Annotated in this window: 229 protein-coding genes, 2 tRNA genes, 2 other RNA genes, 5 pseudogenes and 1 riboswitch (1 of these 239 cut by a window edge); of the genes and pseudogenes, 99 read left to right on the top strand and 139 right to left on the bottom strand. The window is 50.7% G+C overall.

The features are described from left to right. Positions 1–148: 148 nt before the first annotated feature. Complete coding sequence (locus NMD08_RS11880) at positions 149–424, bottom strand: hypothetical protein (RefSeq protein WP_151219373.1); 276 nt, start codon at positions 422–424, stop codon at positions 149–151. Between the two features lie 544 nt (positions 425–968). Here NMD08_RS11880 and NMD08_RS11875 point away from each other — a divergent pair. Beyond that, positions 969–1,109 (top strand): annotated as a pseudogene (locus NMD08_RS11875) (DinI family protein); the annotation flags it as partial. 459 nt (positions 1,110–1,568) lie between these two features. Here NMD08_RS11875 and ompW read toward each other — a convergent pair. Next, entirely contained in the window at positions 1,569–2,222 is a 654-nt protein-coding gene (gene ompW, locus NMD08_RS11870) for an outer membrane protein OmpW (protein WP_151219375.1), read from the bottom strand. Between the two features lie 284 nt (positions 2,223–2,506). On the opposite strand from ompW, the pseudogene NMD08_RS11865 reads away from it, so the two are divergent. From NMD08_RS11865 to yciA, 4 genes and pseudogenes are all read left to right on the top strand, one after another. After that, positions 2,507–2,593 (top strand): annotated as a pseudogene (locus NMD08_RS11865) (YkgJ family cysteine cluster protein); the annotation flags it as partial. 28 nt (positions 2,594–2,621) lie between these two features. Beyond that, complete coding sequence (locus NMD08_RS11860) at positions 2,622–3,365, top strand: YciC family protein (protein ID WP_151219376.1); 744 nt, start codon at positions 2,622–2,624, stop codon at positions 3,363–3,365. 54 nt (positions 3,366–3,419) lie between these two features. Beyond that, the gene (locus NMD08_RS11855; protein WP_151219377.1) at positions 3,420–3,959 is read left to right on the top strand and encodes a septation protein A; all 540 of its coding nucleotides are present in this window, start codon (positions 3,420–3,422) and stop codon (positions 3,957–3,959) included. 165 nt (positions 3,960–4,124) lie between these two features. Next, a complete protein-coding gene (gene yciA, locus NMD08_RS11850; protein WP_151219378.1) occupies positions 4,125–4,526 on the top strand; it encodes an acyl-CoA thioester hydrolase YciA in 402 nt (133 codons plus the stop codon). Between the two features lie 87 nt (positions 4,527–4,613). Here yciA and tonB read toward each other — a convergent pair whose 3' ends face one another. Continuing rightward, the gene (tonB, locus tag NMD08_RS11845; protein WP_151219509.1) at positions 4,614–5,330 is read right to left on the bottom strand and encodes a TonB system transport protein TonB; all 717 of its coding nucleotides are present in this window, start codon (positions 5,328–5,330) and stop codon (positions 4,614–4,616) included. A 223-nt stretch (positions 5,331–5,553) separates the two neighbouring features. On the opposite strand from tonB, the gene NMD08_RS11840 reads away from it, so the two are divergent. Beyond that, positions 5,554–5,850, top strand: a complete 297-nt coding sequence (locus NMD08_RS11840) for a YciI family protein (protein WP_151225523.1) — start codon at positions 5,554–5,556, stop codon at positions 5,848–5,850. Between the two features lie 52 nt (positions 5,851–5,902). On the opposite strand, the gene NMD08_RS11835 is transcribed toward NMD08_RS11840, so the two are convergent. Next, positions 5,903–6,076, bottom strand: coding sequence for a YciY family protein (locus NMD08_RS11835; RefSeq protein WP_016153268.1), 174 nt, complete (start codon positions 6,074–6,076; stop codon positions 5,903–5,905). A 142-nt stretch (positions 6,077–6,218) separates the two neighbouring features. On the opposite strand from NMD08_RS11835, the gene cls reads away from it, so the two are divergent. Both cls and NMD08_RS11825 read left to right on the top strand, forming a co-directional pair. Further along, on the top strand, positions 6,219–7,679 hold the full coding sequence (cls, locus tag NMD08_RS11830; protein ID WP_151225524.1) for a cardiolipin synthase: 1,461 nt from the start codon (positions 6,219–6,221) through the stop codon (positions 7,677–7,679). A gap of 34 nt (positions 7,680–7,713) precedes the next feature. Beyond that, entirely contained in the window at positions 7,714–8,043 is a 330-nt protein-coding gene (locus NMD08_RS11825) for an HI1450 family dsDNA-mimic protein (protein WP_151219379.1), read from the top strand. Between the two features lie 37 nt (positions 8,044–8,080). Here the strand turns inward: NMD08_RS11825 and NMD08_RS11820 are convergent, their stop codons facing one another. The 7 genes from NMD08_RS11820 to ychE all read right to left on the bottom strand — a co-directional run bounded on the left by NMD08_RS11820 (position 8,081) and on the right by ychE (position 16,006). After that, positions 8,081–8,917: an ion transporter gene (locus NMD08_RS11820; protein ID WP_151219380.1), complete on the bottom strand. Its 837-nt coding sequence runs from the start codon at positions 8,915–8,917 to the stop codon at positions 8,081–8,083. A 46-nt stretch (positions 8,918–8,963) separates the two neighbouring features. Beyond that, positions 8,964–9,968, bottom strand: coding sequence for a murein tripeptide/oligopeptide ABC transporter ATP-binding protein OppF (oppF, locus tag NMD08_RS11815; protein ID WP_151219381.1), 1,005 nt, complete (start codon positions 9,966–9,968; stop codon positions 8,964–8,966). Further along, positions 9,965–10,978: a murein tripeptide/oligopeptide ABC transporter ATP-binding protein OppD gene (gene oppD, locus NMD08_RS11810; protein WP_278238007.1), complete on the bottom strand. Its 1,014-nt coding sequence runs from the start codon at positions 10,976–10,978 to the stop codon at positions 9,965–9,967. Before oppD ends, oppF begins: the two co-directional genes overlap by 4 nt. Before the next feature lie 11 nt (positions 10,979–10,989). After that, complete coding sequence (gene oppC, locus NMD08_RS11805; protein WP_151219382.1) at positions 10,990–11,898, bottom strand: oligopeptide ABC transporter permease OppC; 909 nt, start codon at positions 11,896–11,898, stop codon at positions 10,990–10,992. 14 nt (positions 11,899–11,912) lie between these two features. Beyond that, positions 11,913–12,833 carry an oligopeptide ABC transporter permease OppB gene (gene oppB / locus NMD08_RS11800; RefSeq protein ID WP_003020708.1) on the bottom strand — a complete coding sequence of 307 codons (921 nt, stop codon included), beginning with the start codon at positions 12,831–12,833 and terminating at the stop codon, positions 11,913–11,915. A gap of 121 nt (positions 12,834–12,954) precedes the next feature. Beyond that, the gene (gene oppA, locus NMD08_RS11795; RefSeq protein WP_151219384.1) at positions 12,955–14,586 is read right to left on the bottom strand and encodes an oligopeptide ABC transporter substrate-binding protein OppA; all 1,632 of its coding nucleotides are present in this window, start codon (positions 14,584–14,586) and stop codon (positions 12,955–12,957) included. Positions 14,587–15,358: 772 nt separating this feature from the next. Continuing rightward, on the bottom strand, positions 15,359–16,006 hold the full coding sequence (ychE, locus tag NMD08_RS11790; protein WP_003020714.1) for an NAAT family transporter YchE: 648 nt from the start codon (positions 16,004–16,006) through the stop codon (positions 15,359–15,361). Between the two features lie 489 nt (positions 16,007–16,495). Here ychE and adhE point away from each other — a divergent pair, with 489 nt between their 5' ends. After that, positions 16,496–19,174, top strand: coding sequence for a bifunctional acetaldehyde-CoA/alcohol dehydrogenase (gene adhE / locus NMD08_RS11785; protein WP_187259585.1), 2,679 nt, complete (start codon positions 16,496–16,498; stop codon positions 19,172–19,174). 235 nt (positions 19,175–19,409) lie between these two features. On the opposite strand, the gene tdk is transcribed toward adhE, so the two are convergent. Further along, the gene (tdk, locus tag NMD08_RS11780) at positions 19,410–20,027 is read right to left on the bottom strand and encodes a thymidine kinase (RefSeq protein WP_151219510.1); all 618 of its coding nucleotides are present in this window, start codon (positions 20,025–20,027) and stop codon (positions 19,410–19,412) included. A 622-nt stretch (positions 20,028–20,649) separates the two neighbouring features. On the opposite strand from tdk, the gene hns reads away from it, so the two are divergent. After that, on the top strand, positions 20,650–21,063 hold the full coding sequence (gene hns / locus NMD08_RS11775) for a histone-like nucleoid-structuring protein H-NS (RefSeq protein WP_003020723.1): 414 nt from the start codon (positions 20,650–20,652) through the stop codon (positions 21,061–21,063). A 137-nt stretch (positions 21,064–21,200) separates the two neighbouring features. On the opposite strand, the gene galU is transcribed toward hns, so the two are convergent. From galU to rssA, 3 genes are all read right to left on the bottom strand, one after another. Beyond that, positions 21,201–22,109, bottom strand: coding sequence for a UTP--glucose-1-phosphate uridylyltransferase GalU (galU, locus tag NMD08_RS11770; protein ID WP_187252329.1), 909 nt, complete (start codon positions 22,107–22,109; stop codon positions 21,201–21,203). 204 nt (positions 22,110–22,313) lie between these two features. Then, positions 22,314–23,327, bottom strand: a complete 1,014-nt coding sequence (gene rssB, locus NMD08_RS11765) for a two-component system response regulator RssB (protein WP_151219387.1) — start codon at positions 23,325–23,327, stop codon at positions 22,314–22,316. Positions 23,328–23,417: 90 nt separating this feature from the next. Next, the gene (gene rssA, locus NMD08_RS11760; RefSeq protein ID WP_151219388.1) at positions 23,418–24,329 is read right to left on the bottom strand and encodes a patatin-like phospholipase RssA; all 912 of its coding nucleotides are present in this window, start codon (positions 24,327–24,329) and stop codon (positions 23,418–23,420) included. A 111-nt stretch (positions 24,330–24,440) separates the two neighbouring features. On the opposite strand from rssA, the gene NMD08_RS11755 reads away from it, so the two are divergent. The 6 genes from NMD08_RS11755 (at position 24,441) to NMD08_RS11730 (ending at position 26,503) form a co-directional block, all read left to right on the top strand. Beyond that, complete coding sequence (locus tag NMD08_RS11755) at positions 24,441–24,896, top strand: YchJ family protein (protein ID WP_151219389.1); 456 nt, start codon at positions 24,441–24,443, stop codon at positions 24,894–24,896. A gap of 55 nt (positions 24,897–24,951) precedes the next feature. Beyond that, the gene (gene purU, locus NMD08_RS11750; RefSeq protein WP_151219390.1) at positions 24,952–25,794 is read left to right on the top strand and encodes a formyltetrahydrofolate deformylase; all 843 of its coding nucleotides are present in this window, start codon (positions 24,952–24,954) and stop codon (positions 25,792–25,794) included. A gap of 155 nt (positions 25,795–25,949) precedes the next feature. Beyond that, a tRNA-Tyr gene (locus NMD08_RS11745) sits at positions 25,950–26,034 on the top strand. A 34-nt stretch (positions 26,035–26,068) separates the two neighbouring features. Then, positions 26,069–26,153, top strand: a tRNA-Tyr gene (locus NMD08_RS11740). A 44-nt stretch (positions 26,154–26,197) separates the two neighbouring features. Beyond that, positions 26,198–26,328: non-coding RNA, RtT sRNA (locus NMD08_RS11735), on the top strand. A 44-nt stretch (positions 26,329–26,372) separates the two neighbouring features. Next, a non-coding RNA gene (locus tag NMD08_RS11730) (RtT sRNA) lies at positions 26,373–26,503 on the top strand. Positions 26,504–26,597: 94 nt separating this feature from the next. Here NMD08_RS11730 and narI read toward each other — a convergent pair. From narI to NMD08_RS11705, 5 genes are all read right to left on the bottom strand, one after another. After that, entirely contained in the window at positions 26,598–27,275 is a 678-nt protein-coding gene (narI, locus tag NMD08_RS11725) for a respiratory nitrate reductase subunit gamma (RefSeq protein ID WP_151219391.1), read from the bottom strand. Continuing rightward, a complete protein-coding gene (gene narJ / locus NMD08_RS11720) occupies positions 27,275–27,985 on the bottom strand; it encodes a nitrate reductase molybdenum cofactor assembly chaperone (protein WP_151219392.1) in 711 nt (236 codons plus the stop codon). The genes narI and narJ overlap by 1 nt, the downstream gene beginning before the upstream one ends. After that, positions 27,982–29,520, bottom strand: a complete 1,539-nt coding sequence (gene narH, locus NMD08_RS11715; protein WP_151219393.1) for a nitrate reductase subunit beta — start codon at positions 29,518–29,520, stop codon at positions 27,982–27,984. Before narH ends, narJ begins: the two co-directional genes overlap by 4 nt. Beyond that, positions 29,517–33,260, bottom strand: coding sequence for a nitrate reductase subunit alpha (locus tag NMD08_RS11710; protein ID WP_151225529.1), 3,744 nt, complete (start codon positions 33,258–33,260; stop codon positions 29,517–29,519). The genes narH and NMD08_RS11710 overlap by 4 nt, the downstream gene beginning before the upstream one ends. 394 nt (positions 33,261–33,654) lie before the next feature. Further along, positions 33,655–35,046, bottom strand: coding sequence for a NarK family nitrate/nitrite MFS transporter (locus NMD08_RS11705; RefSeq protein ID WP_151219395.1), 1,392 nt, complete (start codon positions 35,044–35,046; stop codon positions 33,655–33,657). A 336-nt stretch (positions 35,047–35,382) separates the two neighbouring features. Between NMD08_RS11705 and narX the strand changes: the two genes are divergently transcribed. Then, entirely contained in the window at positions 35,383–37,179 is a 1,797-nt protein-coding gene (gene narX, locus NMD08_RS11700) for a nitrate/nitrite two-component system sensor histidine kinase NarX (RefSeq protein WP_151219396.1), read from the top strand. Next, positions 37,172–37,822, top strand: a complete 651-nt coding sequence (narL, locus tag NMD08_RS11695) for a two-component system response regulator NarL (protein ID WP_045443652.1) — start codon at positions 37,172–37,174, stop codon at positions 37,820–37,822. Before narX ends, narL begins: the two co-directional genes overlap by 8 nt. A 7-nt stretch (positions 37,823–37,829) precedes the next feature. Here narL and NMD08_RS11690 read toward each other — a convergent pair whose 3' ends face one another. Continuing rightward, a complete protein-coding gene (locus NMD08_RS11690) occupies positions 37,830–39,215 on the bottom strand; it encodes a YchO/YchP family invasin (protein ID WP_210905166.1) in 1,386 nt (461 codons plus the stop codon). Between the two features lie 175 nt (positions 39,216–39,390). Here NMD08_RS11690 and NMD08_RS11685 point away from each other — a divergent pair, with 175 nt between their 5' ends. Further along, on the top strand, positions 39,391–39,744 hold the full coding sequence (locus tag NMD08_RS11685; protein WP_151219398.1) for a DsrE/DsrF/TusD sulfur relay family protein: 354 nt from the start codon (positions 39,391–39,393) through the stop codon (positions 39,742–39,744). A gap of 262 nt (positions 39,745–40,006) precedes the next feature. After that, positions 40,007–40,252: a DUF1883 domain-containing protein gene (locus tag NMD08_RS11680; protein ID WP_003020763.1), complete on the top strand. Its 246-nt coding sequence runs from the start codon at positions 40,007–40,009 to the stop codon at positions 40,250–40,252. 54 nt (positions 40,253–40,306) lie between these two features. Here NMD08_RS11680 and NMD08_RS11675 read toward each other — a convergent pair whose 3' ends face one another. Next, on the bottom strand, positions 40,307–41,002 hold the full coding sequence (locus NMD08_RS11675; RefSeq protein WP_151219399.1) for a gamma-glutamylcyclotransferase: 696 nt from the start codon (positions 41,000–41,002) through the stop codon (positions 40,307–40,309). Between the two features lie 402 nt (positions 41,003–41,404). Between NMD08_RS11675 and chaA the strand changes: the two genes are divergently transcribed. Then, positions 41,405–42,505, top strand: coding sequence for a sodium-potassium/proton antiporter ChaA (gene chaA, locus NMD08_RS11670; protein WP_003020769.1), 1,101 nt, complete (start codon positions 41,405–41,407; stop codon positions 42,503–42,505). 84 nt (positions 42,506–42,589) lie between these two features. Here chaA and kdsA read toward each other — a convergent pair whose 3' ends face one another. The 6 genes from kdsA to hemA are packed head-to-tail and all read right to left on the bottom strand — an operon-like array spanning position 42,590 to position 47,894. Further along, positions 42,590–43,444 (bottom strand): 3-deoxy-8-phosphooctulonate synthase, encoded by an 855-nt coding sequence (gene kdsA / locus NMD08_RS11665; protein WP_003020772.1) that lies wholly within the window; start codon positions 43,442–43,444, stop codon positions 42,590–42,592. A gap of 35 nt (positions 43,445–43,479) precedes the next feature. After that, the gene (gene sirB1 / locus NMD08_RS11660; RefSeq protein WP_187252325.1) at positions 43,480–44,289 is read right to left on the bottom strand and encodes an invasion regulator SirB1; all 810 of its coding nucleotides are present in this window, start codon (positions 44,287–44,289) and stop codon (positions 43,480–43,482) included. A gap of 2 nt (positions 44,290–44,291) precedes the next feature. Continuing rightward, positions 44,292–44,684, bottom strand: coding sequence for an invasion regulator SirB2 (gene sirB2, locus NMD08_RS11655; RefSeq protein ID WP_187259580.1), 393 nt, complete (start codon positions 44,682–44,684; stop codon positions 44,292–44,294). Continuing rightward, a complete protein-coding gene (gene prmC / locus NMD08_RS11650; protein WP_187259579.1) occupies positions 44,681–45,514 on the bottom strand; it encodes a peptide chain release factor N(5)-glutamine methyltransferase in 834 nt (277 codons plus the stop codon). The genes sirB2 and prmC overlap by 4 nt, the downstream gene beginning before the upstream one ends. Further along, entirely contained in the window at positions 45,514–46,596 is a 1,083-nt protein-coding gene (prfA, locus tag NMD08_RS11645) for a peptide chain release factor 1 (RefSeq protein WP_151225534.1), read from the bottom strand. Before prfA ends, prmC begins: the two co-directional genes overlap by 1 nt. A gap of 41 nt (positions 46,597–46,637) precedes the next feature. Further along, positions 46,638–47,894 carry a glutamyl-tRNA reductase gene (hemA, locus tag NMD08_RS11640; protein ID WP_151219403.1) on the bottom strand — a complete coding sequence of 419 codons (1,257 nt, stop codon included), beginning with the start codon at positions 47,892–47,894 and terminating at the stop codon, positions 46,638–46,640. A gap of 211 nt (positions 47,895–48,105) precedes the next feature. Between hemA and lolB the strand changes: the two genes are divergently transcribed. The 4 genes from lolB to dauA all read left to right on the top strand — a co-directional run bounded on the left by lolB (position 48,106) and on the right by dauA (position 52,640). After that, positions 48,106–48,729 (top strand): lipoprotein insertase outer membrane protein LolB, encoded by a 624-nt coding sequence (gene lolB / locus NMD08_RS11635; protein ID WP_151219404.1) that lies wholly within the window; start codon positions 48,106–48,108, stop codon positions 48,727–48,729. Next, entirely contained in the window at positions 48,726–49,577 is an 852-nt protein-coding gene (gene ispE / locus NMD08_RS11630) for a 4-(cytidine 5'-diphospho)-2-C-methyl-D-erythritol kinase (protein WP_151219405.1), read from the top strand. Before lolB ends, ispE begins: the two co-directional genes overlap by 4 nt. 266 nt (positions 49,578–49,843) lie before the next feature. After that, on the top strand, positions 49,844–50,791 hold the full coding sequence (gene prs, locus NMD08_RS11625; RefSeq protein ID WP_001518537.1) for a ribose-phosphate diphosphokinase: 948 nt from the start codon (positions 49,844–49,846) through the stop codon (positions 50,789–50,791). A gap of 124 nt (positions 50,792–50,915) precedes the next feature. Continuing rightward, complete coding sequence (gene dauA, locus NMD08_RS11620) at positions 50,916–52,640, top strand: C4-dicarboxylic acid transporter DauA (protein ID WP_151225536.1); 1,725 nt, start codon at positions 50,916–50,918, stop codon at positions 52,638–52,640. 54 nt (positions 52,641–52,694) lie between these two features. Here dauA and NMD08_RS11615 read toward each other — a convergent pair whose 3' ends face one another. After that, positions 52,695–54,158, bottom strand: a complete 1,464-nt coding sequence (locus NMD08_RS11615) for an aspartate aminotransferase family protein (protein ID WP_278238113.1) — start codon at positions 54,156–54,158, stop codon at positions 52,695–52,697. A gap of 15 nt (positions 54,159–54,173) precedes the next feature. Beyond that, a complete protein-coding gene (locus NMD08_RS11610; protein WP_370620159.1) occupies positions 54,174–55,559 on the bottom strand; it encodes a diaminobutyrate--2-oxoglutarate transaminase in 1,386 nt (461 codons plus the stop codon). A gap of 608 nt (positions 55,560–56,167) precedes the next feature. On the opposite strand from NMD08_RS11610, the gene lysC reads away from it, so the two are divergent. Next, positions 56,168–57,529 (top strand): lysine-sensitive aspartokinase 3, encoded by a 1,362-nt coding sequence (gene lysC / locus NMD08_RS11605; protein WP_370620158.1) that lies wholly within the window; start codon positions 56,168–56,170, stop codon positions 57,527–57,529. A 113-nt stretch (positions 57,530–57,642) separates the two neighbouring features. Here the strand turns inward: lysC and ychH are convergent, their stop codons facing one another. Further along, the gene (ychH, locus tag NMD08_RS11600; protein ID WP_003020810.1) at positions 57,643–57,924 is read right to left on the bottom strand and encodes a stress-induced protein YchH; all 282 of its coding nucleotides are present in this window, start codon (positions 57,922–57,924) and stop codon (positions 57,643–57,645) included. Positions 57,925–58,199: 275 nt separating this feature from the next. Between ychH and pth the strand changes: the two genes are divergently transcribed. Both pth and ychF read left to right on the top strand, forming a co-directional pair. After that, the gene (gene pth / locus NMD08_RS11595; protein WP_016153302.1) at positions 58,200–58,784 is read left to right on the top strand and encodes an aminoacyl-tRNA hydrolase; all 585 of its coding nucleotides are present in this window, start codon (positions 58,200–58,202) and stop codon (positions 58,782–58,784) included. 115 nt (positions 58,785–58,899) lie between these two features. After that, positions 58,900–59,994 carry a redox-regulated ATPase YchF gene (gene ychF / locus NMD08_RS11590; RefSeq protein ID WP_016153303.1) on the top strand — a complete coding sequence of 365 codons (1,095 nt, stop codon included), beginning with the start codon at positions 58,900–58,902 and terminating at the stop codon, positions 59,992–59,994. Between the two features lie 172 nt (positions 59,995–60,166). Here the strand turns inward: ychF and NMD08_RS11585 are convergent, their stop codons facing one another. From NMD08_RS11585 to NMD08_RS11570, 4 genes are read right to left on the bottom strand one after another with little or no spacing between them, the layout of a single operon-like run. Further along, a complete protein-coding gene (locus NMD08_RS11585; protein WP_003020821.1) occupies positions 60,167–60,433 on the bottom strand; it encodes a YkgJ family cysteine cluster protein in 267 nt (88 codons plus the stop codon). Continuing rightward, a complete protein-coding gene (locus NMD08_RS11580; protein ID WP_286544683.1) occupies positions 60,430–62,001 on the bottom strand; it encodes a cobalamin adenosyltransferase in 1,572 nt (523 codons plus the stop codon). Before NMD08_RS11580 ends, NMD08_RS11585 begins: the two co-directional genes overlap by 4 nt. A 46-nt stretch (positions 62,002–62,047) precedes the next feature. Next, positions 62,048–63,145 carry a chemotaxis protein gene (locus tag NMD08_RS11575; protein WP_370620157.1) on the bottom strand — a complete coding sequence of 366 codons (1,098 nt, stop codon included), beginning with the start codon at positions 63,143–63,145 and terminating at the stop codon, positions 62,048–62,050. A gap of 38 nt (positions 63,146–63,183) precedes the next feature. After that, complete coding sequence (locus NMD08_RS11570; protein ID WP_151219413.1) at positions 63,184–64,104, bottom strand: YafY family protein; 921 nt, start codon at positions 64,102–64,104, stop codon at positions 63,184–63,186. A gap of 546 nt (positions 64,105–64,650) precedes the next feature. Here NMD08_RS11570 and NMD08_RS11565 point away from each other — a divergent pair. Beyond that, a complete protein-coding gene (locus NMD08_RS11565; protein ID WP_151219414.1) occupies positions 64,651–65,307 on the top strand; it encodes a GntR family transcriptional regulator in 657 nt (218 codons plus the stop codon). A gap of 52 nt (positions 65,308–65,359) precedes the next feature. On the opposite strand, the gene fucO is transcribed toward NMD08_RS11565, so the two are convergent. The 7 genes from fucO to NMD08_RS11530 form a co-directional block, all read right to left on the bottom strand. Further along, the gene (gene fucO, locus NMD08_RS11560) at positions 65,360–66,511 is read right to left on the bottom strand and encodes a lactaldehyde reductase (RefSeq protein ID WP_151219415.1); all 1,152 of its coding nucleotides are present in this window, start codon (positions 66,509–66,511) and stop codon (positions 65,360–65,362) included. A gap of 79 nt (positions 66,512–66,590) precedes the next feature. Beyond that, positions 66,591–67,487, bottom strand: a complete 897-nt coding sequence (locus NMD08_RS11555; protein WP_187258858.1) for a dihydrodipicolinate synthase family protein — start codon at positions 67,485–67,487, stop codon at positions 66,591–66,593. A gap of 29 nt (positions 67,488–67,516) precedes the next feature. Then, positions 67,517–68,617 (bottom strand): mandelate racemase/muconate lactonizing enzyme family protein, encoded by a 1,101-nt coding sequence (locus tag NMD08_RS11550; RefSeq protein ID WP_151225538.1) that lies wholly within the window; start codon positions 68,615–68,617, stop codon positions 67,517–67,519. Between the two features lie 48 nt (positions 68,618–68,665). Next, positions 68,666–69,661 (bottom strand): aldo/keto reductase, encoded by a 996-nt coding sequence (locus NMD08_RS11545; RefSeq protein WP_151219418.1) that lies wholly within the window; start codon positions 69,659–69,661, stop codon positions 68,666–68,668. Between the two features lie 28 nt (positions 69,662–69,689). Then, complete coding sequence (locus tag NMD08_RS11540; protein ID WP_278238117.1) at positions 69,690–71,069, bottom strand: PTS transporter subunit IIC; 1,380 nt, start codon at positions 71,067–71,069, stop codon at positions 69,690–69,692. Between the two features lie 13 nt (positions 71,070–71,082). Beyond that, positions 71,083–71,937: an amidohydrolase gene (locus tag NMD08_RS11535; protein ID WP_151219420.1), complete on the bottom strand. Its 855-nt coding sequence runs from the start codon at positions 71,935–71,937 to the stop codon at positions 71,083–71,085. 516 nt (positions 71,938–72,453) lie between these two features. After that, on the bottom strand, positions 72,454–73,449 hold the full coding sequence (locus NMD08_RS11530; protein ID WP_210905177.1) for a LacI family DNA-binding transcriptional regulator: 996 nt from the start codon (positions 73,447–73,449) through the stop codon (positions 72,454–72,456). Positions 73,450–73,622: 173 nt separating this feature from the next. Between NMD08_RS11530 and NMD08_RS11525 the strand changes: the two genes are divergently transcribed. The 3 genes from NMD08_RS11525 to NMD08_RS11515 all read left to right on the top strand — a co-directional run bounded on the left by NMD08_RS11525 (position 73,623) and on the right by NMD08_RS11515 (position 77,055). Continuing rightward, positions 73,623–75,059, top strand: coding sequence for a glycoside hydrolase family 32 protein (locus NMD08_RS11525; protein ID WP_370620156.1), 1,437 nt, complete (start codon positions 73,623–73,625; stop codon positions 75,057–75,059). Between the two features lie 30 nt (positions 75,060–75,089). Further along, on the top strand, positions 75,090–75,731 hold the full coding sequence (locus NMD08_RS11520) for a PfkB family carbohydrate kinase (protein WP_151219422.1): 642 nt from the start codon (positions 75,090–75,092) through the stop codon (positions 75,729–75,731). A gap of 64 nt (positions 75,732–75,795) precedes the next feature. Beyond that, a complete protein-coding gene (locus NMD08_RS11515) occupies positions 75,796–77,055 on the top strand; it encodes an oligosaccharide MFS transporter (protein ID WP_370620155.1) in 1,260 nt (419 codons plus the stop codon). 78 nt (positions 77,056–77,133) lie between these two features. Here NMD08_RS11515 and NMD08_RS11510 read toward each other — a convergent pair whose 3' ends face one another. From NMD08_RS11510 to ycgZ, 5 genes are all read right to left on the bottom strand, one after another. Next, positions 77,134–77,682: a LuxR C-terminal-related transcriptional regulator gene (locus tag NMD08_RS11510; protein ID WP_151225543.1), complete on the bottom strand. Its 549-nt coding sequence runs from the start codon at positions 77,680–77,682 to the stop codon at positions 77,134–77,136. A gap of 32 nt (positions 77,683–77,714) precedes the next feature. Beyond that, positions 77,715–77,930, bottom strand: coding sequence for a hypothetical protein (locus NMD08_RS11505; protein ID WP_151219424.1), 216 nt, complete (start codon positions 77,928–77,930; stop codon positions 77,715–77,717). 122 nt (positions 77,931–78,052) lie between these two features. Next, positions 78,053–78,319, bottom strand: coding sequence for a biofilm/acid-resistance regulator YmgB/AriR (locus tag NMD08_RS11500; protein ID WP_151219425.1), 267 nt, complete (start codon positions 78,317–78,319; stop codon positions 78,053–78,055). A gap of 34 nt (positions 78,320–78,353) precedes the next feature. Then, a complete protein-coding gene (locus NMD08_RS11495) occupies positions 78,354–78,626 on the bottom strand; it encodes a hypothetical protein (protein ID WP_286539798.1) in 273 nt (90 codons plus the stop codon). A gap of 42 nt (positions 78,627–78,668) precedes the next feature. Continuing rightward, positions 78,669–78,905, bottom strand: a complete 237-nt coding sequence (gene ycgZ, locus NMD08_RS11490; RefSeq protein WP_151219427.1) for a regulatory protein YcgZ — start codon at positions 78,903–78,905, stop codon at positions 78,669–78,671. A 321-nt stretch (positions 78,906–79,226) separates the two neighbouring features. Between ycgZ and NMD08_RS11485 the strand changes: the two are divergent. From NMD08_RS11485 to NMD08_RS11435, 11 genes and pseudogenes are all read left to right on the top strand, one after another. Then, a pseudogene (locus NMD08_RS11485) lies at positions 79,227–80,437 on the top strand (diguanylate phosphodiesterase). Between the two features lie 222 nt (positions 80,438–80,659). Next, positions 80,660–81,391 (top strand): MerR family transcriptional regulator, encoded by a 732-nt coding sequence (locus tag NMD08_RS11480; RefSeq protein WP_187253008.1) that lies wholly within the window; start codon positions 80,660–80,662, stop codon positions 81,389–81,391. A gap of 373 nt (positions 81,392–81,764) precedes the next feature. Continuing rightward, positions 81,765–82,295 (top strand): spore coat protein U domain-containing protein, encoded by a 531-nt coding sequence (locus tag NMD08_RS11475; protein ID WP_151219429.1) that lies wholly within the window; start codon positions 81,765–81,767, stop codon positions 82,293–82,295. A 14-nt stretch (positions 82,296–82,309) separates the two neighbouring features. Next, positions 82,310–83,032, top strand: a complete 723-nt coding sequence (locus NMD08_RS11470) for a molecular chaperone (protein WP_210905181.1) — start codon at positions 82,310–82,312, stop codon at positions 83,030–83,032. A gap of 55 nt (positions 83,033–83,087) precedes the next feature. After that, positions 83,088–85,373, top strand: a complete 2,286-nt coding sequence (locus NMD08_RS11465) for a fimbria/pilus outer membrane usher protein (protein ID WP_210905258.1) — start codon at positions 83,088–83,090, stop codon at positions 85,371–85,373. A 13-nt stretch (positions 85,374–85,386) separates the two neighbouring features. Then, positions 85,387–86,355, top strand: a complete 969-nt coding sequence (locus tag NMD08_RS11460) for a spore coat protein U domain-containing protein (RefSeq protein WP_210905182.1) — start codon at positions 85,387–85,389, stop codon at positions 86,353–86,355. A 321-nt stretch (positions 86,356–86,676) separates the two neighbouring features. Next, positions 86,677–87,951, top strand: coding sequence for a Glu/Leu/Phe/Val dehydrogenase (locus tag NMD08_RS11455; protein ID WP_151219432.1), 1,275 nt, complete (start codon positions 86,677–86,679; stop codon positions 87,949–87,951). 325 nt (positions 87,952–88,276) lie between these two features. Then, on the top strand, positions 88,277–89,347 hold the full coding sequence (dhaK, locus tag NMD08_RS11450; RefSeq protein WP_151219433.1) for a dihydroxyacetone kinase subunit DhaK: 1,071 nt from the start codon (positions 88,277–88,279) through the stop codon (positions 89,345–89,347). An 11-nt stretch (positions 89,348–89,358) separates the two neighbouring features. Next, positions 89,359–89,991 carry a dihydroxyacetone kinase subunit DhaL gene (dhaL, locus tag NMD08_RS11445; protein WP_020996617.1) on the top strand — a complete coding sequence of 211 codons (633 nt, stop codon included), beginning with the start codon at positions 89,359–89,361 and terminating at the stop codon, positions 89,989–89,991. 10 nt (positions 89,992–90,001) lie between these two features. Continuing rightward, positions 90,002–91,432, top strand: coding sequence for a dihydroxyacetone kinase phosphoryl donor subunit DhaM (dhaM, locus tag NMD08_RS11440; protein WP_187258847.1), 1,431 nt, complete (start codon positions 90,002–90,004; stop codon positions 91,430–91,432). Positions 91,433–91,603: 171 nt separating this feature from the next. Continuing rightward, positions 91,604–93,316, top strand: coding sequence for an alpha,alpha-trehalase (locus tag NMD08_RS11435; protein ID WP_210905183.1), 1,713 nt, complete (start codon positions 91,604–91,606; stop codon positions 93,314–93,316). Between the two features lie 45 nt (positions 93,317–93,361). Here NMD08_RS11435 and NMD08_RS11430 read toward each other — a convergent pair whose 3' ends face one another. Continuing rightward, a complete protein-coding gene (locus NMD08_RS11430) occupies positions 93,362–93,616 on the bottom strand; it encodes a GlsB/YeaQ/YmgE family stress response membrane protein (RefSeq protein WP_151219512.1) in 255 nt (84 codons plus the stop codon). A gap of 201 nt (positions 93,617–93,817) precedes the next feature. On the opposite strand from NMD08_RS11430, the gene ycgR reads away from it, so the two are divergent. Beyond that, positions 93,818–94,552 carry a flagellar brake protein gene (ycgR, locus tag NMD08_RS11425; protein ID WP_210905184.1) on the top strand — a complete coding sequence of 245 codons (735 nt, stop codon included), beginning with the start codon at positions 93,818–93,820 and terminating at the stop codon, positions 94,550–94,552. Positions 94,553–94,563: 11 nt separating this feature from the next. On the opposite strand, the gene emtA is transcribed toward ycgR, so the two are convergent. After that, positions 94,564–95,175 carry a membrane-bound lytic murein transglycosylase EmtA gene (emtA, locus tag NMD08_RS11420; protein ID WP_151225551.1) on the bottom strand — a complete coding sequence of 204 codons (612 nt, stop codon included), beginning with the start codon at positions 95,173–95,175 and terminating at the stop codon, positions 94,564–94,566. A 98-nt stretch (positions 95,176–95,273) separates the two neighbouring features. On the opposite strand from emtA, the gene ldcA reads away from it, so the two are divergent. Then, positions 95,274–96,188: a muramoyltetrapeptide carboxypeptidase gene (gene ldcA, locus NMD08_RS11415; protein WP_286539811.1), complete on the top strand. Its 915-nt coding sequence runs from the start codon at positions 95,274–95,276 to the stop codon at positions 96,186–96,188. A gap of 97 nt (positions 96,189–96,285) precedes the next feature. Then, complete coding sequence (locus NMD08_RS11410; protein ID WP_151219438.1) at positions 96,286–98,019, top strand: potassium/proton antiporter; 1,734 nt, start codon at positions 96,286–96,288, stop codon at positions 98,017–98,019. 104 nt (positions 98,020–98,123) lie between these two features. Here NMD08_RS11410 and dadX read toward each other — a convergent pair whose 3' ends face one another. Together dadX and NMD08_RS11400 are read right to left on the bottom strand one after the other, a co-directional pair. Then, on the bottom strand, positions 98,124–99,194 hold the full coding sequence (dadX, locus tag NMD08_RS11405) for a catabolic alanine racemase DadX (RefSeq protein ID WP_370620154.1): 1,071 nt from the start codon (positions 99,192–99,194) through the stop codon (positions 98,124–98,126). 12 nt (positions 99,195–99,206) lie between these two features. Next, positions 99,207–100,505 carry a D-amino acid dehydrogenase gene (locus NMD08_RS11400; RefSeq protein ID WP_370620153.1) on the bottom strand — a complete coding sequence of 433 codons (1,299 nt, stop codon included), beginning with the start codon at positions 100,503–100,505 and terminating at the stop codon, positions 99,207–99,209. Positions 100,506–100,827: 322 nt separating this feature from the next. On the opposite strand from NMD08_RS11400, the gene NMD08_RS11395 reads away from it, so the two are divergent. After that, on the top strand, positions 100,828–102,360 hold the full coding sequence (locus tag NMD08_RS11395) for a SpoVR family protein (protein WP_187252304.1): 1,533 nt from the start codon (positions 100,828–100,830) through the stop codon (positions 102,358–102,360). Between the two features lie 31 nt (positions 102,361–102,391). On the opposite strand, the gene fadR is transcribed toward NMD08_RS11395, so the two are convergent. Next, on the bottom strand, positions 102,392–103,111 hold the full coding sequence (gene fadR / locus NMD08_RS11390; protein WP_252837660.1) for a fatty acid metabolism transcriptional regulator FadR: 720 nt from the start codon (positions 103,109–103,111) through the stop codon (positions 102,392–102,394). Positions 103,112–103,347: 236 nt separating this feature from the next. Here fadR and nhaB point away from each other — a divergent pair, with 236 nt between their 5' ends. The 6 genes from nhaB to NMD08_RS11360 all read left to right on the top strand — a co-directional run bounded on the left by nhaB (position 103,348) and on the right by NMD08_RS11360 (position 110,358). Continuing rightward, complete coding sequence (gene nhaB, locus NMD08_RS11385; protein WP_286544655.1) at positions 103,348–104,892, top strand: Na(+)/H(+) antiporter NhaB; 1,545 nt, start codon at positions 103,348–103,350, stop codon at positions 104,890–104,892. A 141-nt stretch (positions 104,893–105,033) separates the two neighbouring features. Then, on the top strand, positions 105,034–105,564 hold the full coding sequence (gene dsbB, locus NMD08_RS11380; protein WP_370620152.1) for a disulfide bond formation protein DsbB: 531 nt from the start codon (positions 105,034–105,036) through the stop codon (positions 105,562–105,564). Positions 105,565–106,054: 490 nt separating this feature from the next. Continuing rightward, on the top strand, positions 106,055–107,449 hold the full coding sequence (locus NMD08_RS11375; RefSeq protein WP_151219443.1) for an MFS transporter: 1,395 nt from the start codon (positions 106,055–106,057) through the stop codon (positions 107,447–107,449). Between the two features lie 106 nt (positions 107,450–107,555). Beyond that, positions 107,556–108,587, top strand: coding sequence for a LacI family DNA-binding transcriptional regulator (locus tag NMD08_RS11370; RefSeq protein WP_151219444.1), 1,032 nt, complete (start codon positions 107,556–107,558; stop codon positions 108,585–108,587). 10 nt (positions 108,588–108,597) lie between these two features. Further along, a complete protein-coding gene (locus NMD08_RS11365; protein WP_370620206.1) occupies positions 108,598–109,581 on the top strand; it encodes a nucleoside hydrolase in 984 nt (327 codons plus the stop codon). Between the two features lie 63 nt (positions 109,582–109,644). Then, positions 109,645–110,358, top strand: a complete 714-nt coding sequence (locus tag NMD08_RS11360; RefSeq protein ID WP_210905186.1) for an MgtC/SapB family protein — start codon at positions 109,645–109,647, stop codon at positions 110,356–110,358. A 142-nt stretch (positions 110,359–110,500) separates the two neighbouring features. Here the strand turns inward: NMD08_RS11360 and kch are convergent, their stop codons facing one another. After that, positions 110,501–111,673, bottom strand: coding sequence for a voltage-gated potassium channel protein (gene kch, locus NMD08_RS11355; RefSeq protein ID WP_151219445.1), 1,173 nt, complete (start codon positions 111,671–111,673; stop codon positions 110,501–110,503). A gap of 184 nt (positions 111,674–111,857) precedes the next feature. On the opposite strand from kch, the gene NMD08_RS11350 reads away from it, so the two are divergent. Beyond that, positions 111,858–112,199 (top strand): DUF1971 domain-containing protein, encoded by a 342-nt coding sequence (locus NMD08_RS11350; RefSeq protein WP_187258841.1) that lies wholly within the window; start codon positions 111,858–111,860, stop codon positions 112,197–112,199. Positions 112,200–112,617: 418 nt separating this feature from the next. Next, entirely contained in the window at positions 112,618–113,736 is a 1,119-nt protein-coding gene (locus tag NMD08_RS11345) for an acyltransferase family protein (RefSeq protein WP_252837662.1), read from the top strand. 216 nt (positions 113,737–113,952) lie between these two features. Here the strand turns inward: NMD08_RS11345 and NMD08_RS11340 are convergent, their stop codons facing one another. After that, positions 113,953–114,495 (bottom strand): hypothetical protein, encoded by a 543-nt coding sequence (locus NMD08_RS11340; RefSeq protein ID WP_370620151.1) that lies wholly within the window; start codon positions 114,493–114,495, stop codon positions 113,953–113,955. Between the two features lie 207 nt (positions 114,496–114,702). After that, positions 114,703–115,806, bottom strand: a pseudogene (locus NMD08_RS11335) (IS3 family transposase). Positions 115,807–115,885: 79 nt separating this feature from the next. Between NMD08_RS11335 and NMD08_RS11330 the strand changes: the two are divergent. Next, positions 115,886–116,571: pseudogene (locus tag NMD08_RS11330) on the top strand (site-specific integrase); the annotation flags it as partial. Between the two features lie 26 nt (positions 116,572–116,597). Here the strand turns inward: NMD08_RS11330 and NMD08_RS11325 are convergent. From NMD08_RS11325 to NMD08_RS11315, 3 genes are all read right to left on the bottom strand, one after another. After that, entirely contained in the window at positions 116,598–117,044 is a 447-nt protein-coding gene (locus tag NMD08_RS11325; protein WP_151219447.1) for a YcgN family cysteine cluster protein, read from the bottom strand. 92 nt (positions 117,045–117,136) lie between these two features. Then, complete coding sequence (locus NMD08_RS11320; protein WP_151219448.1) at positions 117,137–117,796, bottom strand: fumarylacetoacetate hydrolase family protein; 660 nt, start codon at positions 117,794–117,796, stop codon at positions 117,137–117,139. 69 nt (positions 117,797–117,865) lie between these two features. Next, the gene (locus NMD08_RS11315) at positions 117,866–118,159 is read right to left on the bottom strand and encodes a YcgL domain-containing protein (RefSeq protein WP_151219449.1); all 294 of its coding nucleotides are present in this window, start codon (positions 118,157–118,159) and stop codon (positions 117,866–117,868) included. Positions 118,160–118,285: 126 nt separating this feature from the next. On the opposite strand from NMD08_RS11315, the gene minC reads away from it, so the two are divergent. From minC to minE, 3 genes are read left to right on the top strand one after another with little or no spacing between them, the layout of a single operon-like run. Further along, positions 118,286–118,993: a septum site-determining protein MinC gene (gene minC, locus NMD08_RS11310; protein WP_187252302.1), complete on the top strand. Its 708-nt coding sequence runs from the start codon at positions 118,286–118,288 to the stop codon at positions 118,991–118,993. A gap of 23 nt (positions 118,994–119,016) precedes the next feature. Further along, positions 119,017–119,829, top strand: a complete 813-nt coding sequence (minD, locus tag NMD08_RS11305; RefSeq protein WP_003020956.1) for a septum site-determining protein MinD — start codon at positions 119,017–119,019, stop codon at positions 119,827–119,829. A gap of 3 nt (positions 119,830–119,832) precedes the next feature. Next, positions 119,833–120,099 (top strand): cell division topological specificity factor MinE, encoded by a 267-nt coding sequence (minE, locus tag NMD08_RS11300; protein WP_001185666.1) that lies wholly within the window; start codon positions 119,833–119,835, stop codon positions 120,097–120,099. Between the two features lie 86 nt (positions 120,100–120,185). Here minE and NMD08_RS11295 read toward each other — a convergent pair whose 3' ends face one another. Beyond that, positions 120,186–121,103, bottom strand: coding sequence for a LysR substrate-binding domain-containing protein (locus tag NMD08_RS11295; protein ID WP_370620150.1), 918 nt, complete (start codon positions 121,101–121,103; stop codon positions 120,186–120,188). A gap of 103 nt (positions 121,104–121,206) precedes the next feature. Between NMD08_RS11295 and NMD08_RS11290 the strand changes: the two genes are divergently transcribed. The 4 genes from NMD08_RS11290 (at position 121,207) to NMD08_RS11275 (ending at position 126,347) form a co-directional block, all read left to right on the top strand. Further along, positions 121,207–122,289, top strand: a complete 1,083-nt coding sequence (locus NMD08_RS11290; RefSeq protein ID WP_151219451.1) for a tartrate dehydrogenase — start codon at positions 121,207–121,209, stop codon at positions 122,287–122,289. A gap of 251 nt (positions 122,290–122,540) precedes the next feature. Then, positions 122,541–124,142, top strand: coding sequence for a BCCT family transporter (locus NMD08_RS11285; protein WP_187252301.1), 1,602 nt, complete (start codon positions 122,541–122,543; stop codon positions 124,140–124,142). A gap of 44 nt (positions 124,143–124,186) precedes the next feature. Continuing rightward, on the top strand, positions 124,187–125,311 hold the full coding sequence (gene yeaW, locus NMD08_RS11280) for a carnitine monooxygenase, oxygenase subunit YeaW (protein ID WP_151225561.1): 1,125 nt from the start codon (positions 124,187–124,189) through the stop codon (positions 125,309–125,311). Positions 125,312–125,381: 70 nt separating this feature from the next. After that, a complete protein-coding gene (locus tag NMD08_RS11275) occupies positions 125,382–126,347 on the top strand; it encodes a PDR/VanB family oxidoreductase (protein WP_151225562.1) in 966 nt (321 codons plus the stop codon). Between the two features lie 49 nt (positions 126,348–126,396). On the opposite strand, the gene rnd is transcribed toward NMD08_RS11275, so the two are convergent. The 5 genes from rnd to NMD08_RS11250 all read right to left on the bottom strand — a co-directional run bounded on the left by rnd (position 126,397) and on the right by NMD08_RS11250 (position 132,830). After that, positions 126,397–127,512 (bottom strand): ribonuclease D, encoded by a 1,116-nt coding sequence (gene rnd, locus NMD08_RS11270; RefSeq protein ID WP_151219513.1) that lies wholly within the window; start codon positions 127,510–127,512, stop codon positions 126,397–126,399. Between the two features lie 84 nt (positions 127,513–127,596). Continuing rightward, positions 127,597–129,282, bottom strand: a complete 1,686-nt coding sequence (fadD, locus tag NMD08_RS11265; protein WP_210905188.1) for a long-chain-fatty-acid--CoA ligase FadD — start codon at positions 129,280–129,282, stop codon at positions 127,597–127,599. A 204-nt stretch (positions 129,283–129,486) separates the two neighbouring features. After that, positions 129,487–130,071 (bottom strand): Slp family lipoprotein, encoded by a 585-nt coding sequence (locus tag NMD08_RS11260; protein ID WP_151219453.1) that lies wholly within the window; start codon positions 130,069–130,071, stop codon positions 129,487–129,489. A 94-nt stretch (positions 130,072–130,165) separates the two neighbouring features. Then, positions 130,166–130,861: a tRNA (adenosine(37)-N6)-threonylcarbamoyltransferase complex dimerization subunit type 1 TsaB gene (tsaB, locus tag NMD08_RS11255; protein WP_040232337.1), complete on the bottom strand. Its 696-nt coding sequence runs from the start codon at positions 130,859–130,861 to the stop codon at positions 130,166–130,168. A gap of 58 nt (positions 130,862–130,919) precedes the next feature. Next, a complete protein-coding gene (locus NMD08_RS11250) occupies positions 130,920–132,830 on the bottom strand; it encodes an ATP-dependent DNA helicase (RefSeq protein WP_151219455.1) in 1,911 nt (636 codons plus the stop codon). A gap of 141 nt (positions 132,831–132,971) precedes the next feature. Between NMD08_RS11250 and NMD08_RS11245 the strand changes: the two genes are divergently transcribed. Further along, entirely contained in the window at positions 132,972–133,316 is a 345-nt protein-coding gene (locus tag NMD08_RS11245) for a RidA family protein (RefSeq protein WP_151219456.1), read from the top strand. A 6-nt stretch (positions 133,317–133,322) separates the two neighbouring features. On the opposite strand, the gene NMD08_RS11240 is transcribed toward NMD08_RS11245, so the two are convergent. After that, on the bottom strand, positions 133,323–133,502 hold the full coding sequence (locus tag NMD08_RS11240; protein WP_003020986.1) for a YoaH family protein: 180 nt from the start codon (positions 133,500–133,502) through the stop codon (positions 133,323–133,325). Between the two features lie 83 nt (positions 133,503–133,585). Here NMD08_RS11240 and pabB point away from each other — a divergent pair, with 83 nt between their 5' ends. The 4 genes from pabB to NMD08_RS11220 all read left to right on the top strand — a co-directional run bounded on the left by pabB (position 133,586) and on the right by NMD08_RS11220 (position 138,809). Then, positions 133,586–134,947 carry an aminodeoxychorismate synthase component 1 gene (gene pabB / locus NMD08_RS11235; RefSeq protein WP_370620149.1) on the top strand — a complete coding sequence of 454 codons (1,362 nt, stop codon included), beginning with the start codon at positions 133,586–133,588 and terminating at the stop codon, positions 134,945–134,947. A 3-nt stretch (positions 134,948–134,950) separates the two neighbouring features. Then, positions 134,951–135,529 carry a CoA pyrophosphatase gene (locus tag NMD08_RS11230; RefSeq protein WP_151219457.1) on the top strand — a complete coding sequence of 193 codons (579 nt, stop codon included), beginning with the start codon at positions 134,951–134,953 and terminating at the stop codon, positions 135,527–135,529. 183 nt (positions 135,530–135,712) lie between these two features. Beyond that, a complete protein-coding gene (gene sdaA, locus NMD08_RS11225) occupies positions 135,713–137,077 on the top strand; it encodes an L-serine ammonia-lyase (protein WP_003833765.1) in 1,365 nt (454 codons plus the stop codon). A 130-nt stretch (positions 137,078–137,207) separates the two neighbouring features. Next, positions 137,208–138,809 carry an EAL domain-containing protein gene (locus tag NMD08_RS11220; RefSeq protein ID WP_370620148.1) on the top strand — a complete coding sequence of 534 codons (1,602 nt, stop codon included), beginning with the start codon at positions 137,208–137,210 and terminating at the stop codon, positions 138,807–138,809. Between the two features lie 6 nt (positions 138,810–138,815). On the opposite strand, the gene yoaE is transcribed toward NMD08_RS11220, so the two are convergent. Both yoaE and NMD08_RS28350 read right to left on the bottom strand, forming a co-directional pair. Next, on the bottom strand, positions 138,816–140,375 hold the full coding sequence (gene yoaE, locus NMD08_RS11215; RefSeq protein WP_151219459.1) for a CNNM family cation transport protein YoaE: 1,560 nt from the start codon (positions 140,373–140,375) through the stop codon (positions 138,816–138,818). Next, positions 140,363–140,521 carry a hypothetical protein gene (locus tag NMD08_RS28350; RefSeq protein ID WP_373276864.1) on the bottom strand — a complete coding sequence of 53 codons (159 nt, stop codon included), beginning with the start codon at positions 140,519–140,521 and terminating at the stop codon, positions 140,363–140,365. Before NMD08_RS28350 ends, yoaE begins: the two co-directional genes overlap by 13 nt. A 313-nt stretch (positions 140,522–140,834) precedes the next feature. On the opposite strand from NMD08_RS28350, the gene manX reads away from it, so the two are divergent. The 5 genes from manX to mntP all read left to right on the top strand — a co-directional run bounded on the left by manX (position 140,835) and on the right by mntP (position 145,044). Further along, positions 140,835–141,800 (top strand): PTS mannose transporter subunit IIAB, encoded by a 966-nt coding sequence (gene manX / locus NMD08_RS11210; protein WP_187252293.1) that lies wholly within the window; start codon positions 140,835–140,837, stop codon positions 141,798–141,800. 61 nt (positions 141,801–141,861) lie between these two features. Then, the gene (gene manY, locus NMD08_RS11205) at positions 141,862–142,662 is read left to right on the top strand and encodes a PTS mannose transporter subunit IIC (protein ID WP_151219460.1); all 801 of its coding nucleotides are present in this window, start codon (positions 141,862–141,864) and stop codon (positions 142,660–142,662) included. A gap of 12 nt (positions 142,663–142,674) precedes the next feature. Continuing rightward, a complete protein-coding gene (locus NMD08_RS11200) occupies positions 142,675–143,526 on the top strand; it encodes a PTS mannose transporter subunit IID (RefSeq protein ID WP_151219461.1) in 852 nt (283 codons plus the stop codon). Between the two features lie 60 nt (positions 143,527–143,586). Further along, the gene (locus NMD08_RS11195) at positions 143,587–144,045 is read left to right on the top strand and encodes a DUF986 family protein (protein ID WP_187252292.1); all 459 of its coding nucleotides are present in this window, start codon (positions 143,587–143,589) and stop codon (positions 144,043–144,045) included. 197 nt (positions 144,046–144,242) lie between these two features. After that, positions 144,243–144,347, top strand: a riboswitch (yybP-ykoY riboswitch). A gap of 130 nt (positions 144,348–144,477) precedes the next feature. After that, positions 144,478–145,044 carry a manganese efflux pump MntP gene (mntP, locus tag NMD08_RS11190; protein ID WP_151219462.1) on the top strand — a complete coding sequence of 189 codons (567 nt, stop codon included), beginning with the start codon at positions 144,478–144,480 and terminating at the stop codon, positions 145,042–145,044. On the opposite strand, the gene rlmA is transcribed toward mntP, so the two are convergent. The 6 genes from rlmA to mgrB all read right to left on the bottom strand — a co-directional run bounded on the left by rlmA (position 145,041) and on the right by mgrB (position 149,381). Then, positions 145,041–145,850, bottom strand: a complete 810-nt coding sequence (rlmA, locus tag NMD08_RS11185) for a 23S rRNA (guanine(745)-N(1))-methyltransferase (RefSeq protein WP_151219463.1) — start codon at positions 145,848–145,850, stop codon at positions 145,041–145,043. The two genes, mntP and rlmA, sit on opposite strands and share 4 nt — an antisense overlap. 63 nt (positions 145,851–145,913) lie before the next feature. After that, positions 145,914–147,659 (bottom strand): peptidoglycan glycosyltransferase FtsI, encoded by a 1,746-nt coding sequence (gene ftsI / locus NMD08_RS11180; RefSeq protein ID WP_187252289.1) that lies wholly within the window; start codon positions 147,657–147,659, stop codon positions 145,914–145,916. Positions 147,660–147,878: 219 nt separating this feature from the next. Next, the gene (cspE, locus tag NMD08_RS11175) at positions 147,879–148,088 is read right to left on the bottom strand and encodes a transcription antiterminator/RNA stability regulator CspE (RefSeq protein WP_001062678.1); all 210 of its coding nucleotides are present in this window, start codon (positions 148,086–148,088) and stop codon (positions 147,879–147,881) included. Between the two features lie 12 nt (positions 148,089–148,100). Then, positions 148,101–148,244 carry a DUF2627 domain-containing protein gene (locus tag NMD08_RS11170; protein ID WP_151219465.1) on the bottom strand — a complete coding sequence of 48 codons (144 nt, stop codon included), beginning with the start codon at positions 148,242–148,244 and terminating at the stop codon, positions 148,101–148,103. 634 nt (positions 148,245–148,878) lie between these two features. Beyond that, positions 148,879–149,163 (bottom strand): YebO family protein, encoded by a 285-nt coding sequence (locus tag NMD08_RS11165; protein ID WP_151219466.1) that lies wholly within the window; start codon positions 149,161–149,163, stop codon positions 148,879–148,881. A gap of 74 nt (positions 149,164–149,237) precedes the next feature. Next, positions 149,238–149,381, bottom strand: coding sequence for a PhoP/PhoQ regulator MgrB (gene mgrB / locus NMD08_RS11160; RefSeq protein WP_151219467.1), 144 nt, complete (start codon positions 149,379–149,381; stop codon positions 149,238–149,240). A 164-nt stretch (positions 149,382–149,545) separates the two neighbouring features. On the opposite strand from mgrB, the gene NMD08_RS11155 reads away from it, so the two are divergent. Then, positions 149,546–149,785 carry a YobH family protein gene (locus NMD08_RS11155; protein WP_003841988.1) on the top strand — a complete coding sequence of 80 codons (240 nt, stop codon included), beginning with the start codon at positions 149,546–149,548 and terminating at the stop codon, positions 149,783–149,785. Between the two features lie 111 nt (positions 149,786–149,896). Here the strand turns inward: NMD08_RS11155 and kdgR are convergent, their stop codons facing one another. After that, positions 149,897–150,688, bottom strand: a complete 792-nt coding sequence (gene kdgR / locus NMD08_RS11150) for a DNA-binding transcriptional regulator KdgR (protein WP_003833778.1) — start codon at positions 150,686–150,688, stop codon at positions 149,897–149,899. 175 nt (positions 150,689–150,863) lie between these two features. On the opposite strand from kdgR, the gene NMD08_RS11145 reads away from it, so the two are divergent. After that, positions 150,864–152,237 (top strand): MFS transporter, encoded by a 1,374-nt coding sequence (locus NMD08_RS11145; protein WP_187252288.1) that lies wholly within the window; start codon positions 150,864–150,866, stop codon positions 152,235–152,237. A gap of 45 nt (positions 152,238–152,282) precedes the next feature. Here the strand turns inward: NMD08_RS11145 and htpX are convergent, their stop codons facing one another. The 4 genes from htpX to NMD08_RS11125 all read right to left on the bottom strand — a co-directional run bounded on the left by htpX (position 152,283) and on the right by NMD08_RS11125 (position 156,706). Next, positions 152,283–153,164, bottom strand: a complete 882-nt coding sequence (htpX, locus tag NMD08_RS11140; RefSeq protein ID WP_003034964.1) for a protease HtpX — start codon at positions 153,162–153,164, stop codon at positions 152,283–152,285. Positions 153,165–153,357: 193 nt separating this feature from the next. After that, positions 153,358–155,406, bottom strand: a complete 2,049-nt coding sequence (gene prc / locus NMD08_RS11135; protein WP_151219469.1) for a carboxy terminal-processing peptidase — start codon at positions 155,404–155,406, stop codon at positions 153,358–153,360. Positions 155,407–155,425: 19 nt separating this feature from the next. Next, positions 155,426–156,112: an RNA chaperone ProQ gene (proQ, locus tag NMD08_RS11130; protein ID WP_003833781.1), complete on the bottom strand. Its 687-nt coding sequence runs from the start codon at positions 156,110–156,112 to the stop codon at positions 155,426–155,428. A 96-nt stretch (positions 156,113–156,208) separates the two neighbouring features. After that, on the bottom strand, positions 156,209–156,706 hold the full coding sequence (locus NMD08_RS11125) for a GAF domain-containing protein (protein WP_151225567.1): 498 nt from the start codon (positions 156,704–156,706) through the stop codon (positions 156,209–156,211). 128 nt (positions 156,707–156,834) lie between these two features. Between NMD08_RS11125 and yebS the strand changes: the two genes are divergently transcribed. The 5 genes from yebS (at position 156,835) to NMD08_RS11100 (ending at position 162,948) form a co-directional block, all read left to right on the top strand. After that, entirely contained in the window at positions 156,835–158,118 is a 1,284-nt protein-coding gene (gene yebS / locus NMD08_RS11120) for a membrane integrity lipid transport subunit YebS (RefSeq protein ID WP_151219471.1), read from the top strand. After that, on the top strand, positions 158,087–160,720 hold the full coding sequence (locus tag NMD08_RS11115; protein WP_187258835.1) for a PqiB family protein: 2,634 nt from the start codon (positions 158,087–158,089) through the stop codon (positions 160,718–160,720). Before yebS ends, NMD08_RS11115 begins: the two co-directional genes overlap by 32 nt. Before the next feature lie 175 nt (positions 160,721–160,895). After that, positions 160,896–162,317 (top strand): 16S rRNA (cytosine(1407)-C(5))-methyltransferase RsmF, encoded by a 1,422-nt coding sequence (rsmF, locus tag NMD08_RS11110; protein WP_151225570.1) that lies wholly within the window; start codon positions 160,896–160,898, stop codon positions 162,315–162,317. Positions 162,318–162,417: 100 nt separating this feature from the next. Beyond that, complete coding sequence (locus tag NMD08_RS11105) at positions 162,418–162,654, top strand: YebV family protein (RefSeq protein WP_029139506.1); 237 nt, start codon at positions 162,418–162,420, stop codon at positions 162,652–162,654. A gap of 102 nt (positions 162,655–162,756) precedes the next feature. Beyond that, a complete protein-coding gene (locus NMD08_RS11100; protein WP_151219473.1) occupies positions 162,757–162,948 on the top strand; it encodes a YebW family protein in 192 nt (63 codons plus the stop codon). Here the strand turns inward: NMD08_RS11100 and pphA are convergent, their stop codons facing one another. From pphA to NMD08_RS10945, 31 genes are all read right to left on the bottom strand, one after another. Next, positions 162,949–163,590 (bottom strand): protein-serine/threonine phosphatase, encoded by a 642-nt coding sequence (pphA, locus tag NMD08_RS11095; protein WP_151219474.1) that lies wholly within the window; start codon positions 163,588–163,590, stop codon positions 162,949–162,951. Positions 163,591–164,456: 866 nt separating this feature from the next. Then, positions 164,457–165,512: a hypothetical protein gene (locus NMD08_RS11090; RefSeq protein WP_370611653.1), complete on the bottom strand. Its 1,056-nt coding sequence runs from the start codon at positions 165,510–165,512 to the stop codon at positions 164,457–164,459. Position 165,513: 1 nt separating this feature from the next. Continuing rightward, entirely contained in the window at positions 165,514–165,711 is a 198-nt protein-coding gene (locus NMD08_RS11085) for a hypothetical protein (RefSeq protein ID WP_370611654.1), read from the bottom strand. Between the two features lie 13 nt (positions 165,712–165,724). After that, positions 165,725–166,771 (bottom strand): prophage tail fiber N-terminal domain-containing protein, encoded by a 1,047-nt coding sequence (locus tag NMD08_RS11080; protein WP_370611655.1) that lies wholly within the window; start codon positions 166,769–166,771, stop codon positions 165,725–165,727. Between the two features lie 41 nt (positions 166,772–166,812). After that, positions 166,813–170,193: a phage tail protein gene (locus tag NMD08_RS11075; RefSeq protein WP_370620147.1), complete on the bottom strand. Its 3,381-nt coding sequence runs from the start codon at positions 170,191–170,193 to the stop codon at positions 166,813–166,815. A 72-nt stretch (positions 170,194–170,265) separates the two neighbouring features. Next, positions 170,266–170,907, bottom strand: coding sequence for a tail assembly protein (locus NMD08_RS11070; RefSeq protein ID WP_370611657.1), 642 nt, complete (start codon positions 170,905–170,907; stop codon positions 170,266–170,268). Continuing rightward, positions 170,805–171,539 (bottom strand): C40 family peptidase, encoded by a 735-nt coding sequence (locus NMD08_RS11065; protein WP_370611658.1) that lies wholly within the window; start codon positions 171,537–171,539, stop codon positions 170,805–170,807. Before NMD08_RS11065 ends, NMD08_RS11070 begins: the two co-directional genes overlap by 103 nt. A gap of 11 nt (positions 171,540–171,550) precedes the next feature. Beyond that, positions 171,551–172,246 (bottom strand): phage minor tail protein L, encoded by a 696-nt coding sequence (locus tag NMD08_RS11060; protein ID WP_370620146.1) that lies wholly within the window; start codon positions 172,244–172,246, stop codon positions 171,551–171,553. An 8-nt stretch (positions 172,247–172,254) separates the two neighbouring features. After that, positions 172,255–172,587, bottom strand: a complete 333-nt coding sequence (locus NMD08_RS11055) for a phage tail protein (protein ID WP_370611660.1) — start codon at positions 172,585–172,587, stop codon at positions 172,255–172,257. Next, positions 172,588–176,043, bottom strand: coding sequence for a phage tail tape measure protein (locus tag NMD08_RS11050; RefSeq protein WP_370620145.1), 3,456 nt, complete (start codon positions 176,041–176,043; stop codon positions 172,588–172,590). A 58-nt stretch (positions 176,044–176,101) separates the two neighbouring features. Beyond that, positions 176,102–176,395: a hypothetical protein gene (locus tag NMD08_RS11045; protein WP_001549116.1), complete on the bottom strand. Its 294-nt coding sequence runs from the start codon at positions 176,393–176,395 to the stop codon at positions 176,102–176,104. A 53-nt stretch (positions 176,396–176,448) separates the two neighbouring features. Then, a complete protein-coding gene (locus NMD08_RS11040; protein WP_006809154.1) occupies positions 176,449–176,727 on the bottom strand; it encodes a DUF4035 domain-containing protein in 279 nt (92 codons plus the stop codon). Between the two features lie 8 nt (positions 176,728–176,735). Further along, positions 176,736–177,125: a phage tail assembly chaperone gene (locus NMD08_RS11035; protein ID WP_370620144.1), complete on the bottom strand. Its 390-nt coding sequence runs from the start codon at positions 177,123–177,125 to the stop codon at positions 176,736–176,738. Between the two features lie 27 nt (positions 177,126–177,152). Next, positions 177,153–177,857: an immunoglobulin domain-containing protein gene (locus NMD08_RS11030; RefSeq protein ID WP_370620143.1), complete on the bottom strand. Its 705-nt coding sequence runs from the start codon at positions 177,855–177,857 to the stop codon at positions 177,153–177,155. Between the two features lie 57 nt (positions 177,858–177,914). Further along, a complete protein-coding gene (locus NMD08_RS11025; protein ID WP_016150480.1) occupies positions 177,915–178,262 on the bottom strand; it encodes a DUF3168 domain-containing protein in 348 nt (115 codons plus the stop codon). Beyond that, complete coding sequence (locus tag NMD08_RS11020) at positions 178,259–178,708, bottom strand: HK97-gp10 family putative phage morphogenesis protein (protein WP_016150481.1); 450 nt, start codon at positions 178,706–178,708, stop codon at positions 178,259–178,261. The genes NMD08_RS11025 and NMD08_RS11020 overlap by 4 nt, the downstream gene beginning before the upstream one ends. Further along, entirely contained in the window at positions 178,705–179,043 is a 339-nt protein-coding gene (locus NMD08_RS11015) for a phage head closure protein (protein WP_016150482.1), read from the bottom strand. The genes NMD08_RS11020 and NMD08_RS11015 overlap by 4 nt, the downstream gene beginning before the upstream one ends. Positions 179,044–179,051: 8 nt before the next feature. Continuing rightward, on the bottom strand, positions 179,052–179,372 hold the full coding sequence (locus tag NMD08_RS11010) for a head-tail connector protein (protein ID WP_370611668.1): 321 nt from the start codon (positions 179,370–179,372) through the stop codon (positions 179,052–179,054). Further along, entirely contained in the window at positions 179,369–179,575 is a 207-nt protein-coding gene (locus tag NMD08_RS11005) for a hypothetical protein (RefSeq protein WP_370611669.1), read from the bottom strand. The genes NMD08_RS11010 and NMD08_RS11005 overlap by 4 nt, the downstream gene beginning before the upstream one ends. A gap of 38 nt (positions 179,576–179,613) precedes the next feature. Beyond that, complete coding sequence (locus NMD08_RS11000; RefSeq protein ID WP_370620142.1) at positions 179,614–180,822, bottom strand: phage major capsid protein; 1,209 nt, start codon at positions 180,820–180,822, stop codon at positions 179,614–179,616. 13 nt (positions 180,823–180,835) lie between these two features. Continuing rightward, positions 180,836–181,489: an HK97 family phage prohead protease gene (locus NMD08_RS10995; protein WP_016150486.1), complete on the bottom strand. Its 654-nt coding sequence runs from the start codon at positions 181,487–181,489 to the stop codon at positions 180,836–180,838. Then, positions 181,476–182,705, bottom strand: a complete 1,230-nt coding sequence (locus NMD08_RS10990) for a phage portal protein (protein ID WP_370620141.1) — start codon at positions 182,703–182,705, stop codon at positions 181,476–181,478. Before NMD08_RS10990 ends, NMD08_RS10995 begins: the two co-directional genes overlap by 14 nt. After that, positions 182,705–182,890 carry a hypothetical protein gene (locus tag NMD08_RS10985; protein WP_008323320.1) on the bottom strand — a complete coding sequence of 62 codons (186 nt, stop codon included), beginning with the start codon at positions 182,888–182,890 and terminating at the stop codon, positions 182,705–182,707. Before NMD08_RS10985 ends, NMD08_RS10990 begins: the two co-directional genes overlap by 1 nt. Positions 182,891–182,900: 10 nt before the next feature. Beyond that, positions 182,901–184,658, bottom strand: coding sequence for a terminase large subunit (locus NMD08_RS10980; RefSeq protein WP_370611671.1), 1,758 nt, complete (start codon positions 184,656–184,658; stop codon positions 182,901–182,903). Next, a complete protein-coding gene (locus NMD08_RS10975) occupies positions 184,658–185,155 on the bottom strand; it encodes a phage terminase small subunit P27 family (RefSeq protein ID WP_003841734.1) in 498 nt (165 codons plus the stop codon). The genes NMD08_RS10980 and NMD08_RS10975 overlap by 1 nt, the downstream gene beginning before the upstream one ends. Before the next feature lie 156 nt (positions 185,156–185,311). After that, on the bottom strand, positions 185,312–185,662 hold the full coding sequence (locus NMD08_RS10970; protein ID WP_370611672.1) for an HNH endonuclease: 351 nt from the start codon (positions 185,660–185,662) through the stop codon (positions 185,312–185,314). A gap of 76 nt (positions 185,663–185,738) precedes the next feature. Continuing rightward, a complete protein-coding gene (locus tag NMD08_RS10965) occupies positions 185,739–186,074 on the bottom strand; it encodes a hypothetical protein (protein ID WP_370611673.1) in 336 nt (111 codons plus the stop codon). A 97-nt stretch (positions 186,075–186,171) separates the two neighbouring features. Next, a complete protein-coding gene (locus NMD08_RS10960; protein ID WP_000219369.1) occupies positions 186,172–186,369 on the bottom strand; it encodes a hypothetical protein in 198 nt (65 codons plus the stop codon). 29 nt (positions 186,370–186,398) lie between these two features. Next, positions 186,399–186,917, bottom strand: coding sequence for a DUF2514 domain-containing protein (locus NMD08_RS10955; RefSeq protein WP_370612345.1), 519 nt, complete (start codon positions 186,915–186,917; stop codon positions 186,399–186,401). After that, positions 186,914–187,462, bottom strand: coding sequence for a lysozyme (locus tag NMD08_RS10950; protein WP_370611674.1), 549 nt, complete (start codon positions 187,460–187,462; stop codon positions 186,914–186,916). The genes NMD08_RS10955 and NMD08_RS10950 overlap by 4 nt, the downstream gene beginning before the upstream one ends. Beyond that, positions 187,434–187,712: a phage holin gene (locus NMD08_RS10945; RefSeq protein ID WP_016150433.1), complete on the bottom strand. Its 279-nt coding sequence runs from the start codon at positions 187,710–187,712 to the stop codon at positions 187,434–187,436. The genes NMD08_RS10950 and NMD08_RS10945 overlap by 29 nt, the downstream gene beginning before the upstream one ends. Positions 187,713–187,915: 203 nt before the next feature. Between NMD08_RS10945 and NMD08_RS10940 the strand changes: the two genes are divergently transcribed. Beyond that, the gene (locus NMD08_RS10940; RefSeq protein ID WP_370620140.1) at positions 187,916–188,101 is read left to right on the top strand and encodes a zinc ribbon domain-containing protein; all 186 of its coding nucleotides are present in this window, start codon (positions 187,916–187,918) and stop codon (positions 188,099–188,101) included. Between the two features lie 682 nt (positions 188,102–188,783). Here the strand turns inward: NMD08_RS10940 and NMD08_RS10935 are convergent. The 17 genes from NMD08_RS10935 to NMD08_RS10855 form a co-directional block, all read right to left on the bottom strand. Then, positions 188,784–189,614 (bottom strand): antitermination protein, encoded by an 831-nt coding sequence (locus NMD08_RS10935; RefSeq protein WP_171859113.1) that lies wholly within the window; start codon positions 189,612–189,614, stop codon positions 188,784–188,786. After that, positions 189,611–189,751: a YlcG family protein gene (locus NMD08_RS10930; protein ID WP_171859114.1), complete on the bottom strand. Its 141-nt coding sequence runs from the start codon at positions 189,749–189,751 to the stop codon at positions 189,611–189,613. Before NMD08_RS10930 ends, NMD08_RS10935 begins: the two co-directional genes overlap by 4 nt. Then, on the bottom strand, positions 189,748–190,335 hold the full coding sequence (locus NMD08_RS10925) for a recombination protein NinG (protein ID WP_370620205.1): 588 nt from the start codon (positions 190,333–190,335) through the stop codon (positions 189,748–189,750). Before NMD08_RS10925 ends, NMD08_RS10930 begins: the two co-directional genes overlap by 4 nt. Next, the gene (locus NMD08_RS10920; RefSeq protein ID WP_370620139.1) at positions 190,332–190,751 is read right to left on the bottom strand and encodes a hypothetical protein; all 420 of its coding nucleotides are present in this window, start codon (positions 190,749–190,751) and stop codon (positions 190,332–190,334) included. Before NMD08_RS10920 ends, NMD08_RS10925 begins: the two co-directional genes overlap by 4 nt. 2 nt (positions 190,752–190,753) lie before the next feature. Then, the gene (locus tag NMD08_RS10915; protein WP_370620138.1) at positions 190,754–190,960 is read right to left on the bottom strand and encodes a hypothetical protein; all 207 of its coding nucleotides are present in this window, start codon (positions 190,958–190,960) and stop codon (positions 190,754–190,756) included. After that, positions 190,960–191,559 (bottom strand): DUF1367 family protein, encoded by a 600-nt coding sequence (locus NMD08_RS10910; RefSeq protein ID WP_230121925.1) that lies wholly within the window; start codon positions 191,557–191,559, stop codon positions 190,960–190,962. The genes NMD08_RS10915 and NMD08_RS10910 overlap by 1 nt, the downstream gene beginning before the upstream one ends. Positions 191,560–191,713: 154 nt before the next feature. Then, positions 191,714–192,370, bottom strand: a complete 657-nt coding sequence (locus NMD08_RS10905) for a hypothetical protein (protein WP_370620137.1) — start codon at positions 192,368–192,370, stop codon at positions 191,714–191,716. A gap of 3 nt (positions 192,371–192,373) precedes the next feature. After that, the gene (locus NMD08_RS10900; protein ID WP_370620136.1) at positions 192,374–192,661 is read right to left on the bottom strand and encodes a hypothetical protein; all 288 of its coding nucleotides are present in this window, start codon (positions 192,659–192,661) and stop codon (positions 192,374–192,376) included. A 1-nt stretch (position 192,662) separates the two neighbouring features. Further along, on the bottom strand, positions 192,663–192,890 hold the full coding sequence (locus tag NMD08_RS10895; RefSeq protein ID WP_370620135.1) for a hypothetical protein: 228 nt from the start codon (positions 192,888–192,890) through the stop codon (positions 192,663–192,665). Next, the gene (locus NMD08_RS10890) at positions 192,883–193,548 is read right to left on the bottom strand and encodes an ead/Ea22-like family protein (RefSeq protein WP_370620134.1); all 666 of its coding nucleotides are present in this window, start codon (positions 193,546–193,548) and stop codon (positions 192,883–192,885) included. The genes NMD08_RS10895 and NMD08_RS10890 overlap by 8 nt, the downstream gene beginning before the upstream one ends. Continuing rightward, positions 193,545–193,706 carry a hypothetical protein gene (locus tag NMD08_RS10885; protein ID WP_370620133.1) on the bottom strand — a complete coding sequence of 54 codons (162 nt, stop codon included), beginning with the start codon at positions 193,704–193,706 and terminating at the stop codon, positions 193,545–193,547. The genes NMD08_RS10890 and NMD08_RS10885 overlap by 4 nt, the downstream gene beginning before the upstream one ends. Next, a complete protein-coding gene (locus NMD08_RS10880; protein WP_370620132.1) occupies positions 193,703–194,284 on the bottom strand; it encodes a hypothetical protein in 582 nt (193 codons plus the stop codon). The genes NMD08_RS10885 and NMD08_RS10880 overlap by 4 nt, the downstream gene beginning before the upstream one ends. Further along, entirely contained in the window at positions 194,281–194,592 is a 312-nt protein-coding gene (locus tag NMD08_RS10875) for a hypothetical protein (protein ID WP_065944802.1), read from the bottom strand. Before NMD08_RS10875 ends, NMD08_RS10880 begins: the two co-directional genes overlap by 4 nt. Before the next feature lie 14 nt (positions 194,593–194,606). Continuing rightward, positions 194,607–195,302, bottom strand: coding sequence for a replication protein P (locus tag NMD08_RS10870; protein ID WP_049281720.1), 696 nt, complete (start codon positions 195,300–195,302; stop codon positions 194,607–194,609). Beyond that, positions 195,299–196,300, bottom strand: a complete 1,002-nt coding sequence (locus tag NMD08_RS10865; RefSeq protein WP_370620131.1) for a replication protein — start codon at positions 196,298–196,300, stop codon at positions 195,299–195,301. Before NMD08_RS10865 ends, NMD08_RS10870 begins: the two co-directional genes overlap by 4 nt. A 127-nt stretch (positions 196,301–196,427) precedes the next feature. Next, positions 196,428–196,967: a toxin YdaT domain-containing protein gene (locus NMD08_RS10860; protein WP_099531221.1), complete on the bottom strand. Its 540-nt coding sequence runs from the start codon at positions 196,965–196,967 to the stop codon at positions 196,428–196,430. A 39-nt stretch (positions 196,968–197,006) separates the two neighbouring features. Continuing rightward, the gene (locus tag NMD08_RS10855) at positions 197,007–197,216 is read right to left on the bottom strand and encodes a helix-turn-helix domain-containing protein (protein ID WP_099531219.1); all 210 of its coding nucleotides are present in this window, start codon (positions 197,214–197,216) and stop codon (positions 197,007–197,009) included. A gap of 109 nt (positions 197,217–197,325) precedes the next feature. On the opposite strand from NMD08_RS10855, the gene NMD08_RS10850 reads away from it, so the two are divergent. The 10 genes from NMD08_RS10850 (at position 197,326) to NMD08_RS10805 (ending at position 206,429) form a co-directional block, all read left to right on the top strand. Beyond that, positions 197,326–198,027: a helix-turn-helix transcriptional regulator gene (locus NMD08_RS10850; RefSeq protein WP_172751077.1), complete on the top strand. Its 702-nt coding sequence runs from the start codon at positions 197,326–197,328 to the stop codon at positions 198,025–198,027. A 21-nt stretch (positions 198,028–198,048) separates the two neighbouring features. Next, the gene (locus tag NMD08_RS10845; protein ID WP_103285403.1) at positions 198,049–199,203 is read left to right on the top strand and encodes a type I restriction endonuclease; all 1,155 of its coding nucleotides are present in this window, start codon (positions 198,049–198,051) and stop codon (positions 199,201–199,203) included. Between the two features lie 349 nt (positions 199,204–199,552). After that, positions 199,553–199,759, top strand: coding sequence for a hypothetical protein (locus NMD08_RS10840; protein WP_016156718.1), 207 nt, complete (start codon positions 199,553–199,555; stop codon positions 199,757–199,759). A gap of 11 nt (positions 199,760–199,770) precedes the next feature. After that, positions 199,771–199,932 (top strand): YdaE family protein, encoded by a 162-nt coding sequence (locus NMD08_RS10835; protein ID WP_164562699.1) that lies wholly within the window; start codon positions 199,771–199,773, stop codon positions 199,930–199,932. Positions 199,933–200,072: 140 nt separating this feature from the next. Further along, positions 200,073–202,973, top strand: coding sequence for a RecE family exodeoxyribonuclease (locus NMD08_RS10830; protein ID WP_370620130.1), 2,901 nt, complete (start codon positions 200,073–200,075; stop codon positions 202,971–202,973). A gap of 11 nt (positions 202,974–202,984) precedes the next feature. Next, on the top strand, positions 202,985–204,097 hold the full coding sequence (locus tag NMD08_RS10825) for a RecT family recombinase (protein WP_198579663.1): 1,113 nt from the start codon (positions 202,985–202,987) through the stop codon (positions 204,095–204,097). A gap of 34 nt (positions 204,098–204,131) precedes the next feature. After that, a complete protein-coding gene (locus tag NMD08_RS10820) occupies positions 204,132–204,809 on the top strand; it encodes a hypothetical protein (protein WP_370620129.1) in 678 nt (225 codons plus the stop codon). Next, positions 204,796–205,038 (top strand): DUF4060 family protein, encoded by a 243-nt coding sequence (locus tag NMD08_RS10815; RefSeq protein ID WP_370620128.1) that lies wholly within the window; start codon positions 204,796–204,798, stop codon positions 205,036–205,038. Before NMD08_RS10820 ends, NMD08_RS10815 begins: the two co-directional genes overlap by 14 nt. Positions 205,039–205,102: 64 nt before the next feature. Continuing rightward, complete coding sequence (locus NMD08_RS10810) at positions 205,103–205,375, top strand: excisionase (RefSeq protein ID WP_137366844.1); 273 nt, start codon at positions 205,103–205,105, stop codon at positions 205,373–205,375. Then, entirely contained in the window at positions 205,344–206,429 is a 1,086-nt protein-coding gene (locus NMD08_RS10805; RefSeq protein ID WP_137366845.1) for a tyrosine-type recombinase/integrase, read from the top strand. Before NMD08_RS10810 ends, NMD08_RS10805 begins: the two co-directional genes overlap by 32 nt. Positions 206,430–206,765: 336 nt before the next feature. Here the strand turns inward: NMD08_RS10805 and NMD08_RS10800 are convergent, their stop codons facing one another. The 3 genes from NMD08_RS10800 to yobA are packed head-to-tail and all read right to left on the bottom strand — an operon-like array spanning position 206,766 to position 208,375. Then, positions 206,766–207,104 carry a YebY family protein gene (locus NMD08_RS10800; RefSeq protein ID WP_003833793.1) on the bottom strand — a complete coding sequence of 113 codons (339 nt, stop codon included), beginning with the start codon at positions 207,102–207,104 and terminating at the stop codon, positions 206,766–206,768. A 20-nt stretch (positions 207,105–207,124) separates the two neighbouring features. After that, a complete protein-coding gene (gene copD / locus NMD08_RS10795; protein WP_370620127.1) occupies positions 207,125–207,997 on the bottom strand; it encodes a copper homeostasis membrane protein CopD in 873 nt (290 codons plus the stop codon). Positions 207,998–208,000: 3 nt separating this feature from the next. After that, the gene (yobA, locus tag NMD08_RS10790) at positions 208,001–208,375 is read right to left on the bottom strand and encodes a CopC domain-containing protein YobA (RefSeq protein ID WP_151219475.1); all 375 of its coding nucleotides are present in this window, start codon (positions 208,373–208,375) and stop codon (positions 208,001–208,003) included. A 143-nt stretch (positions 208,376–208,518) separates the two neighbouring features. On the opposite strand from yobA, the gene NMD08_RS10785 reads away from it, so the two are divergent. The 3 genes from NMD08_RS10785 (at position 208,519) to exoX (ending at position 210,198) form a co-directional block, all read left to right on the top strand. Then, on the top strand, positions 208,519–208,749 hold the full coding sequence (locus NMD08_RS10785) for a DNA polymerase III subunit theta (RefSeq protein WP_114682575.1): 231 nt from the start codon (positions 208,519–208,521) through the stop codon (positions 208,747–208,749). Between the two features lie 106 nt (positions 208,750–208,855). After that, entirely contained in the window at positions 208,856–209,512 is a 657-nt protein-coding gene (locus tag NMD08_RS10780; RefSeq protein WP_151219476.1) for a nitrilase-related carbon-nitrogen hydrolase, read from the top strand. Positions 209,513–209,535: 23 nt separating this feature from the next. Beyond that, entirely contained in the window at positions 209,536–210,198 is a 663-nt protein-coding gene (gene exoX / locus NMD08_RS10775; RefSeq protein ID WP_151219477.1) for an exodeoxyribonuclease X, read from the top strand. An 8-nt stretch (positions 210,199–210,206) separates the two neighbouring features. On the opposite strand, the gene ptrB is transcribed toward exoX, so the two are convergent. The 4 genes from ptrB to yebG form a co-directional block, all read right to left on the bottom strand. Next, a complete protein-coding gene (gene ptrB, locus NMD08_RS10770; protein WP_187258831.1) occupies positions 210,207–212,255 on the bottom strand; it encodes an oligopeptidase B in 2,049 nt (682 codons plus the stop codon). 86 nt (positions 212,256–212,341) lie between these two features. Then, the gene (locus NMD08_RS10765; protein WP_061068073.1) at positions 212,342–213,001 is read right to left on the bottom strand and encodes a tellurite resistance TerB family protein; all 660 of its coding nucleotides are present in this window, start codon (positions 212,999–213,001) and stop codon (positions 212,342–212,344) included. A 94-nt stretch (positions 213,002–213,095) separates the two neighbouring features. Continuing rightward, entirely contained in the window at positions 213,096–213,449 is a 354-nt protein-coding gene (gene yebF, locus NMD08_RS10760; RefSeq protein WP_151219480.1) for a protein YebF, read from the bottom strand. Between the two features lie 121 nt (positions 213,450–213,570). Further along, a complete protein-coding gene (gene yebG / locus NMD08_RS10755) occupies positions 213,571–213,861 on the bottom strand; it encodes a DNA damage-inducible protein YebG (protein ID WP_151219481.1) in 291 nt (96 codons plus the stop codon). 132 nt (positions 213,862–213,993) lie between these two features. Between yebG and purT the strand changes: the two genes are divergently transcribed. Next, positions 213,994–215,172, top strand: a complete 1,179-nt coding sequence (purT, locus tag NMD08_RS10750; protein WP_151219482.1) for a formate-dependent phosphoribosylglycinamide formyltransferase — start codon at positions 213,994–213,996, stop codon at positions 215,170–215,172. A 67-nt stretch (positions 215,173–215,239) separates the two neighbouring features. Here the strand turns inward: purT and kdgA are convergent, their stop codons facing one another. From kdgA to zwf, 3 genes are all read right to left on the bottom strand, one after another. After that, entirely contained in the window at positions 215,240–215,881 is a 642-nt protein-coding gene (gene kdgA / locus NMD08_RS10745) for a bifunctional 4-hydroxy-2-oxoglutarate aldolase/2-dehydro-3-deoxy-phosphogluconate aldolase (protein ID WP_003034901.1), read from the bottom strand. Positions 215,882–215,915: 34 nt separating this feature from the next. Beyond that, a complete protein-coding gene (gene edd, locus NMD08_RS10740) occupies positions 215,916–217,727 on the bottom strand; it encodes a phosphogluconate dehydratase (RefSeq protein ID WP_151219483.1) in 1,812 nt (603 codons plus the stop codon). Between the two features lie 233 nt (positions 217,728–217,960). Further along, the gene (gene zwf / locus NMD08_RS10735; RefSeq protein ID WP_187252270.1) at positions 217,961–219,436 is read right to left on the bottom strand and encodes a glucose-6-phosphate dehydrogenase; all 1,476 of its coding nucleotides are present in this window, start codon (positions 219,434–219,436) and stop codon (positions 217,961–217,963) included. 367 nt (positions 219,437–219,803) lie between these two features. On the opposite strand from zwf, the gene NMD08_RS10730 reads away from it, so the two are divergent. Both NMD08_RS10730 and pyk read left to right on the top strand, forming a co-directional pair. After that, complete coding sequence (locus NMD08_RS10730; protein ID WP_151219514.1) at positions 219,804–220,673, top strand: MurR/RpiR family transcriptional regulator; 870 nt, start codon at positions 219,804–219,806, stop codon at positions 220,671–220,673. Between the two features lie 119 nt (positions 220,674–220,792). Beyond that, on the top strand, positions 220,793–222,235 hold the full coding sequence (gene pyk / locus NMD08_RS10725; protein WP_003034890.1) for a pyruvate kinase: 1,443 nt from the start codon (positions 220,793–220,795) through the stop codon (positions 222,233–222,235). A gap of 42 nt (positions 222,236–222,277) precedes the next feature. On the opposite strand, the gene lpxM is transcribed toward pyk, so the two are convergent. The 3 genes from lpxM to znuA all read right to left on the bottom strand — a co-directional run bounded on the left by lpxM (position 222,278) and on the right by znuA (position 225,648). Then, positions 222,278–223,249 carry a lauroyl-Kdo(2)-lipid IV(A) myristoyltransferase gene (lpxM, locus tag NMD08_RS10720; RefSeq protein WP_187252269.1) on the bottom strand — a complete coding sequence of 324 codons (972 nt, stop codon included), beginning with the start codon at positions 223,247–223,249 and terminating at the stop codon, positions 222,278–222,280. A gap of 119 nt (positions 223,250–223,368) precedes the next feature. Then, positions 223,369–224,688 carry a murein DD-endopeptidase MepM gene (mepM, locus tag NMD08_RS10715; protein ID WP_151219485.1) on the bottom strand — a complete coding sequence of 440 codons (1,320 nt, stop codon included), beginning with the start codon at positions 224,686–224,688 and terminating at the stop codon, positions 223,369–223,371. A gap of 15 nt (positions 224,689–224,703) precedes the next feature. Next, complete coding sequence (gene znuA / locus NMD08_RS10710; RefSeq protein ID WP_151219486.1) at positions 224,704–225,648, bottom strand: zinc ABC transporter substrate-binding protein ZnuA; 945 nt, start codon at positions 225,646–225,648, stop codon at positions 224,704–224,706. 78 nt (positions 225,649–225,726) lie between these two features. On the opposite strand from znuA, the gene znuC reads away from it, so the two are divergent. Beyond that, the gene (znuC, locus tag NMD08_RS10705) at positions 225,727–226,482 is read left to right on the top strand and encodes a zinc ABC transporter ATP-binding protein ZnuC (protein ID WP_006684140.1); all 756 of its coding nucleotides are present in this window, start codon (positions 225,727–225,729) and stop codon (positions 226,480–226,482) included. After that, positions 226,479–226,911: the 5' portion of a zinc ABC transporter permease subunit ZnuB gene (gene znuB / locus NMD08_RS10700; RefSeq protein ID WP_003034874.1), read on the top strand. Its footprint extends 353 nt past the window's final position; 433 of the gene's 786 nt are visible here — the first part of the coding sequence; the start codon lies at positions 226,479–226,481; the stop codon falls past the right edge of the window. The genes znuC and znuB overlap by 4 nt, the downstream gene beginning before the upstream one ends.

The following is a 226,911-nucleotide window of genomic DNA, read 5'->3' as shown; positions in this document are numbered from 1 at the left end:
ACCCGTTTATGTTGTTGCATAACAGCGTTGTACTTGGATAAAAATGTTAACTATCCAGAGACTAATGAGTTGAAATAGTAAGCGCACTCGTGCACGAAAGTTACAGGTTTATACAATAAAAGAACATTTTTGTTAACATAAATGCAAACTAATCATCACCTTCAATCGGATACCCTGCACGACGAATGGCCTCACGACAGTCGCTCACGCCTGCGGCATAGCCCGCCTCAATCTCGCAAACCGGACTGGCGCTGCAGTAAGGCAGCGTGATCGTTACGGCAAGGCTCTTCTCCAGAATTTCAACCTTGTTCATGTATTTCAATAACTCGCGCGCAGCATACACGGCAAACTCTGCCGTATCATCGTTTATGGATGCTTCCAGAAGGGAAATTCTGTGTTGCAGCTGGTGACGGGTCAACCTCATCGTCAATCCCCTTAAAGCCAGTTTGCTTAAAGAGTAGCATCTCATCGAATTGAGGAAAGGCAGGGAGTGAAAACGGACAATAAAAAAGCTTACCAGGAAGCGATCAGCCTTTCAGCTTTTGAATCACTAACTTAGAAACGATAACCCGCAGAGAACATAAACCTCCGCTTTGGGCTGTGAGTTTTTCGTTTCATTGCAAATGTCTCCCTTGATTAAGGACAGCGTTGCATCTTTATAAGTGGGGAAGCTCTGGGGAATTAATGGGGAGAAACACCGCCCAAATACAGAATTTGCCAGACATGGTAGCTGCTGTGTGTAGTCGATGATGAAAAACCGGGTGCCTGCTGACATCCACAGACACCCGTAATCACACAGCAGTGCATATTGGATACGCTATATCCGTAGCGAGTGGGTAGATTTATAGTCATTTCGAAGCCGGTTGTCATTAAATCTTTGTGATTGATATCTAATATTTTTAACTAAAATAACAGGTGGGACTGAGGGCGATTTCGGTATCGCTTGATCCTGAATTCCCCGACAAGCAATGTTCGTGGAACGGGTTTATGACAAAAAGAATTTTGATGGTCTGCCAGATGCAAAAGATATCATTCTGGGCGAGTTGACTGAGAGGATTCACCGGATCTTCCACGATGCTGATGTTCGGGTTACACCGCCTTTTAGCATTATCTGAAAGTGCAGGCAGCCCCGTCATACATGGCTGAATTATTGATATTTATCATATATGTTCCATCCTGCTCATGACATAAAGAATGGGCATCAGGAACAGTAGTGGTGCTAAGCCTGGTGAAACACGCCTTTCTTGATTGGATCATAATTGCTTTGACTCATATTCGGGCTGTGTGTGGCCCATTTTTTTAGTGTTATTTGTGGAGTTTACCTACCCGTAAATTCCCTGAATAACAATAAAAAGTTGAATAACATGCAAGCATTGGGGCGTCTTATCGCAGCCCCTTTTTTTTATAATGATTTGCGAAAGGTATCCAGAGTATCTTCAGGGAGCAAGATGTCGACACACAAATTTTGTTGGGGCATAGCAGTAAAGTTATGACCGATCGCTACAACGACACGCGTGTAAAAAAATGGAAAAAAACTGGTCATTTGATGACCAGTTTTGCAGAAGAACTTAAAAACGATAACCCGCAGAGAACATAAACACCCACGGATCGAGGCGTACACTGTCGCTATAACGGGCTTGCGGCAGAACAGCACCATTAGATTTGTACTTCGCAGTAGTATCGATATCCATGTACCAGACTGACATATTAATCAACCAGTCGCGGTTGATCAGATAATCCATACCAACTTGCCCTGCTGCACCCCAGGAATCTTTCAGGCTCAGATCCGATAAACCGATTTCTTTACCGTTATTGTTAAAACCTTCATCGAAGAAAGTGGTGTAGTTCACCCCGACACCAACGTAAGGACGCAGTTTGCTGCTGGAATCACCGAAATACCACTGTGCCATTAAGGTTGGCGGTAAGTGGTGAACGGTCGCAATATCACCTGTTTTGGCAGTGCCAATCTTATGGCGAAACGGCGTAGCGGCCAGGAGTTCTACACCGATATTGTCGGTTGCCATATAGGTAAATGTCAGCCCCAACTGGGTGTTATTGCTGACATTGAAGCCACCCAGACTACCCAGCGTGCCACCTGCGCCTTCCGTCGGTCTGACGGTGGCAGAACCCGCACGAATAAAGAACTCTCCGGCTTCATGCGCAAATGCGTTACCAGAGAGAAGAGTTGTTAAAGCCAATGCTGCAACTGTTAATTTTTTCATGTCCGCTCCATCGTTATGGTTATAAAAGCGGAACGAATATACCCACATTGGAGTAATAAGTGATCAAACCTGGATCACATTGACTTTGATAATTTAACATTTATTGATCCAGATTAAGTTAGAACTTGCATTCAAAATCCAGGTTAAATTAATTCAGATCAATTTTGATATATTTTCACTTCGCAAACACCCCTCGCATTTTTGCCTTTCAGACGATGTTTTTTGGTCGCGATGCGCAAATAACACACAGCGCTCTGGCATGATGCTGAACGGATAGTCGAAAATTACCAGGGCTTTACAAAGATATGCTTTTCCATACATCGCGTGATGCTGCCACTGTAGAGTTATCCAGGGTACAATTGCCCGCAAATGAACACCTGCAAAACTCAAGGAGAGTGCATGTCTATCACGGCGAAATCCGTTTACCGTGACGCGGGAAACTTTTTCCGTAATCAATTCATTACCATCTTGCTGGTATCGTTGTTGTGCGCGTTTATCACAGTGGTGTTAGGGCATGCCTTTTCTCCCACTGACGCTCAAATTGCGCAACTCAGTGAAGGCGATCAATTAACCAGCAGTGTGGGATTGTTCGATCTGGTGCAAAACATGACCCCGGAGCAACAGCAAATTTTGCTACGCGCTTCTGCTGCGTCGACGTTTTCCGGTCTGATTGGTAATGCCATCCTCGCGGGAGGTATCATCCTGATGATTCAGCTCATTTCAGCAGGGCATCGGGTCAGCGCATTACGTGCCATTGGTGCCAGCGCGCCAGTTTTGCCTAAGTTGTTTATTCTGATTTTTCTGACTACTCTGCTGGTGCAAATCGGTATTATGCTGGTCGTTGTACCCGGTATTTTGCTGGCCATCCTGCTGGCACTCGCGCCGGTGATGATGGTACAGGACAAAATGGGTGTCTTTGCTGCTATGCGCAACAGTATGCGTCTGGCGTGGTCAAATATGCGTCTGGTTGCGCCCGCGGTGATTGGCTGGCTGCTGGCAAAAACGTTGCTGTTGCTTTTTGCGCCAAGTTTTGCGGTACTTACGCCGAATGTAGGCGCGGTCTTGGCGAATACGCTGAGCAACATGATCTCCGCCGTGTTGCTGATCTATTTGTTTCGCCTGTATATGCTGATTCGCCAATAAACCCTGAACGCATACCGGGCTTGTACCCGGTGCTTTTGATGACGGAATCGAAGAATGAAGCAGTTTCTTGATTTTTTACCGCTGGTTGTCTTTTTTGCTTTTTATAAGCTTTACGACATCTATGCGGCAACCTCGGCACTGATTGTCGCGACGGCTGTGGTTTTGATTTACAGCTGGGTTCGCTATCGTAAGGTCGAGAAGATGGCATTAATCACCTTTATTCTGGTAGCCGTGTTCGGTGGCCTGACTATCTTCTTCCACAATGATGAATTCATTAAATGGAAAGTGACGGTGATTTACGGGCTATTTGCCGGTGCGCTGCTGGTTAGCCAGTGGGTGATGAAAAAGCCGCTCATTCAGCGCATGTTAGGTAAAGAGCTTTCCCTGCCGCAGCCGGTATGGTCAAAGCTTAATTTAGCCTGGGCCGTTTTCTTCATCCTGTGCGGTCTGGCAAACATCTATATCGCGTTTTGGCTGCCGCAGAACATTTGGGTCAACTTCAAGGTATTCGGCCTGACCGCCCTGACCTTACTCTTTACGTTGCTGAGCGGAGTTTATATTTACCGCCACCTTCCGCAGGAAGATAAATCGTAATTAATGTTCGCCAGATCTACGGATCTGGCGAATTTTTATCCCCTCGCGTTCCTTGTTGCTATAAACCCGGCTCACATCCGCTGCGCACGCCGTATCCCCTCTGTTCTCAGCACGTAAATTCTAGTAGCATCGCGCCTGTAATCTTTCTCTATAGTCGGTTCTACAATGACAACAACGAATAACACTCCCCAGGGCGAACTGGTTTTACGCACTCTGGCTATGCCTGCCGATACCAACGCGAACGGCGATATTTTTGGTGGCTGGCTGATGTCACAAATGGATATAGGTGGCGCTATTCAGGCCAAAGAGATCGCTCACGGTCGCGTGGTAACAGTGCGGGTTGAAGGAATGAGCTTTTTGCGCCCGGTTGCCGTAGGCGACGTAGTGTGTTGCTATGCGCGCTGCGTAAAACGCGGGACGACCTCGATCAGCATTAATATTGAAGTCTGGGTGAAGAAAGTTGCTTCTGAACCTATCGGCCAGCGCTATAAAGCTACCGAAGCCCTGTTTATCTACGTAGCTGTTGATAAAGACGGTAAACCGCGTCCGATCCCAACCTTGTCCTGACAGTACGCATTAGCAGCGCCATCCAGTAGTATTTCAATCTTTCGCTCATTGCCGGATGGCGGCGTACCACCAAATCCGGCATGATGCTTACTCGATCTGCGTTGTGCCGTTCAGGCGGAAAACGATATTCACCACCAGGCCAGAACCTGGCTTACCGGCCTCATAGCGCCATCTGCGCATCGCATTTTTCACTTCACGTTCAAACATATTTGCAGGCTGCGCGGACAGAACTTCCACATTTTCGACCCGACCATCTGGGGTCACGTCAAATTTGACCTTAACACGACCTTCAATACGCAGCGCCTGGGCACGCGCAGGATACTGTGGCTGATTACGACTTAAGGCGCGCGGCCCGGAAGGCGCGCTTACCGCTGGCTTAGTGGTTGCCGGAGCAGCACTGGTCATTGGACGCGCAGGTGCCGTATTTTCAAACGGAGACGACGGACGCGGTTCTGCGGGCTTCACATCGCGTTTCGGTTGCTCTTCAACCTTTTTCACCGGTTTTGGCTTCGGCTTAGGTTTGGGCTTCGGTTTCTCAATCACTACCGGTGCTTCTTTTGGCTGCTCCGGGATCGGCTCTGGTTCCGGCTCTGGCTCGACGACGGGTTCAGGCGGTGGCTGAACCGCCTGAGGCGGTTCAAGATCGGCAGGCGCGACCATCGTAACGGAAATAGGCTGCGCTGGTGCAGGCAGTTCAATAACCTGATGTACCGAGGTATACAGCAAACCTGCCACTACAGCACCGTGAATGCCGACAGAAAGTAACGTTGGCCAGGGAAAGCGACGAGGTAAATCAAGGGTCATTGAAGTCATAATCGTTTCAGTAAAAAAACCAGGCCTCGATTTTAAATGCAAATAGCAATCATATTCAATAAGACCGTGAAGGTAACTCAGATTTAAAACGCGATTTTATGAAAAATAACCATTTTCGGAGTGTGGCCTTAACATATCAGCAATCTTTCCGTTGCAGTTACCGGGCCTTTCCAATAACGTAAATATGACTTTTACCGTTCAAGGAGCTCTACCCGTGCTGTACGTTATTTACGCTCAAGATATCGCAGATTCTCTCGAAAAACGTCTTTCCGTACGCCCTGCTCATCTGGCCCGTCTGCAACTTCTTCATGATGAAGGCCGTTTGCTCACGGCAGGTCCTATGCCAGCGGTTGACAGTAATGAGCCAGGCGCTGCGGGCTTTACCGGCTCGACGGTGATTGCTGAATTTGAATCTTTAGAAGCCGCACAGGCGTGGGCAGAAGCCGATCCGTATGTGGCGGCAGGCGTTTATGCACAGGTTTCAGTAAAACCGTATAAGAAAGTATTTTAAAAACAGAACAAAAAGCTGAGACTTTGGGCACCGCCAGCGGTGCCCTTTTAGATCAGATATTGTGGATCGCAAACAGCAACGAGTTACGTTGATGGTTGAGGATACACTTTCTGATGGTGTGGATGCGCATATTACGACGCGATTGCCCTTCAAGCCAACGTGCTTTACGACGGCTCGCCTGACGCAGCATCCGCCAGCGTCCCACTTCCGTTCTACTACGCTTCATGTTTACTACTCTTTCAGTCACTGAGCGGCCATTATAACGCCACACCGCATGCAGACCAGTGGTTTTCCCGTGTTTTTATTTGCCAGATGAATCCTGATGCGTAAACTCTTAACAATACGCTTTCAAAAGGATTTTTAAATTTATGACAACCTTCTACACCGTGGTGAGTTGGCTGGTCATTCTGGGTTACTGGGTACTCATTGCTGGCGTAACATTACGCATTCTAATGAAACGACGCGCAGTGCCCTCCGCAATGGCCTGGCTTTTGATCATCTATATTCTGCCATTAGTAGGGATCATTGCTTATCTGTCCTTCGGTGAGCTTCATCTGGGTAAACGTCGCGCCGAACGCGCCCGGGCAATGTGGCCGTCAACGGCCAAATGGCTGAACGATCTTAAAGCCTGTAAGCATATTTTTGCGCAAGAAAACAGCAGCGTTGCCTCATCCTTATTTAAGCTGTGCGAGCGTCGCCAGGGAATCGCTGGCGTTAAGGGAAATCAACTGCAACTGCTCACTAGCTCAGATGACGTAATGCAGGCATTAATCCGCGATATTCAACTGGCGCGCCACAACATTGAGATGGTGTTCTACATCTGGCAGCCGGGTGGTATGGCCGATCAGGTCGCGGAGTCATTAATGGCTGCCGCCAGACGCGGGATTCACTGCCGACTGATGCTGGACTCCGCGGGCAGTGTGGCGTTCTTCCGCAGTCCATGGGCGGCAATGATGCGTAACGCAGGTATTGAGGTTGTTGAAGCGCTGAAAGTGAACCTGATGCGTGTGTTTTTACGCCGTATGGATTTGCGCCAGCATCGCAAAATGATCATGATCGATAACTACATTGCATATACCGGCAGCATGAATATGGTCGATCCGCGCTTTTTCAAACAAGATGCTGGCGTCGGGCAATGGGTTGACTTAATGGCGAGAATGGAAGGCCCTGTAGCTACCGCGATGGGTATTGTCTATTCCTGCGACTGGGAAATTGAGACCGGCAAGCGCATTTTGCCCCCGCCGCCGGACGTTAATATCATGCCGTTTGAGCAAGCCAGCGGTCATACCATTCACACTATCGCCTCGGGTCCTGGTTTCCCTGAAGATTTGATTCATCAGGCGCTGTTAACTGCAGCTTATTCCGCACGTGAATATTTAATTATGACCACGCCCTACTTCGTTCCCAGCGACGATTTGTTGCATGCGATCTGTACGGCGGCGCAGCGCGGGGTCGACGTCAGTATCATTCTTCCGCGTAAGAATGACTCCCTGCTGGTTGGCTGGGCAAGCCGGGCCTTTTTCACTGAGTTGCTGGCGGCAGGCGTTAAAATTTATCAGTTCGAAGGCGGTTTGTTGCATACCAAAAGCGTACTGGTCGATGGCGAACTGAGCCTCGTCGGTACCGTTAATCTGGATATGCGTAGCCTTTGGCTGAATTTTGAAATTACGCTGGTGATTGACGATGCAGGATTCGGCGGCGATCTCGCCGCAGTGCAGGATGATTATATTTCGCGTTCTCGCCTGCTTGATGCCCGTTTGTGGTTAAAACGACCACTCTGGCAGCGGATTGCAGAGCGACTGTTTTACTTCTTTAGTCCGTTGCTGTAAAACGTGCCCATCAGACAGTAAACAGGTAGTCATTATGGATATGGATTTGAACAATCGCCTGACTGAAGACGAAACGCTTGAGCAGGCTTACGACATTTTTCTCGAACTGGCTGCGGACAACCTGGATCCAGCCGACATCATTCTGTTCAATTTGCAGTTTGAAGAACGCGGCGGTGCGGAGTTATTCGACCCGGCAGAAGACTGGCAGGATCACGTTGATTTTGATCTGAACCCTGATTTCTTTGCCGAAGTGGTGATTGGTCTTGCAGATACTGAAGACGGCGAGATTAACGATATTTTTGCGCGCGTTTTATTGTGTCGCGAAAAAGATCACAAGCTGTGCCATATTCTCTGGCGCGAATAATCAAACAAAAAAGCTGCTCTCGCAGCTTTTTTCATTTTTAACCCGGCAGTTTACTTCCACAGCGGTTACAAAACTGCGCACTATGTTCATGCTGGCCTTGCTGACACTGCGGACATTTACGTAAATTCTGGCGATTCTGAAACGCGCTGCTCATATGTGTGGTAATCAATCCAGTCGGTATCGCAATCACAGAGTAACCAATCAGGATAAGCAAAGACGCGACCATGCGCCCCAATGGCGTGTGTGGTGTGATATCGCCATAGCCAACAGTAGTGACCGTGACAATGGCCCAATACACCGACGCATTTAGCGTGGTAAAACCATATTTTGGTCCTTCGATCAGGTACATCAACGCACCGAAAACAATCATCAGAATGGCAATAAAGGAATAGAACAGTATGAGCTGATGGCGGGCGCTTTTGATGGCGTTCCAGAACACTCGCAGGGAAGGCATAAAGCGCAGCAACTTCAGAATACGCAGCACACGTAGAACGCGCATCGCGCGCCAGGCGAAGACATAACTCAGACTGATTTCAGGCCACAACCACATTACATACAGCGGCAAAATGGTGGCAAGATCGATTATTCCCCAGAAGCTAAACACATACTTTGCGGGATTGGCCCAGCAGCATAAACGTAGAAAGTATTCGAGGGTAAAGACCAGAGTAATAAAGACCTCCAGCCAGATAAAAATATGCCATTCATCATACGTTAAATGGTATTGCGTCCCTACTCCGGACTCAATGAAGATAACAATAACGCTAAGCAATGCGAACAGCGCGCACATACCTTCAAAGCGACGCCCCGAACGGGTGTTTAAATCGAATAATTTGCGATAGAGCCCACGGCGGACAGAAGAGACTAGACCTGGCACAAATACCTCACCAAAAAGAAGGGCTGACCTTTGTCAGCCCTCAGGATTATAGCGGGTCTACTTTCAGGCAGGAAACAGCGTGTCGGAAACTTCCTTCAAGAACCGGGCGCGTTTTTGCACATTCCGGCCCGGCAATCGGACAGCGCGTACGAAACACGCAGCCGGAAGGAGGATTAATAGGCGACGGCAATTCGCCTTCCAGTAGTTGGATAACCTTGTTCCTTTCCTGGTCAGGGTCGGGAATGGGTACCGCAGACATCAGGGCTTTGGTATAAGGGTGCAGCGGGTTATGGTACACCTCATCATAGGTCCCTAATTCCACCGCGTGTCCAAGATACATGACCAGCACGCGGTCGGAGATGTGTTTAACCACCGCCAGGTCGTGAGCAATGAAGATGAGCGATAATCCCATTTCACGCTGTAACTGTTGCAGCAGGTTCACCACCTGAGCCTGAATTGATACGTCCAACGCGGAAACCGGTTCATCGCAAATAATCAATTTAGGCTCAAGGATCAGCGCGCGGGCAATACCAATACGCTGACACTGACCACCGGAAAACTCATGGGGGTAGCGGTTAATCAGATTCGGTAGCAAGCCAACTTTCATCATCATCGCCTTCACACGGTCACGGACCTCCTGACCAGGCAGATTCGGATGATAAGTCCGCAGCGGTTCGGCAATAATTTCACCAATGGTCATGCGCGGGTTTAATGATGCCAGCGGATCCTGGAAAATCATCTGGATATCACTACGCACTTCCCGCCATTCATCGGGTTTCATGCCCAGCAAATCTTTACCCAACCAGGCAACCTTTCCATCGGTGGCTTTCACCAGGCCGATAATCGCACGGGCAAAGGTCGATTTACCACAACCTGATTCGCCGACCACGCCCAGGGTTTCGCCTTCATACAGCCGTAGGGTCACGCCATCAACTGCTTTCAGGGTTTTAGCCGGCTGCCAGAACCACTGCTTGCCGTCTTTAATGTCGAAATGGACTTTAAGATCGGCAATTTCAAGGAGCACTTTTCGTTGTTCGGTCACCGCAGTCATACCAGTTCCTCCACCGGTTTAAAGCAGGCGCGCAGGCGGCCCGGACTAAACTCCTCCAGTGGCGGAGCATTGCTACAGATTTCCATCGCATGCGGGCAACGCGGCTGGAATGGACAACCTTTTGGCAAACGCAGAAGGTTCGGCGGGTTGCCCGGGATAGTCAGCATCTCTTCCCCTTCGGCATCCAGACGAGGTACAGCGTTCAGCAACCCAATCGAATACGGATGAACGGGCTTATAAAACACATCCCGCGCACTACCATATTCCATGGTACGTCCGGCGTACATCACCAGAACTTTATCGCAAATACCAGCCACAACGCCAAGGTCGTGGGTGATCATGATAATCGCCGTGTTGAATTCGCTTTTCAGTTCATTCAGTAGCGTCATAATTTGCGCCTGTACCGTCACATCGAGCGCGGTAGTCGGCTCATCGGCTATCAGTAGTTTTGGCCTGCACAGCAGCGCCATGGCGATCATGACGCGCTGGCGCATCCCGCCTGAGAATTCATGCGGGTACATTTTCATACGCTTACGCGCTTCCGGCATCTTCACCGCATCCAGCATTCTGACCGATTCTTCAAAAGCTTCCGCTTTGCTCATGCCTTTATGCAGCATCAGAACTTCCATCAACTGCTCGCCGACCCGCATGTACGGATTAAGAGACGTCATCGGATCCTGGAAAATCATCGAAATTTGCTCGGCACGTAGTTTGTTCAGTTCGCGTTCCGGTAAATTCAGAATTTCACGCCCGTTGAAGGTTGCAGAGCCCCCGATACGGCCATTCGCCGCCAGCAGGCCCATCAGGGCAAAGGCTGTTTGCGATTTACCGGAACCGGATTCCCCAACAATACCCAGCGTTTCTCCTGCTCGAAGCGAAAAGTTTAAATCGTTAACCGCGGTCACATCGCCATCGGGGGTAGCAAACGTCACGCGCAGATCTTTTACATTCAGCAGTGCGTTAGCCTGTTGTTGCGCGAGCGGTGCGGTTGAGGTTTCAATTACGCTCATGGCTGCACTCCTTAACGGTCTTTCGGGTCGAGGGCGTCACGCAGGCCATCGCCAATAAAGTTAAAACAGAATAAAGTTACCACCAGGAAACCTGCCGGGAACAGCAGCAGCCATGGCGAGACTTCCATCGAGTTGGCACCATCACTCAGCAGTGCACCCCAGCTACTTAATGGCTCCTGTGTACCTAATCCCAGGAAGCTCAGGAAGGATTCAAACAGGATCATGCTGGGCACCAGCAATGAAGCGTAGACCACCACCACGCCCAGTACGTTCGGCACGATATGGCGGATAACGATGCGCACGGTAGATACCCCTCCCACTTGCGCCGCTTCAATAAACTCTTTGCGCTTGAGACTCAGCGTTTGTCCACGCACGATACGCGCCATATCCAGCCAGGAGACCATCCCAATAGCAACAAAAATCAGCAGGATGTTTTGCCCAAAGAAGGTAACCAGCAGGATCACGAAGAACATGAACGGGAAGGAGTTGAGGATTTCCAGCAGACGCATCATTACCGAGTCGACTTTGCCGCCGAGATAGCCCGACAAAGAGCCGTATAGTGTACCGACGACTACCGCCACCAGCGCTGCGGCAATACCGACCATCAGCGAGATACGTCCGCCAATCGCCACGCGAACCAACAAGTCGCGACCCGACGAATCGGTGCCGAAATAGTGTCCTGATTCCGTGTCCGGCGCGCTGGACATCATGCCCCAGTCGGTATCGAAGTAGGTAAACTGCGACAGCATTGGTGCCAGCGTCACGAACAGCGCAATAATCACTAACACCACCAGGCTTGCGACCGCAGCGCGGTTATGCATGAAGCGTCGACGCGCATCCTGCCACAGACTGCGGCCTTCGACCTCCAGCTTTTCACTGAAATTCTCCAGCGCTTCGCTGTTTTTCTTACTTAACATCATAGCGAGCTCCAGTATCAGTAACGAATTTTTGGGTCGATAACGGCATACAGCACGTCGACAATCGCGTTAAACACGATGGTCAGCGTACCCACCAGAATGGTCAGACTCAGAACCAGCGAATAGTCGCGGTTTAAGGCACCATTGACGAATAGCTGGCCAATGCCCGGCAAGCCGTAAATGGTCTCAATAACCATTGAACCGGTGATAATGCCGACAAATGCCGGTCCCATATAGGACAGGACGGGCAACAGCGCCGGCTTTAACGCATGGCGGAAAATAATCCGCCGCATCGGCAGCCCTTTTGCGCGCGCAGTGCGAATAAAGTTAGAGTGCAGCACTTCAATCATCGAACCACGGGTAATACGGGCGATACTGGCGATATAGGCCAGTGACAACGCCACCATCGGCAGGATCATAAATTTCAGCGCCCCGCCGTTCCAGCCCCCGCCAGGCAACCATTTCAAGGTTATGGCAAATATCATGACCAACAACGGAGCGACTACAAAGCTGGGGATAACGACCCCGGTCATTGCTACTCCCATCACCGTGTAGTCCCAGCGCGTATTTTGCTTCAGCGCGGCTATCACCCCAGCGCTTACACCGACGAGTACCGCCAGAATAAAGGCTGCCGCACCCAGCTTCGCTGAAACCGGAAAGCTCGAGGCAACGAGATCGTTGACCGTGTAGTCTTTGTATTTGAAGGAGGGCCCAAAATCGCCATGTGCCAGCTGCTTCAGATAGCTGAAGTACTGCGTTGAGATAGGATCGTTAAGATGATATTTCGCTTCAATATTTGCCAGTACCTCTGGCGGTAACGCGCGTTCCCCGGTAAATGGGCTTCCCGGCGCAAGGCGCATCATAAAGAATGAAATCGTAATAAGGATAAATAGCGTCGGAATCGCTTCCAGACAGCGACGTAGTATGAATTTTAACATTGCCCGTACCTTCTGGCGTGTGCCTTTATACCCCTTCTACCCCGACCTTCAGGTAAAGCGGTATTAATAGTTCGAAGAAAAAAGACACTGTGGGGCAATAAAAATGCCCCACGTCTTGCCATTAATGCTTGATAATATACAAGTCTTTGACGTGGATATTATCCATCGGGTCTTTACCAGAGTATCCGCCAACCCACGGTTTCACCAGACGGGCGTTAACATAGTAATAAACCGGTACAATCGCAGAATCTTTATCCAATTGCTGTTCCGCTTTTGAATACAGTTCGCTGCGCTGCGCTTCATCAGTCACTTTCAGGGTATCGGCAATCAGCTTATCAAACGCTGGGCTCTTATAGTGCACAGTGTTGTTGGAGCTGTCGGACAGCACCATGTTCAGGAAGGATGTTGGTTCGTTGTAATCCGCACACCAACCCGCACGCGAAACATCATAGTTACCCTGATGGCGCGTATCGAGGAATGTTTTCCACTCCTGATTTTCCAGCTTCACGTTAGCACCCAGATTTTTCTTCCAGATGGATGCCGCTGCGATGGCCAGCTTCTTATGCAGGTCTGAGGTGTTATACAGCAGGTCAAAGGTCAACGGCTTTTCAGCGGTGAAGCCTGCTTCAGCCAGCAGTTTTTTCGCTTCTTCATTACGTTTTTCCTGAGACCATTTGAACCACTCTGGTTCAACCAATTTTGCCCCATCGGTGTAAGGAGGAGTAAAGCTATATGCAGGCAGGTCGCCCTGGTTTTTCACTTTATTGACGATAATGTCACGATCCAACGCCAGTTTCAGGGCAGTACGAACGCGAACATCGTTGAACGGTGCTTTCTGATTGTTGATTTCGTAATAATAGGTGCACAGGTACGGGTCAACGTGAACTTCGTTCGGGATCTCTTTTTTCAGTTTCTGGAATAACTCGATCGGCATGTTGTTATAGGTCATGTCGATTTCACCGCTGCGATAGCGGTTCACGTCAGTCACTTCAGAAGCAATTGGCAAATAGGTAACCTGGTTTATAACGGTTTTCGCGTTGTCCCAGTAGTTAGTATTACGCTCAAGCACAATGCGCTCGTTGACAACCCAGTCTTTCAGTTTATAAGCACCGTTAGTGACGATGTTAGCTGGCTGAGTCCACTTCTCACCGTATTTTTCAACTGCGGCTTTAGGAACCGGTGAAACGGATGAGTGCACAAGCAGTTTGTAGAAATAAGGAACCGGCTCGCTCAGGGTGACTTCAAATGTATGATCGTCGAGAGCTTTAACGCCGAGATCGGTGACCGGCTTTTTACCGGCGATAATATCATCAATATTGACGATGTGGCCGTACTGCAAATAGCTGGCGTACGGTGACGCGGTATTTGGGTTAGCCAGCCGCTGCCAGCTATACACGAAATCTTGCGCGGTGACTGGCGTACCGTCAGACCACTTTGCATCTTTACGCAGATGGAATGTCCAGACTTTAAAGTCTTTATTTTCCCATTTTTCAGCTACGCCTGGTGATGGTTTGCCATCAACATCACTGATTAATAAACCTTCAAACAGGTCACGGTTGATGTTGGATTCAGGCACACCTTCGATTTTATGTGGATCGAGCGACTGAACTTCCGAACCGTTATTACGCACCAGAGTCTGCTTTTCAGCAAGCTGCACACCGGCTGGCACAACTGCTGCTGTGGCAGCATTTCCAGCGACTAGCGCAGTTAGGATCCCCGCAGCTACTAAACTTTTTTTAGTGATGTTAGTCATTGTGTTTGTACTCCCTCATTATTATGGCTGGCTTTTTAACCAGACTGTTAATCCTGTCAGGATCCCTGTACGGCATCGGAGATTTTCTGCCGTCAGGTGGTTTATTGTTTTACTGCTTGCTATCACCGACTCTATTTATTCTGGCGATTCGTACGACCGCCTTGCGTCGATTATCGATCGTGTTTCCCCTGCCGGAAACACGCTGTTACTCTGTTGAGAGAAATCAATTGAAAATGATTCTCATCAACGTGAAATCTTCTGCAAAATACCTGGCCGGAAAGTATCAAATGCGTTTCTTAACCGCCAATACATTTTACAAATTTGTTAACTAATTCTCTTTTATTGAAAATAAATCTCAGTAGAAAAGTCTTTCGAATGAAGATTTATCACAAAAAACTATTAAAAATCATAATTTTGAACATCAAGCATTGTTAACTACCCTGTCCGGTATCAACACCGCGCTCAAATACACATTAATTTAACAATTGGTTATTAATTAGCACATTCATCTAAAAAAACGCTGAAATAACTAATAACATTTCGATAATCCTACAGCAAGCCCCAGAGTATGATGTTACTAAAATAACAGCGACACTTAGCCACCACAGGCGGACTGTTGAGAGTTTTATCTATAAATTCAATGAATAACAAAAGAGCTAAACATAAGTTTTTATTATTTTTGTTGTGCTACTTTTCAACTTTAGTGAGAAGTTTTACTGATAATGAAAGGAAACGGAGCCGATAGTGGCTCCGTTGATGCAAAAGAGGGATATCAGGCAAGCAAACCGGGGAAAATAGACTTGATTCCAGTAACAATGAACTCAATCCCCAGAGCCATTAACAGCAATCCCATAATACGCGTAATGACGTTGATGCCCGTTTGGCCCAGCAGGCGAACTAACCATGGCGCCATACGGAACAGCCCCCAACAGCACAGGGCAAACAGCGCAATTGCCACAAAAAAACCAAACAGGTTAATCGCACTATGATACCGCGTGCCCCAAACGATAGTTGAGCTTATCGCCCCCGGCCCCGCCATCAGAGGCAAGGCCAGTGGCACAACACCGATGCTTTCGCGAATAGCGGTTTCTGATTTTTCCTGTTTATTTTGCTTATCTTCGCCAAGTTTTCCGCTAATCATCGACATCGCAATAGTCACCACCAGGATGCCGCCGGCAATCCTGAACGAGTCTATCGAGATACCGAAAAGTTGCAGAATACCGTCACCAAGGAACAGCGAAGTCCACAGGATGATGGCAACCGAAAGGTTTGCCGTAAGGTTGGTTTTGTTGCGCGCTGCAGCCGTTTGGTAGCTGGTCATGCTGATAAAGACAGGGATAATCCCCACCGGGTTGACCAACGCAAATAACCCAATGAAAAATTTAAAATAGACAGGAAAATCAAATAGCGTTTGGATCACGGTTAGCTCCGAAGCGTTAGCCGGATAAAATGAGTCATAAAAAAATTGATAAAATCCGCGCTGAAGATACGCTTTTTGTCAGCATACTTCACCTTCTATCTGCGTTTATCTACGTAAATACGCTACCAATAGTGAGTGTTATTAATATGTATTGAATATGCTAATGTCATTGGAATTCATCACATCAATTCATTAACACTTACCGATAAACGCTAAAAGGGCCTGCTGAAAGGTGTCAGCTTTGCGAAATCTTGATCCAGATCACGCAATTACTACTCAGAAGTGAGTAATCTTGCTTACGCCACCTGGAGGTAACGCGTTAGAGTTAACTGACGCTAACGCATAAGCTCTTTTAGTAAATCAAGGTAAAACGGACGTTAATTAACCGTTTGATTTTCAAAACGTTACACAAATTTTCGTCGATCTGTCTATACTCTCGTATCGAGCAGATGATTTACTAAAAAAGTTTAACATTATCAGGAGAGCATTATGGCTGTTACTAATGTCGCTGAACTTAACGCACTTGTAGAGCGCGTAAAAAAAGCCCAGCGTGAATATGCCAGTTTCACTCAAGAACAGGTTGACAAAATCTTCCGTGCCGCCGCTCTGGCTGCCGCAGACGCTCGAATCCCTCTCGCGAAAATGGCCGTTGCCGAATCCGGCATGGGCATCGTCGAAGATAAAGTGATTAAAAACCACTTCGCTTCCGAATACATCTATAACGCATATAAAGATGAAAAGACCTGTGGTGTGCTGTCTGAAGACGACACTTTCGGTACCATTACCATCGCTGAACCGATTGGTATTATCTGCGGTATCGTTCCAACCACTAACCCAACTTCTACTGCCATCTTCAAATCGCTGATCAGCCTGAAGACGCGTAACGCCATCATCTTCTCTCCGCATCCGCGTGCTAAAGATGCGACCAATAAAGCCGCTGATATCGTTCTGCAGGCAGCCATCGCTGCTGGCGCGCCGAAAGATCTGATCGGCTGGATCGATCAACCTTCCGTAGAACTGTCTAACGCGCTGATGCACCACCCGGACATCAACCTGATCCTTGCGACTGGTGGTCCAGGCATGGTGAAAGCTGCATACAGCTCCGGTAAACCAGCTATCGGCGTAGGCGCAGGTAACACCCCGGTTGTCATCGATGAAACCGCAGATATCAAGCGTGCTGTTGCCTCCGTTCTGATGTCTAAAACCTTCGATAACGGCGTAATCTGTGCTTCTGAACAGTCTGTTGTTGTTGTTGACTCTGTATATGACGCAGTACGTGAGCGTTTCGCGACTCACGGTGGCTACATGCTGCAGGGTAAAGAGCTGAAAGCTGTTCAGGACGTTATCCTGAAAAATGGCGCGCTGAACGCGGCCATCGTTGGTCAGCCGGCATACAAAATTGCTGAACTGGCAGGCTTCTCCGTACCAGAAACCACCAAGATTCTGATCGGCGAAGTGAAGGTTGTTGACGAAAGCGAACCGTTTGCTCACGAAAAACTGTCTCCGACGCTGGCGATGTACCGTGCGAAAGACTTTGAAGACGCCGTTAATAAAGCTGAAAAACTGGTTGCGATGGGCGGTATCGGTCATACCTCATGCCTGTACACCGACCAGGACAACCAGCCAGAACGCGTTGCTTACTTCGGCCAGATGATGAAAACCGCACGTATCCTGATTAACACCCCTGCATCTCAGGGTGGTATCGGTGACCTGTACAACTTCAAACTCGCACCTTCCCTGACTCTGGGTTGTGGTTCATGGGGTGGTAACTCCATCTCTGAAAACGTTGGTCCTAAGCACCTGATCAACAAGAAAACCGTTGCTAAGCGAGCTGAAAACATGTTGTGGCACAAACTTCCGAAATCTATCTACTTCCGTCGTGGCTCTCTGCCAATCGCACTGGATGAAGTGATTACCGATGGTCACAAACGTGCGCTGATCGTGACCGACCGCTTCCTGTTTAACAACGGTTATGCTGATCAAATCACTTCCGTGCTGAAAGCTGCTGGCGTTGAAACTGAAGTGTTCTTTGAAGTCGAAGCTGACCCAACTCTGACCGTTGTACGCAAAGGTGCTGAGCTGGCTAACTCTTTCAAACCAGACGTGATCATTGCGCTGGGTGGTGGTTCCCCGATGGACGCCGCGAAAATTATGTGGGTTATGTACGAGCATCCGGAAACTCACTTTGAAGAACTGGCGCTGCGTTTTATGGACATCCGTAAACGTATCTACAAGTTCCCGAAAATGGGCGTCAAAGCGAAGATGGTTGCCGTTACTACCACTTCCGGTACCGGTTCTGAAGTGACTCCGTTTGCTGTTGTTACTGACGATGCAACCGGGCAGAAATACCCGCTGGCAGACTATGCGCTGACTCCGGATATGGCGATTGTTGATGCTAACCTGGTCATGGATATGCCGAAGTCCCTGTGTGCGTTCGGTGGTCTTGATGCCGTAACTCACGCTTTGGAAGCTTACGTTTCCGTACTGGCTTCTGAGTTCTCTGACGGTCAGGCTCTGCAGGCGCTGAAACTGCTGAAAGAAAACCTGCCGGCGTCCTACCATGAAGGTTCTAAGAACCCGGTAGCTCGTGAACGTGTACACAGTGCAGCAACCATCGCCGGTATCGCGTTTGCTAACGCCTTCCTGGGTGTATGTCACTCAATGGCGCACAAGCTGGGTTCTCAGTTCCACATTCCTCACGGTCTGGCGAACGCCCTGCTGATCAGCAACGTTATTCGTTATAACGCCAACGACAACCCGACTAAACAGACTGCATTCAGCCAGTATGACCGCCCACAAGCTCGTCGTCGCTATGCTGAAATCGCAGATCATCTGGGTCTGAGCGCACCGGGCGACCGCACTGCTGCGAAAATCCAGAAACTGCTGGGCTGGCTTGAAGAAATCAAAGCTGAACTGGGTATTCCTAAGTCTATCCGTGAAGCTGGCGTTCAGGAAGCTGACTTCCTGGCACACGTGGACAAACTGTCTGAAGATGCGTTTGATGACCAGTGTACTGGTGCTAACCCGCGTTACCCGCTGATTTCTGAACTGAAACAGATCCTGCTGGATACCTACTACGGTCGTGAGTACAGCGAAGGCCAGGCCGCAGCTAAGGCTGAAACAGTAGCAGCACCGAAAGCTGAGAAGAAAGCGAAGAAATCCGCTTAATTCGACCAGATAAGTTTTAGTTTCACTCTAAACGGCCCCACATTGGGGCCGTTTTTTTATGTCCTACTCTATCGGAACAGGCATATACGTAATTCAGAGGCGTATAGAGGATGGTTCTGTTGGAGTGGGGCCAGTACGGTGTAAGAATTGCGTCAGAGAGAACCTGACAGGGTAGAGAACATTGTCGAATGTCGCGGCCTACCCTGCGTGACTAAGCGCGCGTAAGCGCTAAGGGTTAATCGTGGCTGTGTCGCTCTTGTATCGCCGTCAGAGAGCCCTCAGACTGCGCTTGTTTATAATGTTTACGACAAACCGAGACATAACGTTCATTCCCGCCAATAACGACCTGCTCGCCCTCGTTATAGGGTCTTCCAGCCTGATCAAGACGTAAAACCATACTGGCCTTACGCCCACAGAAACAAATTGTTTTTAATTCAACCAGCTTATCAGACCATGCAAGCAGGTATTCGCTGCCGCCAAATAATTCACCACGGAAATCTGTGCGTAAACCATAGCACAACACGGGAATATCCAGCCGATCGACTACTTCAGATAATTCATAAACCTGTTGCCGAGTCAGAAACTGCGACTCATCAACCAGTACACAGTGAATTCTTTGCAGCTCGTTTTCAGCACGAATCTCTTCGAACAATGATGAATTTTGGTTAAACAATTTTGCAGGTGACGACAGACCTATACGTGAACTTACTTTTCCAGCGCCAAAACGGTCATCAATTTCCGCTGTATATACAACAGCACGCATCCCACGTTCCTGATAATTGTACGAAGATTGCAGCAATGCAGTCGACTTACCGGCATTCATTGCAGAATAGTAAAAATATAGCTGTGCCATTGACCGAAGGCCCTCACCTGGGGAAATAAATATGGGCGGGATTGTATCATATTTCACGAAAGTGTCGGCGTAGCGTTGCTCCCAAAGGCGTATAAATGCGCATACAGGCTCGCTCAGTGTCGCCTTAATAACCAGTTTTTTAAGTTACATGAGAGCATGAGTACACTCTGCCATAGCCCAGATAACCTGAAACTGGATGTGTATATACATACTCTTTCACAAATAGTGCTCATGAAATTTATCCATGCGGTTTTTCATCCTGTGGCAATAAAGAAACCCTTTCCTTATTGTTATTGAATCTACCCACAGTCGCCTTGTATTAGTGAATTCACGTAAGCAAAACTAATACAAAAGGTTGAAATCACTGCAAAGAGATACTATTTGTACACCATAAAATGTGACCTGAATCTTGAATTTTTACTCTCAACTGCTGAGAAGCCCCCTCACCAATAAGCCTTTTTTATGCCCAACAGCACGTGGAATTTATGACAGAAGAATTAATTCTGATACTAAATAAAGCGCAATTTTGAATTCCTTACATTCCTGGCTATTGCACAACTGAATTTATCGCTCTATTATTAGCTCAACAAACCAACCCCAATATAAGTTTGAGATTACTACAATGAGCGAAGCACTTAAAATTCTGAACAACATCCGTACTCTTCGTGCGCAGGCAAGAGAATGTACTCTGGAAACGCTTGAAGAAATGCTGGAAAAATTAGAAGTTGTAGTTAGCGAGCGCCGTGAAGAAGAAAGCGCTGCCGCTGCTGAAGTTGAAGAACGTACTCGTAAACTGCAACAATATCGTGAAATGCTGATCGCTGACGGCATTGATCCGAACGAACTGCTGAATAGCATGGCTGCTGTTAAATCTGGCACCAAAGCTAAACGTGCTGCGCGTCCGGCTAAATATAGCTATGTTGACGAAAACGGTGAAACTAAAACCTGGACTGGCCAGGGTCGTACACCGGCTGTGATCAAAAAAGCGATGGAAGAACAAGGTAAACAACTGGATGACTTCCTGATCAAGGAATAATTCAGAATTACGCTGTTCAAAATCCCGCCAATGGCGGGATTTTTTTTGCCACTACTTCGCTCTGTCCATACCTGGATTAAGTATAAAAAAACGGCGCTGGGTTAACAGCGCCGTTCTTACCTGGTAATACCTGGAGGTTACTTCTTAATACCCATCTCTTCTTCCAGCCAGGCTTTAAATTCAGCACCCAATGTATTATGGCGAATACCATATTCTACGAACGCTTGCATATAGCCCAGCTTATTACCACAGTCATGGCTTTTGCCCTTCATGTGATAAGCTTCAACCGTTTCTTTTTCAATCAGCATATCAATAGCATCAGTCAGCTGAATTTCATCACCCGCTCCTGGAGGGGTTTTAGCCAGCAGAGGCCAAATATCTGCGCTCAGTACGTAACGCCCCACAACGGCCAAATTAGATGGCGCTACATCGGCCTTCGGCTTTTCAACAACGCCAACCATCGGTACGCTTTCGCCAGGAGCTAATTCAACGCCCTTACAATCAACAACACCATAAGCGGTAACATCTTCTACCGGCTCAACCATAATCTGGCTACTGCCTGTTTCATCAAAACGATGAATCATTTCGGCAAGGTTGTCGCGTGATAAATCAGATTCGTATTCATCAAGAATTACGTCCGGCAGGATAACCGCAACTGGTTCATCACCCACTACCGGATGTGCGCACAATACCGCGTGACCCAGACCTTTGGCCAGCCCCTGACGCACCTGCATAATAGTGACATGCGGTGGACAAATAGACTGCACTTCTTCCAGAAGCTGACGTTTTACACGTTTTTCCAGCATAGCTTCAAGTTCAAAGCTGGTATCGAAGTGGTTCTCAATCGAATTTTTAGACGAGTGAGTAACAAGCACAATTTCAGTGATGCCCGCAGCAATACATTCGTTTACCACGTACTGAATTAATGGCTTATCAACCAACGGTAGCATCTCTTTCGGGATAGCTTTCGTAGCCGGTAACATCCTGGTTCCTAATCCCGCTACCGGGATAACGGCCTTTTTGACTTTCGAATTAAGGGCAGCCATTTAAAACTCTCCTGGACTGTTCATGTATTGAACGTGTTCATCAATCTGTATCGCATCCCAGTATATCAGTACAGCGACAAGCTTCTGGTCTGAAAAGGACGCGCGTCGGTATAATTAAGATAAATACGAATAAATCTGGCGCTGATAGTAGCACCCGAAGCATGAGAGAGGTGAACCAATTTGATTCCCACACCTGTCAATTGTTCATTCCGCAGACAACATCAGGCGCAAACGACCACCAGCCCCCCAAATTTGGCATTGCCAGGACTCGCAGCGTTGACTTAGTTGATTAAGATACGCATTACCTAAAGTGCCCAGCGGAACGCCATTACTGATTTGTACGTTGTGGGAACCCGTATTTAATGTCGCATTCAGCCCTGCAGATACCAAAATCAGGTTTTTTAATTCGCTGTGGTAATAGCCCACCAGCAAGGGAAACTGTCCAGGCAAATTAGCCTGGCGCAGTAAATGGTTTACCTGCTTCAATAACGCACCGAGCTCCGGTAACCGTTGATTTTGATGTGCCAACTGTTCCTGCAACAAACCGTTAAATAGCGCGCGCAGTAATAATGCTGCCAGGACACCGTTATCCCCTGCCCTTGTCACATCCAGGCAATAAAACGCAAGGTCATGGTCCGAGAGCGGCGCAATATCCAGTACCAGCCCCGGCTGATCGGCGGCCACTAACTGGCGATAATTGATTCGACAGTGTGAAATCACTTGTGACACCGGAGGCTGTAATTCTTGTAACAGCTTTGCCGCAGCAGCCGGATCGCCGACCATCGCATCCCAGTCGCGAAACAGCCGTTCTTCTTCTTCCACACGTGAATTAAACATATTGGGATACAAGCACGCAAAGACGGTTTCACGTAGGCGGTTAAGGTCCTTTACTGGTTTCAGTAGCACATCATCCACCCCCAAGCGCAGCGCCTTAGCGATGTCGGACATGTTTTCCGTTGCGGAGATCACCAGTATCGGGGTCTGATCGCCACGATTACGCAGATACTCCACCAGTTTGAGGCCGTTCATTCTTGGCATAGCCAGATCGCAGATCATCAAATCTGGGTTAAAGTGTCCGAGTAATTCCAGAGCTTCAAGCCCATCGCCAGCTACCGCTGTTGTCGCCCCCAAAGAGGAAAACCATGAGTCCATGAGTGAGCGAAATACCGGCTCATCCTCAACGATAAGAATCTGTTTTCCGACCAATGGCTGCGTCATATTCTCCCCCCTGACTGGCTTTAGTAAATAGTGGCATGCTATTGCTACTCACGCCTGTCAGAATTTGCTTAAGTGTTGATAAAAAATGCGTTAGACGTTGGTTTTCACCAAGGGTAGAAGTTCATCCATTTTCTTCTCGACCGCCAGTTGTCCGGCAGCAATTGCTGCGCTAGCGCGGTGGAAATCCAACGTGGATATTTGCGGACAAAACGGCTGAATCAGAATATCCGGCGGGTCGCCAGCCATGCGGTTACGTTTCAGACGGTTTTCCAGAACCTGAATAGAGGTCGTCATGATTTCCATCGCCGTCGGTGCGGTGACCGCACGCCTGGCTGTAATGTTGCTCAAACGCTCTTTCAGGCGGGCACGCCAGGAAAGCTCATCAGTGTCACCACTCAATTCGCTATCACTGCTGACGTTGAAGGAGAGTAAATCTTGCTGCATAAGATGCGCATCGTGTTGCAGATCGACGGCAATAACGATGTCAGCACCCAGCGCGCGGGTCAGGGACACAGGTACGGGATTCACCACTGCACCATCGACCAACCAGTAACCATTATGCGCCACGGGAGACATCAGACCGGGAATACTGCAGGAGGCTCGGACAGCGAGATGCAAATCACCTTCGGTGAACCATAGCTCCCGACCCGTGCTCAGGTTTGTGGCAACCGTTGCGAAACGACGTGTGCATTGTTCAATAGCTTCTACCGGCATGACATTACGATACTGATTGAATACACGTTCACCGCGCAGCAATCCACCTCTACGCCACGAGAGATCCATCAGGCGTAAAACATCCCAATAGCTGAATGAGCAAACCCACTGCTCAAGGGCAGGTAATTTATTGCAGGCATAAGCGGCGCCCACCAACGAGCCGATAGAACAACCCGCAACGATATCAATATCAATGCCCATGTGTTTCAGGGCTTTAATCACACCAATATGCGACCAGCCTCGCGCTGCGCCGGAACCTAGCGCCAGCCCAATTTTTATTTTTCTCATTGTACCTACAGACTTCCCCTGGCTTGCAGACGTAGCAACATCACTACGGCTCAGTTAACATAGTGCCACCGTGGCGTTTTTACGCCGTTTTTTTATTCCAGGGAGTATTTTGTGTCTCAGGTTTGTCCCTGTGGTAGCGCTGTCGAGTATAGCCTATGTTGCTACCGTTATGTGTCTGGCGAACAAGTAGCACCTACGCCGTCACACCTCATGCGTTCTCGCTACTGCGCTTTTGTGATGAAGGACGCAGATTACCTGATCAAAACCTGGCATCCAGACTGTCATGCAACCGCGTTTCGCGACGACATTATCGCAGGATTTAGCCATACCGAATGGCTCGGACTGACCGTTTTTGAACAAGAGACGACAGACGCAGAAAATACCGGCTATGTCAGCTTTGTCGCACGGTTTACAGAACAAGGTAAAACAGGCGTAATTATCGAGCGCTCTCGTTTTCTAAAAGAAAACGGTCAGTGGTACTATATAGACGGTACACGCCCTCAAATTGGACGAAACGATACCTGCCCTTGTGGCTCCGGTAAAAAATTTAAAAAGTGCTGCGGCTAGTCAACGCCCGACAGTATCAATTTTGCAAACATTCTCAACAGGATCACCGCTGCAAATGCATTCATTACAACGAAAAGTACTGCGTACTATTTGCCCGGACCAAAAAGGTCTGATCGCACGCATTACGAATATCTGTTACAAACACGAGCTGAATATCGTGCAAAACAATGAGTTCGTGGACCACCGTACCGGGCGCTTTTTTATGCGTACCGAACTGGAGGGTATTTTTAACGACGTCACGCTGCTTGCCGATCTGGATAGCGCCTTACCCGAAGGCTCCATTCGTGAATTAACGCCAGCAGGCCGCCGTCGCATCGTCATTTTGGTCACTAAAGAAGCTCATTGTTTGGGCGATCTGTTAATGAAGGCCAATTATGGCGGACTGGATGTTGAAATCGCTGCGGTGATCGGCAACCACGAGACGCTGCGCTCCTTGGTTGAGCGATTCGATATTCCGTTTGAGCTGGTCAGCCATGAAGGTTTAACGCGTGACGAGCATGACCAGAAAATGGCCGACGCTATCGACGCGCACCAACCGGACTATGTCGTGCTGGCAAAATACATGCGCGTTCTGACACCTACATTTGTTTCCCGCTTCCCGAATAAGATTATCAATATCCACCATTCATTCCTGCCAGCGTTTATTGGTGCTCGCCCTTACCATCAAGCCTATGAGCGCGGCGTGAAGATCATCGGTGCGACGGCGCATTATGTGAATGATAATCTCGATGAAGGTCCAATTATTATGCAGGACGTGATTCATGTGGATCACACCTACAGTGCAGAAGATATGATGCGCGCAGGTCGTGACGTTGAGAAAAATGTATTAAGCCGCGCGCTGTATCAGGTTCTGGCTCAACGCGTCTTTGTTTACGGTAACCGAACGATTATTCTGTAATCACCAATAATATGAATTGATTAGCTTTACTGCGTTACGGATGAAAAGTACGCAAACAGTTCATGTTAAGCAAAGGAATGCTTTACAGCGGCGCATCATTTGATATGATGCGCCCCGCTTCCAACGGAAGCAGGCCAGTAAAAGCATTACCCCGTGGTGGGGTTCCCGAGCGGCCAAAGGGAGCAGACTGTAAATCTGCCGTCATCGACTTCGAAGGTTCAGATCCTTCCCCCACCACCATTATTCAGCTAGTTCACAAAATCAGTATACCCCAGGTGGGGTTCCCGAGCGGCCAAAGGGAGCAGACTGTAAATCTGCCGTCATCGACTTCGAAGGTTCGAATCCTTCCCCCACCACCATCATTTCATATAGCACCAACACCGAATTCATCTGTAGTGCCCCATGAACCGCCCAATAGGGAAGGATGAGAAGCTTCGACTAAGGTTCGATTCGAGCGTAGCGAGAAAGCGTTGCCGCAGGCAACGACCCGAAGGGCGAAGCGCGCAGCGCTGAGTAATCCTTCCCCCACCACCATCATTTCATATAGCACCAACACCGAATTCATCTGTAGTGCCCCATGCACCGCCCAATAGGGAAGGATGAGAAGCTTCGACTAAGGTTCGATTCGAGCGTAGCGAGAAAGCGTTGCCGCAGGCAACGACCCGAAGGGCGAAGCGCGCAGCGCTGAGTAATCCTTCCCCCACCACCTACTTCTCCAGTAACACTTCAGCTAAATACATCTTCTTGCAAACAACCATAAAAAAACCCCGCCGAAGCAGGGTTTGTCTTATACAGATAACCGATTAGTGACGCGCTCGTACAATCTGGTATTTACGCGTCAGGTACTCGACCGGAACGCTCCAGATGTGCACCAGGCGCGAGAATGGGAACAACAGGAACAGCGTCATCCCCAACACCAGGTGCATACGGAAAATAAACGCGACACCATCCAGATATTGAGACGCTCCGCCGTGGAAAGTCACCACAGACTGTGCCCAGTTCACCAGCTTCATCATCTCGCTGCCGTCCATATGCTGGGCAGAGAACGGAATGGTCAACAGGCCCAGCGCACACTGAACCACCAGCAGGGAAAGAATCAAAATATCTGCTGCAGTCGTGGTTGCCCGCACACGTGGGCTGAACAGACGGCGTTTAAGCAGTAAAACGCCACCAACCAGGCACATCACGCCGGATGCCCCGCCCGCAAACATCGCCATCTTCTGCTTCACTTCGAGCGGCAGCCACGCTTCATACATCCAGTGCGGCGTTAACATACCAAGGAAGTGACCGGCAAAAATACCCAGAATCCCGATATGAAACAGGTTTGACGCCATGTTCATCCCTTTACGATCCAGCATCTGGCTGGACGCCGCACGCCAGGTGTACTGTCCGTAGTCATAACGCAGCCAGCTGCCGATCAGAAAGACTGAACCAGCAATGTACGGATAGATGTCAAAGAAGAACGTATTCAGGAAGTGCATTATTGCTGTCCTCCGGTGGTGATATTCAGATACTGCGGCGCAACGGCCCCGGCAAAACGACGCTGATAAGCGGTGATTTCCGACTCGCCACACCCCTGATCGGCGAAGAATTTCACTTGCTCTTCTTCCCAAACTGCATCCAGCGCTTGTGGGGTATCATCACGCGCTTCATCCGCAATCTTTTCAGCCACTTTATCGCTGTCGATAACGGTATTCGCCAGTTTTAACAGCAGATCAAACAGCATCGCATAACGGCTTTCACGCTGTTGCAAACGTGCGCTGAGCAGCGCCAGAATTGGTGCTATATCCTGTAATCCAGCTAACGCTTCGCTTTTCGGCAGTTGCGCAAGGTATTCCAGATACAGCGGAAGATGATCGGGAAGCTCGCGGCTGTCGAGCTGCAAACCGTGCTGCTCATACTGCGACATCAGATCGACCATCGCCTGACCACGATCGCGGGACTCGCCGTGTACATGTTCAAACAACAGCAGCGAGGTGGCGCGACCACGGTCAAACAGTTCGCTATAGCTTGCCTGCACATCCAGCATGTCCTGCGCAGTGAGATCGCGCAGGAAAACGCCCAGGGTCTGGGCATCCTCTTTATCCAGGTTTTCAGATGACGCGAGTGCATCGAAAAGTTCCTGCTGATGCTGCCATAAGGCAGCATCCGGGTACTCGAGCAGACGCGAAACAATGACGAGTTCAATCATTGGTGCGGCTCCGTTTTGCTGGTCACATCAACAGCGTCGATGCGGCGGCTGTTGAACAGATTGAATTTAGTATCAGAACCGTGGCAACCGTCACCGAAGGTAAAGCCGCAACCGCTTTTCTCCGGGAATGCCTCACGCGCCAGTTCACGATGACTGCTCGGTACCACGAAACGATCTTCGTAGTTAGCAATCGCCAGATAACGATACATTTCCTGTGCCTGCGCTTCGCTTAATCCCACCTCTTCCAGCGCACGGGTATCAACTTTACCGTCAACGGTTTCCGCACGTTTGTAGTGACGCATCGCCAGCATACGTTTCAGCGCCAACAGTACCGGCTGTGTGTCGCCTGCGGTGAGGAGGTTCGCCAGGTATTGAACCGGGATACGCAAACTCTCAACGTCCGGCAGAATACCATTGCTACCAAGCGTACCCGCGTCCGCGGCAGACTGAATCGGTGACAAAGGCGGCACATACCAGACCATCGGTAGCGTGCGGTATTCCGGATGCAGCGGCAGCGCCAGCTTCCAGTCCATCGCCATTTTGTAAACCGGAGACTGTTGTGCAGCGTCAATGACACTCAGCGGAATACCATCTTTCAGCGCCTGTTCAATAACCGCTGGATCGTTCGGATCGAGGAACACGTCCAGTTGACGCTGGTACAGATCCTTTTCGTGCTCGGTGCTGGCCGCGCTTTCGATCGCATCTGCGTCATACAGCAGTACGCCGAGATAACGGATACGACCAACACAGGTTTCGGAGCAAACGGTCGGTTGACCCGCTTCGATACGCGGGTAGCAGAAGATGCACTTCTCGGACTTCCCGCTCTTCCAGTTGAAGTAAATCTTCTTGTACGGGCAGCCGGTGATGCACATACGCCAGCCACGGCACTTGTCCTGGTCGATCAGCACGATGCCATCTTCTTCACGCTTGTAGATAGCGCCACTCGGGCAGGTCGCCACACACGCCGGGTTAAGACAGTGCTCACACAGGCGCGGCAAATACATCATGAAGGTGTTTTCGAACTGGCCGTACATTGCCTTCTGCATGTTTTCAAAGTTCTGGTCTTTGGCGCGTTTTTCGAACTCGCCGCCCAGAATTTCTTCCCAGTTAGGACCGCTGGTAATTTTATCCATCCGCTGACCGGTGATCAGCGAGCGCGGACGGGCAATCGGCTGCGCTTTGCTGCCTTCCGGCGCGGTGTGCAGATTCTGATAGTCGAAATCAAACGGCTCGTAGTAGTCATCCATGCCCGGTAGATGCGGGTTAGCAAAGATTTTACCCAGCAGCAGCGCACGGTTACCCATGCGCGGTTGCAACTTACCGTTGATTTTACGGATCCAACCGCCCTTCCATTTTTCCTGATTTTCCCAGTCATTCGGGAAACCAACACCAGGCTTACTTTCGACGTTATTGAACCAGGCGTATTCCATACCTTCGCGGCTGGTCCAGACGTTTTTACAGGTCACTGAACAGGTGTGGCAGCCGATGCACTTATCGAGATTCAGCACCATGCCGACTTGTGAACGAATTTTCATTTTACGCTCTCCTGTACCTGGTCATTGCCTTCGCCATCCAACCAGTTAATGTTCTTCATCTTACGTACAACTACGAACTCATCGCGGTTTGAACCGACGGTACCGTAGTAGTTAAAACCGTATGCCAGTTGCGCATAGCCGCCGATCATGTGGGTCGGTTTCGGCGTAATACGGGTCACCGAGTTATGGATCCCGCCGCGCTGCTGGGTGATTTCTGAACCCGGCAGGTTAACGATGCGTTCCTGCGCGTGGTACATCATGGTCATCCCGGCCGGCACACGCTGGCTGACAACCGCACGTGCGGTCAGCGCACCGTTGCTGTTGAAAACTTCGATCCAGTCGTTATCTTCGATACCCAGTTCTTTCGCATCGACTTCACTCATCCACACGATCGGACCACCGCGTGACAATGTCAGCATCAGCAGGTTGTCGCTGTAGGTGGAGTGGATACCCCATTTCTGGTGCGGCGTCAGGAAGTTAAGCGCTTTTTCCGGGTTACCGTTAGACTTCTCACCCATCACCTCTTTCACTGAACGAGTGTCAATAGGTGGGCGGTAAACCAACAGGCTTTCACCGAAATCACGCATCCATTGATGATCCTGATACAACTGCTGGCGACCGGAAAGCGTACGCCATGGGATCAGTTCGTGAACGTTGGTATAACCGGCGTTATAAGACACATGTTCATCTTCCAGACCAGACCAGGTCGGGCTGGAAATAATTTTTCGCGGCTGCGCCTGAATGTCACGGAAGCGAATTTTTTCGTCTTCTTTATTCAACGCCAAATGTGCATGGTCACGTCCGGTAAATTCACTCAACGCTTCCCAGGCTTTCACGGCGACCTGACCATTGGTTTCAGGGGCCAGTGTCAGGATCATCTCAGCGGCATCAATAGCCGTGTTTAGACAAGGCTGTCCTTTCGCCGGGCCTTCCGCCTTGGTGTAGTTGAGCTTACGCAGCAGATCCATTTCGCTCTGGGTGTTCCAGGCAATACCTTTACCGCCGTTACCGATTTTTTCCATCAAAGGACCGATAGAAGTAAAGCGCTCATAGGTTGCCGGATAGTCACGCTCAACGGTCATGATGTGCGGCGCGGTAACCCCCGGAATCAGGTCGCATTCGCCTTTTTTCCAGTCTTTTACATCCAGCGGTTGCGCCAGTTCGGCGGCAGAATCGTGCTGGATTGGCAGCGTAACGACGTCGGTTTCTTTCCCGAGGTGGCCTACGCAGACTTCAGAAAATGTCTTCGCGATGCCTTTGTAGATTTCCCAGTCGCTTTTCGACTCCCAGGCTGGGTCAACGGCGGCAGACAGCGGATGAATAAACGGATGCATATCCGAGGTATTCATATCATCTTTTTCATACCAGGTTGCGGTAGGCAGCACGATGTCGGAATACAGACAGGTGCTCGACAGACGGAAGTCCAGCGTCACCACCAGATCCAGTTTGCCGTCCAGTCCGTTGTCATGCCATTCCACTTCTTCTGGCTTCACGCCGTTCTGCTGGCCCAAATCCATCCCCTGAATACCGTGCTCGGTACCCAGCAGGTACTTCAGCATGTACTCATGTCCTTTACCTGAAGAACCGAGCAGGTTAGAACGCCAGATGAACAGGTTACGCGGATGGTTTTTACCGTTTTCAGGTTGTTCCGCCGCAAAGCGAATCGAGCCTTCTTTCAGGGATTTCACGGTGTAATCCACCGGTGTCATACCTGCATTCTGCGCTTCTTGCGCGATATACAGCGGGTTGGTCCCCAACTGCGGCGCAGATGGTAGCCAGCCCATACGTTCAGCGCGAACGTTAAAATCAATCAGGTGGCCGCTATAGCGGGATTTATCTGCCAGCGGAGACAGCAGTTCCTGCGCGGTGACCGTCTCATACCGCCACTGACTGGAGTGATTATAGAAGTAGGAGGTGCTGTTCATGTGACGCGCCGGACGCTGCCAGTCAAGGGCAAACGCCAGCGGCTGCCAGCCGGTCTGAGGGCGCAGTTTCTCCTGGCCGACATAGTGTGCCCAGCCGCCACCACTCTGACCCACACAACCGCAGAAAATCAGCATATTGATCAGGCCGCGATAGTTCATATCGAGGTGGTACCAGTGGTTCAGGCCCGCACCGACGATAATCATCGAACGACCGTGCGTCTTGTCGGCATTATCCGCAAATTCACGGGCGATGCGCACAATCTGAGCACGTGATACGCCGGTAATTTTCTCTGCCCATGCTGGGGTATACGCTTTCACGTCATCGTAGCTGGTCGCGCAATTTTCATCGTTCAGACCACGTTCCAGACCGTAGTTGGCCATGGTCAGGTCGTAAACGGTGGTCACCAGTGCGGTAGAACCATCGGCCAGTTGCAGACGTTTAACCGGCAATTTATGCAGCAGAATGTTTTCCAGTTCTACTTTGCTGAAATGTTCAGTACCTTCACCGCCAAAGTATGGGAAACCTACTTCAGCGATGTCATCCTGACTCCCCAGCAGACTGAGCTGCAGTTCGGTTTCATCACCAGATGTGCCGTCACGCTGCTCAAGGTTCCATTTGCCTTTTTCGCCCCAACGGAAACCAATTGAACCGTTTGGCGCAACCATTTCGCCGTTGCTGTTGATAGCAACAGTTTTCCATTCTGGATTGTTTTCCTGGCCCAGAGCATCAACCAAATCCGCCGCACGCAGCATACGACCAGCAGCATAGTAGCCGTCGCGCTCTTCCAGCATCACCAGCATTGGCATGTCGGTATAGCGACGTACGTAGTCGGTGAAGTACTGGCTCGGATTATCGAGGTGGAACTCGCGTAGCATGACGTGGCCCATCGCCATCGCCATCGCCGCATCGGTCCCTTGTTTCGGTGCCAGCCACAGGTCGCACAGTTTGGCAATTTCTGCATAGTCCGGCGTAATTGCTACCGTTTTGGTGCCTTTATACCGAACTTCAGTGAAGAAGTGCGCATCCGGGGTACGGGTCTGAGGTACGTTGGATCCCCAGGCAATAATATAGCTGGAGTTGTACCAGTCGGCGGATTCAGGTACGTCTGTTTGCTCACCCCAGGTTTGCGGAGATGCTGGCGGTAAGTCGCAATACCAGTCGTAGAAGCTCAGGCAGGTACCGCCTATCAGCGACAGGTAGCGCGCGCCAGAAGCGTAAGAGACCATGGACATTGCCGGGATGGGCGAGAAGCCAGCGACGCGGTCAGGACCATAGGTCTTGATGGTATACACGTTAGACGCAGCAATCAGTTCGTTCACTTCCTGCCAGGAAGAACGAACGAAACCACCACGACCGCGCGCTTGTTTGAAGCTCTTTGCTTTGTCGGCGTCTTCGATAATAGACGCCCAAGCATCTACCGGATCGCTGTGTAATCTTTTTGCTTCACGCCACATCTTCATCAGACGTTTACGCATCAGCGGGTACTTCAGACGGTTAGCGCTGTAGAGATACCAGGAGTAGCTTGCACCGCGCGGGCAGCCGCGAGGCTCGTGGTTTGGCATATCCGGACGAGTGCGAGGATAGTCAGTTTGCTGGGTTTCCCAGGTTACCAGACCATTTTTGACGTAGATTTTCCAGCTGCATGAGCCGGTGCAGTTTACCCCGTGGGTTGAACGCACGATTTTGTCATGCTGCCAACGCTGGCGATATCCATCCTCCCAGTCCCTGTTAGTATTGAGAAGCTGGCCGTGCCCATCGGCAAAGGTTTCGCCCTTCTGCTTGAAGTAGCGAAACCGGTCCAGGAATTTACTCATCGGTTTTCTCCTGTAGGAGCCTGACGGCTCTCTGATAAATCGACATTGCTTGATTGAGAGCGAAGGTAACGCTCTGAAAGGACGTAAGAATTGATAACGATCAAGGCAGACAGGGATGAAAAATGAGGGACAATTTTCACATACCCCCTTAGTGGGATATCTATAAATCAGTCAACTAACTGAATTATAATATTTTTTTTAAATACACTTATCATACAAATGTTAAATTCTTTATAAGTGGGTATTAAGGGGTATCCCCCCTGCCTGGCATCGTGAAAGCACCATACTCACAGGCAGTTGTTGTGCCCCCATGATAAGTATGTTGTAACTAATGATAAGCAAAAAAAAGCGCGGTCTAACGCCGCGCAATGGATAATCAACAGTTACTGCTTTTTTACTTTTTAGAATGACGTCCGTATACCGCCCAGGTGATAACCACACAAGCGACATAGAAGATCAAAAAGACTTTCATCGCACCGACCGGAGAACCGGTTAATGCCAGGGATGTACCAAATGCTTTCGGAATAAAGAAGCCGCCGATCGCACCAATAGCAGAGATAAAGCCCAACGCCGCCGCCGTATCGGTTGCTGCTTCACGCATCGCTTTCTCTTCTGAACCGCCTTCAGCTTTTACTCTGTCCATCGTCAGTTTACGGAAGATAACGGAGATCATCTGGAAGGTTGAACCACTCCCCAGCCCGGCCGTCAGGAACAGCGCCAGGAACACTGCGAAGAAAGCAATGAAGTTGCCTCCGACACCATTTGATGGCAGCGTCAGGAACAATAAGGCACTGAAAATAGCCATCAGCACGAAGTTCACCAGTGTGACACGGGTTCCGCCCAGACGGTCAGAGATTGCTCCACCTGCAGAACGCGCCAAAGCACCAATGAACGGGCCAAAGAAGGCGTAATGCAGGATCTGCACCTCAGGGAATTGCGTTTTCGACAGCATCGCAAATCCAGCTGAGAAACCGATAAAGGAACCGAAGGTCGCCAGATACAGCAGGCTCATAATCCACAAATGCCCGCGTTTCAGCACTGGTAATTGCTCTTTCAGCGAGGCTTTGGAGGTTGCCAGTTCGTTCATACCGAACCATGCGGCCAGCGTGAAAATAGCGAGGAATGGCACCCAAATCCATGCGGCATTTGCCAGATACAACTGCGTGCCATCCGGTTGTGCAACGCCGTGGCTACCGAACGCGGCAAAGATTGACAGTGAAACCACCAGCGGAGCGACCAACTGCATCACGCTGACACCCATGTTGCCCAGGCCACCGTTCAGCCCCAGCGCGCCACCCTGTTTCTGTTTTGGAAAGAAGAAACTGATATTTGCCATGCTGGAAGCAAAGTTCGCGCCGGCAAAACCGCACAACAGAGAGATAATTATAAAGGTACTAAATGGCGTGGAGGTATCCTGCACCGCAAAGCCTAACCATACACAAGGAATGATCAGGATACCGGTACTGAATGCCGTCCAGCGACGGCCACCAAACAGGGGAACCATGAAGGAATACGGTACACGCAGCAACGCGCCGGACACCGAGGGTAATGCCGTCAACATGAACAGTTGTTCGGTAGTGAAATCAAATCCAACTTTCGGTAAATTCACCGCCACGGCGCTAAATAACATCCACACACAAAACGCCAGCAGCAAGCAAGGAACGGAAATCCACAGGTTACGGCTGGCGATTCGTTGACCACGCTGTTGCCAGAAGGCGGGATCTTCCGGCCGCCATTCGGTAATTACAGCTCCAGATGCCCTTTCCGGGGCAGATGAGTGACTCATAGACACCTCTGATACTTGTTTCGATGCCTGCAACATTAGGGTTTACAGCTGGAGGTAAGTTGATATAAATCAAAGGAAAAGGTGTCATTATTCAGGCCTAAAATTTGTCATTACCCTAAGTGAGTACATAACTTAGGTAAAAAATATGTGGTTTTTCACGCCTCTGCCGTCCCCTACTCCCCCTCGTCCATGAACACTCCCCCTGACGGCAATTAAGAGGTAGCCCGTTTGAGGTATGGGTATACTCCAGTGTATCGTCGAGAATAACGCCACTGCCTGCAGCATCGTCATTCAATAAGGTTTTCTGTTCTGTGAAATCCGAAGGAACAAGTCACCATGTTTAAACGTTGTCTCTCTCCGCTGACGCTGGTCAACCAGGTGGCGCTGATTGTTTTGTTGTCCACTGCCATCGGCGTGGCAGGTATGGCTGTCTCCGGCTGGCTGGTTCAGGGCGTTCAGGGTAGCGCGCATGCAATCAACAAAGCAGGCTCGCTACGTATGCAAAGCTATCGCCTGCTGGCAGCTATCCCGTTGGATGCTAATGATCAACCGCTACTGGATGAAATGGAGAAAACGGCGTTTAGTCCGGAATTGACGCGTGCTGCTGAGCGCGACGGACAGCAAACGCAGTTAAAAGCATTACAGGATTACTGGCATACCGAACTGGCACCGGGGCTTTTACATGCGCAGACACCTGATGCGGTCGCGCAGGATGTTACGCGCTTTGTGGTTGGACTGGATAAACTGGTTACCGCCTTTGATCATACTACCGAATTACGTATTGAACGCGTCGTCCTGCTGCATCGCCTGATGGCCATATTTATGGCATTGCTGCTGGTCTTCACTATTATCTGGCTGCGGGTGCGTCTGTTACAGCCCTGGAAACAGCTGCTGATAATGGCGCGAGCGGTCAGCCAGCGTGATTTTACCCAACGCGCGCATATTAGCGGGCGTAATGAGATGGCGGCTCTGGGTTCGGCACTGAATAACATGTCGGAAGAACTGGCTGAGAGTTATGCCGTGCTGGAACAACGCGTACAGGAGAAAACGGCGGGGCTGGAGCATAAAAATCAGATCCTCTCTTTCCTGTGGCAAGCCAACCGCCGTCTGCACTCACAGGTGCCGTTATGCGAACGCCTCTCCCCGGTATTGAACGGCCTGCAAAATTTAACCCTGCTGCATGATATAGAACTGCGGGTCTATGACCTGGAAGATGAAGATAACCACCAGGAATTTACCTGTCAGTCCGATGCCAGTTGTGATGAGAAAGGCTGTCATTTGTGTCCACGTGGGACGCTACCTGCCATTGACGGCGGTATCACACTGAAATGGCGTCTGACCGATACACATACACAATATGGTATTCTGCTCGCCACGTTGCCGTACGGACGCCATCTCAGCCACGATCAACAGCAGCTGGTCGATACGCTGGTTGAGCAACTGACCGCAACGCTTGCACTCGACAGGCATCAGGAGCGTCAGCAGCAGTTGATCGTGATGGAAGAGCGTGCCACCATTGCGCGCGAACTTCATGATTCTATTGCACAATCGCTCTCCTGTATGAAGATGCAGGTTAGCTGTTTGCAGATGCAGGGCGATGCGCTTTCAGATAACTGCCGCGAGCTGCTCAGCCAAATTCGTAATGAGCTGAATGCTTCGTGGGCGCAACTGCGTGAGCTGTTGACGACCTTCCGTTTACAGCTGACGGAACCTGGATTGCGACCCGCGCTGGAAGCCAGCTGTCAGGAATACAGCGCCCGTTTTGGATTTACGGTTAAGCTGGATTATCAGTTGCCGCCGCGTCTGGTCCCTTCACATCAGGCGATTCACCTGCTACAAATTGCCCGCGAAGCCCTGAGCAACGCTCTTAAACACTCACAAGCCAATGAAGTGGTCGTGACGGTGGTGCAAAATGGCAAGCAGGTCAAACTGACAGTACAAGATAACGGCTGTGGCGTACCAGAAAACGCCGAACGCAGTAACCACTACGGTATGATAATCATGCGTGACCGCGCGCAGAGCTTGCGCGGCGATTGCCGTGTACGCCGTCGCGAGACAGGCGGTACTGAAGTTGCTGTCACTTTTATTCCCGAAACAAACTTCACAGAAGTCCAAGGAGATACCCATGAGTAATCAGGAACCGGCAACCATCCTGTTGATCGACGATCATCCGATGCTGCGAACCGGTGTAAAACAGCTTGTCAGCATGGCGCCCGATATCACCGTGGTCGGTGAAGCCAGCAATGGCGAGCAGGGTATTGAGTTGGCAGAATCCCTTGATCCCGATCTGATCCTTCTCGATCTCAACATGCCCGGCATGAACGGTCTGGAAACACTCGACAAGCTGCGTGAGAAATCGCTGTCGGGCCGTATCGTGGTGTTTAGCGTATCCAATCATGAAGAAGACGTGGTTACCGCACTTAAGCGTGGCGCCGACGGCTATCTGTTGAAAGATATGGAGCCGGAAGATTTGCTGAAAGCATTGCAGCAGGCAGCCGCTGGTGAAATGGTGCTAAGCGAAGCACTAACCCCGGTTCTGGCCGCCAGCCTGCGCGCCAACCGTGCAACGTCGGATCGTGATGTCACCCAACTGACACCGCGCGAACGCGATATTCTTAAGCTGATCGCCCAGGGCCTGCCGAACAAAATGATCGCCCGCCGTCTGGACATCACCGAAAGTACGGTAAAAGTTCATGTGAAACATATGCTGAAGAAAATGAAGCTCAAATCACGCGTTGAAGCGGCGGTATGGGTGCATCAGGAACGCATTTTCTGATAATGCATTAACGAGGATCATTTTCCGAAACGTTAATAAACGGTTCGGTCAGTGAGAGCGTGATCTCATTGGAAGAGACACGCTGGCCCAGCTCATCTTCTACCACCACAGACAACCGCCAGCGGTTCATCGCCCCTTCTCTGCTGTCCCATTTTGGCATAATAATTGTCCAGCCCTGCGCGCTTCTGCTATTACTGCCAGCCGTTAAGCTCAACGCCTGGGTATCGCCCTGCCACGTCAGGTGGCGAATCCCATACTGACTACGTACTTGCAATTTCAGCGCCACCGTCTCTCCCCCTTTGAGATCCCACGGTGGCGTGGCCAAAAATACCGACAGGGTTTTACGCTGGCGATATTCCAGCGTCGGCAGATTGTTACGCTGCGGATCGTCATAACGACTGCCGCGCAGCGAACGGCTGTTTGCCACCTCGCTGACCATCAGTTGTTTTTTTAGCGGCACGCCAAATCGGTAATTGAGCGTGAAGCCGAGGTTATTCTGGCTGATGCCGCTTTCACCCTGCTTGTGCTGCGCTGTCACTGTGATCAGCGGCACCGGCGTATAGCTCAGCCCGAGATTCATCGCCACCGGGTTGTGGTACCCGGTGCCCGAATGAAAAAGATCTACCTGGTCGCCAAAATACTGCTCCACACTGATGCTGGTATTAAGGTGTTGGTAAAATGGCATGCGCATTTGCGCGGTCAGATCATAGCCGCGGGCCATCCGTTGTTGCTGGGTCACAGAGCGCTCCTGCCAGGAGGAAAACGGCTGATAATAGTTAGCAGATAAGCGCAAATTTTTGCCCCATACCTCTGCACCGAGACCTCCCCGGGGCAGATTTTCATCCAGCAGGTTGTCATAAAAGGTGTTGTAACCCAGTAACCAACCGTCACGTACCCAGCGCTGCCCAATCCCCGCATTACTGACCAGTCCTTCATCCTGCTGCGTCAGTCCCAGCTGGCTCCAGGTGAGATAACGTTGATTGTCTTGCCACGGGATAAACCAGCTCCCCCGACTCCCGTTAAAACTGCCTTCGTTATCAACCTGCAACCCAACGCTGGCATTTCCCCACACAGAGAGCCAGGATTCCAGTTGCTGATTCACCTGCTCGCTAACCGTATCACGCACCTGACCAAACGCGAACTGCTTCGCCTGTTCACCCGTATCAAGCCCGTTATCGGTCATGCTGGCTTCACCGAACGCTTTGACCATTTCGGCAAAGTGCTTTTCGCCCGCCCGCGACTCCGGTGCCATGCCGAGATCGGGCAAACCATCACTATTGTTATCGAAAGGGTTTTCCGCCTGATGAATGAAAGACGATTGCGCACTGGCAGTACCGCCTGCCAACGGCAAGAGGGAGAATACAGCGAGAGATAAATAAATATTATGGCTCAAATCGTTAGCGGTTTCTTACATCAATTAGCCACAGCGGCATACTTACCTTAAACCATAACGTCTTCAGCATTGATTTTCAGCCCTTCCCACCTTTTTCGGCATTATCCTGGCATCGAGAAAGAGGTGTAACATACGTGTCAGTTATTAACGCTCATATGCAGCAAAAGGAGTAAAAATGCAAAAGATAGTGATCGTCGCGAACGGTGCGGCCTACGGAAGCGAATCGTTATTCAACAGCCTGCGTCTGGCTATCGCCTTGCGCGAACAAGAAGGCTCTCTCGACCTGCGTCTGTTTTTAATGTCAGACGCGGTAACTGCGGGATTGCGTGGCCAGAAACCCGCTGAAGGATACAATATTCAGCAAATGCTGGAGATTCTGACGGCGCAAAATGTTCCGGTGAAACTGTGCAAAACCTGCACCGATGGCCGTGGGATCACGGCGCTACCGTTAATTGACGGAGTGGCCGTCGGTACGCTGGTTGAACTGGCGCAATGGACGCTGGATGCAGATAAGGTATTGACCTTCTGATACAACGTTTTCAGGCAAGCGCACTGAAAGTGTCGATAATTTCCGGATTTAATTGTAGATGGGCGCGGTTTCGTTGAACGTTAGCACGCCCTTTCAACCCTTTTGAGGGATTTTGTCACTTTTGTTTAATCGTTATGCCATTTTTTGATCAAAATCAGCATCCTGTTGCTCCCCCTTTGGTGTTATGCAATGAGTGAAATGTGAACAACATCACGCAGCACTTTCGACAGAAAGTACGTTGTTTTCAAGAACGGGGTGAAAAATGGCATTAGTGAAGGCGAGTTTAAAGTTATTTGGTGGCGATACGGTGGTTGTGCGCTGTTCTGAGCGCTGTCATATCCATTTGATGAGCGAGAAAAATCACGTCAAAGACACGCAGTCCGACATTTTAAGCGTGCAGGATCGTGATAACGCATGGCTGACCGTGCCCTATACGGGCATCTGGAATGTGCTGATCGACAGCCACAGCCAGTCGCTTGAGCATTCGATAAGTTATATTGCAGCCTAAGCGTTAAATGCCCGAAAAGCGTCTGGCTTTCGGGCATTCAGTTCCTGGCGGGGTTCAGGCAAACCCTGGTCGCATAACGCCCTCCGGCAGATTCTCTCCCAACAATCGTTTGACCGTAATCACCAGATCGTTAAGACAGTCATCCTGCATCCCCAACTTAACCAGCTCTTGTTCCAGCGAGAACAAATACTGGGCGTTGGTGCCTAAAGGCCCACTCGCCGCAGCAATAAGCGGAGCGATCACCTGCGCACGCGTGTCTGACTCAAACAGCGGATGGCGCGGATCCATAATGAAGACCAGCGCGTTCACCGTCCGACCATCATCCAGCGCCAACTGGCACCAGGTGGGCAGATAGCATCCGGTTATCATTTCACGCTTCCACAGTAAAGAAAGCTCTTGTTCCAACGACGCGTGCGGTAGGCGGTAGGCTACGCCGGTGGTGCGTCCGCCCTCTTTCAAGGCCAACATGCGTCCAGGCTGACCCGCCGTTCCTCTCCCCGCCGTCAGGCGCAGGCAAAAAGCACGGTGCCAGCCGACTAACGTCCCGGTACAGGACTCATCAAACTCTAAGGCCGGATTCCACATCAACGATCCATAACCGAAGATCCACACCGGTCCATCATCGGGTCGGCAAGCAAGCGTGGCGGCCAGTGAAGCTGCCCGTTGTTCCGCTGACCAGAGTAGTGATTCTTCAATAGCACCAAACGCCGTCTTACAGTCGGCATTCAATAAAAAATCACGCGTTAACACCTTACACCTCCGCCACTGCTGCTTCCGTGCGACAACTTTTTTGACGCCTTCCAGGCTTTTTACTGCTCATTTTGAAACCAATAGCTGGACAATAGGCAATTCGCCGCTCGCTTGCAAGGCAACAAAGCGTCAACGGCACTTTATATCCTCTCGCGTTGCTAAACCCTGCACTATCATTTGTATCAGTACTATTAGCAATTCTTGTTGACGGTAAAATCTAATGCTTTGTTATTTAAATACTCTATAAACAAGATATGCAATTTTGTTCGCTTTGATGCAAAAAATGTTCCATGCCGTAAAATTACGTAAAATCAGATCGGAATTACCGAAAGATCTGTTATTTTTTACATTCTTTAATACTTTTATAATTATAAATACCTGCAGAGATGGAGAATTAGTTCAATGACACAAGTACATGAGGCGGTAAAAACCCGCCACAAGGAGACCTCTCTCGTCTTCCCGATTTTGGCGCTGGTAGTCCTGTTCTTCTGGGGGAGCAGTCAGTCACTACCAGTGGTCATCGGTATTAATGCGCTGGCCCTTATTGGTATATTAAGCAGCGCATTCAGCGTTGTCCGTCATGCGGATGTATTAGCGCATCGACTTGGCGAACCCTACGGGTCACTGATCCTCAGCCTGTCCGTTGTTATTCTTGAAGTCAGTTTGATCTCGGCATTAATGGCGACCGGTGATGCTGCGCCTACCCTCATGCGCGATACGCTGTATTCAATCATTATGATCGTCACCGGCGGTCTGGTCGGTTTTTCATTACTGTTGGGTGGACGTAAATTTGCTACACAGTATATGAACCTGTTTGGTATTAAACAGTATTTAATCGCCCTGTTCCCACTGGCCATTATTGTACTGGTGTTCCCAATGGCTTTACCGGGCGCGAATTTCACGACGGCGCAGGCGCTGTTGGTCGCATTAATTTCTGCGGCAATGTACGGTGTATTTTTGCTGATTCAAACCAAAACCCACCAAAGCCTGTTTATTTACGAGCATGAAGACGAAGGCGACGATGACGACCCGCATCACGGTAAGCCGTCAGCACACAGCAATATGTGGCACGCCGCCTGGCTTATCATTCATCTGATCGCCGTTATCGCCGTAACCAAGATGAACGCCAGCCCACTGGAGACATTGCTGACAGAACTGAATGCACCAGTAGCCTTTACCGGTTTCCTGGTCGCGTTACTCATCCTCTCTCCTGAAGGACTGGGCGCGCTGAAAGCGGTGCTGAGCAATCAGGTACAGCGGGCGATGAATTTGTTCTTCGGTTCGGTATTAGCCACTATTTCACTGACCGTACCGGTGGTGACGCTGATCGCATGGGCAACCGGAAATGATTTAGTGTTTGCGCTGGGCGCGCCAGAGATGATTGTGATGGTTTCATCACTGGTACTGTGCCATATCTCTTTCTCCACTGGACGCACCAATGTGCTTAACGGTGCGGCTCATCTGGCGCTGTTTATCGCCTATCTGATGACAATATTTGCCTGATGAAAAAAGCCGGACCCGACTCAACTTGTCGGGTCCGGCTTTTTATTTCCTTTCGTAGGCCTGATAAGCACAAGCTCTGTCAGCTTAGTTCTCGGTATCCAGCTCGTCGAAGCTTTTCACCAGGTCATCAATGGCTTTAATCTGCGTCAGGAACTGTTCCAGTTTCGCCAGCGGCAGCGCGGATGGGCCATCGCATTTCGCATTGGCTGGATCCGGATGCGCTTCAATGAACAGGCCTGCCAGACCGACTGCCATACCTGCACGCGCCAGTTCGGTAACCTGCGCACGACGCCCACCGCTTGCTGCACCAAACGGATCGCGACACTGCAGCGCATGGGTCACGTCGAAAATCACCGGCGAGTTGCCGGAGACCTTTTTCATCACGCTAAAGCCCAGCATATCCACAACCAGGTTGTCATAACCAAAGTTCGCGCCACGGTCGCAGAGAATAACCTTATCGTTACCGCCTTCATGGAATTTATCCACGATATTACCCATCTGACCAGGGCTTACGAACTGCGGTTTCTTCACGTTAATAACGGCACCGGTTTTCGCCATCGCTTCCACCAGATCGGTCTGGCGAGCGAGGAATGCCGGCAACTGAATCACATCCACCACGTCAGCAACAGGTTGTGCCTGGCTGGCTTCGTGGACGTCGGTGATCACTTTTACGCCAAAAGTCTGCTTCAGTTCCTGGAAGATTTTCATCCCTTCTTCAAGGCCCGGTCCACGGTAAGAGTGGATGGAAGAACGGTTGGCTTTATCAAAGGAGGCTTTGAACACGTAAGGGATACCCAGCTTTTGAGTAACGGTTACGTAGTGCTCACAAATGCGCATCGCCAGATCGCGGGATTCCAGCACGTTCATTCCGCCAAACAGCACGAACGGCAGGTCATTTGCCACGTTGATGTCGCCAATGCTAACCACTTTTTGTTTCATAGGATCGCCTTAAACGGTAGGTAAAGTGTCATTAATCAATGCAATACAATTTGTTTGTGCGAAATAGTATTAATCTGCGCACGAATCATTTCGCTGATCGGGTCTTCCGGACACTGTTCAACGAAATAGCTTAAATCGGTCAGCGCAACATGCTCACACTCCAGCTGCGCGTAGATTAATCCACGGTCGCGTATTTCATACGGGTCTTCAGGATTAAACTGTAATAATGCTTCGCTGGCACGCAGGGCCAGTTCCATTTGCCGCTCTTCCATCAGCGATGATTTCAGCGTGTCCAGCAGTTTGCGGATCACTTCCGCGTTATCCGCTTCATCCAGGTCCTCGTTAAATAACTCCGCAACCGGGCTGATATTCCCTTTCAACCAGACTTCCAGCGTGTGCTCATTTAACGTTTCGCCATTGAACGGATTGATTAGCCACATTTCGCCATCGAGCGATTCAATACGCAGGATGAGTTGTGTCGGGAAAATCACCGGCACCAACGGCAGTTCCAGTCGGTTGGCAATCCATAATAAGATCGCGCCCAGCGACACGGCGCTGCCCTGACGATTTTTCAGAACCTGGTCAAGCCATAGTGCATCAGAAAGACGATAGACGCCGTGGGTGTCCGTAAACCCCCATTCGCCATAAAAAAGTGCCAGCAGTTTTTCCAGTTGCTCATCCTGAGACAGGAGCTGGCTAATTTCTTCTTGCGCCAGACTAACCAGACGTTCCAGTTCGTCATAAACAGTTTGTGTTGGAAAATCCAGACGGATAGTCTCCGACGCCAGGATCATCCCATCACACAATGGCGCTTTATTAAATTCGAAATCAGCTAACGACCTCATGCTTACCCCAGTAACGGTATTTTTGTGGTGGCGAGTTTAATGATGATGTACAGCACCACCAGCGCCAGCGGAAATGCGACTAATCGCGCCTGCTGACTGCGCGCCCGACGATAATCGAGCGCAATAAAACCCAAAACGATGTAAATGATAACCCCAAACAGCTTTTCAGTCAGCCATGTCCCGTGCTCAGTGAATGGCAGGATGTGCGCTTTAAGCATTAACGCCACGCCGCTGAGTAATAAAACGGTATCCACAACTGGCGGCACAATGCGCGTCCAGCGTGCGCAGGCAAGACGTGAGTCGGTGTAACGCCACCAAAAACGCAGCGTCAACAGACCAACAGAAAGCGCAATGCTGATGAGATGGACGTTGAGTAACACTCTGAAGGAACTCATGATGGAAGGCGTCCAAGCGTAATTCGCTCGTTGCCGCCATAGTCACGGCAGGTTTCAACTGTCTGGTAACCGGCATGAGTATAGGCGTCGCGGACGGCCTGTCCCTGCTGCCAGCCGTGCTCCAGCAGCAGATAACCGCCGGGCGTTAGCATTTGTCGAGACTGGTCAATGATATGCACGATATCCGCCATTCCCTGCTCGCCCGCCACCAGTGCCGATAGCGGCTCAAAACGTACATCGCCCTGCTCGAGGTGCGGGTCTTGTTCGTCGATATACGGCGGATTGCTGACAATCATGTCAAACTGCTGCCCCTGCAAAGCACTGAACCAGTCGCTTTGCAGCACGCAAACATTGTCGATAGCCAGATGCTGTTTGTTGCGGGTTGCCAGTGCTACAGCATCGGGCATGCGGTCAACCGCGGTCACCGCGCAATCCGGACGCTCGGTTGCCAGCGCCAGCGCAATGGCGCCCGTACCGGTTCCCAAATCGAGAATACGACACGCAGAGGCAGGCAGACGAGCCAGCGCCTGCTCAACCAGACACTCGGTATCCGGACGTGGAATAAGCGTAGCCGGAGACACAAACAGCGGCAGCGACCAGAACTCGCGCACGCCGGTCAGATGTGCCACAGGCTCCCCCCGCTGACGGCGTTCCAGTAATGTATCGAGCCGCTGACGCTGCGCCTCGGTTAACACCGTTTCGCCAAACGCCAGAATAAAGGTGCGCCCCTTACCGGTCACAAACTCGAGTAAAATCTCGGCGTCACGGCGCGGGCTTTCGCTTGCCTGTAATTGGCTTATCGCTTCACGCAGCCAGTGCTGATAATCCATTAATCCTGCTCGGACAATGCCGCCAGTTGGTCAGCCTGATATTCCTGGACAATCGGCTCAATGAGCATATCCAGTTTACCTTCCATCGCTTCATCCAGACGGTAGAGCGTGAGATTAATGCGGTGATCGGTCACGCGCCCCTGCGGGAAGTTATAGGTACGATTGCGATCGCTGCGATCGCCGCTGCCTAACAGGTTACGACGTTCAGAGGCTTCCGCCTGCTGGCGTCTCGCCACTTCCGCAGCACGAATTCGCGCCCCCAGTACCGACATCGCTTTCGCTTTGTTTTTATGCTGTGAACGTTCGTCCTGGCACTCAACCACAATACCGGTCGGCAAGTGAGTAATACGGATAGCGGAGTCGGTGGTGTTAACGTGCTGACCCCCTGCGCCGGATGAGCGGAAGGTATCAATACGCAGATCGGCCGGGTTGATGTCCGGCAGTTCTGCATCCGGTAGTTCCGGCATGACCGCAACCGTACAGGCAGAGGTGTGAATACGGCCCTGTGATTCCGTCGCCGGAACACGCTGCACGCGATGACCGCCTGACTCAAATTTCAGTCGGCCGTAAACGCCTTCGCCGCTAATCTTGGCAATGACTTCTTTATAGCCGCCGTGCTCGCCTTCACTGGCGCTCATGATCTCTACCCGCCAGCGACGCGCTTCAGCATAGCGGCTGTACATGCGGAACAGATCCCCCGCAAACAGCGCCGCTTCATCACCACCGGTTCCCGCACGCACTTCGAGGAAGGCGTTACGTTCATCATCGGGATCTTTAGGTAACAGCAGTACCTGCAGATGCTGTTCCAACTGTTCGCATTTCTCTTTTGCTTCGCGCAGTTCATCCTGCGCCATTTCACGCATTTCAGGATCGTTGAGCATCATCTGAGCGGTCTCGATATCTTCCTGAACCTGTTGCCAGTCCGTAAAACAGCGGGATACATCGCTTAATTGGGCATATTCGCGCGACAGTGCACGAAAGCGTTCCTGGTCTGCGATAGTACCCGCATCACCGAGCAGCGCCTGAACTTCTTCATGGCGTTCATGCAGGGCTTCCAGTTTGGCAACGATAGAAGGCTTCATAGGCGTAAATGCACCCTGTAAAAAATAAGATTGGTGTGCTGCTACTCCAGCCCGAGGCTGTCGCGCAGAATATTCAGGCGTTCACTATCCCCGTCACGGGCGGCCTGTTGAAGTGATTTGGTTGGTGCATGAATCAGGCGGTTGGTCAGTTTCCAGGCCAAATCCTGCATAATGGCTTGCGCATCACCACCCTGTTGAAGAGCGGCCAGCGCTTTGGCGGTCAGTTCATCACGGATCTGTTCTGACTGACTGCGGTACTCGCGGATTGTGTCACTTGCGCCCTGAGCGCGTAGCCAGGCCATAAACTCGCTGGTTTCCTGCGCCACAATCGTTTCGGCTTCCACGGCTGCCGCTTTGCGCTGCGCCAGGTTATGCGAAATGATGCTTTGTAGGTCATCAACGCTATACAAATAGGCGTTGGACAACTTACCCACTTCCGGCTCGACATCGCGCGGTACGGCGATATCCACCAGCAGCATAGGTTGGTTACGACGATTTTTAAGCGCACGCTCCACCATTCCTTTGCCGATAATCGGCAGCGGGCTGGCGGTGGAGCTGATAATAATATCGGCATCCTGTAAACGCGCGTCGATATCACTCAGCGAAATCACCTCTGCGCCGACTTCATCAGCCAGCACCTGCGCACGCTCGCGCGTACGGTTAGCGATGATCATCTTCTTCACTTTGTGCTCGCGCAGGTGTCGCGCCACCAGTTCGATGGTTTCGCCAGCGCCGACGAGCAACACGGTTACCGTAGAGAGCGATTCAAAGATCTGCCGCGCCAGTGTACAGGCGGCAAACGCGACGGACACGGCGCTGGCGCCGATGTCCGTTTCTGTGCGTACACGTTTAGCGACAGAGAATGATTTCTGGAACATGCGCTCCAGTGCGCTGGCGTTCAGATGGCCTTTTTGCGAGTCCGCAAAGGCTTTTTTCACCTGCCCCAAAATCTGCGGCTCACCGAGCACCAGCGAATCCAGGCCGCTGGCGACACGCATCAGATGACTGACGGCGTCGTTGTCCTGGTGCCAGTACAGGCTATTGCGCAGGTCTTCTTCATTGAGATTATGGTATTCGCACAGCCAGCGAACCAGCGCTTCTTGCAGGTTATCCTGCTCTTCAACGCTGAGATACAGCTCCGTGCGGTTACACGTCGACAATACCACCCCGCCCTGCACCATTGGCTGCGCAAGCAGGCTGTCCAGCGCCTGATCGAGCGTATCCGGCGAAAACGTTACGCGTTCTCGCAGCGATACAGGTGCCGTTTTATGGTTAATACCAAGCGCTAAAAGGGTCATGTCTGCGGGAATAGTACCAGCGTTGATAAGGTTAGACTGGGTGCATCATACAGGATGCGTGCGGTCAATAAAAGAGACTGACCCCTTTTGGAGTAATAGCTTAGTGCACAAATTTAAGCGAATTAAGATAACTTGAACGTAGACGATGTCTGATGGTGGCGCTAGCATTAAGCGTTATAACTGCAACGTATCTCAAGGATTTGTCATCATTATGACCCTGCCTGATTTTCGCCTGATTCGCCTGCTGCCGCTGGCGGCCCTGGTTCTTACTGCCTGTACGCTCAACGCGCCGAAAGGTCCTGGCAAAAGCCCCGACTCTCCACAGTGGCGACAGCACCAGCAGGAAGTACGCGCCCTGAACCAATATCAGACGCGCGGTGCGTTTGCCTATATTTCCGATCAACAGAAGGTGTATGCCCGCTTTTTCTGGCAGCAAACCGGACAGGATCGCTATCGCCTCTTGCTGACCAACCCGCTGGGCAGCACTGAACTCGAACTCAATGCGCAGCCGGGCAACGTCGAGCTTGTCGATAACAAAGGTAAGCACTACACCGCCGACGACGCCGAAGAGATGATTGGAAAACTGACCGGCATGCCTATTCCATTGAACAGCTTACGCCAGTGGATCCTGGGACTGCCGGGAGACGCCACCGATTATAAACTCGACGACCAATATCGTCTGAGTGAAGTGAACTACAGCAAAGACGGTAAAAACTGGAAAGTGGTCTATAGCGCCTACGACAGCAAAATCCAGCCGGCGATGCCGGCGAACATGGAACTGTCCGATGGCTCCCAGCGTATTAAGCTGAAAATGGACAACTGGATTGTGAAATGATGACCCGTTGGCCCTCTCCGGCAAAACTGAATTTGTTTTTATACATCACCGGGCAGCGTGCGGACGGTTACCATACGCTGCAGACGTTGTTCCAGTTTCTGGATTACGGCGACACGATAGATATTGCGCTGCGTAGCGACGATGAAATTCACCTTTTAACTCCGGTGGAAGGCGTTGCGCATGAAGACAACCTGATCGTCCGTGCGGCGCGTTTGCTAATGACGACGGCATCTGAAAGCAATCGCCTTCCCAAAGGAATCGGCGCGGACATCAGTATCGAAAAGCGCCTGCCGATGGGCGGTGGCCTCGGCGGTGGTTCATCAAATGCGGCGACCGTTCTGGTGGCGCTGAATCATCTCTGGCAGTGCGGACTTTCCGTGGATGAGCTAGCGGCGATCGGCCTGACGCTGGGGGCGGATGTTCCTGTGTTCGTACGCGGTCATGCGGCTTTTGCCGAAGGTGTGGGAGAAATTCTGACGCCGGTCGAGCCGAAGGAAAAGTGGTATCTGGTTGCTCATCCGGGAGTCAGCATTCCAACGCCGGTGATTTTTAAAGATCCCGACCTCCCGCGTAATACGCCAAAAAGGTCAATAGAAACGTTACTAAAATGTGAATTCGGCAATGATTGCGAGGTTATCGCAAGAAAACGTTTTCGCGAGGTTGATGCGGCGCTTTCCTGGCTGTTAGAATACGCGCCGTCGCGCCTGACTGGTACAGGGGCTTGTGTCTTTGCTGAATTTGACACTGAGTCTCGTGCTCGCCAGGTGCTTGAGCAAGCCCCGGAATGGCTCAAAGGCTTTGTGGCGAAAGGCGTCAACCTCTCCCCATTGCAAAGAGCGTTACTCTAAATCCTTCGGGTTTCAGGAAGATGGCGAAATGACGAGTCGCCAGGAGCATACAAACGTATGTCACTGGTGCGAGGAATTGATGCCAGCGCACATGAAACGTGAAGGATACCGAGTAAGCCGGGCAAGCTGAGTTGCGGTGACAACGTCACCCTGTTCCAGACGTTGCATCGCGCTCTTTAATACACCGCATGGAGAGGATTCTGCCCGGCCCGCACAGTTTTCGGCAGATTCTTTCCACCAATGGACGCATGCCTGAGGTTCTTCTCGTGCCTGATATGAAGCTTTTTGCTGGTAACGCCACCCCGGAACTAGCACAACGTATTGCCAACCGCCTGTACACTTCACTCGGCGACGCCGCTGTAGGTCGCTTTAGCGACGGCGAAGTCAGCGTACAAATCAATGAAAATGTACGCGGTGGTGATATTTTCATCATCCAGTCCACTTGTGCCCCTACTAACGACAACCTGATGGAATTGGTCGTTATGGTTGATGCGCTGCGCCGTGCTTCCGCAGGCCGTATCACCGCCGTTATTCCTTACTTCGGCTATGCACGTCAGGATCGTCGCGTACGTTCCGCTCGTGTTCCGATTACCGCTAAAGTCGTCGCTGATTTCCTGTCCAGCGTTGGCGTTGACCGCGTCCTCACCGTTGACCTGCATGCTGAACAGATCCAGGGCTTCTTCGACGTACCGGTTGATAACGTATTCGGTAGCCCGATCCTGTTAGAAGACATGCTGCAGCTGAATCTGGACAACCCGATTGTGGTTTCTCCGGATATCGGTGGCGTCGTGCGTGCCCGCGCTATCGCTAAACTGCTGAACGATACCGACATGGCTATCATCGACAAACGTCGCCCGCGTGCGAACGTTTCTCAGGTGATGCACATTATTGGTGACGTTGCAGGTCGTGACTGCGTACTGGTTGATGACATGATCGATACCGGCGGTACGCTGTGTAAAGCAGCAGAAGCACTGAAAGAACGTGGTGCAAAACGCGTTTTTGCTTACGCAACCCACCCGATCTTCTCAGGTAATGCGGCAAACAACCTGCGCAACTCTGTGATTGATGAAGTCGTTGTCTGTGACACCATTCCACTGACTGACGAAATCAAAGCATTGCCAAACGTGCGTACATTGACCCTGTCGGGTATGCTGGCCGAAGCGATTCGTCGTATCAGCAACGAAGAATCCATCTCTGCTATGTTCGAGCATTAATCGAGCCCGGCTCAAAAACCCGCTGCGGCGGGTTTTTTTATCTGTAATATTTATTTGTATGACTTTTGCCTCCTTCACCTGCCATTCAGTTGACAGATGATGCGCCCATGGATGAAACATTATTGTGAACAGATTATTTTCCTCACATGTGATGCCTTTCCGCGCCCTCATCGACGCTTGTTGGAAAGAAAAATATACTGCTTCCCGCTTTACCCGCGACCTGATCGCCGGGATAACGGTTGGGATCATTGCCATTCCACTGGCGATGGCGCTGGCAATAGGCAGTGGCGTTGCTCCGCAGTACGGCCTGTATACCTCAGCCGTCGCTGGGATCGTTATCGCCCTTACCGGGGGCTCGCGCTTTAGCGTATCTGGCCCTACCGCCGCCTTCGTGGTGATTCTGTATCCGGTGTCGCAACAGTTTGGACTGGCAGGCCTGCTGGTTGCCACGTTAATGTCCGGGATATTCCTGATCCTTTTCGGCCTCGCCCGCTTTGGCCGCCTGATCGAATATATTCCGCTGTCTGTGACATTAGGTTTTACCTCGGGTATTGGTATCACCATCGGTACCATGCAGATTAAAGATTTTCTCGGCCTGCAAATGCCCCATGTTCCAGAGCACTATTTGCAGAAGGTTGGCGCGCTGTTTATGGCCTTGCCGACCATCAACGTGGGTGATGCCGCGATTGGCGTAGTAACACTGGGGATCCTGATTTTCTGGCCACGTCTGGGTATCCGATTACCGGGACACCTTCCTGCACTGCTGGCAGGCTGCGCAGTGATGGGGATCGTGAACCTGACCGGCGGCCATGTCGCCACCATCGGATCTCAGTTCCACTATATTCTGGCCGATGGCTCGCAAGGCAATGGTATCCCACAACTGCTGCCGCAGTTGGTTTTACCGTGGAATATGCCAGAATCAAACTTTACCCTTAGCTGGAGCTCGTTACAGGCGCTGTTACCGGCAGCCTTCTCGATGGCAATGCTCGGGGCAATCGAATCTCTGCTGTGCGCTGTCGTCCTCGATGGGATGACCGGCACCAAGCATAAAGCCAACAGCGAACTGATTGGCCAGGGTCTGGGCAATATCGTCGCCCCGTTCTTTGGCGGTATCACTGCCACGGCGGCAATTGCCCGTTCAGCGGCAAACGTCCGTGCCGGAGCGACCTCGCCAATTTCTGCGGTCATCCACGCAATTCTGGTGATCCTCGCCCTGCTGGTGCTTGCGCCACTGCTTTCCTGGTTACCGCTTTCCGCCATGGCCGCGCTGTTGCTAATGGTGGCATGGAACATGAGTGAAGCGCATAAAGTGGTGGATCTGCTGCGTCATGCGCCAAAAGACGACATCATTGTCATGCTGATGTGTATGTCGCTGACGGTGTTGTTCGATATGGTTATCGCCATCAGCGTCGGTATCGTTCTCGCTTCTCTGCTGTTTATGCGCCGTATTGCCCGCATGACGCGTCTGGCACCGGTCAACGTAGACGTACCGGATGATGTGCTGGTGCTGCGCGTCATTGGCCCACTGTTCTTTGCCGCTGCGGAGGGATTATTTACCGATCTCGAGTCGCGTATTGCAGGTAAACGCATTGTGGTGCTGAAATGGGACGCCGTCCCGGTACTGGATGCCGGTGGTCTGGACGCCTTCCAGCGCTTTGTCAAAAAGCTGCCTGAAGGCTGCGAACTGCGGGTATCTAACCTGGAATTCCAGCCGCTGCGTACCATGGCTCGCGCAGGTATTCAGCCGATCCCCGGGCGTCTGGCATTCTTCCCGAATAAAGACGCCGCGCTGGCGGACATCAACGGACGTCTATCCCGGCTAAGGGAAGCGCCGCAAGGCCATAAATGACAGACAAAAAAATGGCTCCCGTAGTGGGAGCCATTTTTATAACAAGCTTATTGCTTACGCTTTCAGCAACTTTTCAGCCGTTACCTTAACGCTGGCCAACAGGACTTTCACATCCTCCAGACACACCGTCGGGTTCAGCAGCGTCAGCTTCAGGCAGGTGATGCCATCCGCTTCAGTCACCCCGACGTTGGCGCTCCCCGAAGCCAGCAGAACGTCGCCAATACGTTGGTTCAGTAGTGCAACGAACGCCATATCGTCGCTTTCAGGACGGAAGCGGAACAACACGCTTGCCAGTTGCGGCTCCATCACCAGTTCCAGGTGCGGCTGAGTTTTGACAAACTCAGCTACATCGCGTGCCAGCGTTACGCCATTATCAATGATTTCGGCATACTGCTTTTTGCCCAGCGCTTCGAGCCCCATCCACAGCTTCAACGCATCAAAACGGCGCGTGGTCTGCAGCGACTTCGACACCAGATTCGGCACGCCAGCTTCTTCATCGAAATCAGAGTTCAGGTACGCCGCCTGATAGCGCATCAGTTCATAGTGGCGAGCATCTTTTAACAGGAACGCGCCGCAACTGATGGTCTGGAAGAACTGTTTGTGGAAATCCAGAGTGACAGAATCTGCCAGCTCAAGGCCGTTCAGGAAGTTGCGATACTTCTCAGACAGCAATAACGCCCCGCCCCAGGCTGCATCCACGTGCAACCAAATCTGATGCTCCGCCGACAACGCCGCGATATCCGCTAACGGATCGATGGCGCCTGCATCGGTGGTCCCTGCGGTGGCAACAATCGCCATCACCTGCTCGCCGTTCGCTTTCGCCTGGGCCAGCTTATCTTTCAGGTCAGCCACATCCATGCGGGAGAACGCATCGGTCTTCACCTGGGTCACTGAGCGGTAACCCAGCCCCATCAGCGCCATGTTCTTCTGCACGGAGAAGTGAGCGCTTTCTGAGCAAAACACTTTGATTTTGCTCAGATCGCCGATCAAACCATCCTGCTGAATGGAATGACCCTGGCGTGCAAAGAAAGCATCACGCGCCAGCATCAGGCCCATCAGGTTACTCTGAGTGCCGCCGCTGGTGAACACGCCGGCGTCGCCCGCCGCATAGCCCACCTGCTCGCGCAGCCATTCGATCAATTTGATCTCAATGATGGTGGCGGATGGGCTCTGGTCCCAGGAGTCCATGCTCTGGTTAGTGGCGTTGATCAGCACTTCCGCCGCCTGGCTAATCACCAGGCTCGGACAATGCAGGTGCGCCACGCACTGGGCATGGTGCACTAACAGGCTGTCTTTCAGAAAGTATTCAACCGCACGCTCAATAGCGGCCTGGTTGCCCAGGCCCTGAGACGTAAAATTCAGGTTGATGCGTTCGCGCAGCTGTTCAACGGTTTTGCCCTGATACATCTCAGGCTGCTTCAACCATTCAACCACCGCTCTCGTACTCTGCTCGATAGCATCCTGATAGGCTGCGATGCTTTGCGCCGAGCCGGACAGAATCGGGTTTAGGTCTGACATTCGATCCAACTCCGTTTAAACCGGCTTAATGCCAGCGCCCAGCAGGGCGTTTTCGAATTTATCGAGGAAAATTTCCAGCTCAGCGTTGGTGATCAGCAGTGACGGCAGCAGACGCAGCACGCAACCGTTGCGACCGCCGCGCTCCAGAATCAGGCCATTTTCGAAGCATTTTTTCTGCAGCAGCGCGGATAGCTCGCCATCGGCCGGGTAGCAGCCCATGTGATCCTGCGCTTCCTTCGGCTTAACGATTTCAATACCAATCATCAGACCCAGACCACGTACATGGCCAATCACCGGGTAGCGTTTCTGCAGGTCAGCCAGCTTGCCTTTCAGCCACTCGCCCTGGGCAGCCACTTTATCGGCAATCTTGTCGTCTTTGAGGATTTTCAACGTTGTCAGGCCGGTCGCCATCGCCAACTGGTTGCCGCGGAAAGTACCGGTGTGGTGCCCTGGTGCCCATGCATCGAATTGTTTTTTAATACCGAGAACCGCCAGTGGCAGACCACCGCCAACCGCTTTGGACATCACGATGATATCTGGTTCGATACCGGCGTGTTCGAAGGCGAACAGTTTACCGGTACGCGCGAAACCAGCCTGTACTTCATCAATGATCAGCAGAATGCCGTGTTCCTGGGTCACTTTACGAATACGCTGTAACCACTCGACCGGAGCCGGGTTCACGCCGCCTTCGCCCTGCACGGCTTCGAGGATCACGGCAGCCGGTTTACGCACGCCGCTTTCAACGTCGTTGATCAGGTTTTCGAAGTAATAGGTTAATGCTTTAACGCCAGCCTCGCCGCCGATACCCAGCGGGCAGCGGTATTGATGCGGATACGGCATGAACTGCACTTCCGCCATCATGTTGCTGACGGCTTCTTTCGGTGACAGGTTACCGGTCACAGACAGCGCGCCGTGAGTCATCCCGTGGTAGCCGCCGGAGAAGCTGATCACGCTGGAACGACCAGTCACTTTTTTCGCCAGCTTCAGGGCCGCTTCAACGGCATCTGCACCGGACGGTCCGGTGAACTGCAGGCAATATTCTTTGCCCTGGCCCGGTAATAAAGACAGTAAATAAGATGAAAATTCATCTTTTAACGGGGTAGTAAGATCGAGCGTATGTAACGGTAAGCCGCTTGTGATGACACTTTGAATGCTCTGCAGCACTTCAGGATGATTATGACCAAGCGCCAGGGTTCCGGCACCTGCCAGGCAATCAAGATATTGATTATTTTCTACGTCGGTAATCCAGACGCCCTGCGCTTTAGCAATCGCCAATGGCAGTTTACGTGGATAGCTGCGGACATTAGATTCAAACTCAGCCTGTCTTGCTAAAAAGGTATCATTGCTCTGTGGTAATGAATTAGCACTTAAAGTATCAATACGGACTTTATCCGTCATCATATCACTCCTACAACCAGGTGTAGATTAACGCCTGATTGAATAAATGGTTATAAGGATTACCTGTAAAAAAGCGCGGCTAATATATGTTGTTTTAGCTTAGGACTCAATCATTTATTTTTAGACGTCTCAAATAATCACTTTCCCCTTAAATTTCAATATGTAAACCTCTCCAACCATTACTAAATCCTAAACAAATATAGCTATTTAATTAACAATGCCGTAGCCAATTGCAACGCATACGATGTTATAAAAACCATGGGATTTTCATGTTTTTATTATTTTTTTACACGTTTTTACCATTAATGATGTACGCACTTTCTTGTTACGACATGATTTTTCACTTATTTGCCGATAAATCGAATAAAAAAGTCGATCCCTTAATATAAATCACTTAGTATGGCGCGCTTATTTACAGGCTATGTAAATAAAATTAATGCGCAGCACCCGGTAACGCGTACAGGCGACACGTGTTATCGACAACAGGAATTCCCTGGGTTGTCAGCAGAAATGTTCGCGGGCGGACATTTCGTAAGGTGAACATCGTTCCCTTATGCCGAGAATGAAAATTTTCTAGCCATACTTTTATGGCGCCCTGATATGAGATTGTTATGACTCGCATTTATCCACCATCCGTCGTTGCCAAATTTGGCGGCACAAGCGTCGCTGATTTTGATGCGATGAACCGCAGCGCCAGCATTGTCCTTGCTGATCAAGATGTCCGTTTAGTCGTACTGTCTGCTTCTGCAGGCGTAACAAACTTACTGGTCGAGCTTTCTGAAGGTCTGGAAACGCATCAGCAATTAGATAAACTTGAGACCTTACGCGCCATTCAATACAACATTATTTCCCGCCTGAAGCAGCCCTCCGTTATCAGCACGGAAATCGATAATCTTCTCAACAACATACGCCACCTTGCGCAAATGGCGACGGTCTCACCATCCGATGCGCTAAGCGATGAATTGGTCAGCCACGGCGAGCTTATGTCCTCTTTGTTGTTTACTGAAGTTTTACGTGAACGATATGCCGAAGCCGGGTGGTTTGACGCTCGCAGCGTGATGTGTACCAACTCGAGTTTTGGCTGCGCCGAACCTGAACTTAGTACCCTGCACCACCAGGTCGAGGCCCATCTTCGCCCTCGTCTTGAACACGCAATCATAGTGACCCAGGGATTTATCGGGCGTGATGCCGCCGGACACACTACTACGCTTGGACGCGGTGGGAGTGATTACACGGCGGCGCTTCTCGGTGAGGCGCTTCACGCCGCACGCGTGGACATTTGGACCGATGTGGCGGGGATATATACCACCGATCCGCGTATTGCGCCGCGGGCCAAACGCATTGATCACATCTCATTCTCCGAGGCCAGCGATATGGCCGCCTATGGTGCGAAAGTGCTCCATCCGGCAACACTGCTTCCGGCGATGCGTAAAAGCATTCCGGTCTTTGTTGGCTCAAGTAAGGATGCGGCTGCCGGCGGAACGCTGGTGCATAACACCACCGATAATCCGCCGCGTTATCGTGCGCTCGCCGTGCGCCGTAAGCAGACGCTGTTGCGATTACACAGTCTGGAATCACAACCGTCCTGTGCTTTCCTGGCGCAAGTATTTGCCATTTTAGCCCGCCACACGGTCGCGGTAGATTTAGTCACAACCTCGGAGAATTGTATTGCGCTGGCACTAGATGCCACTCATGCGACGTCAGGCGAAGACCATATATTAACCACGGCATTATTTACCGCATTGTCCTCCCACTGTCGCGTGGAAGTAGAAACCGGACTGGCACTCGTCACTTTGGTTGGGAATCAACTGACTCAGGCTGCGGGGGTTTGCAAAGACGTTTTTGCCTGGCTTGAAGAGCATACGGTACGAATGATTTGCCATGGAGCATCGAATGACAACCTGTGCATCCTGTTACCGGCTGACGATGCGGATAGCGCGGTTAGAGCATTACATTCTCGGTTATTCGAGTAATTCTTCTATTATTCCGTAACGCGCTATCAAGCAAGATTTATAAACCAGCAGAGCCCTGGTTTTACAACCAAGGCTTTGCATTCAGACCGCCGGACTCTTAACAGAGGGACGATTTAGTTATGACGGTGATTGGTGTCACCACGACGGCATCGTTTGTCATAATGACGTACCCACCAGTAACGGTCACTGATTTGTTCGTGCCCACCCACTCTGGCGCCTGCTAACCAGAGAATACCGCCAACAAAAATACTGAGCACTGCACCATGTGCGAAAAACTGTGGCAGATTAAATTGCGGCAGTTGGTTTAAAATTGAATAACCCACTCCCACAACCATCACCACCAACCCCAAAGCCATGAGCACGTTACCGAGTAGCGAAGCGTTTTTGCGTTTCATGTGTCACCTCCGGAACTTTTGGGTTGTTACAGGAAATACCCCTAATCCTTATGTGTAAAGTATAGACAACACTTCCATTCGCAAGTGCGCCAGCGATCACAATAACAAACACTCGCGCAACAAAACTTTACAAATAAACTACTGAACACACTAATTTTCCAATAGTCCACTCGTGCAATTATTCAGTTTTTAGTGATAAACACGCAGTTTTTTGTCAAGCGCACCTTCAGACAGTAAACTACACGTCGTTTATGGAAACACTCAGGATAAAACACGTGACGATTAAACTGATTGTCGGTCTGGCGAACCCCGGCGCAGAGTATGCGGCAACGCGACACAACGCAGGCGCATGGTATGTCGATCTACTGGCAGAGAGATTACGCGCTCCCCTGCGCGATGAGCCGAAATTCTTCGGCTACACCTCCCGAGTAACGCTTGAAGGTGAGGATGTCCGTCTGCTGGTACCGACCACATTTATGAATCTTAGCGGTAAGGCCGTCGGTGCAATGGCCAGTTTTTATCGTATTAATCCCGATGAAATTTTGGTCGCGCACGATGAATTAGACCTGCCACCTGGCGTTGCCAAATTTAAGCTTGGCGGCGGCCATGGCGGGCATAATGGCCTGAAAGATATTATTAGCAAGTTGGGCAATAACCCTAACTTTCACCGATTACGCGTTGGAATTGGTCATCCGGGTGATAAAAACAAAGTTGTCGGGTTCGTTTTAGGCAAACCACCTGTTTCAGAACAGAAGTTAATTGATGAAGCGATTGACGAAGCGGCACGTTGTACCGAGATTCTATTCAAAGATGGCCTGACCAAAGCAACGAGTCGGTTGCACACCTTTAAAGCGCAATAAGCAGCGATGTGCGGCATTTTTCTCGCGTGCTGTGTATAATGGGCAGAGTTATTTACTTTTCTACAATCTGTTTTCTATAACAGGTTGAATATCAAAAGATTAAGGTGATTTAAACATGGGATTCAAATGCGGTATCGTCGGTTTGCCAAACGTAGGCAAATCCACCCTGTTCAACGCGCTCACAAAAGCGGGTATTGAAGCGGCAAACTTCCCGTTCTGTACTATCGAGCCGAACACCGGTGTTGTCCCGATGCCCGATCCGCGTCTGGATCAGCTGGCCGAAATCGTCAAACCGCAGCGTATTCTGCCAACAACGATGGAATTCGTCGACATTGCCGGTCTGGTAAAAGGCGCGTCTAAAGGCGAAGGTCTGGGAAACCAGTTCCTGACTAACATCCGTGAAACCGAAGCGATCGGCCACGTTGTTCGCTGCTTTGAAAACGACAACATCATCCACGTTAATAACAAAGTGGATCCGGCTGACGACATTGAGGTTATCAATACCGAACTGGCGCTGTCTGATCTGGATACCTGTGAGCGCGCTATCCATCGCGTACAGAAGAAAGCCAAAGGCGGTGACAAAGACGCTAAAGCAGAATTGGCTGCACTGGAAAAATGCCTGCCGCAGTTGGAAAACGCCGGTATGCTGCGCGCACTAAAAACGCTGACTGACGAAGACAAAGCGGCCATCAAATACCTGAGCTTCCTGACCCTGAAGCCAACCATGTATATCGCTAACGTCAACGAAGACGGTTTTGAGAACAACCCGTACCTCGACAAAGTACGCGAAATCGCGGCTGCCGAAGGTTCCGTTGTGGTTGCCGTTTGTGCTGCTGTTGAAGCTGACATTGCTGAACTCGATGATGCTGATCGCGAAGAATTCATGGCGGAAATGGGTCTGGAAGAACCAGGCCTGAACCGTGTTATCCGCGCAGGTTACGAATTGCTGAACCTGCAAACCTACTTCACCGCTGGCGTGAAAGAGGTTCGTGCATGGACCATCCCGGTCGGCGCCACGGCTCCACAGGCCGCCGGTAAAATTCACACAGACTTCGAGAAAGGCTTTATCCGCGCACAAACCATCGCGTTTGAAGATTTCATCACCTATAAAGGTGAACAAGGTGCGAAAGAAGCCGGCAAGATGCGTGCAGAAGGTAAAGATTACATCGTTAAAGATGGCGATGTAATGAACTTCCTGTTCAACGTCTAAATAGAACCTGCTGTCTCATGAGGTTTCATTGAACCTCGTCGGGACCGAAAAAACTTATAAAATCCACGCAATTGCGTGGATTTTTCATTTGATAGAGTCTCAACTCATCTCGTAACAACGCTGTCAAAAATGAGTACATATTGAGGCTGACTCCTTCGTGAAGCACATAGCCCTACAGTTTCTCCAGAATTAAACACGCTTCACGATTAAGCGTAATGAACTCCTGCCAGCTATATTGCTGTTGATAGTTAAGCTGATACTGCTTCTCTACCTGGCAAATAAGCGGGCGTGTTTCATAAATCGCACACAACTTTGTCTCCATCTGATAGTGCTGACAAATGCCGTCACCGCGATCTAGAAATTGCGTTTCACTGGCGCGATCGACGTGGCGACAACAAGCGCCGCACTGGTTACAGGGAAACGCGGGTGTTAGCGTCATAGCTTACTTAACCAGCTACGCACAGAGCGGGTATTCCCTGCTTCAAAGGGTAGCGCAATATTACGGCGCTCAACCTCTGCACGCAGCAACAAACCGCGCTCAATTTCACTATTCACCGCGTTAAGATGCAGCGAGAAGCGCGATAACGCAGACGTATCAATAGCAAACTCTAACGCCGAAAGCTCCAGTAGATAACGATCGAGTGCAGCATTCACCTGCTGATAATACTCTAGTGCTTTCTGATAATTATCTTTAAACGTATCCAGAAACTCCCAGACCTTTTTCATCAATTTGCTGTGTTCCAGGAAGTAGTTCATTACCAGCGTCAGAATACCTGTCGCCAGCGCACCGCAGAAAGCGGCCAGTTCCGGGCCAAAAGGAAAGACGAGCATCTTGGCTAAAGCATCATTAACCACCACCCCAGCAGCCACGGACACACCCGCAGCCACCAGCTTGCTCACCGCTTTAGCTAGCTGCCCCGGCGCTAACCCCTCAGGATTAAAGACCATAACTTTAAAGGCCTGTACCAAATTGTTCCACATCTCACGAATCAGGCGCACCATCATCTTCTTAGTCGTAAAGAAGATATTGAAGAGCGTCGTCGTAATGCTGGAGAGCACGCCACCGATGGCACCGTCTTTAAAGGACGTCAGGAAAGTGTTGAATTTACCCTGCACTCGCTGCCAGACTGCGCGTAATGCCTCCGCCGCATCTTGCAGGAAGTCTCCGGCATCGAATGAACGACGATGCTTCTCAAAGATCACGGGAATACGCTCGCGGAACTCAAACCAGGTCTCTGCCAGAACCAACCCCAACATCTGCCGCGTTCCCATGCGAAACGCATTGTTCATTGTGGCAGTGGCGACATTCTTCGCAAACTTGCTGCTGGTGTAATATTCCCGATTGATCGTACTGTTGTATTTTGCCCGCGCCTTTTTGTCGGCCTCTTTCATCCGTTCAAAATCGGCGGCGGCTTTATTTTCCAGCTTATTAAGTTTTTTTTGCTCTTGCTCGGAAAGCGTTAGCTGGCTGCGTAAACGGGCAATTTCCTGCGTAGTCGCAGCATACTGTTCTTGTAGCGTTTGCACGAAGGCATCCATCGTTTTCGCCTTCTTCGCCTTATTCAGCGACTCATTCGTGAAGGTCAGATTTGATGAATCATTAGCCAGATCGGCACCATCGCATTCGGCAAGGATACGCCCTGGATCGTTGTGAATTTCATGGGCGGCAATAATATGGTCGAGGTTCTTTTTATCATTAGCAGCAAATCTCTCACCGGTGTAGGTATCAGTCAACGTACCAGCTTCGTGCGCCTTTTTTCCCGCCCGATTGGTGGCAATGTAGTTTTCGTGGCTATGATAATGATGAGAATCATACCCTTCACGTTGCTCGTATCGTTGACGCTCGGCATCGGTAGCATACACTCCCTCGCGAGCGTTATGGATGGTATTCACATCGCCGCCGTGTTTATCCTCCAGCAAGAGAAAATCCAACCCAAAAGAGGTGGTCAGACTCTTGACCACCGTCTGATGTAACTCTTCACCCCAGTCAAACCTGGCTGTGTTCATTGTGCTCACCCATAGCAATGCCGGGCAGAATCGCCCGGCAGGTCGATTAAATACGAGAAGAAAATGCGTCAAACTCAGAAGCAGAAGCCGACAGTTTTTCGTCCAGAATCTCTTTGTTCAGCAGGTTCATACCGTTGCTGTCGGTCTGCAGTTGGATCACCCCATCTTCGATAACGGCTTCTCCGTTTTCCTGCGTCACCGGCTTGAACAGCGGCGTGGTGATCACGTCGGTCATGATGGCGGCTAATTCATAACCATGGTCGATAATCGCCATGATCTCTTCCGACTCACTAATTTCGGTGGTGATATTCTTCTCATGACGTTCAACAATGATGGCATGCATTGCTTTCAGCGGTTCAAAGTAGTGTTGAACAAAGACGCTATGCATACGGGTAATTGATTCATAAATACTATTTACATACCGCTGCACCTTCGTCAGATGCGCTTCAGCCGCATTCATTTTTTCCACCGCCGCGGTCACTTCACGAGAGCTTTGATAAGCATTGTTAAGTGCTTTTTCGGCATGGTTATCGTAAGCCCAGCCCGCAATAGCAATCAGCGGAGCCACTACCGCACCGCCGAGCACCATCGCGCCGCCCGCCATCCCCCACCCACCTGCGGCCAGGGAACCACCACCAATAGCCGCCATTGTGGCGTTATACGCCGCCGCACCAGACAGGGCGGCGATCGGCGTACCGGTAGAAGCTGCGGCAAACGCCATAACACCGCTGTACACGGCAAAACCAGCGGCAGCACCAGAAACCCCGGCACCGACGACTGTCGTCAAGTATTCCGTGGCGGAAATCGCCAGACTTTGAATTTTATTGATATTGTGCTGCGGTACCTTCAGACGAAGATCTTTATGCCCATCCTTAGCCATACGCGCCAACAGATCGTCGGCAATCGTTTTAAATTCATTGAAATCTTTACCGATTTTCAGCTCTTTTTCACCCAGTTCGGCCAGTTTTTTCGACGTTGTTTCATTTGCCTGATCAAAACTCTCTTTATGCTTATCAAAGCGACGTTGCGCGCGATCTAATACATCATCAGCTTCCGATTTTTTCTGATAGCCATCATAAGCTTTTTTGCCGCCAAACGCCGTTGCCGCTGCCGCGACGCCCAGAATAATGAATGGTAATGCCATAGATAATAATCTCCTTTGCAATAAATCGTTGTTACCTGCTACGCATCACATTCCAGAACAGGAACGGGGTCGCGATCGCCAGTGATGTAGTTATGCAGTATATTGATGACCGTTTTTTTCAACCATTCTGGTTCCAGAATTTCTATATTTGGTAACCAGAATAGAATTAGTGGAATAATTTGATTCTGATGTGCTGCCTTGCAAAGCAAAGTCACGCCATCATTCTCTTCGCGAACCAATTCTTGCTGAGGCAGTAAATCTCGTCTTGCGAAGTAGCCAGCAATGCTGTGTTTAATACGCACCCGCACTTCAAACGTATCTTCACTCACCCAGGGATCGCGATGCTCGTCAATTAATGACAGTGTGGGTATATCAACCGCAAAATGCTCTTTCCGGATATCCAACCACCGAATTTTACTTAACGAAAAAGACTTAAGTTTTCCGTCCTCAGTCGCCTGCAGATACCAAATATTTTTCTGGTTAACTAATTTATAAGGGTGAACAGTGCGCGTTTTGTCTTTATATAAAATATGACAGACTCTGTTTTTCTGAATCGCTTTTTCTAATAAGTTAAAATACTTTCGCAAATCATTTCTGACTGAATGTTCAGGGCGACCAAACTGAACTCTAACGTGCTGTTCTTCAGCTCTTTTTTCTAAGTTAAGCCAAAAATCTTCATCTCTCTCAGGAAAAACCGCATCGGCGTCCAGCAGCTTTGCCAGTGGGCCATGAAGGGCATAGGCGCTATTATTCTGCGCTCGAACCGGTATCAATCGATACTCTCCGCCACCACTCCCCTCAATAAAAGAGGAAAGCATATTAAGATCACGATAGACCGTTCGTTCAGTGATATTAAATTTTTTCATCAACTGATAGCGATTCACAACGCCACAAGTTTGTAGCTCTATTAGGATATCGACTAAACGTTCTGCTGAGCAACTCCTTGCTGAATCAGCCATAAGCACCTACTTTTCTGTTTTCCTTACACAAATTATATATAAAATACTGACATATCCTGTCAGTGTATCGGCACGCTAATCATTTTTTTTAGAGAAATCGGCAATTTATTTAACCGTTAGTCACATTAGGCAATTTTTAGGGGCAAAAAGCTCTCCTCATCAAGAGTAAATGCCAGAGGTATGACAGCAGAAAGACCGCCTGCATACATCCTCAACAAACTGGCTAACGGCTATCTCTTCCACTAAGCCAAATTCAACGTTGAGTTTGCAAAGGTGGATTGTCAGGAGAATTTCTTAATGATGGCCAGCACCGTGATATGAACGCCGGTATTTGGCTTCTTCACGCTGAGTAAAAAAACATCATCCGCAGAAGGATGTGGATGCGCTGGCAGCAGAAGAGCTAAATGGGGGATTTTACACTTCAACAACTCCCCATCTGTTTACGCGGTTGCAGCTGTTAGTGCTGCTGATTGAGGCGTTGAAACACAAGCTAATTCGTTGTAGAACCAGGCTTACCCATTGATTTCATAGTGACAAGGGGCTAATTTGTATCTCATTAAACATGATTATGACCCCCATCAAAGCCAGACTATGAACATCAGCGAAAAAACATATCATCAATTGAAGGCCAAAATCATCGCAAATGAGTTGGTAGGGGCTATCTCAGAAAATGAGCTATGTCAGGAACTTAATGTCAGTCGAACGCCGTTGCGTGAGGCTTTGTTTCGTCTGATGACGGAAGGCTGGATTGAGCCTTCCAAAAACAAAACGAAAACCATTAAGCCCATTACACTCAGTGAAATACGCGATATTTTTCAGATCCGAAAAGACATTGAAATTATGGTATTGAATTTGTCATGGGAGAACCAGGATCCGCAACGCTACCAGACAATTAAAGATAAAATTGAAGTCGGTTTTCATGATTCGAATGTGTCTTTATTACTCGAAGCTGATAACGAACTACATGAACAAATGCTATCCGATTGCCACAACGCTATCGTGACTAAAACACTGACCTTCATGTATGACCGGTTACGCATGCTGCGTTCAGACAAAATGAAAAATGATTCAATCATTGATTCATCCAAAGAACATTTGAAAATTTGCGCCGGTATTATTTCCCGTGATATAGAACAAACCCGTGAAGCCATTGCCCACCACGTCAACAACTCATACAACCGTCTGTTCTCCAGCTTTAAATAGGCATACATATAAAATGACCGGTATTTCTACCGGTCATTTGGAAAATTAAAAATTAGTAGAGCTGTCGGTACAACACTTTAATCTCTTCAATACAGGTATCTCGAGGATTTCCACCGGTACAGATGTCCGCCATTGCCGCAACGGCCAATGCATCGATATCTTCATATTTCATGCCGATATCACGCAGTCGGACAGGAATATTAACGTCTCGGTTAAGTTGTTCCACGGCTTCAACGGCCGCCTGACGCGCCTCTTCGATCGGCATCACCATGGCCTGAGTATTGCCCAGAGCCTGCGCAATCTGGCGATATTTGTCTCCTGTAAACTCAGCATTGTAAGCCATGATATGCGGCAGTAGCACCGCATTGGCAACGCCATGCGGTGTACCATAGAATGCCCCCAGAGGATGGGCCATACCATGTACCAGACCCAACCCGACATTAGAGAAACCCATCCCGGCAATATACTGCCCCACCGCCATACCTTCAGCGTCCTGGTCTATTCCCTGTATCGAACCGCGTAGCGAACGCCCTATCATCTCAATTGCCTTTAAATGAAGCGTATCGGTTAATTCCCATGCCCCTTTCGTAATATAACCTTCAATTGCATGAGTCAATGCGTCAACCCCGGTTGCCGCCTTTAAACTGGGCGGCATGCTGGCCATCATGTCAGCATCAATAATGGCAACGACCGGAATAGCATGAGGATCGTAGCAAACGAACTTACGGCGGTTCTCTACATCGGTAATTACATAGTTAATAGTCACCTCTGCTGCCGTACCCGCGGTCGTTGGAATGGCAATCATCGGTACGGCGGCATTTTGAGTGTCAGCCCCACCTTCGAGGCTGCGGACATCGGCAAACTCAGGGTTGCTAATAATTATCCCTACCGCTTTGCACGTATCCTGCGGTGAACCACCACCAATGGCGACCAGGTAATCCGCGCCCGCCTGACGAAATGCTTCAACACCTTGCTGCACGATGTCAATCGTAGGGTTAGGTATGACCTTATCAAAAATTTGGTAAGGCAACCCTGCGCTATCAAGAATATCAAGGACCTTAGTCGCCACATTAAACTGGATAAGATCGTGGTCAGTAACTACCAGCGCTTTTTTAAAGCCTCGCTTTTTAACTTCATCAACGATAGCGTTAATTGAACCCACGCCAAAATATGAGGTTTCATTTAATATCATTCTATAAGACATATTCTATACCTTATAACAGAGATGTATAACAGCAATACTGTATTGCCGTAGCATAATGAATGCCGTTATTGATTTTTGATTATTTGATACTGAACATTATGTCGATCTGTTGCGATTCCTGACAGGTTAGTTTCCCCGCAAAGCTTCTTGATCCCCCTCCAGAATACTGAAACTTATGAGCCACCGCGGTTTTAATTGTGGTAACAAAATCATTACCAATATTATAAATAGCAGAAAGTCGGCTTATCTCACGCTGTATACCAGTAAGCTGGGTAAGATCATTTTCATCCCAGGCTTTAATTGCCCGCACAAAAAGTTCGGGACAAATATTATTTAATCCTGAAATAACTCCCGCGCCACCCGCGAGTAGATTTGGGATGAGATATTCATCATAACCGGACAGAACAACAAAATCGTCTCTAACGGACGCGACTGACTGAATGATGGCGCGAGTATGAGAGAGGCAATCAACAGTATCTTTAACACCCACAAAATTGGGAAATTCTGCCGCTAATTGCGCCACCAGTACCGCGTCCAGATCGCATCCAGTTCGGGCAGGAAAGTTGTATGCGAACCATTTTCCATTCAGGCGTTGCCCCAGATCGCGGTAGTATGCCAATAGTTGGGCCGGCGTTTGTTGAAAATAGTAGTGAGGTAGAATCATCACTGCCTGATACTCGCAATGCGAGGCCTCTTCTGCCAGACGTATCATATCCGCCATACAGGTAGCTGAGATATTTGCCACCAGCGGCAGCGATGACATTTTCCGTGTCTCACGGATAAGCATCAGTCGTTCATCCAGCGTTAATGCAGTGAACTCCCCAATACTTCCCATTAGCAATACGACACGAGTCCCTGCCTCTTTCAACCGTCGCAAATGCTGTTGCAGTGCCGATAAATCAATATTTCCTTGTTGATCAAAAGGCGTAATTGATGGGCACCATGCACCGTGAAATTGAGCATGATTTTCAGACATAATATATTCCTGAGAAAATAAAAATTGTTTTATTCAATGACATGGTAAACAACAGTATCAGCCTGTATTTTCTGCCAGTCCCACTGAATACCCAAACCAGGTTCCTCTGGTGGAAAAGCATATCCCTCGCGAATGTTCACCTTATTCAGAGTAACACTATCGAGTTGTGGGATATATTCCAACCAACGGCTATTAGTAATGGCGCAACATAATGATATATGCAATTCCATCAAGAAATGCGGACAGACAATTTTGTTAAAGCATTCCGCCATATGTGCAACTTTAAGCCATGGTGTAATACCACCAATACGAGCCACATCAACTTGAATGATATCTGCGGCATTATTCTGTAAATACTCTTTGAAGTGCTGGATGGAATAAATGGACTCACCCACAGCAACAGGAATAGAGGTTGACTCACACAATTTCTGGTGAGAATCAACATCATGCGCAAGAAACGGCTCTTCAATCCATGAAAGATTAATATGTTCCAACAACGTTGCTCGCTGTTTGGCTTCCGAGAATTTAAACGCCTGGTTGCAATCAGTCATGATCACATACTCATCACCCACCGCTTCACGTACAGCAGTCAAGCGCTCGATATCACGCACCGGACTTTCAGAACCAATTTTGATTTTAGAACCGCAGAATCCCTGCGCCTTAACGGCTAGCGCATCATCAACTAATTCCTGAGTGCTTAAATGCAGCCAGCCCCCCTCGGTGGTGTATAATTTCATGCGCGATTTCGCGCCACCTGCGACTTTATACAACGGCAAATTCATGCGCTTACACTTCAAATCCCATAATGCGGTATCAATGGCTGCCAGTGCCAGAGACGTAATGGCGCCAACCGAGGTCGCATGAGTTGAGAATAGCAATGATTCCCAGATGCCCTCAATCATCGTCGCATCCTGACCAATCAATTTCGGTAACAGATGATCTCGTAACAGCGCAACCACAGATGAGCCTCCAGTGCCAATGGTGTAGGTGTAACCTTCACCTATTTCTCCACTCGATGTTGTTAAACGAATAATCGGCGTCTCTTGTGATACAAAAGACTGAATCGCATCGACACGTTTCACTTTAGGTTTCAAATCAACCATAAAGATTTCGGCTTTAACTATTTTCATTACATCCTCAATATCTGTTTATTTTTTTCGCAAAGTTACAAATGATGCTTACTGAATACCAATACTGACCAGTTCATCCCACAATCCCTGCGGAATATCCCAGTTAGCCCATGTAAAATTAGTCAACGCTTGCTCCACGGATTGAATGCCGCAGGTTACAGTGACCACATTTTGGTTTCTTAATGGGAATTGCAGCGCCGCGGCACCAATCGGCACGGCATATTTTGCACATAGCGCTTCTATCGCATTTACTTTTTCAATAACCTGCGCTGGCGCTGAACCGTATTCATACAACGCCTTAGATTTATCTTTGGCGACTAAAACTCCGGTAGCGAAAGGTGCAGCAACAGCCACCGAAACATTGTTGCTTTCACATTTAGCAAAGAACGCCTGGCGGTCTGTTTCCAGCAGGTTGTAGCGGTTGGCGAGCATTAAGATATCCGGGGCAGCGTTATCCATCACCTCCATAAGGATTGCCTCTTCATTCGCACCTGCGCCCCAGGCTTTGATATCGCCATTGCGCTTAAGCTCTTCTAGTGCTTTCTGCCCTGACTCACAGAAGGTTCTAAAATGTTGACGTTCCAGTTCCGTATTGCCGTAGGTATAGGTACCGAGATCGTGTACATAGAGAATGTCGATAAAACGGGTTCCCAGGCGCTGGATAGAGTTTTCGTATGAGCGCATGATGCCCTCATAGGAGTAATCAGCCAGTCGGTTAAACGGGTTCTCATCATAGAAGAACTCCCCCGCCTCAAGACCAGGCTCTTGTTTCCGCGATTGCAGCAGACGACCAACCTTGGTGGACAAAACATATTCGCTACGATCCAGTCCCCGTAATCCCAGACCTAAACGCAGTTCAGAAAGTCCGCTGCCATAATGTGGTGCAGTATCAAAGTAGCGCCAGCCAACCTGAATGGCCTTATCAACAATGTCCATGGCTTCGTTATTGCTCAGCGTTCTGAATAAATTAGCCAGGCTGGCTGCACCGAAGGTTAAAGAAGGTACACTAAGCCCTACACTTTTAATTGTATTCTGAGTAATCATAATATTCCCCTGATGTTTATCAGTATTCTTAGTCAACTTTTTTTGCAGTTAATGAGGGTGCTGTAATTGATTTATTATTAATATTGAAAATCAACTTCAGCACATAAATAATAATCCCGGTCGCTACGATAGAAAAAATACACAAGAGTGCAGGATTCATTCCTTTTAACAATTCGAACATTTTGTAGAAAATATAGGATATAGCGTGTGAGCCGCCATCGATTGATGAGGCCATCATCTCTTTTGGCACATTCAGTTGCGCCTTTTCGGCCAAAGCCTGCGACACAACAGCGAGATCCGAACCAAACCATAGGATCCCACACACGATGACAATGCCATTAATTAATCCACGGAACATGTTTCCGTTGCATGCAACCGTGCCAAAGACGACAAATATCGGCAGATAAGGAATATCGGCGAATGGCATCATGGTATTAAAAGGCAAAATAGTACTAATCAGGATAGTGAGTGGTACCATCAAAATACCTACAGACAATACCGCAGGATTTTTAAAAGCAATTTCACCACTAATACCAAAATAAAGTGACTTTGTTGGAAAACGTTTCTTTACCCATTCAGAGGCAATTTCAGTAATTGGTACCAGACCACTGACCAGTACCCCCGCCATCGTCGGCAATAACACCATTACCGCCGCAAAATTCATCCCACTCTTAATAATATCGCTGAACGGTAGCGCGCCAAGCATACCGATAATTACCCCCAGAATGGCTCCCATGGCTAACGGGCTACCAAAAAAACCTAGTTTGGCTTCAATTTTGCTGAGATTAAGGTCAATTTTGTTAATCAACGGAATACGATCAATTACACGATCCATTAAAAATGCCAACGGAGCCCAGGCGACGATCTCCGCCTGAGTAATAGTCACGTTCGGCGTGTCACAGAATTTCTGCACATGTGGGGCAATGTAATCGGCGATTTTTAGCGTAATAATAAATGTGATCCAACTGGCGAAAATCCCCATCCAAAATGAACCCGTCACCTGTTCAACAATGATTCCGGCAAATACAAAGTGCCAATAATTCCAAAAATCAACGTTAAGGGTTTTAGTGGTGTTGGTTGAAATCATCAACAAATTAGTGACAAAACATAACGTATAAACTATCGGTAGAGAGAGTGCAGCCAGACTGAAGGCGCTAATTAGCGGCCACCCCAGATCCAACACTTCATAATGAAGATTGAGGTTTTTTACCATCGCTTCTGTCGAACTGCTGAGTGATGTCACCATAAAACCAATCAGCAACGAAAGACCGAGAAAACCAATACCTACCGTCATTGCATTTTTCGCCGCGTCGGCAAGTTTCGCGCCAAAAAGCACGGCAAATAAAAACATAATCATTGGAATGACCACTGCCGGGCCAAATCCGAGAATATATTGAACGACTTCCATAAGTGCCCCCCTGTTACTTTAATGAGTAAACCTTCTCTGCCACGCGATAAAAGAAGTTATCGCTGGAAAGAGCCTGGTGAGATTGCAGGTAGTTCTGGTAAAGCCCTAAAGTGCCGGCGTACGGTAATGCCAGTAGAGAAACTGGCCAGTCGGATCCATACATCACTCGCTCATGGCCAAATGCGGCAAAAACCGAGCTAAAATAAGGTTCAAGCTCCTGGCTCGCCTGCTCAGGTCCCGTCCAGCGGGCGTAATCTGCTTCCGTGACCAGGCCTGATAGTTTGCAAAAAACATTGCTGTAAGCCTCACCAATCAACATTAACTGTTCACGCCAGCGGATAATTTCCCTGTCGCGAACTGCGGGTTTTGCCGCATGTTCGATAACAAAGGTCACCTCTGGACAAGCAGAAATTAGCTGATTTGCCGCCTCAAGCTGTTGGTGCGTAACCAACAGTTCATACACCAACCCTTGCTCCCCAACACTGCGAACCCCCTGAATAAATTGCGGGGTCACTAAATGACTCTCAGGCAAGCCTTGAGACATATAGCGGATCCCTTTCAGATAGCGGGATTTTCTCAGCAGTCTCTGCATATCCTCTACGATCTCAGTCCCGTGGTTTATATCCACCCATCCAACAACACCTTTGACTTCATCGTGGTGCTCAGCTATATCCAGCAGCCATTCGGTCTCCTCAATTGAAGGGATGGCTTGTACTAAAATGGCGCCTTCGATACTGTTTTCAGCCAATACCGCCTGCAAGTCGTCAATAAGAAAATCACGTCGAATTGCCGCCAGGTCGTCTGTAATCCAGGAAAAATGTTCCCCCCGGCACTGCCAAACATGGTTATGGGTATCAATCACTCTCATACTCACTCTCTGTATTTTTATTGTATACAATGAGAATACAATAAAAGTCTGTGATTAAAAGGCAACCACGGAATGCACTATCTGAGTACGGGATCACAATTTTCACGGTTTATCTGTAGGCTAAAAAAGGGGGACGTAAATGCCTATAACCGCCGTAAAATCCAATGTCACTAAGATGAACTATTGCATGTGGTTAATGTGGTGGACGCTTGTACGTCCCACTGAAGTTACAGAAGCAAAGAAGAGCGATGGATGGGTAAGAACGGAAAAAAATGTAAACGTTTCGTAAGTTACAATATATTGATACGTTAACATTAATAAATAATGGTTATTTTATTGAAACCCCTAAATTACGGCGAGAGTTTAATATACGACCCAACTTTGAGCCTTGCGCGCTCAACAGTGACTAAACAGTACCCCCAAGTTTCAGTTTTATAACATCCACCAGCAAATTAGCGATACCCTCAACAGAATGCACACATCCCTCCGGTTATTGAAACGAAGCAGTTAAGCTAATCATATTGACGACCGGGGAAGCCAGGGGCTGTCGACTCGCACAGTATCCCGGTGATCGAGTCCCTGGATAAGATGCAGTGCACTGAGACGGCCAATTTCATAATGCGGCAACTGTATCGTCGACAGCGGCGGTAAAAACAACTCACCGGTGCCCACCATATTGTCATAGCCCAGCACAGCGACGTCCTGCGGAATGCGCAGCCCACGGCCCAGCAATACCTGGTAGATAACAAAAGCCACGCGGTCATTCCCGCAAACCACAGCATCAAATATCGGTCGCGCGCCATGGATATAGCGGCCGACAATCTCCGCTGCATCAATATGGTGGCTTTCGCCGGGTGGGAGATAATGGTGGAGCATGGCATCAGGGTCAACCCCCACCTCACGACAGGCGCGCTCCATTCCCGCCCGGCGGCGATCGGTCGCCACAATCCCTTTCGGCAGGTGGATGCACAGCAGCCGACGATAGCCTGCGGCTAATAGCGCCTTCACGCCAAGGTATTGCCCTTGCTCATCATCAGGAATATAGGTGGGAAAAGGACCACTGATGCTTTCGCAGTTTGCCAGCACGCAGCGATACTTATGCAGCTTTTCCGGTACCGGAACCTGACGCAACCCCATCGCGGTATAGATAATGCCGTCAGGGCGATGCGCCAGCAGCAGATCCACCATTTTCTCTGGCTGGTCATTGCTGAACATATTCACCACAAAGCTATTCCAACCGTGCGCCCGCGCGGTCTCTTCGATAGAGAGCGTTATCTCCACGGAAAATGGCGTGGTCATGGTGTCCAGCGCTAACACCCCGATAGTGTTAGCCGTGGTTTTCGCGCCACGAATTTTTTTCGCGGAGAGATCGGAGACATACCCCAGCGCATCTACCGCTTCCATCACCTTTTTATAGGTTTCTGGCCGCAGTCTCTCGGGCTCGTTAATCGCTCGTGATACGGTCATTAACGAGACGTTAGCCCGTTGCGCCACATCCTTTAAAGATGCCATACCCTCTCCTTTAACGGCGTTCACCTTGCCGGGTCTGAAAATGCGATCTTGATAACACTCGCAAAATGTTAACGTTAACTTTTGTGATTAACATCGATATTACCATCAATTCTGCGAGAAAGCTGAGAATGTTAACGTTACCTTCTACTCAATTCACTGACAGGGACACGCAAATGACGTCATTACTCTTAACGGCCAATAAGGCCCTAAACCAGCAAAAAGATCGTATCAATCCGCGCTGGTATCCGTGCTATCACCTCGCCCCTCCGGCGGGCTGGATGAATGACCCTAACGGCCTCTCCTGGTTTGATGGTTACTACCATGCGTTCTATCAGCACTATCCGTGGCAACCGGTTTGGGGGCCGATGCACTGGGGCCATGCGCGCAGCCGCGATATGGTGAACTGGGAGCACCTACCCATCGCACTGGCCCCCGAAGGGCCAGAGGATAAAGACGGCTGTTTTTCCGGTTCAGCGGTGGTTGACGGCAATAAACTGGCCCTGATCTACACCGGGCACAAATTCGACGGCGAGGCAAAAGAGGAAAACCTGTATCAGGTGCAATGTCTGGCCACCAGCACCGATGGAGTTCACTTTGAACGCCAGGGCATGATTCTGGATACCCCGCAGGGCGTTCACCATTTTCGCGATCCGAAAGTCTGGCGAGAGGGAGACAGTTGGTACATGGTTGTGGGCGCCCGGGTCGATGACGTGGGCGAAGTACAGCTCTATCGTTCGCAGGATCTGCAGCACTGGCAGTTTGCGAGCACGCTTGCCCAGGCCAATGACGGCATGGGCTACATGTGGGAGTGCCCGGACCTCTTCCCGCTGGACGATAAGCTCATCTTCATGTTCTCGCCGCAGGGTATCGCCGCCGACGGCTACGATTACCGTAACCTGTTCCAGAGCGGCTATATGGTCGGCGAATGGCAGGATAACCATCAGTTCCACGTGACCCACCCCTTCCGGGAGATGGATCACGGGCATGATTTTTACGCCCCTCAGTCATTTTTCACACCGGACGGTCGCCGCGTGGTGATCGGTTGGCTATCGATGTGGGAGTCGCCGATGCCAGAACAGGCCGACGGCTGGGCGGGCATGCTTACTCTTCCCCGGGAAGTGACGCTCGATGCAGATTTGCGGCTGCGCATGAACCCGGTCAAAGAGCTGGAGTCATTACGCGGTCAGCTTCATGTCTGGCCGGTCAGCGACCTGAACAATCGCACCCTGATGGTAGAAGAACAGGCGCATGCTCTCGAAGTCGAACTGAGCCTCGATATCGCCCGCAGCCACGCTGAACAATACGGCATCGCGCTGGGTGACGGGCTGCGCGTCTTCGTCGATACCCAGGCTCAGCGTCTGGTGCTGGAACGCCGCTATCCGCAACACGGCCTGTCGGGCTGCCGTAGCGTACCGCTGCCCGCCAATGATGTGCTGGACCTGCGCCTGTTTATCGATAGTTCGTCGGTAGAAGTCTTTGTTAATCACGGCGAGTACACCCTCAGCAGCCGTATTTATCCTGAACCGGACGATCGCCAACTGACCTTATTTAGCCAGAACGGACACGCCATTTTTAATAACGGGCATGCCTGGCCGCTCGCCGCCAAATAGCCACCCGTCTCACTGCTTTGGGGAAAAATAATGACAATCTGGACGCTCGGAGATGCCGTGGTGGATTTGCTACCGCGCGACAATATGCAGTTTGAAGCCTGTGCGGGAGGCGCGCCCTTCAATGTGGCCATCGGCGTCGCCCGCCTCGGCCATGACAGCGGCTTTATCGGCCGCGTAGGCAATGACGCCTTCGGCCGCTTTCTGCACCAAACGCTGGTGACAGCGCAGGTGGACACCAAAAGCCTGGAGTTTGATCCGAAGCGACACACCAGCACCGTACTGGTGTCGCTGGATCCTGACGGTGAGCGGCAATTTGATTTTCTGGTCAATCCATCTGCCGATCAGTTTCTCAGCCCGGCGACTCTCGCCCAGGCGATGGCGGCAACTCGACGGGCAGCGGGCACGTTGAGCTTCGATATCAACCTACGCCCACAGATGTGGGGTAACCAGACGCTGATGTTTGACCTTGTTAGCGAGTTCGCCCGACAGAGTGACATTCTGAAGAGGTCCGAAGAGGAACTGCTTCGGCTAACCCGAACCGACGATTTCAACAGCGCCTGCGGTGCCCTGGCAACCAGCCAGCGTGGCGCGCTTAGCGCATTCCCCAACAGCCAACAGCTGAGCTGCTTTATTCAGTCACAACCTTCGCTAAACAGAACGATAAACCCGTAATACCGAGCACGCGTTACGTCGCGGCAGCAAGACCTTACAATGACCTAATCTGGATTGGAAAAACATGAAAATAACGATGCCGTTCAGTAATGATAAATACCGGTATTCCTCCGGGTATCTGCTCTTTTTCTTTGCCGCCTGGTCGCTGTGGTGGTCTTTTTATGCCATATGGCTAAAAAGCAAATTAGGCCTGTCCGGAACGGAGCTGGGAATGTTGTATGCCGTAAACCAGTTTTTCAGCATGCTGTTTATGCTGGGCTACGGTTTTCTGCAGGATAAGCTCGGTACCCGCAAGCCCCTTATCTGGATGATGGGGACTGTCATCACGCTCAGCGGTCCGTTCCTGATTTATGTTTATGAACCGCTGCTGGTCTCCAACTTCAAGCTTGGCATGGTGCTAGGCGCCATTTTCTTTGGTCTTGGCTATCTCGCCGGTTGCGGTCTGGTGGAAAGCTTCGTCGAGAAAGTGAGCCGCAAATTCAACTTTGAATTCGGCACCGCCCGCTTCTGGGGATCGCTTGGCTACGCCGCAGGGACGTTTGTGGGTGGCATCTTCTTCAGTATCAACCCGCACATTAACTTCTGGTGTGTGTCGGTCATGGGGGTGTTATTCCTGGTGATTAACGTGGTGTTCAAAACCAACGCACCGGCCCCGGCATCCGCGGATACACGTTCGCCCGAGCCAGACGCGCTGACCCGAAAGGATTTTCTCACCATCTTTAAAGATTCGCAGTTCTGGTTTTTCGTTATCTTTGTCGTCGGCACCTGGTCGTTCTATAGCATCTACGATCAGCAGATGTTCCCGGTGTTTTACGCCAGCTTATTTGACGACCCTGAACTGGCTCCGCGCGTCTACGGCTACCTCAACTCGGTACAGGTGTTTATGGAAGCCGTTGGCATGGCGATGATTCCATTCCTGATTAACCGCATTGGGCCTAAATCCGCATTGCTGCTGGGTGGCACAATCATGACCTGCCGAATCCTGGGCTCTGCGTTTTTCACTGATATCTATATTATTTCCTTAATCAAAATGCTGCACGCGCTGGAAGTCCCACTGTTTGTTATTTCAGTTTTTAAATTCAGCGTCGCAAATTTTGATAAGCGCCTATCGTCAACGATATACCTGATTGGCTTTAATATTGCCAGTTCAATTGGCATCATCGTGCTGTCGCTGCCTGTCGGTAAGCTGTTTGATATGGTGGGCTATCAGGAAATTTTCCTGATTATGGCCAGCATTGTGGTAATAACGCTGATATTTGGCTTCTTCTCGCTGAGTAAAAAGCATCATCAGCAGGAGGGCGGGAATGAACTCGTAATGGAATAGCAAAGTTTAGTTTATACCGCGACAGGGCCACTGGCCCTGTCGTACATCCCCAACATCAAGTACAAACTGTCGGTGAGCTCAGGCATGTTTCAGCCAGTTCCGAAAAATTTGCGCTTGCAGTATCCCCTGAAAATCAATCAGCCCAGAGCAACCCAGTTTCTTGATCAAATTCTGCCTGGCCTGATAAATCGTTTTTAAGTGTAGATTTAACAGGGCAGATATCTCAAAAATGGTTCTCCCCTCCCCTAACTGCGTTAAAATATATTTATCCCGCGCGGTCAGTGAGATATTTAGCTCTGATTGATTTTCGTGATTACTAGCAAAACCAGTAATATCAATAATAAACTGTTTGAGTGTGGCAACGCTAATATCTATCGGCAATCTGTAAAATGAAATCTCATTGAGATACTGATACAGATGGCCATCGATCAGCAGCACCAACCGGTGCGTATTCAGATCGTAATTTTGCTTTTTTACCGCCTCAAAGTGATTAGCGGTGAAGAACACTAGCCGCGCCTTATCATCTTCAAAAACGATATCGGCAATGATGTTCTTTAATCCTTGTCTGATAAAAATATCATCAACCCATAATTCCGCGTTTCCAGCATGTTCCTGAATTATGTTCATTTTTATGGCCCCAATGAAAAATCACCATTGACCTAACCGGGCTGCGCAGTTTTATCGGGCTGAAGATGGGCCAGAATCTGCGCATAGATATCGGTTAATATCACATTTTTCTCATTCTTCAACTGCGTACTAAATGCCTGAGCAAGAATATCGTTGTTTATATAACCCTGTTTTAACATTACTTTTCGCTCTACATCCTTATATAGCGCGCAGCGGAAAATATAATTCTCCGGAATTGAATTAGCCATATCCCCCCATAGAAATGCATTTATAAAAAAGAGGCTGCTGTGCATAGTCTTAATCTAAAAAGCGAAGCAGTAGAGTTTGCTGCATATAACAAAGTTGATTTTTATATTAATATAATAACAAATTAAACGTCATCAGCTGTATAACGCAACACTATTTCAAGGGTTTTTCTTATAATATCAGCCTGGACAACATCAGTTGTCGATTCCAGAGAACCGATCAGGCTTAAAATAATGTTTTTATTGTTAACATTATCACCAGCTAAAATAACATTTGTCACCGCCTGACCCAGTACCACCGACTCATCGGCTAAAAGCTCACCGGCATTGTGGAAATAACTTGATAACGCTTTATCCGCCATAACACTGTGGACATTAATTTCATGAAGCATAGTAACCTCGCTTGTATAGTCTGGAAAATTATCTTTAATGTAATTTAGGTTTTTTGCTGGCACTGAAATCACTCTCATCAATAGTTCTGTCCGGTTTTATTTTTATTTTGTCCGGATTAAAATTTGTGAATTCATTGATAACGCTTTCAATTAGTTGTTTGCGTGTCCTGTCCATTTCACCGGCCTGCATAAGTCGCAATTGCTTAATCAGTACCATTAAAGAAACGTCTGTATGCATGCGTAAAATTTCTAGCACAGCCAAACCTGTAATTTCATGTTTCAAGCGTTCACTGTCAGGTTTCTTCATAACTCCTTCACTACTTACCCATTATCTTATTAGGGTTTTCATTTATTCAAAAAGCAGGCCGATCAACGCATTGTAATGTTTCTGTTCGTTCTCTCCTGATGCTTTTTCAAGACGATGAAGAAGTTTGGTGCACAATGATTTGCGGCTGAGATTGCGCCCATCTTTTAGGATCTCAGTAACGATTTCGCCCAAGGTTTCCTGCTGGGTAGGAAGATGCGCTTTAGCAAAGTAACGAGAAATCGCGCCTGCGGAATCAGTAAGAACAGTATGCTGCTGCATGTACTTCTCCTGTAACAAAATGCTGGTGAATATTAAGTTTTATAACAGTAGCAAAGTTGTACCGAAAATGTGTACAACGTGATGAATTAATTTTTACCATAATGTGCTAATTGTTTTAAATCAGATAGTTATAATAATTACAACTTACTTAAAACACTGAACGCATTGTACAAATCGATCCTCACCCAGGGTAGGCTTTATCTTCATAAGGTCTTTAAAATGTGAAATTAAAGTTAGAATAAAGTATTAAAATCACGACATAATCAGGTTTGTCTGATACTGTCCATACTTCTTCTTCCCGCTTATAGTCCCGGAATTTCCATGCTCACAACCATAATTTATCGTAGCCATCTACGTGATGACGCACCTCTTAAAGCGCTTGAAGATATGGTGACAGCCGCAAATATTAAAAACAGACTCTCAGATGTTACGGGGATCTTACTCTTTAATGGTCGCCACTTTTTCCAACTGCTTGAAGGCCCTGAGGAGCAGGTAAAAGAGATCTATCGTTGTATTTGTAATGATCCACGACACCACAATGTCGTTGAGCTGATGTGTGATTACGCTCCAGCGAGAAGATTGGAAAAGTGGGGATGGAGTTATTTGATTTACAAAGACATGAGCGCAATGACGTCCTGCAAGCCGTGCTGAATAAGGGAACATCGAAGTTTCAGCTCACCTATGATGACAGGGCATTACAGTTTTTCCGCACATTTGTCCTTGCGACAGACAAGTCGAGCTATTTTGAAATACCCGCACCTGATTACTGGAGTTTTATTACCGACAATACTTGTACCCTCCTGGATGAAGACACATTTCCCTCAGATGCAGATTTCAGCTTTGCTTTTCAACCTATTATCGATCCTATGTCGCAGCGAGTCATCGCACTGGAAGCGCTTATCCGCGGTAAAGACGGTGATACCCCCACAACATATTTTGGCAGCTTAAAACCTGAGGATGTGTATTCTGCAGACCTGCAGAGTAAAAAGACAGCCTTTGCGATGGCAAGCGCGCTGGGACTTAATGGCAAAATGTTGTCAGTCAATCTGCTCCCCATGACCCTGGTAAACGAACCCGATGCAGTGAGTTTTCTTATAGACGAAATCACGGCGCATGGACTGGTACCTGAGCAAATCATTGTAGAGTTTACCGAAAGTGAAGTTATTTCGCGCTTTGATACGTTCTCGCAGGCCGTGAAGTCACTCAAGGCTGCGGGAATATGTGTAGCGATAGATCATTTTGGCGCAGGTTTTGCCGGGCTTCAGCTTCTGTCTCGTTTTCAACCCGACCGAATTAAGATCAGCCGCGAGCTCATCACTGATGTGCATAAAAGTGGACCACGGCAGGCCATCATTCAGGCAATTATCAAATGCTGCGCTTCACTGGAGATTATGATTTCCGCAGTCGGCGTTGAAAAACCTGAAGAGTGGATGTGGCTTGAATCCGCGGGCATTGAAATCTTCCAGGGCAACCTTTTTGCACAAGCCTGCCTGAATGGAACACCGTCTGTTGCATGGCCTGAGAAAAAATAATTCCCCATCGTTACTAAATTCAACTAACTGTTCTTTAACAAAAATATCCCCCACACGCCTTCATGTTGAATATAAATTTCAGCATTTGCGCCATACATGATAGTAAAGTAAATCTTAATTTTGCTAGAATCATATGTCAGTTTTGTACAATTTGATGCATGTTGTACAAACTGACAGGAATTGCATATCGGTGACGGAGAATCGGGAATGTTTGGGGGAGTTATGGCGTATTACAGTATTGGGGATGTCGCAGAACGTTGCGGGATAAATCCTGTCACTCTCCGGGCATGGCAGCGGCGTTACGGTTTACTCAAACCCCAGCGCAGCGAAGGTGGTCACCGACTCTTTGATGAAGAAGATATCCAACGTATAGAGGAAATAAAACGTTGGATTAACAATGGCACGCCTGTTGGCAAAGTTAAAGCATTGCTCGAAACCAGCACTCGTGAAACTGACGACGACTGGAATCAACTGCAAGAAGAGATGATGGGCATTCTTCGCATGGTGAACCCGCCGAAACTTCGAGCCAAAATTATCTCACTCGGTCGTGTCTACCCAGTTGAAGCATTAATTGATCACGTTTTTCTTCCCGTACGTCAACGGCTGATGCTTGACCATAATACATCCCGCATTATGAACAGTATGCTTGACGGCGCATTGATTGAATATGTTGCAACACTGCTGTCTGAGACGCGACGCAAATCAGGGAAAGATGCCATCCTGATGGCCTGGGATGTTGAAGACAGAACTCGTTTATGGCTCGAATCCTGGCGATTATCGCAATCAGGCTGGCATATTGCCGTGCTTGCTGAACCCATTGAAACACCAAGACCAGAACTTTTCCCAGGGCAAACGCTTTTTGTCTGGACCGGTATTACGCCAACCCGAAGACAAAATGAGCTGCTACAACACTGGAATGAGCAAGGTTACAAAGTCATTTTCCACTGTCCGTAACTATCGAGGGTGGCCATAACAGCATCATAATGTTGATGACCCCAAAATAGGTGGGTTATCACTTGCTCATTTTTTCACACTGAAGAGAACAGATCTTACAAATTCTGATTTATGATGCTTATTTTGAGTGCCATCGAACGAATCAATTGTCCCTTTTCACCTGTCTTAACCCGCGCGTAGCACAGAAAAAAAACAAAATACTCACCCATTGGTATTATTCTTTTGTAGACGCCATCACCTTTTTCGTAAGTAAACTTCATTAGTCCAACTGGCGTACGCCTAATACTTATTCTAGGGTTAAATCATGTCTTCTTATGCCACATTGTTGTTTTTCTAAGGTAATAAATGTGGTTATTTGAAAAAGGTATAGGATATGGCCCTGGTCTTAAACAAACGCTTAATTCTTTGTTGCTGCGCCTTTTCCATTATTCCTGTGGCTCATGCAGCAACCGTTAATGGAACATTTCAGGTACTGATGACGATTCAAAAGGCCTGTACCGTGACCGCCGGTTCGGCTTCAAATATCACTCTTGGACCAGTGAATACCACGGCAACGAATACTAGCGCAAGCAACACGATTTCGGTTAATTGCTCAAAGACCACGCCTTATTTTATCGGTCTGGCGCCGTCAGCCGCTAATGGAGGGACGACGACAGGCTCAGGTGCCATGTCCTCCGTGGCTAATGCTGCCTCCAATACTGATAAAGTGCCCTATCAACTAAATCGTACATCAGCAACAGGTCCGGTGTGGGGGAACACAGCCACCGACACTGCGCCGGGAAACGGCGTAGCAGCTACGGGGACCGGCCTGGCGCAAATTTATACTGTTTATGCCACCGCACCGAGCGCCAACTTCACTCCTGACGACTATGCCGACACGGTAACAGTTAACGTTAACTACTAACTTCAGGAAACCACATGAAAGTAAAACTGCCTGTTGCGCAGTATGCCTGCGCATGCCTGTTAGGGATGGTTGCGAACGTCAACTTTGCCTCCGCCAGCGGATTGCAAATCGCACCGGTCACGTTAACGCTGCAAGCGACGCAAAATGCCGATGGTATCTGGCTGAGTAACGCAGGTGAAAATGTGCTTAATGCCCAGGTTCGGGTTTTTCGCTGGAGCCAAAGCGCTTACGACGACAAACTTTCGCCCTCTCAGGGGCTGGTCATTAGTCCGCCGATGCTGGCATTGGCCCCCGGAGAACGTCAATTGATTCGCGTTATTCGAACGGGGCCACCCTCGACACAGGCAGAAGACGCTTATCGGTTATCGATAGATGAGTTGCCGCCTGCAAAAGTTGAGAAAAACAAGCTTCAATTTGTACTGCGTTATTCCGTCCCCGTTTTCATCCAACCGGCATCATCTGCGCAAACGCAGGCAAAACTGCAATGGAAATTACAACAACTGGATGGCAAAAAATTTATTGAAGTCAGCAACCTGGGAAATGGTCATGCACAATTATCTGCGGCAACTTTTATAAGCCGTGGCGGGGCTAAAAAAGTCATTACACCCGGACTGTTAGGCTACGTTTTGCCCGGCTCAACAATGCGCTGGATAGTCTCTCCGTCAGCCAGTGATACGCATTATGGCGGGAAAGTTGAAGTAACAATCAATGGCCAAAAAACAGTACAAGACCTTTAACAGATCCTGGCTTCTGCTGAACTATTGCTTTCTCAATGGGGTATTAATTTCGGGAATGGTTTGCGCACAAACGCAGAACAATCACCAGAATGAAAACGGTGTTATTAATGGCGCATCGCGACTTGTGGGTGTCGATCTGTATCTCGACGTCACCTTAAATGGAAATTCCGTTGGACTGGTGCATCTGGGTTACGATGATCGAAAGTTCTATGCAGGAGCAGACACCCTACGAAAAATGGGCTTTCGCTTTGCGCCAGACGCCACTAATGTCGTCTGCCTGAACGATATCCCTCAGCTTACCATTGACTACAACGCTCAGTTGCAAACGCTTTCGCTTACCGCCCCGCTGAGTTCACTCAATCTTGCGACCACGCAGCTTAGCTCGCCCACAGAAACCGCGCCGACGGCGACAACCTCACGCGGAGCGCTGCTCAATTACGATATCTATAGCCAACAGGGTGATGAAAGCGCAATCAATACCTTCAGCGAACTTCGCGCCTTCAGTGCCGCAGGCGTACTCAGCACGACCCAGTTGACACAGTATTCCACCGAGGAATATGCAAATAACAGCGTTGAGCGCCTTGATACCAGCTGGCGTACATCATTTCCCGAAACGATGTTGGCGATAACCGCTGGCGATACCCTGACCAGTTCACTTATCTGGTCTCGGCCGACGCGTATCGGCGGCATTCAGATTGGAACTGATTTTGGTCTGCAGCCCTATATGCCAACTACACCCCTCCCTGCTTATCTGGGCTCTGCAACATTGCCGTCAAACGTAGAGCTGTACGTCGATGGCGTCAGGTACTATAACGGAGAAGTCCCTGCCGGTAGCTTTCAGATCAATACCCTGCCTAACATCAGCGGCGCGGGAACGGGTCAGGTGATGATGACAGACGCGTTGGGCAGAACGAGCGTACAAAATTTCTCGTTCTACAACGATCAACAACTTCTGCGAGAAGGATTAACCGCCTGGTCGGCTGAGTTAGGCGCGGTACGCGAAAACTATGGTTACTCCTCTTTCGATTATGCCAGCGCACCGGTATTGAGTGGTACATGGCGTCGCGGGTTTAGCAATACGTTCACCGCCGGAACTCACGCGGAAACCAGCGATGGACTAATTAACGCAGGCTTTAGTAACGACTGGATCCCGGGAACCCCCAGCGGCACATTTTCGACGTCACTTGCCGCAAGCACCGATTCAGGGCAGAACGGATTTCTGTACAGTTTTGGTTATCGTTGGTCCGGCGAACGGTTTAATTTCAGTACCAGTACAACGGCAACTTCTGGTGATTATCGCGATGTCGCCACCCATTATGGTGAGCCGCCTCCAACGCTTAACAGCAACACGGTCATTGGCTATTCGCTGGAATCTGCCGGTAACGTCAGCCTGAGTTACCTGCAGTTTCGTTACCCGCACGAAAATGCGGTGCGCTATGCTAACGCCAGCTGGTTAAAATCAGTTACAGACAACATCTCACTGAACGCCGGACTCAACCAGAACATTGACGACAACCGCGATCGCAGTCTTTATTTGATGGTAACGATTACCACTGATCACAATCTGAGCGCCAGCAGCACGCTACAACGCACCAACGATGAAACCAGCTACCAGCTCAACGCCAGCAAGACGCCCCCTGCCGACGGCGGTTGGGGCTGGAATCTGGCCACCAGTCAGCAAGCTTCCCGGCAAAGCGGTCAGGGCGAAGTCGGATATCTGGGGCGTTATGGCAAAGCGTACGCGGGATTCAGCCGTTTACCGCATAACCATTATGGCTATGCTGGCGCAACCGGATCGCTGGTAACCATGGGAGGCGGCCTGTTTGCAGCACGGGAAATCAACAATGGTTTTGCCGTCGTATCCACTGACGGCGTTCCTGATGTTCCGATTAAATTGCAAAATAACCTGATTGGCCGCAGCAACGACCAGGGACTACTGCTGGTCTCGCCGCTGAATAGCTATCAAAAAAACCTGATCAGTATTGACCCGATGGATCTCCCCGCCAATATGCGGATCGCACGCGTCGAGGCGAACGCTACGCCTGCCGATCGTTCCGGCGCGTTGGTCAGCTTTGGCATCACTGCCGTACGCGCCGCGCAGATCCTTCTTGTCGACAGTCAGGGTAACCCCATTCCCGAAGGCAGCATGGCTTATGCCGTCAGCGGAACGGGACAATCATCTGTCGTTGGCTTTGATGGGATGACCTGGTTCGACGCGCTGGAGCAGCACAATACGCTACGCGTTGATACGGACACTGGCAGTTGTCGCGTGCAATTTGACTATCCTGCGTCAACGAAAGGGATTGCGCAAATAGGACCGCTGGCTTGCCGACCACAATAACAGGAGTGCGCTCATGAGATTAAGACATCTGCTACTCATCGCTACCGTACTCTTTTGTCCGGCAATTAGCCATGCGGTGACCTGTTCGGTGAGCAATGTGCAGCCCATAAATTTGGGTTCGGTGAATCCGCTGTCGGCGACGGGCGCAACGTCATCAATGACGTTCAATTACACCTGCGCCAAAGAGCTTGGCGACGCGCTGGCAGGGATCAATCTCTGTTTTAATATTGATGCCTCAGCCGTCAGTGGTCAGGTAACACCCCGGAATATGTCATTAAGTGGAACACCTGCCCAAACGCTGGCATATCAGCTTTACCAGGATCCCGGACACACTAAAGTCTGGGGGAGCCAGTATCAGTCGGGAACGACTTTCCCAATGGTTCAGCTTAACCTGCTGAATCTGACGCCAGTGACAGGCTCACTCACGGTATCAGCAAAGATCGTCACGCCACAAACCTCAGCCGTTCCCGGTAACTATCAGGATACTTATACGACGGCGACAGCCTTTGTCACCCTCAATCCTGGATTACTTCTCCCGCCAACCACCTGTGGTGATACCGTTGCTGCCAGGCTTCCTTTCACGGTATCGGCGACCGTCAGCAAACAGTGCAACATCACCTCTGCTACCGACATTAGCTTTGCACCAGCCAGGGCAACCGGACGTAATCTAACGGCGTCAAATACCGTGGGCGTAGCATGTTCCAATAACACGCCCTACACCATCGGGCTTCAGCCCTCCAACGGTAATACAACAGGCAACGGCGTGATGACGGGCACGGGGTCAAATACGGACAAAGTCCCCTACCAGCTTAGCTCGACGCCAGGACCTTCCGGTACGGTCTGGGGCAATACTTCACTCAATACCGTTACGGGGAACGGTTCAGGGACAACCACCTCCTACCCGGTTTACGCCACCGTTCCCAGTGCGAACTACACGCCTGACAGCTATGCCGATACCGTCACCATCGCTGTAACCTACTGACTTCAGCTTAAACGCAATAAAGCAAATACATTTTTTTATCATATTGTTTACTTTTAGAGGTGCGTCATAAATCTGACAAATTACGATTTTTATATATTCTGCATATTAAATTATCAGTCACGCAAAACAACCCAAATACAAGCAAAAACAAAGAATAACTATTCAATAATAAGTTAAAGGCCATACTAATCATGGTGATAATCCGTGTTGGTTGGACAGACCGCCCCATGAAAAAAATGTTAAATTTAAGTTTATATGGTGAGATTCACTGTATACCACGGCCAAATTAAGAACATATTACTTTTATAACTAAGGTTTATCATGGATAAGTTATCTTACGCTTCAGATAGCAGCACATCTGCCTGGAATACCTACCTGCAACAAATCGAGCGTGTGGCCCCTTACCTGGGCGAACTTTCCCATTGGGTGGATACCCTGCGCCACCCAAAACGCGCGCTGATTGTCGATATCCCGGTGCAGATGGATGACGGTACTATCCGTCATTTTGAAGGGTATCGCGTGCAACATAACCTCTCCCGTGGTCCGGGCAAAGGCGGTGTGCGTTATCATCCTGATGTTGATCTTAATGAAGTGATGGCTCTGTCCGCATGGATGACCATCAAATGCGCAGCGTTGAACCTGCCTTACGGCGGTGCAAAAGGCGGCGTGCGCGTCGATCCGTTCTCGCTGTCCGAAGGCGAACTGGAACGCTTGACCCGCCGTTATACCAGCGAAATTGGCATTATCATTGGGCCACAGAAAGACATTCCTGCGCCGGATGTAGGGACTAACGGAAAAGTAATGGCCTGGATGATGGACACCTACTCCATGAACCACGGCACCACTGTGACCAGCGTGGTCACCGGTAAGCCAATTCACCTCGGCGGCTCGTTAGGCCGTGATAAAGCCACCGGTCGTGGCGTTTTCGTCAGCGGTCTGGAAGTGGCGCGTCGTGCCAATATCGACGTTGAAGGTGCCCGCGTCGCGGTGCAAGGTTTTGGTAACGTTGGCAGCGAAGCAGCCAGACTGTTCGCGGCAGCTGGCGCACGCGTCGTCGCGATTCAGGATCACACCGCTACGCTGTTTAACACCACTGGAATCGACATGGCCGCGTTGTCTGCCTGGCAATTGGAGCACAAACAGATAGCCGGTTTCCCGGGCGCTGAAACCATTGCCAGCGAAGCCTTCTGGAGTCTGGAGATGGATATTCTGATCCCGGCTGCACTCGAAGGGCAGATCACCCGCCAACGCGCGGAAACGCTGACCTGTAAACTGGTACTCGAAGGTGCCAACGGTCCAACCTATCCGGACGCCGACGACGTTCTGGCAAACCGCGGTATCATCGTTGTCCCTGACGTGGTATGTAACGCCGGCGGCGTAACCGTCAGCTACTTCGAATGGGTTCAGGATATGGCAAGCTTCTTCTGGAGCGAAGAAGAGATCAACAATCGCATGGACAAAATTATGACCGATGCGATGGTGCACGTGTGGGAAAAAGCCGCAGAGAAATCCTGCTCCCTGCGTACTGCAGCCTACATCGTTGCCTGCGAACGCATTCTGCTGGCACGTAAAGATCGCGGAATTTATCCGGGCTAACGCCGAAATCAACCATGCCTCCACACCACCCGCTCTGCAGGTGGTGTGTTTTCCATAAAAACCCGTTCAAATACTTTCCGCACAAATACCGCCCGACCTCTCACTTTCGCTGTTTTATGCACCATGACGTTCCAATACGGAACATTATTATGCTGCTATGTTTCGTATTGAAACGCCATTTACAGCAATTTTCTTTTGCAAACCCGTGTGCAAAATTACTTTATCGGCAGCGAGCAGTCGCCGTGGCGATGTACAAACCGATACCCTACATCAGATGGCTGCCCGAATCCGGCAGCCATCCAGGACTGTCTGCGGAGCATAAATAATGAAAAAATTGATTAACCGTGTTGAAGACGTACTGAATGAACAACTCGCCGGACTGGCGAAAGCGTATCCTTCCCTGGCGCTGCATCAGGATCCGGTCTATGTCACCCGCGCTGATGCGCCGGTAATGGGCAAAGTGGCGCTGCTTTCCGGCGGCGGCAGCGGGCACGAGCCGATGCACTGCGGCTATATTGGTCAGGGTATGCTCTCTGGCGCCTGTCCGGGAGAGATTTTTACCTCACCTACCCCGGATAAAATGTTCGAATGCGCCATGCAAATTGATGGCGGCGAAGGCGTACTGCTGATCATCAAAAATTACACCGGTGACATTCTTAATTTCGAAACCGCCACCGAGCTGTTGCACGAAAGCGGCGTCAAGGTCACCACCATGGTGGTGGATGATGACGTAGCAGTGAAAGACAGTCTGTATACCGCCGGTCGGCGTGGCGTGGCGAATACCGTATTGATCGAAAAACTGGTCGGCGCGGCTGCCGAACGCGGTGACTCACTCGAAGTCTGCGCAGCGCTGGGTCGTAAACTGAATAACCTGGGCCACTCCATAGGGATAGCCATTGGTGCTTGTACCGTTCCGGCCGCCGGACAACCGTCGTTCACGTTGCAGGATAACGAAATGGAGTTTGGCGTGGGTATTCATGGGGAGCCGGGCATTGACCGCCGCACCTTCACCTCTCTTGATCAGACCGTAGATGAAATGTTCGATACCCTGCTGGCAAACGGCAACTACAGTCGTACACTCCGCCACTGGGACAACGTTCAGGGCGCGTGGCAGGAAGGTAAAGAAAGCAAACGTGCGTTACAAAGCGGCGACCGCGTCATTGCGCTGGTCAATAATCTCGGTGCAACGCCGCTGTCAGAACTCTTCGGCGTGTACAACCGCCTCGAAAGCCGTTGCCAGGATGCAGGTATTGTCATTGAGCGCAACCTGATCGGCTCTTACTGTACTTCTCTGGATATGACCGGCTTCTCAATCACCCTGTTACAGGTGGATGACGAAACGCTGAACTTATGGGATGCACCGGTTCACACCCCCGCCCTCAACTGGGGTAAATAAGGAGATTCATGATGTCCCTCAACAGAACGCAGATTGTTAACTGGCTCTATCGCTGCGGTGAAATTTTCACCACCGAAAGTGATTTTCTCACCGGTCTCGATCGGGAAATCGGCGATGCCGACCACGGTCTGAACATGCATCGTGGCTTTAGCAAAGTCGTCGAAAAGCTCCCGTCCATCGCCGATAAAGACATCGGTTTTATTTTGAAAAATACCGGCATGGTACTGCTCTCTAGCGTCGGGGGTGCCAGTGGTCCACTGTTTGGCACCTTTTTTATCCGCGCCGCCCAGGTAACGCAGGCCCATCAAAGCCTGACGCTTGAAGAGTTATATCAAATGATGCGAGATGGCGCAGAGGGTGTGATTAGCCGCGGTAAAGCTGAACCTGGCGACAAAACCATGTGTGATGTCTGGCTGCCGGTAGTGGAGTCTTTACGCCAGTCCTGCGAGCAGAAGCTGAGCGTCCAGGCGGCTCTGGAAGCAGCAAGCCAACAAGCGGAAGCCGCTGCACAAAGCACCATCACCATGCAGGCCCGCAAAGGTCGCGCCAGCTATCTTGGTGAGCGCAGCATTGGACATCAGGATCCCGGCGCAACCTCCGTTATGTTTATGATGCAAATGCTGGCTCAGGCGTCCAGAGAGTAAGGATAAAGCGATGGTAAACCTGGTTATTGTTTCTCACAGCGCCCAGTTGGGCGAAGGCGTCGGCACGCTAGCCCGGCAGATGTTAATGGGTGATGGTTGCAAAATCGCCATTGCCGCAGGCATTGACGATCCTGAGAATCCGATTGGCACCGATCCTATTAAGGTGATGGGAGCCATCGAGTCCGTAGCCGACACAGATCACGTGCTGGTGATGATGGATATTGGGAGTGCGCTACTGAGTGCGGAAACCGCGCTGGAACTGCTCGATCCTGCGATTGCCGCCAAAGTGCGTCTGTGTGCCGCGCCGCTGGTTGAAGGCACGCTGGCCGCAACGGTGAGTGCTGCCGCAGGGGCGAATATCGAACGGGTCATTTGTGATGCCATGAACGCCCTCGACGCCAAATGTGAGCAATTGGGTTTACCTTCGCCATCTGCAGCAAAGTCAACGTCTCCTGACTTAGTACCCGATGCAGATGCACGTTCAGTTGCCATTGTGGTGAAAAACCCTAACGGCATCCACGTTCGCCCAGCTTCACGGCTGGTTTCCGCGCTGTCCGGCTTTAACGCCGACATGTGGCTGGAGAAAAATGGCAAGTGCGTCGTGCCTGATAGCCTGAATCAGATAGCTCTGCTGCAGGTGCGCTGTAACGATATGCTGCGCCTGATTGCCAAGGGCGAACAGGCAGAAGATGCGCTGGCCGCATTCAAACGGCTGGCGGCAGAGAATTTTGGTGAATCGCTCGAGCCCGCGAATGCTGATAACGTAGCCACGCAGGTCCCCCCACAGGCAACGGGAACGGCATTCTGTTATACACCGTTCTCACCAGAGGTCAGCCAGCAGCCTACAGCATCACCTCAGGCAGACCAGCAGCGATTACGGGTCGCTATCCAAAACACGCTGAACGATTTAAGCGCACTAACCGCGCTTGCGGAAGAGCGATATTCCGCTGATATCGCCGCTATTTTCTCCGGTCATCACACGCTGTTGGACGATCCCGATCTGTTTGATATGGCCTGCGATTTAATGCAGGAGACACAGTGTAGCGCTGCCTGGGCCTGGCATCACGTGCTGAGCGATCTCAGCCAGCAGTATTTACAGCTCGACGATCCCTACCTGCAGGCCCGATACATTGATATAGAAGATTTATTATCGCGTTCGCTGCAGCATTTGACGGGGGAGATCGTGCAAATTCCCGCCTTCATTCGCCCTTCTATTCTGGTCGCTGATGTCATCTATCCATCTACGATCCTGCAACTCGATCCGAAGGCAGTCCAGGGCGTCTGTCTGCGAGACGGGAGCGATGCCTCCCACCCGGCAATTATCGCCCGTGCCATGGGGTTGTGTTACGTATGTCAGCAGGGCAAGGCTGTTGATAGCATCAAAATGGGTGACGCCCTGACTCTTGACTGCGTGACGCAACGAATCACCCACGCGGATTGATGACGGTTGCACACCCTTCCCAACCAAGGGTGTGCATCCTGTTTGCTCACGTCGGGAAATGTCTGTTTATTCGCAAAATGGGGCGTCAATCACACGCAACAGTCGATCCTGAACTAAGGTTTTCTCATGGTAAATGCCGCTACTTTGGCACGCCGCTAAGGAGATTAACCGATGATAACACCTGCAACTCGCCATCCAGGCCTGCTTTCTGTTGCAATAAAACTGACACTCGCCAGTACCTTTTTTGCCCTTTCCTCTTTTGCCGTCAATGCAGAAGACGCACCAGCCGCTCCGCCGCAGCCGCCAGATATCCTGCTTGGACCTCTGTTTAACGATATACAAACGGCCAAACTGTTTCCTGACCAGAAAACCTTTGCTGATGCGGTTCCTAACAGCGATCCTCTCATGATCCTTGCCGATTACCGGATGCAGAAAAATCAATCCGGATTTGATTTACGCCATTTTGTGGAAGTGAATTTCACTTTGCCGAAAGACGGCGAGAAATACGTTCCCCCGGCCGGGCAATCATTACGCGAGCACATTGACGGACTGTGGCCGGTCCTCACCCGTTCGACAACCGACGCTGAAAAATGGGACTCTCTGTTGCCACTTCCGGAGCCGTATGTGGTGCCTGGCGGGCGATTTCGCGAAATATACTATTGGGACAGCTATTTCACCATGCTGGGGCTTGCCGAAAGCAATCACTGGGATAAGGTCTCGGACATGGTGGCAAACTTCGCTTACGAGATAGACGCCTGGGGACACATTCCTAACGGCAACCGCACCTACTATCTGAGCCGTTCCCAACCACCGTTCTTTGCCTTTATGGTTGAGCTGCTGGCACAGCACGACGGGGATGACGCGCTGAAAAAATACCTCCCGCAAATGCTCAAAGAGCACACATACTGGATGGAAGGCGTCGACACGCTCCAGCCCGGTCAGCAGAATAAGCGCGTGGTAAAACTGGATGACGGCACCATTTTGAACCGCTACTGGGATGACCGCGATACGCCAAGGCCAGAGTCCTGGGTGGAGGATATCGCCACCGCTAAAAGCAACCCGAACCGACCGGCCACAGAAATCTACCGCGATCTGCGTTCTGCCGCTGCTTCTGGCTGGGACTTTAGTTCCCGCTGGATGGATAACCCTAATCAATTAGGCACCCTGCGAACCACCAGCATTGTTCCGGTCGATCTCAATGCATTGATGTTCAAAATGGAAAAGATGATCGCCCTCGCCAGCAAAGCCGCAGGTGATGATGCTAAAGCGGCACAGTATGAAGGCTTCGCCAATGCCCGACAAAAAGGGATCGAAAAGTATCTGTGGAACGGCAAAGAAGGCTGGTATGCCGACTACGATCTGAAGAGTCATAAAGTACGCAACCAACTCACTGCCGCTGCCCTGTTCCCGCTGTATGTCAATGCCGCGGCTAAAGATCGCGCCAGCAAAGTGGCCGCGGCAACCCAGGCGCATCTGCTACAACCCGGCGGCCTTGCTACCACATCGGTGAAAAGCGGTCAGCAGTGGGATGCCCCCAACGGTTGGGCCCCGCTGCAGTGGGTCGCAGCATCCGGGTTACAGAATTACGGCCAGGATGACGTTGCGATGGACGTGACCTGGCGATTCCTCACTAACGTGCAGCACACCTACGATCGTGAGCAAAAGCTGGTTGAAAAGTATGATGTGAGCACCACAGGTACCGGCGGTGGTGGTGGGGAATATCCGTTGCAGGATGGTTTTGGCTGGACCAACGGCGTAACGCTAAAAATGCTCGACCTGATCTGCGCCAAAGAAAAGCCTTGTGACAGCGTACCCGCATCGCGACCAACCCCGGCAAGTACAACACCAGCTGAGCCTAAAAAACAGACTCAACCGACGCCTTAATCAACTTTCTATTATAGAGAAACGGCCCCTTGAGGGGCCGTTCGATTAATCTCGTCGTACAAGCCGGAAGACACCCAGCACAATAATCGCGCCGACCACGGCCACCAGGAAGCTGTGGAGATTAAATCCGCTGACATCACCGCCGATACCAAACATCGTTGCCAACCATCCACCGACCACAGCGCCGACAACACCGAGAATACAGGTCAGGATAAATCCACCGCCATCGCGCCCCGGCATAATCAGTTTGGCGATAACCCCCGCAATCAGACCAAAAATAATCCAGGCAATAATTCCCATTTTCAGGCCCTCTTTCCAGTGAACGCACGCGCAAGACATTCTTGCGCCAGCCTTTAAAGTATAGGCAAACCATCGTTATATGTTGTTTTCACGCAGACTGAATTCATTGGCGTGGGTAAAAAATTTCATTCATTTGTATTAAGTTCCGTTGATTGATGCCGATAATCCAACGATAAACCAGGCATCCAGGAGTCATTAGGTGTGAGTAACTACAATGAGCAGTTCCTGAAGCAAAATCCGTTAGCGGTGTTAGGCGTACTCCGGGACTTGAATTCGCAGCAGGTTCCGCTGCGTATCTCCTGGTCAGGTGGCCAGTTCATCAGCAAAATACTGGCGGTCAGCCCGGACGAACTGATCATGGATTTTGGCAGTCAGGAATACGAAAACCAGGCTGTGCAGCGAGCCACTCATATCTCGATTATCGCCGAAACGCAGGGCGCCAAAGTGGAATTCACCCTGCCGCAGCTTAAGAAAGGCGAATATCAGCGGCTGCCAGCATTTATCTCATCGTTGCCGCCTTCCCTGTGGTTCGTCCAGCGTCGGGAGTATTTCCGCATCGGTGCTCCACTGCATCCCCCCTATCGCTGCACGGTAAAAATGCCGGACAACAGTACGCTGTGTTTTCGCTTATTCGATTTGTCTCTCGGTGGTATGGGCGGGCTGTTAGAAACGGCAAAACCGGAAGGCCTGACAGAAGGCATGCGTTTCTCGCAGGTTGAGCTGAACATGGAGCAATGGGGGGTGTATCACGTTGACGCCCAGCTTATTTCCATTAGCGAACGCAAAGTTATCGACAGTAAAAACGAAACTATTACCACTCCCCGCCTGAGCTTTCGTTTTCTCAACGTCGGCCCGGCGGTGGAGCGGAACTTACAGCGGATTATTTTTTCCCTTGAGCGCGAAGCCCGGGAAAAGTCGAACAAGGTGCGCGGTTAGCATCCCCGGAGTTACATCGCATCCAGCGCTTGCTGAAGCTTCCAGATATAACGCGGAGCCTGCGGCGCCGGATGATTATCCGCAACATGTTCAATAAATTCATCCGGGCTGAGATCGTTGATCTTATTGATGGCTTTTTTCCTGTCGGATGAGAACGTCCGCAGCAGTGCGCCCGCGCCGTTGGCGTACGAGACCACCAGTGCATATTGCATCACCTGCGGATCTTCGATCCCGGCCAGCGGTCCGGTCTCCAGAATGCTCAGGTAGGCGGCCCCCATCGAGATATTGCGCTCTGGATTTTTCAACTCGCTGGTCGACGGCTCTCCGCTCCACCCCATACGACGATAAACATCGCGGCCTGAAGTCGAGGCTTTTAACTGCATCAGACCAATCGCATTAGACTTACTGACCGCATTCGGGTTACCGCCTGATTCAATGGCGATAATGGCGGTAATCAATTGTGGACTGACACCCCAGGCCGCTCCGGCTTTTTCACTGATCGGCATCCATTGCATTGCGCGTTTAACCGGAACTTCAGCATTCCATGGCGGATTTTTGTAATCCTGTTTTGAACTACAGCCCGCAAGTAATACAACCAAAAAAGCAAACCATCTCAATTTCACGTCATCTATCCTTATAGCCGGAACCTGTCGCTGAGGTGACAACGACATACCTACGCGGCATGATATACATTTGGTTTTAGTTGTAGCAAGGAAATGCCATGTCCCGGTTTCACTTAATTGCCCCGTCGGGCTACTGTATCAACCAGCAGGCTGCCTTACGTGGGCTTGCGCGTCTTACTGAGGCCGGTCATCAGGTCGATAATACAGCGGTCATTGCGCGCCGCTGTCAGCGTTTTGCAGGTACAGAAGCAGAGCGTTTGGCTGATTTAAACTCGCTCGTAAATCTGAAATCGCCTGATACCATTGTGATGGCGGTACGTGGCGGCTATGGCGCGAGCCGTTTGCTGGCAGATATTGACTGGCAGGCACTTGCGGCTCGCCAGCAACAAAACCCATTGCTGCTGTGTGGGCACAGCGATTTTACGGCGATCCAGTGTGGTCTACTGGCGCAGGGTAATGTGATTAGCTTCAGCGGCCCGATGCTGGCGGCTAATTTCGGCGCCGAAGAGATGAACCCCTTTACCGAGCTCCATTTCTGGCAAGCTTTACGCAATGCCCAATTTACCCTCGAATGGCAGGGTAACGGCCCCGAGTGTGCGACTGAAGGGACGCTATGGGGCGGAAATCTGGCGATGATCATTTCGCTGATGGGTACGCCGTGGATGCCGGCTATCGAAAACGGCATTTTGGTACTGGAAGACATTAACGAGCATCCGTTTCGCATCGAGCGCATGCTGCTGCAATTGTATCACGCAGGCATACTGGCCCGGCAAAACGCGATTATTCTCGGCAGTTTTAGCGGCAGCGCGCCTAATGATTACGACGCGGGTTACAATCTTGATTCAGTTTGTGATTTTCTGCGCGCCAGATTGTCCGTTCCATTAATCAGCGGCCTCGATTTTGGCCATGAACAACGTACCGTAACCCTACCGTTGGGGGCGAATGCGGTGCTGAAAAATGATAAAAACAGCACTCAGCTCACCTTAAGTGGGCATCCGATACTTAAATCGTAAAAAAAGCGGCTAACAGGGCTAAGTTAAACGCTGTTTCTGTCGTTATTATGTTAGGGTTTGTTAATACGAAACAGCGTAATTCAGGAGTAACCGAACGTTGGATGCCGCAGCAATTATTAGCCTTTTTATTTTGGGTTCCGTTCTCGTCACCTGCAGTATCTTACTCAGTTCATTTTCATCACGTCTTGGTATCCCTATTCTGGTGATATTTCTCGCTATCGGTATGTTGGCGGGCGTCGACGGCGTGGGCGGTATTCCTTTCGATAACTACCCTTTTGCCTACATGGTGAGTAACCTGGCGCTGGCGGTTATCCTGCTTGATGGCGGGATGCGCACCCAGGCCAGCTCTTTTCGCGTCGCTTTGGGCCCGGCATTATCGCTGGCGACCGTGGGTGTGCTGATCACCTCTGGTCTCACTGGCATGATGGCGGCATGGCTGTTTCATCTGGATCTCATTGAAGGGCTGCTGATTGGCGCGATTGTCGGCTCAACCGATGCCGCAGCGGTCTTCTCCCTGCTCGGCGGCAAAGGACTCAACGAACGTGTGGGCTCGACGCTGGAAATTGAATCCGGTAGTAACGACCCGATGGCGGTGTTTTTAACCATTACGCTTATCGCCATGATCCAAAATCACGAGACCGGTTTAAGCTGGATGTTTGCGGTACATATAATCCAGCAGTTTGGCTTAGGCATCATACTGGGTCTCGGCGGCGGCTACCTGCTTCAGCAAATGATTAACCGTATTTCACTGCCTGCCGGGCTTTATCCGCTGCTGGCATTAAGCGGCGGGATCCTGATTTTTGCCCTGACTACCGCGCTGGAAGGCAGCGGTATTCTGGCGGTTTATCTGTGTGGTTTTCTGCTGGGTAATCGCCCAATCCGCAACCGGTTTGGCATTCTGCAAAACTTCGACGGTTTGGCCTGGCTGGCGCAAATCGCCATGTTCCTGGTGCTTGGACTACTGGTTACGCCGTCGGACCTGCTACCTATCGCAATCCCTGCGCTGATTTTGTCTGCGTGGATGATATTCCTTGCCCGCCCGCTTTCGGTCTTTGCCGGACTGCTGCCGTTTCGTGGCTTTAATCTGCGCGAGCGCATTTTCATCAGTTGGGTGGGTTTGCGCGGCGCGGTGCCGATCATCCTCGCCGTCTTCCCAATGATGGCGGGCCTGGAAAACGCGCGCCTGTTTTTTAACGTCGCGTTCTTCGTGGTACTGATCTCGCTGCTGTTTCAGGGAACGTCGCTTTCGTGGGCGGCTAAAAAAGCCAAAGTGGTGGTTCCTCCCGTTGGCTGGCCCGTTTCGCGCATTGGTCTGGATATTCATCCGGACAATCCCTGGGAGCAGTTTGTTTACCAGCTCAGCGCGGATAAGTGGTGTGTAGGCGCCGCGCTGCGCGACTTGCATATGCCAGAAGAGACGCGAATTGCCGCCCTGTTTCGTGACAACGTGCTGTTTCACCCTTCAGGCAGTACCCGCCTGCGTGAAGGCGACGTTCTGTGTGTCATTGGCCGTGAACGCGATCTCCCTGCTCTCGGCAAGCTGTTCAGCCAGTCGCCGCCGGTGTCGTTAGATCAGCGTTTCTTCGGTGATTTCATTCTCGAAGCCAGCGCGAAATATGCCGATGTGGCGCTGATTTATGGCCTGGAAGATGGCACAGAGTATCGCGATAAGCAGCAAACACTCGGTGAAATTGTCCAGCATCTGCTTGGCGCCGCGCCAGTCGTTGGTGACCAGGTTGAATTTGCTGGCATGATCTGGACTGTAGCTGAGAAAGAAGACAATGCAGTGCTGAAAGTTGGTGTTCGCGTGGCTGAAGATGAAGATGAGTAACGTGGATGTTTTTTGCCGGGTGGCGGCGCCGCCTTACCCGGCCTATGAAATGCAATGACTCCATAGGCCTAATCAGTGCAGAGCCATCAGGCACACCGCAAACGTTACACTGTCACAACCGGTACGCGCAGCGCCAGAGAACACATCAACTCATAGCCCACCGTTCCGGCAGAAGTGGCCACGTCGTCAATTTTAATCTCTTTGCCCCACAGCTCCACTGGGGTCCCTATCCCCGCCTGCGGGCACGGCGTCAGGTCTACCGCCAGCATATCCATTGAAACCGTTCCAACCGTACCGGTGCGAACGCCATCCACCAGCACCGGCGTTCCGCTTGGAGCATGGCGCGGATAACCGTCTGCATAGCCAGTCGCCACAATGCCAATACGCTGCTCGCCGCTGGCGGTATAGCGTCCACCGTAGCCCACCCGATCTCCGGCTTTCAACGTCTGTATGCCGATTATCTCGCTGCTCAGGGTCATTACCGGTTTGAGGCCGGTATTGGCAATGTCCCGCCATTGCCCCGACGGCGATGCACCGTACAAAATAATACCAGGGCGAACCCAATCGTAATGCGCTTCAGGGTGCCACAGCGTGGCGGCCGAATTGGACAGCGACCGTTTGCATTCCAGCCCTTCTGTCGCACGGGCAATGCGCGTCATGGCGTCCTGGATCCCCTCCGGGTGCTCCGCATCAGCAAAGTGCGACATTAATGTCATTTCGCCGACATTGGGCATTGCCCGCAGCTGTTGCCAGACTGTTGATACTCTCTCTGGTAAGAAACCCAGCCGGTTCATACCACTGTTCACCTTCAGGTAAACATCCAGCGGCGCGTTGAGGCGCGCATTCTGCAACGCTTTTAGCTGCCAGTTACTGTGCACGCAGGTGGTCAGACGATATTTGTCATACACGATCAGATCATCGACGTGGAAAAAGCCCTCCAGCATAAGTATCGGGCCTTTCCATCCTCGTTCACGCAGGGTTATCGCTTCCTCAAGATTGAGCATGGCAAAACCGTCGGTGGTGCCCAGCGCATTCCAGACACGTTCAATGCCGTGTCCGTATGCATTAGCTTTCACCACCGACCAGACGCGGGCGTCCGGCGCTGCCTGGCGGGTAATGGTCAGGTTTTGTTTCAACGCCTGCAGGTCAATGCTGGCCAGTATCGGGCGGGTCATCTCACGTCCTTATCAGTTATGTGCGCCATGTAAATGTCGTGGACGAGACGGAGTAAACCCCGGACTGTAACGCGCCACGCTCAGATCGTCGTAAGGAATAGCCGGCGTGCGACCGGAGAGAATGTCGCTGAGCAACTGACCCGAACCGCAGGCCATTGTCCAGCCCAGGGTGCCGTGCCCGGTGTTAAGCAGCAAATTCTTGAAACGGGTTCGCCCGACCACCGGTGTACCGTCCGGGGTCATCGGACGCAGCCCGGTCCAGAAGGTCGCCTGTTCCACATGCCCACCGCGTGGAAAGAGATCGCGTACAACCATCTCCAGCGTTTCACGACGGGGTTGTAGCAATTCAGTATTGAAGCCCACAATCTCCGCCATGCCGCCAACGCGAATACGGTTATCAAAGCGGGTAATGGCGATTTTGTAGGTTTCATCAAGGATAGTTGAAACCGGAGCACCGTCATCTTGCGCCACCGGAATGGTCAAAGAATAGCCCTTCAGCGGATAGACCGGAATGTCAACGATCCCTTTCAGCATCGCCGTGGAATAGGAGCCAAACGCCATCACATAGGCATCGGCTTTGACTATCTCTTCGCCACACTGAACGCCATAAATCTGCTCGCCATCGCTCAGTAGCTTATCGACCGGGGAGTTAAAACGAAACTTAACGCCCGCCTGCTCCGCCATCAGCGCCAGACGCTGGGTAAACAGCTGGCAGTCACCGGTTTCGTCATTCGGTAAACGCAGACCGCCGGTCAGCTTGTGCGCGACTTCCGCCAGCGCCGGTTCGACTTCCGCCAGGCGGCTTGCTTCCAGGAGCTGATAGGGTACGCCCGCATCTTCGAGCACGGCGATGTCGCGGGTGGCGTTCTCATACTGTTGAGCGGTACGGAACAGCTGTAACGTTCCGCCCTGACGTCCTTCGTACTCGATACCGGTAGAGGCACGCAGCGCTTTCAGGCAATCACGGCTGTATTCAGCCAGGCGCACCATCCGCCCCTTGTTTTCCATGTAGTGGCTGGTGTCGCAGTTGCGCAGCATTTGCCACATCCATTTCAACTGGAACTGCGTCCCGTCGAGGCGAATGGCCAGCGGAGCATGGCGCTGAAACATCCATTTAATTGCTTTAAGCGGTACGCCTGGCGCCGCCCATGGTGCTGCATAACCTGGAGAGATTTGCCCCGCGTTCGCGGCACTGGTTTCCAGTGCCGGACCGGGCTCACGATCAATGACGGTGACATCGTGTCCAGCCTGACTTAAGTACCAGGCGCTGGTCACGCCAACGACACCACTTCCCAGTATGACAACTCGCATAGCCACTCCGTTAACAGTAAAAGAACAATCATCTAATTACATCTTGATAACTCAGTTGAAAATATTATTCAACATATGGCTTTTTTATGGTGACTTATCTCACATATAGCAGTAACAGCAGGGAACTCTTTGCTTTGGCATCTCCTGCTGCGCGTTATTTTTATCCAGCATAAAATTTTGCAACCATGCCTTTTTTCGACGCCTCGCTAACGTGAAATCGCAAAGAAAAAATTTCTGCCACAGCACGTTTTTTAACACCATGTTCTATGCTTGAAATGAGGTACTCCAGACAGAGAGTGCCGCCAACAATGAGGGTGCGCGAATGGCTACGATTGATTCCATGAACAAGGACAGCACACGGTTAAGCGATGGACCCGACTGGACGTTTGATCTGCTGGATGTGTATCTGGCGGAAATAGACCGCGTGGCGAAACTCTACAGACTGGATACCTACCCGCACCAAATCGAGGTGATCACCTCCGAACAGATGATGGACGCGTATTCCAGCGTTGGGATGCCGATCAACTATCCTCACTGGTCGTTTGGTAAAAAGTTTATTGAAACCGAACGCTTGTATAAGCATGGTCAGCAGGGGCTGGCCTATGAGATTGTTATTAACTCCAATCCGTGTATCGCGTATCTGATGGAGGAGAACACCATTACCATGCAGGCGCTGGTGATGGCGCATGCCTGCTATGGACATAACTCCTTTTTCAAAAACAACTACCTGTTTCGTAGCTGGACGGATGCCAGTTCCATCGTCGATTACCTGATCTTCGCGCGAAACTATATTACCCAGTGCGAAGAACGCTATGGCGTGGATGAAGTCGAAAAGCTCCTCGACTCCTGTCATGCGTTGATGAATTACGGCGTTGACCGTTACAAACGCCCGCAAAAAATCTCCCTACAGGAAGAAAAAGCCCGGCAAAAAAGCCGTGAAGAGTATCTGCAAAGCCAGGTGAATATGTTGTGGCGCACGCTGCCGAAGAAAGAGGAAGAGAAAAGCGTGGCGGAAGCCCGGCGTTATCCCTCTGAGCCACAGGAAAACCTGCTGTACTTCATGGAGAAGAACGCCCCGCTGCTGGAGTCCTGGCAACGCGAAGTGCTGCGCATTGTGCGCAAGGTCAGCCAATATTTTTATCCGCAGAAACAAACACAGGTGATGAACGAAGGTTGGGCTACTTTCTGGCATTACACCATCCTGAACCACCTTTATGATGAAGGTAAAGTCACGGAACGGTTTATGCTGGAGTTTCTGCATAGCCATACCAACGTAGTGTTCCAACCGCCATACAACAGTCCGTGGTATAGCGGAATAAATCCTTATGCCCTCGGTTTTGCCATGTTCCAGGATATCAAACGTATTTGCCAGTCGCCAACCGAAGAGGACAAATACTGGTTCCCAAATATAGCCGGATCCGACTGGCTGGAAACCCTGCATTTCGCGATGCGCGATTTCAAAGATGAAAGTTTTATCAGTCAGTTTCTGTCCCCGAAGGTGATGCGTGATTTCCGCCTGTTCACCGTACTGGATGACGATCGTCATAACTATCTGGAGATTTCCGCGATTCATAACGAGGAAGGGTATCGTGAAATTCGTAACCGGTTGTCGTCGCAATATAACCTGAGCAACCTGGAGCCGAATATTCAAATCTGGAATGTCGATCTACGCGGCGACCGCTCCCTCACCTTGCGCTATATTCCGCATAACCGTGCTCCGCTGGATAAAGGACGCAAAGAGGTGCTGAAGCATGTGCACCGGTTATGGGGTTTTGACGTGATGCTGGAGCAGCAGAATGAAGATGGCAGCGTAGAGTTGCTGGAGCGTTGCCCGCCGAGGATGAACGGTCTGTAATAATAAAACCCCTCAAATGAGGGGTTTCTAATTAGCGGCCCTGAATGGCTAAGTCGCCCGGCAAGTTCTTCTGCATACGATGCCAAATCTCGCCACTATCGTGACCATAGCGACGCACCGTATCATATACCTGCTCATGAGCACCTTGCTCACAAAGTTCTGACAGCTTACGGTAGAAGCTCAGCGCCAGCGCGCGCGCCTCCGGATTGGCGAAGTAATGACGGCCAATGCGGGTATACAATCCTTTCATGCCATTGAGAATCAAACCATAGATCGGGTTGCCGGAGGCAAATGCCAGTCCACGAAAGATGTTGTAATCCAGATCGGCAAAGGCGTCAGCGTGGTCGGCAACCTGATTTGCCGTTGCCAGGACCTCCTGCGCTTTATCAGGATGCTGGCGAAACGCGGTGCGAATAAAGATTGTCGAAATATTGGTACGCACAGACAGCAGATTATCGATCAGCTGCGGCACACTTTCATGATCGAGACGCGCCAACGTTTCAAGGATATTCAGCCCCGAAGTTTCCCAGAAGTTATTCACCTTCGTCGGTTTGCCGTGTTGAATGGTCAACCAACCGTCCCGCGCCAGACGCTGTAATACCTCGCGTAACGTGGTACGTGTCACTCCAATAAGTTCAGAGAGTTCACGTTCAGCGGGCAAAATAGTGCCAGGTGGGAAGCGGTTATTCCAGATACTTTCAATGATGTACTCTTCCGCGAACCCCGCCGGGCTTTGCGCCTTAATGACCATAGTGATAATTCCATTACACAGCAAAACATAGTTACAGTTATCATACCAGACGGGTCACATAGCTGATAGCTGACGCAATGAAGAAAAAGTGGATCAAGGCTTCATTTTCCAGATAACGCTGAAGTACAACCAGGCTTGCCCGTCACGTGAATAGCTTGCCTGTACTCCCTCCTCCCGCTAAGCTTTGCGGTCAAACATAAAAACATGATTTCATTTTTAAAGGTAGGGAAATCACCATGGAGCTATCATGGGGCCGCGCTATGTGGCGCAATTTTTTAGGTCAATCACCTGACTGGTACAAACTTGCACTACTCATCTTCTTAGTCGTTAACCCGATTATTTTCTTCATTAATCCCTTCATTGCGGGCTGGCTGTTGGTAGCCGAGTTCATTTTTACGCTGGCGATGGCGCTAAAATGCTACCCGCTGCTGCCGGGCGGGTTGTTAGCCATAGAAGCAGTCATGATTGGCATGACCAGCGCTACACATGTGCGTGAAGAGGTTGCCGCTAACCTTGAAGTGCTTTTGCTGCTGATGTTTATGGTGGCTGGCATCTACTTTATGAAGCAGCTTCTGCTGTTTATTTTCACCCGTTTGCTGCTCACTATTCGCTCTAAGGCGTTGCTGTCACTGGCATTTTGCGTTGCCGCCGCCTTTCTCTCGGCATTTCTTGATGCGCTGACCGTCGTGGCCGTGGTGATCAGCGTAGCGGTCGGTTTTTATGGTATCTACCATCGTGTCGCCTCTTCCCGCACGGAAGACAATAATATGCTTGATGACAGCCATATCGATCAGCACCATAAGGTCGTTCTTGAGCAGTTCCGTGGTTTTCTGCGCAGTTTGATGATGCATGCGGGTGTCGGTACGGCGTTAGGCGGCGTGATGACCATGGTCGGCGAACCGCAAAACCTGATTATCGCCAAAGCAGCTGGCTGGCATTTTGGTGACTTCTTCCTGCGCATGTCGCCGGTCACCGTCCCGGTGCTGATTTGCGGCCTGCTAACCTGTGTGCTGGTTGAGAAGTTGCGTTGGTTTGGCTATGGCGATACGTTGCCGGAGACCGTGCGTGACGTTCTGCAACAGTTTGACGATCAGAGCCGTAAGCAACGTACTCGCCAGGACAAAATCAAACTGATTATCCAGGCGATTATTGGTGTCTGGCTGGTGATTGCTCTGGCCCTGCATCTGGCGGAAGTCGGATTAATTGGTTTATCGGTGATTATTCTGGCAACCTCGTTGACTGGCGTTACTGACGAACATGCGATTGGTAAAGCGTTTACCGAATCGCTGCCTTTCACCGCCCTGTTGACTGTGTTCTTCTCAATTGTTGCGGTTATTATCGATCAACAGCTTTTCTCGCCAATCATTCAGTTTGTTTTACAATCCTCCGAACATGCCCAACTGACGCTGTTCTACCTCTTCAACGGCCTGCTGTCTTCTATTTCTGATAACGTATTTGTCGGCACAATTTACATTAACGAGGCCAAAGCCGCGCTGGAACAGGGAACTATCAGCCTCAATCAATATGAACTGTTAGCGGTGGCGATCAATACCGGGACCAACCTGCCTTCCGTGGCCACGCCAAACGGCCAGGCGGCATTCCTGTTCCTGCTGACCTCCGCGCTGGCACCGTTGATTCGCCTGTCTTATGGCCGCATGGTGTGGATGGCTCTCCCTTATACCCTTGTTCTGACACTCGTCGGTCTGCTTTGCGTAGAGTTCACACTTGTTCCGGTGACCGAGTGGATGGCCCAAACGGGCTGGTTAGCTACACTTTCATAACAATTAACCGGGCAAATCACTGCCCGGTTTGACTTTTTGCATGATAAATATCCGATTACGCAAATTTTCAATTACCGCTAGTGGCGCATAAGTTGAATTGGTTTAAACTGCGGTCTCTACGCATGTTGCAGGGAAATGATTATGTTGCGATTTTTAAACCAGTGCTCCCGAGGTCGTGGAGCATGGTTATTGTTGGCGTTAACCGCCTTTGCGCTGGAGCTCGTCGCGCTTTGGTTCCAGCACGTCATGCTGCTAAAACCGTGCGTGTTGTGTATCTACGAACGTAGCGCATTATTCGGTGTAATGGGAGCGGGACTGGTAGGGGCTATCGCGCCAAAAACGCCGCTGCGCTATGTGGCGATGGTTATCTGGATTTACAGCGCCTGGCGCGGGTTTCAGTTGGCGTATGAACACACCATGATTCAGCTTTATCCTTCACCGTTTATGACCTGTGATTTTGCCGCCCGCTTCCCGAGCTGGCTGCCGCTGGACAAATGGCTTCCGCAAGTGTTTTTAGCCTCCGGCGACTGTGCTGAACGCCAGTGGTCTTTTTTAACCCTGGAAATGCCGCAGTGGCTGTTGGGGATCTTCGCCGCCTACCTGGTGGTCGCCGTGCTGGTAATCATAGCGCAGCCGTTTAAACCGAAAAAACGTGACCTCTTCGGTCGCTAACAGAGACGCGCATTCGGGAGCGTTAAACGTTGGTTTAACGCACTGTAATATAAAACATCCGTAAGACGTCCATCTTAGGTACAGAAAGCTCACAATGTCACCGTTGTGAGCTTTTTTTACCGGTTAAGAGAATATGTCGTCGTAATGGCTTTCGTATCAGTTTGCTGCAATCAGTCAGCACGAGTTCAACAACGGCTTACAATCTGATTCAAGCGAAGAGCTTAAGCTCGGCATACTAATACGTCGTTGAGAGTAACTTTCCCCCGCAACGGCTAGCCCGGTAAAACTCGCGCTGCATCGAATGCCGATGATCAATTTTCTGTAACAATTTTCCGTTATAAGTGATCTACCCCTCAATTTGGAATCTTTCTACTAGTTTATCTACCCGAGTAGATCTATTAATCTGCAGTAAAAATGCAATATCTACCCGAGTAGAATAGATAAAGTTAAAGCGCGCGCAATTATTGGCAGATAACGTCAAGGAGTTCTTATGAACACGCATTCATCCTCTGTACCCGTAACTGACGGTCAGCAAGCCGCACAGCAACGGTTGGAAACACCTGAAGGACGCCGCGAATTCTGGCGAGCGGCATTATCTTGTTGGCTGGGCACAACAATGGAATATGCCGATTTCGCTCTGTATGGCCTCGCAGCTGGCATTATATTTGGCGACATCTTTTTTCCCGAAGCAACGCCTGTTATGGCGCTGTTATCCAGCTTCGCTGCCTATTCCGTTGGGTTTATCGCCCGTCCCATCGGCGCGCTGTTATTCGGCTGGATCGGCGATCGTCATGGCCGAAAAATTGTGATGGTTATCACTATCGGGCTAATGGGCGTATCAACTATGTTGATCGGTTTAATTCCCAGCTACGCGCAAATTGGCGTTTGGGCGCCGGTGTGTCTGGTTATTTTACGATTTTCCCAAGGGCTGGGCGCCGGTGCAGAATTGTCAGGCGGCACCGTCATGCTCGGTGAATATGCCCCTGTTAAACGCCGCGGTCTGGTCTCTTCGATTATCGCCCTGGGTTCAAATAGCGGTACGTTGTTGGCCTCATTGGTTTGGCTCATCGTGCTGCAAATGGATAAAGACACCTTATTAAGTTGGGGGTGGCGTATTCCTTTTCTTTGTAGTTTCCTTATCGCCGCCACCGCCCTCTTTATTCGGCGTCATATGCGTGAAACGCCGGTATTTGAACGTCAAAAAGCACTCCTGCAGGCCGAACGAGAGAATGCGCTTCGTAAAGGTGAGGAGATGCAGCAGCACGACACGCGTAGTTTCTGGCAACGCACCCGTGCGTTCTGGACTATGGTCGGATTGCGTATCGGCGAAAATGGTCCCTCCTACCTGGCACAAGGATTCATTATTGGCTATGTTGCCAAAGTGCTGATGGTTGATAAATCGGTCCCCACTTTGGCGGTTTTTATCGCTTCAATTCTGGGGTTTGCCATTATTCCACTGGCAGGTTGGCTTTCTGATCGGTTTGGAAGACGTATCACCTATCGTTGGTTTTGTCTGTTGCTTATCCTGTATGCATTCCCGGCATTCATGTTGCTGGATTCCCGCGAGCCGTGGATTGTTATCCCAACAATTATTACGGGAATGGGACTCGCTTCCCTGGGAATTTTTGGGGTTCAGGCGGCATGGGGAGTTGAACTGTTTGGTGTAACCAACCGTTATACCAAAATGGCTTTCGCAAAAGAGCTGGGATCCATTATGTCTGGCGGTACGGCCCCACTCGTCGCCTCAGCGTTACTCTCGTTTTACGGCCACTGGTGGCCTATTGCCCTCTATTTTTCGCTCATGGCTGCTATTGGACTAGTGACGACTTTCTTCGCTCCGGAAACGCGCGGTCGCGATCTCAACCTGCCGGAGGATGCGATTTGAGACCTGAGAGCGTGGGATGCGCGTTCTTTACCAAAGATTTTTGGGTCATAACACCTTATGCTGGCTGGCAAAACGAACACTCTGAACAAAATCAGGTTGGTGCCTTATGACTCAATCACATTCACAACGTGTAACCCGCTCCGATGTCGCGAAAGAAGCAGGAACGTCTGTCGCTGTAGTGAGCTACGTTATTAATAATGGTCCGCGTCCGGTGGCCGAAGCGACCCGACAACGCGTATTGCAGGCCATAAAAAAGACGGGATATCGACCCAATGGTATAGCGCGAGCCCTCGCTTCAGGCAGTACACATACTTACGGGCTCATTGCTCCTGACATATCGAACCCGTTTATTGCCTCAATGGCACACGCCCTGCAACATGAGGCATTTGCTGATGGCAAGGTGCTTCTGCTTGGTGATGCGGGTGACAATAGCGGACGTGAACGAGAATTGATTAATAATATGCTGAATCGTCAGGTTGATGGACTTATCTATACCAGTGTAGATCGGCATCCCTATATTGAGCTGATTCAGGATAGCGGTACGCCTTGTGTCATGTTGGATCGTGTAGATCCCAGTCTGAATGTGAGTGTGATTCAGGTAGATGAACAGCTAGCAGCCAGACAGGTCACACAACATCTTATTGATCACGGTTACCGTGACATTGGCATAATTTGTGGTCCACGTGAAATGTTGAACACGCAGGATCGTATCAAAGGATGGCAGTTAGCATTGGAGGAATCCTCGCTCTCTGTCAATCCCTCCTGGATCTTTTCGACTAACTATACCCGTGCCGGAGGCTACGAGGCGACGAAACGCATGTTACAAGGAGTGCCTCCACGCGCGCTGTTCGCTACCAATGAGCAGCAAGCGCTTGGGTGCTTACGGGCACTGGCAGAACAAGGGCTCCACGTTCCACAAGATGTGGCTTTGGTCTGCTTTAACGCAACACAGGAATCGGCCTACAACGTACCTTCCCTAACCGCCGTTCGACAACCGGTAGACAAAATGGCCCGGGCGGCAATCGATATGTTGAAAAACTGGAATGGAGAAGTTCGCCGCATTGAATTTGAGTTTTTTTTACAAGTGGGAGAGTCGTGTGGCTGCCAGGGACATGAAGTACAATCCGAAACCAGATAAACGTGAATCTATGCGTGTGATTATCGATTGCGATCCAGGTAATGGGATTCCCGGTGCCAATATCGATGATGGCCTCGCGCTGGCACTCGCCATTGCCGCACCGCAAATCTCTCTGGAAATGATCACCACCGTAGCCGGAAATACACCGGTTGAGGTTGGATATGCTGTAGCCAAAGACCTCGTAAAAAGACTGGATGTCCCAATCCCTGTCTATTGTGGCGCCTCACGTGCACTCAGAGAAGATCCTTTGCCATGGAGAGAAAAGCTCGATCATGGTGTGGAGCACTTTGGCTTACGCCAACTCTGGGAAGATGTTCCCACTCCTCAGGCATCTCGCCACGCCAAACCTATTGCGCCTGAAGCGATCGGTGAGCTGATATGTCACAACCCCGGCGAGATAACTCTGATTGCAACGGGTCCGCTTACTAATGTGGCTATTGCGCTGCAACTCTATCCGCAGCTTATTCATGCGGTAAAAAAGATTGTGATTATGGGCGGTGTGTTTAACGTTCCAGGGTATATGAAAGACACCAATTTTGGTTTGGATCCAGAAGCAGCCCATGCCGTGCTGACCAGCGGAGCGCCAGTAACATTAGTTCCTATGGATGTCACAACAAAAACGCAGATGCTCCATGCTGATTTAGATCGTCTGGCTTCGGCAGAAAACGTTCTGGGTCGTTATCTGGAGCAAACTATCCGCCCATGGATTACGTATTCTATGCGCACCCGAAATCTGCCCGGATGCTGGATACACGATGTGCTGACAGTCGCCTGGCTGCTTGACTCCTCTCTCGCTACAACCACAGAAGACTTTCTGGATGTCTCGCTTGAAGGACTGACCCGCGGTATGACCTGTCGCTATGGACGTAACATATTACGTCTCGACGTGGGAATACCTGAGCCCAAAGGAGTAATGATAGAAATTCTTCAGTCTGTTGATAACCAAAAACTTCTTTCACTGATTGAACACTATATCCATCGCTATCATGTGTAGCATGCCGAAACAGGAAAGAATGTATTAGCACAGTATATAAGCTCATATTGTTCCGGAGGAAAAATGAATGCGTTGGCACTCCTCTTATCCGCTGAAGGAGAATCCCTTTTAATTACGTTATGTAAAATATGTGCCGCATTTTTTCTGGGAGGAGTCCTCGGACTTGAAAGAGAATCAAAAGGGAAGCCAGTCGGGTTTAAAACGTGCGTGATAATATCCGTCGCCAGCTGTGTGCTGACCATCGTTTCGATTCAGTCAGCCGAATATTACGCTGAGATATCGATGAATATACGTAGCGACCCTATGCGGCTTGCCGCTCAAGTCATCAGTGGTGTAGGCTTTCTGGGAGCAGGAGTTATCCTGCATCGCCATGATGATGCGATATCCGGATTGACGACAGCAGCAATCGTTTGGGCTTCTGCTGGTATAGGAATTACATGTGGGGCTGGCTTTTATCTCCATGCCATACTTGCAACAGGATTATTCCTTCTGGCAATAAAACTTAGCTATTTCGTCATCTTTTTACAAACCCGAAACCAGTCACCAGGTAAAGTTAAAATTCGAATTGTCCTGGATGATAAATCGGGGCTACAAACGCTGATTGACAGTATTCATCAGCAAAAAAATGTTATTGAGAACATCACTATTCGCGATCTAAAAAAGAGGAAAATCGAAGTTAATCTTAAGGTGATAATCAGGAAGAAAATAACTTTACCTGAACTTTACGGCAATCTGTCTGCCATTGATCATGTTTATGCTATCGCGCTGGAGCACTAATTATTTTGTACAGGGTCGAGAAACCAGATTAAAGTTAAAGGCGGTATCAAAAGTTACCCGGCTGGAAAACGAGTAAAATTACCCCCTGATTGACAGTAAACAACGCGACGAAGGGAAGCGCCCTGGCTTTTGTAGCAGATATTCACTCCTGAAAAAGCAAATCCATAAGATTCGCGTTGTCTGTTTTTTCACCATTCAATTTCCGCAACAGCATTTCTCTTGCAAGTGTTTGTAAAGAAAAAATAATATCAGGCTGAACTCGTTTCATTTTGCTGAGGTTCGCATCAGAATTCACCAGAGCAATTATTTTTGTTGTACTACCGACCAGTTCTTTAGCCGCCAGCACAATAAAAGCATTGTCTGAGTCATCATCGCGCAAAACCAGTATATAGCGTGCCTTATCGGCTTCAGCACTATTGAGCGCTTTATTATCAGATGGATCACCAACAATCACGTCAGCATTTTCTGGATAGTCATGAGGAATGCCCGGAGGCACTATTACGGTGACCTTCTCATTTTGTTCGCAAAGCCCATGATAAACACTGACAGCAAGCGGGGTAGTGCCAATAATAATGATATGGTTTTTACGCATCACGTGTGAAATTCTTCCTTTAATCATACGCCGGAGGTTCCCTCCGAGCATTGGACCGATTATAGCACTGATCGAAGTTGCGAAGACGGTGATGCCGAGAATAATGATCGATACTGTAAATAGTCGGGCAGTCGATGTTACCGGAACAATATCTCCATAACCCACAGTGGACATGCTTACTGTTGAAAAATACAGCGCATCAGATAACTCACTTATTACTGGCCTGAACTCCTCTCCTAAATAGAGTGACCCACAAAGTGCATAAAGCAGTAGCGAAACGAAGCTCACTAACGCGAACAGTGTTCCAGCAGCCAGGCTGGACTGGTTAAAAACACGCCAGAACCAAATTAGAAAAAGACAGTCCACTACCGACAGCAACCCAATATGATAAGAACTGTTCGGCATTAAAAAGCTGAAAAGACTTATGGCAATAAGAAGAATTATTGTAAACGTCCATGCCACTCTGGCACGCAAAAAAAGTCCGATACTCATGAGCACTATCGCAATGCCAAGCATCACCTGCGGTAGCGTTAATAACCCTAATGTGGAGATAATCTCTTTCCAGCCAGAAAACTGTCCGGTGGACTGCAACAAAAAATGCCAGACCTGAGTCAAGAGTGGCCTGAGAAATACGCTGCCAATAAACAGCGTCAGCGTCGCAAGCCACAAGTTGGGTGTAAGGAAAACAGACAAAAATTTGAGTCTGGTAGAAAGTGTTTTCATCGAAAATCTCCAGAAAACCTCAAAAATGAGAATGGAGGGTATGCCAACCAGACCTTCATCTCAAGCACAAGCTCCTTTTTCTAACCGCCTATGCAATGAAAAACAGCGCTTGGACATTGCTTGCTGGCATCTATAAGATGCATATTTAATGCATCTTATAGATGCCACATTAAGGAGATGTCTTATGTCCCATTTACGCATCCCGGCAACCTGGAAAGTAAAACGCTCTACTCCCTTCTTCACCAAAGATAACGTCCCGGCAGCACTGTTGTCTCACCACAACACCGCAGAGGGCGTCTTTGGGCAGCTCTGCGTGATGGAAGGTACGGTAACGTATTATGGCTTTGCTAATGAAGACGCAAAAGTGCCTGAAGTGAAAGTGGTGATTAATGCCGGTCAATTTGCGACCAGTCCACCGCAGTACTGGCATCGCGTTGAATTAAGCGACGATGCGCAATTCAACATTAACTTCTGGGTGGAAGATGATAACCACTCCGATGAGATGTATCAGGCGAAAAAGTCTTAACCCTCAACGCCGGTTAGTCGATGGGCGGCTTAGTCCGCCCATGATGGTTTGTTCAGGATAGGCGGCATTATTATTTTAAAGTGCGCCGAAGCGAGCAGAAAGCAGTCGTAAAGCAGAGTGTTAGCGCAAGACGAATCACCACCTACAGAGGTTTGAGTTGTTTTGCGCTAATTTTTTGCCCCATCTATGCCCCATCACACAGCCAACCCACCAAAAGCACAAAGCCTTGCAAACCGATGGAAAGCTTTGTGTGTTATGTTGCTATGTTCATTGTCAGATGAGATGTATCAAGTTAATAAAGCAGTGAATTTTCATTATGCCTCATGCCTCATGCCTCATATATGGAAAATTTATAATGGATAACTATAAATTTTTATAGCATAATCATGTCAATTACATTAACATAATTGGTTTAATTGTGAACAACAAACTAAACTCAGTACAAATACTAAGAGGATTAGCTGCATTATCTGTAGTTCTTTTTCACTACAGATTTTGGTTATCTCCATTGTATGGTGATTTAACTATTCCTAATAAATATTTCTCTTGGGGTTCTGCTGGTGTTGATTTATTTTTTGTAATAAGTGGATTCATAATGTTCCACATTACAAGCAAAAAACCATCAGGCTTAAAATATGCATTATTCTTTTCCGTTGAGAGACTTACAAGAATATTACCAACTTATTTTATAGCTTTATTCATTGCATTTTACTATACGTGGGAGGTTGGTTATTTTGTTGACCCTGGAAAGTTGCAAAATATAATTAGTGCATTAACTTTCACCCCTTTCGTTGATGCATACCCACCACTTTATATTGATGCTGGTGGTATTTTTGTTATCAGGTGGACACTAAACTATGAACTATATTTCTATTTGATTTTTGCGCTATGTATTATTTTTAACAAAAAAATACCAGGGGTTATACTTTGGATAATAGCTACAGCTATAGCAGGTTTTTATATTACCGGAAAGATTACACTTTCAACTACAGGTTATGAAACTGGCTCTCCTGTTCTTAGTTTTCTGACTAACCCTATTATATTTGAATTTGTGCTTGGTATTTTAGCAGGATATACAGTAAAACATTCTGAAAAATGGAGTTGCAAGACAAAATTAGCTTTCTCATTTTTTACTGCATTAATTTTTATTTACGCAATAGATAACAAATTGATTGAAGGTTATAACTTAAAAACAGGAGTTATCTCTTATTTTATTTTGGTAACTTTCGTTATAAACGATAGAGTAATTACCAGAATAACACCATCCTTCTTTGTTATGCTTGGTAATATTTCCTTCTCATGGTATCTGCTTCATAACCAGATAGGTAGTTACATTTCATGGCAGGTTGAGGCTAATAATCCAGGCGTGATGCACAATGCCTACGGATTCACTATTTTACTAATTTTATCAATATGTATTGCGTGGCTTTCACATAAATATATTGAAGGAATGCTTACCAACAAGATTAGAAACAAGATATTCATGAGTAGGCCTGGTAAACTAGTAGATATGAGGAAGGTAAATCAGGGGGCATAATTCGCCCCCCCCCTGAATATTAGTTCTGAATATCTGACTGACTCATAGATATAGCGGTCCAGTATCCGTAGTTTGCATCATAAGCAAATCTTATAGACCGGTGACGACCTGTTGCCGGACTTGTCCCTCCTGAAACTCTGAATTCAGAAGACCAGTTTACTGTCAATTCATCAACTCCAGAAATGTTATGAATAGTTATATCAATAATCGCACCGTCTAATTTTTTGTGACAGATGTAACATTAATTGGCGATCCAGTAGTTGATACAACGCAGTAAGATGATAAAAATGGGTTTATTTGCACAGTACCATTTACGGAAACTGTATTGTTACTACGCGATGGATAAGGGTCAGTGCTTTCCTTTTGAGTTCCAGAGGAAATGTTGAAAATTTTCTCATATGTATTTCTTGTCCCATTGTCAACGATTATAGAATCATTACCAAGAAGGCTCATACCAATAACTCTATTATCATGCGATAAAGAGTTGAAATCAATACCACTACTAACGCCACCAATGAAGCTATTAGCATATGAACCCTGAACCTGAATTGCAGGAGATGAATAACCAACTTTCAGGCCAATAAAATTGTTAGCATACTTTGTTTTATGCAATAAAATATCAATAGCTGTATTTACCTCAAGATCCATTCCAATAACTGTATTACCAGTTGACTGGTTTCTAATATCTGTTGCGTGACCAAACTCAATACCTATGTTGTTACCTTCTGATGTTTCATTTATAAATGTACAGTTAGACATAAAAACACCACAAATCCCACTACCAGAAGTATGTTCTATAGTGCAATTTATGTAGGTGTTTGCAGAAGATCCACGATCATTATCAGTTCCAAATTCACAATCAGCTAAAATACCGTGAGTAGGTATTATTTGGAAATTTTCAATATTTTTACTACATTGAATATTTTCATAGTGGCAAAGTTGTGTCCACCTGTAAATAGACCCGTTTTAGTTCCATGCATTTTTTGAGATCCCGGCCAAATGATTGTGTTGCCGATATTCCTCCGGCGTCATATTGTTCAGTGATTCATGAGGGCGTTCACAGTTATATTCTGAAACCCATTTTTCCGTGATTTCCCGCACTTCATTCAGCTTTTTGAACAGATAAAAATCGAGTATTTCTGTACGGTATGTTCGGTTAAAGCGCTCAATAAAAGCGTTCTGCGTCGGCTTACCCGGCTGGATAAACTCCAGCATGTTTCTCTGCCCATTCAGCCAGTGCCAGTGAGATAAATTCCGGACCGTTATCCATGCGTAGCATGACCGGATAGCCGCGATTTGCCGCAATCCTGTCGAGTACACGGACCACGCGCAGAGCTGGCAGATTCAGATCGATTTCAATCGACAACCCCTCACGGTTAAAGTCACCAACGACATTGAACGTGCGAAAACGACGGCCACAGACTAGGACATCATGCATAAAATCGACAGACCAGCTCTGGTTCAGCGCTTCCGGCGTGGCCAGTGGCGAAGGATTACGCAGCGGCAACCGCTGTTTGCCCTTTCGTCGAAAATTCAGCTTCAGCAGACAATAAATACGATGGATCCTTTTGTGATTCCACGGGTGTTCCTGCCGCCGCAAAACCTGGAAAAGTTTTGGAAAACCGTATCGTAGGTATCGCTCTGCCACTGCCTGTAACGCGACAATAACGGGTTCGTCACGCGTGGTATCCGGGCGGTAATGGTAAACCGTTCTGATCAGATTCAGACTCCGGCAGGCCTGACGGATACTGAGTCTAAATATCGTTATCAGATGAGTGACCAACTCACGCTTAAAGGCTGGTTTTAAAGCTTTTTTTCGATAACGTCTTTCAGCGCCCGGTTCTCAAGGCTCAGGTCGGCAAACATCTGTTTGAGACGTCGGTTCTCGTCCTCAAGATCTTTGATCTTTTTAATATCAGAAGCCTCCATGCCGCCGTATCTGGACTTCCAGTTGTAGTAGGTGGCTTCAGAAATACCGGCCTCCCGGCAGACATCTTTAACAGTTCGTACGGTTTCAACCGACTTAATCACAGCGATGATCTGATGCTCAGTAAAACGGGCTTTACGCATAGCGATCTCCTTCGTTGGCAGATTGATTATGCCGGATGATCTCTAAATGTGAATGGCACGATTATGCGGGCTACTTACACCGTCACCACTTATCCATGATGAGTACCATCGCTTTCTTGAAAGATACCCATGCGAACAGATGCGTAACCTGTGGAAGCTTGCGTTTAACACAGGCATGCGACACGGTGAGATATGCGCACTGGCATGGGAGGACATCGACACTAAGAACTGGACTATACGGATTAGCAGGAACCCTGCTATTTCTGATCACTTCACGCCGCCAAAGACAGAAAGCGGGAACCGAACAATTAACCTCACCACTCCGGCTATCGAGGCACTAAAAAGCCAGATGGCTTATACCAGAATGGGGAACAACATCAGATAGACGTTCACCTAAGAGAGTTTGGCAGAACTCGCCGTGATGAATGCACATTCGTTTTTGTTCCCAGGCTAACAGCACGGAATGGTAAAGGAGGTGAATGGTACTCGCCCAGGTCATTCTCAGGAACGTGGAACAACATATTAAGAAGGCGTGGTATTCCGCACCGCAAGTCATATGAGTCCCGACACACTTACGCTTGCTGGGCATTAAGCGCCGAGGCCAACCCCAACTTCATTGCATATCAAATGGGACATACGTCGGCATAGATGTTTTACAGCGTTTACGGTAAATGGATGACAGACAACAATGGTAACCAACTGGCAATATTGAACGCTAATTTTGGAGGTAATGCCACACAGATGCCCCACGCTCAAAACGAGTAGAACCAAAATCCTTTAATCTCATGACGTTAATCAGCCCATGATGGTTTGTTCAGGATATGATCCTGCCAGTCACGCACTTCCGATTCTTTCACCGCTATATGACGGACTGAAATACGTTCACCGTGCATCGCCGCTTTTGAACCCGTCAGCAGCGGATGCCACTCCGGCAGCCCTTTCCCTTCAGCGAGCAGACGATAAGCGCAAGTCATCGGCAACCATTCAAAAGTGGGCAGATTATCACGCGTGAGTTTGATGCAATCAGGTTCATACTCGAAGCGACGCTCATAGTTACGGCACTGGCAAGTTTTGATATTGAGCTGCTTACAGGCAACGTTGGTGAAGTAAATTTCATCGGTGTCTTCATCCATCAACTTGTGCAGACAGCACTGTCCGCAGCCGTCGCACAACGACTCCCATTCGGCGTCGGTCATTTCATCAAGGGTTTTACTTTGCCAGAAAGGTAATTCGCTCATCGGGATGTCCACATCAAAAATCAGGTTGCACCTTATAACCAGTCTGGCACGCTGATGCAAGTTTTGCCGCCCGAAAAGGCGGCAATGAGGATTTACAGTACGCGGGTGGATAACGTATAACCGTTGAAATTGACTTCCAGTTCGTCACCATTATGCAGCGGCCCGACGCCTGCTGGCGTTCCCGTAAGCACAACATCGCCCGCTTTGAGAGTAAAGAAACGGCTCATATAGGCAATCAAAGGAACGATGTGATGGATCATCTCCGCCGTGGAGCCATGCTGGCGCTGTTCGCCGTTTACCGTCAACCCGAGCATCGTATCCTGCGGATCGCCGTTAAACTCCGCCACCGGAATAAACCCCGACAGCGGACAAGAGTTATCAAAACCTTTCGCTTTTTCCCACGGCTGCCCCGCTTTCTTCATTTTCCCCTGAATATCGCGCAGAGTCAGATCCAGCGCTACGCCATAGCCAGCGATGGCTTTACGCACATGTTCTTCGGTCGCCTGACGCAAGGTCGCGCCAATCAGTACGGCCAGCTCAACCTCATGGTGAACCGCCCCCATATCGGATGGGATCACCAGCGGCTGGCGTAAATCACACAGCGCGGTTTCCGGTTTAATAAACAGAACCGGTTCTTCCGGCGTCGCACTGCCCATTTCCTGGATGTGTTTGGCATAGTTACTGCCCACGCAAACCACCTTACTCACCGGATAATCCAGCAGAGCACCATGCCAGTTGTGATGTTGATACATTACTTTCCCCTAACGTAGTCATAGATTTCAGGTACTGCATCGATGGAACGTGCTGCTGCCGGATGCAGTTTAGCCTTTAGCGTCTGGTATATTTTGTTTTGCCGTGGCCAGATGCTGTTTGAGTAAATCTTCTGGCGGCGGTGGTATTTGTAAATAATAGCCCTGCTCGGTTAAGGCCTGTTTTACTTTTTCAAGATCGGCATTAACCAGTTTTTTACGGCCATCAAGCGGCAACATCATTGCCAGCGTCGGTTGACCAAATCCTTTCATCAGTTCTTCAGGAACGCGTGAAAAATCGTCTTTTTTTTCGACATATAAATAGGTCTGGTCACGTTTGCTGCTTCGGTAGATCACACAAAACATATCTTTTACTCTGAATTCACGGAATGGTGGCTTGCCTCAATATAATACTGACTATAACATGCCTTATAGTCTTCGGAATATCACCCCGCGCTGGGGATGATAAATAGCAAATTGAGTAAGGCCAGGATGTCAAACACGCCAATCGAGCTTAAAGGCAGTAGCTTCACCTTATCAGTGGTTCATTTACATGAAGCAGAACCCGAGGTTATTCGTCAGGCGTTGGAAGACAAAATCGCGCAGGCACCGGCTTTTTTAAAACATGCTCCCGTCGTAGTTAACGTGAGTGGTCTTGAAAGCCCGGTAAACTGGCCAGCGCTGCAGAAAGTTGTCGCGTCTACCGGATTGCGCATTATCGGCGTTAGCGGATGCAAAGACGCCAGACTCAAAGCTGAAATCGACGAAATGGGTCTTCCTTTACTGACTGAAGGTAAAGAAAAAGCGATTCGTTCAGCTCCCATTGAGGCTTCGCCCCCCGTCGCAGCGCCGCAAAACGTTACTCCCATCACAAAAACACGATTAATAAATGTGCCGGTTCGTTCCGGTCAGCGCATTTATGCTCCACAATGTGATCTGATTGTTACAAGCCACGTCAGTGCGGGCGCAGAGCTTATCGCTGATGGCAATATTCATGTTTATGGCATGATGAGAGGCCGTGCGCTGGCAGGTGCAAGCGGCGATCGGGAAGCACAAATTTTTTGTACCCATCTGACGGCAGAACTGGTGTCTATCGCAGGTGTTTATTGGCTGAGTGATAAAATCCCAGCAGAATTTTATGGCAAAGCGGCCCGTCTGCAATTAGCAGAAAACGCTTTGACAGTTCAACCGTTGAATTGATCCCTTTTTAACAAGGAATTTCTATGGCACGCATTATTGTTGTTACTTCGGGTAAAGGGGGCGTTGGCAAAACCACCTCCAGCGCGGCCATCGCTACAGGTTTGGCCCAGAAGGGAAAGAAAACTGTCGTTATTGATTTTGATATCGGCCTGCGTAACCTCGATCTGATTATGGGTTGTGAACGCCGCGTCGTTTACGACTTCGTCAACGTTATTCAGGGCGATGCGTCGTTAAATCAGGCGTTAATCAAAGATAAGCGTACCGAAAATCTCTTTATTCTTCCGGCCTCACAGACTCGTGATAAAGACGCGCTGACGCGTGAAGGCGTCGCGAAAGTTCTGGACGACCTGAAAACGATGGAATTTGACTTCATCGTCTGCGACTCCCCGGCGGGTATTGAAACCGGCGCGCTGATGGCCCTGTATTTTGCCGATGAAGCGATTATCACCACTAACCCGGAAGTCTCCTCTGTACGTGACTCTGACCGTATTCTGGGTATTCTGGCGTCGAAATCTCGTCGTGCGGAAAACGGTGAAGATCCGATTAAAGAGCATTTGTTGCTGACGCGCTACAACCCTGGGCGCGTAAATAAAGGTGACATGCTGAGCATGGAAGACGTACTGGAAATTCTGCGAATCAAGTTGGTTGGCGTGATTCCTGAAGATCAGTCAGTCCTGCGCGCGTCTAACCAGGGTGAGCCGGTTATTCTCGACATCAATGCTGATGCCGGTAAAGCCTATGCTGATACCGTAGACCGTCTGTTGGGAGAAGAACGTCCTTTCCGCTTCATTGAAGAAGAGAAGAAAGGTTTCCTCAAACGCCTGTTCGGAGGATAAGTTATGGCATTACTGGATTTTTTTCTCTCGCGGAAAAAGAGCACAGCGAACATCGCTAAAGAGCGACTGCAGATTATTGTTGCGGAACGTCGTCGTAGTGACGCCGAGCCACATTATTTACCGCAACTGAGGAAAGATATTCTCGAGGTTATCTGCAAGTATGTACAAATTGATCCTGAAATGGTCACGGTACAGCTTGAGCAAAAAGACGGCGATATTTCTATCCTCGAACTTAACGTGACATTACCTGAAGCCGAAGAGTCTAAATAACCGCTTTGCTCAGTACAGTCATGGTTGCAAAAAAGGCAGATTATTCTGCCTTTTTATTTTCAGTTTCTTGCCAACATGTTGCGCATTTATTCCAACGTAAACTTTGGGTAGTTTTCGGAAAAATAGCGGCGCAAATATTCAACGGTAATACGGATTTTTGCCGATGTCGCCAGCCGAGAAACATAAACTGCCCAAATATTGGCGGGTTGATAATACTCTGGCAATATCTGCACCAGATGTCCGCTGGCTATATTGTCGCAAACATCCCACCAGGAACGTAAAGCAATTCCCTGACCATCAAGACACCACTGATGTACCACTTCACCATGGTTAGACGACAGAGGCCCTGTCACCTTAATGGAGTGAGCGCCCTCTTTATTACGCATTTGCCAGATACCAAACGGATGGTCGCGCTCTTTAATGACCAGACAGGGAAAAGTGGCGAGATCGGTTAGTTGTTTCGGCGTCCCATGCTGTGCCACAAACTCTGGCGAGGCGCACAAAATACGGTAGTTAGTCGCCAGTTTGCGGGCAATCAGGTTAGGTGCGATATCATCACCGATACGAATATCAAGATCGACCCCCTCATTCACCATATCCACCAGGCGGTCTTCAACATCGAACCTCAGTTCTAACTGCGGGTACTCTTTTGCCAGCGCAGACAGCGCCGGAGCCACCACCCGGCGGCCAAAACCAAAGCTACTGATAATTCGTAACATTCCCTGTGGGATCTGCCTGGCATCAGACAGTTCATCCATCATCTGATCAACATCCTGCAGGATCCGCTGCGCCCATTCGTAGATCCGCTCCCCCTCTTCCGTGATGGTTACGCGCCGAGTAGTCCGGTGCAGCAGCACTACATTCAGCGTCTGCTCCAATAGAGCAACTCGCTTACTGATAAAGGCAGGTGATACGCCCAGCTCTTCGGCAACGGCGGCAAATCCTGCTCGACGAGCAACCAGCATAAAGACGCGTAAATCATTTAGCAGCGGCAGATTATTCATGATCTGTGTTTTATGTTTCACCAGTTAGGGGGATTAACTATTAATCAGTCAATTATAGGATAAGGGGAAAGTCAATTTTGATGGCGTACAAGTGAGAGCTGCTATGAAGAAAACCTGTCGTATTGCCGCTATCCCCGGAGATGGCATTGGTAAAGAAGTCCTGCCTGAAGGCATTCATGTGTTACAAGCAGCCGCCGAGCGCTGGGGTTTGTCGCTCAGCTTTGAGCAAATGGAATGGGCCAGCTGCGAGTACTATACCCATCATGGAAAGATGATGCCCGATGACTGGCATGAGCAACTACAATCCTTTGATGCTATCTATTTTGGCGCCGTTGGCTGGCCGGACACTGTCCCGGATCACATCTCATTATGGGGATCGCTGCTTAAGTTTCGACGCGAATTCGACCAGTACGTCAACCTGCGTCCGGTGCGTCTGTTTCCGGGCGTCCCTTGCCCGCTGGCAGGTAAGCAGCCTGGCGACATTGATTTTTACGTGGTACGCGAGAACACCGAGGGAGAATACTCTTCGCTCGGTGGACGCGTGAGCGAAGGTACCGAACACGAGATGGTTATTCAGGAATCGGTCTTCACACGTCGTGGCGTGGATCGTATATTGCGTTACGCTTTCGAGCTGGCGCAAAACCGCCCGCGTAAGACCCTGACCTCGGCGACCAAATCCAATGGCCTGGCTATCAGCATGCCATACTGGGACGAGCGCGTTGAAGCCATGGCGGCTAACTATCCCGAGATCCGCTGGGATAAACAGCATATCGATATACTGTGCGCTCGCTTTGTGATGCAGCCAGAGCGTTTTGATGTTGTGGTCGCCTCCAACCTGTTTGGCGATATCCTTTCCGATCTCGGTCCGGCCTGTACCGGAACGATTGGTATTGCGCCTTCTGCCAACTTAAACCCGGAGCGCACCTTCCCCTCCCTGTTCGAGCCGGTACACGGTTCAGCCCCCGATATTTACGGCAAAAACATTGCCAATCCTATTGCCACTATCTGGGCTGGTGCCATGATGCTGGACTTCCTTGGCAACGGTGATGCCAACTATAAAGCCGCCCACGACGGCATTCTGGCGGCGATTGAGCAGGTCATCGCCAGCGGCCCAAAAACGCCGGATATGAAAGGCAGCGCCACCACACAACAGGTTGCTGAGGCCATCTGTCGGGCACTGCGTTAGAGGTCAAACCACGAAATATGAGCCGCGTCACTGACGCGGTTTTTTTATGCTTTTTACGAAGCCAATAACCTGCGTCAATTCACCTTTTATTATTTCCGTTCCGTGTTTTATTGCTTCACGCATTGGGCAATTGTTTAATTCATGTAAAGAACAAATGATTAAATTGTTAAATACAAGGTCGCTAATTCCCTACAGCATGATAACAACGACAGGCTAATGCCAAACGCGGGCAACCGTGCCCAGGAGATCCCATGTTGAGCAACGTAAAGAAAAAAGACGTGCCGCTGATAGCCATCAGCCTGGTGGCTATTCTTTTTATCGCCGCCACACTTAGTCTCTTCCCTCAGCAGTCTGCGCAAGTTGCAAATACCATTTTTAACGGCGTGACCCGAATGCTGGGTTCCGCCGTACAAATCCTCGTTCTCATGGCCATGGGGTTGGTGGTCTGGCTGGCCACCAGCAAATACGGCAATATTCGTCTCGGAGAAGGCAAAGCGGAATACAGCACGCTGTCCTGGCTGTTTATGTTTATTTGTGCTGGATTAGGCTCCTCCACGCTCTACTGGGGCGTAGCCGAGTGGGCCTATTATTACCAGACCCCAGGTCTCAATATTGCGCCACACTCGCAAAAAGCATTGGAATTCAGTCTGCCTTACTCCTTTTTTCATTGGGGGATCAGCGCCTGGGCGACCTACACGCTGGCCTCATTAACCATGGCCTACCACTTTCATGTGCGTAAAAACAAAGGGCTGAGCCTGTCGGGAATTATCGCCGCCATCACGGGTGTGCATCCGCAGGGCGTGTGGGGACGTGTGGTTGACCTGATGTTCCTGATCGCCACCGTTGGCGCATTAACCATCTCCCTTGTCGTCACCGCAGCCACCTTTACCCGCGGTTTGTCAGCCCTGACGGGTTTACCGGATAACTTCACGGTGCAGGCGTTTGTGATCCTGTTCTCTGGCGGCATTTTCTGCCTGAGCTCCTGGATTGGCATCAACAACGGTTTGCAACGTCTGAGCAAAATGGTCGGCTGGGGCGCGTTTTTACTGCCGCTTTTGGTGCTGATTGTTGGCCCGACCGAGTTCATCACCAACAACATCATCAACGCGATTGGACTGACGACACAAAACTTTTTGCAGATGAGCCTGTTCACCGACCCACTCGGCAACGGTGAATTCACTCGTAACTGGACAGTATTTTACTGGCTGTGGTGGATCTCCTACACCCCGGGCGTCGCGATGTTTGTCACACGCGTGTCCCGCGGTCGCAAAATTAAAGAGGTTATCTGGGCATTAATCCTGGGGAGTACCGTCGGTTGCTGGTTCTTCTTTGGTGTGATGGAAAGCTACTCTATTCATCAGTTTGTAAACGGCGTAATAGACGTGCCGCAGGTAATGGCGACGTTGGGTGGTGAAACGGCCGTACAGCAAGTGTTGATGTCGTTGCCTGCCGGGAAATTGTTCCTGGTGGCGTATCTGGCGATTATGATTATCTTCCTCGCCTCGCACATGGATGCCGTCGCCTATACCATGGCAGCTACCAGCACGCGCAACCTGCAGGAGGGCGACGATCCAGACCGTAGCTTACGTTTGTTCTGGTGTGTGGTCATCACGCTGATTCCGTTATCGATTCTATTCACCGGCGCGTCCCTGGAAACCATGAAGACCACGGTGGTTCTGACTGCGCTTCCCTTCCTCGCCATCCTGTTGGTGAAAGTTGGCGGTTTTCTTCGCTGGGTACGGCAGGACTATGCCCATATTCCTGCGCATCAAATTGAAAGTCATCTTCCTGAAGTACCCGTTACCCTCCCCGTTGCGCCACCGGCCGGGACACTACTCAAAGGCGACAATTAAGCGCCAGTACAAAATCCTCTTACTCACAAATTAAAGGTATTCCAATGAGCAATCTGAACCCTGAGTTTATTCTGCCGCAAAATTTCTGTGCCAACCCACAGGACGCATGGACTATCCCGGCCCGGTTCTATACCGACCATCAGGCTTTCGAGCACGAACAAGAAAAGGTGTTTGCTAAAAGCTGGATTTGCGTCGCCCACAGTAGCGAACTGGCGAAACCTAATGACTATGTAACCCGCGAAGTCATTGGTGAGAACATCGTGCTGGTACGTGGGCGCGACAACGTACTGCGCGCATTCTACAACGTCTGCCCGCATCGTGGTCACCAGTTATTAAGCGGCGAAGGCAAAGCGAAAAATGTGATTACCTGCCCTTACCACGCCTGGGCGTTCAAACTTGACGGCAATCTGGCGCACGCGCGTAACTGCGAAAACGTCGCCAACTTCGACAGCGAGAAAGCGCACCTCACCCCGGTACGTCTGGAAGAATATGCCGGATTCGTATTTATCAATATGGACCCGAACGCGGGCAGCGTGGAAGAACAACTCCCAGGTCTTGCAGACAAAGTTATCGAAGCCTGCCCTGACGTACACGACCTGAAACTGGCTGCACGCTTTACGACCCGAACTCCGGCCAACTGGAAGAATATTGTCGATAACTATCTGGAGTGCTACCACTGCGGCCCTGCTCACCCTGGTTTTTCCGACTCGGTTCAGGTTGACCGTTACTGGCACACCATGCACGGCAACTGGACGCTGCAATATGGTTTCGCCAAACCTTCGGAGCAGTCATTCAAGTTCGAAGAAGGTGTTGATGCCGCCTTCCACGGTTTCTGGCTGTGGCCTTGCACTATGCTCAACGTCACGCCAATCAAAGGTATGATGACCGTGATCTACGAATTCCCGGTGGATGCGGAAACGACGCTGCAAAACTATGACATCTACTTCACCAACGAAGAGCTGACCGAGGAACAGAAACAACTGATCGAATGGTATCGCAATGTCTTTCGCCCGGAAGATTTGCGTCTGGTTGAAAGCGTACAAAAAGGGTTGAAATCGCGGGGTTATCGCGGTCAGGGACGCATTATGGCGGACACCAGCGGCAGCGGTATCTCCGAACATGGCATTGCCCATTTCCATAATCTGGTTGCCCAGGTGTTTCAGGAATAACCAGGGCTGTAACGACAGGTTCCGGCGCATCGTTGCTCCGCGCCGGACGGATTTTTTAGGGAGTGCCGCAATGTCAGAGTATCAAATGCGAGACGTCCGCGTTAGCCGGATTGAGACAATTACCGCGCAGGTAAAGCGCTTCACCTTAACGGCGACCTCAGATGAACCATTGCCTGCGTTTACGGGAGGCAGCCATATTATTGTGCAAATGCAAGATGGCGATAACCTGTACAGCAATGCGTACTCGTTGATAAGTTCGCCACGCGATACGCGCGCTTATCAAATCGCCGTAAGGCTGGAGGAGGCGTCCAAAGGCGGCTCACGCTATCTGCATCAAAACGTGAAACCCGGCGATACGCTCACGATCTCCACACCAAACAATCTCTTCGCCCTCGCCCCTCAGGCACAAAAACATCTGTTGATTGCCGGAGGCATTGGGATCACACCGTTTTTATCGCAGATCCCGGAGCTTGAGCATGCTCAGGCGCAATGGCAATTGCACTATTGTTCTCCTGGCCGGGATAACTGCGCGTTTCATGACGAACTCGTGCAGCACCCGAGTGCCGCACGCATTCATCTGCACTTGTCAAGCGCAGGTACACGTCTTGATTTAGCGCGTCTGCTGGCCGATGTTGAACCCGGCACGCATATCTACACCTGTGGCCCTGCGGTTCTCAACGATGCCGTCAGAGAAGCCGCTTCCCGCTTCGGGGTGGACAACAATACGCTACATTTTGAACAATTCGCCGCGGAAGACAAAAGCGGTGACGCCTTCACCTTGGTTCTGGCGCGTTCCGGGCGCGAATTTGTGGTCCCGGAAGAGATGACCATTTTGCAAGTTATCGAACATAACAAAGCCGCACGCGTGGAGTGCCTGTGCCGGGAAGGCGTTTGCGGCACATGTGAAACAACGATTCTAGAAGGGGAAGCCGATCACCGCGATCAATATTTCAGCGACGACGAAAAAGCCAGCCAGCAAAGTATGCTCATCTGCTGTTCGCGCGCGAAAGGTAAACGCCTGGTGCTGGATTTGTAGCGTTATGCAGGCCGGGTCAACCATGGCGCGACCCGGCAAGTCTGGTAACTTACTGCGGATATTCCTGCAGCAGCGCGTTAAGACGATCGGACATCAGTTCGCCACGCCAACCGGAAATCAATTCCGGAAGAGACTGCTGCGGCTTTAATTTCCAGTGCCAGTTGAGCAACTGGTTAATCTGGCGACGCGAAGCAAGCAGCTCGACGCTAAGATTATGTTCCGCACTCACTTCAGCAACCAGCGCCTTAATGGCTTTGAACGCCTTGCGATAGCCAGGCATATCCATCAAATTCAGCAGTGGCTCCGGCAGCGACTCTTCCGGTAAGGCCTGAGCTTTTTCGACCATGGAGATCAGCGTCTTGCCGTGGAAGCGAATTTCGCTCCCGGAAAGCCCCAGACTATCCAGTTCGCCCAGACTGCCCGGCATATAACGGGCCACCGCCCACAGATGCTCTTCACGCACCACGAAGTTTACCGCCAAATCGCGCTCGCGCGCTTTACGCAGCCGCCAGTCGGCAAGCAGTTGCAAACAGGCCAGCTGACGGGTGCGCAATTGCCACGCGTTGGTGATGTCGCGCCAGGCGTCTTCAGGCGCCAGAATCTCCTGGCGACGCTGCTGCATTAAGCGACATTCATCCAGCGCGGCTGGCAGCCAGCCGCTGGCTTCGGTTTCAGCCATCAGCGTGGTGGTGATCGGTAACAGATACCAGACGTCAGCTGCCGCGTATTCGCACTGACGCTCGGTCAATGGTCTGGCCAGCCAGTCGGTACGGGATTCGCTTTTGTCGAGCGCCACGCCCGTAAACTCTTCCACCATTGAGGCGAAGCCCCACGACAGCGGACGACCGCAAAAAGCGGCGAGGATTTGTGTATCAATCAACGGCTGAGGAAGTTCGCCGAAAGCGTTGAGAAACACTTCCAGGTCTTCACTGCCGGCATGCAGGAATTTGGTGATGGCGGTATCACGCAGAATATCGCGCAGCGGCGACCAGTCGGTGATCCCCTGAGGGTCAATCAGAGCAACGTGTTTGCCATCAAACAGTTGGATCAGCCCCAACTGCGGATAATAGGTGCGTGTGCGAACAAATTCGGTATCCAGGGCTATCGCCGGAAATTCACGGACGGCTTCACACAGCGTGGCCAACGCGTCGTCCGTGGTGATCATTTGGTAATTCAAATCGTGCTCTCTTTGGTTTGCGGCAAAAAAAACGCCGGATTACCCGGCGTTTTCTGCTGGCTGACTTAACGCTCAGCCTTTATTGTCCACTTTGGCGCGCGCTTCGTCACGTAATTCTCGTCGCAAAATTTTACCGACGTTAGATTTCGGCAACTCATCGCGAAATTCCACCAGCTTCGGTACTTTATAGCCCGTCAAGTGACGACGGCAGAAAGTGACCAGCGCGTCATCGGTTAACGAGGCGTCTTTCTTCACCACAAAAATTTTCACCGCTTCACCGCTGCTGCCTGATGGAACGCCAACGGCAGCCACTTCCTGCACACCAGGATGTTGCATCACCACGTCTTCAATTTCGTTCGGATAGACGTTAAAGCCGGACACCAGGATCATATCTTTCTTACGATCGACAATACGCAGGAAGCCTTCATCATCCATCACCGCAATATCGCCGGTATGCAGCCAGCCGTCTTTGACGATTTCGTCAGTGGCGTCTGGTCGCTGCCAGTACCCCAGCATCACCTGCGGACCTTTCACGCACAGTTCGCCAGGCTCTCCCGGCGGCACTTCGTTGTCGTCGTCATCCACCAGTTTAACCTCGGTGGAAGGAACTGGTAACCCAATACTGCCGCTATGGTAGTCGATATCGTGAGGGTTGACGCTCACCAGCGGAGCGCACTCCGTCAGGCCATAACCTTCCAGCAGATACTGCCCCGTCAGCTTAACCCAACGTTCAGCTACTGCCTGTTGAACTGGCATCCCGCCGCCTGCGGAAAGGTGCAGTGATGAGAAGTCCAGTTGCTGGAACTCTTTGTTATTTAGCAGTGCGTTAAACAGCGTGTTGACGCCGGTCATCGCAGTGAACGGATATTTCGCCAGCTCTTTTACCAGTCCGGGTATATCGCGCGGGTTGGTAATCAGCAGGTTTTGACCACCCAGCTCAATAAATAACAGGCAGTTCATCGTCAGCGCAAAAATGTGATACAGCGGTAGGGCTGTCACCACCAGCTCTTTGCCCGGATGCAGCAACGGACCATAGGTGGCATTAACCTGCTCAAGGTTAGCCAGCATGTTGCGATGCGTGAGCATCGCACCTTTCGCCACGCCAGTTGTCCCGCCAGTGTATTGTAGGAACGCCAGATCTTCCGACACTACTTCGGGCTTCACATACTGCATGCGATAACCGTTTTGTAGCGCACTGCGAAACGAAATGGCATCCGGCAGGTGATATTTCGGCACCAGGCGCTTGATATACTTGACGACAAAGTTAACCAGCGTCCCTTTAGCGGTCGACAGCTGATCGCCCATGCGCGTCAGGATCACGTGTTGCACCGACGTTTTGTCGACCACCTTTTCCAGCGTGTGGGCAAAGTTAGAGACGATGACAATGGCCGCCGCGCCGCTGTCGTTAAGCTGATGTTCCAGCTCGCGAGGCGTGTACAGCGGGTTCACGTTCACGACAATCATGCCAGCACGTAAAATCCCAAACAGTGCGACCGGATATTGCAGCAGATTCGGCATCATCAGCGCGACGCGATCGCCCTTTTTCAGCCCGAGGCCTTGTTGCAAATAGGCTGCGAACGCCCGGCTACGCTCTTCAAGCTTGCGGAAGGTCATCACCTCCCCCATGTTTACAAACGCGGGCTGATCGGCATACCGTCTTACTGAGTGTTCAAAGAGTTCCACCAGGGATTGATAACGGTCAGGATTGATCTCCGCAGGAACACCAGCGGGATAACGGTTAAGCCAAACCTTTTTCAATACATCACCTCTAAAATGCGTATTCGTCGTCATCACAACCCCAGGCAATAAACAAACTGTTAACATAATATTAACTCAGCGTACCAGTTTGTTTATTACACAACGACAAGGTTGCGAAGCACGTCACTATTTATTTTTCTTATATCCACGTTAATGCAGAAACAGCGGACGAGCCGCTGTTTCTTTTACTAATAAAACAAAGAGTTACTCAGTTACTATGGTCTGAACCTGTGCCGGACCGGGATTGTACCATCCCCATCCGCCATAGCCACCGTAAGGCCAGCCACGCGCACCGTAGAACCACGGGTCGATCGGCTGAGGCGGCATCACAATTTGCTGAGTAATATGCCAGCGTTTATAGCCAGTTACCTGCATCAGCATGAATTTATACGGGGTATTGCCGATTTTTCCGTCCACTGTGCCGCTAATCGGCCCCACGACGGTGACCAGTTGCCCGCGGAAATCCACCGGGTCGAGAAAGCCATTTACATCAGCATAAATCCGCCCGCGTGAGGCTTCACCCAGCACTGGGCGCGCCCCGCTATCAAGAGGAACCGTGGCAATTTCCAGACGGGATTTCCCCTGCTGGTTCAGAATATTGACCACTTTACCGCCGAAACGCGCTTCCTGTCCGACATACAGCTGCGGCGCATTCATCACCCGCACCAGATCCTGCTGCGGCGTAGGACTCGAACCTTTAATCGCGTCCGGGATGGTGACGCAGCCGCTTAGCATTAACGCTAACGCGCCCGCCAACACACCTTTCAATAACTGCTTTTGCACCGCCATATTACGACTCCCTTTTCTTAGCTTCTGCCCCGGCCTGTTCACAATGCTGTGCACTGACGTCGATGAAAATTAACCGGGGATGTACTACTAAGATTCATTCTTTACCGGGAAGTTTCTTCCACGCCACGGTGTTACGTAAATAAACCGGTTCAGCATGTTCAACCGCCACGGTCTTACCGGCAGCCAGCATTTGCGTGGCGACAGGCAGCATATCTTCAGCCGCAGGAAGCAATACGTCACCGTCGCTGAGTGTCAGACCACTGTCTTTACCGAGTTCAGGCCAGGCAGGCCAGCCCGTTCCGACCGTTACCCACTCGCCAGACAACTGCAATAAACGCTCATGTACCTGCTCAGGGGTTAACACCGCTTCGGTTTCTTCACCGTGCCAGTTACCGTTCTCATCACGCTGGTATTCCGCCCAGTAGACTTCGCCCATTCGCGCGTCGATCGCGGCCAGTACGCGGGTAGCTCCCGATTTACGCCAGGCTCCCTGCGCCATTGTCGCAAGAGTGGAGACGCCGATCATCGGTAAATTCGCGCCTAACGCCAGCCCCTGAGCAATGCCAATCCCAATACGGACGCCGGTGAAACTACCGGGACCGCGACCAAACGCCAGGGCGTCGATGTCGGTTAACGTGAGATCGCCAGCGGCCAGGATTTCCTCGACCATCGGTAAAATTCGTTGGGTGTGTTCTCGTGGGCAAAGCTCGAAATGAGCCTTGATAGTACCGTCATTCCACAGGGCAACAGAGCACGCCTCTGTGGCGGTATCGATAGCCAGAATTCGCATGAGTGTTTGTGATCAAATCAATAAATTTGGCGCGCATCTTACCACACTCCGTAACAAATTACTCAGTCGTTGGTACGGCAAGAAAGCGAACAGCGCGAGCAATATCACGTGTACGCGGTGCAGGCGGAAGGCTCGCCAGGAAAGTGGCACCGTAAGGCCGCATCACCAGACGATTGTCGCAAATCACCAGTACACCGCGATCGTCAGCATCACGAATCAGACGCCCCACGCCCTGTTTCAGGGTGATGACCGCATCCGGCAACTGAACGTCTTCAAACGGATCGCCACCGCGTAATCGGCAGTCTTCCATTCGCGCCTTTAACAGCGGGTCATCCGGTGAGGTGAACGGCAGTTTATCGATAATCACCAGCGACAGCGTATCGCCACGCACGTCTACCCCTTCCCAGAAGCTGCTGGTGGCAACCAGTAACGCATTACCTGCGCTGACAAACTGCTGTAACAGTTGCCCTTTACTGGTTTCCCCCTGCAGCAACACGGGAAGCGTCATGGTGGCGCGGAATTGTTCCGCCAGATCGCGCATCATCGCGTGTGAAGTACACAGCATAAAACAGCGACCGTTGTTCGCCTCGATAATGGGACGCAGCATGGACGCCAACTGCCGCGCAGCCCCCGGCTGGTTAGTTTGCGGGAGATTACGCGGCACACACAGCAGCGCCTGGCGGGTATAATCAAAAGGACTCGGCAACAGCATCGACTCGGCATCGTTAATACCCAGCCGCGCGGTGAAATGATGGAGATCATCGTTTACCGACAGCGTCGCGGAGGTAAAAATCCAGCACCCCGGTTTTTGCTCCATCACTTCTTTGAATTTATCCGCCACCGTGAGCGGCGTCAGCGCGAGAGTGAAATGACGGGAGGTACATTCATACCAGTAGCTAAAACCTGGCTGGTTGATCTCTTTCAGACGCTTCAGCCGAGCACGGTAAAGCGTGGCACGTTCAAACGCGGCATCCAGCAAGGCCGAACGTCCGAGAGACAGTTTCGCCACGTCATAACACAGCTCAAGCGTGTCATCGAGCAACAGAAATGCGCGCTGCACGCGCTGGTCGGCCAGCAGTTCCCGCAGGTTTCCGCGATAGCCCGGTTCGCCCAACTGCAAACGGAAGTCCTGAGCGCTTTGCGCCAGCCGGTCGGCGCATTTTTGCAACTGCTGAGTGTCTTTCAGCTCGGTGCGATAGGCAATGGTGATGTCTTTTGCCAGATCCAGCAGTTGGCGACTGGAGAGCGATTGACCAAAGTACTGACTGGCGATATCCGGTAACTGGTGCGCTTCATCGAAGATCATCACCTCTGCTTCCGGGATCAGTTCGCCAAACCCACTCTCTTTCACCACCATATCAGCGAGAAACAGATGATGGTTCACCACAACGACATCCGCTTCCATCGCCTTCTTGCGCGCTTTAACGACAAAGCACTCTTTATATAGCGGACAGTCGCTACCAAGGCAATTATCGTTTGTGCTGGTCACCAGCGGCCAGGCCTGAGAATCTTCCGCCACGCTGACGCAGGTGCTGATGTCGCCATCAAGGGTTTGATTTGACCACGAGCGTAGCAAAATGACGTCACTTAAGGTTTGTACCGGCAGATCACCGCCTGCCAGCGCCTGTTGTTCGAGACGCTCAAGGCACAGATAGTTTGAACGCCCTTTCAGCAACGCCAGTTTTCCGGTGAACGCCAGGGCTTTTGCCACGGTGGGTAAATCGCGGCTGTATAGCTGATCCTGCAACGCTTTCGAGCCTGTGGAGACAATCACCTTCTTTCCGGCGCGTAGTGCAGGGGCAAGATAGGCATAGGTTTTACCCGTTCCGGTTCCGGCTTCAACAACCAGCGGCTGTGATTTTTCGATAGCATGACTGACGGCGAAGGCCATCTGCCGCTGTGGTTCACGCGGTTTAAAACCTGGTATCGCTTTAGCTAACTGACCGTCTGCTGCAAAATCGTCCGTCACACTGCCCCCTGTTCATTTGAACAGGGATTATGTCAGGCCAGCGGGTCTTTCGCCAGTTGAAGAGGTGACGTGGGCACAACATTATGGCAGTCTTGGCGCAACCCAAAGCCATTATGAAAAAACGTAAATGAGGAATGATTTATGACGATTGTGCGCATTGATGCCGAAGCGCGTTGGTCCGACGTGGTTATCCACAACAACACGCTGTATTACACTGGCGTGCCGGAGAATCTGGATGCAGACGCTTTTGAGCAAACGGCAAATACGCTGACGCAAATTGATGCGGTGCTGGAAAAACAGGGCAGCGACAAGTCACGTATCCTTGATGCCACTCTATTCCTGGCAGACAAAAGTGATTTTGCTGCCATGAACAAAGCCTGGGACGCGTGGGTTGTTGCGGGTCACGCGCCGGTACGTTGTACCGTTCAGGCCGGGTTAATGAACCCGAAATACAAAGTTGAGATCAAGATTATCGCTGCGGTATAAGCGGCGTTACTCATCTTCATCTTCAAAACGCGCCACGATCCGTTCACCGGTGTGACTGGCGCGTAACTCTTCAGCGACCAGAGCAATAGCTTGTCCGCTGCTCATCCCTTGCGACATCAGTTCCTGAATGCGCTCTACTGCTTTTTGCTGCTGCTCATGACTGAGTGAAGGTAAACCTGCAAACATTGTTAACTCCTGCTAAATTGTCTGCGCTTATTATTTCATGCTACCGGGCAGTTAGCCAGTAGAGTAGCAACGAGTCAGGACTGATGAAGACGTTATCTCCCGCAATAATCACATTACCCTGGCGTCAGGACGCCGCTGAACGCTATTTTTCGACCTTAAGCCATCTGCCCTGGGCGATGCTGTTGCATTCTGGTCATGCCGACCATCCACATAACCGCTTTGATATTCTGGTGGCGGATCCCATCGCTACGTTGGTTACGCTGGCTGAGGAGACCGTTGTGCGGGACGGTCGCACCTTCGTGCGCACGCATGATGATCCGATGACGGTATTACACTCCGTGCTCAACGCACGCAAGATTCATCCAGATTATCACCCGGACCTGCCGTTTCAGGGCGGGGCGTTAGGTCTGTTTGGCTACGATCTTGGCCGACGCTTTGAATCACTGACCTCTATTGCCGAATGTGATATTGCGCTGCCGGATATGGCGATAGGCATTTACGACTGGGCACTGATTGTCGATCATCAGTTGCAGACTGTGTCTCTGCTTAGCCATACCGATGTCGATGCGCGGCTGAAATGGCTCGATGCACAACAACCGCCAACCAGCGAGTCATTTACATTGACCTCGGCATGGCAGTCCAATATGAGCCGCGCTCAGTACGGCGAGAAATTCCGCCAGGTGCAGGGATACCTTCACAGCGGCGACTGTTATCAAGTCAACCTTGCCCAGCGGTTTCAGGCGCATTATCAGGGCGATGAGTGGCAGGCATTCGTCAAACTCAATCACGCCAACCGCGCCCCGTTTAGCGCGTTTATTCGTCTTGAGGAAGGCGCAATCCTCAGCCTTTCACCCGAACGGTTTATTCTGTTGGAAAACCAGCACATCCAGACGCGTCCGATTAAAGGTACGCTGCCAAGGCTTGAAGATATCAACGCCGATCGTGAGCAGGCCCAGCGACTGGCAAATTCACCGAAAGATCGCGCGGAAAACCTGATGATCGTTGATTTGATGCGTAACGATATTGGTCGCGTTGCCACACCGGGTTCGGTACAGGTTCCGCAGCTGTTTGTGGTCGAACCTTTCCCTGCCGTTCATCATCTGGTCAGCACTATTACCGCGCGCTTGCCAGAGTCATTGCATGCCACCGACCTGCTTCGCGCCGCCTTCCCTGGCGGCTCCATCACCGGCGCGCCGAAAGTGCGGGCGATGGAAATTATCGACGAACTGGAGCCGCAAAGACGCAACGCCTGGTGCGGCAGCATTGGTTATCTGAGCTTTTGCGGCAATATGGATACCAGTATCACCATTCGCACGCTGACGGCCACAAACGGAAAAATTTATTGCTCCGCAGGCGGTGGTATTGTGGCAGACAGTCAGGAAGACGCGGAGTATCAGGAAACGTTTGATAAAGTGAATCGTATTTTGCACCAACTGGAGAACTGAGACGTGGAATACAGCAACCTGACGCTTGATGACTTTTTATCGCGCTTCCAACTCCTGCGCCCGCAGGTCAATCATGCCGCGTTAAACCAGCGCCAGGCTGCCGTACTGATCCCTGTCGTGCGTCGTGCACAACCGGGATTACTGTTAACCCAGCGATCCGTTCACCTGCGCAAGCACGCCGGACAAGTCGCCTTTCCCGGCGGTGCGGTGGATAGTAGCGATGCCTCATTGATTGCCGCCGCCCTTCGTGAAGCGCAGGAAGAAGTGGCGATCCCACCTTCTTGCGTTGAGGTGATTGGCGTGCTGCCACCGGTCGACAGCGTTACCGGATTCCAGGTCACGCCAGTGGTAGGTATTATCCCGCCAAATTTACCGTATCGCGCCAGTGAGGATGAAGTGTCTGCGGTGTTCGAAATGCCGCTGGCGCAGGCCCTGCATTTAGGACGTTATCACCCGTTGGATATCTACCGTCGCGGCGATTCACATCGTGTTTGGCTTTCCTGGTATGAACAATATTTTGTCTGGGGAATGACCGCCGGAATAATTCGTGAGCTGGCGCTGCAAATTGGCGTCAAGCCATGACTATACTTATCTTTACGCACTCCATAGACAACTTGAAATTCAGGTCACAACATTAGCAAAACCGCGGTTATCTATTAGTTTAATTCATGTGAATAGTTAAGCCGATCGCCGCGTTCCCTCTTACACTATGCGCAGTTATAACATCGTTACTGGAAACCCCAGTCGCCCTGTAGGAGTATTATCGTGATTAGTCTATTCGACATGTTTAAGGTGGGGATTGGTCCCTCATCTTCCCATACCGTAGGGCCTATGAAGGCGGGTAAACAGTTCGTCGATGACCTGGTCGAAAAAGGATTACTGGACAGCGTTACTCGTGTCGCCGTCGACGTGTATGGTTCACTGTCGCTCACGGGTAAAGGTCACCACACCGATATCGCCATTATTATGGGTCTGGCGGGCAATGAGCCTGCTACCGTGGATATTGACAGCATCCCCGGATTTATCCGCGACGTAGAAACGCGTGGACGTCTGCTGCTTGCGCAGGGTCAGCACGAAGTGGATTTCCCGCAGAATGACGGGATGCGTTTTCACAACGGCAACCTGCCGCTGCATGAAAACGGGATGCAGATCCATGCTTACAATGGCGAAACCGTCATTTACAGCAAAACTTACTACTCAATCGGCGGTGGATTCATCGTTGATGAAGAACATTTTGGTCAGGATGCCGCGGGCGAGGTCAGCGTGCCTTATCCGTTCAAATCCGCTACTGAAATGCTGGAATACTGCAACAGCACCGGCCTGTCTCTCTCTGGCATGGCGATGCAGAACGAACTCGCGCTGCACAGTAAAAAAGAGATTGAAGAGTACTTTGGCCACGTCTGGCAGACCATGCAGGCTTGTATTGATCGCGGCATGAACACTGAAGGCGTGCTGCCGGGTCCGCTGCGCGTTCCACGCCGTGCTTCCGCCCTGCGTCGTATGCTGGTTTCCAGCGATAAGCTCTCCAACGATCCGATGAACGTGATCGACTGGGTGAACATGTTCGCGTTGGCAGTTAACGAAGAAAACGCCGCAGGTGGTCGCGTTGTAACTGCACCAACCAACGGTGCTTGCGGTATCGTGCCTGCAGTACTGGCCTATTACGATCATTTCATCGAGTCCGTCAGCCCGGATATCTATACCCGTTATTTCCTGGCTGCCGGCGCGATTGGCGCGTTGTACAAAATGAATGCGTCAATCTCCGGTGCTGAAGTGGGTTGCCAGGGGGAAGTTGGCGTAGCCTGCTCCATGGCTGCCGCGGGTCTGGCTGAACTGTTAGGCGCAAGCCCTGAGCAGGTCTGTGTAGCTGCCGAAATCGGCATGGAGCATAATCTCGGCTTAACCTGTGATCCAGTTGCCGGTCAGGTACAGGTTCCGTGCATTGAACGTAACGCCATTGCTTCCGTGAAGGCGATCAACGCTGCGCGTATGGCAATGCGCCGCACCAGCGCGCCGCGTGTCTCGCTGGATAAAGTCATTGAAACTATGTACGAAACAGGTAAAGACATGAACGCCAAATACCGCGAAACATCACGTGGTGGTCTGGCAATCAAAGTCCAATGTGACTAATACTTAATTTTCGCCCATCTGCGACGGATGGGCGAATTTACCCCCTCACCCTCGTCTACTGTAATTTTCCCCACTACACTTGCTCTGTTGCTGTTGGCTTCTGTGACCAACGGCTTATCGGGCAGCCCGCATGCAAACAGCACAACGGATCATTAAAAACTATCGCCGGAATCGCTTAATCGTCTGCACTGTTTGTGCACTACTGACGCTCATCCTTACATTAGCTGTCCGATTTATTTCGGAGCGTAATTTAAATCATCGCAATATCCTTACCTTTGCCAACCACACCGTTGAAGAATTGGATGACGTGCTTTTACCCTTACAGGCCGGACGCGATGTGCTGCTGCCGTTGATTGGACTTCCCTGCTCAGTAGCGCGTTTACCCCTGAGTAAGCACGCCGCCAGACTACAGACAGTGCGTTCTATTAATCTGATTCAACGCGGGATCCTCTATTGCTCCAGCATTTTTGGTTATCGCAATGTGCCAGTTCGTCAACTGGAGCCTGAATTACCCAGCCGGGAGCCACAACTGCTGCTGACTACCGACCATTCGTTGATTAAGGGCAGCCCGATTCTGACGCAGTGGTATCCCTCATCTGCCGATGGCGAAGATGGTGTGCTGGAAATCGTGAATATTGATTTATTGTCGTCCATGCTGCTTGAACCTCAACCGCCGTACATTACTAATGCCAGCTTAACCGTCGGTAATCGCCATTTGCTCTATGGACAAGGTGTTGTTGATACGCTCCCTGAACTGAATAATGAAAAACGCTACCAGCTCTCATCGCAACATTTCCCCTATACCATCAGCATCACCGGTCCAGGCGCTAGCGAACTGGCTATCAAACATCTGCCAACACAACTGCCGCTGGCGGTGATCCTGAGTTTATTAGTGGGGTACTTGGCATGGCTGGCGACCGCCAGCAGAATGAGCTTCTCCAGGGAGATAAATCTGGCCCTTGCCGCACGCGAATTCGAGCTGTTTTGCCAACCACTACTTAATGCCCAAACCCGGCAATGTACGGGAGTGGAAATCCTTTTACGCTGGAATAACCCGCGCCAGGGTTGGATTGCTCCCGAAGTATTCATTCCCATCGCTGAAGAGCACAATCTGATTGTGCCATTGACCCGTCATGTCATCGCAGAAACCATTCAGCAGCGGCACGTCTTCCCGATGAGCAGCCAGTTTCATGTTGGGATTAATGTCGCCGCCAGCCATTTTCGTCACGGTATGCTGCTAAAAGATCTCAACCAGTATTGGTTCAGCCAACACCCTATCCAACAGTTAGTTATCGAACTTACCGAACGCGATGCGTTACTTGAGGTGGATTATCGGATCGTGCGTGAGTTAAATCGGCTTGGCGTAAAACTGGCGATTGATGATTTTGGCACCGGCAACAGCTCGCTCTCGTGGCTGGAAAAACTTCGGCCGGATGTGCTGAAGATTGATAAATCATTTACTTCGGCAATCGGAACAGACGCCGTGAACTCAACCGTCACAGACATCATTATCGCGTTGGGGAAAAAACTGAATATCGAACTGGTAGCGGAAGGCGTTGAAACACAGGCACAGGCGCAGCATTTACGCCGACATGGCGTACAATTATTGCAAGGTTTTTTGTATGCAAAGCCAATGCCGCTGCGCGATTTTCCTGAATGGCTGGCGGGCAGCACGCCGCCGCCCACCCGGCATAACGGGCGACACAGTATGCCCGTCATGCCGTTTCGCTAAACCCGATTACTCGTCTTCGTCGTGAACGGGTTGTTCTTTAACAATGCGAACTAAATCCACACGATAGTCATTCGCTTCGACAATCGTGATGCTCAACGGTGCAACCTCGATAACATCACCTACGCGTGGAATATGACCGTTAGCCGCAATGACTAAACCTGCCACCGTGGCAATGTCTTCATCTTCATTCACTAACGTATCCACGTCCAGCGCCTGTTGCAACGCATGCAGATCGGTTCCCCCTTTCACCAACCAACCGCCTGCATCAGCAATAATTTCAGGCGTTTCATCGGCATCCGGGAATTCACCGGCGATTGCTTCTAATACGTCCAGCGGCGTCACCAGACCCTGCACGACGCCAAACTCGTTAGTAACGATGACGAAACTACCGCGGGCGCGACGCAGAACGCCTAACAAATTAATCGGGTCCAGCGTTTCCGGGACGACGATAGCCGGGGATGCAGAGGCAATGGCCGCCACATCTACACCGTCTTCCAGCGCCACCAGCAGCTCTTTAGCACGCACGATCCCGATGATTTCATCCAGTTCGCCACGACATACCGGGAACAGACTGTGTGGTGAAGAGAGCAACTGCTCGCGAATTTCCGCCACGCTCAGGTCTGCATCAACCCAGCTAATTTCGCCACGCGGGGTCATAATGCCGCGTAATGAACGCGACGCCAAAGAAAGGACGCCGTTGATCATATAGCGTTCTTCTTCCACAAATGCGCCTTCCGGTACGGGAACCGGCATAGGATTGTCGGATTCCATCTGTGCGCTGGCCTGACGTTTACCGCCCATCAGACGCAGGATTGCATCGGCAGTGCGCGCGCGCAGCGGCAGCGCCGACTGGTGGCGAATAAAGTTACGACGGGCAATCTGGTTAAACAGCTCAATGATGATTGAGAAGCCAATCGCCGCATACAGATAGCCTTTCGGAATATGGAAGCCAAACCCTTCGGCAACCAGACTCAGACCGATCATTAACAGGAAGCTCAGACACAGCACCACCACCGTCGGGTGTTGGTTCACAAATCGTGTCAGCGGCTTGGAAGCGAGCAGCATCACGGCCATAGCAATCACTACCGCCGCCATCATCACTGGCAGATGGTTGACCATACCGACCGCCGTAATTACGGCATCCAGCGAGAACACCGCATCGAGGATGACAATCTGCGTTACAACAACCCAAAAACTCGCATATCCTTTTGTCTGGCCAGTATCATGTTCACGGTTTTCCAGCCGCTCATGCAGCTCTGTCGTAGCCTTGAACAAGAGGAATATACCCCCCAGCAGCATAATCAGATCGCGCCCCGAGAACGCATAGTCCATTACCGTGAACAGCGGCTTAGTTAGCGTCACCATCCACGAAATGACGGACAACAAGCCCAAACGCATAATCAGCGCCAGTGACAGACCGATTAATCGCGCTTTATCTCGCTGTTTTGGCGGCAGCTTATCAGCCAGGATCGCAATGAAGACCAGGTTATCAATACCCAGAACAATTTCGAGAACGACAAGCGTGAGCAAACCCACCCAAATCTGCGGGTCCATTAATAATTCCATGACAAGCTCCTGCTTAAGGAATGACCAAACTGCGCGCTGAGAATCTCAGGCGTTAAAGCGATATGCAGAGAAAATTTGTGGCAAAAAGTGCCAATTTGACAGGCGCAACGCGGCCTGATGGTGAAATGACGTCGGTGACGATCCATATGGTGGGCTACTGCCCTATACTCCTGAGTAATTAAACAGATGCTAAACATAACAGAGACAATCGGTTTTTAGCAAAGATTTACCTTCCTTTGCAATAAGTTGTTTCGGAGATATTTTGCCCTTCGAAATTTCTTTTCATCGGAAGTTAAATTACGGATCTTCATCACATAAAATATTTTTTTCGATATCTAAAATAATTCACGAAAATCATAAGCTTTTCTTTGTAACCCTTATCTGAATCGATTCGATTGCGGACGACGATTCAAATACATCTTCACGTTGATGTGTTAACGATAATAAAGGAGGTAGCAAGTGACCATTGCTATTGTTATAGGCACACATGGTTGGGCTGCAGAGCAGTTACTTAAAACAGCAGAAATGCTGTTAGGCGAGCAGGAAAACGTCGGCTGGATCGATTTCGTTCCAGGCGAAAATGCTGAAACGCTGATCGAAAAGTACAACGCTCAGTTGGCAAAACTCGATACCAGTAAAGGCGTGCTGTTTCTCGTTGACACATGGGGAGGCAGCCCGTTCAACGCTGCGAGCCGCATTGTCGTCGATAAAGAGCATTACGAAGTCATCGCCGGTGTGAACATTCCCATGCTGGTTGAGACCTTCATGGCGCGTGATGACAACCCCAGCTTCGATGAATTAGTGGCACTGGCCGTTGAAACCGGTAGCGAAGGCGTGAAAGCGTTGAAAGCAAAACCGGTGGAAAAAGCCGCTCCTGCTCCGGTCGCTGCGCCAAAAGCAGCAGCGCCCGCCAAACCGATGGGCCCGAACGATTATATGCAGATCGGCCTGGCGCGTATTGATGACCGTTTAATCCATGGTCAGGTGGCAACGCGCTGGACCAAAGAAACCAACGTTACACGCATTATCGTCGTCAGTGATGAAGTTGCTGCCGATACCGTGCGTAAAACGCTGCTGACTCAGGTAGCACCTCCGGGTGTAACAGCACATGTGGTTGATGTCGCAAAAATGATCCGCGTCTACAACAACCCCAAATATGCAGGCGAGCGTGTGATGTTGTTGTTCACCAACCCGACCGACGTAGAACGTATCGTTGAAGGTGGCGTGAAAATTACCTCCGTTAACATTGGTGGTATGGCTTTCCATCAGGGTAAAACCCAGGTAAACAACGCTATTTCTGTTGATGAAAAAGATATCGAAGCGTTTAAAAAATTAAACGCGCGTGGTATTGAGCTGGAAGCCCGTAAGGTCTCCACCGATCAGAAACTGAAAATGATGGATCTGATTGCCAAAGCGGAAAAATAAACGCTCTGGTTGAATCTTTAGCTCTCACACTTAAGTCTGTATAAGCAATAGGAGAAGTACAATGGAGATTACCACTCTTCAGATTGTGCTGGTGTTCATCGTCGCATGTATCGCGGGTATGGAGTCGGTACTCGATGAATTTCAGTTCCACCGTCCGTTGGTGGCCTGTACGCTGATTGGTGCCGTTCTCGGGGATATGAAAACCGGTATTATCATCGGTGGTACCCTGGAAATGATCGCCCTGGGCTGGATGAACATCGGTGCTGCGGTTGCACCTGATGCCGCACTGGCCTCAATTATCTCTACCGTTCTGGTCATCGCGGGTCATCAAAGCATTGGTGCGGGTATCGCACTGGCTATTCCTCTGGCAGCAGCAGGCCAGGTTCTGACCATTATCGTTCGTACCATCACCGTAGCGTTCCAGCACGCGGCGGATAAGGCGGCCGAAAGCGGCAACCTGACGGCGCTATCCTGGATACACGTCTCCTCCCTGTTCCTTCAGGCAATGCGCGTTGCAATCCCTGCGGTAATCGTGGCTATCTCCGTCGGTACCAGTGAAGTTCAGGGCATGTTGAACGCCATTCCGGAAGTTGTTACCGGTGGTCTGAACATTGCAGGCGGTATGATCGTAGTGGTTGGTTATGCAATGGTCATCAACATGATGCGCGCAGGCTACCTGATGCCGTTCTTCTACCTCGGCTTCGTCACCGCGGCATTTACTAACTTCAACCTGGTTGCTCTGGGTGTGATTGGCGCAGTAATGGCCATCCTCTACATTCAGTTGAGCCCGAAATATAACCGCGTAGCCGGTGCACCTGCGCAAGCAGCTGGCAATAACGATCTCGATAACGAACTGGACTAACAGGTGAGCGAAATGGTTGATATGACTAAAACTACCACCGAGAAAAAACTCACCCAGAGTGATATTCGTGGCGTGTTCCTTCGTTCTAACCTGTTTCAGGGTTCATGGAACTTCGAACGTATGCAGGCGCTGGGTTTTTGTTTCTCCATGATACCGGCGATCCGCCGTTTGTACCCGGAAAACAACGACGCGCGAAAGCAAGCTATTAAGCGTCATCTGGAATTCTTTAACACCCATCCGTACGTAGCGGCCCCGGTACTGGGCGTAACGTTGGCGATGGAGGAGCAACGTGCAAACGGTGCAGAGATTGACGATGGTGCTATCAACGGTATCAAAGTTGGTCTGATGGGGCCGCTGGCAGGCGTGGGTGACCCGATCTTCTGGGGTACCGTACGTCCGGTCTTCGCCGCGCTCGGCGCAGGTATCGCGATGAGCGGCAGCCTGCTTGGACCATTGCTCTTCTTTGTTCTGTTTAACCTGGTACGTCTCGCGACCCTTTATTACGGAGTGGCGTACGGCTACCGTAAAGGTGTCGATATCGTTAAAGATATGGGCGGCGGCTTCCTGCAGAAACTGACTGAGGGGGCGTCAATTCTCGGCCTGTTTGTCATGGGGGCATTGGTTAACAAATGGACGCACGTCAACATCCCGCTGGTGGTTTCCACTATCACCGGTCAGGATGGCCAGACTCGCGTCACCACCGTGCAGACAATCCTTGACCAGCTGATGCCGGGCCTGGTTCCGTTGCTGCTGACGTTCGCCTGTATGTGGCTGCTGCGTAAGAAAGTGAACCCACTGTGGATCATCATTGGCTTCTTCGTCATCGGTATCGCGGGCTACGCTGTCGGCCTGCTCGGCCTGTAAGACTGTTGTACATCACCGGGGGCTTGCCCCCGGTTTTTCTATTTAGAGGGTTGAGGATTCATGACTATCACGGACCTGGTGCTGGTTCTTTTTATCTTGTCGCTGCTGGCGTATGCCATTTACGATCAGTTCATCATGCCCCGACGCAATGGCCCCACTCTGCTTACTGTCGTCCTGCTTCCTCGCAGCAGAGTCGACGGCGTTATCTTCCTTGGCTTGGTAGCTATTCTTATCTATAACAACATCACCAGCCACGGCGCGCAATTTACCACATGGTTATTATGCGCACTGATATTGATGGGGTTGTATCTGTTCTGGATCCGTACGCCAAAAATCATCTTTAAGCAAAAAGGCTTTTTCTTCGCCAATGTCTGGATTGAATATAATCGCATTAAAGAAATGAATTTATCTGAAGACGGTGTACTGGTGATGCAATTAGAACATCGAAGATTACTTATTCGCGTACGAAATATAGACGATCTCGAAAACATATATAAACTTTTAATTTCAAATCAATGAGTTATGAATATAGCCTGAACTATGTTTTTATATATCAATGCAAAAACAAACATAGCTAAGGCTATATTTCATCATCAGTAATGTTATTAATTTTAACGTTTTATCTATAAATAAATCTAAATGAAAATCGTTTTCAATTAGAGTCGAAATATTATTTCTGCATTTCTTGTTTTATATTCTAAAAATATGTTAAGGTTGCGCCCGTCGTTGGGGAGTAGCCGATTTCCAGATTCCGGAAATGTACGTGTCAACATACTCGTTGAAAAACGTGGCACGTACGGACTGAACTTACAGGTTCAGTCAGGCGAGACCATAGGCACATCAACTGCAATGCATATTTGAATGGCGCTGTATTTACAGTGATTCCAGCTTGTATGCATGGTTACTGGGGGCAGTGATGTGTTTTATGGATACCCCGGTCAGGACGCTGTTATGAATCTTACCGCTACCGTTCTTCTCGCTTTCGGCATGTCGATGGATGCTTTTGCTGCATCAATTGGCAAAGGTGCCTCCCTGCATAAACCCAAATTTTCTGAAGCGCTGCGTACTGGCCTTATTTTCGGCGCAGTTGAAACGCTCACGCCATTGATTGGCTGGGGCATGGGGATGCTCGCCAGCAAATTTGTGCTGGAGTGGAACCACTGGATCGCCTTCATTCTGCTGATGTTTTTAGGTGGGCGAATGATAATCGAAGGTTTTCGCGATAACAGTGATGAAGATGAAGAGCCGCAACGCCGTCACGGTTTCTGGCTGCTGGTCACCACCGCCATTGCCACCAGTCTCGACGCAATGGCCGTCGGGGTGGGTCTGGCTTTCCTGCAGGTCAACATTATTGCCACAGCGCTGGCCATCGGCTGTGCCACGTTGATTATGTCCACACTCGGCATGATGATCGGTCGTTTCATTGGCCCGATGCTGGGCAAACGAGCTGAAATTTTGGGCGGGGTGGTACTGATTGGTATCGGTGCCCAGATCCTCTGGGCACACTTTCACGGTTAACTCAGTCGCTGCCAGACATGAATACTAAAGTCTGTCTGGCAATCAAACTGTGTTTTCCCCGTTAAGGCTTCCCACACCTCCGGCTTTGCCCGCCAGGCGAACGGCGTCATCTGCAGCAATGCCACAGCCTCACTGCCTTTGAGCTGCATTTGATATCCCAGTGCAATACTCTGTTGCAGGGCAAAACCATCAAGCTGCTCAGTGTGTGGCGCATGCAGCCGCACCTCATCATAAATCAGTCCTTTCAGCTCCATTAAATGACGCGGGCCCGGCGTGGCGGTAATTACCCAGCCACCCGGTTTAACCACTCGAGCCAGCTCCTGTGCTTTGCAGGGGGCGTAGATCCTGATGATGGCATCCATTGATTCGTCGGCAAATGGCAGACGGTGGCTGGAGGCAACACAAAAGGTCACCTGAGGATAACGTCGCGCCGCAGCTTTAATTGCTGCTTTGGAGACATCAAGACCAAAGGTTGTACAGCCCGCCAGCGCATCGGCAAACGCATGGGTGTAATACCCTTCCCCACAGCCAATATCCAGGATCACTGCATCTTCGGAATTCGACTTCTCTTTAAGCACATTCACAATCGCATCGCGCAGCGGCTGATAGTGGCCAGCATCAAGAAATGCCCGGCGCGCCTGCATCATTTCAGCGCTATCGCCTGGATCCCGCGACCGCTTATGCTGAACCGGCAGTAAGTTAACATACCCTTCTTTCGCCACGTCAAACTGGTGCCGCCCGGGACAGACAAAACTGTTATTCGCTTGAGTAAGAGGCTGGTGGCAAAGAGGACAGGAAAACGACATGACAACTCCGGCAGGTGACTTAAGGGCGCAAGTGTAACGCGAATTGCGCCCAGGGAAAATAACTTACAGCGACGGTGAGTTTACGTTGCTGGCGTGCATCACCACCAAATGATCGGAGTTGGCCGGCATGCCATCCGGCTTTACATTTTCCAGACGCAGGACATCGCCCATTATCTGACTGAACACTGGCGCGGAAACGGCTCCCCCGTAGTAAGCGCCGTTTTGCGGGTTATTAATCACCACTACCAGCGCAAATTTTGGATCGCTCGCTGGCGCAACGCCTGCCGTATAAGCCACGTATTTGTCGACATATTTACCGTCATCACCAATTTTCTTTGCCGTTCCGGTCTTAACCGCTACGCGATAATCTCTAACCGCAGCTTTGGTTCCCCCGCCGCCGGGTAGCGCGACGCTCTCCATCATATGTTCAACCTGGTGAACCAACGCCTCCGGCATCACCCGCGTACCTATTACTGGCGGATCGATACGCGTAATAGAAAGGGGGCGGTAAATACCAAAACTGCCGATGGTGGCATAAACATGCGCCAACTGGAGCGGCGTCACCATTAGCCCGTAGCCAAATGCAAAGGTGGCCCGATCCAAATCGCTCCAGTAGCGACGTTGCGGCATTAAACCGCTACTTTCCCCGGTTAACCCCAGTCCGGTAGGATCGCCAAAGCCAAAGCGTTTATAGGTATCCAGTAGTTTCTGGATCGGCATAGCCAGCGAGAGGTGTGATACACCGGTATCGCTCGATTTCTGCAAAATCCCGGTCAGCGATAACTCAGGGTAAAACCCGACATCGCGGATGCGATGTCCATCCAGATTAAAAGGATGTGTATCAATGACGCTATCAGGCTGCACAATCCCTTGCTGCAGTGCAGTCATGATCACCAGCGGTTTAACAGTTGAACCGGGTTCAAAAGTGTCGCTAATTGCACGGTTGCGAAAATCATCCAGCACCGCACCATCACGGTTATTGGGATTGAAGTCGGGAAAGCTTGCCATGGAGAGTATTTCGCCGGTGGCAATATTGACCAACACCGCAGCTCCAGATTCCGCTTTATTCCATGTTACGGCATTGTCCAGCGCATCTTCAGTAACTGTCTGCAAACGTTCATCAATACTGAGCTGTAATTCGTGCGCCGGCACCGGCATCACTTCGGTGATATTTTCGATGACATGGCCAAATTTATCTTTCCGTACCAGGCGGGAGCCAGGTTTGCCCATCAACTGGCTGTTAAAGCTTTTCTCCAGGCCTTCAATCCCCTGACCATCAATATTGGTAAAACCAATCAAATTGGCCGCAACATGCCCGGCGGGATAGAATCGACGCGACTCTTCGCGCAAATTGATACCCGGGAGATTAAGATCATCGATCCACTGCGCCTGCTGAGGAGAGATCTGGCGCGCAAGATAGATAAAGCGGCCAGTTGGATTGCTGTTAACACGTTCAGCCAGCGTGGCGAGCGAAATATGCAGGGTCTTAGCTAATGCCTGCCAGCGTTCGTTATAGCCAACACCACCTTTGCTGACAATCGTCTTCGGATCGGCCCAGACAGCGTTAACCGGAACGCTTACCGCCAGCGGCCGCCCTTCTCTGTCGGTGATCATTCCGCGTGGAGAGGCAATCGACACTTCACGTAACGAACGCATGTCTTCCTGTTTTACCAGATTCGTCGGCGTGACTATTTGCAGCCACGCAACCCGACCGAGCAGCAATCCAAGACTCAATAATATTGCCACGCAAAGCAGGGCAAAACGTACGGGAGTAAAATTGCGCGCATCGCCGTCGTTTTTCTTTTTCACCCAATCTCCAGCAAGATAGTTTTTCAGGTGTCTGATTTAACGAGAAATGACGTAAGAATGCGGGGAAAACTATGCTACGAACATCACGCCTTTGCAACAAAGCGCTAATGGAAGGGCATTCAGTAATATTTTGACGTAATCTGAATTAAAAAGCCCCGCAGAAGCGAGGCTTTATATCTGAGATGGAGGCGCAAAAGCGCTTCAAATCAGTGGTGTCGATCAGATAGCTGTTACGTTAACAGCAGCCGGACCTTTCTGGCCGTCCTGAATTTCGAACTCAACGTTCTGGCCTTCAGCCAGAGTTTTGAAGCCGTTACCCTGGATAGCGGAGAAGTGTACAAACACGTCTTTGCTGCCATCAGCCGGAGTAATGAAACCAAAACCTTTAGACTCGTTGAACCACTTAACTTGACCTTTAATCTTTGCCATTTGCAAAATTCCTTAGAGTATTTTCTTCGCCCGCGGGCGTAACATAGATAAAACTGAGACATTACTGCTTGAGGCACTAATATAAGGTTCGGCAGAGAAGCGGTATTCAACGTCAACGTGTTTACTCAGGACTTCTTTACTGAAAATGCCACACATAAACAGAACTGTACCTCGTTTAACCCAAAACGTGTTATCACATACAACGTTAATAATGGCAAGCCATTTTTAAACGTGTCTCGATCGGTCGCACAAATCCTGTCTTTCATCAAACAGCAACTGCACAGTTATGCGCCATGCCGAGTAGAGATATATTCTCGTGCCTCTCCCCTTACCCCGCATGGTTGGCACCATTGCAGAGACATTTCTACCATAGCTCAATAGCTTCGGTTGTTCCAGGTTATCTGTAACGGGTTCTGCCCTATATCATTTTTTATGCTTAGTAATGCATAAAATATCACAAGCGTAGAAATGGGATCCGTCTTCTTGTTTTGCACCAAAATAATGAAAGAAAGATGACAAGGCACAAAAAAAGTAAGAGAAACGTTTCGCTGCTAATAAAACGATCATTATCACAAAAATGACATAATCATATTTTTAACGTATGGGATATTATATTTAGATCAGGCCAGGGATAAGATATTAATTAGGCGGAGTCTCTGAAAATACTGGGAGTCCATGTCAGTCCACCGCTAATTACACGTCGGGGACAGAAGAAAAAAATCTGACACGCTTAAGACAGGATGAAGTAACTGGAAGCAACATCCGCAGTACCTCACCCTGTCATACTTATTTACCGCTCGGCTACCAGGCGGATGATGTCATCGTCTTCTTGCCTGGCAGTCAATGCAGCAGGCTCTGCTACTTTCTCGGGTTCGTTAGCTTCGCAAAGTCGACGGAGTAAAGCGTTCTGTCTTTTTTGCTGATCTAACAATGCTTCAAGCAGCTCAATCTGCTCGTTGGTACGCGAACTTGCCCGATTGATGAAAAACCATAGAACAAGCCCGACAATCAAAACCACCACTGATACCGCTAAAGACGCAAAACTCAACGCGCCTGAATTCAAAACTTCGTTCATTTCACCACCTCAATGTAGACGGCATAGTTTACCACTGCCGCACAAGAAGGTAATCAACTGTTGCGAAAATGCGCTTACCAGGGAATAAACTTATTAATGGCACAAATACCGCTGAAAAATTGTACGTCCTGATCGCACATGATGTTGAGCACCTGCGCCCACATCAGTATGCATACCAGTACAACAACAATCAGCACTACCCAGCGAATCTTTTTCACTCCAGCTCCACTCTTCAATCCTACATCTTATGTCTATAAATTATCATGCGTTACCTAAACCCAGCGTTAACTGTATCGGCATTCAATCTTTTTAGGAATGATTGACTTGTTTCATACCGTGTACAGGCTAATCTAATAACAACGAAAAAAGATAAGAGGTTGTAATGCGTCTGATTATCCGCGCTATTGTGTTGTTAGCTCTGGTTTGGATCGGTTTATTACTGAGCGGCTACGGTATCTTGATTGGAAGTAAGGAGAATGCTGCGGGTCTGGGCCTGCAATGCCAATATCTGACCGCTCGCGGCACCAGCACCGCACAGTACGTCCACACTGATAGCGGTATCATTGGCCTGTCGGATTGTCCTCTGTTAAGGAAAAGCACGGTTATTATCGACAACGGCTAATATAGCAACAATTCGTTCACAACGTTATTTTTGCCAACTCACGTTATAATTTTTCATAAAAAACCCCTGGTACAAAATACCAGGGGTTTTGTCATTAGCGATGACGTCAGTTCAGAACGGATAGTCGTTATAGCCCATTTGTTCTGAAATCTTGCGCGCCGCCGTATGCAGCATTGCCACATACTCGTGTAAACGTTCCTCAGAGAAACGCAGCGTTGGGAATGAAATACTCAGGCCCGCAATAACCACGCCGAAACGGTCAAACACTGGTACGCCGATGCAACGCAGGCCTTCTTCCTGTTCTTCGTTATCTTCGCCATAACCTTGCTCACGTACTTTATCCAGCAGTACCAGTAATTCATCGGTATTCGTAATGGTACGATCGGTGCTGCGTTTGTACTCAATACCATCCAGAATCTGCTTCACTTCATCGCGGTCACGCCATGCCAGCAGAACTTTACCAATAGCTGTACTGTATAGCGGATTACGACGACCAACGCGAGAATACATGCGCAGATTGTACATGGAATCGATTTTATGAATGTAGACGATGCTGTCTTCATCCAGCGCACCGAGGTGAACTGTCTCTTTGGTCAGGCGTGAAAGTTCGCGCATCTGAATGTCAGCGCTACGGATAAGATCAACGTTTTGCAACGCGCGTGCGCCTAGCTCGAATAATTTCAGGGTCAGAGAGTATTTCTCAGACTCTCCTTCTTGTGCCACATAACCCAGCGTTTTCATGGTCTGCAAAAAGCGATAAACGGTGCTTTTCGACATCATGACGCGTTGCGACAACTCGGTAATACCAATCTCGCGCTCTTCACCCAGCGCCTGCAGAATGCCAAAAACTTTCAGCACGGAAGATACAGAATCGGGTTGCTTATCCAGATCTGCGATAGCCATTTACCACCTCATTGCGAGTGTTTTATAAAAATCAGAACCGGTTTTTATTATAATTTCACGTCCCCCCACTCGCAATCGCTCTTTGCTTACTTAGTTACAAATCTGCGACCTAACGCCTGAATATCAATGCTAAAATCATTATCCTCTTCATAAATACCGACAATATTGATTTTCTATGGAAAAAATTCAGGCCGATGGTCTGCCATTGCCCCAGCGATATGGCGCAATTTTAACCATTGTAATTGGGATTTCTATGGCAGTACTCGACGGCGCAATAGCAAACGTAGCCCTGCCAACTATCGCCGCCGATCTTCAGGCCTCACCAGCAAGCTCAATATGGATCGTGAACGCCTATCAAATTGCTATCGTCGTTTCGCTTCTGTCACTCTCTTTTTTAGGCGATATGTTTGGTTACCGACGCATTTATAAGTGTGGTCTGGTCGTGTTCTTGCTGGCATCGCTATTCTGTGCCTTGTCTGATTCGTTACACATGCTGACGCTGGCGCGCATCGCCCAGGGTTTTGGCGGCGCGGCGCTAATGAGCGTGAATACGGCATTGATCCGACTCATTTACCCACAGCATCAGCTTGGGCGTGGGATGGGTATTAACTCCTTTATTGTTGCGGTCTCCTCGGCAGCGGGTCCAACTATTGCCGCGGCAATTCTCTCTATCGCCTCGTGGAAATGGCTGTTTCTGATTAACGTCCCGTTGGGAATAATCGCACTGCTGCTGGCTATGCGCTTTTTACCCCCCAATGCGTCCCGCAGCAATAAACCACGCTTTGACCTGCCGAGTGCAGTGATGAATGCCTTAACGTTTGGTTTGCTGATCACCGCCCTCAGCGGTTTTGCACAAGGACAGTCGCTAAAACTGATTGGTGCTGAGATTGTGGCACTGATCGTTGTAGGTTTTTTCTTTATCCGCCGTCAGCTCGCCTTGCCAGTACCCTTATTGCCGGTTGATCTGCTACGCATTCCGCTGTTTTCACTCTCGATTTGTACCTCAATCTGTTCTTTCAGCGCGCAAATGCTGGCATTAGTTTCCTTGCCCTTTTTTATGCAAACGGTACTCGGGCGCAGCGAAGTCGAAACGGGTCTGCTGTTGACGCCATGGCCACTGGCAACCATGGTGATGGCTCCTCTCGCGGGATATCTGATTGAACGCGTTCACGCCGGACTATTGGGTGCGCTGGGCATGGCAGTGATGGCGAGCGGTTTGTTTTCGCTGGTACTGCTACCCACTTCGCCCTCTGATTTTAATATCATCTGGCCAATGATTTTGTGCGGCGCGGGCTTTGGCTTGTTTCAGTCACCGAACAACCACACTATCATCACCTCCGCGCCGCGTGAGCGCAGCGGTGGGGCAAGCGGTATGCTGGGGACGGCGCGCTTACTAGGTCAAAGTACAGGGGCCGCGCTGGTCGCACTAATGCTCAACCAATTCGGTGACAGCGGAACGCACGTCTCGCTGATAACAGCTGGCATTCTGGCCTCGCTGGCAGCCATCGTGAGCGGCCTGCGTATTACGCAACCGCGAATTCAAGCATAAAAAAAGCGCGTCTGTCGACGCGCTCTTCAGTTAGTCTGCTGCAGATTATTTCAGATATTCTCCGCTGCGCAGCGCTTCAATACGTTTATCCAACGGCGGGTGAGTCATAAACAGCTCACTCAACGACTTGGATTTGCCGTTGATGCAAAACGCCATCATGCTGGTCGCTTCCTGCGGCTCATAGCTGGTTTTCAGACGCTGCAGCGCGGCGATCATTTTCTCACGCCCTACCAATTTTGCAGAACCGGCATCCGCATGGAATTCACGATGACGTGAGAACCACATGGTAATGATGCTCGCCAGAATACCAAACACCAGTTCCAGCACCGTCGCCACCGCAAAGTAGATCAACGGGTTACCGTTGCTACCCTCACCCTCATCACGGTTTCCACCCATAAAGCCAGCGGCAATTTGCGCCAGAATACGTGAGATAAAGATAACGAAGGTGTTTACAACCCCCTGAATGAGCGTCATGGTCACCATATCACCATTGGCAATGTGGCTGATCTCATGCGCGATAACGGCTTCGGCTTCATCAGGGCTCATGTTTTGCAACAGGCCAGTACTCACAGCCACCAGCGAAGCATCCCGGCGCGCACCGGTAGCAAATGCGTTAATATCTGGCGCATGGTAGATTGCAACCTGCGGCATAGCGATCCCGGCCTGACGGGCCTGATTCGCTACCGTATTCATCAACCAGCGTTCTCTTTCATTGCGGGGCTGTTCGATCACTTCCCCACCGACGGATTTTAACGCCATCCATTTGGACATCAGCAGAGAAATGAAGGAACCACCAAAACCAAACAGCAGTGCCATGATCAACAAGCCTTGAACGCTGCTTGACTGAATCCCTGTCAGGCTCAATACCAGCCCGAAAACGACCATCACAGCCAGGTTCGTCAGCAGGAAGAGCGCGATTCGCATCATAATTTTCTTTTAACCTCAATTTAACAAAACGCACTATGCGATTACCCATATCGTATGGGTCTTACGGCTATTTTCAAGCATCCATCGGTGCTAAGTCACCAGAAAAACACAACTTTACATTTTATCGTATCAGACTGACGTCTTCATGCGTTTGTTAAAAAAAACAGGCACAATTTCTTGTGCCTGTTTGAGGTTATTGACGGGTTGCGGGCTGTTCCGCTGGCTTCTCTTTCTCAAGATGCGCCAGATCAAGCGCGATTTTTACCGTTTCATCCAGGTACGGATCCGGCTCCTGGTAATCCTTCGGCAGATCGTCCAGTTTCTTCAAAGGCGGTTTGCCTTCACGCTTAAACCGATCGTTGATACGCGCCAGACGCATTGCGTCATCTTCGTTATTCTCTTTTTCACGCTGAGCGTAATTCAGAGAAGCGATGTTGCGCTTATCCTTCATCGCATTGAAACGCGCAATATCCTTCATGATGTACTGGAACTCAGGATCGTTGGCGATACGCGCATTGTGCTCTTTCAACAATTCAGGTCCAAACGGCGTCAGATTCTCTGATTTGGTGTAGGTCGCAGCATCAATGCTATCCCACGGCAACGCGTTATCTTCGAACTTCTCACCGGTTTCTGTTTCTTCATTACCTGTCGGCATGATGATATCCGGCGTAACGCCCTTACGCTGCGTACTGCCACCGTTGACACGGTAGAATTTCTGGATCGTATACTGAACAGAGCCCAGCGCTGGCCATTCCGGACGCAGCATCTGATCGTAAATACGGTTCAGCGAGCGATATTGCTGAACGGTACCTTTCCCGAAGGTCGGTTCACCGACAATGAGCGCACGACCATAATCCTGCATTGCCGCAGCAAAAATTTCTGATGCCGAAGCACTGAAACGATCGACTAACACCACCAGCGGGCCTTTGTAATACACGACGCCGTCGGTATCGCTGTCCTCACGCACTTTACCGTTATTGTCACGAACCTGAACAACCGGACCGGATGGAATGAACAGACCGGAAAGCGAAACTGCTTCAGTCAGCGCGCCGCCACCATTGGTGCGCAGATCGATAATGACGCTGCTGACGTTCTGTTTTTCCAGCTTCTGCAGCTGAACTTTGACGTCATCCGTCAGGCCAACATAAAAGCCGGGAATATCCAGTACGCCGACCTTTTCTTTGCCAACGGTTTTCACGGACATTTTCACAGCGCGGTCTTCGAGACGAATACGTTCACGCGTTAACGTTACGATGCGCGTTTTGGTACCCTTACCAGCAGGCAGGATTTCAAGGCGTACTTTGCTGCCTTTCGGTCCTTTGATCAGCGCCACCACGTCATCCAGACGCCAGCCAATCACGTCGACCATGCCTTTACCGGTCTGACCCACGCCGACAATACGGTCACCAACGCTTATCGCTTTGCTCTTGGCTGCAGGGCCACCCGCCACCATGGAATTGATGACGGTGTAGTCATCATCCATTTGTAGAACTGCGCCAATACCTTCCAGAGACAAGCTCATTTCAGTATTGAACTGTTCAGTATTGCGTGGAGAGAGATAGTTAGTATGCGGGTCGATTTCACGGGCAAAAGCCGTCATCGCCAGAGAAAACACATCTTCGCTATTGGTCTGCGCCAGACGGCGAATCGCAGACTTGTAGCGGCGAGTCAGCGTTTCACGAATTTCCGCATCGGTTTTACCGGTCAGCTTCAGGCTGAGTTCGTCAAATTTAACCTTGCTGTCCCAAAGCGCGTTAAGCTCTGCTTCGCTCTTTGGCCACGGAGCTTTGCTCCGGTCGAGGTTAAACGTGTCGGTACCGGTAAAATCCATTGGCCGTGCCAGCACGCTTAATGCGTACTGATAACGTTCGAATCGGCGTTTTTGCGCCAGATTATAGAGGTCGTAAAAGACATCCAGCTTGCCGCTACGCAATTCATCGCCAAGAACCGTTTTCTTCTTTGCAAACTGTTCGATATCGCTCGCCAACAGCACGTTGTGGCTGTAGTCGAGCAGATTCAAATAGCGGTCAAAAATTTTCGCCGAAAACGCCTGATCCAGATCGAACTGACGATAGTGTGAACGCGTAAAACGCGATGTCACACGCTCGCTTACCGTCGCATGCTGGGTTTCTTCCTTTAAGACGGGGATTTGATCGGCACGCGTGATGTCTTCCACAGCAAGTGCCTGGCCTGCTAATGCAAGCAGACCAGCTAACGCAGTAAGCCTAAAAAAAGTGTTCATGCCAGGCCTGGCCTCCGTTTCAGAACACCAGGTGTTCTGCGCGTACAATCAAAGACATACCCGAATTCAGCTGTACACGGACGCCATCTTTGGTGATTTCTAATACGGTGGCATCCATCGCATTATTTCCTGCTTTCACCTTCAGAGACTGCCCTACCGTCAGCACTGAAATATCAGATACCGGGGTATGCTGTTCTTCACGAGGAGCACGCGGTGCTTTTGCTGCTGGTTTTTCAGCGCGAGGTTTACGCTCAGCACCTTCTTTACGACGCGGAGCAGGACGCGGCTTGCGCTCGCGACGCGGTGCGTCTTCTTTTTCCCCGGCAGCAGCGGCCGCTTCGCGTTTTTTCGCCTGTTGTTCAGCGCGTTGCGCCTGAACGCGGGCTTTAGCTTCTTCCAGCTGTTTGCGAGCATGTTCCACGTGCTGTTCATCCAGCTCACCACAAGGGTTGCCGTCGAGATCCACACGCGTTGCGCCCAATTTAACGCCATACAGATAGCGCCAGCTTGAAGTATAGAGACGTAAGGCTGAACGGAGCTGTGTCTTGCTGAGGTTCATTTCGCCCTCAACACGCTCTACCAGATCCTGAAAAATGCCAATTTTCAGTGGGCGCGCTTCGCCTTCCGCACTAAAGCACTGCGGGAAGCGTTCGGCCAGAAACGCGATGACTTCTTTACTGCTATTCAACTTAGGTTGATTTTCCATGAAATTTCCTGATTACAACGGACGTAGCCAACAAGCGCAGGCATGAACAGGCGACATTATAATGACGTCATCAGTAATTGCTACGTTATCCGTTGATTATCCTGCGACGCGCGCAAAGAATTTTTTGTAATCCGTCGTTGCAAGCACGGTTTCAAGCTGTGCCACCAGCGTCCGCAGCCCCTGTTCATCTTCCTCAGTAAAGCGGCCAAACGCCGTGCTATCAATATCCAGCACGCCAATGATCTGATTGTCGACAGTGATTGGCAGGACGATTTCAGCGTTGCTGGCGGCATCGCAGGCGATGTGCCCGTCAAAAGCATGTACGTCCTCAATACGCTGAACCTGGTTCTGCGCCACGGCGGTACCACATACTCCGCGCCCCACCGGAATCCGCACACAGGCGATTTTCCCCTGGAAAGGCCCCAGCACCAGCGTATCGTTTTCGAGCAGATAAAAACCGGCCCAATTTACTTCTGCAAGACGCTCGAACAACAACGCGCTGGTATTTGCCAGCGTTGCCAGAAAACTAGTCTCACCTGCCATTAATGCCTGAAAATCACGGTTCAGATCCGTGTATAGCTCTATTTTGTTCATTATGTAATCACTTAGTTGTCTTACCTAAAACTGCAGCCTACTAAAATAAACATTAAATGCGTTAATGCTCAAGATCATTCCCGTCATGAGTTAAGATAACATTACTTCAACAATTTGATTCGCGATACATGGCCTTAACGACACCACGCATCACGCCGACTAAAAAAATAGCCATCAGGTCCATTGGTGATGCACTTCCTCGTGCGAATTACCATCGCTGCCCTGAATGTGACCTGATCTTTAGTTTGCCTAAAATGCGTTCACACCAAAGTGCATTTTGCCCACGCTGTCAGGCAAGAATTCGTGACGGACGCGACTGGTCACTAACGCGGCTGGCGGCAATGGCTTTCGCCATGCTGCTGCTGATGCCCTTTGCCTGGGGAGAGCCGCTCCTGCACATCTATCTGTTAGGTGTACGCATTGACGCCAATGTGCTGCAGGGCATCTGGCAAATGACCCGTCAGGGCGATCCACTCACCGCATCCTTCGTGCTATTTTGCGTGGCTGGTGCGCCGCTAATTCTCGTGACCTCAATTGCTTATCTGTGGTTTGGCAATATTCTCGGGATGAACCTGCGCCCGGTACTGTTGATGCTGGAAAGGCTTAAAGAGTGGGTGATGCTCGATATCTATCTTGTGGGTATTGGCGTCGCATCAATCAAAGTTCAGGACTATGCTTTTTTGCAACCCGGTGTGGGGCTGTTTGCTTTTATCGCGCTGGTGATCCTCAGTATTTTGACGTTGTCGCACCTCAACGTAGAGCAGCTTTGGGACCGATTTTATCCGCAAAGACCGGCCCGTCGCCCTGATGAAAAGCTCCGCGTCTGCCTCGGTTGTCACTTTACAGGTTATCCGGACGCGCGAGGTCGCTGCCCTCGTTGCCATATCCCGTTGCGTTGGCGCAGGAACCAAAGTATCCAAAAGTGTTGGGCGGCTCTTCTGGCCTCGATTGTCCTGCTTTTGCCTGCTAATCTGCTGCCCATCTCGGTAATATATGTCAACGGTGGTCGGCAGGAAGACACCATCCTGTCAGGCATAATGTCTTTGGCAAACAGTAACGTCGGCGTGGCGGCGATCGTTTTTATCGCCAGTATTCTGGTGCCATTCACCAAAGTGATTGTGATGTTTACGTTGCTCATCAGCATTCATTTTAACTGCGAGCAAGGATTGCGTACCCGCATCAAACTGCTGCGCATGGTGACCTGGATTGGTCGCTGGTCGATGCTGGACCTCTTTGTTATCGCGTTAACCATGTCGCTGATTAATCGCGATCAGATTCTTGCTTTTACTATGGGACCGGCTGCGTTTTATTTCGGCGCGGCGGTAATATTGACTATTCTTGCTGTGGAATGGCTGGACAGCCGATTACTTTGGGATGCACATGAGTCAGGAAACGCCCGCTTCGCAGACTGAAGCGCAGATTAAAACAAAACGTCGTATCTCTCCGTTCTGGCTGCTGCCGTTGATCGCATTGATGATTGCAGGTTGGCTGATCTGGGGGAGCTATGAAGATCGCGGCAATACCGTGACCATTGACTTCATGTCTGCGGACGGCATTGTGCCAGGACGCACGCCCGTTCGTTATCAGGGCGTTGAAGTGGGCACAGTACAAGATATCAACCTCAGCAAAGATCTGCGTAAAATTGAAGTCCGCGTCAGCATCAAATCGAGCATGAAAGATGCACTGCGCAAAGATACTCAGTTCTGGCTTGTTACACCGAAAGCGTCGCTGGCTGGGGTTTCGGGTCTGGATGCGTTGGTTGGTGGTAACTATATCGGCATGATGCCCGGAACCGGCGAGGAAGAAGATCATTTCGTCGCCCTCGATACGCAGCCCAAATATCGTCTTGATAATGGCGATTTGATGCTGCATCTGCGGGCGCCTGACCTCGGTTCGCTTAATAGCGGTTCACTGGTTTATTTCCGTAAGATTCCGGTCGGTCGGGTGTATGACTACGCCATTAACCCCAATCATCAGGGGGTAACCATCGACGTGTTGATTGAACGTCGCTTTACCAACCTGGTGAAAAAAGGCAGCCGCTTCTGGAACGTATCCGGCGTGAATGCGGATGTCAGCCTCAGTGGCGCAAAGGTAAAACTGGAAAGTCTGGCCGCGCTGGTCAATGGTGCGATTGCTTTTGATTCGCCGGAAGACTCAAAACCCGCGGCTGCCGACGACACGTTTGGTTTATATCAGGATCTCGCGCACAGCCAGCGCGGGGTAATTGTCAAACTTGATTTACCCAGCGGAGACGGACTCAAGGCAGGCTCAACGTCACTGATGTATCAAGGATTAGAGGTCGGTCAGCTTACCAAACTGGATTTAAATCCGGGCGGGAAAGTCACCGGCGAAATGACGGTCGACCCCAGCGTCGTAACGCTGCTGCGCGACAACACGCGGATCGAATTACACAGTCCTAAATTATCGTTAAACGATGCCAATCTCAGCTCACTGCTGACGGGTAAAACGTTTGAACTGGTCCCCGGCGAAGGCGAGCCGCGTAGCCAGTTTACTGTTATTCCCGCAGAGAAGTCGTTGTTACACGATCCAGGCGTCATGACATTTACGCTGACCGCACCGGAGAGTTACGGTATTGAAGCCGGCCAGCCGCTGATCCTCCACGGCGTACAGGTCGGTCAGGTTATTGAGCGTACGCTTTCCAGCAAAGGCGTCTCATTTATCGTTGCCATCGAACCGCAGCATCGCTCGCTGGTGCAAGGCGACAGTAAATTCGTGGTCAACAGCCGGGTGGATGTCAAAGTCGGGCTGGATGGCGTGGAATTCCTTGGTGCCAGCGCCAGTGAGTGGCTCAGTGGCGGCATTCGCATTTTGCCAGGCACCAAAGGCGAAATGCAAAAAAGCTACCCGCTGTATGCCAACCTGGAAAAAGCAATTGAAAACAGCCTGAGCGATCTGCCAACCACCACGGTCAGCCTGAGCGCCGAAACGCTGCCGGATGTGCAGGCCGGTTCGGTGGTGCTCTACCGCAAATTTGAGGTCGGTGAAGTGATTAGCGTTCGTCCGCGCGCCGATGCGTTTGATATCGATCTGCATATCAAACCGGAATATCGCAATTTGTTGACCAGCAACAGCGTGTTCTGGGCCGAAGGCGGTGCAAAGGTTCAGCTCAACGGCAGCGGTTTAACCGTACAAGCATCTCCCCTGTCGCGCGCACTCAAAGGGGCTATCAGCTTTGATAACTTAAGTGGCGCCAGCGCCAGTCAACGCAAAGGCGACAAGCGTATTTTGTATGCTTCCGAAACCGCCGCGCGTGCGGTGGGCGGTCAGATAACCCTGCACGCGTTCGATGCCGGTAAACTCGCGGCCGGCATGCCGATTCGCTATCTTGGGATCGATATTGGTCAGATCCAGACGCTTGAGCTCATCACCGCCCGTAACGAAGTTCAGGCAAAAGCGGTTCTGTATCCGGAATATGTACAGACCTTTGCCCGAAGCGGTACGCGCTTCTCCGTGATCACGCCGCAAATTTCGGCGGCGGGCGTGGAGCATCTGGATACCATCCTGCAGCCGTATATCAACGTTGAACCAGGACGCGGCAACCCGCGCCGTGATTTTGAGCTACAGGAAGCCACGATTACCGACTCTCGTTACCTCGATGGTCTGAGTATTGTGGTGGAAGCGCCGGAAGCCGGTTCGCTGAATATCGGTACGCCAGTGCTGTTCAGAGGCATTGAAGTGGGGACCGTCACCGGGCTGACGCTGGGTTCTCTTTCTGACCGTGTGATGGTTGCCATGCGCATTAGCCAGCGCTATCAGCACCTGGTGCGCAACAATTCCGTGTTCTGGCTGGCATCCGGATACAATCTCGACTTCGGTTTGACCGGCGGCGTCGTGAAAACCGGTACGTTCAACCAGTTCATTCGCGGTGGTATCGCCTTCGCCACGCCACCGGGTACGCCACTCGCCCCGAAAGCGCAGTCGGGTAAACACTTCCTGCTGCTCGAAAGCGAACCGAAAGAGTGGCGTGACTGGGGAACCGCCCTGCCACGTTAATCTCTCCTCTGCTCCGGCGTAAATACTCGCGCCGGAGCACTTCTACCCGTCATACTTCAAGTTGCATATGCGTTAGGTACTCTCGTTTACCCCAGTCACTTACCAGATTCCTGCAACTCGAATTATTTAGGGTATATGCTACACTGCGCACCTGTTTTTTTGCCGGTGGTACCAAGTGGCTTATTTTCCCGACGCCTTTCTGACCCAAATGCGTGAAGCAATGCCTTCCACGCTGTCATTCGATGATTTTCTCGCTGCCTGCCAGCGCCCGCTGCGCCGTAGTATCCGCGTCAACACGCTGAAAATTTCCGTTGCCGATTTCCTCACGCTGACCGCGCCTTACAACTGGTCGCTCACTCCGGTTCCTTGGTGTGCTGAAGGTTTCTGGATTGAACGCGATGATGAAGAGTCACTGCCGCTCGGTAGCACCGCAGAGCATTTAAGCGGTCTGTTTTATATTCAGGAAGCCAGCTCAATGCTGCCGGTCGCCGCGCTGTTTGCCGAAGGCAACACCCCGGAACGAGTTATGGATGTTGCGGCAGCGCCAGGTTCTAAAACCACGCAAATTGCCGCAAAAATGAATAATCAGGGCGCGATTCTGGCGAATGAGTTTTCCGCCAGTCGCGTCAAAGTCCTGCATGCCAATATCAGCCGTTGTGGGATAGCCAATGTCGCGCTCACCCATTTTGACGGCCGCGTATTTGGCGCAGCGTTGCCTGAATCCTTTGATGCCATTTTGCTGGACGCCCCATGTTCCGGCGAAGGCGTGATGCGTAAAGACCCCGATGCGCTGAAAAACTGGTCGCCAGAAAGTAATCTGGAAATTGCCGCGACTCAGCGCGAACTGCTCGACAGCGCCTTTCACGCTCTGCGGCCCGGCGGCACGCTGGTTTATTCCACCTGTACGCTTAACCGTGACGAAAATGAAAACGTCATGCAGTGGTTGATTGAGACTTACCCGGATGCAGTCGAATTTTTGCCACTGGGCGATTTATTCCCGGAAGCCGAACGCGCCCTGACGCCGGAAGGATTTCTGCACGTGTTCCCGCAAATCTACGATTGCGAAGGTTTCTTCGTTGCACGTTTGCGCAAAACAGCCGCCATCCCTCCATTACCGACGCCAAAGTACAAAGTGGGTAACTTCCCTTTCAGCCCACTTAAAGGACGTGAATCCGCGCTTGTTACTCAGGCCGCTAACGCCTGTGGATTGCAGTGGGGAGGCACTTTGCGTCTGTGGCAGCGTGATAAAGAGATTTGGCTGTTTCCAACAGAAATTGAACCACTGATCGGCAAAGTTCGTTTTTCCCGACTCGGCGTCAAACTGGCTGAAACACACAATAAAGGTTACCGCTGGCAGCATGAAGCCGTCATCGCGCTCGCCAACCCAAATCATAGCCATGCGTTTGAACTGACCCTTACCGAAGCTGAAGAGTGGTACCGCGGCCGGGATGTCTACCCACAAACCGCACCAACGAGTGACGACGTACTGGTTACATTCCAGCACCAACCAATCGGTCTGGCAAAACGTATTGGTTCGCGATTAAAGAATAGCTATCCACGCGATCTTGTCCGGGATGGCAAACTCTTTACAAGGTAACGCACGTTTTTACTGGCGCTTTTGCTAACGTTGACTACGCTGAAAAATGGACGGCTTAACTGGTCGTACCACAACCAACAAATCAACGGAGAGCACGATGATGAAAACCAGTGTGCGCATTGGCGCTTTTGAAATCGACGACGCCGAGTTACATGGCGAGTCGCCAGGAGACCGAACGTTAACCATTCCGTGTAAATCTGATCCGGATTTATGTATGCAACTGGACGCCTGGGATGCCGACACCAGCGTCCCGGCTCTTCTGAACGGAGAACATTCGGTACTATTTCGCGAGCACTACGATCGTAAGTCAGATGCCTGGATCATGCGCCTTGCCTGATTCAAAAAGAACCCGTCGCCAGACGGGTTATTTCTTGCTTAATTTCCCTCATCTATCAACATCCTCTACACTACAGGTATGGCTTTACCATATGAGGATGGAATGTTCACGCTGGTTCTTTTTGTGTGCTACCTGGAGGGCGGTTGTGAAGATATCGTGGTGGATGTCTACAAAACTGAGCAGCAGTGCCTGATATCGATGGACGATCAGCGTATTCGTAACGGCGGATGTTTACCTGCGGATGACTATATTGACAGCTTCTGGCATCCGGCCCAGGAATACAGCGATTTTTGATTATTGCAGTTGCACCAGCGTTAATTCGCCGCCAAACACCGCACCGGTATCAATATAGTGCAGATTATCGCGATCCAGCCGTTGGCGCAGCGGCGTATGACCAAACCAAAAGTGATCCGCCCCGCGAATGCCGTTGCCTTTACTCATCAGCCTTGAGCGATCCCACAGCACCCGCCGTAAGTCGACCTCTTTTTGCCACTGATAATCTTCATCAGGGTAATCAGCGTGGGCAATAACATGTATGCCGTTCTGGCAACGCAGCTCCAGAATCCAGGGTAAATCCCGACACTCTTCAAGCGAGGATCTCGCCGCTGGCTGCTCCGCCTGTGCAAACCATGAACCACCATTCATAAACCAGTGGAAGGGCTCCCCCGTCGCCAGCGCGTCCAGCGCCATCTGTTCATGATTACCCCTGACCGCCACAATCCAGCTCTCACGTAGGAGTTTCAGGCAACGCAAACTATCAGGCCCACGGTCGATAACATCCCCCACCGAAACCAGCAGATCCTGCCACGGATCAAAACGGTGCTGGTGCAAGTGTGCCATCAACAATGAGAAACAGCCGTGGATATCTCCGACTACCCAGACGTGACGCCAGTGCGAACCTTCAATTCGTTGATAGATATTATCTGGTCGTCCCATGCCGCCTCCTGAGTTCAATGGTACCTGGTTATAATTTTAGCAATGGCGGCAAAAAAGCCTGGACGATCATGGGCTGGAGTATGGTATGGTTTACGAAGAATGTAACATGCGACACGCAGTGTTCAGCCCAGGATGGCAACGCATTCGCCACATAAAAAGAGACCGAATACGATTCCTGTTTACAATTCAAAACGTAATAACTTATAAAATTCAATAAGTTAAAACCAAAAACCCACCAAAAAACACCTCCTAATACTTACTATTGCACCCATTCAAGATCAATAAGTTGCCATTGGTTTCGTGGTGTCGACGGGAAAAATTCGGGAGCGAAACATCGGTATAGAAAATTATACGGCACACCGTGACGAGTACCATCGGGAATGTAAAAAATCAGGGATCCGAACTAATATAGCCAATGTGATTACATCGCCAGGCAATCATCAAACTCCGCGTTCCTGGCATTATCAATTATTTAGATTATGCCCCTAACTCGAACAATTATAGGATTTTACTTACTCATCCGTCCTGTTGTGAACAAGATGTTAAATTGATTTAAATCAAAATTACAATAACTTCTATATGGCATAAATTACACCTCCATCTTTTGCGGTGGAATGCGAATTTTTTGACTCATATTTGGGCTCTATGTGTAGCCCATTTTTTTAGTGTTATTTGCGGAAAATACTGCCCGTATGTTCCTTAAATAACGATAAAAAAGTTGAGTATCATGCAAGCATTGGGGCAACTTATCGCAGCCCCATTTTTTTTCAATAGTGATTTGCGGAAGATATCCTGCATGGCTTCCTTAAATCATTATTAAAACTCCATTCACAGATACTCTTCAGGCGACCCTCAGGTCGTTTTTTTTACATCCTGTCATCATTGTACAAATCCACCTTCAGGGGCATATCCGCCGCCCACTCGCCGCCCCCGGGCGGGCGGGTGAGCAGGTGCGTGAAAGTGGTAAACCCGGTGATGTCATTGCTGCGCCGGGTGATGGTCTCTGCCGGGAGTGAAGTCTCTCCCGCCGTTACTGCATAGCGGATACGGTTGTTCGGCGTGAGCGAGTCCCGGTACACCAGGCTGATGCCCACCCCCAGAATATTCCTGCCTGCGGTCTGCGGCACGGCAAAGGTCAGACTGGCGGGCGTCTTCACCGGCTTCAGGGACAGCACGCCCGTGTCGGTACCATAATCGGGATTGTTCAGCGCCGTCAGGACATCATTGCCCTCACTGTTCGCATGCCCCTCCCCGTGGTATGCGCTGACCTCATATGACTCCACCGTCAGGCTCCCGAGGCGTTCGTCAGGGATACTGCCGTCCGCGTTATAGTCCAGGTCCGCCATGTAGACATCCCCCACCATAAAACCCGCCGTTTTCCCGGATACGGGTCTGATGCCGTTGTTACCCACCGAGAGATACAGCGCTTGGTCTCCTGCCGGCATGTTCCAGGTGTTCTGCTGTACCAGCCTGCCGTTCGACCAGATGCTGAACCAGAGGCTGCCGGCTTTCCTCCCGAACACAAGCTCATAGTACACGCTGCTTTTATCCGGCGTGTTTTTGATATCACTCACGAAGCCCAGCAGGCTGCTGCCTGCTGTCAGTGACAGCATCGTGGTGGATGTGGCTCCTTCCATCCCCGGCTGCGTCAGGCGAAACCCGACCTGCAGGGCTTTCTCCGTCAGCTCTGTGGTGGTCCGGTTCAGCATCAGCTTCAGTACCGGCATGGCTACGGATGACGAAACGCCGATACCGCTGAAGGTGTTCCCGAGGACCGCCATCGTGTCCACTCCGGCGCTGTAATTACTGCCTGTCACACTGTCCACCATATCCAGACCGCAGCGCTTCAGTGCATCCACATGTCCGGCTGTGACCATAAACGGCGTTATCCGGTCAAAACCCTGTACCTTTGTAATCCGCATCTCATACCTCACTGGAAACCAGCATCACACCGCTGACGCGGCTCACCGCCACGGACCCGCCGTGACACAGAACAAGCATCTGTACCTGCCTGACCGGCAGCGCCACCCCGCCCGGTCTGACCGTGGTCAGATACGCCTGGCGCAGGGAAATAAACGTCTCAGGGGGCAGCTTTCTGCCCCCCATAAGCATAAAAAGCATCGTCACCTCACTCTCATACCGTTAATGCCGTGGTCCCGGTCAGGGTTTCCCCGTCCCACAGTAGCGTAATCACCGTGCGGGTGGCGCCGGGAGACGGTATCTCGCCCAGAGACCAGGCCAGCCCTTCCGGCCAGGTGATTTCCCCGCCCCGTCCCTGCAGCACCAGTACGATGACCACCGCCCGGCCTTCAGGCAGGCCCTCCAGCGTCACCGTGTTATCGCGGGTGCCATCCAGCCTGAAAACCTGCTGCGACAGCACATTCAGCGCCCCGTCACTCTCCGCCACCGCCACGTCAATCACATCCTGGCGGACCCATGCCCCGTTGCGGCGCACATAACACACCCCGTCCTCCGGCGCTTCATGCACATCCACACCGGCCGCAGCGGTTTCGGCAGCCACCTGAGCCGATTCCGCACGCCGGGCTGACTGTTCTGATTCTGCTGCCGAATCCGCACACTGCGTTTCACTGTCTGCTGCGTTTTTCTCTGAACGCACGGCGGCCTCCCGGCTTTTCGCTGCGCTGTCAGCACTGCCGGCAGCAGATTTTTCTGCCACTTCTGACCGTTCTGCTGCCCGCTGTGCCGCTGCCGCATTCAGGCCGGACTGTCCTTCGCTCTCTGCGGCATTTTTCTCAGACAGTGCAGCCGCGTCCCGGCTTCCGGCTGCACCGTCAGCACTGACGGCTGCGGACTTTTCCGCCGTTTCTGCCCGGGTGGCGCTGTCCCTGGCCTGTGACGCCAGTTCCCGGAACTGTTTCATCGCCTCGCTGGTCAGGTCCTCCGACTGAATATCCCGCAGAAAATCATTCAGCGACGCGTCCGGTGAATCCGGGCTGACCTCAATATGCCCCACGGACTGCGGGGGCCAGCCGGCTATCTCCAGCGTCACGGCGTACCGGCCCGGCTGGGCCTCAATGCGGTACTTCCCCGCATCGGTTCCCACGCTCGCCGTGGTGGTGACAATCACCGCACTGGTGGTGTTCAGCGCCTTCAGCCGTATCACACAGTCTTCAACGGGCATCCCTGCACCGTCCCGGAGTGTTCCTGAGATAATGGTCATATGGTCTCCGTAAAAAAACCGCCCGGAGGCGGTTTCTGTTATTAACTGATTGTTATCCCGGCTGATGACTTTTTCGTCACAATAACCAGCAGGTTGCTGATATCAGCCCAGGCCCCGCCGCCATACCCCCTGGATGAAACCGTGAAGCTCAGCGTCACATTTCCACCTCCGGCTGGCATATCAAGAACCCTGCTGAATGATCTCGCTGTAATCGCGGGTTCTGCGTTGTATATCTCTCTGCCGTTGTGCTTCACCACAAGCCCACAGTCTGTCCATATCTCGTTGCTTGTCTCTGATTTTGCCTTTCCTCCTGCAAAGGTGATGGGGGGAATGATTATCTGCCTGTCAAAATGGTGGTCATCCTGTATCTGAACCGTGAGGGTCCCATTCGGGTAATTAGCGCTTCCGGGGAAAGCCCGCCCGACGGCTTTAACGATATCGCCGACAATATTCTCTGCCCGCATTGTCCCGTTAATGGTGCAGTTTTCCGCTATCGTCACATTATTGAGGGTGCCGGAATTCGCGCTGATATTACCGCTGATATCCGCATTACGGGCAGTCAGCCTGCCGTCAGGCGTCAGCATAAAGGTCGGCGGGTTCCCGCCACTGGTGATGCTCGGGGCCGTCAGATATTTGAGGAACACCTCGTTCATAAATATCTGGTTGCCCTGCGCCACAAACATCGGAGTTTCATTGCCGTTCGCCGGGTTGATAAACGCGATACGGTCAGCCGCCACCAGGAACTGGCTCAGCTTACCTTCTTCCGTATCCTCCATGCTCAGGCCCAGACCAGCCACATAGTGCTTCCCGTCTTCGGTCTGCTCTATCTTCACGCCCCACATGGCGTTCCATTTGTCGTTCGCGTCCTGCCACTCTTTCGAAAACTCATCCAGCCGGCTGGCGTTGTCTTCCGTCAGCTCCACCTTCCCCAGCAGTTCTTTCCCCAGGTGGCTTTCGGTGATTTTCTCTTTAAAGAGATCCAGATATCCTTCAGCGTCATCACTGACCCTGCCGATCGTCTCTGTAAATACCGATTTTCCGACCTGATTCACGGCCCGGACATAGAAAAAATAATCCTTAGCCAGTGACATACTGGTATTTTCGACAATCCAGAACAGCGATGTACCGAGATACCGCGCAGTGGTTTCCACCTGACGGATATCAGTGATTTGTTTATCCGTAAACCAGAATTCATACTGCACCGTGGGGTCGTATACCGCCTGACGTGGTACAGCCGTAATCTTAAAATAGCCGGGGATCAGTTCAACATAAGAAGGTACAGCCGGCGCGGCGATGCTGAAATCCGTGCTGGCGGGATCACCCTGCTGGCCCTGGCTGTTCACTGCCCGGACCGTCAGGGTGTAACGCCCCGGCGTCAGGTTGCGAAAGGTGTGCTCCGTTTCGGTCAGGGTCAGGCTGCTGGCCAGGCGGTCGCTGTTATCTTCCGCTTTTACCGTCAGGCGCAGGGAGAAGTTCACCCCCTTCACCACACGCGGGGTGTCCCATCGCGCCCTCGCCTGATACTGCCCGTCCTCTGCCAGAATCTCCGTGGTGAGGTGCTGTACGGCTGGCGGCGTGTTCGCAATGCCGGTACCGGGCAGCGGGTCAAACTTCGCCCCGTTATCCACGATGGCCTCTTTCTCCGGCACATGCTGCACGGCGGTGATGGCGTAGGTGCATTCATCGTTCTCCCGGATGGCCACGCAGCGAAACAGGCGCTGGCGCAGGTCCGGCAGTTTCAGCCCCCACACGCTGTACGCCGCCACACCCTCGGGTAACTGACTGACGGTCACCCTGTCCGGTGCCGGGTGTGCGGTGATGCTGACAGAAACCGGCTGGCCGTCGTTACCCACCAGGTTCAGCACCACGTTGCCGCCTGGCGGTATCTCCACTTCACGGTCCAGCGTGAGCGTGCGAGAAAGGCTGTCGACCGACAAAACGCGTCCGCCCACGGTCACGCCGGCATAATCACTGTCGCAGACCTCAATGATATCGCCGGGAACGTGGCGCAGCCCTTCGGCCCCCACGGAAAAATCCACCGTCTGCGTTTCCAGCAATTCGGTGGTGATAGCCCACAGTCCGGTGCGGTGCGCCTGCCCCCGGCTGGTACAGGCAAACGCGTCCATCTTCAGAACGTTGCGACCATAGCGCCGGATGGTAGCGTCGTTTTCCACCAGTTCGGTGGATGTTTCCCAGCCGTTGTTCGGGTCGGTGTAACGGACCTCGGCAGCATTATGACGCTCTTTCAGGGCGCTGAAGCTGTAGACGAACGGCGCACCGTCAGCCGGCATCACCACATTACTCTGCGTATAGGTCCAGACTTTATCGGCGGGCCGATCCTGCACAAACGTCAGGGTACTGCCGTTCCAGACAGGCATGCTGCGCATCAGGGAACAGAAATCCCCCAGCACGTCCCACGCCTTACGCTGGTCGGTCAGATACGCATTGCAGGTGATGCGCGGCTCTGTCCCGCCGAAGCCGTCCGGCACGGACTGATCACAATATTGCGCGATGCCGTACAACGCCCACTTGTCCACATCGGCAACACCAATGCGGCTTCCCATGCCATAGCGCGGGTGAGTCAGCATATCCAGCACACACCAGGCCGGATTGTCTGTCCAGGCGGGTTTAAACGTCCCGTCCCACAGCCCGGAATACGTCCGTTTTACCGGATCATAATTCGACGGCACCTGTACGATACGCCCGCGCAGGAGATAGTTTCGCGTGACCTGCTGGCTGCCAAACTGCTCCGCGTCCACTTTTACCCCGATAACGGCGGTGTTCGGGTAGCGCTGTTTCACATCGATGATTTCGGTATAACCCGACCATACCGTTTTGTTCTGCAGCAGGTCTGACGTGCTGTCCTCAGTGAGGCGCAGCATGCGGACTTCAAACGGCCGGGGCGGCAAATCATCAATCACCACGGACGCCAGAAACTGCGTGGTCGTTTTCCCTGTAATGGTGATATCCCGTTCCACCTGCCACTGGCCATCCCGGCGAAACTGGATCAGCATCTGTACGCTGGTCGGGTTGCGGTCGCCTTTGGTACTGGTACTGACCAGCGACTGCACACCAAAAGTAAAACGCAGACGGTCCACCGTTTTAGTGGTAATGGTGCGGGTCACCGGATCTGATTTCTTCACCTCCATACCCAGCAGGGTTTCCGCACCGGAGTCTTCGAACCCCTCCATCGCGGTCTGCTCATCCTCCCCCACGCGGTAAACCACAGTGACACCGTGAACCATCGCGTTACCGTCGCTGTCGAGGACCGGCGTTTTGTTAATTCTGACACTTTTCAGCCCGTCCACCGGACCTTCAATCGGTCCCTCACAGATGGCATCAACAACCGTCAGCATCTGGCTGGATTTCAGGTCGTCAGGAGCCTCATGCGGCGTTTTACTGCTGCCACCACCCTTACCCATAATCTGTTCCCTCTGAAACGACAAAACCGCCCGGAGGCGGTTCTGTGAAAATATAAATATGCTGTAATAATGTCAGCGACCGATGATCACCACCTGCCCGCCGCCACCTTCATCCCGTGTGCTGATTTCCTGGGAGATCGTGCGGGAGCCGACCAGCATTTCACCGTACAACACCGGCAGGGCATTACCCTGTGCCACCATGTTGTCCAGTGACGAAAAATAGGTGTTCTGTTTGCCGTTGTCGGTCTGTTTCATCGATGGCGTTTTGGCTTTCGGCGCCAGCATCTGGGCCACTCCCCCCAGCGCCATTGAAGCACCGAGAGAAAACATGATGTTGCTTGCAGCAATACTTAACCCCGGCATCCATATTGACGCCACAATCAGCGCAGCCCCCAGCACTGCCTGAAAGAAGCCACCGGATTTTGCGCCCGCTATGCGCGGGACAATATGAATAATTGCCCCGTCAGGCAGCGGCTCATGAAGACGGGCTGACAGGCTTTTTTCATCCATATCCTGACCGGCAATGCGTATCTGATACCAGCCTTCGCTCATTTTTTGCCGGAAGCCCGGTATCTGCATGGCCAGCGCGTAAATGGCCTCGGCCCCCGTTTTTATACTGAGGCTGAAGCGGCGGCCAAATCGTTGTAAATCCCCGTGAAGGCAGAGTCGTGCCATGCCAGGTGTCGCCATATCGAGTGTGTGCGGCGTTGCCATTTTTCAGAATACCTCTCGCGTTTACTGAGCTGATCAGGAATATGGTGCAACAGTTCGCCGTCGCCGCAGTAAATCGCAGCATGGTTGGCAACCGATGAACCAAAACAGCACATCAGAATGTCTCCGGGCTGTGCCTCTTCGCCACTCACCCGGTAAAAACCTGTCGCCTCCAGATTATCCAGATACAGATTCTCGCCGTTTTTCCACCAGTCCTCACGGCGCTGAAAATCCGGCAGATTAATCCCCGCCAGGTGGTACGCATCACGGAACAGGGTGTAACAGTCCGTCACACCGTGCTCAAATGCCCGCCCGGTGAGGAACGGCATGCAGCGAAATTTGTATATCCGGTCATCGCAGACCAGCCACCACGGCAGGCCACTCTGTATCTGCAGGCGGCGATCAACATCGCTGAGAAACGGCAGACCATCGGGATGGCTGTGTACCAGGGCCACCACATCGCCTGCCGCCTGCGCGCGCAAATAATCTTCCGGCGCCATCCGGAAATACATCGTCGGTTCAGCGGAAAAATTCTGGCAGGGAAAATACTGGTCTCCTGCCGGCGTGCGTACCACATAGCCGCACGATTCTACCGGCGCACACGCCGCGGCATGCGCCAGGATAGTCTTTTCCATACTGTTCTCCGTCAGGAAAGGCGGTTTATAGAGAGGAAACAGCCGATGCGTGGCAGGTTATTACGCAGTTCGCATCCTGTCCGGCATTTGCTGCAGGCATCTTTTGCCGGGTCTGTCGTGGGCTTGTCAAATTCATCCGCCACTGGCGGCCCGGCGTAACCACACTCCTGCGAACGGTAGGTCCAGTTGCAGACATCAGCCAGCATGATCCGCGCCGGAAACACGCTGCCGTCCGTTTCGGTCGGTGTGGCCAGCACGAAGGTCGCCGTGGTGGCTTTCAGCTCCGACAGTTGTTCAGTCACCCAGCGGCTGACCACTTCCTGTTCCGGATCGGCCTCCGGATTGCCGTCTCTAAAGTTCACCGCATCGAGAAAACGGGCGTATACCACATGCCTTACCACCGTGGCCCCGACGAGGCTCTGCACATCTTCCGCAAGCCCCGTGACCATGCCAAACAGGTTCGACACCGCCAGCGTCGGGCGGGCAGACGTCCCTTTCCCCACCAGGTCAAAGCCGCTGCCCTGTATCGGGTAAACGTCATACTTTCGCCCCTGCCAGGTGACGGACTCGCCCTTTTCGTTAAGTTCGTTACAAAAAAAATAGCGCTGGCCACCAAACGCCGTCAGGTCGATTTCCCACAAATCGATGCGGGCCGACTGTTCGGTTTTTGTGGTTTCGTTCAGCGTGTTCTGCGGAATGTCCTGCATATGTTCTCCTAAATAACCACCTGCTCAAACTTACAACTGAAGTCGGAATAACAGGCGTTATCCGTCACCGACCACTCCCGGCACACGACACGCACCGTCCGGTTATGGCCCGGCACGCGCCAGAGAAACGCCCTGTACCCGCCATGATCCACCAGGAAGGATTCCAGCGCGCGACGGCTGTCCTGCGTGGTCACCCGGAATACCGGCTGGAAGGTCATCAGCTGAGAATTCAGCCCTGTCGGGCGGCGCTGCTCGTAGCCATCCCCCATTTTTACGACGCTGACTTTAGGTGTGAGTGACGTGCTCATCCCCTCGCGGGGGATCCAGTGAAACGTGTTCATTTATCCTCCCGCCAGCATGCCGCCGTCGCGCATCTGTTGCCGGAAAACATCCTGAGCGGCTTTTCTGGCGATGTTATAGACTGCCCCGAGAGCCTGCGGGCCAAGCTGCCCGTTTACGCCATCGTTATTGATGACAAAGTTATTCACAGGCGCATAGACCGTCCCACTTCCCGCGCTGGCGGACTGCTTCACCGCCCGAACGCCAAGCGAACCATCAGCGGCGCGCGTAAGCGGCATAATGGCTTCCGGACCAGCTTCGGCAAAAACCCCTGCACCTTTGGCAAAAGCAAACAGCTGAGGCGTCTGAAAAACGCCATTGCTGTAAGCGCTCAGGGACGGAGAGTCGTAAACATTACCCTTCGCATTAAAGGTAAAGTTCGCGCCAGCATTCTGAATAGCGGTACCGCTGCTGGCGGTTGCGGCTGACGAGGCACCAAAACTGAACAGTGATCCAATTGAGCTGACGCCATTAGCAACAGCCATGTTCACCAGAACGTTCTGGATAATCTTCAGTACGCTCACGCCCCAGTCCTTCCAGCTGTCAACGTTGCCATTGAGCATGTCGGTGATCGTGGTGACCGCGCCACCCATGGCCTGCTTCATGCCGTCAGCGGCCATGGAAGAATAATCAGTGGCTTCGTCCACCCAGTTCGCATAACCCTCAGACAGTCCCGTCATCCAGTCGTCACGCTGAGCATCAGAAGCTGCGTAATATCCCTCCTGGTCGCGCAGGCGCTCTTCGAGGTAGCGCTTATTAAGTGCCAGCCCCTGCTGATAGAACGTCTCGTCGATTTCACCAGCCTGACGCTGGCGGAGAAGATCGGTATTCTTCTGCTCAAACTCCTTACGCAGATTGAACTGCTCCTGAAGTCTTTCACGGAACCGGGAGCCCTGCCCGTATCCCAGCAGTTGCGCTTCATTGGCTGCGCGGGCGCTGGCGTTACTGTCAGCAAGGTTGGCTTCGTAATTTCGCAGTTGCTCACGCAATTTAACCTGGTCAATGAGCGCAGCATTCTGCAATACCGTCTTTTTCTGGGCTTCTGTCAGAGAAGCAAGCTCGCCCTGGCTGACCTGGTATTTAACCTTCGCCAGTTCAGTATTCTGGCCTTGCAGGGCAATCTGCTCTTTTTGCTGCTTGATAAGGCGCTTATACACATCCTCGGTTTTCTCGCCTTCGGTTTTACCACCCTTCGCCTTAGGTTTGTTGGCCTCATTATTCCGCCATTCAGCAAGACCGTTATTAATCAACTCCTGACGGCCTGTCTGGAATTGCGGATCACTGGTTAACCCCAGGTCATCGGCTGCATAACTCAGACGCAGGCGCTCTTTGGCCTCACCCTTCAGGCGTGACAACTCAAGATCCCGACGGCTCTTTTCGAGGGCATCGGTTTGCTTTTTGTCGAGGTCGGCCTGAGGAAGTCTGAGAGGGACGTTCGCCAGCCCTTGCCGGGCCATTAATAGCTGATTTCCCAGCCCCAGCAGACGGTTAAATTCAGTATGCTGACCATTCATCATGATCATCGACTGATATACCGCATTCTGTCGCCAGGCTTGTTCGCGTATTAAATCATTGCGACGTCGCTCAATTTCTTCGAGAGCCTGCTGTATGCCGCGAGATTTATCTCGCATGTCATTTAATTTTCCCTCTTCAACAGCAAGTTGATCCGTAACGATAGCTATCGCTCTCAGTATATTTGCATCGTTCTCGCTGGTAATGCCCGGTTTTCCACGCGATGCATTCAAATCGTCGATCTGGTTCTTCAGCTCACCAACCTTTTTGGCTTGCTCATCAACCAAACGATTTTGCTCTACCAGAGCACCAACAGTTCTCCCCCTATTGTCGTCTGTTTCAGACAAAGACATGCGGGAAGTTTTTTCTCGTATTTCGTCGATTTGACTGGCGTATTCCTGGGCAGAGCGACGTGCCTGCTCCTGGTTTTGATACATCGCATACCAGGCTCCAGCACCCAACATAACTAAACCAGGAACTCCACCGATGAGACCAAGTGCACCACTCATGAGCCGAGTGCCGACGGATGTCACGCTATTGAGATTGCTTTGAGCCGAAACACGGTTTGCAAGGTTCCGGTTTAAGGAAGCCTGGGTCGCGGACAGACGCCTTTCTGCAGCAGCTTGAGCGTCAGAATTTTTTGCAGCCACCAGCCCTGCCTGTGCACGCTCAAGTGCAGTTCTGGCCCTGACTTTCTCTGTAGCAGAACCGCTGGCTAGAGCGGTAGTCAGCCTGGCCTGGGCTGCAGTGACTTTTGCTTCTGCCGCAGCAATTTTCTCTTGCTGCGCAGCCTGAACATCTGCGCTACGCGATCTCTGTACAGCTTGCTGAGCCCTATAAACCTCCGCCCTTGAGGCGGCAACGGCAGACTGTGCAGCCTTATCCTGTGCAACGGCAAGAGCAACCTCTGACTTAGCCGCAGAAATTAGCGCGCCGGTTGCGCTCGTGGCGCTTGTTACTACTCCACTGAGATACCTTGCCAGCCCAACGCCAACAAGTGCACCCGCCACTGTTGTGATCGTGGACATATTGTCTGCAACATCACTTAGTGCGCCGCTTACTGCCGAAGAGGTAAATGAATCAAGCGTTTGGGCAACTCCGTCTAGGCCACCAGATAGCGCATCGGTAGCACCTGTAGCCTGGTTGACACCTCCAACCCATGCCATGAACGAGTTTGTGACTTTTTGCAGGGATCCGGAAACTGTTTGCGGCATGCTGGCAAACTCACCCTGTAATGAGCCCAACTGGCTCATTAATGCAGGAACAACCTTATCAATCGTAAGTTGCCCCTGGTCAGCCATGCTCTTCAGGTCTTTGCGGGCCACGCCCATTCCGGCGGCAAGTGCGCGGATAACACGATCACCTGCTTCGTTAACGGCGTTGAATTCTTCACCGCGAAGAACGCCCTGCGCCAGAGCCTGGCTGAATTGAGTGATAACAGAACTCGCTTCCTGAGTATTAGCCCCCGAAAGTTTAAGGCCGGTAGAAACAGCTTCGGTAATTTTCAGAACTTCTTCAGAGCTATACCCAAACTCACGCATTGAAGCAGCTGCGCGTGAAAAAAGGTTTGCGTTGTCTGAAAACGCGGTGCCAGTTCTTTGGCTGATTTCCATTAACTGGCGCTGAGAGGCAGCAAAATCATCAGCTGAAGATGATGCCTGCTTAAGACGGGCGTTTACTGAATTCCACTCATCAGCAATCTGCACGAGCTTACCAGTCGCAAAAGCGGCCGTAGCAGCAGCAGCGGCTCTTCCTGCCGATGCAAACCCAGCGGTCAGATCAGATAACGCCCTTTCGCTCTCTCGGGCGGCAGCGGCAGCCTGCCGACCGCCATTTTGCATGGTTCGGTAATAATCCTGCCCCATGCGTGAGGCGCGGGAAATTTCCGACTGGAATGACTGCGAGTTAGCGGAAATTTTGATTATTAACTCACGTAATGTTGCCATCAATTTTCTCCAGGCGAAAAAAAAGCCCATCAACGGGCTTTTTGTTGTGATATAAACCTCATGGCTTGTCTAAAAATTCTCTCAGAGCTTCCGATTTATTGCATGAATCTTTATTAATCGTCATCCCTGCCTCTTTTTGCTTTTGACAGAAATAGTAGTAATCATCGTTTGTTTTTATATAGCCCATGAATTTAAAAAAAGCCTTTTTACACAATTCAGGATTTGCATGATCAGAGCAAATCGTAGACGTATAGCTTTGCAACTCATTTGGTTCTAATGGAGCCAGTGTTTGAGTTGCATTTGAAACACAACTGAAACCAAAAAATAATACAAATAAGACTAGTTTTTTCATTGCCTTCACCAAATCATTAAAAAAAATAATCCTATTATTTTGTAGTTCATTTGTCACTGAGTTGCAGCTGTAAGTGCAGCCTCAAGTCCTGCAAACGGGTCCTTCGGTTCTGATTGCTCATCACCACCCCAGCGCAGGATCGCATCGTCCAGCGGTACTTTTGCCCCCTGCGAGCCGTAGATGGCAGAGACGAGCTGGGCGGCCTGAATGTCACCACGAATATCGCCAACCGGACTTTGCCTGTCGTACTCAATCCACATCAGAAGCTCGCTTGCCGTCATATTCTGCCGAAGCTCTGAGAGCGTGCGCCCCATCCGGAGCGCAAGCGACATCAGAAACTTTACGCCGGGGGTTGAGACTTTTCCCGCGCTTCGTCCGCGTTGTTGATCAGGTCAAGCGCCTGTTTGAGCAGACGTGAGTGAACGGGGCCGTAAATTTCACGTACCTGCTCTTCTTCATCGACGCTGAATACCGGTTGCTTGTTGGTATCGCAAAGGATATCAATGAACAGCACCACGTCAGCACAAAGATTACGGTGTGCTTTTTCTGATACAGACACCTCGCCTTCTTCATCAGCGCCAGATTTTGCAATTTCCTGCCAGCGTAGCCACCCTTCGCCAGAAGGTTCCCGCAGAACAACCTTTACACCGCCCCATTCAGGGACCGTAATGATTTTATGACGAAAGCCTGACATTTTAGCCAGCGCAAGTTCTTTAAGACTCTTAGCCATTTTTTATCCCTGATAAAAGAAGATGAATTACGCTACCGTTACGACGCAGGTTGCTGAAGTAACTTTTCCAGCAGGTGTGGAGGTGTCGGTAACTTCACAAACGTAATCACCGGCATCACCTGAAGCAGTGTTTGCCTTGTTGAATGTTGCCGTCGTCTGTCCACTAACCACGCTGCCGCCCTTCTTCCAGACATAGGAATAAGGTGCTGTTCCCCCGGCAGCTACGACCGTCAGTGACAAGGACGCACCAGAGGTAACGGATTTGGTGTCAGGCAGATCGGTTATCAGGCGCAGCGCGTTATCAATTTTCGTCGGCTTACCTTTCAGACGTAGCGAGAACGTTGCGGCCACTACGCTGTTTGTTCCGGAAGACCAGGTGTGCTGACGAACTTCAGACAGGAACTGGAAGCCAATACCAGACGGGAAGACAATCCGAAAACCATACGTGGTGTCGTTATCGTAAGCTTCACGCAGCGCATCCTGTGCCGGGTTAACATAGAAGTTACCGGACATAGAGATTTCTGACTGAGCACCCAGGCCGTTGATGTTTTCCTGCTCGGTGGAACACAGCGTGGTGACATCAATGTCCTGCTTCTGACCGCCAGTAAACTGGACTTCTTTGATAGTACAGTGCAAATCCAGCCAGGTTGCGGCGCCAATCGTATCCAGTGTCGCTGGCGCAGAGGTGATCTGAATTTTAGTACCCTGCGATTTTTCATACAGTGAGGACATATTTGTCTCCTGAAAATAGAAAACCCGCCGTAGCGGGTCTGTGAGTTAATGGATTTGTCAGACAGTGACCTGAAATTCCAGCGTCGCCCGGTAATGCCGGTTCTCTGGTTCATAACCAGGGGTTTTGCTTATATTGGTGGGATTGAGTGGCTTAACCACCTGAAGCGCCATATCACGAAGATTCCGCGCCTCTTTGAGAGTCAGTGAGTAAACATCCACCTGGACCGATATCCCTGATTCGGCCTGCCCACAAAGAACATCAGCGGTCACATCAGAAATAAGTGAAAAAATCACCCAGGGTGGCGATATCGAGGGCTGACCATCACTGCCAAGCGGGGCAACATAGGGATAAACCTGCCCTCCGGCCAGCGGCCTCAGCAAAAGATAAAGGTCACCTTCCGTCATTTACTCAGCACCTCGTCAATGGCCTGGTTCATGCGTTTCATAGCAACCTGCGCCGCCAGTTCTTCGCGGGTATCAAACGCAGGACGGACAAAAGGATGTGGGGGCATATTCACTGTACCCATTTCGACAAATCGCCAGTAAAACGCGTTACGTCGATCGGAGGCTTTCATTGAATTATCGCTGTTACCCGTTCGCATGTTTCGACCACGAATATGAACACCGGATGAAATATCACCGCGTTTACGTGATCGCTGCGTCAGCACCACAACGTTTTTCTTCAGCTTGCCGGTTCGTTCAGGCGCTCTTGCTATCACCTCGTCTTTCAGAACCTCAGCACCAGCTCGCGTGGCATCACGCAGGACTTTGTTGTTTTCGGCTCTGCTCAGTAACTCCAGATCGCGGGAAATCGCTTCAAGACCAGAAAAATCCAGACTGATATCAATCATTTTTCCGCTCCATTTTTACAGAGTATTTCCAGCCTGGTGGCTTTACTGTCGGGTATGGGAGGACCAATGATATTCAGTACCGCGCCTTTGAATGGCCCTGTCAGCACCTTTAATCTTGATGCAGCAGTCACATCACGCCGGAAACGGACCCACACCCGGATCGTTGCCTGCGCCGTTTCCGCACCCGATTGCAACTGCTCCCTGCCACTGATACCCAACACTTCCGCCCATATGGTCTTTCCCTCCTGCCACTCTTCAATCAGTTGCCCCGTTGTATCACGCACAGCAACATAGTTCAGGATAGTAACGCGATGGCGTAATCGACCTGCCTGCATAATCCCTCCTACATTCCCGGTCTTTTGCGGTGTTGTTTGAGAATCGCATCAACACCGAATGGAATAGTATTAACGCTGTCATGGCTTACGGGTTCCCTGTTCTCATACCAGTGCGACACCAGCAACATCAGGGCCAATTTGACATCATCATCAATGACCAGTCCATCCGGGTCATCTTCAGGAACGGCGTCATCATAAAGATGGCGATTAACGATTTTTTCGGCATGTTTCAGAGAGGCATTAAGGTAAAGCGTCAGCATCACATCTTCTGCATCGTCATCACTGTCGATGCGGCATTGGTAGCGAAGCTCTTGTATGGATGGCTTCATTGGGTTTTCCCACGTTTTGTTTTCGCTGGCTCTGACCCTGCAGGAAAATGATCATCGCTACCACCAAATTGGATAATGCCAAGTTCGGCAGCAATTTCCTCAGCGCGGGCAGGTAACTCACCGTCCGAATACACCCCAGCGGGAATGGATTCAACAATACAACCATCTGGGGACCACTTAAGTTCACGCAATAATTCAGGCATAAATCACCTCTAAAAATTGGGGCCGAAGCCCCAGAGAATTAAGCGCCAGTGCCGATCTGCAGAAGTTTAATGGCCTGAGAATCCACCAGCATCCCCCCGGTGCGTTTGGTGGTGTAGAAACCAACGAACGGTTTTTTGGTATAGGGGTCACGAAGAATGCGAGTACCGATACGGTCAACAATGGTGTAACCACGCCTGAAATTGCCAAATGCAATTGCTTTAGCATCAGCCGCGATATCCGGCATCTGTTCGTTCTCTGCCACACCGTACCCGGCCAGAGAGGAAGGCTGTCCCAGTTCCAGACCAGGACGCCACAGGTAGTTGCCTTCTGAATCTTTCAGGATTCGGATAGCAAACAGACTGTTGTTGTTCATCATAAACTTAGCGCCATTACGATGCACTTTACGCAGCGTGTAGACCAGTTTGATGATCGCATCAGCCGTTACGCCTGCCGCAGCGCCAGAGAGAATGTGCTGGAGAGTACCAAATGCACGAGTCTTGTCCGGATCAAGCGTGGAAGCGTATGCCAGAAAACCTTTCGGCTTCTTCGTCCCGTTACCGCTGGTAAAGGCGATTTCTTCCTGCTCTGCAAACTCAATTGCCAGTTCGCTGTTGATCCAGTCTTCGACGTTGAAAAAGGCATCATCCAGCATGGTTTGAGTCGCCTGCGGGTTACCGTAAATTTCTCCCATGAACGGCTCAATCTGACCGAGTTTAGACGCATCGGTTTCCGGGCGGGAATCAGTTTCACCAACCCAGCCGGAAGCCGTACCGCCGAGATTAACCAGTTTTTTATAGTTAGCGCCGCCGACTGTGATGGTTGTCGCCTCCTGGCGCATCACCACTTCATCTTTCAGAAGATTAAGGATCGTGCGATCCAGCTCTTCCGGCACGGCATAGCCACCATCTTCATCCACACCGACCTGCAGAGCTTTGCGTTCAAGTTCGCGCAGCCCGTCATCTTTACCCTTGCGCATAAAGCCAATGAAAGCGGTTTTATGTTCGCTTGCGGCTTTGCTCTGAGGACCACCGGCTGGACGTTTAACCTGCTTCAGTTCCTCTTCCAGCGCAGATTTAAGCTCATCCAGTTCAGACAACTTGCCGTTTAAGGTTTCAACCTCCCCCGCCAGCTTGCCCTTTTCCTGTTCAACTGCTTCCAGGCGCTTATCGTTCTTTTCTTTGAACGCATCAAACTTCGCCTGCAGTTCCTGCGCGACCTGCTCTACGTCTTTAACGTCAACTGACATAATTAACTCCTGATTAAAATTTGATGTTTTTCAGTGCATCCAGTGCGGTACTCACTTCATCAACATCACGCTGTGAAAGTGAGCTATAACCCCCGGCCATGAATGCTTTAGCCTGGGTGCGTGAGAGCCCAACATCGCGCAGGACTCGTTCAATACTTTTTTGAGAAGGGATTTCTCCGCGGGAAAATGCGCTTTTGACATCACTTACACGCGCTTCATCGTTCGACGGAAACGTGACGAGACTGACTTCCCACAGGTCGATCTCTTTGAGAAGGAACACGCCCTTAACACGGTCGTACTCCCAGTCTTTCAGCATGTAGCCAATAGAAAGGCCGGTTAAAGAACCGGCCTTCATGTGGGCGTGTGCGCGTTTCGAAAGGGGGTCGTCATCAATGAGTAACCGGCCTTTAACATAAAGGCCAACCTCATCCTCTTTCATCTCAGTGTAAATACCGATGGGTTCATCCATACGGTGCTGCCAGAGTAATGCAGGGAGAGCATTCTTTTCTTTCCATGCCTGAAGGGAGGCCGAAAAAGCGCCTGGCACAACAACATCATCGTAGCTGTCCTTTACGCCAAAAACAGAGCCATAGCCTTCAAACTCCCCGCTGTCGCTGACAGACTTTAGCTGTAGCGGAATATCCAGCCGCTGTTTAGTCATCGGCATTATGTTGTTCCTCGGTTGTTTTTTTCTTGCTGCTGTCTGACGGCTTCGTCGTCATGTTCATTGGCGTAAGGTAAATATCTCCGCCTGCGCGTGGGTTAAGTTCTTCAAGTTCCCGGCAGTCATTTGGTGAGTAAATACCCCAGTTAATGCCTGTTGAATACGCCTCAAATCGCGACTTCATGTCCCCGCGCAGCAATGCGCCGGCATTGAATTTTGCGTAGTACACACCCTGCTTTGATTCCTTCACCAGCCCGATGTTGATTCGCTGCTCAATGCGGGTCATATACGGAACGAGTGAATAATTGATAAACCCCATGCCGAGGTTTTCAATATTGTTAAACGTCGAGCGGTCAGTGTTCTGCACCATGTGCATCGGCACCCGGAACAGGCGGCATATTTCCTCCAGCTGAAATTTCCTGGTCTCAAGGAACTGACTGTCTTCCGCATTGAGCGCCATCGACTTCCAGTCCAGTCCCATTTCGAGAATCATTGGTCGGTGCGCGTTGCTCAGCCCGAGGTGACGATCCTCAAAATCCTTTTTCAGCCTTGCGTAAGCAGCGTCAGTGAGCGTTTGCTCAGTGCGGAGTACGCCGGAGGTAACCGCGCCATTTGAGAACAACCGCGCCCCATGTTCCTCAGTTGCCATTCCCAGAGATATTGCTTCTCTTGCATAGGCTATAGGGTTCAGCCCCACCAGCCCGTCAAAGGTAAGCGTTCTGACATGCCAGATATCATCCTGCCCAAGCACGTCTGTTGAGCCATCGGGGAATGTTACCTGGTAAACCGGTTGCCACTGGCTGTTAAGCTTTGGTTCAACACACCCAGGGTCAATGGGAAGAAGCTCCACCACCTCGCCAAGCACTTTAACTTTGTAGGCGTAAAAATTACCGCGAAGACAAAGACAGACAATGACCAGTTCCCAGAACTCCTGAGGGGTCATGTAATCATTTGGCTTCATCGTCAGTAATTTATGCAGCCTTTCGGAAGTCGCTTTTTGTTTACTGTTTCCGGTTATCTTGTACAGGTTACAGGGCAGCATGCCCATCGACTCAGCAAGAACCCTGATACAACCGAAAACTGCTGTAAGCCGCATGGCTTTCTGGCTGCTTACCCTTTTCCCTGTATAGGTGTCGTAAGTCATTCCCACTGCTTCAGCGAGTTCTGCCGGAGTTGTGACAGGGGCGTCACTTTTTTTGAACATTCCGGGGAAAAACATCAGTCAGTCCCTCCTCGCAATGTTTTCCCGGCCAGCGAAAGCGTGCGGGAAACCAGCCATGACCAGATAAGGCAAAGCATACCCGCACTGATTAAGCCTCCAGGCGGATAAATCATCCATACACCAAACGAAAGCAAAATAGCGCCCATCACCCCGATCAGTGGGGCGAGAATCATCAGGATCATAACTGCCTCTTTATAATGAACGGACGCCGTAACTTTCCAGATGGTCAGAGAGGCTGTCCTGTTGTTCGCCGCCGTTTACAAGCATGCGGCTCATTGCGGTAAACAAGGCGGCAGGCCCGTCTATTTTCGCTTCTGGCGTGGATTTGTTCGGAAAGATATTGTCGTTTTTGTCAGGCCTGACGGTGACGTTAGACATCATCCAGTTCATAACCGGATGATTGCTGTGATGAAAACGCCCGCCATAAACCAGAGACTCCACCTCTTTCATTGACTCAGAAAAGTTTCTGACCGTCTGCGGAACCTCCACCAGCGGTACACCCTCTTCTGCCAGAGCCAGGCTAAACTGCGTTGCGCTCCAGGGGTCGAACCCAGTTTCCTTCAGGTTTTCGCCACTAATCCATTCCAGAAAATCTGCTTTAATCTGCGCATGATCGATAACATCACCATCGGTCAGTTCCAGCTTCCCAAGCTCAGCCCACTTGCGATACATCTGCGCCATTTGAGCGGAACATTTTTCCAGTCGCCCTTCTGGTAACCAGAATTTAAAGTCTGCGTGCGCATGGCCGTTATCTGCCCGCCAGAGTTTTACCGCAGCGCAAATATCAATCTTGTGGGCCAGATCCACGCCAGCCCACATCGGGTAAGTTCTCAGCTCATGACGGGGGGCGATAAACTCGCAGTTTTCCCACTTAATCATGTCCATCCAGGCTGACTCAGCGGTCACCCAGATATTCATGTGTTTGGTGAAAAAGTTAACCCTGGCGGAAACCTGTTCTTTGGCCTTCTTAGCCAGACGGCGAAGGTCATCCCAGCGCTTACAGATACCGAGTCCGGGGTTAGCCTTTTGCCAGACCGTTTCATCAAACGGGTCATCATCCTTATCCAGCGTGAAGATAATGGCGAAAAAGGTATCATCCTTAACCGCGCCTTCCACTTCGCTGTTATAGCCACGCAGCACCTTAATGGCATAATCGCGCAGCTCGTAACAAATCCCTTCTTTGTTAAACCCGGCAGTCGTTATGCCAAACAGAAGAGACTGCAATCGTGCGCCGGTTGCAGTCTCCAGAACGTCCCAGACATCACGGGTTTTATGCGCATGAAGTTCGTCTACGATGCCGCAATGGATGTTGAGACCATCCAGATTGTTGGCATCAGAAGAAAGCGGTTCAAACTTGGATGCTGTCTGCTCCTGGTAAATCGCCAGTTTATTGAATTCAAACAGTCGCCCCAGTGTGGGTTTCGCTTTTTTAACCATGTTTTTCGCATCTTCAAAAACGATGCGAGCCTGATCCCGCGTTGTCGCTGCGGAATAAACCTCTGCTCCGCCCTCACCATCGGCGCCAGCCATATAGAGACCAACGCCAGAGGATAATGTCGATTTGGCGTTTTTACGGGCTACCTCGTTATATGCCGTGCGAAACCTGCGGACCATCACAGGACGGCCGCTGCCATCATTACGCAGCACGACTTCGCCTGTTTCTTCATTTACCAGTGGGATAACAAAACCGAAGATGTTGATCAGAATGAAAACATGCCAGTCCATCAGCTCAATCGGCTGGCCTGCCAGTGCTCCTTTAACATGAGGCACGAATTTATAGAAATTGAGGATGTGCTGTGCGCGGGGCTCGCTGAAATAGATGTCACGTTCTTCACCATGCTTCAGATCATCCAGAAATCGCTGACAGGAAAGACGGACAAATTCACAGGCAATAACCTCCCCGGCAACGACGCGTTCGGCGTAACGTATGCCATCATTAACTTTTGCCATCAGTCCCTCGAATTAAGAAATTGACTTAACAGATCATCATCGTCTGGTTTGTCTTTACTGACCTTAGACCTGCTGGAAGGAGTCATACCAAACTCTGCTAACATCGCGCGAAGTCGCTTCCAGGCATCAGCTTTCATCATGGCTGCCGGATGCGGCTTGATCATGCGTATTTCTCGTTCTTTCCCTTCATCAGCATCATCATCGCTGTATACCGCATAGGTATAACCTTCCCGATCCAGCGTTTCACAATGATGGCGGTATTCCGTATATGCCTCTACCAGCAACTCCAGAGCCCTGGCATCCAGCTGAGATATGACGCCAATGGCATCAAGTTCTTCGGCCATCCGCTTAAACCAGTACTTCCCTTGCTTGTCGAAATGCTTGGGAACTGGGGGGACCCCTTTAGGTGGCTGTGGCTCGTTTTTGTTGATTGGTCGTTTGGATGGGTTACCCCTCACCAAACGCAGATGGGTAGGGGTTTTCGGCGGTCCTGACATAATCGAAAACTCCTATTAATCATCGGCTGGGGGACCCCAAAAAAAGTTTTCTAACCTGCGGCGATGTGAAGAAAGGCTAGGCGGCGGTCCTTTGGGCCTTTGCCCACAGGGATTTGACCTCCCCCTCCCCTCCACACCCGTTGATGATAATTACTATCATTTGAAGCGCTCGCGCCCTGTTTTCGAGCGGTGGCAGGGCCAGCACAGGCTTTCAAGATTCGAATCATCATCGGTACCCCCATGTGCCTTAGCCTTGATATGGTCAACGGTTGTGGCCGCAACAGCGCGACCAGTACGCAGGCAGTTCTGGCACAGATGATTGTCACGCTTCAGGATACGAGCACGCTTGATATCCCACTTACTGCCGTAGCCACGCTCATGGCGACTCTTGCCCTGCTGGTGCTGTTCCCATCCTTCGTTGCGGTGCTGATCACAATAACCAGAGCGATCAGTGGTAGTACCTGGACAACCGCGCTTGCGGCATGCCCGAGGAATTAACGCTGGCATTGGTTACTCCTGAATGAGGCCCAATAAAAAAGCCACCAGCAGCTGTTGGTGGCTATACTTCAAACCAAGATCGAATTTAGAAATTCTTAGGTTGAGAGCATGAGTAGCGGGTTTTGTCTTTTGGGGCAACCATTACGAAAACAACTGATGCGATACCACTTGTTGTCATTGTTCTTTTTAAATTTGTATAAACTCGAGATTTAACACGTTCGGCGCCATCAGATTCAGTTTCATAAACCCCTATCATTTCGGTTTCTGTTCCGAGATAAGTATTACTCGGAAGTTTGTTGCCTTTATGAGATAGCTGCTCAAACCCTTCATCAGAAAGATATCTATTCACCAAACGATAATCATCTGATTGAGCGTAATTTAAGTCAAATGTGATTAAAACCGTATATTGCATGTGCTTCACGATAATCCCCTTTGTTATGGAGCAACAACAATACACTTACAATTTAAACGGTTAAAGCATTATCGCAGGCATTCACTGAGTGCCTGCGATAATGCCACTAGTCGTCGAGTTGCAACACACCGTGCTCAAGTGACTCTGAGTAAGCGATCAGCCCTGTGTATTCAGGGATAATCTCGCCATCATCCGCTTCGAATTCCGGGATCGTGCCAGTGGTGATGGTGTATTGTGGCTGACCATCTTCTTTCGCGAAGGCTGCAAGGTCTTCAATCTGCTTAGCTGTAAGAACTACTGTCATGCTCATTCCTCAGTTGTTAAAAAGCCCCGCTATTGCGAGGCTATAGGATTGTTATTTGACTCTCTCACCGAGTCGTAAACACGCTCACACGTCATTCCAGCGTTGTAGCGTTCGTCAGCGATTCCAGCATAACGTTTAGCTTCTTCTGCAATATCTCCGAGCATGTCGGCAAGCATACCGGCGGTGGCGTCGGTTGTTTTGCTTCGGACGGCAGCGGCAAGATCTGCGGTGTGCTTTGCGGCGTCCAGTCGGGTGGCAAGCTTTGTTGCTTCGGTGCGCAGCTGGCTAACAGTGGCAGACAGACCAGCAGCAATGGCAGCAGATTTTGCGGCTTGTGCCTGTGCATCTTTTACAGCCTCATCACGGGCAATAATACGCCCTTGTTCAATCATGCGGGCGGCGGTCTGCGCGTTCGCGGTTTGCGATGATTCCACGCTGTCACGCTCTGCCCACTTCTTTTCCCAACCGCGGCTGCTCCATACGCTACCGGCGATGAATGCGACGGCCACCAGCAACGAAATAACAATGAACTGATAGCGCAGGCTCACTGGTCTATCCCCCAGCACGTCAACGCGCTTTCCTGGTCTCGTCGTTCAACCTGCCCATAGCAACCATTCTTCTGACCTTTGGTCAGACGACAATCGCGGCCACCGTCTTTAATCCACCAGCGGATCGCTTCACAGGCGCCTTTACGGTCGCCAGCATTAATCCGCTTATAGAACGTGGAAGGGAAACATTTTCCGGGGCCGATATTGTAGGGACAAAATGACGCAATGCCTGCTTTCTGCGGTTCAGTCAGCGGCACTTTGATATTTTGCTCAACCCACGCCAGCGCCTTATCGCGCTCAATGGCGTTTACCTGGGCGCATTTCTCAGCAGACAGCTTCATGCCCTGAACTACTGGCTTACTATCAACCCTCGTGGCACCACGGCAAATTGTCCAAATACCGGAACCATCCCTGTATGCGGTCAGGCTGTTACCCTCTTTCTCATCCAGAAACTGATCGAGAATCACAGGCGCGGATGCCCCGGCAAGAATCAAACCTATGACCGCTGCGCTCAGTTTATTCTTCAGCTTTTGTGGCATAGCCATTGCGACGGTCCTCCCGTTCTTTCCAGCGGAAATACCAGTTCACTGCACAGGTAATAACTGTGCATGCGATACCGACAATAATTGCCCAGTCGCTCAGGCTTAACCCTGCAATTCTGTCGGCCAACATCCAGGACACCTCTTTTGCTGTTTTGGCTGTTTCGGCATAAGCCTTCGCTGATACACCGCAGCCGGCAAGCGTGGTTCCTGATCCATATGAAAGTCTGCTGTAAATGGTGCTCATTCTGGTCATAGCCTCACCTCCGATTCTTCGGATGGCGCTGTGTGTGATGAAAGGGTCAGGCTTCACGGGCTGGATTTATCAACAAAGCACGTAGTGAGTGATTCCCGTGAGCCTGAAATTGATGAGAATGTCTGAAATATCAGAGTGTTTATTAAAACTGCTGAATAAGTGTGGTTAAATGCGGGTAAGTTCTTTTAATACAGCCAGTATCAATGATTACCAGACCATGCCCATCCTGTGGGAACCTGATCATCCCAGACGCCCTGATATGCCCGCACTGTCAAACCGTAAACCCGTTTGTGAAGGCAGCTAAAAGAGAGAGAACTAAAAACGCCTTTCTCGCCGCAATAGCAATATTTCTGGCAGGAGTAGTTATCAGGTTTTCTTTTTGGACATAAAGTTAGTCATTAGCACCACAAACGCCCCGCATACCTATAACACAAAAAAAAAGCCTGCTCGGACGAACAGGCATGAAAAATAACAATATCATCAAGGATAAACGCGTCGTGGTGCCGGGTGCCTCCCGGTGGAACAGCCCCAGCCGACTAGTTCCGCGCAACAAACCTGGGCAAAAAAGTTTGACTGGACGCCCCGCCGCTTAGGGGGATTCACCACGAGTCAAAAGATAAAATCATCCGGTGACCGGGGCAATATCTGGTCAGCACTTTTCAGAATTGAGTATTTAAATGCAAAAAGCCCCGCATAAGCGAGGCTATAAATTCTTTACCACTTCCCGGAGTGGCCACGCTCATGCCCTTGAGGTGCTGTCGCGTCATCGCCGCTGATAACCGGTGCGCATCTGGCATTCACGCTGCTTTACCGGAGCTTATTTTGATCTATGAACCCTTACCCATCACTACACAGGCTCGCCATTACGCGACTCGGGGCAGCATCATGACTGCTGCATTGCCTTTCGACTGCGGTCTGTCCGTTCTACCCGTGCATTTTCTTACCCTCCAGAAACGCAAAAGCCCCACGGTGTTATCCGCAGGGCTTGAAACGAAGGCATTAACCCATCGTTGGGATAAAATTAACACAGATTCGGGAAAAGTAAATAGCTGGAATTAACTTCCATAGCCGTTATCGTGTTATTTGTTTCAGTTGGTTTTCTGCCCATGCCTCTTCAATATCGAATTTCGTAATCAGTTGATCATAGAACGGTTTAACGGACTTCTTCCACGTATCCAGGCTGATTACATCCGTAATCTGGCAAACAGCTGCGTGGGCCTCAGTTGACGGGATGCGCTCATATCCGCGACCGCCACAGCGCTTGCAGGTGCTGAATACTGGAACGCCTTGCTGCTTCGTTTCCTTCTGATTCACCGCTTTCCCGCGGCCACGGCAATCACTACATGCGCAACTGATGGCTTTTTTCCCTTTGCACTGAGGACAGAGAACACGCGTTATCTCTTTTACCTCACGCCTGTTTTGGTGCTGCGAAGGTATCACCTTCAAACCAAACGCTTTTGATGCCTTAATAATTTCTTTTGCATGTGCCGGCGTATTGGTTTTCATACTGAATACCTCAGCATCAATAAAGCCCTCACCGTCGCAGCAATCGCACCGTTTTACACTGGCTGCGCTGCGGGAATAATCCTCAAATGCGAAGGTGGCCAACTGGTGCATCACCTGAGGCTTAACCCCGAAATCCAACTTACGCAGTGCTGCAACCTTGTCACATTTGGTCATCGCGTACTCAGCCAGCAGTACGATCGCCCGATCCCGGTCGTTATTACTTATGCCCATCTTACCGAGGAAAGCACTGTACCCCATGGCAGCGCGTTCCTGAGTCATGCCCATTGCCGCCATAATGTCGGTGCCAGTCAGTGAATCACAGGCGGTAGCACGCGGAGAATCGCTAATCAGGGTGGATTTTGCAAAGTGGTATTTCACTGTGTTTTCGAGGTTCATAGCGCATCTCCAGCATAAGTTTTCACGTAATTCTTCAATATTCGGTAGTCCGTCAGCACAGAACCCGGGAAATGGTATAAGCGCAATCTTTGCCAGCGAACGCGGAGGTGATCGGCAAAGTAGGTTTCAAATGTCATTCTTCCCCCTGCTTTTTCAGTTCCTTGAGTTTTGCGCGGTACTCATCGCGGATCCGGATGTAATCGTCGCGTTTCCATTTTGGTAATTCATGTGGCCCCATTAGTGCATCAAAGCGAACCTGGCCTATTTTGGCGATCAGCGCGGGACGATAGGATATAAGGTTGCCTGACAGGTGGTTATTACAGGGGGCGCACTGGCGGTGACAATTATCTTCATCAAAGCGCAGTTCTGGATTGGCACCAGTCGTGCGGAAGTGTCCTGCGTGATATTGTCCGTCGTGGTGGCGACCGCAGCTGATGCATGGCAAATGGCGATCCCGGTACCGGATAAACTCATTGAATGCCTGCTGTGCCTGTCGGATAAAATAACTAAGGGGCTTAACCGCTTGCCGACGCTCAGCCTGACGCTTACGTTCAACCTTCTCTACCCTCTTCTTTTCCCGCTGTGCTTCGGCCTTCGCGGTATCATTCGCTACTTTTCCGTAACGGCAGGCACAGTCAAACGAACATACGAACTGACCATCGCGAGTTGGATGGAACCATTTTTTACATACTGAACACTTGCGGCGAGGTAACTTTTTCAGAATGGCAGGCATTGTTGTCCACCTCCCTGAATGGCGTTTAACTCTCTGCGATGCGCGTTTAGATAGCTATTCCAGTGGGCTTGCCGGATGATGGCGGCTTGCTCTTCCTGCAGGACTGGTTCGCGAATGGCTTTGTATTTCCGGTTTTTGTCTTCCCGAATAACATCGCCATTAACATTCAGCGCCTGACACAGCGGACAATAATCACGGGTCTCCATGCCACCCGCTCTACCTGAGAAAAAGATATTGCCGTGCCATGTTCCGCACTCAGCACACAACGGCGCGTCGCACGTAAAAATTCCCCGCGCATTGCTGAGGTGGTGGTTTTCGTCCTCATCAGCATCCCAGCCAATGATCCCGTCGCATAGCAGGGTTGCATGTTTACCGCAGAACAGGCATTTCGCTGATTTAGCCATGCTCACCCCCAGACCTTTTGCCGAAAGGTTCTTGGTGTACGCGCCGGATGCTCGCATTCAGGTAATTTTGCGCTGACAGTCCAGGTGATGTTGTCGCGATTCAGGCTACGTTCTACCGTGGCGCCACGACGGCGGTAACTGGCCACCAGCTCGTCGGCCCGCTCGGTGGTGCATTCGTGATGGTGAAACCATGAAAATTTCATCGCCATCACCCCGCAAAGCTCATAAGCTGCGATGCGGCATTTTCCGCTTCACGCTGGTCTTTAAATGCCCGGGACAATACCCAGCGCCACAGAACATCGAGCGCGGCTTTGTACAGCTGCTGGAACTCGGTTTCGTCCATGTTGGCGAAGGCGATACTGCGGGGGTGTTTGCGAAGGGTGCCGTCGGGAAGCTGTATGGCGTCGTAGTGGCCAGACTCGATGATCACCCATGCACGGTATGCGTCATAGGATTTGCAGATGCTGATACTACCGGCACGCTTATCTGCGATACGGTCAAGATATTGCTCAGCAGCATCCAGGAGTGCGGCTTCGCTTCCCGCGAATGAGGCAAGGAATTTAGCGTACCCGGTTACCAGCTTGCGTTCGTTGGAGGAGATCGCCCCGCCAGTAGGTTCCCAGTATTCAAACCCGAGATTCAGGAGCGCAAAGAAACGGCGATGGAATGCGGGATTCCTCACCTGACGAAATTCGGCTACCAGTACGGCGCCGAGTTTGATTTTTGATTGCAGAACATCGCTGGTCTCCGGCGTCGCGGGGATCAGGATTCCTGATTGATGCTTAATGAGGTGTAGTTCGTGCGCCATGGTTCTCTCCGTGGCGCATCAAGTCGTCAGTTGTTCAGGCTGACACTGACATTATGTACAGTTGATAATGGAAAATCAATGCAAGAAAAAACCCGCCGTAGCGGGTTATATTGTCGATATGGGAATTCACATATCGCTTGTATGGCAGGTTATATCAATCACCAGAGTCTACGAGCTTTTGCATAGCACCTGCGTAACGGGACATGCCGATTTCCAATGCTAACCTCACGTCCTGCTGCGGTGCTGCCGCGAGCATAGCCCTGTATGTCGGGTTAATTGCATCATGTTCGTTCATTGCTGCCCATCCTGCTTTATTCATAGCCTCCGTTGGCTCTTTTGGAACCAACTGCCAACCATCCTGAATCACCGGAGAGTTGCCAGCCTGAAGCATGGCGGCGCGGCAGGCCTTCCAGCCCTCCCACATCCTAACGAAATCATGGGCTAACCATGCGGAATATGCCGTTACTGCATATCCGGTACCGCAGCGGGTGACATGCTTCGGCATTTTGAATGTTCGCTCGAATGCATCTCGCGGATCTTCATCCGGCACTACCGGCGCTCTCGGCTTGCCCTGCCTATCTGACGGCGCTAACGGAGCGTTTCTCAGTACAGTGGCCAGCATTTCAATATCTACTGGTGCAGGCTCAGCACCAAACGCTGCAATAGCCCCATCAATCACCTTCACAGCATCAGCCATTGCGTAGCCGAGATTACCGCCGTCGCTTTGTGCTGCTGCTTTGCTGAGTATTTCGCGTATCTGGTGCAGGCGATCGAGTGATACAGGACCGTTCGCCGGGTGGTTAGTTGTCATGGGTTAGTGGCTCCTGAATCCGTTGCAAGCGCGAAGAAATTCGACGATATAACCCTTCATTTTTTCAGCCATATCGCCGGACCATCCTTCAGGTGGTGTCCATGTTTCTACGATGTCAGCCATCTTTTTCGCTTTGGCTGGGGTAACATCGAGCGGGTCATTGGTATGTTGCTGGTTAACAAGTTTTTCCATACCTGGAATATCCAGCACAGCGAACCATGTCCCATTTGACATTCCGAGTCCGGGGATGCGTTGCCCACTGCGACGTTTATCTCTTAGTGCTACAGTCATCTCACTCCCCCTTCACGCCAATGCCAGCGGCGGAAACTTCTTTAGCTACACGCTCCGCTTCACGAAAATCCCAATCGACGCGATGTGCAATCTCAATAGCTGAACGCACTGTGCGCTCAATCAGAGAATCCAGTTGGTCAATCGTCATCGCTATATCAGGGTTGTGAGCCAGTAACTCAGCACGTCGAATCTGCCAGTTGTTGCAGGTTTCCAGTAACGAATTAGCCATTATTTTTACCTCCTGCACTATACGACTTCAGGCATTGCTCATATCCAGCCTGGTCATTCGTCTGTCCGTAGCTAAACCCATGCTGAAGGCCATGACGAAACGCGCTATCCTGCAATTTGTCGGCAATTTCAAGTTTCACCTCCAGTTCTGCTATGCGCTGGCGTAATGCTTTGATATCGCGATCAGCATTAGCCAGTAACCGATTTTCAAAGTTATGCTCTGCTATGCGCTTCTCTGTGTCCTCCAGTGCTTTTTCTGCTCTGTCTGCACGCTCGCCTTCCGATTCGGCTAATCCGTGGTAATGCCACTTTTCAGCCTCGTATGTGCTGGCGTAACCTTTTTCTTTCTCCAGCTCATCCAGCAGCGCCAGCACGGTAGCTGGGTTAGCAGCGGCGATGAATTCAGCGTTGCGTTTGGCTGTCTCATCCCAAGCTATGTGGTAATCGTGATCCCACTCTTCGTGAATGCATGCAACTGTAGAGTTGGTCATATCGAGCAATGACTCGCTACCGACGTAAACCGCGTATGAGTGGTATCCAGACGCTCTGTCTTCACCCTCGCCGTATTCGCCGTCAGTTTCGACAACATCAGACCACCACTCTCCACTGGTGGCTTTCTCTGCTAATTGGCGCAGAGCTTGTTTGTTGAGTGCTGTCATTGGGCAGCCTCCTGATAATCAACGTACGGCTCATCCAGGACATCCATCGGCGCATCGCAATGAACGCAATGGCCATCAGCATTCTGAAACTCGTTATTAGACATCCACTGCTTGCACGACCAACAGCGAATCTCACCAGGCTTTAAATATTCGCTCATAGCGCGGCTCCTTTGCGAAGTTGGGCGGCGAACCCGTTGCACAACTCGCCAGCGTCTTGCAGCACCAGCCTGGCCTCTTCATGGAGACCTTGAGCGTACTGCCTCAGGTATTCGCCAACTCTCTCCACACCCTGCGCCCGCACTTCAGCCAGGAAAGCGTCGGTAGCCGGGGCTTCAACCGGCAAGTAGGCATGACATAAACGGCGATGTACCAAATCAGCCAGCCGCTCACCATCTTTCTCCCCAAGAGCATCAATCAATCCCTCGACCTCGGCGGCGTGAATACACCCAGCAGCATGCTCAACGCTATCTTTCAGCCCCGCATTCTCCGCCGCCAGCTCCCTGCACTTGCTCTCGGCGTTAGCGAGCTGTACTGCCATGTCTGTGACTTCAGCTTCAAGGTTTTCAGTGTATTCAATCAGGAGATCGATTCTTTCCGGCGTTACGGTTTTAACGTATTTGCAAATCGATGACGCATAATTATCATCCTGGAGTGTGCCAGCCAGGCCATTGCAATATTTCCGATTCCCTTTTGTCGCCTTGATATCGGCGATAATTTTTTTAACGTCTGGTTTCATGCTGATGCTCTCCCGTAAAACGCCAGTACACGCTGCATAGCCGGACTTGTGCGGCAAACTGATGTGACCATGTTTTTGCTCATGTTCGATTTGAGCTGCTTGATGTTCAACTCCCCGCCGGGTTGCAGCGAATAGACCGGGCGATGCGGCTCACCAGTGCGGATTACTACCGCTCTGCGTACCAGGTGAAGCAGCAGGTTGTGTGCTTTCTTGCAGTCGCATCCCAGAAGGTTCTGAACCTGACGCGGCGTTACGGTCTGGTTAGTCCGAAGAAAATCAACGATTGCCCACAGTGATTTGCTTGCCATAGTGATTTGCCCCATTAGACCAGACCGGCGTTTTTGCGTTGTTTGTACTGAGCCATCAGCATCTCTGCTGGTGTTGGGCCAGTAGCTGCTTTCGGCGCTGCAAGTGCACGACGGATTGGCGGTACCGGCTTACCGGACAGTGCTCGCTTTTCCCAGTCATGCAGGATGTCACCAGCGGCTCGGATAAGTTCCTTCTCACTGAACTGTCCTTCTGTTCCACGACGGCGAAGCTCCAGGCAGACGTGGTAATACAGCGGGTTTTTATCCTTCCATGGGAACTGCTCACTGGTCGGATAGCGAAAAACAAGTTTCCGCCAGCGCCAGTATTCACTCATGATGTCGTCCACACTGACCCCCAGCGCACCACTCCCCTCACGACACCACGAAATAAACTGACCCGGCGACGGCCAGAACGGTGACTGGCTGGATCGGGCTTTCTGCATCCCGGCGGAAAGTTGCTCACGGGAGGTGATGCCTGACTCAGCAAAAGCCGCGATCCATTGCTGCTTTGCAACGCGAATATCAGCGTCAGTACGTAGGTTCGTCTGAGTGGATGCCGGGAATACCTGCATGAGGTTTTCAAAAAGCATATCCACCAGCTTTTCAGCGTCAGCGTTTACAACCTTGCGTCCGTCGTAAGAATCTCCAGCCATGCGCGATAGCATTTCGCTGTCGCGATTCTGAATTGCACGATAAAGATCCGGGGTCATAAAAATTTCTCCCATGCTTCAGGACTGTTCCAGTGCGGGCCAGTTTCGGATTTGTTTGCGCTGACATCTGTGCGTGGATTACGGGTAGTGTCTTCGCTGTGAAGGGTTAACGTGTCCCACTTGGCGCGGAGCTTTGCGGGGGAGAGAATATTTTTGTACCAGAACGAGTCTTTGCAGGCCCATCGGAACAGCTCACAAATCTCTTTGTGGGTGCGTCCGTCCAGTTGGCGCATCAGGCGTATATCATTCGCCCAGCCAGCCATATTCGGTTTTTTCAGGGATGGTTTGGTGATGTCGCGAAGCGCCAGCATCCACTCTGCACAACGGAGATCGTCAGATGTCCCCCACTTGTCACCTTTCGGAGTCTGGACAGCTGCATCAGGAACAATTTTTGAAATTCTCTGACGTACATTAAATACGTTAGTATTTAATATTACTTCTTGTTCATGATTCTCGGGCTTAAGCGCGCCCTTATGTTCGGGGTTATGCTCGGCATCCACTCCCGAAGCCTCGCCATTGCTGGGTTCGCTATGCGCGGGGCTATGCTCGCTGTTATGCGCGGCGTTATGCGCGGGTAAACCGTCCATTTTTTGAGCGTAATGCGCGAAATTTGTGATGGTAATTACAGTGCCTTTTCTCTTCTCACCAGCGGTTGAAATCATCCCTTCTTTCACGAAAAGAGACAGCATTCGATCCACTGCATGACGGCTTGTTGGCTCCCCATTTCGGTCGCATAATTTCAACCCGAGATCTGCCGACGTGGTCACCAGTTGTCCGGTTTGTAATGGCCACTGCCGGCCTTTAAAGTTTGCCGTGTAGGGCTGGCGGGCGGCGCCCAACAGAAGGTTCTCCCATAGCGTGCGCAGGAAGACATCTTTAGCCCAGGGCTTCTTCAGTACACTCCGGTACAACGGGATGAATCCGGTCTTCTGGTTCTCCATCCGGTTGCTCCTGACGGCGGTACGCGCCGCAAAATCGGCGTAAGCAACATTCGACATAGCTATGCTCCTTTCGCCTGGTGTTTTGTACATGCGTTTGTCATAATGACCTCGTAATTTCTGCCTGGAATTACACCGAAGGTCGGTTCCGTTGGCGCGGTCCGACCTTTACCTTTTTTTGAGCCCGTCATATAGCCCCCAGCATCATCTGCACCATCTCCATCAGCGGGCCAGTTAGCCCAGGGTCAACGCGGTACATCTCCACGATCCCCTCGCTCAGCTCTTTCAGCTTCTGATGACGCGGCGCATCCATCGCGACAGCTATCTTCGCTTCGCTGGTTTCCTTCTCCATACGTGCCAGGCGAGCCATGATGTTGTCTTCTGGCAGCAGGCGACTGCGGTACACAATCGGCAAGACAGCGAGAATTGCCGGTGTCAGCTGGCGGACGTTCTCGCGGTAACGCTCGCTGTTGAAGTGGTTGTCCAGGAAGCGAAACAGCTTCTGGCGCTTTCGGCAGAGATCGCCAGGGAAAGTGATGTCATCACCACCCTGCGCCTGGTACTCTTCGATGATCAGAGCAGAAACGACATCCTGACCATCTACACCTGCCCATGAACGAACGGCATCTCGAATATCTTCGTGACACGGTCCCTTATAGGGTTGAGCGCGATTTATCACCGCTTGTTGCGGTACTCCTGTATCCTGGTAAAACGTAAGTGATTGCATTTGCAGCCCCCTGAAGGTTAGCGCCGCCGGTCAGACGGCTTAATGTGGAAATAAATCGGATAAGTCAGGCCTGATTTCATGGGCTTTGACCTCACCATTAGTAGCCTTGACGATTGATAGAACGTGCTTTGGGGATACAGATCCTCCGTTCAACCACTTATGAACGGCTGGTTGAGAAACTCCACAGGCGTCAGCAAGCCTTTGCTGACTCCCCACGATTTCCAGTGCCTTGTAAATAACTAAATTCATAAATCATTCCTCGAATGGTGATTAACAATGAAAATATAACATAAGTTATGCCAGCAGTCCATAATATTTGTTATTTTACTTTCTATAACCACGGTTATAAATTGACGACATGAAAACCTTCGCAGAACGATTAATCGCCGCCATGACCGCAGCAGGCCTGTCCCAAGGGCAGCTAGCTGAACGTGTTGGACTCTCACAACCGGCGATTCAAAAAATGACATCAGGAAAGACAAATGGCAGCCGTAAGATGGTTGAGCTTTCGCGTGCGCTAAGCGTCAGACCTGAATGGCTGAGCGCAGGAAGCGGTCCGATGCGTCATGAAGACAACATCCCACCAGAGAAAGAGTGGGGGAAAATTGACTCATGGGACAGAAACACACCGCTTCCTGAAGATGAAGTGGAGATCCCCTTTTTGAGAGATATAGAGTTTGCTTGTGGTGACGGCAAGGTTTCTGACGAGGATTACAACGGTTTTAAACTGAGGTTTTCGAAAGCGACTCTGCGCAAGGTAGGTGCTAACACTGATGGCTCAGGTGTTCTATGTTTCCCTGCGAGAGGAAATAGTATGGAACCCAATATTCCTGATGGCACTACGGTCGCTGTAAACACAAAAGATAAAAAAATCGTTGATGGGAAAATGTATGCCATCAACGAAGATGGGTGGAAAAGAATTAAACTGCTTTATCGCACAGGACCCGAGATGATCAGCATTCGCAGTTACAACAGTGCTGAGTATCCATCTGAGGATAAAAATCTAGGAGACATAGAAATTATAGGCAGGGTTTTTTGGTGGTCAGTTTTAGACTATTAACACAGATATGGGACACCCCAAATGGATGCATTTAAAAACAGGTTAAAGCTTCATAGTGATCATGTTAAAAACGTTGGACTGCATTGCACTACTGAAGAAACAACAAAGCAGGCACTAATTTTACCATTTTTGGATATTCTCGGTTTTAGTCCATACGATCCACAAAAAGTAAAAGCTGAATATGGTGCTGATTTTCCTGGGGTGAAAGCTAATGAGCGGGTTGACTATGCCCTGTTTTGTCAAGGGATTCCAGTCATGTTCATTGAAGCCAAAGCCTATAAAGAAAAAATTGATAATCACTGCCCGCAGTTATCAAGATATTTTAACTCAACCCCAGAGGTAACAATCTCAGCCATAACCAATGGAGTTGAGTGGAGATTTTTTACTGACCTAAAAGAGAAAAATATTATGGACCCCACTCCATTCTTAAAAATAAGAATGGATGAAGCTACAGACGCTGATGCTGAGCAACTGTTTAGATTTAGACATGACAAGTTCAAGCCCGAAGCCTTAAGAACCCTCGCAGAAGAAAGCGTATACCTTTCCGCTTTTACTAAAACAATAAGTTCAAGCCTTCGAGAAGTTGACCAGGAATTTGTTAGATATGTAGCAAGCAGATCTAATGTAGAAAGACAATTGAACCAAAGATTTCTTGAGTCGATAACACCATTAGTTAAACAAGCAGTAGAATTATCAGTAAGTGCCATGGTAGTTTCTGGGCTATCTGGAAAAAACCCAACAGAATCCTTGCACGATGAAGTTCATGACGAGAACGAACAAGAAAAGTCTGATGCACAAGCGGATGTTGTAGACCCAGATAATCCTAATATTGTTACTACTCATAACGAAAGGCAGCTCTTTGATAAAATCGTATCAATCATTGGATTTGAGCACGACATTCAATACAAAGACACTGCATCGTACTTCGGTGTTCTCTTCCAGGGTAAAACGAACCGCTGGATAGTTCGCTACTATGATAAGAAATCGAAATCATCGATCCAACTACCTATAGATTTGAATGACATAACAATTAATGAAATCTCTAGAGCAGGATTAACCTGCGATGCTTCAAGGATTTACATGGATAATCCTGAGGATATTTTGAGGATATCGGGATTAGTTCTTGATTCTTTTGAGTACGTAAAAAACGACGAAAATTTCCGCAAGAAGCAATAACATAACCGGCCTCATGGCCGGTTTCTCCTTCGCCATCCTAAAGCAATAAATCCACTTCTGCTATCCATACCCCATTTTTATAAAATTAAATTCCCTTTGTTATTATGCACATATAACTCAATTCCCATTTTTATAAGTTAAGTTATGGACAATATCGATAACTATAGTTATTCTTACCTCATCGCGAAACACTAAGCGCATCAAGTTCAAACGTTCCGCCAGCCTGGCGACAAGGGCAAACACAGAAGTGAGCTTCGCGGTGGTGAATTGCCGAGTTAAAACGCTCAACCGTGAAGATCAGCGTCACGGCACCACCAGCGAAGTTCACTCAGAAAAACTGGAGAACATCATGGTTCATCAGCACTACGGTACACAGACGGTAAACCGCGGCGCAGTTCAGCCTGGAATGCTCGTCAAACACAAGGATTCAACCTGGACGGCATCAGCTAATGCTCGTGGTCGTTTGTATCTGCATCGCGGCGTTGAGATGACTTACACCAGGGATTTGCTGGTTGAAGTTTATCTGAACGGTCTGGGGAATGGCCTCAGCCATTAACGGAGAGTGTCATGCAAGACAAGAAATGTGGTTACTGCAGCAAGCCGGTTAAACAGGAAGAAGTAATCAAAAGCACCCTTCTCTATCGCAACGGCTCACAGCTGGCGCGCAAAGAGAAAGAGTACTGTTCCAGACGTTGCGCTTCGCACGACCAGATGGCTCACGAAGGCTAACGTACACCCCGCGCAAGGCGGGATCTACGTCCGGTGCCACCGACCAAAGTTACACCGGAATTTATAGCAAACCAAATAAGACACCCAATGGGCGCTATCAATGGTCCGGGGATTCTAACACCCAAAAATGAGGATCTCACATGGAATTCTTTAATGTGGTTAAAGCCACTCAGAAATCCGGAAAGCAAGATGCAGTGGTCTGGTTCACTGCAAAAACTGAGGCTCGCGCCAACCTAATGCTGGATGTCGCACTGGAAGATGCAGGCATCGAAACAGGTCGTGGCAAGGACTACGCCAAACCGATTCGCACTGATTTCCCGGTTGTTGATGACCTGCCAGAAGAAGGTGAGATTGATTTCACCTGGTGTGATCGTTACGAACTGGCCGAAGACCAGCGCACCTGGAATGTGAAATTGAAAGCTGATGATGCGGCACAGGAAGAAAACCACCAGACAGATAACAATGTCGTTGATGGTGAAGTCGGTACTGAAGAGCAATCTCAGCAGACAGAGCAACCGAACCTGATCGTTGTTGCCACCCTGCCATTCCGCCAGCGCGTACTGGCTCAGTTCATCGGTGATGGTGAATATCTCTATCACGTCGACGCCGGGCAGAAAAATGAGATTGTTCGCCTTGAGATGGACACTGATGACTCGTACGTCCAGAACCTGCTGCTGGCTGCTGAGAATGTGGAAGCATTCAAAAAAGCCATTGAGCACGATATTCATAAAGTCGTGAATGCCGTTAAGAAAGTCTTCCCTGTCGACGGTAAAAAACCGGAGCTGGCGACAGTTATCCAGTTCCTGACGGTGTGGTTCAAAACTGATTACATTGACCGCGGCATCCTGGCACGCGAATGGGCCGCCGGTAACCGTATCAACAACGTACAGCGTACTGATTCCGGCACCAATGCCGATGGTGGATATGTCACTGACCGTGGACCTGATGCACACCACACCCTTGACACTCTCGATTTAGAGATTGCCTGTGCCCTTCTGCCTATGGACTTCAACCACTTCGAGATCCCGGGCAGCATTCTTCGTCGCGCCAAAGAAATCGTGACCAAAAAAGAAGAACCGTGGAAATCATGGAGCAGCATTCTGCGCAATCAGCCTGGCGCTCTTGGCGTTAACCGCACGGCTATTTTTAACCTGGTACGTATCGCGCCGGAAAATATTCATCTAACCCCTGTCGCTCACCTGGAATTTGTTAACCAGACCATGACAGCTGAATTCAACTCTGCGGTTGAGTTATTGCCGTTGCATGAAGCTGAAGCAGCAACTCAGGAAATTCACCAACTTGAAAGTAAGGAGTCTCCGCGCAAACCCTTCTGCACTCACGAAGAGAACCTGCAACGCGTGCGTGAAGAAGGAGCACGCCGCCGCGCAGAGGAAGCTGCGGCACAACAGCAGAAAGTCGAACAAGAACTGGTTAAAAATGTCGGCAACGGAATATTCGACGTTACGGCTTTGCTGCAGAACTCAGCAACTCATGGCACGAAAAAGGCTACGGAGACCACCAGCAATGTGCAGGTTCAAGAAACTGTCAGTGATGAAAAACAGGCTGGTACTGAAGTGCAGTCAGGCGAAAGCAGTCTGGAAACTGGTGAAGAGTCACATACCGGCCAGCAAGCCGATGTGAAACAAAAACCGGAAAATGCGCATCAGAATGATGAATCTGTGCATCAAAACACCCAAAAAGTGAATCAAACCGAGCAAAAAGAACAATCTGATGAACTAGCTGTTGTGTACCCCGCTTACTTCGAGCCAGGTCGTTATGAAGGTCTGCCGAACGAGGTTTACCACGCCGCCAACGGTATCAGCTCCACGCAGGTGAAAGATGCCCGCGTTAGCCTGATGTACTTCAATGCGCGCCACGTAGAGAAAACCATTATCAAAGAACGTTCTCCTGTTCTGGATATGGGTAACCTGGTGCACGGCCTTGCGTTGCAGCCAGAGCAGCTCGATGAAGAGTTCAGCGTTGAACCGATGATCCCGGAAGGCGCGTTCACCACAACGGCAACAATCCGCGCGTTTATCGATGAGTACAACGCCAGCCTGCCAGCGCAATTGAGCGCCGACGATATCAAAGCGTTGCTGGAAGAATACAACACCACTCTGCCTGCTCAGGTGCCACTGGGTGGGTCCGTCGAGGAAACTGGCCAGAGCTACATGTCTCTGCCCGAAGAGTACCAGCGGATCGAAGCGGACCAGAAACAGACCGCAGCGGCGATGAAAGCCTGCATCAAGGAATACAACGCCACTCTGCCTGCTCAGGTGAAAACCAGCGGCAGCCGTGATGCGTTACTCGAGCAACTGGCAATCATCAATCCCGACCTGGTGGCGCAGGAAGCGCAGAAGCCGCGACCGCTGAAAGTGTCCGGTACCAAAGCTGATCTGATTCAGGCCGTGAAGTCTGTTAATCCAGACGCTGTCTTTGCCGACGAACTGCTGGATGCGTGGCGCGAGAATCCGCAAGGGAAAGTACTGGTCACCCGCCAGCAACTGAGCACCGCACTGGCCATTCAGAAAGCCCTGCTACAGCACCCAACTGCCGGGATGCTGCTCCAGCACCCAAGTCGCGCCGTTGAGGTCAGCTATTTTGGCTTTGACGATGAAACCGGTCTGGAAGTCCGCGTTCGTCCAGACCTTGAGATCGACCTGGACGGCGTGCGCATTGGTGCCGACCTGAAAACCATCAGCATGTGGAACGTTAAGCAGGAAGGCCTTCGCGCCAAACTGCACCGGGAAATCATCGACCGTGACTATCACCTGAGCGCCGCCATGTATTGCGAGACCGCAGCACTGGACCAGTTCTTCTGGATTTTCGTCAACAAAGACGAGAACTACCACTGGATCGCCATCATCGAGGCATCCGCCGAACTGCTGGAACTGGGCATGCTTGAGTACCGCAAATCGATGCGCGCTATCGCTACCGGCTTTGACACTGGCGAATGGCCAGCGCCGATCACCGCTGATTACACCGACGAACTGAACGACTTCGACCTGCGCCGCCTTGAAGCGCTGCGTACTCAGGCATAAGGGGAACGATGATGGAAAACATGAATATCGTAACTGCAGAGCAACAGGCTCCGAACACTATTTCCGCCAGCAACGCCATTTTTAATGTTCAAGCATTAACGCAGCTTCAGTCGGTGGCGGGCCTGATGGCACAGGCTGCCGTCACGGTTCCCGAGCATCTTCGCGGGAATCCTGCCGACTGCATGGCAATCATCATGCAGGCCATGCAATGGGGCATGAACCCTTACGCAGTGGCGCAGAAAACGCACCTGGTCAACGGTGTGCTGGGCTATGAAGCGCAGTTGGTAAACGCGGTGATCTCCAGCTCTAACGCCATCGTTGGCCGCTTTCACTATGAGTACGAAGGCGACTGGTCGAAATGCGCCAGCAGCCGCGAAGAGATCGTGAAGAAGCCTGCAAAAGGCGGTGGAACTTACGACAAGAAAGAAATGGTACGGGGCTGGAACAGCGCCGACGAGCAAGGCCTGTCGGTTCGTGTGGGTGCCGTCATTCGCGGCGAAAGTGAGATTACCTGGGGCGAACCGGTATTCCTCTCCAGCGTGATTACACGTAACTCTCCACTGTGGATTTCGAACCCGAAACAGCAGATCGCATATCTGGCCCTTAAATACTGGGCGCGACTGTACTGCCCTGCGGTCGTTCTCGGCGTTTATACCCCGGATGAAGTCGAGCAGCGCACAGAGAAGGAGATTAACCCGGCGCCGCAACGCGTTAGCCTGGCGGATATCTCAGGTGACACCGTCACAACCACGCAGAGCGCACAAGAATCATCGGTAAATATCGGCTCACTGGCCGATGATTTCCGCGAACGCATCGATGCTGCGCAGGATGTTGATAGCGCCAAAGCACTGCGCGCTGACATCGAAAGCGCGAAGGTCACGCTCGGTTCTGCCCTGTTCACCGAGCTGAAGAACAAGGCAGTTAAGCGCTATTACCTGGTTGATTCACGTAACAAGGTTGAAGCCGCGATCAACTCTCTACCGTCTCCGGATGAACCGGGCGCAGCAGAACTATTCGCCGAAGTTGAGCGCGTGCTGGCAACCAATAAGCGTCACATGGGCGACGAGCTGCACGATCGGTTCAGCATCACCCTGGCGGATATGAAACCGGAATACGTGGCCTAAGGGAGGCGGGAGGGTTCGCCCTCCCGGTAACGACATGACGAAAATTACGGAACGCCCAATGATTTTCAATGGTGAGATGGTTAGCGCCATTCTCGACGCCGGGAAGACGCAGACCCGGCGGCCAGTAAAGTTCCCGCATATTGATAGAGATGCAATGTGCGAACTGTCAGGAAATGAATTAGCCGGTGAACTATTAGCGGGGAATTATAGAAACAGTCCACACGGCAAACCAGGCGATCGAATTTGGGTGCGCGAGACATGGTGGCAGGCTGGACAGAGTTACGCCCGTTACCCTGATGATGATGAATACGGCTGGTATGGTTCACGACGGGTTCTCTTTGCGGCAGATGGTAATCCGCCAAACGAACCTAACGACCATTACCCAAACGGATTGGGTGGTGGAAAATTCTCTGCTGCCAAGCCAAATCATTTATGGCGTAAGCGCCCATCTATCCACATGCCGCGCTGGGCATCCCGCATCCTACTGGAGATCACCGATGTACGCGTGGAACGGTTGCAGGCCATTACCCTGGGAGATATCTGCAAAGAGATCGGCTGTGGTCTTTACGACTTCCGCCCCGCCACTTATGGCTTTCAGGTGTGGGAAGAACTGTGGGAATCCATCTACGGAGAAGGCAGCTGGCAGGCTAATCCGTGGGTGTGGGTTATTGAGTTTAAGCGTATCGAAGGAGATGACCATGCGACTGATTAACCGAGGCAATCAGCAATCCCCGTTAGCGCGTCAGGCTTGCGACATCGCACTGGCTACCCACCAGCAACGCTACGGCGACTACGGGCGCAGCAAGATGAAGGAGACATACACTGTGAGAGTTGAAGGTGTGAAGGTCTGGGTTGAGGTGGTTAACCGTAAGGCGAGCCACGTGGCCACGGCAATGACAGGTATGCGCAGATTGCGTGCGCTGCCTGGTCAGGTGAGTTGATAACGATATTTCATTAACAGTTTTCCGGCAGCTCTATAATAAGTTGCCGGAAGCCGGAGGTAGTATGGCCAAGCTTCTTAATCTGCTGGAATGGGCGAATTCAACTTATTCAACCCCGCCGTCTCTTTCAACACTTCGCCGATGGGCGCGGGAGGGACGTATATACCCTGCCCCGGAGCTTCACGGCAAAGAATATAAGGTTCAGCCAGATGCCATCTATGTGGATCCGAGCAAAAAGAACCTTCGTCCCAAAACAAAACGCTTAGCGCTGTCTACTGGCGGCACTCTACTGGAGAGACTGACTCATGGCGAAAAGGCCAGTTCGTTACGACGCTAACCTGCCCCGTAACCTGACCTATCGTAAAAGAGACAGGCTTTATAGCTGGCGAAACCCGATTACCGGTCAAGAGTTATCTCTTGGCCGGATCGACAGAAAGGACGCCATTTCTCAGGCCATCGAGGCCAACAACTACATCGACCAAAATTACCTTCCGTCAGCGCTGCTGGACCGCATAAAGGAAACACCAACATTTACGGTGAAAGCGTGGCTCGAGCGCTACGAAGTAATTCTTGAGCGAAGAGAATTGAAGCCCAACACGATGAAGGTCAGGCGCAACCAGATCGCCACTATCAGTGATGAATTCGGACGTATGCCGCTATCGGCGGTCAGCACAAAGGACGTATCTACTTTCCTGGAGAGTTACATACTCTGCGATAAGAAGAGCATGGCCTCCGGCCTGCGTTCGGTATTGTTGGATATTTTCAGGGAGGCGATCGTCGAGGGGCATATTGAAAGGAACCCGGCAGAGCCGACAAGAACGCCGACACCAAAAGTGAAGCGTGAGCGTCTTTTGCTCGAGCAGTTTGAGATAATAAGGGATGCCGCAACCGCTCATTCTGGATGGGCTGCAAATGCATGTGATCTGGCGCTGGTCACCGGGCAGAGAAGAGAGGACGTATCGTTGTTCAGATTCAGCGATATCAGGGATGGAAGGTTGTTTGTGACGCAGGAAAAGACAGGTCACAAATTGGCGTTGCCACTTGATTTGCGACTGGACTCTGCTGATTTGGTGCTGCAGGATATTATCGACCGTTGTCGTAAAAACAACCCGTCAGACTTCATGCTTTATTCTGCGGTAAGGCGTGGCGGCAGGAAGCCAGGTCCGTTAACCCCGGACGGAATCACCCAAGCATTTTCTGATATCAGGGATTCTACAGAGTTAAAGTTTGGCCCCAACCCTCCCCCGTTCCATGAGATCAGGAGCTTGGCGAGCAGACTCTATGAAAGAGAGCGCGGAGAGGATTTTGCACAGAGACTGCTGGGGCATAAAAATTTAACAATGACCAAAAAATACCTGGACGCACGCGGTGCAGAATATGTTATGGTTTAGACAGGATATGGAAATTTCGAGTAATTTTCGTGGGATTTCGTGAAAGCGCCGAAAAAACCCAATGAAAACAGATAGATAAAAAGAGACCGAATACGATTCCTGTATTCGGTCCAGGGAAATGGCTCTTGGGAGAGAGCCGTGCGCTAAAAGTTGGCATTAATGCAGGCTAAGTTACCCTGCTATTTAAGAATAGATGACAGCGCCAGGTTTTCCAGTCCGCGACTAAAGTGGCCGGAAAAAAAGGGCGATCGTCACGCATCCAAACGCTAAAACCGCAAGTTCTCCTGCGAGATCCTTGCGGTTTTTTATTGGAAATCAGAGCGCTACATCTGGCAATTAACAGAGCTTTTCTGCACGCTCCACAAACGGCGCCAGGCTCATTTTTTCACCCGGTTTCGCCGGGTCATCAATCTGGATAATCTCGATCGGCTTCGCCGTGGTTTTCCCGCTTTCTACTTGCTGTCTGGCGACATCATTCAACGGGTATTGCACCAGCGTACTGGGGTTGATGACATACAGTGCGTTTCCTGGACGGCAGGTCAGCATCACCTCTTCCCGATTAAACGCCCACTTATCTTTGCCAACCTCAAAACGGCTGACGGTAATGACCTGTGGCGCAGCCAGCGCGGCCCCAGAGCTTGCCAGTAGTAATAACGAGATAATGATTTTTTTCATGCGTTTCGCCAGTCCATCAATCAGAAAGGTTCGAGAGTGGCAAACAGGCTGACTATCGCCAGCACAACCGCCCCAATTCCCCATTCCAGCTTAGTCATCCAAATAAAATAGAGAGTCATACTGCGGTTATCCTGCCGCATGCGTGGTACCAAAACATACCGATTCGCCAGCGCAATCGCCACCATTAGCATCACCAGAGCACCTTTTAACAAAAGCAGTTGCCCGTAAGCCATGTGCCAGGGAATGGAAAAACCGACAATAAACAGCGCATTCATGATACCAGTAAGTAAAACACCGATAACGAAAAGATGCCCAAAGCGGGAAAAGCGCATCATGGTACTGATGGCCTGTTCCCGCCAGCGGCTATGCGCCATTCGCATACAGTAAAGTACAGGCAGCAAACCGCCGAACCAGGCGGCAGCGCATACCAGATGCAGGGCGTGGTTAACCTGCTGGAATGCCCCAACGATACCGCTGTGCAGCGTTGCATGTCCGACGCCAGCTAGCAAAATAAACTGCGCAATCGTCAACATTAACAGCAGTCGCGGCATGTTGCGCGGGACCATAATTGTTATCACCAACGTAACCAGCGCGAGGATAATTTGCCATAGCCATACGCCACCAAACTGCGTTTGCAGCACGGCACCCCAAACGTCAGTAGAGGCAACATCCCGCCAGCCTGATCCCATTAACCCCCCCTGGATCGCCAGCATCAGCGTCGCGCTGATGAAGCTCCACGCTGCGGCATGCTGTTGCAGACGCAAAAAACGACGCATCATTAAACGACGAACCGAAACGGGAGCCAGCCATGCGCCGTAAAGCGCACAGCCAAACACCAGCATCAGCGTGGTAAAATGGATAAAACGCAGTGCAACCCAGGTAAATGCCAGCATTGGTTATTTCACGCTAAAGGTATATTGCCCCTTTGTCTTATGACCATCCACGGAGACGACGTGCCAGTCGACCGTGTATTTCCCGGCCTCAAGCGTTTGAGCAAGCGGAACAATCAATTGCGTTTTATCCTGTTCACTGCGAGACGCCTTGCCCGTTTTGATCTGTTCTTTATTTGGGCCTGTCAGCGTTGCTCCGCTAAATCCGGGTTCCACGCCTTCAGAAAAATTCAGCGTCAACGCCTGAGGAGATGTCGTAACCTCAGCATTCGCAGCCGGGTTTTGTTTTGTCAGATGAGCATGCGCCAGGGCGGCGGGCGTTGCCAGCACGCTGGCGAGTACGATGAGAGCGTTGCGAAGCAGAGATGCAGATGAAGCCATTTCAACTATTCCTTTTTGTTATGTCTAATCTATAGAGAATAACCTTCTACAATGATCGAGTCGAGAATCATCATTTCGGTCTTGCCATTAATGCACACTCTTAGTAACTTTGCGCGCCGAAAGACAGAGAAAAGGAGAAGCCCATGAACATCAATCTGGCCAAACTTGAGCAGGCGGAGATGGATAAGGTCAATGTTGACCTGGCCGCTGCGGGTGTTGCGTTTAAGGAGCGATACAACATGCCCGTTGTTGCTGAAGTTGTTGAACGTGAACAGCCCGAACATTTACGCGGCTGGTTTCGCGAAAGGCTCATCGCGCACCGACTGGCATCCGTTTCCCTTTCCCGTTTACCTTACGAGCCTAAAGTTAAATAAAACTTATATTACGTTACGATTCCTTACATGATGGCTGCTACAGTATAAGTATATTCTTAATCTATACTTTAAGGATGATTGTAGACACTATGAAAAGGAAATCATTATGTCACACTGGAAAATCGCAGCAGCACAGTACGAACCTCTTCATACCTCAGTTACCGAGCATGTCGCACATCACCTGCAATTCATTCAGGCAGCCGCTCAATGCCAATGTGAATTGCTGGTATTCCCTTCCCTCTCCTTGTTAGGTTGTGTCGATGAACATGACGCGCTGCCTGCCCCACCCGATAAAGCGCTGTTAGAACCTCTCGCCCATGCCGCTGTGACTTATCGTATGACGATCATTGCAGGACTACCGGTGGAACATAACAACCGGTTCGTAAAAGGCATCGCGCTTTTCTCTCCCAGGATGACCTCGCCCTTAATGTTTCATCATAGTCACGGAGCCTGTATCGCCCGACAGCAAAATGCCATCAGCGTTGTGGATAGCCAGCCAGAAGGAAGCGATATCGACCCTGCTTACTCACTGTTCACCAGTTCTCAGTCCGTCAGTGAACCTGAGCTGCTCTCTTCTACATCTCGTCTACAGAGTTTCTCGCACAAGTTTGCCATTGCGGTATTAATGGCCAATGCGCGTGGCAGCAGCGCGTTATGGGATGAGCGCGGTCGATTGATTGTTCGCGCAGATAGCGGTTCTTTGCTCTTAACCGGTCAACGCACGCCACGGGGTTGGCAAGGTGATATCATTCCATTACGCTAGTCGTTTTGGGTCAGGAGCATGGTATGTTGCGCATAATAGATACAGAAACCTGTGGTCTGCAGGGAGGCATTGTTGAGATTGCTTCTGTCGACGTGGTTGACGGAAAAATAGTTAATCCAATGAGCCATCTGGTGCGTCCTGACCGCCCAATCAGCCCCCAGGCGATGGCAATCCATCGCATTACAGAAGCGATGGTGGCCGATAAACCGTGGATTGAAGATGTCATCCCGCAATATTACGGCAGCGAGTGGTACGTGGCGCACAATGCCAGCTTTGACCGCCGCGTATTACCCGACATGCCCGGAGAGTGGATTTGCACCATGAAACTCTCCCGGCGTTTGTGGCCAGGGATAAAATACAGCAACATGGCGCTGTATAAATCGCGCAAGCTGAGCGTCCAGACGCCAGCAGGCCTGCATCATCACCGCGCCCTGTACGATTGTTATATCACCGCCGCACTCCTGATCGACATTATGCAGACGTCAGGCTGGACAACAGAACAGATGGTGGATATTACCGGCCGCCCCGCATTACTGACCACTTTCACTTTTGGTAAGTACCGTGGAAAACCGGTGTCAGAAGTGGCTGAACGCGATCCAGGCTATCTGCGTTGGTTATTTAATAACCTCGACAGCATGAGCCCGGAGCTGCGCTTAACGCTGAAACACTATCTGGATAACGCCTGAGTTTAGGCTTATCCAGGCAGTGTTCCCTGCGCCAGCCCAATCAAAAAAGCGTATTCCAGGGCCACGCCTTCGTAAGATTTATAACGTCCGGATTTACCGCCGTGCCCGGAATCCATATCTGTGCAGAGTAACAGCAGATGGTCGTCCGTTTTCAGCTCACGCAGTTTTGCCACCCACTTTGCCGGTTCCCAGTATTGCACCTGAGAGTCGTGCAAGCCCGTCGTTACCAGCAGATGCGGATAAGCCTGCGCGGTAACATTGTCATACGGACTGTAGCTTTTCATGTAGGTGTAATACTCTTCCTCCTGCGGATTACCCCACTCTTCAAACTCACCGGTCGTCAATGGAATTGACTCATCCAGCATTGTGGTCAGCACATCGACAAATGGCACTTGTGCAATGACGCCATGAAACAGTTCGGGGCGCTCATTGATGGCGACACCCATTAACATTCCTCCGGCGCTTCCCCCCATGCCATAACATAGCGAAGGTGCGCCATAGCCCATTTTTAGCAGTGCATCGCAGACGTCGAGGTAATCATTGAAGGTATTCTTCTTCTGCAGAAACTTACCGTCTTCGTACCATTGTTGCCCTAACTCACCGCCGCCACGCACATGGGCAATGGCATACACAAAGCCGCGATCCAGTAGGCTCAAGCGACTGCTGCTGAAATCGGCGTCCATGCTGGCGCCATACGAGCCATAGCCATAAACCAGTAACGGATTTTTCCCTTTCAGGAAGTACTTTTGATGGTAAACCAGCGAAACCGGAACCTCTGTACCATCACGCACAGTGATCCATAGGTGTTCGCTGCGATAGTTCGCCGCATCAAATCCGGGGACCTCCGTCTGCTTGAGCACGCGACGTTCCCCGGTGTCCATATCCAGTTCAAACAGCGTGTCCGGGGTGGTCATGGAGGAATAGCCATAACGCAGGCGCGATGTCTCCGGCTCAGGGTTATAGGCAAGCCAGGTCACATAAGCCGGATCGTCAAAGGCGATACCGACCACTTCACGCGTTTTACGATTGATCTGGCGTAGGCTGGTTAAGCCCCGCTGGCGCTCTTCCACCACCAACCAGTCTGTGAACAGCGTAAAGCCCTCCAGCATAATATTGTCGCGCGGCGGGATCAGCGCCTCCCAGGCTTGTTCATCACGTACCCGGGTGCGATACAGGCCGAAATTTTTACCCTTGCGGTTGGAACGCAAATAAAACGTATGCTGATAGTGATCGAGGCTGTACTCGTGATCTTTACGCCGAGCTAAAAATACCAACGGTTCGGCATCCGCCAGCTCCGCGTCAAGCAGCAAAACCTCACTTGTGGTCGCGCTGGCGACATGAATAACGACATAGTGTAACGATGTGGTTTTATGCAGGCTGACATAAAACATGTCATCAGCCTCTTCATATACCAGCTCATCCAGGGATGATGGCGAGCCGACAGTATGCCGCCAGACCTGATACGGGAGCAGAGTGGTTGCATGTTTGCGCACATAATAGAAGGTCTGCGAGTCATTCGCCCAGATCAGGTCCGGTTCAACGTTTTCCAGAACTTCCGGATACCAGTTCCCGCTTTGCAGATTGCGAAACCGCACACCATATTGCCGACGAGAAAGATAATCTTCGGCCAGCGCCATGATGGTGTTATCCGGAGATATCGCCAGCCCGCCCAGCGTATAAAACTCACTGTGGGCCGCACGCTGATTACCATCCAACAGCGTGTCCCATTCATCCCACTCTTCACTCAAGGCAGACTGACGCTGATAAATGGCATATTCGCACCCCGGTTCATAAATATGGCGGTAGCGATAACCATTCTTCACATAGGGGGCGGAAGCGTCCTGAGGCGGGATTCGGTCGATAATCTCTTTCAGGACGCGATCCTGCAAGGCCTGCTGCGAGGCCATAATCTGGCGGCCATACGCATTTTCTTGTTGCAGATAATTCAGCACTTCTGGCTGCGAGCGGGTGTCATCTCGCAGCCAGTAATAATTATCAACGCGGGTGTCGCCATGCTGAGTCATGGCGTGGGGAATACGAGAAGCTGTTGGTAGCATGTCATTGTTCTTTTGCTTAATCATCCTATAAGGGTGGCAAAAGACAGCAATGATGCAAGCGAAACATGCACCTTAGCGGTAAGTATTTAACCCGGTAAAGCCTGTTTTTGTTCCTTGAGATCCTGTTCAATGCCCTCACGAACATCCTGCGGGATCTTCAACGCATCGCCCAGCGCATTCAGATAACTACGCTCCATAAAGTGGTCGATATCGATCGCCGCACAGCTCAGGAAGTAAATTTCCAGCGCTTCTTCTTCATTGCGGATACCTTGCGCCAGGCGCTGAGGATCTAACGGTTGTTCGATGGCGCGCTCAATCAAAACGCGGCCCTGCTCTTCCACGCCCGCTTCACGGAGCTGCTGCTCAATAGCGCTACGTTCTTTGGCATCAATATGGCCATCGCTTTTTGCCGCAAAAACCAGCGCCAGAATCAGACGTTCGGTTCGCTCATCCAGCGGAGAGCTTTGTGCACCAAACTGCGGCTCATCCTGATGCGCTGCGCGGACTTTATCCTTGTATTTGTTCCATAACACAGTCCCGGCAACCGCACCGCCCCCCACCAGAAGTGCGCTGGTGCCGTATTTACTCAGTAATTTACGTGAAGATTTGTTGGCAACCAGTAATCCAGCCAGACCGCCTAACGCGCCCGGAACCAGAAGTTTACTCAGCCCTTGCTCGCCAGAAGATGACGCGGAGGATCCTTTTTGCCCAAGAAGAGATTGTAGTTGATTCAGCCAGTTAGCCATTTTGCCCCTCAAGTACAGACGAATAATCATCAGAGCGTACCCGAGGGGATGTCAGGAAGTGTCCTGGTCATCAAAAGATGTGCAAATACCTCCGTTACTGCGGCTGATATTCCGCCGTTCCGGCTTTGCAATCGACTTTTACCTGATAGTGAATATCCGCGCTTTTACCGCGAACCGTCAGAGGAACAGACCATTTACCGTCTTTGCCCGTAATATCGGGTGTGTTGACCCAGGCGACAGGATCGGCTTGCCCGACGCGTTTTTGATCGTCAGCCCAGCGCGCGATGCGATTTTGTTGATAATCACGTTTCACGCTCGCCGCAATACCCTTAGCGTCCAGTCCCTCACACTTAGGGAACTGGACATTTTTACTTTCCATATTTGCCGCAAATACAGATGCGCTGGCAGACAGCAGCAGCAGGCTCAACAACGCTCTTTTTTTATACATTCTTTTCTCCTTAAACTCCCCTTCGTCCTTCAGATTGCTTGTAGCAATGAGAAATGACGTCAGGGATTGCACAATGATTCAGGGAAAAGCATGGTACAAAACGTCAGGAGCGCAAGTCGTTTCAGGCAGCCTGAGTATCATCTTCACCGTGCGCGTCGTTTTCGACCGCCTGTGGCGATGGCAATTTGCCATTTTTCAGAATGGTGCTTAGTACATCTTTTTGCTCAGCCAGCCACAGGGAAAGCGCTTCGCGCTGCTCGTCTTCAAGCGCTACCGGCGATTGCTCCAGCCATGTGTCGAGCAAATCCGCTGTATCAAGCATTTTGTCATACGCATCGGCTTCCTTTTTGCTGGTAAACGACATTTTTTCCTCACCTTCCCGAATGACTACGTATTTAACTTCAACCGCCATTTTTGCAGCCTCTTAAATTACCTGTATTTATGTACAGTATATTCTTTTTGCGCCTCGAAATCAACCTGGTAATAAAGACAGACGCAAACGTTTTCGTTTATAATGCGCCCAGATAAAACAGGGGATTAATTTATGACGTTATTAGGCACAGCGCTGCGTCCCGCAGCAACGCGAGTGATGTTATTAGGTTCGGGTGAACTAGGTAAAGAGGTGGCAATTGAATGTCAACGCCTGGGTGTGGAAGTCATTGCCGTGGATCGTTACCCCGACGCACCAGCCATGCACGTTGCCCACCGCTCGTACGTAATCAACATGCTGGACGGCGAAGCATTACGCCAACTCGTAGAGCGTGAAAAACCACATTATATCGTGCCGGAAATCGAGGCGATTGCTACGGATATGCTGGTCAAACTGGAACAGGAAGGCCAGCGTGTCGTGCCGTGCGCCAGGGCTACGCAACTGACCATGAACCGCGAAGGGATCCGTCGACTCGCCGCCGAAGAATTGTCTCTACCAACCTCTTCTTACCGCTTTGCTGACAGCGAGGCCCGCTTTCGCGAAGCCGTCACTGAAATCGGCTATCCCTGCATCGTGAAACCAGTAATGAGTTCATCTGGTAAAGGACAGAGTTTTATCCGTTCAGCCGATCAGCTCACTACAGCCTGGGATTATGCTCAACAGGGTGGCCGGGCTGGTGCCGGGCGCGTTATCGTCGAAGGCGTAGTGAATTTTGATTTTGAAATCACCCTGCTTACCGTCAGTGCCGTTGATGGCGTGCATTTCTGCGCGCCGGTTGGACATCGTCAGGAGGATGGCGATTATCGTGAATCCTGGCAGCCACAGCAAATGAGTGAACTGGCACTGGCACGCGCGCAGGAGATTGCCCGTAAGGTGGTGCTGGCGCTGGGCGGCTACGGACTGTTTGGGGTCGAACTGTTCGTCTGCGGTGATGAGGTAATTTTCAGCGAAGTTTCCCCTCGCCCTCACGATACGGGTATGGTGACCTTAATTTCGCAGGATCTGTCCGAGTTTGCCCTGCACGTTCGCGCATTCCTCGGTCTGCCCGTTGGCGCAATCCGCCAGTATGGACCTTCAGCTTCCGCCGTTATTCTGCCGCAGCTTACCAGTCAGAATGTGACATTTGATAACGTTCAGGCCGCCGTGGGCGCAGGTATGCAAGTTAGATTCTTCGGCAAACCGGAAATCGACGGTAGCCGTCGTCTGGGCGTGGTGCTGACTACCGCGCAGAATATTGAGGACGCGGTGATTCGGGCAAAAAATGCGGCCGCACAGGTGAAGGTAAAAGGATAAAAAAACGGGCCGAATGGCCCGTTACAGACTCGCAGGCCCGGTAGTGATTACCGGGCATTTTGCGCAATTACTGCTTCGCGCCTTCAACAGCCTCACGAGCTAGTTTGGTTATGCGATCGTAATCACCCGCTTCCAGCGCATCTGCCGGAACCAGCCAGGAACCGCCGATGCACAGTACGCTTTTCAGTGCCAGATAATCACGGTAATTCGCCGGAGAGATACCACCGGTTGGGCAGAAACGGACCTGTGAGAACGGACCCGCAATCGCCTGCAGCGCTTTAGTACCGCCGTTCGCTTCCGCCGGGAAGAATTTGAACTCTTTCAAACCGTAATCCATACCCAGCATCAGTTCAGAAACGGTGCTGATACCCGGGATTAACGGAATAGTGCCTTCGGTTGCGGCTTTCAGCAGCGGTTCGGTCAGGCCTGGGCTAATAGCAAATTGCGCCCCCGCTTCGGTAACTTCAGCCAGCTGTTGTGGATTCAGTACGGTACCCGCACCAACGATAGCGTCCGGAACTTCTTTGGCGATCGCGCGAATGGCATCCATCGCACATGCGGTACGTAAGGTCACTTCCAGAACGCGCACGCCCCCTGCAACCAGCGCTTTTGCCATTGGCACCGCGTGCTCCAGTTTATTAACCACGATAACCGGTACAACCGGGCCAGTGGTCAGGATTGCTTCTGCACTTGTCTTCCAGTTTTTCATCAGAGTTTTCTCTCGCCTGATTACAAAATAAGTCTTAAAAAGTGATACAGGTTGCGCCCTGCTCCGCACCGGACAGCTTTTCACGCAACGCGCTGAACATTTCACGGCCAGTACCCACGCGCGATGCGCTGAGGTCAGGAATGTGAGGCTGACGAGAAGCAAGTTCCTCTTCATCAACCAGCAGCGTTAATTCACCTGTCTGTCCATTCACACGAATGATGTCGCCATCGCGTACTTTTGCCAGCAGCCCGCCATCATAGGCTTCCGGAGTTACATGGATTGCTGAAGGCACTTTACCTGAAGCACCTGAAAGTCGTCCATCAGTAACTAACGCTATTTTGAAACAACGGTCCAATAATACACCAAGTGGCGGCATGAGTTTATGTAATTCTGGCATTCCGTTCGCTTTTGGTCCCTGATGACGCACAACCACCACGCAATCCCGGTCAAGCAGACCCGCATCAAACGCCGGTAACACATCGTGCTGACTTTCAAAGACAACCGCCGGTGCTTCGATGATCTGGTTTTCTACCGGAACCGCCGATGTTTTCATCACCGCTCGGCCAAGGTTTCCGCTCAGCACTTTGGTGCCGCCATGATGAGAGAAAGGTTGGTCAAAGGTGGCAATCACGTTGCTGTCCAGCGACTTCGCCGCCCCTTCACGCCAGTCCAGTTCACCATTGTTAAGCCACGGCTCCATGGTGTAGCGTGATAAACCGAATCCAGCGACGGTGTTCACATCTTCATGCAGCAGACCCGCGTTAAGCAGCTCACGCATTAATACCGGTACCCCACCCGCCGCCTGGAAGTGGTTAATGTCTGCCGGTCCATTCGGGTACAGACGCGCCATCAGCGGCACGATATCGGACAGATCGGAGAAGTCGTCCCAGTTAATGAGAATACCGGCTGCGCGCGCCATGGCCACCAGGTGCATCGTATGGTTGGTTGAGCCCCCGGTCGCCAGCAGCGCGACAATCCCGTTCACTACCACTTTTTCATCGATCATTTTACCGATCGGCATCCATTCATTGCCGTTGCCGGTCAGGCGCGTCACCTGACGGGCTGCTGCTGCGGTTAGCGCTTCACGCAGCGGCGCATCTGGGTGCACAAATGAGGAGCCTGGCAATTGCATCCCCATAAACTCCACCACCATCTGGTTGGTATTTGCTGTGCCGTAGAACGTACAGGTTCCCGGTGCGTGATAAGACGCCGCCTCGGATTCAAGAAGCGCCATACGATCGACTTTACCTTCAGCATACAGCTGACGGATACGCACTTTTTCTTTGTTCGCCAGACCGCTCGCCATAGGACCGGAAGGGATAAATATTGAAGGCAGATGCCCAAATGACAGTGCCGCCATCACCAGACCTGGAACAATTTTGTCGCACACGCCGAGGAACAACGCGCCGTCGAACATATTGTGGGAAAGGCCCACCGCAGCCGACATCGCAATCACTTCACGACTCAGCAGGGACAGTTCCATCCCATCCTGTCCCTGGGTCACACCATCACACATAGCCGGCACACCGCCTGCGACCTGGCCTACCGCATTGGCTTCATGCAGCGCTTTACGAATGATGGCCGGATAGTGTTCATACGGTTGATGCGCGGAAAGCATGTCGTTATAGGAGGTAATAATCGCGATATTGTTACGCAGCATGCTTTTCAGCGAAGCTTTGTCGTCCGGCTGACACGCGGCAAAACCATGGGCAAGGTTACCGCATGCCAGCTGTGAGCGATGAACGGTAGTTGATTTCGCTTGTTCAATACGGGCGAGGTAGGCGGAACGTGTGTCACGAGAACGTTCGACGATACGTTGTGTTACGCGTAACAAATTCGGATTCATAGAGGCTCCTGAAATTTATCTGTCAGAGCGTTGGATTAACAATGTGCTTCAGATGGGTTAAAAACAGCTGAATCGCTTGTTAGCCGTAGCTCAAGGGCAAAATCGTTTCAGGCAGTGTAATAAAAAAAGCCCCGCGGGTGAATCCACACGGAGCTTAAAAGTGCAAAAATTATTCTACAATCTGTGTTAGATCATGTTACCGGTAAAATAACACCAATGGGCTAGATGACATTTTACTCGAATTCGTTCCAGGAACGACCATCACGGGTGATCATGGCCACAGAAGCAACCGGTCCCCAGGTACCTGCCTGATACGGCTTCGGCGCGTCGTTGTCCATCGCCCAGGCTTCAGTAATCGAGTCGACCCACTTCCATGCTTCTTCAACTTCATCACGACGCACAAACAGCGCCTGGATACCACGCATCGTCTCGAGCAGCAGGCGCTCATAGGCATCAGCAAGGTGCGTCTGATTGAAGGTTTCGGAATAGCTCAGGTCAAGCTTGGTAATTTGCAGATTATGTTTATGATCCAGACCAGGCACTTTGTTAAGTACCTGGATATCAACACCTTCATCAGGCTGCAAACGAATGGTCAGCTTGTTCTGCGGCAGATCCTGCCAGGACTCTCTAAACAGATTCAGCCCAGGCGTTTTGAAGTAAACCACGACTTCTGAGCACTTCGTCGGTAAACGTTTACCGGTACGCAGATAGAACGGAACGCCCGCCCAGCGCCAGTTATCGATATCCACACGGATCGCCACAAACGTTTCCGTATTGCTGCTCTTGTTCGCGCCTTCTTCTTCCAGGTATCCCGGCACTTTTTTGCCCTGGGCAAAGCCTGCGGTGTACTGACCGCGAACCGTTTTTTCACGTACGTTCGAACGATCGATGCGACGCAGCGATTTCAGCACCTTCACTTTTTCGTCACGGATGCTGTCGGCGCTCAGATCGGACGGCGGAGACATCGCGATCATGCACAGAATTTGTAGCAGGTGGTTCTGAATCATGTCGCGCATTTGACCGGCCTGGTCAAAATAGCCCCAGCGACCTTCAATACCGACTTCTTCAGCCACGGTAATTTCTACGTGATCAATAGTGCGGTTATCCCAGTTGTTCACAAACAGGGAGTTAGCAAAACGCAGTGCCAGCAGGTTCAGAACCGTCTCTTTGCCGAGATAGTGGTCAATACGATAAACCTGACACTCTTCGAAGTACTCGCCAACCTGATCGTTGATCTCCCTGGATGTCGCCAGCGACGTGCCCAGCGGTTTTTCCATCACCACGCGGGCGGGTTTAGCATTCAGCTTTGCTTCACCCAGGCCTTTGCAGATCGCGCCAAAGGTGCTCGGCGGCATCGCAAAATAGTTAATGGTGGTACGCGATTTTTGATCCAGCATTTTGCCCAGACGTTTGAACGCGGCAGTGTCATTGACGTCCAGATTACAAAACTCCAGACGACCACTGAGGGTTTCCCATAAACCTTCATCGATCTTTTCTTTCATGAAGGTTTCGAGCGCTTCGCGCACAACCTTGGTATAGGCTGCTTTGTCCCAGTCGGCACGCCCTACTCCGATGATACGGGTTTCCGGGTTAATCTGACCGGCCTTTTCCAGTTGATACAGGGAAGGCAGCAATTTCCGCCGCGCCAGGTCGCCCTTCGCGCCGAAAATGACCAGGTCACATGCCTGGGCTGTTTGCGTTACCGCCATGTCATTCTCCTCAATTAAGTACCTGGTGCTTCTGCCAGACACTGGTTGTAATTTTATTACAGTGCACTGTACTGCTTTTACGTGAATCCGGAAACCGTAAACGCTTATCCAGCCGTGCTGTTACCGCGAACAGACGCTTAATTGTCGTTTACCGCAGCAAAATGGACAAAAAAGTCGCCTTTTTTCGTACCCATGACGAAGTAAGAAAACCAGACTCCGATCATGTAATGAAAAAAAACAACAACTATCCTGTCCATTTTGCCCCGTTGCCGCATCAGCAGGGGTAATATCTATACACTGAATTATGCCCCGATTTCCCCTTATTGCTGAAATCGTTTTGTCCATGACCCATGAGTCTACCTACATCATGAATATGCTGGAAAAAATCCAGTTAAAACTGGAACATTTGAGCAAGTCAGAGCGTAAAGTCGCCGATATCATTATTGCCTTTCCCGAGCGGGCAATCCATTCAAGCATCGCCGCGCTTGCCGCTGAGGCCGATGTCAGCGAGCCGACGGTTAACCGTTTCTGTCGCAGTATGGACACACGCGGCTTCCCTGATTTTAAACTGCATCTGGCGCAAAGTCTGGCCAATGGCACTCCTTATGTTAATCGCAATGTGGATGAGGATGACAGCGTAGAATGTTACACGGGGAAAATCTTCGAGTCAGCGATGGCAAGTCTCGACCACGTCCGCCAGTCGCTGGATAACGCGGCGGTAAACCGGGCGGTAGATTTGTTAACCCAGGCGAAAAAAATTGCCTTCTTTGGCCTGGGTTCTTCCGCTGCAGTCGCGCATGACGCGATGAATAAATTTTTCCGATTTAACGTACCGGTAATCTATTCCGACGATATTGTTCTGCAACGCATGAGCTGTATGAATTGTAGCGACGACGACGTCATTGTGCTTATTTCTCACACCGGAAGAACCAAAAGTCTGGTTGAGCTGGCGCAGTTGGCCAGGGAAAACGACGCGATGGTTATCGCCCTCACATCTCCCGGCACGCCGCTGGCGCGTGAAGCAACGCTGGCAATTACCCTCGATGTACCGGAAGATACTGACATTTATATGCCCATGGTCTCTCGACTTGCTCAACTGACCGTGATAGATGTGCTGGCTACAGGATTTACTTTGCGCCGTGGGGCAAAATTTAGAGATAACTTGAAGCGTGTCAAGGAAGCGCTCAAGGAATCGCGTTTTGATAAAGAATTACTCATCAAGAGTGATGACCGCTAAAAGCAATAACAATGTTCTACCCTTTTATCATCCGGGTTGTTCATTTTACCGTTAATGTTTGAGAACGGCCGGATTAATGTTCACGCAACACCAAGTTGTTTCAGTCAACGGAGTATTACATGTCCAGAAGGCTTCGCAGAACCAAAATCGTTACCACGTTAGGCCCGGCAACTGACCGCGATAACAACCTTGAAAAGATTATCGCCGCGGGTGCGAACGTTGTACGTATGAACTTTTCTCACGGCTCTCCAGAAGATCACAAATTGCGGGCGGATAAGGTCCGTGAAATTGCCGCAAAACTGGGACGTCATGTAGCTATATTAGGTGACCTGCAGGGACCTAAAATCCGCGTTTCTACCTTTAAAGAAGGTAAAGTATTCCTTAATGTTGGCGACAAGTTTCTGTTAGACGCCAACCTTGGCAAAGGCGAAGGAGACAAAGAAAAAGTCGGCATTGATTATAAAGGGCTGCCTGCTGACGTCGTGCCTGGTGATATCCTGCTGCTTGATGACGGTCGCGTTCAGCTCAAGGTGCTCGAAGTTCAGGGCATGAAAGTCTTCACCGAAGTGACCGTTGGTGGCCCGCTGTCTAATAACAAGGGCATCAACAAACTGGGCGGCGGCCTCTCTGCTGAAGCTCTGACCGAAAAAGACAAAGCCGACATTATCACCGCCGCGCAAATCAGCGTTGACTATCTGGCCGTCTCCTTCCCACGCTGCGGCGAGGATCTGAACTATGCCCGCCGTCTGGCGCGCGACGCTGGCTGCGATGCGAAAATCGTCGCCAAAGTAGAACGTGCAGAAGCCGTCTGCGACCAGAATGCGATGGATGACATCATTCTGGCTTCCGACGTAGTAATGGTGGCGCGTGGCGACCTGGGCGTTGAAATTGGCGATCCTGAGCTGGTAGGCATTCAGAAAGCATTAATTCGTCGCGCGCGTCAGCTGAATCGGGCAGTTATCACCGCTACCCAGATGATGGAGTCGATGATCACCAACCCAATGCCGACCCGTGCAGAAGTAATGGACGTGGCGAACGCCGTCCTTGATGGTACCGATGCCGTTATGCTCTCTGCAGAAACAGCAGCAGGTCAGTATCCGGCGGAAACCGTCGCGGCAATGGCCCGCGTTTGTCTGGGCGCGGAGAAAATCCCAAGCATCAATGTCTCTAAACACCGCCTTGACGTGCAGTTTGATAACGTTGAAGAAGCCATTGCTATGTCAGCGATGTACGCCGCTAACCACCTTAAAGGGGTTACCGCTATCATCGCGATGACGGAATCTGGTCGTACCGCGCTGATGACTTCTCGTATCAGCTCTGGTCTGCCGATTTTCGCGATGTCTCGTCATGAGCGTACGCTGAATCTGACCTCCCTGTACCGCGGCGTCACCCCGGTTCACTTCGACAGCGAAACAGACGGTGTCGTTGCTGCTAATGAAGCGGTGAACTTGCTGCGCGATAAAGGCTATCTGGTTTCGGGTGATCTGGTGATCGTGACCCAGGGCGATGTGATGAGCACTATAGGCTCAACCAATACCACACGTATTCTGACCGTAGAATAAGTGACTCAAATATAAAAAAGCCTCTCGTTTGAGAGGCTTTTTTTATTTCTTCGGATAGAGATCTTTGCGCTTATAGGGCTCAATTTCGCCAGGTTTACGTGTCTTAAGCAGTTTCAAAATCCAGGTGTATTGTTCGACATGTGGCGTGACAAAAATCTCCACCTCTTCGTTCATTCGTCTGGCAATGGTGTGGTCATCCGCGGTCAGGATGTCATCCATCGGTGGACGAACATGAATCGTCAGCCGATGCGTTTTACCATCGTACACCGGAAACAGTGGCACGACGCGGGCGTGACAGACCTTCATCAGGCGACCAATCGCCGGCAACGTGGCTTTATAGGTAGCAAAAAAATCGACAAACTCGCTATGCTCAGGACCATGATCCTGATCCGGCAGGTAGTAACCCCAATATCCCTGACGCACGGACTGGATAAATGGTTTGATGCCATCATTTCGCGCATGCAAACGACCACCAAAGCGTCGGCGCACCGTGTTCCAGACATAATCGAATACCGGATTTCCCTGGTTGTGAAACATCGCAGCCATTTTCTGACCCTGGGACGCCATCAACATCGCCGGGATATCTACGCCCCAACCATGAGGAACCAGAAAGATCACCTTTTCATCGTTGCGACGCATCTCTTCAATGATTTCCAGCCCCTGCCAGTCAACCCGATTCTGAATTTTCTCCGGGCCACGTATCGCCAGTTCTGCCATCATGACCATCGCCTGAGGCGCAGTTGCATACATCTCATCAACAATGGCTTGACGCTCAGCTTCGCTACGTTCAGGAAAGCAGAGAGATAAATTGATCAATGCTCTGCGACGCGAGCTTTTTCCCAGTCTTCCGGCAAGCCGTCCGAGCTTTGCCAGAATAGGATCACGAAATGATGCTGGCGTTAACGCAATGCCAGCTATCGCCGCCACACCCAGCCAGGCGCCCCAGTAGCGCGGATGGCGAAATGATTTGTGAAACTCAGGGATATACTCAATATTCTTTTTTTTCGTTTCCATGCTCTTCCAGTGTCTGGTGCCGCGAAAAGTAAATCTGCTGATAGTGTAGCGGCGCACCGTGCGCCGTACAAAATAAAAAAGCCGGCACGCTATGCGTACCGGCTTTTTCAGTGTAGTAATTAATCGAAACGCAACTGAGGCACAACCTCTTTCACCTGTGCCAGGTAATCGGTACGATCTGAACCGGTCAGCCCTTCTGTACGCGGCAGTTTCGCCGTCAGCGGGTTAACAGCCTGTTGGTTAACCCAAACTTCGTAGTGCAGATGCGGACCCGTTGAACGCCCCGTATTGCCTGACAGTGCGATACGATCGCCACGTTTCACTTTTTGTCCTGGTTTGACCAACAGCTTACGTAAGTGCATATAGCGCGTGGTATAGGTGCGACCATGACGCACGGCAACATAATATCCGGCTGCACCACTGCGTTTGGCCACCACCACTTCGCCATCACCTACCGACAGCACCGGCGTCCCTTGCGGCATCGCAAAGTCGACGCCTTTGTGCGGCGCAACGCGCCCTGTCACCGGGTTCAGGCGACGCGGGTTAAAGTTTGAGGAGATGCGGAACTGCTTCGCCGTAGGGAAACGCATGAAACCTTTCGCCAGACCGGTACCGTTGCGATCATAAAATTTACCGTCTTCCGCACGGATGGCGTAATAATCTTTGCCTTCAGAACGTAAACGCACGCCCAGCAGCTGGCTTTGCTCACGTTTACCATCAAGCATTTCGCGCGACATCAGTACCGAGAACTCATCGCCTTTTTTCAGCTTGCGGAAATCCATCTGCCACTGCATGGCCTTAATGACTGCGCTGATTTCAGAGCTGGTCAGCCCGGCTTCTTTGGCGCTGGCGACGAAACTTCCGCCCACCGTGCCTTTGATTCGGCTGTTAACCCAATCGCCCTGCTGCATTTCACTGCTCATTTTGAAACCCGTCGCGGTGCGATCGTAAGTACGGGTTTCGCGGCGGGAAACTTCCCAGGTCAGACGCTGCAACTCACCTTCTGCGCTTAACGTCCAGGAAAGCTGCTGACCAATTTTCAGGTTTCGCAGTTCTTTGTCGGACGCTGCGAGCTGGCTGATGTCTCCCATATCGATGCCGTACTGATTCAGAATGCTGCTCAGCGTATCACCCGTGGAGACGACATACTCATGCACGCCAGCTTCACCAGACGTTTTGTCATCCAGTTCATCCTGTGGGATGGCTTCGTCTTCCTGAGCGGCCTGGTCGATAGGTTCACTGGCCTCAGGCAACAACGAGCGAATCTCGCTTTTTTCCAGCTCGATTGTTTTGACGATGGGGGCAGAATCGGGATGGTAAACATAGGGTCGCCAGACGGCGACAGCCAATGTCAGTACGGTAAGCGACCCCAGCATAACGCGATGGGGTCGCGGCAGATTATTAAATGCCAGAGCGACAGAGCGGGCTATCTGTTGCACGTATTCACTTCCTCATTAATCTCCTTTCAGGCAGCTCGCATACTGGTTGGCTAATTGGTTCAAAAACGCTGAATAGCTTGTTTTACCCAGTTTGATATTCGTTCCGAGCGGATCCAACGTTCCCATTCGAACGGATGTCCCTCTCGCAACAGCTTCAACGACCGCTGGCCTGAACTGTGGCTCAGCAAAAACGCAGGTTGCTTTTTGCTCAACCAACTGTGTTCTTATTTCATGTAAACGCTGCGCACCAGGTTGAATCTCAGGGTTCACGGTAAAGTGACCAAGCGGTGTTAATCCGTAGTGTTTTTCGTAATAGCCATAGGCGTCATGAAAAACGAAGTAACCTTTCCCCTTGAGCGGCGCGAGCTCGTTACCTACCTGCTTATCGGTTGCGGCTAATTGTGCCTCAAAATCCTTCAGGTTGGCGTCAAGTTTGGCTCGACTTTGCGGCATAAGTTCCACTAATTTTTCATGGATTGCAACCGCTGAGGCCCGCGCTATCTCTGGGGAAAGCCAAAGATGCATGTTGTAATCGCCATGATGGTGATGCTCGTCACTTTTTTCGCCGCCAGCATCATTGTGTCCATGATCGTCATCGTCGTCATCGGCACCTTTCATGAGTAACGGTTTCACGTCATTGAGCTGCGCAATCGTTACCTGTTTTGCGTTAGGAATATTCTTGACTGATTTTTCCATAAACGCTTCCATCTCAGGCCCAATCCAAACGACTAAGTCCGCGCCCTGTAAGCGTTTTACGTCTGAAGGACGCAATGAATAATCGTGTTCGGACGCCCCGTCAGGTAGCAAAACCTGGGTGTCAGTAACCCCGTCTGCAATGGCTGAAGCGATAAACCCCAGCGGCTTAAGAGAAGCCACGACAGTGGCATTTGCTGCCTGTGTTGCACTACCCCAAAGAGCAGCAGATAATGCTGCGAAAAGAAGCGTATTTTTATGTAACATAATGCGACCAATCATCGTAATGAATGCAAGAAATGTGATATTATAACATTCTATAACTTCTGCAAGACTAAAATTGATATGACGACTTTGGTTTCACTGGAAAATGTCTCGGTCTCTTATGGTCAACGCCGCGTCCTTTCTGACGTTTCGCTTGAACTTCGACCCGGTAAAATTTTGACGCTTCTCGGCCCTAATGGAGCAGGGAAGTCTACGCTGGTGCGCGTTGTATTAGGGCTGGTAGCGGCTGATGAGGGAGTTATCAAGCGTAATGGACAACTGCGGATTGGCTATGTGCCGCAAAAACTGTACCTCGATACTACGCTTCCGCTGACGGTAAGTCGCTTTTTGCGCTTACGTCCCGGCACCAAAAAAGAGGATATTCTTCCGGCGCTGAAGCGCGTTCAGGCCGGGCATCTGATGAATGCGCCGATGCAAAAACTCTCTGGTGGAGAAACGCAACGCGTCCTGCTGGCTCGTGCTTTATTGAATAAGCCTCAGTTATTGGTGCTTGACGAGCCAACCCAGGGTGTGGATGTCAATGGGCAAGTCGCACTTTACGATCTTATCGACCAATTGCGACGTGAACTGGATTGCGCCGTACTGATGGTTTCCCATGATCTGCATTTGGTGATGGCAAAAACCGATGAGGTACTGTGCCTGAACCATCATATTTGTTGTTCCGGCGCGCCGGAAGTGGTTTCCATGCATCCGGAATTCATCTCAATGTTCGGACAACGCGGCGCCGAACAACTCGGAATATACCGTCATAATCATAATCACCGCCACGATTTACAGGGTCGTATTGTCTTACGCCGGGGAAATGGTCACTCATGATTGAATTGTTATTACCCGGTTGGTTAGCCGGGATCATGCTGGCCTGTGCCGCTGGCCCGCTTGGCTCGTTTGTGGTCTGGCGTCGAATGTCTTATTTCGGTGATACACTGGCCCACGCGTCGCTGCTGGGGGTCGCCTTTGGCCTGCTTTTGGATGTAAACCCTTTCTATGCGGTAATCGCCGTCACTTTGTTGTTGGCTGGCGGTCTGGTATGGCTGGAGAAACGCCCTCACCTCGCGATTGATACCTTACTGGGCATTATGGCTCACAGTGCGCTGTCATTAGGGCTGGTTGTCGTTAGCCTGATGTCCAACATCCGAGTGGATCTGATGGCCTACCTGTTTGGTGATTTGCTCGCCGTGACGCCAGAAGATCTCATCTCCATCGCCATTGGCGTGGTTATCGTTCTGGCGATTTTGTTCTGGCAGT

The sequence above is a fragment of the Citrobacter meridianamericanus genome, assembly GCF_041320245.1.
Lineage (GTDB): Bacteria > Pseudomonadota > Gammaproteobacteria > Enterobacterales > Enterobacteriaceae > Citrobacter > Citrobacter meridianamericanus.
Note: the sequence above shows the minus strand (reverse complement) of the source record. Positions and strands in the feature narration are given on the sequence as shown.

What these genes read in the sequence shown, in the direction of transcription:
- NMD08_RS11880 (WP_151219373.1), bottom strand. Translation starts at nt 424, where the DNA reads ATGAGGTTGACCCGTCACCAGCTGCAACACAGAATTTCCCTTCTGGAA.
- ompW (WP_151219375.1), bottom strand. Translation starts at nt 2,222, where the DNA reads ATGAAAAAATTAACAGTTGCAGCATTGGCTTTAACAACTCTTCTCTCT.
- NMD08_RS11860 (WP_151219376.1), top strand. Translation starts at nt 2,622, where the DNA reads ATGTCTATCACGGCGAAATCCGTTTACCGTGACGCGGGAAACTTTTTC.
- NMD08_RS11855 (WP_151219377.1), top strand. Translation starts at nt 3,420, where the DNA reads ATGAAGCAGTTTCTTGATTTTTTACCGCTGGTTGTCTTTTTTGCTTTT.
- yciA (WP_151219378.1), top strand. Translation starts at nt 4,125, where the DNA reads ATGACAACAACGAATAACACTCCCCAGGGCGAACTGGTTTTACGCACT.
- tonB (WP_151219509.1), bottom strand. Translation starts at nt 5,330, where the DNA reads ATGACCCTTGATTTACCTCGTCGCTTTCCCTGGCCAACGTTACTTTCT.
- NMD08_RS11835 (WP_016153268.1), bottom strand. Translation starts at nt 6,076, where the DNA reads ATGAAGCGTAGTAGAACGGAAGTGGGACGCTGGCGGATGCTGCGTCAG.
- cls (WP_151225524.1), top strand. Translation starts at nt 6,219, where the DNA reads ATGACAACCTTCTACACCGTGGTGAGTTGGCTGGTCATTCTGGGTTAC.
- NMD08_RS11825 (WP_151219379.1), top strand. Translation starts at nt 7,714, where the DNA reads ATGGATATGGATTTGAACAATCGCCTGACTGAAGACGAAACGCTTGAG.
- oppF (WP_151219381.1), bottom strand. Translation starts at nt 9,968, where the DNA reads ATGACTGCGGTGACCGAACAACGAAAAGTGCTCCTTGAAATTGCCGAT.
- oppD (WP_278238007.1), bottom strand. Translation starts at nt 10,978, where the DNA reads ATGAGCGTAATTGAAACCTCAACCGCACCGCTCGCGCAACAACAGGCT.
- oppC (WP_151219382.1), bottom strand. Translation starts at nt 11,898, where the DNA reads ATGATGTTAAGTAAGAAAAACAGCGAAGCGCTGGAGAATTTCAGTGAA.
- oppB (WP_003020708.1), bottom strand. Translation starts at nt 12,833, where the DNA reads ATGTTAAAATTCATACTACGTCGCTGTCTGGAAGCGATTCCGACGCTA.
- oppA (WP_151219384.1), bottom strand. Translation starts at nt 14,586, where the DNA reads ATGACTAACATCACTAAAAAAAGTTTAGTAGCTGCGGGGATCCTAACT.
- adhE (WP_187259585.1), top strand. Translation starts at nt 16,496, where the DNA reads ATGGCTGTTACTAATGTCGCTGAACTTAACGCACTTGTAGAGCGCGTA.
- tdk (WP_151219510.1), bottom strand. Translation starts at nt 20,027, where the DNA reads ATGGCACAGCTATATTTTTACTATTCTGCAATGAATGCCGGTAAGTCG.
- hns (WP_003020723.1), top strand. Translation starts at nt 20,650, where the DNA reads ATGAGCGAAGCACTTAAAATTCTGAACAACATCCGTACTCTTCGTGCG.
- galU (WP_187252329.1), bottom strand. Translation starts at nt 22,109, where the DNA reads ATGGCTGCCCTTAATTCGAAAGTCAAAAAGGCCGTTATCCCGGTAGCG.
- rssB (WP_151219387.1), bottom strand. Translation starts at nt 23,327, where the DNA reads ATGACGCAGCCATTGGTCGGAAAACAGATTCTTATCGTTGAGGATGAG.
- rssA (WP_151219388.1), bottom strand. Translation starts at nt 24,329, where the DNA reads ATGAGAAAAATAAAAATTGGGCTGGCGCTAGGTTCCGGCGCAGCGCGA.
- purU (WP_151219390.1), top strand. Translation starts at nt 24,952, where the DNA reads ATGCATTCATTACAACGAAAAGTACTGCGTACTATTTGCCCGGACCAA.
- narI (WP_151219391.1), bottom strand. Translation starts at nt 27,275, where the DNA reads ATGCACTTCCTGAATACGTTCTTCTTTGACATCTATCCGTACATTGCT.
- narJ (WP_151219392.1), bottom strand. Translation starts at nt 27,985, where the DNA reads ATGATTGAACTCGTCATTGTTTCGCGTCTGCTCGAGTACCCGGATGCT.
- narH (WP_151219393.1), bottom strand. Translation starts at nt 29,520, where the DNA reads ATGAAAATTCGTTCACAAGTCGGCATGGTGCTGAATCTCGATAAGTGC.
- NMD08_RS11710 (WP_151225529.1), bottom strand. Translation starts at nt 33,260, where the DNA reads ATGAGTAAATTCCTGGACCGGTTTCGCTACTTCAAGCAGAAGGGCGAA.
- NMD08_RS11705 (WP_151219395.1), bottom strand. Translation starts at nt 35,046, where the DNA reads ATGAGTCACTCATCTGCCCCGGAAAGGGCATCTGGAGCTGTAATTACC.
- narX (WP_151219396.1), top strand. Translation starts at nt 35,383, where the DNA reads ATGTTTAAACGTTGTCTCTCTCCGCTGACGCTGGTCAACCAGGTGGCG.
- narL (WP_045443652.1), top strand. Translation starts at nt 37,172, where the DNA reads ATGAGTAATCAGGAACCGGCAACCATCCTGTTGATCGACGATCATCCG.
- NMD08_RS11685 (WP_151219398.1), top strand. Translation starts at nt 39,391, where the DNA reads ATGCAAAAGATAGTGATCGTCGCGAACGGTGCGGCCTACGGAAGCGAA.
- NMD08_RS11680 (WP_003020763.1), top strand. Translation starts at nt 40,007, where the DNA reads ATGGCATTAGTGAAGGCGAGTTTAAAGTTATTTGGTGGCGATACGGTG.
- chaA (WP_003020769.1), top strand. Translation starts at nt 41,405, where the DNA reads ATGACACAAGTACATGAGGCGGTAAAAACCCGCCACAAGGAGACCTCT.
- kdsA (WP_003020772.1), bottom strand. Translation starts at nt 43,444, where the DNA reads ATGAAACAAAAAGTGGTTAGCATTGGCGACATCAACGTGGCAAATGAC.
- sirB1 (WP_187252325.1), bottom strand. Translation starts at nt 44,289, where the DNA reads ATGAGGTCGTTAGCTGATTTCGAATTTAATAAAGCGCCATTGTGTGAT.
- sirB2 (WP_187259580.1), bottom strand. Translation starts at nt 44,684, where the DNA reads ATGAGTTCCTTCAGAGTGTTACTCAACGTCCATCTCATCAGCATTGCG.
- prmC (WP_187259579.1), bottom strand. Translation starts at nt 45,514, where the DNA reads ATGGATTATCAGCACTGGCTGCGTGAAGCGATAAGCCAATTACAGGCA.
- prfA (WP_151225534.1), bottom strand. Translation starts at nt 46,596, where the DNA reads ATGAAGCCTTCTATCGTTGCCAAACTGGAAGCCCTGCATGAACGCCAT.
- hemA (WP_151219403.1), bottom strand. Translation starts at nt 47,894, where the DNA reads ATGACCCTTTTAGCGCTTGGTATTAACCATAAAACGGCACCTGTATCG.
- lolB (WP_151219404.1), top strand. Translation starts at nt 48,106, where the DNA reads ATGACCCTGCCTGATTTTCGCCTGATTCGCCTGCTGCCGCTGGCGGCC.
- ispE (WP_151219405.1), top strand. Translation starts at nt 48,726, where the DNA reads ATGATGACCCGTTGGCCCTCTCCGGCAAAACTGAATTTGTTTTTATAC.
- NMD08_RS11615 (WP_278238113.1), bottom strand. Translation starts at nt 54,158, where the DNA reads ATGTCAGACCTAAACCCGATTCTGTCCGGCTCGGCGCAAAGCATCGCA.
- NMD08_RS11610 (WP_370620159.1), bottom strand. Translation starts at nt 55,559, where the DNA reads ATGATGACGGATAAAGTCCGTATTGATACTTTAAGTGCTAATTCATTA.
- lysC (WP_370620158.1), top strand. Translation starts at nt 56,168, where the DNA reads ATGACTCGCATTTATCCACCATCCGTCGTTGCCAAATTTGGCGGCACA.
- ychH (WP_003020810.1), bottom strand. Translation starts at nt 57,924, where the DNA reads ATGAAACGCAAAAACGCTTCGCTACTCGGTAACGTGCTCATGGCTTTG.
- ychF (WP_016153303.1), top strand. Translation starts at nt 58,900, where the DNA reads ATGGGATTCAAATGCGGTATCGTCGGTTTGCCAAACGTAGGCAAATCC.
- NMD08_RS11585 (WP_003020821.1), bottom strand. Translation starts at nt 60,433, where the DNA reads ATGACGCTAACACCCGCGTTTCCCTGTAACCAGTGCGGCGCTTGTTGT.
- NMD08_RS11580 (WP_286544683.1), bottom strand. Translation starts at nt 62,001, where the DNA reads ATGAACACAGCCAGGTTTGACTGGGGTGAAGAGTTACATCAGACGGTG.
- NMD08_RS11575 (WP_370620157.1), bottom strand. Translation starts at nt 63,145, where the DNA reads ATGGCATTACCATTCATTATTCTGGGCGTCGCGGCAGCGGCAACGGCG.
- NMD08_RS11570 (WP_151219413.1), bottom strand. Translation starts at nt 64,104, where the DNA reads ATGGCTGATTCAGCAAGGAGTTGCTCAGCAGAACGTTTAGTCGATATC.
- fucO (WP_151219415.1), bottom strand. Translation starts at nt 66,511, where the DNA reads ATGTCTTATAGAATGATATTAAATGAAACCTCATATTTTGGCGTGGGT.
- NMD08_RS11555 (WP_187258858.1), bottom strand. Translation starts at nt 67,487, where the DNA reads ATGTCTGAAAATCATGCTCAATTTCACGGTGCATGGTGCCCATCAATT.
- NMD08_RS11550 (WP_151225538.1), bottom strand. Translation starts at nt 68,617, where the DNA reads ATGAAAATAGTTAAAGCCGAAATCTTTATGGTTGATTTGAAACCTAAA.
- NMD08_RS11545 (WP_151219418.1), bottom strand. Translation starts at nt 69,661, where the DNA reads ATGATTACTCAGAATACAATTAAAAGTGTAGGGCTTAGTGTACCTTCT.
- NMD08_RS11540 (WP_278238117.1), bottom strand. Translation starts at nt 71,069, where the DNA reads ATGGAAGTCGTTCAATATATTCTCGGATTTGGCCCGGCAGTGGTCATT.
- NMD08_RS11535 (WP_151219420.1), bottom strand. Translation starts at nt 71,937, where the DNA reads ATGAGAGTGATTGATACCCATAACCATGTTTGGCAGTGCCGGGGGGAA.
- NMD08_RS11530 (WP_210905177.1), bottom strand. Translation starts at nt 73,449, where the DNA reads ATGGCATCTTTAAAGGATGTGGCGCAACGGGCTAACGTCTCGTTAATG.
- NMD08_RS11525 (WP_370620156.1), top strand. Translation starts at nt 73,623, where the DNA reads ATGACGTCATTACTCTTAACGGCCAATAAGGCCCTAAACCAGCAAAAA.
- NMD08_RS11520 (WP_151219422.1), top strand. Translation starts at nt 75,090, where the DNA reads ATGACAATCTGGACGCTCGGAGATGCCGTGGTGGATTTGCTACCGCGC.
- NMD08_RS11515 (WP_370620155.1), top strand. Translation starts at nt 75,796, where the DNA reads ATGAAAATAACGATGCCGTTCAGTAATGATAAATACCGGTATTCCTCC.
- NMD08_RS11510 (WP_151225543.1), bottom strand. Translation starts at nt 77,682, where the DNA reads ATGAACATAATTCAGGAACATGCTGGAAACGCGGAATTATGGGTTGAT.
- NMD08_RS11505 (WP_151219424.1), bottom strand. Translation starts at nt 77,930, where the DNA reads ATGGCTAATTCAATTCCGGAGAATTATATTTTCCGCTGCGCGCTATAT.
- NMD08_RS11500 (WP_151219425.1), bottom strand. Translation starts at nt 78,319, where the DNA reads ATGCTTCATGAAATTAATGTCCACAGTGTTATGGCGGATAAAGCGTTA.
- NMD08_RS11495 (WP_286539798.1), bottom strand. Translation starts at nt 78,626, where the DNA reads ATGAAGAAACCTGACAGTGAACGCTTGAAACATGAAATTACAGGTTTG.
- ycgZ (WP_151219427.1), bottom strand. Translation starts at nt 78,905, where the DNA reads ATGCAGCAGCATACTGTTCTTACTGATTCCGCAGGCGCGATTTCTCGT.
- NMD08_RS11480 (WP_187253008.1), top strand. Translation starts at nt 80,660, where the DNA reads ATGGCGTATTACAGTATTGGGGATGTCGCAGAACGTTGCGGGATAAAT.
- NMD08_RS11475 (WP_151219429.1), top strand. Translation starts at nt 81,765, where the DNA reads ATGGCCCTGGTCTTAAACAAACGCTTAATTCTTTGTTGCTGCGCCTTT.
- NMD08_RS11470 (WP_210905181.1), top strand. Translation starts at nt 82,310, where the DNA reads ATGAAAGTAAAACTGCCTGTTGCGCAGTATGCCTGCGCATGCCTGTTA.
- NMD08_RS11465 (WP_210905258.1), top strand. Translation starts at nt 83,088, where the DNA reads ATGGTTTGCGCACAAACGCAGAACAATCACCAGAATGAAAACGGTGTT.
- NMD08_RS11460 (WP_210905182.1), top strand. Translation starts at nt 85,387, where the DNA reads ATGAGATTAAGACATCTGCTACTCATCGCTACCGTACTCTTTTGTCCG.
- NMD08_RS11455 (WP_151219432.1), top strand. Translation starts at nt 86,677, where the DNA reads ATGGATAAGTTATCTTACGCTTCAGATAGCAGCACATCTGCCTGGAAT.
- dhaK (WP_151219433.1), top strand. Translation starts at nt 88,277, where the DNA reads ATGAAAAAATTGATTAACCGTGTTGAAGACGTACTGAATGAACAACTC.
- dhaL (WP_020996617.1), top strand. Translation starts at nt 89,359, where the DNA reads ATGTCCCTCAACAGAACGCAGATTGTTAACTGGCTCTATCGCTGCGGT.
- dhaM (WP_187258847.1), top strand. Translation starts at nt 90,002, where the DNA reads ATGGTAAACCTGGTTATTGTTTCTCACAGCGCCCAGTTGGGCGAAGGC.
- NMD08_RS11435 (WP_210905183.1), top strand. Translation starts at nt 91,604, where the DNA reads ATGATAACACCTGCAACTCGCCATCCAGGCCTGCTTTCTGTTGCAATA.
- NMD08_RS11430 (WP_151219512.1), bottom strand. Translation starts at nt 93,616, where the DNA reads ATGGGAATTATTGCCTGGATTATTTTTGGTCTGATTGCGGGGGTTATC.
- ldcA (WP_286539811.1), top strand. Translation starts at nt 95,274, where the DNA reads ATGTCCCGGTTTCACTTAATTGCCCCGTCGGGCTACTGTATCAACCAG.
- dadX (WP_370620154.1), bottom strand. Translation starts at nt 99,194, where the DNA reads ATGACCCGCCCGATACTGGCCAGCATTGACCTGCAGGCGTTGAAACAA.
- NMD08_RS11400 (WP_370620153.1), bottom strand. Translation starts at nt 100,505, where the DNA reads ATGCGAGTTGTCATACTGGGAAGTGGTGTCGTTGGCGTGACCAGCGCC.
- NMD08_RS11395 (WP_187252304.1), top strand. Translation starts at nt 100,828, where the DNA reads ATGGCTACGATTGATTCCATGAACAAGGACAGCACACGGTTAAGCGAT.
- fadR (WP_252837660.1), bottom strand. Translation starts at nt 103,111, where the DNA reads ATGGTCATTAAGGCGCAAAGCCCGGCGGGGTTCGCGGAAGAGTACATC.
- nhaB (WP_286544655.1), top strand. Translation starts at nt 103,348, where the DNA reads ATGGAGCTATCATGGGGCCGCGCTATGTGGCGCAATTTTTTAGGTCAA.
- dsbB (WP_370620152.1), top strand. Translation starts at nt 105,034, where the DNA reads ATGTTGCGATTTTTAAACCAGTGCTCCCGAGGTCGTGGAGCATGGTTA.
- NMD08_RS11375 (WP_151219443.1), top strand. Translation starts at nt 106,055, where the DNA reads ATGAACACGCATTCATCCTCTGTACCCGTAACTGACGGTCAGCAAGCC.
- NMD08_RS11370 (WP_151219444.1), top strand. Translation starts at nt 107,556, where the DNA reads ATGACTCAATCACATTCACAACGTGTAACCCGCTCCGATGTCGCGAAA.
- NMD08_RS11365 (WP_370620206.1), top strand. Translation starts at nt 108,598, where the DNA reads ATGCGTGTGATTATCGATTGCGATCCAGGTAATGGGATTCCCGGTGCC.
- NMD08_RS11360 (WP_210905186.1), top strand. Translation starts at nt 109,645, where the DNA reads ATGAATGCGTTGGCACTCCTCTTATCCGCTGAAGGAGAATCCCTTTTA.
- kch (WP_151219445.1), bottom strand. Translation starts at nt 111,673, where the DNA reads ATGAAAACACTTTCTACCAGACTCAAATTTTTGTCTGTTTTCCTTACA.
- NMD08_RS11350 (WP_187258841.1), top strand. Translation starts at nt 111,858, where the DNA reads ATGTCCCATTTACGCATCCCGGCAACCTGGAAAGTAAAACGCTCTACT.
- NMD08_RS11340 (WP_370620151.1), bottom strand. Translation starts at nt 114,495, where the DNA reads ATGTCTAACTGTACATTTATAAATGAAACATCAGAAGGTAACAACATA.
- NMD08_RS11325 (WP_151219447.1), bottom strand. Translation starts at nt 117,044, where the DNA reads ATGAGCGAATTACCTTTCTGGCAAAGTAAAACCCTTGATGAAATGACC.
- NMD08_RS11320 (WP_151219448.1), bottom strand. Translation starts at nt 117,796, where the DNA reads ATGTATCAACATCACAACTGGCATGGTGCTCTGCTGGATTATCCGGTG.
- NMD08_RS11315 (WP_151219449.1), bottom strand. Translation starts at nt 118,159, where the DNA reads ATGTTTTGTGTGATCTACCGAAGCAGCAAACGTGACCAGACCTATTTA.
- minC (WP_187252302.1), top strand. Translation starts at nt 118,286, where the DNA reads ATGTCAAACACGCCAATCGAGCTTAAAGGCAGTAGCTTCACCTTATCA.
- minD (WP_003020956.1), top strand. Translation starts at nt 119,017, where the DNA reads ATGGCACGCATTATTGTTGTTACTTCGGGTAAAGGGGGCGTTGGCAAA.
- minE (WP_001185666.1), top strand. Translation starts at nt 119,833, where the DNA reads ATGGCATTACTGGATTTTTTTCTCTCGCGGAAAAAGAGCACAGCGAAC.
- NMD08_RS11295 (WP_370620150.1), bottom strand. Translation starts at nt 121,103, where the DNA reads ATGAATAATCTGCCGCTGCTAAATGATTTACGCGTCTTTATGCTGGTT.
- NMD08_RS11290 (WP_151219451.1), top strand. Translation starts at nt 121,207, where the DNA reads ATGAAGAAAACCTGTCGTATTGCCGCTATCCCCGGAGATGGCATTGGT.
- NMD08_RS11285 (WP_187252301.1), top strand. Translation starts at nt 122,541, where the DNA reads ATGTTGAGCAACGTAAAGAAAAAAGACGTGCCGCTGATAGCCATCAGC.
- yeaW (WP_151225561.1), top strand. Translation starts at nt 124,187, where the DNA reads ATGAGCAATCTGAACCCTGAGTTTATTCTGCCGCAAAATTTCTGTGCC.
- NMD08_RS11275 (WP_151225562.1), top strand. Translation starts at nt 125,382, where the DNA reads ATGTCAGAGTATCAAATGCGAGACGTCCGCGTTAGCCGGATTGAGACA.
- rnd (WP_151219513.1), bottom strand. Translation starts at nt 127,512, where the DNA reads ATGATCACCACGGACGACGCGTTGGCCACGCTGTGTGAAGCCGTCCGT.
- NMD08_RS11260 (WP_151219453.1), bottom strand. Translation starts at nt 130,071, where the DNA reads ATGGCGGTGCAAAAGCAGTTATTGAAAGGTGTGTTGGCGGGCGCGTTA.
- tsaB (WP_040232337.1), bottom strand. Translation starts at nt 130,861, where the DNA reads ATGCGAATTCTGGCTATCGATACCGCCACAGAGGCGTGCTCTGTTGCC.
- NMD08_RS11245 (WP_151219456.1), top strand. Translation starts at nt 132,972, where the DNA reads ATGACGATTGTGCGCATTGATGCCGAAGCGCGTTGGTCCGACGTGGTT.
- NMD08_RS11240 (WP_003020986.1), bottom strand. Translation starts at nt 133,502, where the DNA reads ATGTTTGCAGGTTTACCTTCACTCAGTCATGAGCAGCAGCAAAAAGCA.
- pabB (WP_370620149.1), top strand. Translation starts at nt 133,586, where the DNA reads ATGAAGACGTTATCTCCCGCAATAATCACATTACCCTGGCGTCAGGAC.
- NMD08_RS11220 (WP_370620148.1), top strand. Translation starts at nt 137,208, where the DNA reads ATGCAAACAGCACAACGGATCATTAAAAACTATCGCCGGAATCGCTTA.
- yoaE (WP_151219459.1), bottom strand. Translation starts at nt 140,375, where the DNA reads ATGGAATTATTAATGGACCCGCAGATTTGGGTGGGTTTGCTCACGCTT.
- NMD08_RS28350 (WP_373276864.1), bottom strand. Translation starts at nt 140,521, where the DNA reads ATGGATCGTCACCGACGTCATTTCACCATCAGGCCGCGTTGCGCCTGT.
- manY (WP_151219460.1), top strand. Translation starts at nt 141,862, where the DNA reads ATGGAGATTACCACTCTTCAGATTGTGCTGGTGTTCATCGTCGCATGT.
- NMD08_RS11200 (WP_151219461.1), top strand. Translation starts at nt 142,675, where the DNA reads ATGGTTGATATGACTAAAACTACCACCGAGAAAAAACTCACCCAGAGT.
- NMD08_RS11195 (WP_187252292.1), top strand. Translation starts at nt 143,587, where the DNA reads ATGACTATCACGGACCTGGTGCTGGTTCTTTTTATCTTGTCGCTGCTG.
- mntP (WP_151219462.1), top strand. Translation starts at nt 144,478, where the DNA reads ATGAATCTTACCGCTACCGTTCTTCTCGCTTTCGGCATGTCGATGGAT.
- rlmA (WP_151219463.1), bottom strand. Translation starts at nt 145,850, where the DNA reads ATGTCGTTTTCCTGTCCTCTTTGCCACCAGCCTCTTACTCAAGCGAAT.
- cspE (WP_001062678.1), bottom strand. Translation starts at nt 148,088, where the DNA reads ATGGCAAAGATTAAAGGTCAAGTTAAGTGGTTCAACGAGTCTAAAGGT.
- NMD08_RS11170 (WP_151219465.1), bottom strand. Translation starts at nt 148,244, where the DNA reads ATGTGTGGCATTTTCAGTAAAGAAGTCCTGAGTAAACACGTTGACGTT.
- NMD08_RS11165 (WP_151219466.1), bottom strand. Translation starts at nt 149,163, where the DNA reads ATGAACGAAGTTTTGAATTCAGGCGCGTTGAGTTTTGCGTCTTTAGCG.
- NMD08_RS11155 (WP_003841988.1), top strand. Translation starts at nt 149,546, where the DNA reads ATGCGTCTGATTATCCGCGCTATTGTGTTGTTAGCTCTGGTTTGGATC.
- kdgR (WP_003833778.1), bottom strand. Translation starts at nt 150,688, where the DNA reads ATGGCTATCGCAGATCTGGATAAGCAACCCGATTCTGTATCTTCCGTG.
- NMD08_RS11145 (WP_187252288.1), top strand. Translation starts at nt 150,864, where the DNA reads ATGGAAAAAATTCAGGCCGATGGTCTGCCATTGCCCCAGCGATATGGC.
- htpX (WP_003034964.1), bottom strand. Translation starts at nt 153,164, where the DNA reads ATGATGCGAATCGCGCTCTTCCTGCTGACGAACCTGGCTGTGATGGTC.
- prc (WP_151219469.1), bottom strand. Translation starts at nt 155,406, where the DNA reads ATGAACACTTTTTTTAGGCTTACTGCGTTAGCTGGTCTGCTTGCATTA.
- proQ (WP_003833781.1), bottom strand. Translation starts at nt 156,112, where the DNA reads ATGGAAAATCAACCTAAGTTGAATAGCAGTAAAGAAGTCATCGCGTTT.
- NMD08_RS11125 (WP_151225567.1), bottom strand. Translation starts at nt 156,706, where the DNA reads ATGAACAAAATAGAGCTATACACGGATCTGAACCGTGATTTTCAGGCA.
- yebS (WP_151219471.1), top strand. Translation starts at nt 156,835, where the DNA reads ATGGCCTTAACGACACCACGCATCACGCCGACTAAAAAAATAGCCATC.
- NMD08_RS11115 (WP_187258835.1), top strand. Translation starts at nt 158,087, where the DNA reads ATGAGTCAGGAAACGCCCGCTTCGCAGACTGAAGCGCAGATTAAAACA.
- NMD08_RS11105 (WP_029139506.1), top strand. Translation starts at nt 162,418, where the DNA reads ATGAAAACCAGTGTGCGCATTGGCGCTTTTGAAATCGACGACGCCGAG.
- NMD08_RS11100 (WP_151219473.1), top strand. Translation starts at nt 162,757, where the DNA reads ATGTTCACGCTGGTTCTTTTTGTGTGCTACCTGGAGGGCGGTTGTGAA.
- pphA (WP_151219474.1), bottom strand. Translation starts at nt 163,590, where the DNA reads ATGGGACGACCAGATAATATCTATCAACGAATTGAAGGTTCGCACTGG.
- NMD08_RS11090 (WP_370611653.1), bottom strand. Translation starts at nt 165,512, where the DNA reads ATGCGGATTACAAAGGTACAGGGTTTTGACCGGATAACGCCGTTTATG.
- NMD08_RS11085 (WP_370611654.1), bottom strand. Translation starts at nt 165,711, where the DNA reads ATGCTTTTTATGCTTATGGGGGGCAGAAAGCTGCCCCCTGAGACGTTT.
- NMD08_RS11080 (WP_370611655.1), bottom strand. Translation starts at nt 166,771, where the DNA reads ATGACCATTATCTCAGGAACACTCCGGGACGGTGCAGGGATGCCCGTT.
- NMD08_RS11075 (WP_370620147.1), bottom strand. Translation starts at nt 170,193, where the DNA reads ATGGGTAAGGGTGGTGGCAGCAGTAAAACGCCGCATGAGGCTCCTGAC.
- NMD08_RS11070 (WP_370611657.1), bottom strand. Translation starts at nt 170,907, where the DNA reads ATGGCAACGCCGCACACACTCGATATGGCGACACCTGGCATGGCACGA.
- NMD08_RS11065 (WP_370611658.1), bottom strand. Translation starts at nt 171,539, where the DNA reads ATGGAAAAGACTATCCTGGCGCATGCCGCGGCGTGTGCGCCGGTAGAA.
- NMD08_RS11060 (WP_370620146.1), bottom strand. Translation starts at nt 172,246, where the DNA reads ATGCAGGACATTCCGCAGAACACGCTGAACGAAACCACAAAAACCGAA.
- NMD08_RS11055 (WP_370611660.1), bottom strand. Translation starts at nt 172,587, where the DNA reads ATGAACACGTTTCACTGGATCCCCCGCGAGGGGATGAGCACGTCACTC.
- NMD08_RS11050 (WP_370620145.1), bottom strand. Translation starts at nt 176,043, where the DNA reads ATGGCAACATTACGTGAGTTAATAATCAAAATTTCCGCTAACTCGCAG.
- NMD08_RS11045 (WP_001549116.1), bottom strand. Translation starts at nt 176,395, where the DNA reads ATGAAAAAACTAGTCTTATTTGTATTATTTTTTGGTTTCAGTTGTGTT.
- NMD08_RS11040 (WP_006809154.1), bottom strand. Translation starts at nt 176,727, where the DNA reads ATGTCGCTTGCGCTCCGGATGGGGCGCACGCTCTCAGAGCTTCGGCAG.
- NMD08_RS11035 (WP_370620144.1), bottom strand. Translation starts at nt 177,125, where the DNA reads ATGGCTAAGAGTCTTAAAGAACTTGCGCTGGCTAAAATGTCAGGCTTT.
- NMD08_RS11030 (WP_370620143.1), bottom strand. Translation starts at nt 177,857, where the DNA reads ATGTCCTCACTGTATGAAAAATCGCAGGGTACTAAAATTCAGATCACC.
- NMD08_RS11025 (WP_016150480.1), bottom strand. Translation starts at nt 178,262, where the DNA reads ATGACGGAAGGTGACCTTTATCTTTTGCTGAGGCCGCTGGCCGGAGGG.
- NMD08_RS11020 (WP_016150481.1), bottom strand. Translation starts at nt 178,708, where the DNA reads ATGATTGATATCAGTCTGGATTTTTCTGGTCTTGAAGCGATTTCCCGC.
- NMD08_RS11015 (WP_016150482.1), bottom strand. Translation starts at nt 179,043, where the DNA reads ATGCAGGCAGGTCGATTACGCCATCGCGTTACTATCCTGAACTATGTT.
- NMD08_RS11010 (WP_370611668.1), bottom strand. Translation starts at nt 179,372, where the DNA reads ATGAAGCCATCCATACAAGAGCTTCGCTACCAATGCCGCATCGACAGT.
- NMD08_RS11005 (WP_370611669.1), bottom strand. Translation starts at nt 179,575, where the DNA reads ATGCCTGAATTATTGCGTGAACTTAAGTGGTCCCCAGATGGTTGTATT.
- NMD08_RS11000 (WP_370620142.1), bottom strand. Translation starts at nt 180,822, where the DNA reads ATGTCAGTTGACGTTAAAGACGTAGAGCAGGTCGCGCAGGAACTGCAG.
- NMD08_RS10995 (WP_016150486.1), bottom strand. Translation starts at nt 181,489, where the DNA reads ATGCCGATGACTAAACAGCGGCTGGATATTCCGCTACAGCTAAAGTCT.
- NMD08_RS10990 (WP_370620141.1), bottom strand. Translation starts at nt 182,705, where the DNA reads ATGTTTTTCCCCGGAATGTTCAAAAAAAGTGACGCCCCTGTCACAACT.
- NMD08_RS10985 (WP_008323320.1), bottom strand. Translation starts at nt 182,890, where the DNA reads ATGATCCTGATGATTCTCGCCCCACTGATCGGGGTGATGGGCGCTATT.
- NMD08_RS10980 (WP_370611671.1), bottom strand. Translation starts at nt 184,658, where the DNA reads ATGGCAAAAGTTAATGATGGCATACGTTACGCCGAACGCGTCGTTGCC.
- NMD08_RS10975 (WP_003841734.1), bottom strand. Translation starts at nt 185,155, where the DNA reads ATGTCAGGACCGCCGAAAACCCCTACCCATCTGCGTTTGGTGAGGGGT.
- NMD08_RS10970 (WP_370611672.1), bottom strand. Translation starts at nt 185,662, where the DNA reads ATGCCAGCGTTAATTCCTCGGGCATGCCGCAAGCGCGGTTGTCCAGGT.
- NMD08_RS10960 (WP_000219369.1), bottom strand. Translation starts at nt 186,369, where the DNA reads ATGACAGTAGTTCTTACAGCTAAGCAGATTGAAGACCTTGCAGCCTTC.
- NMD08_RS10950 (WP_370611674.1), bottom strand. Translation starts at nt 187,462, where the DNA reads ATGGCTATGCCACAAAAGCTGAAGAATAAACTGAGCGCAGCGGTCATA.
- NMD08_RS10945 (WP_016150433.1), bottom strand. Translation starts at nt 187,712, where the DNA reads ATGACCAGAATGAGCACCATTTACAGCAGACTTTCATATGGATCAGGA.
- NMD08_RS10940 (WP_370620140.1), top strand. Translation starts at nt 187,916, where the DNA reads ATGATTACCAGACCATGCCCATCCTGTGGGAACCTGATCATCCCAGAC.
- NMD08_RS10935 (WP_171859113.1), bottom strand. Translation starts at nt 189,614, where the DNA reads ATGAACCTCGAAAACACAGTGAAATACCACTTTGCAAAATCCACCCTG.
- NMD08_RS10930 (WP_171859114.1), bottom strand. Translation starts at nt 189,751, where the DNA reads ATGACATTTGAAACCTACTTTGCCGATCACCTCCGCGTTCGCTGGCAA.
- NMD08_RS10920 (WP_370620139.1), bottom strand. Translation starts at nt 190,751, where the DNA reads ATGGCTAAATCAGCGAAATGCCTGTTCTGCGGTAAACATGCAACCCTG.
- NMD08_RS10915 (WP_370620138.1), bottom strand. Translation starts at nt 190,960, where the DNA reads ATGGCGATGAAATTTTCATGGTTTCACCATCACGAATGCACCACCGAG.
- NMD08_RS10910 (WP_230121925.1), bottom strand. Translation starts at nt 191,559, where the DNA reads ATGGCGCACGAACTACACCTCATTAAGCATCAATCAGGAATCCTGATC.
- NMD08_RS10905 (WP_370620137.1), bottom strand. Translation starts at nt 192,370, where the DNA reads ATGACAACTAACCACCCGGCGAACGGTCCTGTATCACTCGATCGCCTG.
- NMD08_RS10900 (WP_370620136.1), bottom strand. Translation starts at nt 192,661, where the DNA reads ATGACTGTAGCACTAAGAGATAAACGTCGCAGTGGGCAACGCATCCCC.
- NMD08_RS10895 (WP_370620135.1), bottom strand. Translation starts at nt 192,890, where the DNA reads ATGGCTAATTCGTTACTGGAAACCTGCAACAACTGGCAGATTCGACGT.
- NMD08_RS10890 (WP_370620134.1), bottom strand. Translation starts at nt 193,548, where the DNA reads ATGACAGCACTCAACAAACAAGCTCTGCGCCAATTAGCAGAGAAAGCC.
- NMD08_RS10885 (WP_370620133.1), bottom strand. Translation starts at nt 193,706, where the DNA reads ATGAGCGAATATTTAAAGCCTGGTGAGATTCGCTGTTGGTCGTGCAAG.
- NMD08_RS10880 (WP_370620132.1), bottom strand. Translation starts at nt 194,284, where the DNA reads ATGAAACCAGACGTTAAAAAAATTATCGCCGATATCAAGGCGACAAAA.
- NMD08_RS10875 (WP_065944802.1), bottom strand. Translation starts at nt 194,592, where the DNA reads ATGGCAAGCAAATCACTGTGGGCAATCGTTGATTTTCTTCGGACTAAC.
- NMD08_RS10870 (WP_049281720.1), bottom strand. Translation starts at nt 195,302, where the DNA reads ATGACCCCGGATCTTTATCGTGCAATTCAGAATCGCGACAGCGAAATG.
- NMD08_RS10865 (WP_370620131.1), bottom strand. Translation starts at nt 196,300, where the DNA reads ATGTCGAATGTTGCTTACGCCGATTTTGCGGCGCGTACCGCCGTCAGG.
- NMD08_RS10860 (WP_099531221.1), bottom strand. Translation starts at nt 196,967, where the DNA reads ATGCAATCACTTACGTTTTACCAGGATACAGGAGTACCGCAACAAGCG.
- NMD08_RS10855 (WP_099531219.1), bottom strand. Translation starts at nt 197,216, where the DNA reads ATGAATTTAGTTATTTACAAGGCACTGGAAATCGTGGGGAGTCAGCAA.
- NMD08_RS10850 (WP_172751077.1), top strand. Translation starts at nt 197,326, where the DNA reads ATGAAAACCTTCGCAGAACGATTAATCGCCGCCATGACCGCAGCAGGC.
- NMD08_RS10845 (WP_103285403.1), top strand. Translation starts at nt 198,049, where the DNA reads ATGGATGCATTTAAAAACAGGTTAAAGCTTCATAGTGATCATGTTAAA.
- NMD08_RS10840 (WP_016156718.1), top strand. Translation starts at nt 199,553, where the DNA reads ATGGTTCATCAGCACTACGGTACACAGACGGTAAACCGCGGCGCAGTT.
- NMD08_RS10835 (WP_164562699.1), top strand. Translation starts at nt 199,771, where the DNA reads ATGCAAGACAAGAAATGTGGTTACTGCAGCAAGCCGGTTAAACAGGAA.
- NMD08_RS10830 (WP_370620130.1), top strand. Translation starts at nt 200,073, where the DNA reads ATGGAATTCTTTAATGTGGTTAAAGCCACTCAGAAATCCGGAAAGCAA.
- NMD08_RS10825 (WP_198579663.1), top strand. Translation starts at nt 202,985, where the DNA reads ATGGAAAACATGAATATCGTAACTGCAGAGCAACAGGCTCCGAACACT.
- NMD08_RS10820 (WP_370620129.1), top strand. Translation starts at nt 204,132, where the DNA reads ATGACGAAAATTACGGAACGCCCAATGATTTTCAATGGTGAGATGGTT.
- NMD08_RS10815 (WP_370620128.1), top strand. Translation starts at nt 204,796, where the DNA reads ATGCGACTGATTAACCGAGGCAATCAGCAATCCCCGTTAGCGCGTCAG.
- NMD08_RS10810 (WP_137366844.1), top strand. Translation starts at nt 205,103, where the DNA reads ATGGCCAAGCTTCTTAATCTGCTGGAATGGGCGAATTCAACTTATTCA.
- NMD08_RS10805 (WP_137366845.1), top strand. Translation starts at nt 205,344, where the DNA reads ATGGCGAAAAGGCCAGTTCGTTACGACGCTAACCTGCCCCGTAACCTG.
- NMD08_RS10800 (WP_003833793.1), bottom strand. Translation starts at nt 207,104, where the DNA reads ATGAAAAAAATCATTATCTCGTTATTACTACTGGCAAGCTCTGGGGCC.
- copD (WP_370620127.1), bottom strand. Translation starts at nt 207,997, where the DNA reads ATGCTGGCATTTACCTGGGTTGCACTGCGTTTTATCCATTTTACCACG.
- yobA (WP_151219475.1), bottom strand. Translation starts at nt 208,375, where the DNA reads ATGGCTTCATCTGCATCTCTGCTTCGCAACGCTCTCATCGTACTCGCC.
- NMD08_RS10785 (WP_114682575.1), top strand. Translation starts at nt 208,519, where the DNA reads ATGAACATCAATCTGGCCAAACTTGAGCAGGCGGAGATGGATAAGGTC.
- NMD08_RS10780 (WP_151219476.1), top strand. Translation starts at nt 208,856, where the DNA reads ATGTCACACTGGAAAATCGCAGCAGCACAGTACGAACCTCTTCATACC.
- exoX (WP_151219477.1), top strand. Translation starts at nt 209,536, where the DNA reads ATGTTGCGCATAATAGATACAGAAACCTGTGGTCTGCAGGGAGGCATT.
- ptrB (WP_187258831.1), bottom strand. Translation starts at nt 212,255, where the DNA reads ATGCTACCAACAGCTTCTCGTATTCCCCACGCCATGACTCAGCATGGC.
- NMD08_RS10765 (WP_061068073.1), bottom strand. Translation starts at nt 213,001, where the DNA reads ATGGCTAACTGGCTGAATCAACTACAATCTCTTCTTGGGCAAAAAGGA.
- yebF (WP_151219480.1), bottom strand. Translation starts at nt 213,449, where the DNA reads ATGTATAAAAAAAGAGCGTTGTTGAGCCTGCTGCTGCTGTCTGCCAGC.
- yebG (WP_151219481.1), bottom strand. Translation starts at nt 213,861, where the DNA reads ATGGCGGTTGAAGTTAAATACGTAGTCATTCGGGAAGGTGAGGAAAAA.
- purT (WP_151219482.1), top strand. Translation starts at nt 213,994, where the DNA reads ATGACGTTATTAGGCACAGCGCTGCGTCCCGCAGCAACGCGAGTGATG.
- kdgA (WP_003034901.1), bottom strand. Translation starts at nt 215,881, where the DNA reads ATGAAAAACTGGAAGACAAGTGCAGAAGCAATCCTGACCACTGGCCCG.
- edd (WP_151219483.1), bottom strand. Translation starts at nt 217,727, where the DNA reads ATGAATCCGAATTTGTTACGCGTAACACAACGTATCGTCGAACGTTCT.
- zwf (WP_187252270.1), bottom strand. Translation starts at nt 219,436, where the DNA reads ATGGCGGTAACGCAAACAGCCCAGGCATGTGACCTGGTCATTTTCGGC.
- NMD08_RS10730 (WP_151219514.1), top strand. Translation starts at nt 219,804, where the DNA reads ATGAATATGCTGGAAAAAATCCAGTTAAAACTGGAACATTTGAGCAAG.
- pyk (WP_003034890.1), top strand. Translation starts at nt 220,793, where the DNA reads ATGTCCAGAAGGCTTCGCAGAACCAAAATCGTTACCACGTTAGGCCCG.
- lpxM (WP_187252269.1), bottom strand. Translation starts at nt 223,249, where the DNA reads ATGGAAACGAAAAAAAAGAATATTGAGTATATCCCTGAGTTTCACAAA.
- znuA (WP_151219486.1), bottom strand. Translation starts at nt 225,648, where the DNA reads ATGTTACATAAAAATACGCTTCTTTTCGCAGCATTATCTGCTGCTCTT.
- znuC (WP_006684140.1), top strand. Translation starts at nt 225,727, where the DNA reads ATGACGACTTTGGTTTCACTGGAAAATGTCTCGGTCTCTTATGGTCAA.